Source organism: Sphingomonas phyllosphaerae FA2, from assembly GCF_000427645.1.
GTDB lineage: Bacteria > Pseudomonadota > Alphaproteobacteria > Sphingomonadales > Sphingomonadaceae > Sphingomonas > Sphingomonas phyllosphaerae.
Genome location: NZ_KE386571.1, coordinates 791,787 through 981,575 on the forward strand (window position 1 = coordinate 791,787; position 189,789 = coordinate 981,575).

Below are 189,789 nucleotides of genomic sequence, written 5' to 3' on the forward strand. Positions count from 1 at the left end.
ACCGGCGCTTTGGTCGGCTCCTCGGGCGCGATCCTCAGCTACATCATGTGCCGCGCGATGAACCGCAGCTTCATCAGCGTGATCGCGGGCGGATTCGGCGCGGAGGCATCGGCCGGCGGGGCAGGTGGCACCAAAACGGATCGACCGTGGAAGCGCGGTTCGGCCGAGGATGCGGCCTTCCTGATGAGCCAGGCCGAACAGGTCATCATCGTCCCCGGCTATGGCATGGCGGTCGCACAGGCGCAGCACGTGCTACGCGAAATGGGCGACAAGCTGAAGGCGCAGGGAGTGCGCGTCAAGTATGCGATCCACCCGGTCGCGGGACGAATGCCGGGCCATATGAACGTGTTGCTGGCCGAAGCGAACGTGCCGTACGACGAGGTGTTCGAGCTGGAGGACATCAACTCCGAATTCGCGCAGACCGACGTCGCCTTCGTCATCGGCGCGAACGACGTCACCAACCCGGCGGCGAAGACCGACAAGACCTCGCCGATCTACGGGATGCCCGTGCTCGACGTCGAAAAGGCCAAAACGGTGTTGTTCGTGAAACGTTCGATGGGCGGTCTCGGCTATGCCGGCGTCGACAACGACGTTTTCTACAGGGACAATACGATGATGCTACTGGCCGACGCGAAGAAGATGGTCGAGGATATCGTCAAGGCGCTGGACTGAGCCGTGGCGACTCCGTTCGGTTTTGCCGGCGGGCGGATGACGGCGTTCGTGCTCGTAACGATGGACGCGGTCGGCGGCGCGGCTGCGCAGGAGGCGATCGCGCTGATCGGCGGTGAGTTGGACACGCCGATCGCCCTGCAACAGGCGACGACGGTGCTCGCCACGCTGCCCGAGCCGGCACCGGTGATGGTGCTCGATCTCGACGGCGCACCCGACGAGGTGGCGCACGACGTCGTCGCGGTCGCCGGAATGCTGGCGCAGGCGCGCGCGTGGCGCTGCGTCGTCGCGATGAGCGTCGCTCAGATCGATCTGGTGATCGCGGCGCTCGGCGATGCGGCGGACGAGGTGCAATTGCTCTGCGCGCCGAGCCCGGCCGAATGGATCGGCGCGCTGGCGATCGCCGCCGCACGCGGCCCCGGGGCGGTGCGCGCCGCCGACGAGGAGCGCGAGCGGTTGGCGCGGCTCAGTGCCGAGGTGGCGCGCATCGCCGAGATGCTGACGCGCTTTACCGAGCGTGAGGGCAGCGACCGTGCTGAAGACCGTCGTCGCGCCTTCGCCCCCGCGCCCGCCAGCGCGGACATCACCGCGGGCGCGGTGCGCGACGTGCTGCGCGCGCGGCGTCTGCGTGATCGGTTCTTCGGCGATGGGCTGTTCGAAGATCCGGCGTGGGACATGCTGCTCGACCTGTTCGCTGCGCAACTTGAGGGTGCGCGCGTCTCGGTCTCCAGCCTGTGCATCGCCGCTGCCGTCGCGCCGACCACAGCGCTGCGCTGGATCGGGAAGCTCACCGCCGCCCGCCTGCTCGACCGTGCACCCGATCCCGAGGATCGCCGTCGCGCGTTCGTCGCGCTGACGGACGAGGCGCGTGGCGCGATGCACCGCTATGTCGCGGCACTGGCCGAGGCGCGGCTGCCGTTCGTGTGAGGGAGATGGTGGGCGCTGACGGGTTCGAACCGCCGACCTACTCGGTGTAAACGAGCCGCTCTACCAGCTGAGCTAAGCGCCCGACGGGGATGACTGTCTGCCATCGGCCGGAACGCCCTCCATACAGGCGTTCGGAGCCGGATCAAGGGGGCGGTCTCGCCACCGGAACCGCCCTGCCGTCATTGCGAGCGTAGCGAAGCAGTCCAGAGCCGGACCAGGATGTCCTGGATTGCTTCGCTACGCTCGCAATGACGGACCGGGTCGATGTCATACCGCTCTCGGTCGTCGCCCCGGACTTGATCCGGGGCCCCGCTAATCATCGGCCGGGCAAAAGAAGCGGTGCCGGGCCAAGCCCGGGACGACGAACCCGGCATCACTCCCCCGACGCCGCGCCCTCCTCGTATTTCACCTGCAAATACCGTCGCTTCGTCTCCAACGCATCGAGATCGCCCTGCGCCAGCCGCTCGCTGATCTCCCCCAGTTCGCGCTCGATCACGGCGAGCCCCTCGACCAGTTGCTGGTCGGGGGTCATACCGTTGCGCGGGCTGTTGCGCATCGCTGGCGGCACGCGCGTATAATCGGCCACGAAGCTCGGCAATTGCTCGCCGACCAGCCGCCGCAGCTCCGCAGCCAGCGGGCTGTCCTCGTCGAGTGTGGCGACCTGCACGCCCAGCGTGTCGAGCCGCACGTCGAGCTGGTGGAGCACGCCTTGCGCCGGCGCGGGCAGCGCCGCGCGCCGCGCGTCGAGCCAGCGCGCCGCCTGCGCGGGGACCGCCTTCACCTCCGATTTCACGATCCGCTCGGGTGTCGGCACCGGAGTCGCGGGGGCGAACAGCACCAGCATCGTCAGCGCCACGATCAACGCCGCGACCGCGACCATCCCGAACGCGCCCAATCCCATCAGCATCGCGACCGTCAGGATCACGCCCGAGCCGATCACAACAGCCGCCGCGCGCTTGCGACGGCCGCCACGCCCCCTTCGCGGCCGCCGCTGGAGCGGGATCACCGCACCGCCGCGTCGCCGCTCGCGCGCGATCTGCGCAACCGCCACCGCGTCGTCCACGTCGGTCACAGCGACTCCAGCTTGAACTGCTCGGCCCCGCCGGCGACGCGGTTCTGCGTCGCGCCCTCGGCGCGCGCGATATAGCCGCGCGACTTATCCACCTCGTTGCCCAGCGTGTCGACCGTCACCTTCATCGTGTCGAGCGCCTTCAGCTTGAACGTGTCGATCGCGTCCATCGTGTCATAGATGTTCTGGAACGCGCGTTGCAGCGTCTCCAGCGGGATCGTCGACGCCGCCGCCTGCTCATGAATGCGCGCGGTGTTCTGGCGCAGCAAATTGCCGGTCGAATCGATCAGTCCCGCGGTGGTGGTATTGAGCTGCGTGATCTGCTCCAGCACCAGTTTCTGGTTGGTCAGCGCCTGCGCCACCGTCACCGCAGTCCGCAGCGCCGCGACCGTCGTGGTGCTGGCGCGATCGACGCCCTTGATCAGCTCGACATTGTTCTTTTTGACCAGATCGAGCGCCAGATAGCCCTGCACCGTCACCGCCATCTGCGTCAGCAGGTCCTGCGTCCGCTGCCGCGCGTAGAACAGCGCGCTCTCACGGATCGCCTTGGCCTTGGCAGGATCGGTGTGATCCAGTTCGTTGGCCTTGTCCTCCAACCGCGCGTCCATCGTGCGCGACAGATGGATCATCTGCTCCAGCCGCCCCATCGCGGTCCACAGGTTGGCGCGTTCGGTATCGATCGCGGCATTGTCCATCAGCAGCTCGTCCTTGCCGCTGCCCAGGCTCTTCAGGATCGACGCGATATGCGTCTGCGACGATTTGTAGCCGTCGAAATAATTGCGGACCTTGTTGCCGAACGGGATCACCCCGAACAGCTTCTGCGGCGCGGTCAGCTTGCCGCGCTTGCCCGGATCGAGATCCTCGACGACGCGGCGCAGCTCGGCGAGGTCCTTGCCGACGCCGGCCTCCTGATCCATCGCGCGCACCGGGCGATCGAGGAAGCGGTTCGACTGGCCGGCCGCGTCGCGAATCTCCTTCTGTCCCATCGCGGTGATCGCATCGACGCGCTTGCCGAATTCTGGCGAGTTGACATCTTCGGCGATCAATTGCTCGACGAACGCATCGACGCGCCGCTCCAACTCGCTGCGCTTGCTGTCGTCGACCGGCACCAGCCCGGCGGCCTTCTCGGCGCGTACCTCGGGTACCGGATCGGGCGGGGTCAGCACCAGCGTCGGCTCGGTCGCGTCGTTCGGAGCGGTCGCCATCGTCACGTCATCCTTCTCTCTCGGCGCGCGCATTGTCCTTCGTCCGCGGCCGGCTTTCAACTGTGTTGTTCATGTAATACGCCACGACACCGCTGTCGAGGCACTGGCATCCGACGGAACTTTCCGCTATGCGCCGCGGCGAAACTGCCTGCGGACAAAGCGGGCCACCCTCAGGAACCCGTATGAACCTGCGCAATATCGCCATCATCGCGCACGTCGATCATGGCAAGACCACCCTCGTCGATCAGTTGTTCCGTCAGTCCGGCACGTTCCGCGACAACCAGCGCGTCGAGGAGCGCGCGATGGATTCGAACGATCTCGAAAAGGAGCGCGGGATCACCATTCTCGCCAAGCCGACCTCGATCGAGTGGGAAGGCACGCGCATCAACATCGTCGATACGCCGGGCCACGCCGACTTCGGCGGCGAGGTGGAGCGGATCCTCTCGATGGTCGACGGCGTGATCCTGCTGGTCGACGCCGCCGAGGGCGCGATGCCGCAGACCAAGTTCGTCACCGGCAAGGCGCTGGCGCTGGGGCTGCGCCCGATCGTCGTCGTCAACAAAGTCGACCGGTCGGACGCGCGTATCCAGGAAGTGCTCGACGAAGTGTTCGACCTGTTCGTCGCGCTGGAAGCGACCGACGAGCAGCTGGACTTCCCGGTCCTCTACGCGTCGGGCCGCAACGGCTATGCCTCGACCGACATGGATCGTCGTGAGGGCACGCTGACCCCGCTGTTCCAGAAGATCGTCGATCATGTTCCGCCGCCCGCGCTGGATCAGGACGCGCCGTTCACGTTTCTCGTCACGCTGCTGGACCGCGACAACTTCCTTGGCCGTATCCTCACCGGACGCGTCCAGTCTGGCGTCGTCAAGCTGAACCAGCCGATCCACGCGCTCGACAATCAGGGCAACGTCATCGAAACCGGCCGCGCGTCGAAGCTGATGAGCTTCCGCGGGCTGGAGCGCGTGCCGGTCGAAGAGGCGCGCGCGGGCGACATCATCTCGCTCGCCGGCCTCGCGGTCGCGACCGTCGCCAACACGATCTGCGACACCAGCGTCAGCGTGCCGATCCAGGCGCAGCCGATCGATCCGCCGACGCTGTCGATGCGCTTCGCGGTCAACGACTCGCCGATGGCGGGGCGTGAGGGCAGCAAGGTGACGAGCCGCATGATCCGCGACCGCCTGATGCGCGAAGCCGAGACCAACGTCGCGATCAAGGTGACCGAGGCCGCCGACCGTGACAGCTTCGAGGTCGCCGGGCGCGGCGAGCTTCAGCTCGGCGTGCTGATCGAGACGATGCGCCGCGAGGGCTTCGAGCTGGGGATCAGCCGTCCGCGCGTGCTGTTCGGTGAGGACGAGGACGGCAAGAAGACCGAGCCGTACGAAACCGTCATCATCGACGTCGATGAGGAGCATTCGGGCACGGTCGTCGAGAAGATGAACCTGCGTAAAGCCGAGATGACCGACATGCGGCCGTCGACCGGCGGCAAGACGCGCATCACCTTCTCCGCGCCGTCGCGCGGGATGATCGGCTATCACGGCGAGTTCCTGTCGGACACGCGCGGCACCGGCATCATGAACCGGTTGTTCGAGAAGTACGGCCCGCACAAGGGCAATATCGAGGGCCGTAAGAACGGCGTCCTCATCTCGAACGGCGCGGGCGAAGCACAGGGCTATGCGCTCGGCCCGCTTGAGGATCGCGGCATCCTGTTCGTCGGCCACGGCGAGGCGCTGTACGAGGGCATGATCATCGGCGAGAACGCCAAGACGGATGACCTTGAGGTCAATCCGATGAAGGCGAAGCAGCTGACCAACTTCCGCGCGAGCGGCGGCAAGGACGATGCGATCCGCCTGACCCCGCCGAAGAAGATGACGCTGGAACAGGCGATTGCGTATATTGACGACGACGAGATGGTCGAAGTGACCCCGAAGTCGATCCGGCTGCGCAAGCGCTTCCTCGACCCGAACGAGCGCAAGCGCGCCAGCCGCGCGAAGGCGGCGTAAGGCGAGGCGGCAAGCGGGCAGCAACGCTGCCCGCGCGCTCAAGCCTCGCCCGGCCGGCGGCGCTACGGCGCCGTCCGACGACACGGGCCTCGCCCGTGGAGGGCCGAGAATGAGCGACAAGACGGCCACCGCCCTGCCGGCGGTGGCCGTTTCCATTTTCCGGCCCGTACCCGCGCCACCACCTTGCGGATCTGCTCGCTCACCAGCTTCGGATTTTCCTCGGCGATCGGACGATGATTTTCCGTCGCCACCACGATTTCGCTGGCACGCGACAGCAACGCGAGGCGCGCTTGCGCGGCGGGCCATTCCCGCTCGTATTTTTCCGGCACCCCCATGCCACCGGCGAGGCCGTGCCGGATGACGATCAACGGTCGGTCCCCCAGCAACCCGAGGGTTGCGTCAAGCCGATCGGCGATCGGGGTGTGCTCCCAGCGATCGATCGGATCGCGCGCCTGGCCCGGCATCGCGCGCGACCAGATTGCGTCGAACTGCCCGCGCAGATCGGGCGGCAGCGCCTCGACCCAAGATGGCACTGCAAACGGCAGGATCAGCCGGACGATGCCAAGCCGCCATCCGGCCTGCCACAACGGATCGGTGAGCCGCAGCAGCGGGAATTCGTCGGGACTGCCCCGGAACCATAATGCCGGCTCCGACCCATCCACCATCACGATCCCCGCCACCCGCCGCGGGGCGCGGCGGAAGAAGGCGAGGGCGATGACGTTGCCGCCCGATTCCGGCGCCAGCACGAGCGGCCCTTCGACACCGCCGCGCGCAAGCAATCGCTCGAGATCGTCGACCTGCGCGCGGAGTCCCATCGGCCGCGACGCAGGATCGCTCCATCCCAGCCCGGCGCGGTCGTAGCTGCAGACGCGCGTATAGGCGGCGACACGGCGCTGCGCGGCGTACATCGTCACCGATGGCGTACCGTCGCCCGACAGCAGCAGAACGGTCGGGGATCCCTGTCCGGCACACCACAGGTGCAGCCGATGGTCACCGACCGGGATCATCCGACCGGGCGCAGGATGGTGGCGCGCGTCGATCCGTTCGGCGCAGCGCTGATAGATGGCGGCCGTCAGCAGCAGCGCTGCTACGCTGCAAATGATCCACAAAGCCCTGCGCACGTACGTCCCCCAACGCTGCCCAGGCATCGGCATCCCATCGCGACATGGCACGATCGCGACCACTTCAAGACCAAGGCGCGACCCGGCCACCCCCACCGTCGCCCCTGCGCAGGCAGGGGCCCATGTCTGTCTCGTGCGTCGATGCGGCCGACACACCTATCTCGCGCCTGTGTCAGCCGACCCGCATGACGCGACAGCCATAGGCTCCTGCCTGCGCAGTGGCGACGGGCCGGGTGGCGGTCGGATCGCACGATCACCGACGGAGCAGCCCGTCTGTCCTACGCCGACCGCCGCATGATACCTTTCGAACGATGCCAGATCGTCCCCTCGCACCACGCCCCCGTCGCCCCGCCGCGACCCGCGCGCGCACCCCGCCTGCGTCTCAACATTCGCAACATTCGCGTCGGCAACCCATTGGACCGGCAACATATCGTCACCGACCATCCACGCTCGCGTCGCGCCACCCGGATAGGACTGCGCGCCACACTCCCAGCGGAGCCTCCGATGCGTATCGCCACCGCCACGATCCTGCTCGCCACCACGCTGCTCGCCGCGAACGGCGCGGCGGCGCAGACCGCCTATCCGGTCATCCCGGAACCGATGATCTTCGACATGATGCGCCCGCTCGGCGCGCAGCAGGGTGAGATGGAGGTCAATGCGCTGGCGATGACCACCTCCCCATTCCGCCCGCGCGCCGCCGAGTGGGCGCCGGAGGTCGAACATGCCTTCGCCGACGGCAAGGCGATCGAGTTCGAGCTGCCATTCAACGGCGCGAAGCTGGAGGCGTTCAAGCTCGGGCTGCAGGCGGCGTTCGGCGCGTCGGCTGACGGACGCAGCGCGCATGGCGTGCAATATCTCGGCATCTACGACCGCGAGACCGGGCGCTACAGCAACTCCCTGCTCTACATGGCCGGGCATCGCTTCGATGCGCGGTGGAGCATGATGAACATGGTCGGCGTCGACGACATTGCGCTGAAGCGCCGGGTCGGGCGCAACGCGCTCCTGCTCAACCATGCGACCTTTTACGACGTCGCGACGGGCACGATCGCGGGAGTCGAGCTGAACGTCGCGGGTGGGCGGGAACGGCTGGTGCGGGTCGCGCCGCAACTGCATCAACGGCTGGCTGCCAAGGTCAACGTGCAGGCTGCGGCCGGCGTCGAGAAGCACCGCCACCATCGCGCCCGTCCGACGCTCGGCGTGCGGCTGGTGCGCGAACTCTGACGCCGGTAGAAGCGCCGCCATGCCGATTGATCTCATCTGTCTCGATGCCGACGACACGCTCTGGCACAACATGCGCTTCTTCGCCGCGGCCGAGCAGGCGTTCGCCGATCTGGTCGCGCCTTATGCCGACGATGCGGCGGCGCGCGAACGAATGCAGGCGATCGAGATCCGCAATCTGCGGCACTATGGCTATGGCGCGAAGAGTTTTACGCTTTCGATGATCGAAACCGCGCTCGAACTGGCTGGGGACGATCTGCCTGCGGCGAGCGTCCGCCGCATCCTCGCGATCGGGCGCGAATTGCTGGCGCACCCGGTCGAATTGCTCGACGGGATCGGCGAGACGCTCGACCGGCTGGCGGGGATCGGCCGGCTAGTGTTGGTGACCAAGGGCGATTTGTTCCACCAGGAGGTGAAGCTCGCCGCCTCCGGGCTCGGGCAATTGTTCACCGGGGTCGAGATCGTCAGTGACAAGCGTGCGGAAACGTTCGTGCGCGTCTTCCATCGTTATGGCTGCGCCCCCGATCGCGCGGTGATGGCGGGCGACTCGATGCGCTCGGACGTGCTGCCCGCGCTGGAGGCGGGCGCATGGGGCGCGTACATCCCGCAGCCGCTGGCATGGGCACACGAGGTAGCGACCGCCCCGACCGACCACCCGCGCTTCCGCCAACTGGCGCGGCTGGCCGAATTGCCGGGCTGGATCGAGGAGATTGAGCGCGATTGATCTTCGTCATTCCCGCGCAGGCGGGAATCCAGAACCTCGGACGTCTCGCGTCTTGCGAAGACCTGCGCGTCTGGATTCTCTCCTGCGCGAGAATGACGGAGAAGTCGGAGAGGCTGACGCCTCCCCAAGTATCACCTCAATCAAACTTGCCGCTGAGCGAGACGCCGACGATCCGCGGCTCGTTGAACACGGCGGCGTTGTAGTTTTCGATCACGCCCTTCAGGTTCTTTTCGTTGGTGATGTTGCGCGCGAATGCTGCGATCTCATAGCGGCCATCGGCGGTGGTGAACCCGGCCTTGAGCCCCAGTTCCAGATTGTCGCTCGCGTAGAATTCGCGGGTTTTATACAGGACGAAGTTCGTATATCCCTGCATGTTGACATCGCTGGCCACGAAGAAGTTGCCGCGATCCGACAGCGGAATGTCGTAACGAACCGCCGCATCGACCTGCCAGCGCGGTGCGTTGGGCAGGGGGTTGCCGTCGATCCGCGCCAGCGTAGCGGGCTGGCCGAAGATCGTCGCGGGGACGGTCTGGTTCAGCACCGTGCACGTCAGGTCGCGACCGAACTGACACACTTGCGCGAAGACGTTCTTGTCCTTGATCTCGGTGTGGATCGCGCTGCCGCCCAGCGAGAAGGTGATGTTGCGGATCGGCCGCCAGTCCATCTCCGCCTCGACGCCGTAAGCGTTGGCGTGATCGGCGTTGAACAGCGTGCCGTTGCCGTTCGCGTCGTTGCCGTTCAGCTGGATGTCGTTGACCCGGTAGGTGAAGGCGGTGGCGTTGAGGCGCAGCTTCGAGGTCGGCTGCGTCTTCACGCCCGCCTCGTACGACATGATCGTCTCGCTGTTCGCGGTCGAAAACGGCGTGTTGAACACCGCCGAGCGGCCCTGGATGGTCGGGCCGCGGAAGCCGCGCGCGACACGGGCATAGATGCTCGCGGTCGGGTCGATCTCGTACAGCGCCGACAGATCCCAGCTCGGCTCCTTGCCGCTCAGCTTGACCGCACGCGGCGCAGTTGCCGGGAAGGTGTCGACCGTGCCTGCGGCGTTGCGCCCGGCGCGCACCAGCCGCGTCTCCTTGTCATCCTCGGTGTAGCGCGCGCCGGCGGTCAGCGTCAGCCGCTCGGCAAGGCGATAGCTCGCCTGCCCGAATACCGCCCAGCTGGTGTTGACGTTGCGCAACCGCACCCAGTTGTTGACGTTGCGTTGCGCATCGCCCGGCAGCAGGAAATAGCCGCGCTGGTAGAATTCGGTGACATCGCGGCTGTCGAAATAGAAGCCGCCGAACTGCCACTTGAATGCCCCGTCGCCGTTGCTCGCCAGCCGCACTTCCTGCGTCCACTGGTCGAGGTCGCGGACCCGGCCCATGCTCTCGCCATAGCCGCTGCCGCCGAAGTTGGTCGCCGCGCCGCCGTCGGTGTCGCCGCGGCTGTAGCCCGAGGTCGTCTCATAGGCGGTGATCGAGGTCAGCGTCGCCGCGCCGAAATCCCATGCCGCATTCACCGACCCGCCATAGGTCTTGTACGCCTGCGGATTGTTCGCGCCCTCGTCGAGCGCAACACGGTCGCGCGGTTCGAGGTTGACGTTGTTCTGCCCCTTGATCAGCGCGCCGCGGTGGAACACCGTCGACGTGCCCTCATAGGAGCGGACATGGCCGGACAGGTTGACCGACAGCGTCTCGGTCGGGGTCAGCAGCACCTGCAGGCGTGCGTCGCGCTCGTCGAAGCCGCCCATCGCGTCGCGGCCCGGACGCGTGCCGTCGCGGCTGCCCCCGGTGTAGCTGTTGTCGATCCAGTCGTCGCGGTGCTGGTAAAGCCCCGACAGCCGCACCGCGATCTTGTCCTGCACGATCGGCCCGCCGACGCCGCCATCGAAGGTGACGGTGTTGTACGAGCCATAGGAGGCGTTGAAGCGGCTGGTCCAGGTCTGGCCGGGACGGATCGTGTCGAACTTGATGATACCCGCGGTGGTGTTACGCCCGAACAGCGAGCCCTGCGGCCCGCGCAGCACCTCGACATTGGCGACGTCATAGACCGGGTTCGACTTCAGGACGACATGCTCGAGCACGACATCGTCCTGGATGATCGACACCGGCTGCGAGGCGCCGAGATAGAAATCGATGTTGCCGAGCCCACGGATGTAGAAGCGCGGGAAGATGCGGCCGGTGGTCGTCTCGGCATACAGGCCGGGCACGCGGCCGGCGAGCGCCAGCGCGTCCTCGCCGCCCGCCTGGAAGGTGCGCAGGTCGTCGCCGTTTACCACTGCCACCGACACGGGCACACGGCGCAGGTTCTCGGTACGACGCTCCGCGGTGACCACCACGTCGCCAAGCCCGGCGTCGGCCGAATCCGGGGACGCCTCGCTCGCTACAGGCGCAGCGCTGCCGGTCTGCGCGGCGGCGGGCAGGGCGGAGAGCGCGACACCGGTAAACAGGCCGGCGAGCAGGATCGATTTCGACGAACGACGCATGAGAACCCCTTATGAACCATTGGGAAGATGCCCGGCCGGCGTGCCGGCTGATGCGGCACTTTCCGTCGACTTCCTGCGGCGGCCGCTAGGGTTCGATTGTGTCCAGATCATGAAAAGTAATGGAATATTTCCGGCCCTGTCCTGCGCGCACGGTCGTTGGGGCGCTTGTGCCGAAACGAGACGCCGCATTCTGCCAACCAGGCGTGTCTTAACCCTGAATTCGGCGCGATTGTGCGGCGGGCGTCGGTTAGGCCGAAGGCTGCAATGTTAGATAAAGGAAGATTTAACCGTTTTCGGTACCAGTTGCCGGGTCGCCGCTGCGGTGGGATCAGCGTGTTCAACACCAGCGAACATCTGCAACCGGAGACGATCACTATGAGAACGCTTCTTGCCACCGCGGCTGTTGCTTCCGCGATGCTTGCCGCCGCACCAGCCTCGGCGGTCACTTTCGTTACCGTCAATGGCTCGGCCGACGTTTTCGCTGCGTCGGCCGTCGGCGCTCAGGCTACGTTTGACAAGGCGGTCGCCGCCGGCTTCAGCGTGATCGGCGGTAGCACGCAGGCGGTCGCGGGCAAGTCGGCCAATCCGTTCGGTGCGCCCGAGAGCAATATCTACCTGTACGTCCTTGCGAACGGCAGCGCGACCGTGTCGTCGGTTGCCTCGGCGTTCCGCAACATCTCGGTCTATCTCGGCTCGATCGACGCCGGCAACAAGGTCGAGGTGCTGGGGCTGGGCGGCAGCGTGCTGAAGAGCTTCACCGGCTCGGACCTGATCGCCCCGGCCTCGGCGACCGGCAACCAGACCGCTGCCACCACCAACCGCCTCGTGACCTTCAGCGCGGGCAACAACGAGCAACTGACCGGGCTGCGTTTCACGTCGAACGTCAACTCGCTCGAACTCGACAACGTCCGTTTCAGCGCCGCCGTGCCGGAGCCGGCGACGTGGGCGATGATGATGCTGGGGTTCGGCGTGGTCGGCTATTCGCTGCGTCGCCGGCCGACCATGCGGCTGCGTCAGCTGATCTGATCCGCAAGCCCGGTGATCGCCGCCCATTCGGCGGGGGTCACCGGACTGACAGACAAGCGCGATTGCCGCAGCATCGCCATCCCGGCCAGCGCCGGGGTGGTCTTCATGCCGCCCAGCGTTACCGGCGTTCTCAGCGGGTGACGGGCCGCGATGGCAACGGACACCCACGGCGCAGCCCCGTCCGCCTGCGCAGTGCGGGTCACCTCCGCCACGCCCACCGCCGCCTTCTGCGCGCCGCTGTGATAGATCATTGCCAGATCGCCCACCGCCATCGCGCGCAGATGCGCCGCCGCGGTGTGGTTGCGCACGCCGGTCCACTCGGTTTCGCCGTCGCGGACCAGATCGGCCCAGCCGTAGCTGTCGGGTTCGGTCTTCAGCAGCCAATATGCCACACATCTTCTCGCTTAAACCGTGCATGAATGCCGCATTCCGCGCCGGTTCAGCCGGGGCGGTCCATAAGCGTGGCACAGGCTCGCACAGATATGCGTTCAGTCAACAGGCGAGCGAGTGCAGGAGGTCCGGTTTATGTCTGCGTTGAAGAAGACCGTTTTGGCCACCGGCCTGATGGCGACAGCCTTGGCCAGTGCCGCGCCTGCGGAGGCGCAGCGTTACTGGCGTCACCGCGACCGTGGTGGCGACACCGCGGCGGGGGCATTGATTGGTGGCGTGATCGGACTGGGGCTCGGCGCGGCAATCGCGTCGAGCAACCGCGATCGGTATCACGACCGCCGTTATGACGATCGCGGCTATTACTACGACGATCGTTCCTATTATTCGCCCCCGCCGCGGGTCTATTATCGCGAGCGTTACTATGCGCCGCCGCCCCCACGGGTCTATTACGAGCCGCGCGGCTATTATCGCGGCTATGACGCGCCGGGATATTACGGCTGGTGATGCGAACGACGGCGCAGGGAGCGATCCCCGCGCCGTTTTTTTGTGGCCGCGCGCGTCGCTTTGCGGCAAGGGCGCGGCATGAGCGATACTCCTCCCGACCATCTGTCGATCGACCCGTCGAGCCCGTTCTTCGACCAGGACGCCCTGCAACGCGGCGTCGGCATCCGCTTCAAGGGCGTGGAGCGCCGCGATGTCGAGGAATATAGCATGTCCGAGGGCTGGGTCCGCGTCGCACTCGGGAAGAAGGTCGACCGGCATGGCCGCCCGTTGACGATCAAGCTCACCGGCCCGGTCGAGGCGTATTTCGAGAACGCTGCCGATGGTGGCGACGAAGGCGCGGATCAGGAAGAGGCGTAGAATCTCCTCGCCGACCGTCATCCCCGCGAAGGCGGGGATCCAGACGCGCAGGTCCGTCAGAAGCGCGAGCGTCAGAGGTTCTGGATTCCCGCCTGCGCGGGAATGACGTAGGTTCCGATTCTACGCGGCCTCCATTGCCTCGCTCGCGGCCATCCACCGCGCTTCCGCTGCCTCGATGCGATCGTTGAGATCGGCGCGCTGCTTCATCAACTCTGACATCGTCAGCTTCGCGTATTTGGGCCCGGCGGTCGACGGATCGAACATCGCGCGATCCACCGCGGCGCGTTCGGCGGTCAGCTTGGCCAATTCCGCCTCGGCGTCGCGGGCCTCCTTCTTCAGCGCCTTGTCGTTCTCGCGCGCTGCCGCGGCCGCCTTGCGGTCCTGCTTACTGCCCTTGGGCTTGTCCGCGCCTTTGCCGTCACCCGCCAGCACGAACGCGATATAATCGTCGAGGCTGCCGTCGAACTCCTTCGCGGTGCCATTGTCGACCAGCACCAGCCGGTCGGCGCTCAGCTCCACCATATGTCGATCGTGGCTGACCAGCAGCACCGCGCCGGTATAGGCGTTGAGCGCCTGCACCAGCGCCTCGCGCGCATCGACGTCGAGGTGGTTGGTCGGCTCGTCGAGGATCAGCAGGTGCGGCGCCTCGCGCGTGACCAGCGCGAGCGCCAGCCGTGCGCGCTCACCGCCCGACATGCTGCCGACGCGCGCGGTCGCACGATCGCCGGAAAAGCCGAACCGCCCTAGCTGCCCGCGCACTGCCGCCGGCGACGCGCCCGGCATCACGCGCGCCATATGCGCGAGCGGCGTATCGTCGGCCTCCAGCTCCTCGACTTGATATTGCGTGAAATAGCCGACCTTCATCTTGCCGGTCGCATTCATCTCGCCCGCCAGCGGGGTTAGTTGCGCCGCGAGCAACCGCGCCAGCGTCGTTTTGCCGTTGCCGTTGCGGCCGAGCAGCGCAATCCGATCCTCGGGGTCCATCCGCAGGTTGAGTCGCGAGAGGATCGGCGTCTCGCCATAGCCGACCGCGGCGTGATCGAGCGTGATGAGCGGCGGGCGTAGTTCGGTTGGGTTCGGGAAGTCGAAGCTGAGCGTCGGATCGTTCACCGCCTCGGCGATTGGCTGCATCTTGGCGAGCATCTTGGCGCGGCTCTGCGCCTGCTTCGCGGTCGAGGCACGCGCCGAGTTGCGCGCGACATAATCCTGCAGCTTGGCGCGCTGCGCGTCCTGATTGGCCTTGGCCGCCGCGAGCTGCGCCAGCCTCTCGGCACGCTGCCGCTCGAACGCGTCATAGCCGCCGGGGTAGAGCGTCGTCTTGCCGCCCTGCAAATGCAGGATGTGATCGACGACATTGTTGAGAAAGTCGCGTTCGTGGCTGACGACGACGATCGTCGCGCGGTAGCTCTTGAGGAAGTCTTCCAGCCACATGACCGCTTCAAGATCGAGGTGGTTGCTGGGCTCGTCGAGCAGCAGCAGATCGGGCTGCGAGAACAGCAAGGCGGCGAGCGCGACGCGCATCTTCCAGCCGCCCGAAAAGCTGTCGAGCGGCTGATTCTGTGCGTCTTCGTCGAAGCCAAGACCGACCAGAATGCGTGCGGCGCGCGATGGCGCGGAATAGGCGTCGATCGCGATCAGCCGGTCGTGGACCTCGCCCAGCCGGTCCATGCAGCCGGTGCCGTCGAACGCCTCGGCCTCCTCAAGCAGCGCCGCGCGCTCGGTATCGGCAGCGAGCACCGTCTCCAGCGGGGTCGGATCACCGGCGGGCGCCTCCTGCGCGATATAGCCGATGCGTGCGCCGCGCGGCATGTCCGCGGAGCCCTCGTCCGGTTCCAGCAGCCCGGCGATGACGCGCACCATCGTCGACTTGCCCGCGCCGTTTCGCCCGATCAACCCGACGCGGCTGCCCGGCGGCAGCGCGGCACTCGCGCGGTCGAGGATCGTGCGGCCGCCAAGCCGCACGGTGATGCCGTTGAGAGAAAGCATGCGCGGGCCTGTAGCGGATCGCGCGGGACGGGGAAAGGGAGGGGTTGTTGCCGTGCGGGGCGGGCGTCAGTCACTCCCGCGGAGGTGAGGTTGAGGACGCGCAGGCGCGCCGATCACCGGCTTCCAGGGCGGATCGACATTGGATGTTCGTCTGCTTCCCTCGTCATCCCGGACTTGATCCGGGATTCCGCTTCTTACTTCGGCGGCCAAGAAGAAGCTGGGCCCGGATCAAGTCCGGGGCGACGAATGAGGGAGATGTCCAGATCAAAAACGACGATGACCCGGCGCGGAAGGCCTGAATGTCGATCGGCGCTAGCGCTCCGAAGGAGCATCCTCTCCTTTTGCATCCACCCCACGCTGCTCGCAGAGGATCGCCCAGCCAGTCAGGAACAGCGCTCCCACGACCGGTCCGACGACGATCCCACTCAGCCCAAGCAGATCGATCCCGCCCAGTGTCGTCACCAACACCAGCCAATCGGGCAAACCGGTATCACGTCCCACGAGGATCGGGCGCAGGACGTTGTCGGCCAGCCCGATGACGAACACACCCGAGACGATCACCACCACCGCCTGCCAGATCGCGCCGGTTGCCAGCAGGTAGGCCGCAACGGGCCCCCAGATAATTGCCGGCCCAATGGCGGGCAGCAAAGCGGCCACTGCCATCATAACACCCCACAGCAGGGCGGCGGGCAGACCGACGATCCAGAAGGTAATCGCCCCCAGCGCACCCTGCACCAGCGCCACGACGCCCGATCCCTTGATCGTCGCGCGAACGACCGTGACGAACTTCTCGGCCAGCCGCTCGGCGACCGACCGCTCCAATGGCAGCGCGCGTACGATCGCCGGGCCGATCCGCTCGCCGTCGCGCAGCAGGAAGAAGGTGACGTACAGCCCGACGCCAAACGCCAGCAGGAAGGCCGCGGCATTCGCGCCGATCGACAGCGCCTGACGGGTAAGAACGCTCGCGCTGTTGCTCAGCGTCGCGGTTAAGCGCGCTTGCGCCCGTTCGAGGCTGTTGAGCCCTGCGCTGTCGAGCAATTGCTGCAACCGCCCGGGAAGAGCATCGTGCATTTGCTTGAAATAGTGCGCGAAGTCGATCTGGCCGCTGCGCATCTGCTCATAGACGCCCGCGGCCTGGTCGGCGATCATGCTGCCGAGGATGATCGCCGGGATCACGACCGCGAAGGTGATGACCAACAGGGTCAGCGCCGCCGCCATGTTCCGCCGGCCCGGCCAGCGCCGCGCAAAGCGCTGGAAGATCGGCTGAAACAACAGCGCCGCCAGCGCGGCCCAGAGTAGCGCACCGAGGAAGCCGGAAACGACGAGCAGCAACCCGACCGATATCAGGAGCAGGAACAGGATCAGCCCGCCGTTTTCGACGCGCCGTCGATCGATCGTCATTCAACAAGCTCCCGGTATCGTCATGTCGTTACACAAAGGAAACGCTACCGATGTGGATTAGGTCCGCAAGTCGCTGCGTGATGACGACATGTGGCGGCCGATCACTCCGGGTCGAACGTCCGGCCGACGTGCGCCTCGCCACGCGATGCAGCGAGTCGTTCCTGACGATGGCGTTCGGCATAGCCCGCGCGTTCCTCCGCGCTGCGCTCGGCGACGCAGGCCGGACAACTCACACCCTCGACATAGTTGGGCGAGGTGCGATCCGCCGCGCTGACCGGCATCCGGCAGGCGAAGCACAGCAGGTGCGTCCCCGGCGCCAGTCCGTGCCCGACCGCGACCCGTTGATCGAACACGAAACACTCGCCCTGCCACGCGCTTTCGGTGGCCGGCACTTCCTCCAGATAGCGCAGGATGCCGCCGTCGAGGTGGTGGACGTGCTCGACGCCCTCCGCCTTCAAGAAGGCGGTCGATTTCTCGCAGCGGATCCCGCCGGTGCAGAACATCGCCACCCGCTTCTTGCCGGCGAGCAACGTCTCGCGCTGCGTGCGGAACCAGTCGGGGAAATCGGCGAAACCCGCGGTCTTCGGATCGACCGCGCCCGCGAAGGTGCCGACGGTCACCTCATAATCGTTGCGCGTATCGATCACCAGGGTTTCGGGATCGGCGATCAGCGCGTTCCACTCGGCGGGCGCGACATAGGTGCCCGCGTCGGTGAGCGGGTCGACCGTCACGCCCATCGTCACGATTTCGCGCTTCACCTTCACCTTCAGCCGGTGGAACGGCATCGCCTCGGCCCAGCTATGCTTGAGCGACAGATCGGCGCAGCCCGGCAGCGCGCGGATATGCGCGATCACCGCATCGAGCGCGTCGGGGGCACCCGCGATCGTGCCGTTGATCCCTTCGCCCGCCAGCAGCAACGTGCCCCTGATCCCCGCCCCGCGCGCTACGGCGAGCAGCGGCGCGCGCAGCGCGTGCGGGTCGTCGAACCGGGCGAAGCGATAGAGTGCAGAAACCCTGATCAATGGACGAAGCGCGCCACCACGTCGCGATAGCTGCGGCTGACCTTCACGTTCGCGCCCGAGTCGAGCACGAGGAAGCATTCGCCATTGGTGTGCGGCTTCACCTGCTTGACGAGATCGAGGTTGACGATCGTCGAGCGGTGGATGCGCTGGAACCGGCGCGGGTCGAGCCGCTTTTCGAGGTCCTTCATCGTTTCGCGCAGGATCAGATTCCGGTCGCCGGTGTAGATCACCATGTAATCGCCCGCCGCGTCGATCCGTTCGATCGTGTCGACGTCGACGCGGAAGATCTGGCCCTGATCCTTGATGTTGATCATCTTCTCGAAACGGCTGGCGTTCACCGCATCGCCGCCATCGGCCATCTCCGCCGCCGCCTCGGGCGCGTGCTCGGCCAGCGCTTCCTTGAGCTTCTCGGCTTCACCGGCGCTTTGCCGCTCCGACAGTCGCTGGCGCACGCGGTCGAGCGTGTCGGCCAGCCGCGACTCCTCGACCGGCTTCATCAGATAATCGGTCGCCTGCGCCTCGAACGCGCGGATCGCATGGTCGGAATAGGCGGTCACGAACACGAACAGCGGCGGCTCGACGTCCATGAGTCCCTGCACCACCGAGAAACCGTCGAACCCCGGCATCTGGATGTCGAGGAAGACGAGGTCGGGCTTGTGGGTCTTGATCGCGCTGATCGCCTCGCGGCCGTTCTGGCACTTGGCGATAATTTCGACGTCGTCGTGCGCCTGTAGCCGCAATTCGAGCCCCTGGATCGCAAGCGGCTCGTCATCGACGAGGATGGTACGAATGCTCATCACACCTCTCTGTTCGGTACTTCGAGCTGGTACGGGATCTCGATCTCGACCCCGAACCCGCCCGTCGGCATGGCCCGCACATCGAAGCGGTGGTCCTGCCCGTAGGCCTGTGCCAGCCGCTCCCTGATATTGGCGATGCCCACGCCGGTTGAAAGGCTTGGCCGCGATTTCGTCGGCATCAAACCCGGGCCGGTGTCGGATACGCCGAGCAGCACCCTGTCACCGACGAGCCGAATGGTGACGCAGATTTCCGCGCCATCCTCCTGCGGCGTTACGGCATATTTGATCGCGTTTTCAACGAGCGGCTGGAGCAGCAGCGAGGGCAGGCGGGCCTTTTCCGCCGCCGGATCAATGTCGAATTTCGGGCGCAGCCGGTCCTCGAACCGCATCTTCTCGATCTCGAGATACAGTTTCAGCGTCTCGACCTCCTGCGCGACGGTGACGTGCGCCGTGGGCTCGTTGGCGAGCGTGTAGCGAAGGAACGACGACAGCCGGCTCAGCATCGCATTGGCGCGCTCGGTCTGTTTCAGCAGGACCAGCGTCGAGATCGAATTGAGCGTGTTGAACAGGAAATGCGGGTTGAGCTGATAGCGCAGCATCGCGAGTTGCGCCGAGGACGCCTGATTTTCCAGATGCTCCATCTGATCGATCTGATCCTCGAGGATCAGGTAGAAATTGATCCCGAAGTACAACGCCGACCAGCCCGCGAGCGTCGTGAAGCTGAGGAACAGCGCGGCAAGCAGCAACGTCAGGTCGACGCCCGGCGCTGCCAGCCGGATCAGGCTGAACGAAAAGGCGTACAGCGTCGCGTACAGGAACGTCGCCGCCGCGAGCGTGAAGATCGACAGCAGGATGCCGGTGACGCGCGGCAACTGCCGGTAGTGCCCGTACAGCACCGACAGCAGCAGCGTGATGCAATAGCCGATGATCGATTCGATCAGCACCGAGCCGATCACCTGCAACGAGGCATTGCTGCTCAGTGACGAGACGAGCCGCAGCACGAGATAGCCGGTCCAGCCGACTGCCTGGAGCTTCCAGAATGCCGAGGCCTTGTTCTCGAAGAACGGCCGGACGAACAGCGGGCGCTCTGGCGTGCCGGCATAAGCGGGCGGGGCAGGAGCAGCGGAGACAGAAGTCACGGAAGTCGCCATCGCGGCCTTCCTACACCGCCTGCGCCTCGCGCGCAAAAAGAAGGGCCGCCGTCCTCGAAAGAACGGCGGCCCGAATCGATCAGGTGCGAGCGATCAGAAGCTGAAGCGCACGCCCAGACGGATCGTGTACAGCGATTGACGGCCGTAGACGGTCTGCGTTGGCGCAACGAAGTTGCCGTTCGCGTCGGTCTGCGCCGGCGTGTAGCGATACTGCGCGCAGGCCTGTCCGGTGTTGGCAGTCTGCGTTCCCGCCGCGCCCGTAGCCGCCGCCGCGGTGAGACAGGTCACGCGGACAGGGGCGACGTTGAATGGGAAGACGTACTCCGAAATCTGGCCCCACTTGCGATTAAGGAAGTTGGTGAAGTTTTCGATGTCGGCGAACGCCTGGATGCGCGAAGTGCCGACGAACGTTGGCAGATCTTGCGCCAGGTGCAGGTCGAGGCGGGTAAACCACGGCGAGCGGAACGCGTTGCGCGGCGTGATCTTACCTTGATAGTTGGACAATCCCTGCGAACGGAAATAGTCCTCTATCTGCTGCTGCTGCGCCGCGCTGCCGTACGACACCTTAGTATCCCCCCCGAAGGTCGGGACGTAAAGTAGGTAGCGCGTCGACGTGCCGATAGTGCCGAAGTTTGCGCTGCGAGAGCCCGACGGAACCTGGTCGTTGAACGTGTAGCTGAACACACGGCCGCTGCGGGTTTCGCCGAACAGCGCGATCTGCGTCTTGTAGTCGCCGAAGAAGGCGTGGTCGAACGTGGCGCCGTACTTGAACTGGTACTTTACCTGATCGTTCGACACGCCATAAGCCACGTTGTTCGGATCGACGAACGCCCCATTGCTGTAATTCGACCCGGCCGTCGACGACGTGGCTGGTGCCTGATCCTTCACGTCCTGGTACGTGAAGCTGCCGTAAACGGCGAGACCCAAATCCCAATGTGCGTCGAAGCGCGCAACGCCGATCCAACTGCGACCCTTGTCCGTGTTGGTCAGCAGAATGTCCGACTGCGTGTCCGAATAGTTCGGCAACCCGGTCGACGACACCGTGGTCACCGGACGATACCGCTGGCGACCGTCTGGAGTAAGCGCGAACGCACCCGACACCGGCGTGGAGCGTAGATCGGTGAAGTACACCTGATTGCGAATGCCGATGTAAAGGGCATCAGCGCCGATCGTCAGTTCACCGCCCGGCAGGTCAAAGCGATAGTCGGCGCTCAACGTCGAACGCCACTGGCTCGGCAGTTTGAAGTTGGGATCAAGCGCGTTGGTGGTGGCATTCGCCGAGACGGTGCCGTTCAGCAGGTAGTTGTTTACCAGCGTCGGGATGGTGGTTCCGTTGACACCCTGCAACGCGGCCGCGCCTACCCCCGCCGGCAGTGTGCCTTGGTTTCCGTTGAACGCGCCGCTGTTGAGCTGCGTGATCGCCACCGAATTGCTCAAGACACCGGTGTTCGAGAAGCTGTTCGAAACGTACACGTCCGGCGCGCCACCGGCGAAGATGCCGACACCGCCGCGCAGGGTGAGGCGGTTGTCAGGGCGCCAGCTGAAGCCCACCCGCGGCTGGAACACGCCTAGACCGTTCAGATAGGCGTTGTTGGCGCCGATGATGGTCTGTTCGCCGCGGACAACCGCACCGTTGCCATACCGGTTGATGAAGTTGTTGTTGATCGTTGGGAACGTATGACCGCCGTACAAATCGTACCGCGCGCCATAGGAGATGTCGAACGTGTCGCTGACACGCCAGTTGTCCTGAATGCCGAACGTGAATTGACGGTAGTTGAAGCGCGCGGCGGCGTCATCCGGGTTGAGCGTCGGAATGGCATTGCCGTAGCTGAGTGACTGCGCATTGCCTGCGGCAAAGTCTGCCAGCGAGTCGAAGTAATAGTTGCCGGCGCTGTTCTGCAGGAACGAGTTGAACACTCTGGTGCTCTGTACTTCGGTAAACAGGCGCAGATCATGGCTGCCACGGTTGTAGCGCAGCTGGAACAACCCGCCCCAGGTGTTCGAAGTCAGCTCGTTGGTCTGACGAGAATTGTCGGGCCCCAGCGAGACGATCGAAGAATTGGCTGGGCACTGGGTGGACGCGTTATTGGCGGCACCCGAAGTCGTCCGGTCAGAGGTTGGTGCGACGCACACGCGGAACTGTGCGAACCCGCGGCCAAGCAGCGGCTGCGCCAGACGCTCGTAGTCCTTGTAGAAGCCGCGAACTTCAGTCGAAATTTCGTCAGTCCAGTCAGAGTTTAGCTGACCAACCACCGTCCACAAGCGGTTGCCTGAAATGTAGTTGTTCGACGCAAGACTAAGGCCGGTTGTCGGGCTCGCTGTGGTGAAGGTGTTTGACGAGTTGATGTTGATCTGGTCCTTCGCATAGGTGCCGGTCAGTGCGAAGCGCTGTCCGTCTGCGATGTTCCAGTCAAGCTTGCCGACGAGACGATCGTCCTTGTCGCCCGAGTCAGTCACGACGCCGCCGGCATCGTAGCCATATTTGGATTGCGCGATCTGAATGACCTGATTGACTTGTGCCAGGTTCAGGTTCGGAATAGCGATGCCGGCGTTGGCATCGGTCGGGCCCTGCTGCTGAGGGAAGCCGCCGCGGATTCGCTCACCGGCGACCATGAAGAATAGCTTGTCCTTGATGATCGGACCTGACAGCTCGGCGCCGTAATTCTCCTGCTTGTACTTGGGCAGGGTGACACGCAGGTCCTTGGTGCGGCTCCCGGTCAGCCCGTCAGTCTGTTGCGCGTAGAAGCCGGTGCCCTGGAACTTATTCGTCCCCGAACGGAGCACCAGGTTGACGGCGCCTCCGGTGAAATTGCCTTCTCGTACATCGTAAGGCGCGATCTTGGCTTGGAATTGGCCGATCGCATCGAGGGGGATCGGAGAACGACGGCTGGGCAAGCCATCGGTATTGAGCCCAAAATTGTCGGTGATCGGCACGCCATCGACCGAGAAGCGGCTGAAGCGCGCGTTCTGGCCCGCGAACGAAACGGCGCGGCCGCCGGTCGGCGTATCGTCGAGACGCGCGAACGGATCGCGGCGTTCGAGATCGCGGATGTCGCGGTTAACCGTGGCGACGTTCGCGATCTGCTCTGCGTTCAGGACGGTTGCCGGACCCTGCGACAGCGAGCGGGCGCTCGGCAGGCTGGCGGCGGTCACGACGATGTCGGCAGTGCCGGCGCCTTCAGCCGCCAGGTTGATCGGCAGGTCGAACGTCTGCGCTACGGTCGTGTTGATGTCGGTGACTTGCGATGCGGCGTAGCCGGGCGCGTTGACCGACACCGTGTAGGGACCGCCGGCGCGCAGGCCGGTCGAGTTGAAGACGCCATTGGCATCGGTGGTTGCGGTCGAACGCGCACCGGTCGCTGCGTTCACGATCTCCACCGAGGCGCCTGCGACCGGCGTGCCGTCGGCGGTCACAGTGCCGCGGATCGCGGAGGTGGTTTCTTGCGCCACCGCGGCGGCCGGCATGACCGGCGCGACCGCAGCCACGCCTACGAACAGATTGTTTCGCATCGGAAAAAATGTCCCCTTTTGCCGCAGCGCGACCCGCGACGGTTTCGTCGTTGGGGCGCCGATGGCCGGAGTATGTGAAGGTTGCGTGACACTTACGAGTCGATTGCCGCGGCATCGCAATAGTTTGCCGCTGCGTTGCATAAAAGCGACAGCAGCCTTGACCCGGTCGGCTCACCCGCGCGCGAAGATGCGTCGCCACGCTGGCTTGGCGCTGCCTGATTGCAGCACGCCGCGGCGGAAAAGGCGCGCGCCGATCGTGATGAACACTGCCACCCACAGTAATTGCCAGGCGAGCGCGGCCAGATGCGGCCACCATTGCGCACCCGACGCCGCGCGGCCGGCCATCGCAAATGGCGAGGAAAGCGGGAAAAATTCGGCGGCGGTCGCGAGGAGGGTGCCCGGATGGGAGACCGCGGAGGAGGCGAGGCCGAACATCGCAACCTGGATGATCGTGATCGGAAGCGAGAGCATCTGAACCTCGCGCATCGTGCCGGCCTGGGCGCCAACCCCTAGAAATACCGAGCCTAAAAGCAGGAAGGCGGTGGTGAAATAGGCGGCGAACAGCAGCGCGAAGGGAACCATGCCGATCGCGGGGCGCAGGTGCGCCAAATCTGCGCCGAAGTCGCCGGGCAGCAGCGCGCCGACCTGGCTGAGCACCGTACCCCAGAATGCAACGAACAGCAGCGCGACGCCGTACATCCCCAGCAGCTTGCCGAGGAAAACACTCTCCAGCGGCACGGAAGCGGCAAGAATTTCAATAACCTTGTTGTTCCGCTCCTCGGCCATCGTGCCCACCACCTGACCGGACAGGAAGAGGGTCAGGAAGAAGATACCGAAGACAGCAAGAAACGACGCAGCGTTGCGATCGCCGCGCTTCGGGGCGGCGGTTCTGACCGGCTCCATCCGTGCTGTGGGGGCATCGGCACCGGCCCGCTCGATCAGCGCGGCCTGTCGCGATACGGTGGCAAGATAACGCGCGTCGTCCCGGTTTCCGGCCGAAAATACCACCCTCGGCTCCGCAAGCGTGCCGTATAACACCGCGTTCACGTCGGCCCCGGGCGCATCGAGCATCGCGCGGGACACAATTTGCGCGTTTTCGACCGAAGGGTGCAGCGCCAACGGCGGCGGTGCCGCGTCGCCGCGCACGAGCGGACGCAATTGCGCATCGGCACTACGCAACGCCTTCGCCGATGCAGCCGGCAGCATCGCGACCAGCCGCGCCTTGTCGGACGACCCTTGCGTCACCGAGGCGGCGCTGACCCCGCCCAATACGCTGAGCGAGCCCATGATGGCCGGGGCGAACAGGAAGATCAGGAAGATTGGCGTGAAGACCGTCGCGGTGAAATCGCGGCGGGCGATCGTCAGCGTCTGGCGGATCTGGCGGCGCAGCGGGCTCATGCCTTCGACTCCGAAGCGGTTTGCCCGACGATCCGCACGAACGCATCGTGCAGGCCCGGGCGTTCGATCGACAGGCCCTTGATGCCATAGCCAGCGTCGATCAGCCGCCGGAGCAGTCCCTCGATGCCCTCCTCGGGCAGCGCGAAACGCCAACCCTCCCCGTCGGGGCGGGCGGACGGCGGGAGCATCGCCGCGAGCTGCGGGTCGACGTGCGTGGGCACGTAATGGACCTGTTGGGGAAGGAGCGCGCGCGCTTCGTCGACGGTGCCTTCGAAACGTCGTTTGCCGCCGGCAATCACCGCCAACCGGTCGCATAGCCGTTGCGCGTGCTGCATGACATGGGTTGAGAAGAGGATCGTCGCACCGCGATCACGCTCGGCGAGGATCAGCGCCTCCAGCCGCTCCTGATTGACCGGATCGAGGCCCGAGAAGGGTTCGTCGAGCACCAGCAGGTCGGGACGGTGAACGACCGCGCCGAGCAACTGCACGAGCTGCGCCATTCCCTTCGACAGCTTGCGGATCTTCTCGTCGATCGCATGGCCGAGCCCGGCGGCCTCCAGCAACTCGGCGGCGCGCGCGCGGCCGGTCTGCCAATCGAGCCCGCGCAGCGCGCCCATGAACGCCACCGCCTCGCGCGCCTTCATTGAGGGATAGAGGCCGCGTTCCTCGGGCAGATAGCCGACGCGATCACCGACGTCGCGCGGGTGGTCGCTGCCGAGCAACGTGCGCGTGCCCGCATCGGGCTCGATGATGCCGAGCGTCATGCGCAGCGTTGTCGTCTTGCCCGCGCCATTGGGGCCGAGCACGCCGTAGATCATGCCCGCCGGCACCGCGAGATCGACGCCGTCGACCACCTGCCGCTCGCCGTATCGCTTCACCAATCCGTCGGCGATGACGGCGTAATCGTTCGATGCCACGCGTGCTTCCCCTTGTCGCCGTGCAGCGTAGCGGGGCGGGTGCGCGTCGCCAATCGCTATCGCCGCTGCGGGCGGAGGCGGGGCGACGTGTCATGCGGTGCACGTCCGGGTTGACGATTGGGACAGCGAGCCGAAGGCTCGCGCGCTCGCTTTGCGCGCGCTCACCTCTCACCCAGCGCCGACCAAGCCTTTGCTGCGCAGAAGTGAGCGGATGTCAGGTGTGGCGGCGTCGACCCGAGCCGTCATTGCGAGCGTAGCGAAGCAATCCAGAGCCGGATCAGGACGCCCTGGATTGCTTCGCTACGCTCGCAATGACGGAAGGGATATTCGGCCTCACGAGCCATCGAACGGCTTCGGCTCAGGCCGCGGCGCGTGCGCCGGCGTCGTCGTTGGCGGCCGGGGTGCTGAGTCCGCCGTCCTGCGCCAGCTTCGCGAAGGCTCCGCCGGCGGCGAGCAGTTCGTCGAAGCCGCCCTGTTCGACGATCCGACCCTGATCGAGCACGACGATCCGGTCCGCCGCCCGCACGGTCGAGAGGCGGTGCGCGATGACGAAGGTGGTGCGGCCGTGCCGTAGCCGTTCGAGGCTTTCCTGAAGTCGTGCCTCAGTGGCGACGTCTAGCGCGCTGGTCGCTTCATCAAGCAGCAGGATCGGCGCGTTCTTCAAGAGCGCGCGGGCGATCGCGATCCGTTGCCGCTCGCCGCCCGAGAGCCCGGCGCCGCGATCGCCGACTGCGGTGGCAAAGCCGTCGGGCTTGCGCATGATGAAGTCCCAGGCACCCGCGATTCGCGCGGCATCCTCGATCTGCTCCATCGTGGCGTCGGGATTGCCCATCGCGATATTCTCGGCGATCGAGCGGTTGAAGAGGCCAGCCTCCTGGAACACCACGCCGGTCGCGGCGCGCAGCGAGGCGAGGGTGACGCCGCTGATGTCCTGACCGTCAACGAGGATGCGGCCTTTTTCCGGATCCCAGGCGCGCTGGAACAGGCCGAGCGCGGTCGACTTGCCCGAGCCGGTCGGGCCGACGATCGCGACCGTCTCGCCGGGGGCGACCTCGAAGTCAAGATCGTGAACCGCGCCCGAGCCGGTCGGGTAGCGGAACGAGACGTTCTCGAAGGTGACCCGGCCGTCCGAGACCGCGAGCGGCGCGGCGTCGGCGGCTTCGGTGATGTGGCTCTGCTGGTCGAGCACCTCGAAGAACTGGCGGAGCGCGGGAAGGCGCTGGGCGATGTTGACGATGAAGCCGGTGACCGTCTCGAGCCGCGCGATCATGAGGGTCGCAAAGCCGACGAACGACACGACGTCGCCGATCGTCGCCAGCCCGCGGGTGATCAGCGCCGCGCCGAAGCCGAACACCGAGACGATCGCGATCGACGAGGCACCACGCGTCAGCACCGCCGACACCGCCCACCAGTTGAGCACCGGATATTGCGCATGGAGCAGATCGTGGAGCGAGCGGCGGACGTTGCCCATTTCGCCGGGCACCGCGAGGAAGCTCTGGAGCACGGTGACGTTGCCGAAGAGGTCGCCGAGATTGCCCGAAATGTCGGTGAAGCGATCCTCGACGCGTGCCTGCCCGGTGGCGGTGTGGCGCATCACGATCAGGTTGACCGCTGAATAGACGAGCATCAGCACGACCAGCACCAGCCCGAGCCGCCAGTTGGTGACCATCGCGATCGGGAGCAGCAGCGCAAGAATTCCGATATTGGTGATCTGGTCGCGCAGCAGCGGCAGCCACAGGTTGAACAGCCCCTCACAGCCAGAGATCATGATCCGCATCAGCCGGCCCGAGCGCGCCTGCGTATGAAAGGCAGGGGGCAGCGCGAGCAGATGCTCGACATAGGTGGACATGGCGATCAGCCGGCGCCGGTGCGTCATGCGATCGGCGAGCAGGGCGATCACCACGCCCGCGGCGAAGACGGTGACGCTGATCGCGCACCACAAGCCGACGTAGCGCATCGGGTTCGCGCCGGTTGTGAGGCCATTGACCGCCTTGCCGAACAGCAGCGGTTCGGCGACCTGCAGGAACGCGACCAGCGCGCCGGCGCCGAGCAGCGAGCCGGCCTTCAGCCGCTCCGGGCGGAGCAGCGCGAGCGCGCGGAGAACGATACGGGGCGAGGGCAGGGGCTCGGCGGACGTGCGTTCGGCGGACAGGGGCATGACCAACTCACGAATCGGTAAGAGGACGCGGCGGCGCATTGGATCGCCGTTGATGGCCGTCGTAAGGGAAGATGGTTAACGGGAGGTGTGAGCGGATGCCCTGGCGCCGTCATCCCGGCCTTGAGCCGGGATCCCGATCTTTTTCATGCGGGTGCCAAGAAGAAGCGGGGCCCCGGATCAAGTCCGGGACGACGACAGAGAGGGGAATCGTTGACCAGGACGTGTCGGATCAATGCTCGCGGAACGAGGACCAGAAGGCGCCTACCAAGGGCTCCAGCGCATAATCAAGCGCGGTGCGTTTGCGCAGCGGGATCAACACCTGCGCGGGCATGCCGGGACGTAGCTTGAACTGTTCGCCGCGGAACCTGGCGAGGACATGCAGCTCCTCGGGCGGTACGGTGATTTCCGCGGTGAAATAGCTGACGCCGGTCTTCTCGTCGGTGAAGCTATCGGCCGAGAGGCGCGTCATCGTGCCGTTGAGCGGCGGGATGTCGCGTTCGTGGAGGCTTGGGAACTTGACGGTGGTGTGCTGGCCGACCTTGAGGTCGTCGGCGTCGTCGGGCGAGATGCGCGCCTGGATGCGCAGCGGTGCCTGTTCGGGGACGATGTCCATCAGCTTCTGCCCCGGCTGGATCACGCCGCCGGGAGTGAAGACGGTCAGCCCGACCACCGCGCCGGTCGCGGGAGCGCGGATTTCGGTGCGCGCCAGTTGTTCGCGCGCCGCGCCCAGCTTCGGCAACAGCTCGCCAAGCCGCACCTCGACGTCACGCAGATCGGCGGCGGTACGTTCGGTGAAGGTGCGTTCGGCCTCGAGCCGCTGAATCTGGCTTTCGCGGGCGGCCTCCCGGGTCTGCGCGACGCTGGCGGAATATTGCCCGCGCTGGCCCTGCAATTCGGCGCGCATCCGCTCCAGCTCGCGCAGGCGGGTCTGCGAGACGAAGCCCTTGGCGGCGACCGGGCGCAGCGCGTCGAGCTGCGCGTCGAGCAGCTTCAACTGCTCCTGCGCGGAAAGCACCTGCTCGCCGTAGCCGCGGCCCTGTTCGTTCGACTGCGCCGCGCGCTGGCCGAGTGCGTCGCGCTGCGCGGTGAGCGTCGCGGTGCGCGCGTTAAGTTCGGTCTGCTGGAGGCGCATCGCGAGCGCGGCCTCGGCGCGGTCCTCGGCGTTGAGCGTCGCGAATTCGCGCGGGGGCGCGATGCGGGTCTGGCCGAGCTGTTCGGCCTGAAGCCGCGCGCGCTGCGCGAGCAGACGGATGGTCTGCGACGCGAGCGCGCGTTCGCTGGCGAGCACCTCCGGCGAGCCGAGGCGGATCAGTAATTGCCCTTGCTGGACGCGCTGGCCGTCGCGAACGAAGATCTTGTCGACCACGCCGCCGTCGCGGTGCTGGACCGCCTGCCGCTGGCCGGAGACCGCGAGCACGCCTTCGGCATAGGCGGCCGCGTCGAGCCGTGCGAACGCCGCCCAGCCGAGGAAGCCGATGAAGAACAAGGCCGCGACGATCAGGCCGTTGCGGATGTCGCTGCGCGGATCGGCGGGCAGGTGGACCGCATCGTCGCCAGTTGCCGACAGCGGGGCGGGGGAGAGGGGCAGGGTGGCCATGGCTCAGGCGCTCGCGCTGGGGGCGGTGATCGTCGGGGAGGTGCCGGGGCTGGGCACCGCGCGCGGCCGCTGCGGCGCGATCTTGGGCAGCACCTCGTCGCGCGGGCCGAACATTTCCACGCGGCCGCCGCGCATCACCAGCAGCTTGTCGACGACGGGCAGGATGCCGAGCTTGTGGCTGACCACGAGAATGGTGTGCCCGGCCTTCTTGTAATGGTCGATCGCGGCGAGCAGCGCGCTGTCGCCCTCGGCATCGAGGTGCGCGTTGGGTTCGTCGAGGATCAGCACCGCGGGATCGCCGAACATCGCGCGCGCCAGCGCGACGCGCTGCGCCTGACCCGCCGACAGCCCGCGCCCGCCGGGCTTCAGCTCGTGATCGAAGCCGCCGGGCAGCCGCTGGATCAGCTCGCGCGCGCGGGCGCGCTCGGCGGCCTTGATCGCGGCGGCGTCGATCGCGGCGGGGTCGTGCGCCAGCTCGGTGCGGAAGCGGGCGATATTCTCCTTTACGGTGCCGGCGAACAACGACGGGTCCTGCGGGAGATAGCCGATATGTTCGGCGAGCAGTTCCGGGTCCCAATCGGTGACGTCGGCGCCGTCGATGCGGACCCGGCCGCGATCGGGGCGGATCGCGCCGGCGATGATCCGCGCGAGCGTCGACTTGCCCGCGCCGCTTGGGCCGACGATCGCGATCACCTCGCCCGCCGAGATCGGTAGCGACACGTCGCTGATGATCGTGCCGTCGCGAGCGTCGTTGAACAACGTGACGTTTTCGAGCCGCAGCGTGCCCTTTGGCGCGGGAAGCCGGGTGACGACGCCGGCGGTGTGCGTCTCGGTCAGCAGCTTGTCGAGCCGCAGGTAGCTGCCATGCGCCTGCGCGATGCCCTTCCAGCTGCCGATCAGCAATTCGATCGGCGCGAGCGCACGCGAGATCAGGAACGAGGCGGCGAAGATCGAGCCGCCCGAAATCTGGTTGTCGATCGCCAGCAATGCACCCAGACCGAGCGCGAGGCTTTGCAGCGCCAGCCGGACGAACTTGGTAGCGGTCATGTAATTGCCGCTGGTGAAGCCGGCGCGGGTCTGGAGCGCGAGCATCGTCTCGCGATAGCGCAACTGGCGCGTCACCATCGCGCGGCGCATGCCCAGCGCGCGCACCGCCTCCGCGCCGCCGAGCATCGCCTCCTGGCTGGCGTAGCTGGTGGTCGCGGCGATCTGCGCGCGTTCCAGCGCGGTGCGGGTGCCCTTTTCGTTGCGCCAGGCGATCACGGGCAGGATCGTGCCCCCGACCAGCGCGACGATCCCCAGCACCGGATGAACCAGGAAGCAGACCGCGATGTAGATCGGCGTCCACGGCGCATCGAACAGCGCAAGCACGCCCGGGCCGCTGATCGTCTGGCGGACGTTGTCGAACTCGCGCAGCGCCTGTCGCGCGACCGGCTGGTCGGGGCGGCCGAGGGTGGCGTCGAGCAGGACGGGCGCGAGCGTCGCGTCGAGACGGACCCCGGCGCGCACCAGCAACCGCGTGCGGATGCGATCGAGCATCGACAGCGTGATGAGCGCGAACAGCAGCACCGCGGTGAGGAACCACAAGGTCAGCCGGCCATGCGTCGGCACCACCCGGTCATAGACCTGCAACATGTACAGCGTCGGCGCGATATACAGGATGTTGACCAGCGCGCTGAACCCGAAGGCGGCCAGAATATGGCGGCGGCATAGCGAGAGCGCTGCCCGCATCGGGCCTTCGCCACCCGGATTCGTGGTTATCATCATGGAACCAACGCCTAGCATCACCGTTTCGTCAAAGCGACGAGTTACGTGCGAGGCCCGGCCCTACTCCGGCGAGCCCCGCACGCGTTGTGGATCGTCCCTTTCCCACGCCGCACATCGCAGGAATAATTGAAGAATTTACTAGTCCCCCGATCGCCGGCGGGCCGGGGCCGCGCGTCCTGCGATCGGATGAAATTTCCGCAAGGAACGCGCTTCGCCGAATCGATTGTCCCGCTGCGGTGACTCACGTCTCTATTGCTAGTCAGTCGCAATCGCTGTTATAGCGGCGTCATGCTAGGGCGTGGGGAAAGTGGCGGATGCTGATGCAGCGGGTGGAATCGCCGCCGGAGGCAGCGCCGCGCACGCGCCACATCCGCGTCGCCGCAGTGACGATGGCCGTGCGCTGCCTGACCGCGTTCCTCGGCGGCTATGCGCTGATCGCGACGGTCGCGATGCTGATCGCGCGGCTGCTGCCGATCGCGCGGGTCGAGGCGACCGTCTGGGCGATGATCCCGAGCTTCCTGATCTACGCGGTCGTGGCCTTGTGGTGTTTCCATGAGCCGAAGCTGGCGCGGATCGTCGGCGGGGTGTGGGGTGGTGCGATCCTCGCAGGAGCGGCGGTCTGGCTGCTGGGCGTGCGACCGTGACGCGCTCGCTGCGACAGTCGATGGCGTGGATCCATAGCTGGCTGGGGTTGCTGGCCGGCTGGATCCTGTTCGCGATGTTCCTGACCGGCACCGCCAGCTATTTCCGGCCGGAGATCACGCGCTGGATGCAGCCCGAAATGCCCGTGAACCACACGCCCGCGGCGATCGCGGCGCAGAGTGCGGTGGCGCAGCTTTCGCGCGACGGCATCCGCGACCAGCAATGGTTCATCCAGCTTCCCAACGAGCGTGACGTCGTCACGCACGTCTATGCCACGCCCAAGCCCGACGCAGCGGAGGCGAAGGATAAGAAGCCCGGCAAGCGGCGCAAGCGTGCCGACGAGCAAGTGCTCGCCCCCGCGACGGGCGCGCCGATCCATGCGCGCGATACGCGCGGCGGCGAGCATTTCTATCGCTTCCACTTCCAATTGCAGCTGCCGCATCCGTGGGGCCGGTGGCTGGCGGGCGTCTGCGCGATGTTCATGCTGGGCGCGATCATCTCGGGCGTGGTGACGCACAAGCGCATCTTCGCCGATTTCTTCACGCTGCGCTGGAACAAGGGGCAGCGCAGCTGGCTGGACGCGCACAACGTCTCGGCGGTGCTGGCGCTGCCTTATCACGCGGTCATCACCTATACCGGGTTGATGACGCTGGTGCTGATGTACCTGCCGTATCCGATCGCGATCAATTACAAGCAGCCGCTCGATTTCGGCCGCGAGGCCTATGGCCTGCCGCAAGATGCCGTCGCGACCGGCCGCGCCACGCCGCTGGTGCCGATCGCGCCGCTGGTGCGCGACGCCGAGGCGCGATTGCAGCGGCCGGCGGCGCGCGTGGTGGTGCAGCAGCCCGGCGATGCCGCCGCGATCGTTGCAGTGACCGGTGCCGCCCAATCGAGCCTGAACGCGCGCGCGGGCACGGTCGTCTATTCGGGCGCGACCGGCGCCTTGATCCAGCCACCGAGCGGAGCGGGGACGGGCGTGTCGAGCGTAGGGGTGATGCTGGGTCTGCATCTCGCCCAATATGCGGCACCGGCGCTGCGCTGGGTGCTGTTCCTGCTGGGGCTGACGGGCGCGGCGATGGTCGGCACGGGGTTGCTGCTATGGACCGCGGCGCGGCGAAAGCCGGGGGCCAAACCGTTCTTCGGTCTGCGGCTGGTCGAGCGGCTGAATATCGCGACGATCGCGGGGCTGCCGATCGGGATGGGGGCCTATCTGCTTGCCAATCGAGTCATTCCCGCCGCCGCCGAAGGTCGCGCGGCGGCCGAGGTGGCGACGATGTTCTACGTCTGGGGCGGGGCGGCGGTGCTGCAATTGCTGCGTCCGGCGAAACAGGCGTGGGCGATCCTGTTCGCGACGGGGGCGGCGGTCTATGCCGCGATCCCGATCGCCAATGCGCTGACCACGTCGCGCGGGCTGACGGCCTCGTGGCGCGCCGGAGACCAGTTGTTCATGAGTTTCGATCTAGCGCTGCTGGGCATCGCGGCGCTGCTGGGCGTCGCGGCGTGGCGCGCGGCGCGACCGCGGCCGGCGCAGGTGTCGCGACGGGCACGGGAGATGGTGCATGTTTGAAGGCGTGTTGCTGTGTGCGCTGGCGTTCGTGCTGCTGGCGGCGGCCTCGTACAAGTTCCGGCGCGAGGCGGGGATTACCGGCGAGCGTGCGGTACGCGCGCTGCGCAGCGGCGCGGCGGTGCTGATCGCGCTGGCGCTGGTGCGGGTCGGCACGCCGATGGATGGCGAGCGCTGGGTGCGGTTGCTGACCTGCGCCTCGATCGCGGCGGTGATGGTCGTGCTTGCGCTGTCCGTGGCGCCGGGCGCGGTCTTCTATCCGGTCCGTCGGGCGGTTCGTCGCCGGTGAGGTCGATCGACGTTCGACATCGGGATGTCGACGGGGAAGGGCTGGATCAGGCGGCGGCGGGGAAATGTTGAGTTCGTTGCACCGAAGCTCATCCTCCAGATCGTGCGAGTATATCGTTCGTCATTGCGAGCGTAGCGAAGCAATCCAGGGCCGGATCAGGACGCCCTGGATTGCTTCGCTACGCTCGCAATGACGGATCAGGTTGACCTTATCACGTTGTAACGATCCGAAATGATCGGGTTACGCGGCCGACTTGCGCGCCGCCGCGTGATCCCGTCCCTCTTCGTCGCTCAGGAGGCGACGCGTTCCGGCAGCGCGATCGGCTCGCGGTCGTCGAGCGTGCCGAGTTCGCCGCGCTGGCGTGCCTTGCGGCCATAGACCAGCTCGAACAGCGGCGAACTCATCAGCGTCGTGGCGATCGCCATCAGCACCAGCATCGAGAACAGCGCCGGCCCGATGATGCCGCGCGCCAAGCCGATGTTGATGATGATCAGCTCCATCAGCCCGCGCGCGTTCATCAGCGCGCCGACACCCAGGGCGGTTGCATTGTCCTGCCCGGTCAGCCGCGCCGCGGCCCAGCACGCGCCGCCCTTTGCGACGACCGAGGCGACGAGCACCACCAGTGCGACCCCGAGCAGCGCCGGATCAGCAACCAGCGCAAGCTGCGTGTTGAGCCCGCTGAAGGTGAAGAAGCAGGGGAGCAGCAGCAGGACGGTCATCGGCTCCAGCTGGCGCTTCAGACCTTCGGCAAAGGCGCCGCGCGGCATGACCGCCCCCAGCAGGAAGCCGCCGAACACCGCGTGCATGCCGACCGCATCCATCGCGAAGGCGGCCAGCAGGAACAGCATCAGCGCGATGCCGGTTTCGGTCTGACCGACCATCCCGGTACGCTCCGCCGGCGCGCCGAGCGGGCGCAGCAGCCGCGGTCCGAAGCCGAGCACGACGACCGCGAAGAGCGCCGCGCCGCCGATCGCCTTGATCGCGACCCCGGCCCCGTCGCCAAAGGTCGCCAGCACCACCGCCAGCACCGTCCACGCTCCGGCGTCGTCGATCGCGCCCGAGGACAGCGACAATGTGCCGAGCGGCGTGCCCGACAGCCCGCGTTCGTGGATGATCCGCGCGAGCATCGGAAAGGCGGTGATCGCGATGCACGCGCCGGTGAACAAGGCGGCCTGCGTCGCGGTGACGGTCGGGCCGAACAGCCCGGGGATCGAGCGGAGCCATGGCGCGAGCACGACCGCGACCGCGAACGGCGCGATCATCCCCGAGAGCGAGACGGCGGTGGCGCTGCGCGCGTTGCTGCGGAAATGGTCGGCGCGGAAGCCGAGCCCGACGATGAACATGTAGAGGCCGACGCCGAGCTGCGCGACCGCATACAGCAGCCCGCGCGTTTCCTTGGGGAACAGCAGCATCTGCCAATCGGGCGCCAATAGCCCGAGCAGCGATGGCCCGAGCAGCACGCCTGCGATCATCTCGCCGACGACCTGCGGTTGCCCGAGGTAGCGTTTGGCGAGCCAGCCGACGCCCCGAGATACTGCAACGATCGCAAACAGTTGCATGAAGAAAAGGACGCTGAGCTGCGCCGGTGCCATCACGAATCCCCACCCGTTTTCCGCAGGCTAGCGGCAGACGCGGGCACGCTCAACGACGATGTTTGCGCTATCGCCCGCCCGTCCGGCGGGTGAGCGCGGCGACGCAGCTGGCGCGATCGATGCTGCTGCCGTCGCGCTGGCGCGCATCGACCCAGGTGACGCGCGGCTCGGCGCGATTGGCGGAGGGGTAGAGATAGGCGTCGAGGATGCAGATCGCGCTGGAGAATTGCAGCTTGCGCGCGGCGCCCTCGCGAACGTCGGCGTCGGGTTGGCCGAAGGTGCTGGTCAGATGCGCGGCATCCTGCCCCATCACCGCCTCCAGCCCGAGCGTCGGCAGCGCGACCGGGATCGCGCGTGCGACCGCCGGCCGCTGCGCGGTGGTGGTCGCACAGCCGGCCAGTAGTGGCAGGAGCAGCAGCGCGGCGGGGGCGAGGGGCTTCATCGGCGGTTTCCGTGGAACAGGTGCGTCGCCATCGCCGCGCCCAGCACGGACGCGAGGATGTTGAGCAGCGGAACCACGAACAGCCCGGTTGCGGCAAGCCCCAGAACGAAGCGCCGCCCGGCGGTCGCCGCGCGCCAGTCTCGCATCGCCGCAGCGGGCAGGTGGCGTGCCGCGACCATCTCGCCGAGATCGCGCCCGAGCAGCCAGCCGTTGACGACGAAGAATGCCGCCGCGGTGCCGACCCCTGTGACGAGCAGCCCGATGTAGACCGGGGCGGCGAGCAGGTTGACCGCGATGAACCGTCCGGCCGAGGCAAGCCCCATCCGCAGGCCGCGTGCCAGCGATACCGGATGCGCGCTGGCCAGCGATTGCGGATAATGCCGCCGCTCGACCGCGGCGACGATCGTGTCGGCGAACAGGCCGACGACCAGCATCGCCACCGCGCGGAACAACAGCCACCCGCCCAGCACGGTCAGCAGGGTGGCGGCGACCCCGGCGAGCGTGCCGTGCCAGCTGACCCCGGCGAGCGCGGTGTCGATCAGCCACCATGCGCCGGTACCGAGCGCGACGAAGATGCCGAGCGTGATCGCCAGCGACATGGCGAGCACGCGCAGGATCGCGGGGTCGCCGAGTTGCTGCACCGAGAGCCAGAATGCGCGCACCATCGTGGGGCGATGCGCTTCGCTTGGCCGTTGCGCAAGGCGCGACCGCACTCTAGTCGGACGCTTTCCGCACTTCCAGGAAGTACGAACTTGACCGAACCCCGCTATGACGTGGTCGCGATCGGCAATGCCATCGTCGACATTCTCTCTCCCGCCACCGACGCCTTCATCGCCGAGAACGGGATGACCAAGGGCGCGATGGCGCTGGTCTTCTCGCCCGAGGAAGCCGACGCGCTCTATGCGAAGATGGGGCCGGGGCAGGAAGTGTCGGGCGGATCGGCGGCGAACACGATCGCGGGAATGGCGGCGCTGGGCAGCCAGTGCGCCTTCATCGGGCAGGTCGCCGACGATCAGCTCGGCGAGGTGTTCGCGCACGACATCCGCGCGGCGGGAATCCGCTTCGACACCGCGTCGCGCGCCGGTGCGCCGACGACCGGCCGCTGCCTGATCTTCGTGACGCCCGACGGGCAGCGCACGATGAACACCTTCCTCGGCGCGTCGCACTATCTGCCGGCCGAGGCGCTGGACGCCGGGCTGATCGCCGATGCGCGGTATCTGTATCTCGAAGGCTATCTGTGGGATCCCGAAGAGCCGCGTGCCGCGATGCGCGCCGCGATCGATATCGCGCGTGGGGCCGGGCGGAAGGTCGCCTTCACGCTGTCGGCCGAGTTCGTGATCGACCGTCACCGCGACGCGTTCCACGCGCTGATCGATCAGGGGCTGATCGACGTGCTGTTCGCGAACGAGACCGAAATCATGTTCCTGACGCAGACCGACACGGTCGACGCGGCGGTGGCGGCGGTGCAGGGCAAGGTGCCGCTGGTCGTCGTCACGCTCGCCGAGCGCGGCGCGATGGCGGTTGCGGGTGGCGAGCGCGTCGTCGTGCCGGCGCAGCCGATCGACAAGGTGGTCGATACGACCGGCGCGGGCGACCTGTTCGCGGCGGGCTTCCTCCACGGGCAGGCGCAGGGCAAGTCGCTGGAGGCGTCGCTGACGCTCGGCGCGATCTGCGCCGCCGAGGTGATCCAGCATTTCGGCGCGCGGCCGATCGTCGACCTGAAGGCGATCACCGCGGGGGTTTGAGCGGGCGGGCGATCACTTCACCGCCCGTCGCCCCTGCGCAGGCAGGGGCCTATGTCTGTGTCGTCCGGGTGCAAGCATTTGACACAGGCGCGTCGTGCTTTGTGTCGGCGTCTTGCGCCCACTTCACAGTCATGGGCCCCTGCCTGCGCAGGGGCGACGGTGATTGGGGTTAGCTTGCCCTCTCTCTCTCTCTGCCTCTCGCTCGCTAACGCCTCGCGGTTCTCAAGCCCGCCGTGATCTGTCACAGACCCGCGCGTGACGTCGTTGCCGATCCATGCCGTGCTGCCCGACCTGCTCGCGACGCTGCGCGCGCGGTCGTCGGCGGTGCTGGTCGCGCCGCCGGGGGCGGGCAAGACCACGGCGGTGGCACCCACGCTGATCGGTGAGGCGTGGTGCACGGGCGAGGTGCTGGTCACCAGCCCGCGCCGGCTGGCCGCGCGCGCCGCGGCAGAGCGGATGGCGGCGCAGGCGGACGAGCCGGTCGGGCGCACGTTCGGCTATGCGACGCGGCTCGACACCAAGCGATCGGCGGCGACGCGCGTGACGGTCGTTACCGAGGGTATCCTGACTGCGCGGTTGCAGGACGATCCCGAACTGACGGGCGTGTCGGCGATCCTGTTCGACGAAGTGCACGAGCGCAGCCTCGACGGCGATTTCGGGTTGGCGCTGGCGCTGGACGCGCAGGCCGGGTTGCGGCCTGATCTGCGCGTGGTTGCGATGTCAGCCACGCTCGACGGCGCGCGCTTCGCGGCGTTGATGGACGATGCGCCGGTGATCGAGAGCGAAGGACGCAGCCACCCGCTCGAACTGCGGCATATCGGGCGCGCCGCGGAGGCGCGGATCGAGGAGGCGATGGCTGCGGCGGTGCGGCGCGTGCTGGCCGAGGAGGCGGGCGGTGTGCTCGCGTTCCTGCCCGGCGTCGCGGAGATCGAGCGCACCGCCGAGCGGATCGGTGACCTGCCCGGCGTGCGGCTGCACCGGCTGCACGGCAGCCTCGACCCGGCGGCGCAGCGTGCTGCGATCCGCGCCGAACCCGATGGCGCGCGCAAGCTGGTGCTGGCGACGTCGATCGCCGAGACCAGCCTGACGCTGGACGGCATTCGCGTGGTGGTCGACAGCGGGCTGGCGCGGCGCCCGCGCTACGATCGCGCCGCCGGGATGACGCGGCTGGTGACCGAGCGCGCGAGCCAGGCGGCGGCGACGCAGCGCGCGGGACGTGCGGCGCGGCAGGGGCCGGGGGTTGCGTATCGCCTGTGGGAGGCGGCGGGGACCGCTGGTATTCCGCGTTTCGATCCGCCGGAGATACTGGAGGCCGATCTGTCGGCGCTGGTGCTGGCGTGTGCCTTGTGGGGGGTGGCCGATCCGCGCGCGCTGCGCTGGATCGACGCGCCGCCGGCGGTGGCGATCGACGAGGCGCGCGCGCGGTTGTTCGGGCTGGACGCGATCGACGCGGACGGGCGGCCGACCGCGCATGGTCGCCGGATCGCGCGGCTGCCGATGACGCCGCGGCTGGCGCATATGCTGCTGCGCGCGGGCGACAAGCGGCTGGCGGCGGAGATCGCGGTGCTGTTGCAGGAGCGCGGGCTGGGCGGGCAGGATGCCGACCTCGAACTGCGGCTGCGGCGCTGGCGGGGCGACCGCTCCGCCAAGGCGGAGACGGCGCGCGGGCTGGCGAAGCGCTGGGCGGCGATGGCGGGGCGTGACGGCAGCGGCGATACGATCGCCGCGTGCGTCGCGCTGGCCTTCCCCGACCGCGTCGCGCGGCGGCGCGATGCGAGCGGCGAACGCTGGGTATCGGCGGGTGGGCGCGGGTTTCGGCTGGATGCGACCGCGTCGCTGGCGAGGGCCGAATGGCTGGCGGTGGCGGAAACGCAGGGGATGGCGGCGGGGGCGCGAATCCTGTCGGGCGCGGCGATCGACGCGGCCGATGTCGAGACGCTGTTCGCCGAGCGAATCGAGACGCGGCGGACGGCGTTATTCGATCCGGCGACCGGCGGCGTCCAGCCGCTGCGCGAGCGGCGGATCGGCGCGATCCGCGTGTCGAGCGGCCCGGACAGCCAGGCGGACCCGGCGGCGGTGGCGGCGGCGCTGGTCGAGGGGGTTCGCACGCACGGCGTCGATCTGTTGCCGTGGCCAGAGGGGGCGGGGGCGCTGCGGACGCGCGCGGCCCATGCCGGGGTGCCGCTCGACGATGAGGCGCTGGTCGCGCGGCTCGATGAATGGCTGCCGGCACTGGTGGCGGGCAAGCGCAGGCTGGATGCGATCGCGCCGGGCGCGTTGACCGATGCGCTGCGTACGTTGCTCGGCTGGGATGCGTTGCGTCAGATCGACCGGCTTGCGCCGGCCGACTTCACCAGCCCGGCGGGGTCGACCCACGCAATCGACTATGCCGCAGAGGCCGGGCCGACTGTCGAGCTGCGCGTGCAGGCGTTGTTCGGGCTGGCCGAGCATCCGACGGTGGGCGAGCGGCGCGTGCCGCTGGTGCTGTCGCTGACTTCGCCGGCCGGGCGGCCGATCCAGACGACCCGCGACCTGCCCGGTTTCTGGCAGGGAAGCTGGCGCGATGTTGCGCGCGAGATGCGCGGTCGCTATCCGCGCCATCCTTGGCCGGACGATCCTGCGGCGGCCGCGCCGACGCTGCGGACGAAGAACGCGGATGCGCGGCGGAACAAGTGACCGGCCCCGTCCTGCTTCCCGGCTCTGGCCGATGGCTGGCGAGAGGAGAAATGGCCGCCGGCCGGGGATGAAGCCTTCCTGAGATAGCGAATGCACCGGCGGTGCTTGCCCGCGCCGTGGCGCGACCGTACATCCGGTCCGGTGACGGGGGAGACGACCATGCGCCGCTTGATGATGGCAGCTTTGATCCTTGCGGCGGCGGGATGTTCGGCGCAGGCGGCGGCGCCCGTCGCTGACGACGCCTATGTTCGGCTGGCGGCGGTGCCGGGGCGGCCGGCGGCCGGCTATTTCGCGTTGCGCGGCGGGGCAAAGGACATGACGCTGGTGCGCGTCGAAGCGCCGGGCGTGTCGCGTGCCGAGATGCACGGCAGCCGGATGACCGCAAGCGGCATGGTGACGATGGAGTCGCTGGCGACGGTGCCGGTGCCGGCGAAGACCGACGTGGCGTTCGCGCCGGGTGGTCGCCATGTGATGTTGTTCGATCTGCCGCAAACCGTGCGGCCGGGGTCGCTGGTGCCGCTGACGCTGCGTTTCGCCGATGGCGCGACGGCGCAGGTGGAGGCGAAGGTGATTGCGGCGGGTGATGTCGCCCCGGAGTGACCCGAGGTTTCGGCCGCCGGACGAACGGCCAAGCGGGGCGGAGGCCGTTCTTCGTTTCGTCCTGACGCTTCTTACCGAAGTGGTGGTTACGGCGGTCGCTGGGGTGATCGTGCTTCATTATGGGAATCGCGACATGATCGACATGATCGACATGATCGCGGCGCTCGGGATCGCCTTTCCGGTGGTGCTCGGTGGAGTGTCGATCGTTTGGCTGGAACGTTCCTGCCATCGGTGCCTTGGAACAAGTCCGTTCCTGCTGCTCGCGGAGATTTGGATATAGTCGGTCGGCGATCCCTGACGGCGGCGGAGATCGCATTGGCGCGGTCGATGTACGGCGATGCGATCGACTATGGCGCGGTGCGGCTGGCGAACCGTAAATGGGCATTCTTCCAGCCGCGCGACGTGGTAATGGCGCCGCGCGGCTGCATCCACTTTCACCCCGGTGGGGGCCTGTGGTGCGAGGATTTCACGGCAGCCTCGCTCGACCGGCAGGGGCTGTTCATCCATGAAATGTGCCACATCTGGCAGCATCAGCGTGGCATCTTCCTGCCGCTGAAGCGTCATCCCTTCTGCCGCTACGATTATGCGATCCGTCCCGGCTGGCGGCTGGAGCGCTATGGCCTCGAGCAACAGGCCGAGATCGTGCGCCACGCCTTTCTGTTGCGGCATGGAGCGATGGTGCCGGGTGCGCCGGAGCTGGCACGTTACGAAACCATCCTGCCGTTTGGAGATCACGCGTGAGCATCTGGCATTCCCCTCTCGATCTCGACGCGCTGACCGCAGGCTGTGCGGGGTCGATGCCCGGCCTGCTCGGGATCGAGTTCGTCGACGCCGGGGACGACTGGCTGCGCGCGCGGATGCCGGTCGACCAGCGGACGCGCCAGCCGTATGGGCGACTGCACGGCGGCGCGTCGGTCGCGCTGGCGGAGACGGTCGCGTCGGTCGCGGCAATGGCGACGCTCGATCCGGCGACCTCCGCCGCGGTCGGCATGGAAATCAATGCCAACCACCTGCGTCCGGTCGGCGAGGGGTTCGTCTATGCCACCGCGATCAGCGAGGCGCGCGGGCGGTCGTCGCAGGTGTGGACGATCCGGGTGACCGACCAGGCGGAGCGGCTGGTGTGCCTTGCCCGGATGACGGCGGCGGTGATCCCGGCGGGGCGGGGCGGGGTGGGGTGACCTGCGCATCCGTCATTCCCGCGAAGGCGGGAATCCAGACACGCTGACGTTGCGGCCCTCACATGGACCTGCGCGTCTGGATCCCCGCCTTCGCGGCGATGACAGGAGGGGGGCGGGGATGACAGAAGGGGGCGGGGATGACGAGGGGAAGTGCTACTTCAGCAGCACCAGTTCCTCCGCCATCGTTGGGTGGAGCGCGACCGTGGCGTCGAACTGCGCCTTGGTCAGCCCGGCCTTTACCGCCACCGCAGCAGCCTGGATGATCTCAGGCACGTCGGGGCCGATCATGTGGATACCGACGACCCGGTCGGTCTCGCCGTCGCAGACCATCTTGTAGAGCGCGCGCTCGTCGCGGTTGGCGAGGACGTTCTTCATCGGGCGGAAGTCCGACGAATAGACCTTGACCGAGCCGAGCTTCTGGCGCGCCTCCGCCTCGGTCATCCCGACGCCGGCGAGCGGCGGGTGGCTGAATACCGCCGAGGGGACGCAGTCGTAATCGACCCTGGTCGCCTTGCCGCCGTACATATTGTCGGCGAACGCCTGCCCCTCGCGGATCGCGATCGGGGTTAGCTGGATGCGGTTGGTGACGTCGCCGACCGCGTAGATCGACGCGCAGGTCGAACGATTATCGTCATCGACCTTGATCGCGCCGTGATCGTCGAGTTCGACGCCGGCGGTTTCCAGCCCGAGCCCGCGGGTGTTCGGCTTGCGCCCGGTGGCGAACATGACGAGGTCGACGGTGACCGGCTCGTGGTTCGACATGTGCACGGTCAGGCAGCCGTCCTCGCCCTTGTCGATGCCCTGGAAGGCGGCATCGAAGCGGAATTCGAGTCCCTTCATCATGCTGATCTGGAGAAGGCGGTCGCGGATCTGCAAGTCGTAGCCGCGCAGGATCTCCTTGGTGCGGTTCATCAGGATGACGTGCGCGCCGAGTTGATGGAAGATTCCCGCGAATTCATTGGCGATATAGCCGGCGCCCGCGATCAGGATACGCTTAGGCACGCTGTCGAGATGGAAGGCCTCGTTTGAGGTGATGCCATGTTCGTGGCCGGGGCATTCGGGGATGCTGGGGTGCGCACCGACCGCGATCAGGATCGTCTTCGCGGTCTTCCTCGTGCCGTCGGCGAGCGTGACCTCGTTGGGGCCGGAGACCGTGGCGCGCTGGTGGATGATCTCCGCGCCCGAGCTTTCGATCGTGGTGGTGTACGCCGTGTTGATGCGATCCACCTCCTTCATGACATTGTCGCGCAGCCGCGGCCAGCTGAAGGCGCAGTCATCGGGCACGTCCCAGCCAAAGTTGCGCGCGTCGCGCAGGTCTTCGGCGAAGTGCGCGCCATAGACGAGCAGCTTCTTCGGCACGCAGCCGCGGATCACGCAGGTGCCGCCGACGCGATATTCCTCCGCCACTGCCACCTTCGCGCCGTGCGCCGCCGAAACGCGCGCGGCGCGGGTGCCGCCGGAGCCGGCGCCGATGACGAATAGGTCGTAGTCGAAGTCGGACATGGAGAAGCTCCGTTGGGCGCGAATGTTGCGAATGTTGAGGCGATCGCGCGTTGGATCTGAGTGGTGAACCAGCGGCGCGCCGGATGGTGCCGCTGTTAGCAGGGCGAGGCGGGGTAGGACAGGTGACGTGTCAGGTCATGGCGGAGCGAAGGCCGAGATGCTCTACGAACGGATCGAAGTCGCGGTCGCTGTAGAGAAGCGGGATGTCGTCGATGATGCAGCGAGTGGCGATCAGCGTGTCGATCGTCTTGCGGATCGTGATGCCGAGCGCCCGCAGCGTCTGGTAATTGCGCGCGGCCGCGATTGCGACCGGCTCCGACATGACAGTGATGCGATCGAACAAGGCCAAGCGGGCAAGCTTGCGCTCAAAGTCGCGACGATCGCGCGTCCCTTGCAGCACCTCGGTTAGAACGAGGTCGCCGACAAGTAACCGATCCGCTCGTGCCGTGATCTCGCGCAACGCTCTGGTCTGGAGCGTGTCACGATCGGCGAACAAGTCGATCCAAACACTTGTGTCGACGACGACGTTCACTCGGCAGGAATGTACTTGCTGGTGCGCATCTCATCGAGGTCACCCTCCCAGCCGCTGCCCCGCAACTCATCAAGGGCGCGTAGCTGCCGCTTGATTCGCACAACTTCTTCGAGTGCTCTCGTCACAGCTTCGCGCTTGGTCTTTACGCCCAGCGTTTCAATGGCTTCCGCCATGAGCGCGTCGTCGATCTCGATATTGGTCCGCATGTGTATGGCTCCGCAGAGCCATACACATAATCGGCCGCGCGCGCTTATGCCAGACCGGCGCGCGCGATCAGGTCGGTGGTGGAGGGGTCGAAGTCGCCGCCGCCCTTCGCCGCGGCCTTGGCCATCTCTTTGCCCAGCTCGACGCCGAACTGGTCGAAGGAGTTGATGCCGAGCAGCACGCCGTTCACGAACACGCGGTGCTCGTAGAAGGCGATCAGCGCGCCGAGCGTGCGGGCGTCAAGCCGGTCGAGCAGCAGGGTCGAGGACGGACGGTCGCCGGGATAGCTGCGCGCGGGATCGTCGACCTGCTTGCCCTTCATCAGCGCCGCGCCCTGCGCGAAGGCGTTGAGCAGCAACTGGCGGTGATGCTCCGCGGGGAGCGTGTCGCCGGCCTCGATCACCGCGAGGAACTCGACGGGGACGAGGTGCGTGCCCTGATGCAGCAACTGGAACACTGCGTGCTGCGCGTCTGTGCCGACGCCGCCCCAGGTGATCGCGGCGGTCGGGCGGCCGACCGGCTGCCCATCGACCGTCACGCCCTTGCCGTTCGATTCCATCTCGAGTTGCTGGAGATAGCTCGGGAGCAGCCGCAGCCGCTCGTCATAGGCGAACGGCGCACGCGTCTCGCAGCCGCGGACCTGCGTGTAGTACAGGTCGGCAAAGGCGGCGAGCGCGGGAGCGTTTTCGTGGAGCGCGGTCAGGCGGAAGTGGCGGTCCATCTCGGCGGCACCGTCGAGCAATTCCTCGAACTGTTCCCAGCCGAGCTTGATCGCCGCCGGGAAGCCGATCGACGACCAGAGCGAATAACGTCCGCCGACGCCTTCGGAGAAGGGCAGGATGCGCGTTTCGTCGACGCCCCATTCGATCGCCTTTTCGGGCGAGGCGGTCAGCGCGATGACGCGGCCATAGGGGTCTTCGACGCCCGCACCAGTCATCCATGCGATGACGCTTTCGGCGTTCATCATCGTCTCGGTGGTGGTGAAGGTCTTCGAGGCGACGACCAGCAAAGTGGTGGCGGGATCGAAGCGGTCGAACACGTCGTCGAGCGCCATGCCGTCGACGTTCGAGACGATCGCGACGTCATAGCGGTCGCTGTCGCGGCCGAGCGCGTCGATCAGCAGATGCGGGCCGAGCGCCGAACCGCCAATCCCGACGTGGAGGACGTGGCGGATCGGGCCGAAGGCGTCGGCCTCGATCGCGTCGATCACCGCGCGCATCCGCGCGTGATAGGCGGCGGCGCGCGCGACGCTCTCGTCCTTGCCCGCACCGCGTTCGGCGGTGTGCTCGACCGGGCGATCCTCGGTGACGTTGACGTTCTGGCCGCCGAACATCGCCTCGCGCTTGCCGGCGAGATCGGTTTCCTTCGCCAGCGCCTCGAACGCCGCGACCGCATCGGGGGTCAAATGCGTCTTCGACCAGTCGAAGTGGATGCCGGCGACGTCGAGCGACAGCTTCGCTAGCCGATCCGGGTCGTTCGCGAACAAAGTCTCCAGCCGCTCTTTCGGGAGCGCTTCGATCTTGGACCAATCCGCCACGTTCATCTTCCTTCCGACCAATTGCGGGTCACAACCGTTCGCGCGCGCCAAGGCTCCGCTTGACGAAGCGCGGGCATTGCGCGACGCGGTGCTTCATGGCCACCCCTGCTGCCCCCGGCAAGCCCGCGCGTTCCGAAACCAGCGAGACGATCCGCTTCCTGTTGAAGCTGGCGTTGTTCGTGTTCGTCCTGCGCAGCTTCATTTTCTCGCCGTTCTCGATCCCGTCCGAATCGATGCTGCCGCGGCTGCTGATCGGCGACTATCTGTTCGTGTCAAAGTGGAATTACGGCTATTCGCGCTGGTCGCTGCCGTGGGGCATTCCGTTGATCCCCGGGCGTATTTTCGCGAGCACGCCGACGCGCGGCGATACGGTGGTGTTCCGGTCGCTGGGGCCGGACGATCATGACGTCATCAAGCGCGTGATCGGGCTGCCCGGCGACACGATCCAGATGCGCAACGGCCAGTTGTTCCTGAACGGCAAGGCGATCCCAAAGCAGCGCGTCGCGGACTTCATCGTGCCGCTGACTCCCAATTTCCCGGCCGAGAAGTGCGGTGCGGAGTTCCAGGATGTCGACAAGGCGGGGCAGCCGATCTGTCGCTACCCACGCTTCCGCGAGACGCTGCCGGGTGGACGGAGCTATGAGGTGCTCGATCAGGGCAACCTGCCGATCGCCGACGACACCGACGTCTACACCGTGCCGGCGGGCGATGTGTTCCTGATGGGCGACAATCGCGACGACAGCGCCGACAGCCGCTTCGCGCCGCCCGAGGGCATGGGCTATATTCCGATGGAACGGATTCAGGGCAAGGCGCTGGTGACCTTCTGGTCGACTGATGGCTCGGCCGAATGGATCAAGCCGTGGACCTGGGTTTCGGCGGCACGATTCAGCCGGATCGGGCACGGCTTCTGAGCGTGAGCGACGATGTCGCTGCATGGGTGGGCGAGGCGCTGGGCGTCCGGCCCGACGATCCGGCGTTGTTCAAGCGTGCGCTGACGCATTCCAGCCACACCGGCGAAAGCTACGAGCGGCTCGAATTCCTTGGCGACCGCGTGCTCGGGCTCATCATGGCCGAATGGTTGAGTGAGGTCTTCCCCGACGAGCCCGAGGGGCAATTGTCGAAGCGCTTCAACGCGCTGGTGACGGGTGCAGTCTGCGCGGAGGTGGCGCGCGGGATCGGCGCCGTGGCGCATGTCCGGCTCGGCAAACAGGCGCGCGACGATGGCGCGCAGCATGGCGACAATTTGCTGGGCGACGTGATGGAGGCGCTGCTCGGCGCGCTGTATCGCACCGCCGGGCTCGATGCGGCGCGCGCGGCGGTGCGGCGGCTGTGGGCCGATCGCATCCATAGCGACGACAAGGCGCCGCAGCACCCGAAGTCGGCGTTGCAGGAATGGGCGGCGGCGAACCGGCGCGCGGCGCCCGCCTATGAACTGGTCGATCGCGCCGGGCCGGGCCATGCGCCGCGCTTCACGGTGCGCGTTGCGGTCGGCAAGGACGAGGTCAGCGCCGAGGGGGCCAGCAAGCAGGAGGCCGAGACTGCGGCCGCGCAAGCGTTGTTGGAAGTGTTGAGCACGCAGGCCGCGCCGCGGCGCAAGCGGCGGCGGTAGCGCGCCGCTCCGACACGTCGCTCGCGACCAGCGATGTTGGCCGCACAAGGAAAAGGGCGAGGCCATCCGGCCCCGCCCTTTTCTCCCCGCACGAAACACTACTGGTGCGAACCGGTCGTCCAAGGCTCCCTTCGACGACCGGAAACTTGTCGTCAGCGCATCAGAAGTGCGCTACGATGCCCAGCGTCGGGCGGAAGCTGTTGGTCCAGCCGTAGCTCGACACTTCGCCGCGCAGGCGGATGCCCGAGTTGCTGGTGATGCCGCCGAGACCGATGTCCTTCGGGCCGACTTCGAAGCCGATGCCGTAGGTCATGTCGTGGAAGTCACGGTCGGTGTTCACGCGCTTGTCGAAGTTCACCCACTGATAGCCGACCTTGCCGTAGATCAGGCCGCTGTCGCCGGCGCGGAAGCCGAAGCGGCCCGCGGCGCCATACTGCCAGTCGATGTCGCCCGACACGCCCTTGGCGACGTTACCCTCGGCGCCGACGAACACCGGCCCGAGCGGGATGTTCACGCCGGCAAGACCTTCGACCAGCGACCCGTTCAGCTTGTTCTGACGCGGGGCGCCCGGAACGCTGTCGCTCTGGAATTCTTCCCAGCCGCCGCGCACGGCGACATACGGCTCGATCCCGAACGCGCGGGTGCCATCCGGTGCCGTCGCGGTGGTGTCGGTGGTCGTCGTGGTGGCGTCCTGCGCCAGCGACGGGGTGGCGACGAACGCGGCGGATGCGGCAACGGCCGCAAGAACGAGCTTACGCATAAAATACCTCAATACAGTTTCGTTGCCCGGTTTGTCGCAGCACCAGGTGCGGCCGGGCCGGGGACTGCTCTAACCACGCCTTCCCTGCTTGGTTGCGCGGAAAAGCACCGATCTGGCGATGAAGATTCTTACTGTTGCGCAAAAGTCACGCAATCTGTCGAGAAGGTGAATATCCCTGCCGCATGGCGGCCACAGTCCGTGTGGCCGGCCGCAAAGCTGCCTTATTGCAGCGGATCGCGCGCGCGGCGGGTGGGCGCGTGGAAGTCGGCTGGCTTGTCGGCGATCCAGCGCAGGAACCGACTCAGTGCCGGAATGGTGCGGATTGCATCGAGCGTGCCGGCCCGGGCGAGCGTGGCATTATCGGCGGCGGCATGGATGGCGCGGTGGCAGATCGGGTGGACGGGTTCCGTGTCAGTGCCGCCTTCGCTGCGCGGGACGACGTGGTGCCATTCGATGCGTGTGCCGAGCGGTCGGCCACAGAGGGCGCAAGTGCGGGGCGTTGTGTCGTCCTGCTGCGCGCGCGCGGCGGCCTCCGCGAGCCCGGCCTTGCGCCTTACGCGTCCGACCATGAAGTGGCGGTCGGGCGTGAAAGGATGAAGAGCGCGCACGCCGCCATCGCCGTTGCGACGATCACGCCGAGCGGCCAGTGGGGGCGGGCGGTGGCGAGGAAGATCGCGTAGCCGGCGGCGATGCCGGTGCAGGCGAGCCATTTCGCCTTGCGCGGGATGGCGCGGTCGCGTCGCCACGCGCGCAGCGTCGGGCCGAAGCGTGGATGGTCGAGCAGCCATGCTTCCAGTCGCGGCGAGGAGCGGGCGAAGCAGCCGGCGGCGAGAATCAGGAAGATCGTGGTCGGCATCAATGGCAACAGCGCGCCGATCGCGCCGAGCGCGACGAAGAAGAAGCCGAGCGCCAGCCAGCCGTAGCGCGCCGCGGCGTGGAGGCGGCCGGGTTTGACCGGGTCGGCGGGGAGGTCGGTCACGATCGTATCGGTTCCTCTGCGATGAGCGGGGAACGTTTCGCGTGGCGGATCGGTGCCGTGGCGGGGGGCTGTCTTGGTCATCACATCCGTCATTCCCGCGCAGGCGGGAATCCAGAACCTCTGACCTTGCGGCTCTATCGCCGGACCTGCGCGTCTGGATCCCCGCCTGCGCGGGGATGACGGATCGTGGGTTGCATGCCCTCCTCACGCTCGTCGCCCCGGCCTTGAGCCGGGGTCCCGCTTCTTCTCCTCCGGCCGGCAAGAAGAAGCGGGATCCCGGATCAAGTCCGGGACGACGGGGTGGGTGCGGCTCCCTTACTGCTCCCCGGTCGCGCTGGCTGGCTTCGCACCAGTGCCGTGCGCGTCGGTGGTGACCGGCGACAGTGTGAAGCCGTAGCGCAAGGGCGCGACCCTGATGCGATATTGCTCGAGCGGACGGCCCCAGTCGCTCCATTGCGTGTCACCGCCGACGCCCGATTGCACCGCGTCGACCAGCAGGCTGCCGTTCGCGCCCGGAACGATGTCGGTGCTCTTGCGCGTGCCCGGCGTGCGGCGGTTCAGCTCGGTGTACGGGAAGGCGAGCGCGTTCATTGACAGTGGCTGGTCGCCGGTGACGCGCAGGCCGCCGTCGGTGCCGCGCACCAGCTCCATCCAGCGCACGTCGACCTTGTTGCCGGTTTCCTGCGGGCGGAGATAATCGTGGTTCTGCGCCGCGATGTCACCACGCCACAGACCGATCGGCGCCGAGGTCTTGCGATCACTGTAGCTTTCGTGCGGGCCGCGGCCGTACCATTGCACGGTCTGATAGTCGCGCGGGGTGACGTAGGAGAGCCCGACGCGGAGCGGATCGCCGAGCGTCGTGTCGAGCGGCTGGAAGTCGCCGGTGACCGCGACGCTGCCGTCCGCCGCCATCTGGTAGCGGGTCGAGAAGCGCGCGACATTGCCGCCGGTCAGCCAGCGGACCGTCACCGCCGCGCCGCCGCCGGGCAGCTTCTGCGTGTCGATGCCCTCGACAACGCGCTCGTCGGTGGCGCGCTGCCACGGCACGTTGCGCTTTTCGCTGCCGACGCCGAGGTCGTTGTCGGTCAGCGCGCGGGTGAAGTTGGGCGCGCCGCCCGACAGCAGCACGCGCCCGCCGGTCGCGTAGCGGTCGACCAGCCCGGTCTTGCGATCGATCACCAGTTCGGTGTCGCCCGCCGACAGCCGGACGGTGCCGCCGCGATTGTCGAGCTTGACCGGGCCGTTGTCGGCGATCGTCGCCGGTGTGGGCGCAGTGCCGAGCGGGAATTGCTCCCAGCCGACCAACGTGCCCGCGGCGACGCCGGGGGTGGTGCCAGCCTTGGCGCGGTAGCTGACGGTCAAATAATATTCGGCGTCGGGGCGGCGCGTGAAGCCGGTCGGCGCGAGCGCGACGCGCGCGCTCTGGTGTGCGGCGACGGTCGGGGCGGCCAGCGTGCCGCGCGCGACCGCGACGCCGTTCTCCAGCACTTCCCAGCTATAGTCATAGGCGTCCGCGTCGAGGAAGTCTTGGCGATTGGCGACAGTCAGCTGGCCGGCGCCCGCGTCATAGCCGGTGAACTGGATGGGTGCGTAGACCTTGCGGACCTCGTAGAGCTGCGGATTGGGGGTACGATCGGCCTGGAGCATGCCGTCGCCGAACTCGATGTCGCCACCCGGGTTGGGGCCATATTCGCCGCCGTCGCCCCAATAGCGCCGCCCGTCCTTGGTGTAGCGATACATCGCCTGATCGACCCAGTCCCACGCGAAGCCGCCTTGCAGCTTGTCGGGATGTGCGTAGATCGTGTCCCAATATTCCTTCAGGTTGCCGCCCGAATTGCCCATCATGTGCGCATATTCACACTGGATCATCGGCTGCTTGTAGTTCCAGTTGGTGGCGTAATCCGCCATCTTGGCGACCGGATCGTACATCGGCGCGTAGATGTCTGCGAACCAGTTCGGGCGGTGCTGCTGCACGCCCTCATAAGTGCCCCAGCCGAGATAGCTGATCAGCCGGCCCGGATCGCGCGTCTTGGCGGCGGTGCCGGCGGCGGCGAAGTTCGGGCCGATTCCGGCCTCGTTGCCGAGCGACCAAAAGATGATCGAGGGATGGTTCTTGTCGCGCTCGACCATGTTGAGCACGCGGTCGACGTGCGCCGACTGCCACGCCTTGTCGAAGCCGAGCTGATACACGCTGCGTTGACGGGGATTGTTGTTCCCCATCTCCATATAGGCGTGGCTCTCGATATTGGCCTCGTCCATGACGTACAGGCCGTAGCGATCGGCGAGTTCGTAGAGATACGGGTCGTTCGGATAGTGCGAGGTGCGCAGCGCGTTAATGTTGTTGCGCTTCATCAGCTGGATGTCGTGCTCCATCGACTCGCGGCTGACGACGTGGAAGGTTTCCGGGTCGTGTTCGTGGCGGTTGACGCCGCGGATCGTGATCGGCTTGCCGTTGACGCTGACGAGGCCGTTCTTCATCTCGACGGTGCGGAAGCCGATCCGCTGATAGGTCGACTGGATGATCGCGCCCTTGGCGTCGTACAGTTCGACCAGCAGCATGTAGAGGTTGGGCGTCTCGGCGCTCCACGGCTTGACGCCGGTAACGGTGGCGGAGAGCGTCGTCTTGCGATCGGCATCATCCGCGGCGAGCGGCGCGCGGCCCTGCGACACGATGCGGTCGCCGTCCATCAGCACGTAGCGCGCGCTGACCGCCGCGCCCGGCGCGACTGTCAGGTCGACCGCGAGCTTGCCATCACGATAGCTGTCGTCGAGCCCGGCGTGGACGAAGAAGTCGCGGATGCGGGTCTTCGGCGCGGCCATCATATAGACCTCGCGCTCGATCCCGGAGACGCGCCAGAAATCCTGATCCTCGAGATAGCTGCCGTCGGACCAGCGGAAGACCTGGATCGCGACGGTGTTCGCGCCGGGCTTGACGAAGCGGGTGACGTCGAACTCGGAAGGAAGCTTGCTGTCCTCCGAATAGCCGACCTGCTGCCCGTTGACCCACACCTTATAGGCCGAGCCGGCTGCGCCGATGTGCAGCACCACGTCCTGCCCGGACCAGCCCGCGGGCAGGTCGATCGTGCGGCGGTACGATCCGACCGGGTTGGTGGCGTGCGGGATCAGCGGGCGGTTGGCCGGGAAGGGATAGGTGATGTTGTTGTAGCGCGGCTGGTCATAGCCCTCGGTCTGCCAGTCGGCGGGAACCTTGATCGTCTTCCATTGCGAGGCGTCGAAATCGGGACGTTCGAAGCCGGTCGGCAGTTTGTCGGCATCGGGCGAGAAGCTGAACTGCCACTGCCCGTTCAGCGACACGAAGCGCTTCGATTCCGTGCGATGGCCGGCAAGCGCCTTGTCGCGCGTCTCGAACGGAAAGCCGGTGGCGTGCGCGGGCATGCGACCGATGTAATTGACGCCCGGATTTTCCCAGTCGGGACGTTGCGGGTCGATCTGCGGCTGGAGCGGCGCGGGCGGCGCGTTCTGCGCAGCGGCAGCGCCCGAGACGCTGGCGAGCAGCGCTGCGACGAGAACAGCGCTCCGGCGCTGGCCGACATGGTACACGGTGATCCTCCCGATTAAGTCATTTTGTAAGACAAGTACCGGCTGCATCGGGCTTTGCCAAGAGCGTGCGCGGGTTGACGACGGGCACGCTTTGCGGTCCCTGTGCGCGACCGGGCCAGTCGGCGCGGAAGGTACGGGCGGAGCTTGACGATTTGAACACGACCTTGCTGCGCGGCGTGCTGGTGGGTGGACTGGCGGGCCTGTTGTTCGGCTTCGATACCGCGGTGATCGCCGGGACGACCGAGGGCATCCGCACCGCCTTCGCGCTGGACGCCAGCGGCGTCGGCATCACCGTGTCGGCAGCTTTGTGGGGGACGCTCGCAGGGGCGTTGCTCGCGGGACTGCCGGGCGACCGCTACGGCGCGCGCAATGCACTGAAGGGGATTGCGCTGCTCTATTGCCTGTCGGGGCTGGGGTGCCTGATCGCGTGGAGCTGGCCGGCGTTGATCCTGTTCCGCGTGATGGCGGGGCTGGCGGTCGGGGCGTCGTCGGTGCTGGCGCCGGTCTATCTCGCCGAGATCGCGCCGGCTGAGCGGCGCGGGTTGATGGTGGGGACGTTCCAGCTGAACATCGTGCTCGGCATCCTTGCCGCCTATCTGAGCAATGCGGTGGTCGGCAGCTTCGATCTGGGGGCGGGCGACTGGCAGGTAAAGCTGGGCGTCAGCGCGGTGCCGGCGCTGTTGTTGCTGTCGCTGATGTTCACGATCCCGGACAGTCCGCGCTGGCTGGCGGCGAAGGGGCGCGAGGACGACGCCGAGGACGTGCTGATGCGGCTGGGCGTCGCCGATCCGCGCCGTGAGCTGGACAGCTATGCGCGCGCCGCCGCGGCGGTGGCGGTCGGCAGCGCGCCCCGGCTGTCGTGGGCGCGACATCGCAAGCCGATCCTGCTCGCCTTTGCGGTGGCGTCGTTCAACCAGCTCTCGGGGATCAATGCGATCCTTTACTACCTGAACGATATCTTCGCGGCCGCCGGTTATGATGCGGTGTCCGCGGACCGGCAGGCGGTGACGATCGGGCTGTGCAATTTCGTGTTCACCGCGCTGGCGTTGCTGGTGATCGACAGGCTGGGGCGACGGACGTTGTTGCTGATCGGGTCGGTCGGGCTGACGCTGGCACTGGGCGGGACGGCGGCGGTGTTCCTGACCGGGCAAGGGCAGCACTATCTGCTGGCCTTGCTGATTGCGTTCATCGCTTTCTTCGCGTTCAGCCAGGGCGCGGTGATCTGGGTGTATATCAGCGAGATCTTCCCGACTGACGTGCGCGCGCGCGGGCAGGCGCTCGGCTCCTCGACGCACTGGGCGATGGATGCGGTGATCGCGATGGCCTTCCCGGTGATCGCGGCGCACACGCGCGGCCTGCCGTTCGTGGTGTTCGCGGCGATGATGGCGGTGCAGTTCGTCGTCGTGCTGATGTTCTTCCCCGAAACCAAGCAGCGGTCGCTGGAGGCCATCGGCACGGAATGATCTATTGATAATCATTCGCATCTAGGCTAGGCACTGATCCGGTCGTGGAGGATCAGGCATGAACGTCGTCACGCATCCGGCATCGCTACCGTCGCGCGGGATCGCGCACTTGCTGCCGACGATGGCGCGGGGGTGGCGCGCGGCGCGCGACCGTCACGCCTGTACGCAGCACAAGCTGCACCGCCTGCTCGCGCCACACGGGGCGGGGATGCTGGCGCCCGTGTTCGACAGCCTGATGACGCTGTTCGAGGCGGCGCTGGGGCGGGCCTTTGCGGTAGGGACGGTAGCGGCGCTGTCCTCCGACGAGCGGATGCTGATCGACCTGCTCGACGGATCGCGGCCGCAGCGCGCATGCATCGACTGCCCGGAGGGTGCAGCGCAGGCGCTGCATTGCTCGATCTGCTCGACGCGCATCATGCTGTCGATGGTGGGGTGACCGTGCGGGGCGGGCTCAGTCGATCGTCGGCTGGAGCTGTGCGCTGACCGAGCGGACCGCGTCACGGAGCAGCGCGCGGGTTTCCTCCAGCGACACGCGCGCCGCGCGGCCGGCGACGAATGGCACCGTCAATGCGGCGCGCGCTGCGCCATGTTCGAGGACCGGCGCGGATAGATCGGTGATCCCCTCCAGCATCGGGCTGGGGGTGACGGCATCGCCGGTGGTGACCAGCGCATCGAGTTGCTTGTCGAGCGACGGGTCGAGGTCGCTACCGGCCTCGCGGATTTCGTCCAGCATCGCTGCGCGGATCGGCGCGGGCTGGAAGGCGAGCAGCACGCGCCCCGAGTTCGAGCGATGGAGCGGGCGGCGGTAGCCGACGCGCACCGCGAAGCCCGACAGGCCCGGCGCCTCCACCCCGGCGATCACCACCATCTCCGCGCCCGATGCGACGGCGAGATGGCAGCTTTGCCCGGTCGCGCGCGCGAGGCCCTGCATCACCGGCAGCGCGGTGACGGTCAGGTCGCGGACCGGCGGGCGGCCCATGCCGAGCGCGAACAGGCGGTTCGTGAGGCGATAGCCTTCGTCGTGACGCGCAATGTAGCGATGCTCCTCGAGCACCTGCAGCATCCGGAAGATCTCACCCACCGACCGGCCGAGCGCGGCGGAGATGTCCGACATCGTCAGCGCCTCTTCGGAGGTGGCGAGCAGTTCCAGAATCTCCAGCCCCTTCTTGAGGGCCGGTGCCTGATAGCGGGGCGGAGTGGTCATGGTCGGCGCACCGTAGCCACGCACATGAGTGAGCGCTAGCGTCTCTCAGTTCGCGTTAATAAAACCATATTTCACATTTCAATTGTCATACCACTGTCCTAGGTTGTCGATCCGGTGCTCACGCGACAAGGTGGGGCCGAGAGAGGAAGCGTGCATGTTCCAGGACTTGACCCCCGGCTTACCGTCGCTCGACCCGACCGGCGATGCGCTGCCGCGGTTCGGCATGGGAACCGCGGCGATCGGCAACCTGTACCGCGCGATCGATGACTCCACCGCCGAGGCGACGGTGGCCGCGGCGCTGGACGCCGGCATCCGCTATTTCGACACAGCGCCGCATTACGGCTTCGGGCTGGCGGAGCGGCGGCTGGGCGCGGCGCTCGCGCGGCTCGATCCGGCGCGGACTTGCAAGATTTCGACCAAGGTCGGGCGGCTGCTCGCGCCGACCGACGCGGCGGGCACTCGGCACGGGTTCGTCGATGCCGATCCGTTCGAGCCGGTGTTCGACTATACCGCCGATGGGGTGCGGCGCTCGTTCGAGGCGAGTTGCGCGCGATTGCGGCGCGACCGCGTCGACGTGCTGCTGGCGCACGATCTGGGGCGGCTGACGCATGGCGAGGCGCACGCGCGGCACCTGCGCGACTTCCTCGACGGCGGTTATGCCGCGATGGTGGCGTTGCGCGAGGCGGGCGTGGTCGGGGCGATCGGGGTCGGGGTCAACGAGGTCGCGGTGTGCGAGGAATTGCTCGACCGGGTGCCGCTCGACGTGATCCTGCTCGCGGGGCGCTATACGTTGCTCGACCGCAGCGCGAAGCCGTTTCTCGACCGCTGCGCAGTGCAGGGCGTGCGCGTCATCATCGGCGGCGCGTATAACAGCGGCATTCTGGCGCGCGATCCGCAGGACGCCGATCCCGCGCAATCGCATTACGATTATGCCGCGCCGCCCGCCGCGCTGGTCGAGCGAACGCGCGCGCTGGCGAAAAGCTGCGCCATTGCCGGCGTGTCGTTGCCGGCCGCCGCGATCCAGTTTCCGTTGCGGCATCCGGCGGTGGCCTGTGTGCTGGCGGGGCTGGGCAATCCCGCGGAGGTCGTCGATTTGCGCGAGCGGATCGCCGCGCCGATCCCCGACGATTTGTGGCCGACGCTGGAGGCGCGTGCACCGCAGCAGCTGATCCTGCTGCACCCCGACGACAATGTGATGATCTGCGTCGCGCCGATCGCGGCGGGCGATCTGCTGCCGGTGTCGGGCGGGACGATCCCGGCGCGCGAGGGCGTGACCGTGGGGCACAAGATCGCGCGGCATCCGCTCAACGCGGGCGACAAGGTCATCAAATATGGCGCGCCGATCGGGTCGATGACCGATGCCGCGGCGGCCGGACAATGGGTCCATATGCACAATATGAAGAGCGACTATATCGCCAGCCATACGCGCAGCACCGTGACGGAGCAGCGCGCATGATCGCGGCGTGGCAGCGCGCCGACGGGCGCAAGGGCATCCGCAACACCGTTGCAGTCGCCTATCTGGTCGAGTGCGCGCATCATGTGGCGCGCAAGATCGTCGACAAGGCGGATGACGCCGACGTGCATCTGATCGGCTTCCCCGGCTGCTACCCCAATGCCTATGCCGCGCGGGTAATGGAGGCGGTGACGACACACCCCAATGTCGGTGGCGTGGTGATCGTGTCGCTGGGGTGCGAGAGCTTCGATCGCGAGCGGTTGCAGCAGGTGATCCGCGACAGCGGGCGTCCGGTGGAGCTGTACGTGATCCAGCAGACCGGCGGCACCGCGGCGACGATCGCCGCCGGGCTGGAGGCGGTCGCGCGCGTCAAGGCGCAGATCGCCGACGTGCCGCGCGTGCCGATGCGCGTCGACGAGCTGATCGTCGGCACGATCTGCGGCGGGTCGGACGGCACCAGCGGGATCACCGCCAACCCCGCGGTCGGGCGCGCGTTCGACCGGCTGGTGGCGGACGGCGCGACCTGCATCTTCGAGGAGACCGGCGAGCTGGTCGGATGCGAGGGGATCATGGCCGATCGCGCGCTGACCCCCGAGCTAGGCGAGGAGATCATGGCCTGCGTCCGCAAGGCGGAGGAATATTACACGATCATGGGCTTCGGCAGCTTCGCCCCCGGCAATGCCGAGGGCGGGCTGACGACGCAGGAAGAGAAATCGATGGGGGCGTATTCCAAATCGGGGTCGTCGCTGATCAGCGGGATCATCAAGCCCGGCGACGTGCCGCCGGCCGGCGGGCTGTACCTGCTCGATGTTGTGCCGGACGGCGAGCCGCGCTTCGGCTTCCCGAACATTTCGGACAATGCCGAGATCGTCGAGATGATCGCGTGCGGGTGTCACCTGACGCTGTTCACCACCGGACGCGGCTCGGTGGTCGGCTCGGCGATCGCGCCGGTCATCAAGATCTGCGCCAATCCGGAGACGGCGCGCCGGCTGGCGGCGGACATGGACATCAATGCCGGGCGGATCCTCGAAGGCGAGGCGACGCTCGACGAGGTCGGCGACGAGATCGTCGATGCGATCATGGCGGTGGCCGGCGGACAGCCGAGCGTATCCGAAGCGCTGGGGCACCGCGAATTCATCCTGACCTACAAGGCGTTTGACCCGGTCGGGCCGGCGTGCCTGCCGGTCGCTGCACGGAGTCGTTGAATGGAAGGCCGGTTGAAGGGCAAGGTCGCGCTGATCACCGCGGCGGGGAACGGGATTGGGCGCGCCGCGGCGCTGCGCTATGCCGCCGAGGGTGCGCGGGTGATCGCGACCGATATCGATGCGGACGCGCTGGCGGGGCTCGACGGGTGCGAGCAGCACGCGCTCGACGTCACCGATGCGGCGCAGATTGCGGCGCTGATCGGCGAGGTCGGGCGGATCGATGTGCTCGCCAATATCGCGGGCATCGTCCACGCGGGCACGATCCTCGACATGAGCGACGCCGAATGGGAACAGGCGATCGCGATCAATATGACCGCGATGATGCGGACGATCCGTGCGGTGTTGCCGGGGATGCTGGCAGCGGGTGGGGGCGCGATCGTCAACATGTCGTCGATCGCCAGCTCGGTGAAGGGCATTCCCAACCGTTTCGCCTATACCGCGACCAAGGCCGGCGTGATCGGGATCACCAAGGCGGTTGCGGCCGATTTCGTCGGGCAGGGCATTCGCTGCAACGCGATCTGTCCGGGGACGGTCGATACGCCGTCGCTTCAGCAGCGGCTGCGCGACACCGGCGATTACGAGGCGGCGCAGCAGGCGTTCGTCGCGCGGCAGCCGATGGGGCGGCTGGGGCGTGCGGAGGAGATTGCGGCGCTGGTCGCCTATCTGGGCAGCGACGACGCCGCCTTCACGACCGGCGCGGTGCATGTCATCGACGGCGGCTGGGTCAATTGAGGAAAAGCGCATGAAGCTGGTACGTTACGGGGCGCCGGGCGCCGAGAAGCCGGGGATGGTCGACGCGCAGGGGCAGGTCCGCGACCTGTCGGCGCATGTCGCGGATATCGCGGGCGCGACGCTGGGCGATGCCGAGCTGGCGCGGCTGGCGGCGATCGATCCGGCGACATTGCCGGTGGTGGAGGTCGAGCGTTATGGCCCGTGCGTCGGTGCGGTCGGCAAGTTCCTGTGCATCGGGCTCAATTATTCGGATCATGCCGCCGAGACCGGTGCGACGGTGCCGACCGAGCCGGTGATCTTCACCAAGGCGACCAGTGCGATCATCGGCCCCGACGACAATGTCGAAATTCCAAAGGGCTCGACCAAGACCGACTGGGAAGTCGAGCTGGGGATCGTGATCGGCACCGAAGCGCGCTACGTCGACGAGGCCGATGCCGAGCGGCATATCGCGGGCTATTGCGTCATCAACGACGTGTCCGAGCGCGCCTTCCAGCTCGAGCGGCAAGGGACGTGGGACAAGGGCAAGGGCTGCGACACGTTCGGGCCGATCGGGCCGTGGCTGGTGACGCGCGACGAAGTCGCCGATCCGACCGCGCTGGGCATGTGGCTGGAGGTCAACGGCCATCGCTATCAGGACGGATCGACGTCGACGATGGTCTACAAGCCGGCGTTCCTGGTCAGCTATGTCAGCCAGTTCATGTCGTTGCAGCCCGGCGACGTGATCTCGACCGGCACGCCGCCGGGGGTCGGCATGGGGCAAAAGCCGCCGGTGTTCCTGAAGGCGGGCGACGTCATGGAACTGGGGATCGAAGGGCTGGGGCAGCAGCGCCAGACCGTCGTGGCCTATCAGGCATGACCGAACGCCATGTCCTGCTGGTCGATATCGCCGATGAGCCGGAGGCGGTCGCGGCGTATGAGGCGTGGCACGCCGCGGGCGCGGTGCCTGCGGCGGTCGTCGCAAGCATCCGGGCGGCGGGGATCGTGGCGATGGATATCTATCGCACCGGCGGGCGGCTGGTGATGGTGATGGAGACCGACGCGTCGTTCGATGCCGCGCGCAAGGCGGCGGCGGATGCGGCTGACCCTGAAGTGCAGGCGTGGGAGGCGAAGATGGATGCCTACCAGCGTCGGCTGCCGTGGGCCGAACCGGGGGTGAAGTGGGTGGCGGCGCGGCGGATCTTTTCGCTGGCGGAGCAGGGGTAGCCGTTCCTTCGTCATTCCCGCGCAGGCGGGAATCCAGACGCGCAGGTCATCGTGAAAGCAACTGGCCCCTGCGGTTCTGGGTTCCCGCCTGCGCGGGAATGACGGTGGTCACCCCCGCAACCGGCCCTCCAGCAGATCCAGCTCACGCGTCAGCTTGCGGCCGGTTTCGCTGCCGATCGCGCGGGCGCGTTGCAGGCGGAAGACCTCCTCACGCTCGGCGCGGATCGCCGCCAGCCTCAGCAACCGGTCGATCCGCTCGTTCTGCTGGATCACCGCCAGTTCGGGCTCACCGTCGACGCGGACGCGGATGCGCTCGCGGTACAGGTCCATGATCCGCGTTGCCGCCTCGGCATAGACGTCGGCGTCGTCGCGGTCGCGGGACAGGTCGTGCTGCGCGCCATCGACCGCGCGGATCGCAGCGCGTGCGGCGGCGACGCGCGCGCGATTTTCCTCGCCTTGCTTTGATGGCTCGGGGGGCAGGGCGAGGCCGCGCAGTACCAGCGGCAGGCCGATGCTCGCCGCGACCAGCGACACGATGATGACTCCGGCGGCGAGCGCGATGGCGAGGTCGCGCGCGGGGAAGGGCGATCCGTCGCTGAGCGCCAGCGGCAGCGTCAGCACGCCCGCGAGCGTGATGACCCCGCGCACCCCGGCGAGCGACATTGCCGCGAAGACGCGCCAGTCCGGGCTGCGCAGCGGCGAATCGTCGACGCCTCGCCGCAGCACCGTCAAGCGGAACGACAGCCATACCCAGACGAAGCGCAGACCGGCGAGCACCGCGACGATCGCCAGCACGTAAAGCGCCAGCCACCACGGATTGTCGTGGTTGGTCAGCCGTACCGTGTCGCGGGCGCCGGCGATGATGAGCGGCAGTTGCTCGCCCAGCAGCACGAAGATGATGCCGTTGAGCGCGAACTGGATCGTGTCCCACACCGAATTGCGGCGCATCCGCGTGGCGGGAAGCGCCTGGCGTGACAGCTCGGCAAAGGTCATCGTCACGCCGGCGGCGACCACCGCGAGGATGCCCGACGCGTGGAAATGCTCGGCGATAATATAGGCAATGAAGGGGATCAGCAGACTAACCAGCACCTGCGATCCGATATCTTCGCCGAAACGCCGCGAAACCCATGCCTTGGCGCGCGTGATCGCCAGCGTGCTGACCACGCCGATCGCGATCCCCGCGGCGGCGAGCCATACGAAGCTGACCGCGGCGTCGGCCAGCGAGAAGGCGCCGGTGAGTGCGGCGGCGATCGCGAAGCGCAGGCAAACAAGGCCCGACGCGTCGTTGAGCAGCGCCTCGCCCTCCAGAATGTGCATCATGCGGCGCGGGATCGGCACGCGCGCGGCGATCGCCGACACCGCGATCGGATCGGTGGGGGACACGACCGCGGCGAGCGCGAACGATACCGCGAGCGGCATCGCGGGGATCAGCCAGTCGATGAAGAAGCCGACGCCGATGACGGTGGTCAGGACCAGTCCGAGTGCCAGTTCGACGACGACCGGTACGTCCTTGAGCAATTCGTCCTTAGGGATGCGCCAGCCGTCGATGAACAGCAGCGGGGGCAGGAAGACGAGCAGGAAGATCTCGGGATCGAGCGTGACCCGCAGGTCCGCGGCCATGCCGATCGCGGCGCCGAACGCGATCTGGACGAGCGGGGCGGGGAGATTGATCGGGAGAATGCGCGCGATCGCGCCGCTGATGACAACGGCAAACAACAACAACAGAACGATCGAGACGACTTCCAAGGCGGGCACCCTCCTTCGGGATTAACGATAGGGAGGGGATTGCCGGAAGTGGCCCGCGGCGCAACCGTTCAGGGGGCTGATCCGGGTCGGTGCAACGATTTGTTTTGGGGCTTGTCGGTCATTGCGAGCGCAGCGAAGCAATCCAGGGCCGGATCAGGACGCCCTGGATTGCTTCGCTACGCTCGCAATGACGGTCTATTTACGCCCGCCGAGGCTCAGTTCATCAGTTCGACCGCCATCGCGACGCCTTCGCCGCCACCGATGCACAGCGAGGCGACGCCGCGCTTCTGGCCGGTCGTCTGCAAGCCGCCCAGCAGGGTGGCGAGGATGCGTGCGCCCGATGCGCCGATCGGATGGCCCAGCGCGCACGCACCGCCGTTGATGTTGAGCTTCTCGTGATCGAGCGCGAGTTCCTGCATCGCGACCATCGCGACGCAGGCGAACGCCTCGTTGACTTCCCACAGATCGACGTCGCCGACCGACCACCCGGCCTTTTCGAGCGCCTTGCGCATCGCGGGCACCGGGGCGGTGGTGAAGCGCGCGGGGGCGTGCGCGTGCGCGGCGTGGCTGACGATCCGCGCGACTGGGGTGATCCCGAGCTTTTCGGCGACAGACAGGCGGGTCAGCACCAGCGCGGCGGCACCGTCGGAGATCGACGAGGCGTTGGCGGCGGTGACGGTGCCGTCCTTGCTGAAGGCGGGGCGCAGTGCCGGGATCTTGGCGGGATCGCTCTTGATCGGCTGTTCGTCGGTCGCGACGGTGACACTGCCCTTGCGGCCCTTCACCTCGACCGGAACGATCTCGCGGTCGAACGCGCCCGACGCCTGCGCCTTCTGCGCACGGGTCAGCGAGGCGATCGCGAACTCGTCCTGCGCCTCGCGGGTGAACTGATATTCGCGTGCGGTGTCGTCGGCGAAAACGCCCATTGCGGTGCCGGACTGATAGGCATCCTCGAGCCCGTCGAGCGCCATATGGTCGAACAGCCGGTCATGCCCGAAGCGCGCGCCGCCACGATGCGCCTTCGACAGATAGGGCGCGTTGGTCATGCTCTCCATGCCGCCAGCGACCAGCAGGTCGATCGAGCCCGCGCCGAGCGCCTCGGCACCGAGGATCGCGGCCTGCATTCCCGAGCCGCAGACCTTGTTGAGCGTCGTCGCCTCGACATGCTCGCCGAGGCCGGCGAGGATCGCAGCCTGACGCGCCGGGGCCTGACCCACGCCGGCCGAGAGGACGTTGCCCATGTAGATGCGTTCGATCGCGGCGGCGTCGACCCCGGCGCGCTCGACCGCGGCCTTCACCGCGGCGGCGCCCAGTTCGCTGGCCGACAAAGCGGCGAGACTGCCCTGCATCGAGCCCATCGGGGTGCGCGCATAGGACAGGATGACGATGGGGTCGGTAGCCATGATTTCGCGGTTCCTCGCTTGATCTCGATCGGCATGTAAGCGCTCGTCCGGTGGCACGCAAACGCCTACGCATGCCTTCATGCAAGCCGTTGACGAAGCGCTGAAATGGTATGCGGCGCTGAGCGGGATCGCGGCCGCGTTCATGGTGTCGCTCGATAGCGGGCGGCGCGTGACCGGATGGGGGATGGCGATCTTCGTCACGTCGTCGATCGCGTGGATCACCGGCGCGTGGCTGACCGGCGACGAGCCGCTGGGCGTGCAGAACGGCGTGTTGCTCGGCATCAACAGCTTCGGCGTGTATCGGTACCTGATTCGCAAGCAGGGCTGAGACGGTGGATGTGGGTGACGGCGTTTGGCGTGCTGGGTGCCATCATCGGCAGCTTTCTGGCCACGACCGCGATCCGCTGGTCACAGGGACGATCGGTAAAATACGGGCGATCGTCGTGTGACGGTTGCAGCAGAACGTTGCGTTCGAGCGAACTGGTGCCGCTGTTGTCGTGGCTGGTCGCGCGTGGGCGATGCCGGACATGCGGCGCGGGGATCGATCCGCTCCATTCACTGATCGAGGCCGGCTGCGCGCTGGTCGGCATGGCGGCAGCGCTGGTCGCTCCGCCGGCGATCGCGCTGGCGGGCGCGGCGTTCGGCTGGCTGTTGCTGCTGCTGGCGGTGATGGACGCGCGCGACTTCTGGCTGCCCGATCCGCTGGTCGCCGCGCTGGCCGTCGTTGCGGCGGCCGGGGCGTGGGTCGCGCCGCCGGCATGGCAAGAGCGGCTGATCGGCGGGGCGGGCGGTTTCGCGATGCTGTGGCTGATCGGCGCGGGCTATCGTCGGTGGCGCGGACGCGAAGGGCTGGGCGGGGGCGACCCGAAATTGTTCGGCGCGATCGGGCTGGCGCTGGGATGGCGGATGCTGCCGGCGGTGCTGCTGGTCGCGGGGCTGGTCGGGCTCGGCTGGGTGGCGTTCCAGCGCGTGCGCGGGCGCGCGGTCGCGGCGGACGATGCGTTGCCGCTCGGCACGTTGCTGGCGATCGCGGCTTACCCGGCGTGGCTGCTCATGATAGGCATGGCGGCATGAAGTTCGCGTTTCTGCTGCTCGCGGCGCAGGCAGCCGCACCGATCCCCGCCATCGACGGCCTGCCGATCGGCGCGCTGCCGCAACAGGCGCTGCCAGCGCGCGGCTGTGCCGCCTATCTGTTCTCGACGGGCACGACGCGGGCGCTGGCGGCGATGGCGACCGCCGATCCAGGGACGCTGCGTCTGTCGATCGACGGCAAGGTGATCGACCTGCCGCGCACCGGCGCGACCGGTGCGGCGACGCTGGGCCTCAACGCGGAGAGCGTCTATCGCGGCGGCGATATGGTCGCGACGGTGCAGATGACGGCCGAGATGCGGCAGAACCTGACCGAAGGGGCGGCGGTGCCGGTGGCGACGTTGCGGCTGGATCGCGAAGGGCGCGACACGGTGGTGATGCCGCTGGCCGGGCTGATCGGCTGCGCAGGATAAAGGAAAGCGCCCGGCGGAACGTGTCCACCGGGCGCCACCTTGCTCAGCTTAGTGCGAGGAGGTGATTTCCTCCTTCAACCGTAGTTTCTGCTTCTTCAGATCCGCAAGCACGATCGTATCGGGCACGGGACGTTGCGACTCAGCGGCGATGCGCTGGTCGATCGTCGCATGCTTGGCCTCGAGGGCCGAGATGTGCGCAGTCTGCATGGCAGTCTCCTTCATGGTTGAGAGGGAAACCAAGGAAATCACGAAACGCGAGATATGTCCCGTGACTTTTGCTTGCACGCGATCATCTGCGACTTTCGTAGGACGGGTCGCGCCGCACGGGCGCGGCGGCTATGCAGGCGCGACTCAGGGGTCGGGAGTGCGGGCGATGAACGACGTGGGCGATGATGCGGCGGTGGCGACGCGGCTGGAGACGCTGCGGATCGAGCATCGCGATCTCGACGCCGCCATCGCCGCGCTGGCGGAGGGCGGCGCGTCGGACCAGCTCCAGCTGATGCGGCTGAAGAAGCGCAAGCTGCGGCTGCGCGACGAAATCGCGCAGCTGGAGGATCAGATGATCCCGGACATTATCGCCTGACGACGCGGTAAACGCCGCATTTCGGGACGGTTCGACGCAGGCGCTCGCCGCAAACGTGATGAACGCGCTTGGCGGCGATTCGGGGTCGTGGCAAAGACGCGGCTATGGCCGACCACGCCCATGACCCACGATTGCAACGCCGGCTGATCGACTCGTTCTATACCGAGGCGATGGTGCTGGCCGACGAGGCGCGGCACTATTTCGACGAGGGCGGGCGCGCCGAGCGCGAGGCGCTGCCGCCGATGGAGCGGGTGGCGTTCAGCTGCGAATCGCTGAAGGTGACGACGCGGCTGATGCACGTCATCGCGTGGCTGCTGACGCAACGCGCGATCGCGGCGGGGGAGTTGCCGGCGACGCAGGCGCTCGACCCGGCGCGGCGGCTGGGCGCGGCCCCGACCAGCGATGCGGAGATGCTCGCGCGCTTTCCGGTGCACGCGCAGGGCGTGATCGGGAGCAGCATCGACCTGCACCGTCGCGTCGCGCTGCTGGATGCGGCGCATGCCGGTGAGATGCCGGTGGTGAGCCCGGCGCGCTCGATGCTCGACCGGCTGGCGACGGCGTTTTAGGGCGCGATCGCCGTTTCCGTCATTGCTTCGCTACGCTCGCAGTGACGTGACTACAGGCCAAGCAGCCGCTCACGCGCCGCGCGATATTCGTCGGCCAGTCGGGCGACGCGCTGGGCGGCGGGGACGATCGTGTCGACCGCGCCGATCCCCTGACCCGAGCCCCAGATGTCGCGCCACGCCTTCGCCGCGCCGCCCGAGGCGAAGCTCATCGTCTTCAGGTCACCCTGCGGCAGATTGTCGGGATCGAGCCCGGCGGCGACGATCGAGGCGCGCAGGTAATTGCCGTGGACGCCGGTGAACAGGTCCGAATAGACGATGTCGGCGGCGCGCCCGTCGACGATCGCCTGCTTGTAGCGCGCGTCGGCATTCGCCTCGTCGGTGGCGATGAACGCCGAGCCGATATAGGCAAAGTCCGCGCCCATCGCCTGCGCCGCCAGCACCGCGTCGCCGCTGGCGATCGCACCCGACAAGGCGAGCGGGCCGTCGAACCAGGTGCGGATCTCCTGCACCAAGGCGAAGGGCGACAGTCGTCCGGCATGGCCGCCGGCACCCGCCGCGACCGCGATCAGCCCGTCGGCGCCCTTCTCGATCGCCTTGCGCGCGAAGCGATCGTCGATGACGTCGTGGAGCGTGATCCCGCCCCAGCCGTGCACCGCCTGATTGAGTTCCTCGCGCGCGCCCAGCGAGGTGATCGTGATCGGCACCTTCCACTTGGCGCAGACCGCGAGATCGGCCTCCAGCCGGTCGTTCGATTTGTGGACGATCTGGTTGACCGCGAAGGGCGCGGCGGGCGCATCGGGGTGCGCGCGATCGTGTGCGGCGAGTTCCTCGGTAATGCGGTGGAGCCATTCGTCTAGCATCGCCGCGGGGCGCGCGTTGAGCGCGGGGAACGAGCCGATGATTCCCGCCTTGCATTGCGCGATCACCAGATCCGGATTGGAGATGATGAACAGCGGCGAGCCGATGACGGGCAGGCGCAGGCGCGACAGGAGCGGGGGGATCGACATGCCCGCGACTATGTGGGGCGGGCAGGGGTGTGGCAAGATTGACGCCACGTCAGGTGGCGCGGGTTTTTCCAACGCCGTCATTTCCCCGCAGGCGGAAATCTAGAAGCGCAGTTTTGTCGATAGAAGCGACAGGGCAGGGGTTCTGGATTCCCGCTTTCGCGGGAATGACGGAAGGGTTTACTCCACGCGCTCCAGCCCGTCGGCCGCCGCGCGGGCGTTGGCGACATAGTGTGCCGCAGACATCCTGAGCCCTGCGATCGTCGCATCATCCAGCTCGCGAACGACGCGCGCCGGGCTGCCGACGATCAGCGAGCGCGGCGGGAAGACCTTGCCTTCGGTGACCAGCGCGCCGGCGCCGACGATGCAATCCGCGCCGATCACCGCGCGGTTGAGGACGATCGCGCCCATGCCGATCAGTACCCGGTCGCCGATCGTGCAGCCGTGGAGCACCGCATGATGGCCGATCGTGCACTCGGTGCCGATCGTTAGCGGTGCGCCGGGATCGGAGTGGAGCATCGCGCCTTCCTGTACGTTGCTGTGCGCGCCGACGGTGATCGTGGTGTTGTCACCGCGGATCACCGCGCCGAACCAGACGCCGACCTCGTCGCCCAGCACGACATCGCCGATCACATCGGCGCTCGGCGCGACCCAGGCGGAGGGCGCGCGGGTCGGGCGCTGACCCTTGAAGGCATAGAGCGGCATCGCTTCTCTCCCTGCTGTCCCGTCGCGATACATGGACGCCGACGGTCGGTGGTAGCCGAAGTCGTAAACGGCGCGTTAAGACCTGACTATGCAACGCCGACTGGTCCTGACGAACGAGGGTGCGCGACACCCCTTCCGCCGCACCCTGCCGCCGCCCCCCGCCACGACGGCGGCGCAGGCGGGGGATCATGACGTGCGGCTGTTCCTGCTGAGCTTCGCCGCGTTCTTCATCACCTTTTCAACGATGATCTTCTAACCGCTTAATCGCAGGCGCGGTGCAGGCGCTGCGCGATCAGGGCCGAGATCACGCACATCCCGGCCACCACCAGCAACAATTGCGACGGGGTGACGCCGAGTGCGGTGATCCCCGCGACGGCGATCGACCCGAACGTCATCGCGCCGGCGTTGACGACATTGTTCGCGGCGACGGTGCGCGCGGTATGGTCCTTGGTGACGGTGGTCGTCAGGAACGCATAGAGCGGCACGACGAACATACCACCGAAGATCGCGACGCCCAGCAGCGCGAGCAGCACCGGCACCGCATGCGGCTGTCGAATGAACGACGCCATGTCGAAGAGGTGCCCGGCGGGCGCCGGGGTCCACAGCCCGACCACCCACCAGAAAGCGAGCACCGCCAGCCCCATCGCGATCACCGACGCGGGCGAGAAGCGCGCGGAGATCTGTCCGCGGAGCATCAGGTTGATGACCACGGACCCGATCGCGACCCCGATCGAGAAGACCGCGAGCACGAGGCTGGCGACGCTGGCATCGGCGGTCAGCATATTCTTCACCAGCGGCGGGAAGACGATGATGAGCACCGATCCGATCGTCCAGAAGAAGCTGATCGCGCAGATCGCGAGGAACAGCCGCGGGATGTGCATCGTCTCGGCGATCAACCGCCACGAGGCGCGGACCGGATTATAGTCCAGCACCAGCTTCGGCCCCAGCCGCGGCGCGGGCGGCACCGCGCGCGCGGTCATCCAGCCGAGCAGCGCGACCGCCAGCGTCAGCACGGTGACCAGCAAGGGCGATTTGTAGACGAAGCCGGCGAGGATCGTGCCGAGCAGGATCGACAGATACGTCCCCGCCTCGACCAAACCGGTGCCGCCGAGCACGTCCTCTTCATCCAGATGCTGCGGCAAGATCGCATATTTGATCGGGCCGAAGAACGTCGAGTGGACGCCGAGGCCGGTGACCGCGGCGAGCATCAGCACCAGCGGCAGCGTGACCGCCCCGGTGCGCGCCAGCATCAGCCCCGCGCCGCCGACGGCCATGATCGCGATCTCGACCGTCTTCACCAGCCGGATGATCCGCGCCTTGTCGCTCGAATCGGCGAGTTGCCCCGACAGGGCGGACAGGATGAAGAACGGCAGGATGAACAGCGCCGCGGTCAGCGCGTTGAAGAAGCTCTCCTGCGTTTCGTCGGCGAAGATCTCATAGGTGGCGAACAGCACCATCGAGGTCTTGAAGAGGTTATCGTTGAAGGCGCCGAGAAATTGGGTGGTGAACAGCGGCAGGAAGCGCCGCCGCTTGAGAAGCCCGAGGGCATTGATCATGACGCGGGACCGGGCCCCCGGATAGTTGGCAATTCGCCGAGCCATAGCGGCTGGGCCGCTGCGATCCAACGGCGATTTTCGCGCGACTGGCGCTTGCGCTGCCCGCCCCGCGGGTCCACGTCGCACCCATGCTGTCCCTGCCCAACATCCTGACGCTGTCGCGGATCGTCGCGGTGCCGCTGCTGGTGGCGTTTCTCTGGTGGCCGAGTTGGCGGTTCGGGTTCGGGGTCGCGTTCGGCCTGTACTGCCTGATGGGGATCACCGATTATTTCGACGGTTACCTCGCGCGTGCGCAGGGGACGGTGTCGAAGCTGGGGGTGTTCCTCGATCCGATCGCCGACAAGATCATGGTCGCGGCGGTGATCCTGATGCTGGTGGGTACGCGGCACGACGATGTCGCGGCGATCACCGGGGTGCATATTATCGCGGCTTTGGTGATCCTGTTGCGCGAGATTGCAGTGAGCGGGTTGCGCGAGTTTCTGGCCGGGTTGCAGGTGTCGCTGCCGGTGTCGCGGCTGGCGAAGTGGAAGACGACGTTGCAGCTCGTCTCGCTGGGCGGGCTGATCCTGTCGGGCGCGCTGCCGGGTGAGGCGTGGATCAAGGTCGCGAGCCTTGCCAGCCTGTGGGGGGCGGCGGCGCTGACGATCGTGACCGGCTGGGATTACCTGCGGGTCGGTTTGAAGCATATGGATTGACGGAGCCGGCTTCTCCTCCGTTCGTCCTGAGGAGAGGCTGAGCTTGTCGAAGCCTCGTCTCGAAGGACCCGTGCTTCGAGACGATGATCGGGTCGGATCGTCCCCCGGACGATCCTGAACATGCCGGGGGCATGTTCGCCCGATCATTTCGACTTCGCTCAATGCCTCCTCAGCACGAACGGAGGCGGATCAGGAACGCGTATGAAATTGTTGTATTTCGCTTGGGTGCGTGAACGGATCGGACTTGCCGAAGAGGACGTGACACCACCCGCCACCGTCGCCACCGTCGCCGATCTGGTCGCGTGGCTCGCCCCGCGCAGCCCCGGGCATGCCGCCGCCTTCACCGATCCGGCGCGCTTGCGCGCGGCGGTGGATCAGGCGTTCGTGCCGCTCGAGACGCCGATCGCGGGGGTGCGCGAGGTGGCGATCTTTCCGCCGGTGACGGGCGGATGATCCGCGTGATCGTCTCGCGCGACGCGATCGACATCGCCGATGAATTCACGCAGCTGGAGCAGGGCGGGGCGGTGGCGACGTTTACCGGGCTGGTGCGGGCCGACGACGGCGTCGCGACGCTGGAGCTGGAGCATTATCCGGGCGCCACCGAGGCGGCGCTGACGCGGCTCGCCGAGGAGGCGCGCGCGCGCTGGTCGCTGACCGCGGCGACGATCGTCCACCGGGTCGGGCCGATGGCGCCGGGCGAGCGGATCGTGTTCGTCGGCACCTGCTCGGCGCATCGTGCGGCGGCGCTGGAGGCGTGCGCGTTCCTGATCGACCGGCTCAAGACCGACGCGCCGTTCTGGAAGCGCGAGACGGTGGACGGCGCGTCGCGCTGGGTGGAAGCGCGCGCCACCGACGATCATGCGGCGGCGCGCTGGTCGTAGTTACTGCGGCAGCTGCCAGCGGATCCGGTCGGTGAAGGTCCCGGCGACCGGCGTGCCGGCATCGTCGCGCGCCGGGGTGAAGCGCGCGCGGCGCTGATAGAGCCGGCACGTCGCCTGATCGAGTGAAGCATGGCCGCTGGGAGCGGTGACCGTGCAGGACTCGACCCGCCCGTCGGCGCCGATCCGCATCGAGATGCCGACCACGCCTTCCTCCTCGGCGCGCAAGGCGGAGGGCGGATAGTCGTCGGTGCTGATCCATTCGTTGCGGTTGCCGCGCGCGAGCACGCCGCTCGCCTTGCTGACCGTCGCGGGTTGGGCGGGCGGATCGACCGTCACCGTGCCAGTGCCGAAATCGACAGGCGGCATCGGGGGCGTAATGACGACCACAGTGTCGCTGGTGGTGTGGCTGGGAACGATTGGCGTGACGGGGGTAAGGGGCGGCATCGTCGTGGTCGGTTGTTGCGGCATCACCTTCTCCTGTTTCGGCGGGGTGATGTCGGGCGGCGGCGGCGTTTCAATCGGGATGTTGGTGGTGATGAACGGCTTCGACACCGACTGGACGAAGCTGGTCGCCATTCCGCTGATGAAGACATAGCCGATCAAGCCGTGGATCGCGGCGACGCCCGCGATCGTGGTGAGACGCCGTGAATTGTCGATCCGATTTGCATATGCCATGCGACCAACCTCCCGACCGGAGGCGCCGCGACGGACACGATGCCCGACGAACGACGAGCTCCAGAGCGCGATGCTGCGCCGATTGCGACTGCGCGTCAATCGCGGCGATGGCCCGGTTTGAATGAAGGACCGGGATACCGCTTCCCCTCGCGCGCAGGAAGAAGCGGGGCCCCGGATCAAGTCCGGGGCGACAGATGGAATTTCTAGGCCGCGGCCTTCAGCACCTCGCCGAGCAGGTGGAAGTCGCGCTCGCGCGGGGAGGCACGGCGCCAGACCAGCGCCAGCGTGCGGACCGGTGCGGCGGCATCGAGCGGGCGCGCGACGACCTTGGTATGGTCGAGGATGCCGGCGTCGAGCGCGATCTTGGGAAGCATCGTGACGCCAAGGCCGTTGTCGACCATCTGCACCATCGTGTGCAGCGAGGTGCCAAGCATCGTCGCCTCGGCGCGCAATTCGGCACGGTTACAGGCCGCGAGCGCATGTTCCTTGAGGCAATGCCCGTCCTCGAGCAGCAGCAGCCGCGTCTCGTCGATCTCTTCCGGGCGCACCGCGGCGAGGCCGGCGGGCATCTCGCCCTCGGGGAAGGCGAGGAACAGGCGGTCGTCGAACAGCTTGAGCACCGTCACCTCGCCGCAGGCATAGGGCAGCGCGAGCAGCACGCAATCGGTGCGGCCGTTGTGGAGCGCCTCGCACGCCGGGCCGCTCGGTTCCTCGCGCAGATAGAGCTTGAGGTCGGGATAGTCGCGGCGCAGCCGGGGCAGGATCCGGGGCAACAGGAACGGCGCGATCGTCGGGATGACGCTCAGCCGCATCTCGCCCGACAAGGGGCGGCCGGCGGCGCGGGCGAGATCGCCCAGTTCCTCCGCCTCGCGCAGCACGACACGCGCCTTGGTCGCGATCTGCTCACCCAGCGGCGTGAAGCGCACGACGCGGCGCGTGCGCTCGACCAAGGTTACGCCGATCAGCGTTTCCAGCTCACGCAGCCCCGCCGACAGGGTCGACTGGGTGACGAAACACGCCTCGGCCGCACGCCCGAAGTGGCCGTGATCCTTGAGCGCGACAAGATATTGCAACTGCTTGAGCGTCGGCAGGTAGGTTGCGGCCATTCATCGTCTCCGTCGATCACCGGGGATGGAATAGACGATTTGCTCGATCACGCGAAGCCCCCTATATCGGCGATGCAACGAGAGGCGGCGCAGCGACGCGGCCCCGGCAGAGAGGATGACTGGAACTCCGCATTCACTAACAGGAGCCAGACATGCTGACCATCGGCGATACCTTCCCCGCCATCACCGTTCCCGTCCAGCAGGGCACCAGCGCGCTCCCGAACGGCGAGACGCTCGACCTGACCACCGCCTATCCGGGTAAGTGGAAGGTGCTGTTCTACTGGCCGAAGGACTTCACCTTCGTGTGCCCGACCGAGATCGTCGGCTACAGCCAGATCAAGGGCGACTTCGAGGACCGCGACGCGGTGCTGATCGGTGCCTCCACCGACACCGCGCACGTTCACCTCGCCTGGCGCAAGTCGGACCCGGATCTGGCCGCGGCCGACTTCCCGTGGCTGGCGGACAATGGCCGCACGCTGGCCGACGCGCTGGGCATCGTCGACAAGAACGAGCATGTCGCGTTCCGCGCCACGTTCATCGTCGATCCCGACAACGTCATCCAGGCGGTGCAGGTCAACGGCCTGAACGTCGGGCGTAATCCGGCCGAGACGCTGCGCGTGCTCGACGCGCTGCAGACCGACGAACTGTGCCCATGCAACTGGAACAAGGGCGACGACGTCCTGCAGGTTGCGGCCTGATTGATCGAGAGCGGGGCCAGTTGGTCCCGCTCTCTTCCCCCCTGAAATCTGTCGCCCGCCCGTCATTGCGAGCGCAGCGAAGCAATCCAGAGCCCAGCGCGTGACGCTCTGGATTGCTTCGCTGCGCTCGCAATGACGGGCTGTGGCGTCGTATGTCTGGAGACTCGATATGGCTCTTAAGGAATTCGCGGGCGCGTTGCCCGATTTCGCCAAGGACATTCGCCTCAACGTCGGCTCGCTGCTGAACGAGACGGTGCTCAACGACCAGCGCAAGTATGGCACGTTGCTCGCCTGTGCGCATGGCTCGGGCTACAAGCCGCTGGTCGAGGCGACCGAGGCCGAGGTCGAGGGCAAGCTGACCCCGGAGGCGGCGACTGCGGCGCGCGCGGCGGCGGCGGTGATGGCGATGAACAACGTCTATTATCGCTTCACGCACCTCGCCAGCAACGAGGAATATGCCCGGATGCCGGCGAAGCTGCGCATGAACGTCATCGGCGCCCCGGGGATCGACAAGGTCGATTTCGAGCTGTTCAGCCTCGCGGTTAGCGCGATGAACGGCTGCGGCATGTGCATCGACAGCCATGAGCAGGTGCTCAAGAAGGCGGGCGTCACCGCCGAGGTGATCCAGACCGCCGCGCGCATCGCCTCGGTGATGAAGGCGGTTGCGACGGTGCACGCGATTAGCGCGTAATCAGCTCCGTCATTCCCGCGTAGGCGGGAATCCAGACGCGAAGGCTCTCGTGATAGCCGCGAGTTCAGAGGTTCTGGATTCCCGCCTGCGCGGGAATGACGGTGGGGCCTACATCAACACTGCGCGAATGAATCCGTAGGTGCTGGTGATCGTCAGGACGGTGCCGACCATCACCAGCATCACCTTCATCGGGATGCGCTTGGCGAAGAACGCGCCGAGGGGCGCGGCGAGGACGCCGCCGATCAGCAAGCCGACCGTCGCGGTCGCAAAGTCCTTGATGCCGAGATGGTAGATGAAGGTCGCCGAGACGACCGCGGTGAGGAAGAACTCGACCGCGCTGACCGTGCCGACGACCTTGCGCGGCTCGACGCCCTGTACCAGCAGGTTCGAGGTGACGATCGGCCCCCAGCCGCCGCCGCCCGCCGCGTCCATGAAGCCGCCGAGCAGCCCGAGCGGTTCGACCACCTTCGGCTTGCTGACCTTGGGCGGGAACATCAGCCCGCGCACCAGCAGATAGATGCCGATGATGACGAGATAGGCGAGCACGAACGGTTTCACGACCGCGCCGTCGATATTGGTCAGCAGATAGGCGCCGGCGACGCCGCCGATCACGCCCGGGACGAGCAACCGGAGAAACAATCCCTTGTCGATGTTGCCGGTGATCGCATGGCTGATCCCCGAGATGGCGGTGGTGAAGGTCTCGACGATATGGACGTTCGCGGAGGCACGCGCCGGCGGCAGCCCGATCACCGCGACGAGCAGGGTGTTGCAGATGACGCCGAACGCCATGCCGAGCGCGCCGTCGACGAGCTGCGCACCGAATCCGACGGCGATGAAGGGCAATAAGGCAGCAAAATCGAGGTTCGTCAGCGCGTCCATCCGGTCTCCTCATCGCGATCGGATGATCGCTCGCCCTTTTCATCGGTCATATCCCATGACCTGGATAGGAAAATACGGTTTGTCGATCGATAGCGCTGCTTATGGAAACGGCCGCCGTCACGCTCTATCTTGCGGCGAAGACAAAAGGGGACGCGGATGTCGCGACTGACCAACTATCTAGATTCGATCCGCGCGCGTGACCCCGCGCCGCATTCGCGTCTGGAAGTGCTGACCTATCCCGGTGTGTGGGCGCTGGCGTGGCATCGCGTCGCCAACCGGCTGTATCGCGCCGGTTTCTATTTGCCGGCGCGGATCGTGAATCACTTCTCGCGCGCGCTGACCGCGATCGACATCCACCCCGGCGCGACGATCGGGCGCAATTTCTTCATCGACCACGGTTTCGTCGTGATCGGTGAGACCGCGGAGATCGGCGACGACGTCACCATCTATCAATGCGTGACGCTGGGCGGCACCAGCCCCGACAATGGCGTCGCGGGCAAGCGGCATCCGACGATTTCGGATGGCGCGATCATTGGATCGGGTGCGCAGGTTCTCGGGCCGATCACGGTAGGGCCGCGCGCGCGCGTCGGTGCCAATGCAGTGGTGACGCGCGACGTGCCGGCGGGCGCGGTGATGGTGGGCATCCCGGCGCGTCCGACGATGGTCGAGGGCGGCGCCGCGCCCGAGCCGCCGCGCTTCGTTCCCTATGGCACGCCGTGTCGCGAGATGTTCGATCCCGCGACGCAGCGGGTCGAGTCGCTCCGGTGCGAGCTGGAAGCGATGAAGAAGCGGCTGGACGCGTTGATCGAAGAGCAGGAACGCGCCACCGGGCAGGAGCGTGACCGCGCCTGATGGGGATCGTCACGCCCTTCCCGGCCGGTGCGGGCCAACCGCGACAGGTCGCCTTCGATCGTGCCGAACTGATGCGGATCCTCGACCTGTATGGCCGGATGGTCGCGGCCGGGCATTGGCGCGACTATGCGATCGATCTGGGGCGCGAGGCGGCGGTATTCTCGGCATTTCGCCGTGCGACCGAGCGGCCCGAATTCCGGGTCGAGAAGCGACCGGCCTTGCGCAACCGGCAGGGCATGTGGGCGCTGGTCGGCGAGGCGGGGCAGGTGGTGCGGCGCGGGCATGAGCTTGGGCCGGTGCTCGCGCCGGTCGAGCGGCGGCTGATGAAGCTGGTCGAGGAATAAGCGCGCCGCGGCCGATCACCCCGCCATCTGTACCGGCGGCAGCCGCTCGCCCCACCGCCCCAGTTGCGCGACGACGCGCGCGCGGATCGGCTGCCAAAATGCCGACAGCGACAATAGCGCCGACCCGATCACCAGCGAGGTGAACGCCAGCGACAATTCGGTGGAGCCGGCGGTGCGGATCAGCACCGACATCGCATAGAGGACGTAGACGAGGCTGGAGACCAGCAACGCGCGCCGATCGACCACCAGCGCGACCAGCGCGAAGGCGACGTAGAGCAGCAGCACCACCACCGCCTTGCCCAGCCCCATGTCGCCTTCGAACACGCCCATCATCTGGAACGTCGAGTGCGCGATCATCGGGGCGGCGACCAGATGCAGCCAGAAGGCGACGTCGGCGCGGCGCGTCTGGCGCGCACGATCCGACAGGTCCCAGCGCATCGCATAGGCGAATACCGCGACGCCGCCGACGAACAGCAGCGGCCACGCCAGCCGCAGCGATTCGGGCAGGATCGTCAACAACAGGCTGACCACCAGCCCGACCGCCGCCGCGGCGCCGGCCGCCGGGGTGATCGGCACCATGAAACGGCGCCAGTGCAGCCATGCGCCGACTGCTGCGACGATGGCGGCGGCCGCGCCGATCGCCGCTGCCTGTCGGTCGCTGGGGTTTTCGACCACCGAGAAGCCGAGCGCGACGACGATCGCCGCCAGTCCGCCCACGAACGCCAGCAACAGCACGATGCTGGGCAGCGCCATGCGCCGCTTCGCGGTGAAATAGGTCGCCAGCAGCCACGCCACGCCCGCCACCGCGACGCCGCCGGCCGCGGCGTGCACATTGCCGGCAATGTTGCCGACCGCGACCAGCAGCAGCGCGATCGCGATCGTGACGAAAATGTCGTTGAAGCCGGTCAGGAAGCGGAAATGCTCCTCATCGACCGCCGGGGTCGCGCGGAGCGCGGCGACATGGTTGCGAAAGTCGTTGGCGATCTGGGCGGGCATCACCCCGGCCGCGACCGCCTGATCGATATCGCTCTCGCTGTACATCGTCACTCCCCCCGAACCGTCGCAGGGTATCGCGCGATCGCGGGCCGCTCAACCGCCTTGCAAGGTCCGGGCGATCGCCATCGCCTGCTCCGCGCCCGAGGACGGTACAATTTCGCCGGTGCGATCGGCGATCGCCGCCCAGGCGCACGCGACGCCTTCGGGCGAAAGATCCTCGCCGGCCAGCGCGACGCCGGGGGTCAGCGTGATGTAGCTGGCCTGGACGACCCCGGCGCCGGCGCCGACGATCTGGCCGGAGGGCGCGTCTTCGCTGACCAGATACAAGGCCGCGGGAGCGACCTTTTCGGGGGCGAAGGCGGCGAAGGCAGCCTCGGGGAACAGGCCCTCGGTCATGCGCGTGCCGGCGGTCGGCGCGATCGTATTGACGCGAATGTCGTTCTTCGCGCCTTCCAGATGCAGCGTGCGCGCCAGCCCCGCGATGCCGAGCTTGGCGGCGCCGTAATTGGCCTGTCCGAAATTGCCGAACAGCCCGGAGGACGAGGAGGTCATCAGCACGCGGCCGTAATTCTGCGCGCGGAACGTGTCCCAGCATGCCTTGGTGGCGTAGGCGCTGCCGAGCAGGTGGACCTGCACCACGAAGGCGAAGTCCGCCGGGTCCATCTTGGCGAAGGTCTTGTCGCGCAGTACGCCAGCGTTGTTGATGAGGATATGGACGCCGCCCCATGCCTCAGTCGCGCGGGCGACCATGTCGACCATCTGGTCGTAATCGGCGACGTTGCCGCCGTTCGCCATCGCCGTACCGCCGGCGGCGTGGATTTCCTCGACGACCGCCAGTGCGGCGTCGGAGGCGCCCTGACCCCTGCGATCGCCACCAAGATCGTTGACGACGACGCGCGCGCCGCGCCGGGCGAGTTCGAGCGCATAGTGCCGGCCAAGGCCGCCACCCGCACCGGTGACGATGGCGACGCGATCGTCGAAACGGATCGACATGGAAAAGGCGCTCCCTCCTGAACGGATGAAGCGCCCTCCATACCTAGTCTTCGAACGGGCGCAATGCCCGTCCGAATGCTACCGGCTTAGCGACGGCGGCGCGTCGCCTTGCGCGCGTCGCTGGCCTGCATGCAGCCGTCATACTGACCCTTTTTGCAGATCGGGTAGCTTTCCTTGGCGGCGGGCGCCGGGAATGCCTGCGACGGCGAGGGAGCCGGCTGGAAGCGGACGGTGGCGCCCGGTTGCGGAGTGCCCGACACCGCCGGCTGCGACGGCTGGTAACCGCCCGCGCTCTCGGTGCCCATCGCGCCACCCGATTGCGGGGTCATCGCGCCGCCGGCCGGCGGGGTCATCGGCGCATTGGCCTCAGGCGCAGGAGCGGCGGGGTCCGCCTGGGTGGTCGGTGCCGTCGCGTCGGTCTGCGGCGCGGCGGCCGGGTCGGCGGCCGCCGGGTCTGCGGTCGTCGCGGGTGCCGCTCCGGTATCGGGCGCGGTGGTCGTGGTCTGCGGCGTGTCCTGCGCAATCGCTGTGGTCGGAATGGCGATCACGGCCGCTGCCGCGAGAAGAATGGCCTTCATCTTATCTTTCTCCTGCCGTGTGCGTTCGGTCAGAAACGCGTTGTTTATCACGCGGTCCGGGCAACGCCTCACGACAGAAAAAAGGTCCATCGTTGCGAAAGCGGAAAGACTCAATGGCCGGTGTCGAGCGCGTAACCTGCTGATCTGACGGTACGAATGATGTCGGGACGCCCGCCTTCGTTGATCGCCTTGCGCAAACGGCGGATGTGGACGTCGACGGTGCGGCTTTCGATGTCGCTGTCATGGCCCCAGACACTGTCGAGCAGGCGCTCACGCGAGAAGACATGGCCGGGATGTTCGAGGAAGTGCTTGAGCAGACGGAACTCCGTCGGCCCGAGCGCGACGACGTCGCCACCGCGGCGGACCTTGTGGCCGACCGTGTCCATCTCGAGATCGGCGTAGGTGAGCTGCTCCCCGGCCAACGCCGGACGCACGCGGCGCAAGACCGCGCCGACGCGCGCCACCAGCTCGCGGGGCGAGAACGGCTTGGTGACGTAGTCGTCGGCGCCGGTTTCCAGCCCGCGCACGCGATCCTCTTCTTCGCCGCGCGCGGTGAGCATGATGATCGGCACGTTCTGCGTCTCGGCGGCGCGGCGTAGGCGGCGGCACACCTCGATCCCCGAAATGCCCTCGACCATCCAGTCGAGCAGCACGATGTCGGGCGGCGTCTCGCGCGCCAGCAGCAGCGCCTCCTCACCGTCGATCGTGTGCTGGACGTCGAAATGCTCGCGGGTGAAATGCCACACCAGCAGCTCGGCGAGGCTGGCGTCGTCCTCCACCAGCAACATGCGGGCCTTGGCCATCAATCGACTCCTCTTTCGCGTTCCACGAGCCGCACCCCGGTTGCGGCAAAATAGACCATCTCGGCGACGTTGGTGGCGTGATCGCCGATCCGTTCGAGATTCTTGGCGACGAACAGCAATTGCGCGCACTCGCTGATCGTCTTCGGGTTTTCGACCATGAAGGTGACCAGGGTGCGGAAGATGCTGTCGTAGAAATCGTCGAGTGCGTTGTCGCGCTGGCACACCGCCAGCGCCGCCTCGGGATCGCGCGCGGCGAAGGCGTTGAGCACATCGTGGACCATCGCGGCGGCCATGCGGCCCATCGCGGGAAGGATCGACAGCGGCTCGATGCGATGCTCGCTCTCGATCCGGGGCACGCGGCGCGCGATGTTCTTGGCATAGTCGCCGATCCGTTCGATCACGCTGGCGATCTTGAGTGCGGCGACGACTTCGCGCAGGTCATCGGCCATCGGCGCGCGCAGCGCGATGATGCGGACCGCGGTGCGCTCGACCTCCGCCTCCATCGCGTCGATGCGCTTGTCGTCGGCGGCGATCCGCTCGGCCAGCGTCGCGTCGCCGCGCTGCAACGCGATCATCGCATCGGCGATCGCGCTTTCGGCCAGCCCGCCCATCTGCGAGATCAGCCCGCGCAGCTGCCCGATGTCCTGATCGAACGCCTTGACCGTATGTTCCTGGGTATTCGCCATGTCTGCGATCCTTAGCCGTAACGGCCTGTAATATAGTCCTTCGTGCGATCCTGCCGTGGGTTCGTAAAGATGTCCGACGTGTCGCCATATTCGACGAGCTGGCCGAGATGGAAGAAGGCGGTGCGCTGGCTGACGCGCGCGGCCTGCTGCATGTTGTGGGTCACGATCACGATCGCGTAGCGGCCGCGCAATTCGTGGATCAACTCCTCGATCTTCGCGGTCGCGATTGGATCGAGCGCGGAGCACGGCTCGTCCATCAGGATCACCTCGGGATCGACCGCGATCGCGCGCGCGATGCACAGCCGCTGCTGCTGACCACCCGACAGCGCGGTGCCGCTCTCGGACAGGCGGTCCTTGACCTCCGACCAGAGCCCGGCGCGGGTCAACGAACGCTCGACGATCTGCGCGAGATCGGCCTTGGAGCGCGCGAGCCCGTGGATGCGCGGGCCGTAGGCGACGTTTTCGAAGATCGATTTCGGGAAGGGATTGGGCTTCTGGAAGACCATGCCAACGCGCGCGCGGAGCTGCACGACGTCCATCGCCTTGGCATAGATGTCCTCGCCGTCCAGCCGGATGTCGCCTTCGACGCGCGCGCCGGGGATCGTGTCGTTCATGCGGTTCAGCGTGCGCAGGAAGGTCGACTTGCCGCAGCCCGACGGGCCGATGAAGGCGGTCACGTCCTCGCGCCGGACGTCGATCGATACATCGCGGATCGCCTGCTTACGCCCGTAGAAGACGTTGACGCCGGTGGCGGTCATTTTCGGGCCATCCGCCGCCCGCAGGACGGCGGCCTCTTCATGGGCGTTGCTCATTTCCAGCGGGTCTCGAAGCGATTGCGAAGGTAGATGGCGAGGCCGTTCATCGTGAGCAGCACGACCAGCAGGACGATGATCGCCGCCGAGGTCTTCTCGACGAAGCCGGTCTGTACGTCGTCGGACCACAGGAAGATCTGCACCGGCAGCACGGTGGCCGGGTCGGTCAGCCGGCCCGGCGGCGCGGCGATGAAGGCGCGCATCCCGATCATCAGCAGCGGTGCGGTTTCGCCCAGCGCGCGCGCCATGCCGATGATCGTGCCCGTCAGGATGCCGGGTAAGGCGAGCGGCAGGACGTGGTGGAAGACGACCTGGATCGGCGATGCGCCGAGCGCGCGCGCGGCGTCTCGGATCGACGGCGGCACCGCCGTGATCGCGTTACGCCCGGCGATCACGATCACGGGCATCGTCATCAGGGCGAGCGTCAGCCCGCCGACGATCGCGCCCGAGCGCGGCATATGGAAGGTGCCGAGGAACACCGCCAGCCCGAGCAGCCCGAAGATGATCGACGGCACCGCGGCGAGATTGTTGATCGAGACTTCGATCAGGTCGGTCCAGCGGTTCCGCGGCGCATATTCCTCGAGGTACAGCGCGGAGAGGACGCCGATCGGGAAGGCGAGCGCGAGCGTGACGACCATCGTCAGCAACGAGCCCTTGAGCGCGCCCCAGATGCCGGCGCGGGTCGGGTCGGTCGCATCGGCGCCGGTGAAGAAATTGACGTTCAGCCCGCGGGACAGGTGCGGGCCGAGTGCGGCGACCGCGGCCTCGCTCTCCCGATTGCCCTCTCCCTTGTACGCCATGTCGATGTCGGTCGCGACCGGCACGTCCAGGGTGATGGGCGCGGAGAGCAGGTGCGGATCGCGCTTGATTGCGTCGCGGACGCGCAGCCATGCGCCGTCCGACAGTAGCGCTTCGCCGCCCTGCGTCGGGAAGGCGCGATCGGCAGCCGCATCGACTGCATTCTCCAGCCCGGCACCGGCCAGCGCCAGGTCGGCGGTCGGGCCGCTCAGTTGCGCGGGGCTGACCACGACATGCCCGCGCAGGTCGAGCGGGAGGGCGAGGCGAGTCTCGGTAAAGCCGCTCGCCCCCTGGCCGATCATCGTCGCGAGCAGATAGATGAGGAACGCTGCCGAAACGAACACCGCCGCCACGCCCATCGCGCGGAAGCGCCGTTCCGCGGCATAGCGACGACGTACCCGGCGCTGCATCGCGGGGGTCTGCCAGTCGGTCGGCTGGCGCGCGGGGGAGGCGGCGCGCTTATTCATAGGCTTCGCGGTAGCGGCGCACGACGATCAGTGCGACGACGTTGAGCAGCAACGTGATGACGAACAGCGTCAGCCCGAGCGCGAAGGCGGCGAGCGTCTTAGCCGAATCGAACTCGGCCTCGCCGGTGAGCAAGTCGACGATCTGCTTGGTGACCGTCGTGGTGCTCGCGAACGGGTTGAGCGTGAGCGACGCGACGCCCGAGGCCGCCATGACGACGATCATCGTCTCGCCGATCGCGCGGCTGACCGCAAGCAGCACGCCGCCGACGACGCCGGGCAAAGCGGCGGGGACGAGCACGCGCCGGATCGTCTCCGAACTGGTCGCGCCCATCGCGAGGCTGCCGTCGCGCATCGAGGCGGGGACGGCGGAGAGCGAGTCGTCGGCCATCGACGAGACGAACGGGATGATCATCACGCCCATCACGACGCCGGCGGCGAGCGCGCTTTCCGACGACGCCCAGCGGACGCCGAGCGCGACGCCGAGGTCGCGGACCGCAGGTGCGACGGTGAGCGCGGCGAAATAGCCGTAGACGACGGTCGGTACGCCCGCGAGGATCTCCAGCATCGGCTTCATCCAGCGCCGCGTGGTCTGGTGCGCATATTGGGTCAGGTAGATCGCGCTCATCAGGCCGAGCGGGACGGCGACCGCCATCGCGATGATCGCGCCGATGAAGAACGTGCCCCAGAACAATGGCACCGCGCCCAGCGCCGCGCCGGGATCGCGCGCGTCGATCACCTGCGGGCTCCAGTGCGTGCCGAACAGGAATTGCGTGATCGGGACGATCTGGAAGAAGCGAGCGCTTTCGACCAGTAGCGACGCGACGATGCCGATCGTGGTGACGATCGCGATCAACGAGGCGATGAGCAGCAATCCCATCACTACCCGCTCGACCTGCGAGCGCGCCGAAAAGCCGGGCCGGACGCGCAGGAAAGCGACCGCGCCACCGGCGAAGGCGAGCAGCAGCGCGACGGTGGTCGCGATCCAGTCGTAGCGGGACTGCGCGGCGGCATAGGCGGGCGCGAGCCGTTCCGACAGCGGGTGGAACGCCCCCCACGCATCGCCATTGGCGAGGTTGCGCGCCTCCGACAAGATCGCGGCACGATCGAGACCCGGCGGGGGAAGCGCGGCGCCGAGCGGGGTGGCGATCACCGCATCCGTCACCAATGCCGGCGCGACGGAGTGCCAGATCGCGAGAAACACGAAAGCGGGCAACAGCGTCCACATCGCGACATACCAGCCGTGATGCTGCGGCAGCGAGCTGAACCGGCGCGCCGGGCTGCTGCGGAAGCGCGCGGCGCGCGCGCGGGCGACGACCCAGCCGATCAGCCCGAGCGCCGCGATCAGGAAAAGGAGCGCCAGCGCCGACATCAGTGCAGCGCACGCGGGTCGAGCGCGACCTCGTTGGCGATGATCGCGGCGGCGCGGCGCTGGACCGGCAGCGGTGCGGCGATCAGACCGCGCTTCACGAGCGGACCGTTCGCGCCCCACAAGGCCGCATATTGCGCGAGGAAGGCGCGCAGCCTGGGGATAGCGCGCAGATGCGCCTTCTTGACGTAGATGAACAGCGGGCGCGCCCCCGGATAGGTGCCGCTGGCGATCGTCGCATAGGTGGGGGCGACGCCGCTCAACGGCACGCCGCGGACGACGCCGGCATTTTGTTCGAGGTAGCCATAGCCGAAGATGCCGAGTGCGTTGGGGTTCGACCGCAGCTTCTGGACGATCAGGTTGTCGTTCTCGCCGGCATCGACATAGGCGCCGTCCTCGCGCAGCCGCTGGCAGCGGGTCGCAAAGGCGTTGGGATCGCGTTCGTGGAGACCGATCGTGTCGGGCTCGACCGCTTCGCAGCCTTTGGCGAGGATCAGCTCGGCAAGCGCGTCGCGCGTGCCGCTGGTCGCGGGTGGGCCATAGACCTGGATCGGGGTCGCGGGCAGCGCCGGGTTCACGTCGCGCCATAGCCGCGCCTGGTTGCGGCGGCCGAGCGGGGCCGCGGCCAGCGCGCGATAGATGTCGGCCGGGGTCAGCGCCATGCCGGGGCCTTGCAGCGCCTCGGCGAAGGCGATGCCGTCGATGCCGATCTGCACCTCCAGGATCTGGTCGACGCCGTGCCGCGCGCAGGCGCCATATTCGCCGCGGCGCAGGCGGCGCGAGGCGTCGACCAGATCGGGGTGCGCGGCGCCGACTCCGGCGCAGAACAGGCGGATGCCCGCGCCGGTGCCGGTCGATTCGATCACCGGCGGGCGCGCGTGCGGCACGGTGGCGAGGAAGCGTTCGGCAACGATCGTGGTGAACGGGTAGACGGTCGAGGAGCCCACCGCACGAATCTGGTCGCGCGCGCCCGCGCCGCCGCCCGCCGCCTGATCGACGCACGCCGCCAGTCCGCACGCCAACGCGAGCGGCAGCATGGCTGCAAGCGCCTGAACGAAGCGCGACATGGATCCCCCGCACGGGCGTTCGCCAACACGGCAGCCCTCATGCAGCGCGCCGTGTGACATCGAGGTTACGCCTTCATGACAGCGGCTTCGGCGCCGGCGCCGGAAGCGTGACCGTTACGCGTGTGCCGACGCCGACGGTGCTGGCGATGTCGAGCCGGCCGCGATGGCGCTCGACGATATGCTTGACGATCGCGAGCCCCAGCCCGGTGCCGCCGACCGAGCGGCTGCGACCGGGGTCGACGCGGTAGAAGCGCTCGGTCAGCCGCGGCAGATGCTCCGGGGGGATGCCGTCACCATGATCGGCGACGCGCAGGCAGACGTTCTGCGCCTGCGTCCACAGCGTCACCTCGACTGGGGTGCCGGCGCGGCCGTATTTCATCGCGTTGCCGATCAAATTGTGGATCAGCTGCGACAATTGGATCGGATCGCCGGTGACGGGCGGCAAATCCTGGGCGATGTCGAGGTGGATGTCCTCGCCGCGATCGCCATGCGTCGTGATAAGCGCATCGCACGCCTCTTGCGTCAGGTCGGCGAGGTCGACCGCGGCGCGCAACTCGCGGAATTTCTCGGCCTCGATCCGCGAGAGGCTCATCAGATCCTCGACGAGCCGCTCCATCCGCCGCGCCTCGTCGAAGACGATCGCGAGGAAGCGCTTGCGCAGGCCGGGATCGTCGCCCGCCTCGTCGGCGAGCGTCTCGACATAACCGAGAATCGAGGCGAGCGGGGTGCGCAGCTCGTGGCTGGCGTTGGCGACGAAATCGACGCGCATCTTCTCGGCGGCGTGCTGCCCGGTGCGATCGACCAATTGCACGAGCCGCGCATCCTCGCCGATCGGCGCGGCGCGCATTTCCCAGCGCTGGTCGAGCGTGCCGATCCCCACGAGATCGACCGGCTGGGTCACGCCCTCCGCCAGATGCGCGGCGGCGCCCGGGTGGCGGATGGCGACGCGGGCGTCCTCGCCGACGATATGCGCGCCCAGCAAAGTGCGGGCCGCGACATTGGCGAGCGCGACGCGGCCACCGCGCAGCACCAGCACCGGCTCCGACACCGCCTCCACGATCGCCGCGGCGGGCAGGTCGGTCGGGGTGGCGGGCGCTTCATCTTCCTGCGCGGCCGTCTCCTCGGGGATGGTCGCGATGATGACGACTAGCGCCGCGCCGCCGGCGAGCGCCGCCAGCGCCGCCTGACCGTCGCGCGACAACAGATAGACCACCGCCGCGGTCGCGACGGCGATCGCCACCGCCAGCCAGGTGCGCAAGGGAAGTTCGTCAATCACGAACGCCGCGATAGCGCAGCCGTGTGACGAAAGGCAGAGCGTTTCAGCGCCGTCGCGCCCCGCGTCCGATCCGCACCACGATCAGCACCGCGACGATGATCGTCGTATCCGCGACCCAGTCCATGATGTCGCAATCGCGGTGCAGCGCGGGGATCGATTGCAGCACCTCGATCATCGCGCCAAGGAACGACAGCCGCTCGCCGATCCGCAGCAGCGAACCGTTGGGGAAGGCCAGCACCGACAGCAGCGTCAGCGTGCCGAAGGCCGCCATATGCTGCCATTTGTCGCCAACCTCGACGATCGGCACCGGATGCGGCAACAACGCCATGCCCACCGCGAACGACGTCGCGACAATCAGCGCGAAGAACCACGGGACGCGCACCTGCGTCATGCCAGCCGCTCCAGCGCGGGGATCAGCTCGGCGAAGCTGTCGATCACCAGCTCTGCCCCCAGCTCTTCGACCGGCTGCATCAGGAAGCCGAACGAACAGGCGATCGCGGGTAGTCCGGCAGCGTGCGCCGCGCGAATGTCGTAGATCGAATCGCCGACGAACGCGGCGCGGCCGCCGCCACAGCGCTCGACCATCGCGTCGATCGGCAGCCGAGAGGGCTTGCCGTTGCCCGGCCCCATCGTGTCGCCGCCGATGATCGCCGCGAAGCGTTCGGTGAGGCCGAGGTCGGCGAGGATCTGACGGGCGAGCGCTTCGAGTTTGTTGGTGACGACCGCCAGCGTGACGCCCTTCGCGGCAAGCTGGTCGAGCGCGTCGAGCGCGTGCGGGAAGGGGCGCGTGAGGACGGCGATGTTCGCCTGATAATGGCCGAGCAATCGGCGTTGCAGCACGTCCAGCTCTTCGTCGGTGCAGCCGCCGGTCGCCGCCATGCCCTGCGCGAGCATGTGGCGCGCACCGCCGCCGATCATCGGGTTGACCTGCTCGACCGACAAGGTCGGGCGGCCGGCGCTGGCGAGCGCGTGATTGAGCGCGGCGGCGAGATCGCCCGACGTATCGAGCAGCGTGCCGTCGAGATCGAACCCGACGATGCGGAAGGGGAAGTCAGCCATCGGTTGCGCGCGTTGCCGTGCGATACTGGAATTGGCAAGCAAAGGGTGGCAGGGCGGGGCCATGTCGAGCCGTAACATCGCCGTCGTCGTCCTCGCCGCGGGCAAGGGCACCCGCATGAAATCCGACCTGCACAAGGTGCTGCATCCGATTGCCGGGCGGCCGATGCTGCTGCATCTGCTCGCTGCCGCCGCGACGCTGTCGCCCGAGCGGACGGTGGTGGTGACCGGCGCGGGGCGCGAGCAGGTCGAGGCGGCGGTGACGCCGCTCGGCGCGAAGATCGCTGTGCAGGCGGAACAGCTTGGCACCGGCCATGCGGTGATGCAGGCGCGCGAAGCGCTTGCAGGGTTCGCGGGCGACGTGCTGATCCTCTACGGCGACGTGCCGCTGGTGCGCGCGGAGACGATGCGCGCGATGATCGAGCGGCTCGACGCCGATGATGCGCCGGCGGTGGTGGTGCTGGGATTTCGTCCCGCCGACGCAGGCGCTTACGGGCGGCTGATCGTTGCCGGTGGAGGCGATCGCCTCGAGAAGATCGTCGAGTTCAAGGACGCCGACGCCGCGGAGCGCGCGGTGACCCTGTGCAATTCCGGGCTGATGGCAGCGCGCGGCGAATTGCTGTTCGACCTGCTCGCGCGGCTGGGCAACGACAATGCGGCGGGCGAATATTACCTGACCGATGTCGTCGAGCTGTCGGGCGCGGCGGTGGTGGTCGAGGCGAGCGCCGACGAGGTGACTGGCGTCAACAGCCGCGGCGAGCTGGCGGCGGTCGAAGCGATGTGGCAGCAGGCGCGGCGCGCGCAGGCGATGGCGAACGGGGCGACGCTGATCGCGCCGGAAACCGTGTGGTTCGCGCATGATACGGTGCTCGGGCGCGACGTGACGATCGAGCCGAACGTGGTGTTCGGCCCCGGCGTCTCCGTCGCCGACAGCGCGACAATCCGCGCGTTCAGCCATCTGGAGGGCGCGACGGTCGGCGCGCGCGCCGACGTCGGTCCCTATGCGCGGCTGCGGCCGGGCGCGGTGCTGGCGGAGAGCGCGAAGGTCGGCAATTTTGTCGAGATCAAGAAGGCGAATGTCGGCGTTGGCGCGAAGGTCAATCATTTGTCGTATATCGGTGATGCCGAGGTCGGCGCGCGCGCGAACATCGGCGCGGGAACGATTACCTGCAATTACGACGGTTTCTTCAAATATCGTACCACGATCGGTGAGGGCGCGTTCGTTGGATCGAACAGTGCGCTGGTCGCGCCGGTCACAGTCGGAGCGGGGGCGATCGTCGGGGCAGGTTCCGTTGTTGTCCGCGATGTTACCGTGGATTCACTTGCCTTGGCACGCGGCCGGCAGGAAGAGCGCGGCGGTTGGGCGAAGCGCTTTCGCGATACGATGACGGCGAAGAAGAAGGGCCAGTAAGATGTGCGGTATCGTCGGTATCCTCGGTCATGACGACGTGGCCGATCGCCTGCTCGATGGGCTGAAGCGGCTCGAATATCGCGGTTATGACTCCGCGGGGATCGCGACGATCGTCGATGGCGCGATCGGACGGCGACGTGCGTCGGGCAAGCTGGTCAATCTCGGCAAGGAACTCGCCGCGCATCCGCTGCCGGGTACGACAGGCATCGCGCACACGCGCTGGGCCACGCATGGCGGGCCGACCACCAACAATGCCCACCCCCACGCGACCGATGAAGTTGCCATCGTTCACAACGGGATCATCGAGAATTTCAAAGTGCTGCGTGAAGAATTGCAGGCGCGTGGGCGTGTCTTCACGAGCGAAACCGATACCGAGGTGGTCGCACACCTGATCAGCGAGCAGGTCGAGGGCGGCAAGTCGCCGACCGAGGCGGTGCGCGAGGTGCTGCCGCGGCTGCACGGTGCGTTCGCGCTGGCGATCCTGTTCCGCAGCCACCCCGAATTGCTGATCGGCGCGCGGCTCGGGTCACCGCTGGTGGTCGGTTATGGTGAGGACGAGACATATCTCGGTTCGGACGCCTTGGCGCTGGCGCCGCTGACGCAGCGGATCGCCTATTTGGAAGAGGGCGACTGGGTGGTGTGCGCGCGTGACGGCACGCAGGTCTATGATCGCGACAATCAGCCGGTCGAGCGGCCGGTCACGATCTCGGGCGTCACCGGGGCGTTGATCGACAAGGGCAATCACCGCCACTTCATGCAGAAGGAGATCTACGAACAGCCGATCGTGGTGGCGCAGACGTTGCGCAGCTATCTTCAGCGGTTCGAAGGCAAGATCGTGCTGCCGATCCCCGACTTCGATCTGTCGGGGATCAAGCGGGTGACGATCGTGGCGTGCGGGACCAGCTTCTACGCCGGGATGGTCGCCAAATACTGGTTCGAACAATTTGCGCGCGTGCCGGTCGATCTGGATGTCGCGAGCGAGTTCCGTTACCGCACGCCGGTGATGGAAGAGGGCGGGTTAGCGTTATTTATCAGTCAGTCAGGCGAGACTGCTGATACGCTGGCTGCACTGCGCCATGCCCGGTCGGAGGGGCAGACGATCGCCGTCGTCGTCAACGTGCCGACCAGCACGATGGCGCGCGAGGCCGACCTGCTGCTCCCGACCCACGCCGGGCCGGAGATCGGCGTCGCCTCGACCAAGGCATTCTCTTGCCAGCTTTCCGTGCTGGCGGCGCTGGCGGCCAATCTTGCCAAGGCGAAGGGGCGGCTGAGCGAGAGCGAAGAGCGCAACATCGTCCGGCAACTCGCCGAGGCGCCCGCCGCGATCAATGGTGCGCTGGCGTATGATGAGTCGATCGAGGCGATCGCCGGGGTTATCGCTGGCGCGCGCGACGTGCTGTATCTGGGGCGCGGCACCGATTATCCGCTGGCGCTCGAAGGGGCATTGAAGCTCAAGGAAATCAGTTACATCCATGCCGAAGGTTATGCGGCGGGCGAGATGAAGCACGGGCCGATCGCGTTGATCGACGAGAATGTTCCCGTCGTCGTCATCGCGCCTTCCGGGCCGTTGTTCGACAAGACCGTCAGCAACATGCAGGAAGTGCAGGCGCGGGGCGGAAAAGTCCTGCTGATCAGCGACTATGATGGGGTCGAGGCGGCGGGCGAGGGGTGTGTCGCGACGATCACGATGCCCAAGGTTCACCCGCTGATCGCACCGATCGTTTATGCGGTGCCGGTTCAGCTGCTTGCCTATCATGTCGCGGTGGCGAAGGGGACCGACGTCGACCAGCCGCGCAACCTCGCGAAGAGCGTAACGGTCGAATAAGGTTAGCGAAAACGGAGCACGCCGTCGTCGATACGGCGGCGCATCGTCAGCGCGTCGCGGAGGTAGTTCTGCTGCACCCGCCATGGAACGCGCTTGCCCTGGCGCGGGAGCCACTGGGCAACGCGTTGAATGTAGCCGGAATTGAGATCGAGGAGCGGGGTGGTGGCGTCCTCCGCGGCGTCTGGGACCGGGGCGGCGGTGGTGGTGCCGGTGGCGTCCATGTGGTCGAGGAGGCGGGCGACGAAGCGGGCGCTGAGATCGCTGCGGAGCGTCCATGACGCGTTGGTGTAACCCGTTGAAAAGGCCATGTTCGGGACGTCGCTGAACATCGCGCCCTTGTAGACGAGGTGGTTGTGCGGCTCGATTCTGTGGCCGTCGACGGAGAGGGTGGCGCCGCCCATCAGTTTCAGGCGGAGGCCGGTGGCGGTGACGATCAGGTCGGCGGGGAGAATATCGCCTGATGTCAGGGTGATACCGTCCGGCGTGAAGTGGTCGATCGCGTCGGTGACGATCGCGGCGTGGCCGTCGCGGAGGACGGTGAACAGGTCGCTGTCGGGGACGAGGCAGAGGCGTTGGTCCCAAGGATTGTACTTCGGCGTCAGATGCTTGGCGAGATCGTAGCCGTCGCCGAGGGCGGCGCGTTGTTGTTTGGCGATCTGGCGCTTGACCAGTTCGGGGCGGCGGCGGGCGAGGGTGTAGCTGCCGATGCCGTAAGTGATGCTTTTCCAGCGGGTTAGTGTGTCGGCCAGCCGCGTGGGGAGGAAGCGGTGGAGCGCCGCGCCGACCCGGTCGCGGGCGGGCATTGCGACGATAAATGTCGGAGAACGCTGGAGCATTGTGACATGGGCTGCGCCTTGCGCGACCAGCGCGGGGACGAGGGTGACCGCGGTGGCGCCGGAGCCGATCACCACCACGCGTTGCCCGGTGACCGACAGGTCCGCCGGCCACGCCTGCGGGTGCACGATCCTGCCCGAAAATACCCCCATGCCGGGCCATTCGGGCGCATGGCCGCGCGCATAATCGTAATAGCCGGCGCAGAAAAACAGGAAACGGCACGTCAATTGTGCGGGAACGCCGTCGACCTCGTATCGGACGGTCCAGCGCGCCGCTTCGCTCGACCATTCGGCGGCCGTGACGCGGTGGCGAAAACGGATGTGGCGGTCGATGCCGAAGGTGCGCGCGGTGTCGCGCAGATAGGCGAGGATGTCGGTGCCATCCGCAATCGTCTTTTCGCCGCGCCACGGATGGAACGGGAAGCCGAGCGTCGTCATGTCCGAGTCCGAGCGAATCCCGGGATAGCGGAACAGGTCCCACGTCCCGCCGATCACGTCGCGGGCCTCGAAGATCGCCCAGCGCCGGTCGGGACGGTTTTGGCCGATCCGATAGGCGGCGCCGATCCCCGACAGGCCGGCGCCGACGATCAGCACGTCGAGATGCTCGTTCATGCCGCCCCCTTACGGGCGCGAACCGGCCCTTGTCATCACGAGCGGAGGCGGACGCCGATCCACAAGGTGCGCGGGGTGGCGCGCTCGACCACGCCGGTGCCGCTGATCCCGGCCTCGACGCGCGCGTCGAAGACGTTCTCGGCGCGCGCCTCGATTGCGATCCGGCGGGTGAGCGGGAGCGCGGCATAGCCGTCGAGTGTCGTCGCGGCGGCGAGGGTGCGGCTGTTCTGATCGTCCTCGAACTGCGCGGCGCTGTGGCGGAGCGTCGCCGAGAGCGCGGCGTCCTGTTGTCGCCAGCCGAGCGCGGTCGAGACGAGATCGCGCGGGGTCTGCGCGGGGCGGAGGTCGTCGAGCGCGGCGGCGCTGCCTGTCGCGCGGACGTGCGGGTTCACATGGCTCCACGAGGCGCTGGCGAACCATGGGCCGTGATCCCAGCGCGCGTCCAGCTCGACGCCGGTCGATTCGATCGCGTCGAGGTTCTGGCGCACACGATAGGTGCCGCCCGCCGCGACGAAGCCGACGCCGGGGAAGGTGCCGGGACCGCGCCCGGCGGTGACGTTGCTGATCGCGTCGGTCAGGCGGTTCCAGAACAACGTCCCGGTCAGGCTGACCCCGCCGACCGGCACCAATGTCACGCCGCCGTCGATGCCGGTCAGCCGCTCGGGCGCGAGCAAGGCGTTGGCGGCGACCGCGTCGGTGCCGACGCGGAACGGGCGGTAGAGTTCGTTGAGCGTCGGCAGCCGCCAGCCGCGATACGCCGAGGTGCGCAGCGTCAGCGGCGGCGCGATCGTCCACGCCGCCCCGGCGCGCCCGGTCCATTCGGTGCCGGCGCGGTCGGCGAAATCGCTGGTGGTCAGCGCCGCCCCATTAGCGAGCGTGGTTTCGCGGAGGCTGCCGTCGGTGAGTTGCCAGCGATCGACGCGTCCGCCGAGCGTCAGCGTCAGCGCGCCGGCAGTGAGCGTGCCGTCGCCGAATATGCCCCAATTCAGCGCCGCGCCGCCCGCGACGCGGCGGCGGGTCGGGAGGCCGGCGACATAGGTGTAGAGTTCCTGCGTCCGGCCCTCGACACGGCGGATGTCGGCACCGAAGCGCAGGTCGCGGCCGTTGCCCAGTCGGGGTGCCAGCTCGATCCGGCCACCGATGCCGGTGGCGGGTGTACTGTATTGGTCGAGCGTTTGCGTCGCGGTCTGGCGTGCGGCATCGACGCTGGCGAATTGCGAGGCGAAGGCGCGGGTCTGGAGATAGGCGAGCGCCGACCAGCCGAGCGCGCCGCGCCCGACGACGCGCAGGCTGGCATCGGCACCCTCGCTGCGGTTGGCGGTGAAGGCGGTGCCACGTTCACGCGTGTCGGTGAAGCCCGAGACGTTCGCCTGCAATTCAGTCGAGGGGGCGACGGTGACGACGGTGCGCGCGGCGGCGGAGAATTGCTCGTAAGGGGCGGGGCGGTCGGCGGGGCCGCGTTGCCCGGCGACGGTGGGGATGAAGCCGTCGCCGCGCGCATAGGCGGCGGAGAGCGTCGCGAAACCCGCGCCGCGTTCGAGCAGTGCCGAGGCGGTCGCGTCCACCGAATTGCGGCTGCCATAGGCGAGGTCGGCGGCGAGCGCGGGCTGGTCGCGCGGGCCGCTGCTGTCGATCTCGACCGTCCCGGCCAGCGCGCCGGGGCCGAAATAGCCGCTGCCGCCGCCGCGCGTGACGCGGATCGCGCCGATCCGGTCGGTGGCATAAGCGGGAAACGGCACCCAGCCGCCGAACGGATCGGTCTGCGGCACGCCGTCGAGGATCAGCAGCGCGCGGCTGGAGGCGTTGCCGCCGATCCCGCGCAACGAGATGCCCTGGCTGGTGGGGTTGGCCGAGCGCGAATCGGCGCGGCGGAATTGCTGGAGCCCGGCGACGTCGGCGAGGACGCTTTCAAGGCGGTTGCTGGCATTCTCGCGGATGCGCGCGGCGTCAAGCGTGACCACGGATGCGGCCTTGTCACCCGGTCGCGGGGCGAGTCCGCGGCCGCGCACGACCACCTCCTCGCCCTCCTGCGCGATGGCCGGCGTTGCGAGCGTGCCGGCGAGCAGCAGGGCGGCGGTGAGGCGTTTGATCGATCGTCTCCGGGCGGCAGCGGCGGTCAGGTCGCCGCCGGCATGGGAAAAATGCCGAGCCGCGCGGCAAAGGCGGAGAAGAGCGTCGGCCATGCCGCGGCCGGGGTGCCGGCGGGCAGGCGGACGCCGAAGCCGTGACCACCCTTGTCGAAGGCGTGCAGCTCGGACGGGCGCTGCGCGGCGAGCAGTGCCTGATACAGCGCCAGGCTGTTGGCGATCGGCACGGTGCCGTCGTCGCTGGCATGAACGAGGAAGATCGGCGCGGTCTCGGCGTCGACGTGGCGCTCGACGGAGGCGGCGCGGCGCGCGGCCTCGTCCGACGGCGTGCCGAGCAGGTTGTCGCGCGAGCCGACGTGCGTGAACGGCTCGGCGAGCGAGACGACCGGGTAGATCAGCCCGGCGAGATCGGGGCGCGCCGACAGCCGGTCGCTGGCGTCGACCGGCGCATAGGTCCGCTCGGCATGGCGGGTGGCGAGGCTGCCGGCGAGATGCCCGCCGGCCGAGAAGCCGATCGCCGAAATGCGCTTCGCATCGACGCCGTAGCGCGCGGCATTGGCGCGGATCAGCCGCAGACCGCGCTGCGCGTCCTGCAGCGGCACCAGGGCGCGGTCGCGCCAGCCCTCGCCGGGCAGCCGGTAGGTGAGGATGAAGCAGGTGACACCGCGCGCGGTGAGCCAGCGCGCCTGTTCCTCGCCCTCGTTGTCGTAGGCGAGAAAGCCATAGCCGCCGCCGGGGATCAGCATGACCGCCGCGCCACTGGGCTGCGCGGGGCGGCGGACGGTGAGCGTCGGCATCGCGATGCCGGTCAGCCAGCGATCGTTGAAGCCGGGGGTCTTCGAGCGTTGCTCGACCTTGCGGGTCGGCAGCGTGGCGGGCGCGCCGGGGGGTGATCCCGGCCAGAGCGGCAACGTCTCGTCGCCCGGCTGCGCGGCGACGATCGCGGGCGCGAGCGGGGCGGCGGCCAGCGCAGCCAGCAGCGCGCGGCGGGTGGGGGCGTCGATCGTCGCGGCCATGCTATCTCTCTCCGGGGATTATCGCGCTTCGCTTAGAATTTGTGTGGGGTTGCAACAAGGTGGTGATGGTGGGGGTCTTGGCGCCTGAACTCAGGTTCTTCCGTCATCCCGCTTCTCGCTTCGGTCGGCAAGAAGAAGCGGGGCCCCGGATCAAGTCCGGGGAGACGGAGAAGCGCGACGTCATCTGTGAACGCTATCATCAAAATATGCGGAGGAGACTTACCTGCGGCAAGGTTGATGCTAAGCAGGGTGGATGACGGGGGAGAGACGCAAGCGACGGTCGGGCGTACCGACGATCGCCGATGTGGCACAGCTGGCCGGCGTGTCGCAGATGACGGTATCGCGCGTCATCAATGCCGAGGGCAATGTCCGCGCCGAAACGCGCGAAACGGTCAATGCGGCGATCCGACAGCTGGATTACTCGCCTAACCCGGCGGCGCGACGGCTCGCGGGGGCGGCGCAGTTGCGGATCGGGCTGTTGTTCAGCAACCCCAGCGAATCGTATCTGAGCGCGTTCCTGCTCGGCAGTCTCGATCAGGCGGGGCGCTCCGACATCCAGTTGATCGTGCAGAAGTGCGAGCTGGACGATCACGAGGGCGACGTCGCGGCGCGGTTGATCGCGGGCGGGATCGACGGCGTGATCCTGCCCCCGCCGCTGTGCGATTCGCCGGTGGTGCTCGACGTGCTGCTGGCTGCGGGCATACCGACCGTCGCGGTGGCGACCAGCGCGCCGCCGCCGCAGGTGGGGGCGGTGGCGATCGACGACCGCGGCGCGGCGGCGGCGATGACCGCGCACCTGCTCGCGCTGGGGCACCGGCGGATCGGGTTCATCCGCGGCAACGACAATATCCATGCCAGCGCCGAGCGGCTGGCCGGTTACCGCGCGGCGTTGATCGCGTCGGGGCAAACGCCGGACGACGCGCTGATCGCCCGGGGGCTCTTCGATTACCGCTCCGGCCTGGTGGCGGCCGAGCAATTGCTCGACATGGCCGAGCCGCCGACCGCGATCTTCGCGAGCAACGACGATATGGCGGCAGCGTCGGTGGCGGTGGCGCATCGCCGCGGGCTGGACGTGCCGCGCGACCTGACGGTGTGCGGGTTCGACGACAGCGCGCTGGCGACGACGATCTGGCCCGAGCTGACGACGATCCGCCAGCCGATCGCGGACATGAGCCGTGCGGCGGTCGAGCTGCTGGCGACGATGTTGTCGGAACGCCGCGAGGCGGGCGGCGGCGCGGCGCGGCAGGTGACGCTGGACTATACGCTGGTGCGGCGACGATCCGACGCGCCGCCGCGACACATGCCGGGCGAGCGGGCTCGCTGAACCGCGCGGCGCGTGATAGCGCGCGGGCGGTGATGGGGCGTGGAGATATGACGGTGCGTGACGGCGTGGCCGAGGGGCGCGGCTGAGATGGGCGCGATTGCCGGGCTGTTCCATCCCTCGACGCCGAAGCCGGTCGATCCGGCGCGCGTCCGCGCGATGGCGGCGGCGATGGCGCATCGCGGCCCGGATGGCGCGGGCGAGTGGACCGCCCCGGGGGTTGGCTTCGCACACCGGCGGCTGGCGGTGATCGGCGGGGCGGCGGCGACGCAGCCGGTCGCGACCGCGGACCTGCGCTATGCCGCGATGCTCGACGGAACGATCCTGAACCATGCGGCCTTGCGCGACGAGCTGCGCGCGCTGGGGCATCGTTTCGCGGGCGAGGGCGATGCCGAGGTGGTGCTGCACGGCTTTGCGGCGTGGGGGCCGTCGCTACTCGAGCGGCTGGAGGGTGCGTTCGCGATCGCGGTGCATGATGCGGCGACGCAGACGCTGTTCCTCGCGCGCGACCGGTTGGGGGCGAAGCCGCTGCATCTGGCGATGCTGCCGGACGGCGCGCTGATCTTCGCGTCGGAGCTGAAGGGGTTGCTGGCGCATCCGTTGCTGCGGCGCGTGCCCGATGCGGCGGCGGTCGGGGGTTATCTGGCGCTGGGCTATGTGCCCGACGATGCGTGCGTGATCGCGGGGATCGAGAAGCTGGCGGCGGGGCATTTCCTGCTGGTCGAGCGTGCGCGACCGTTGCGCGGCGCACGGCGGTGGTGGGGCTTGCCCGATGCGGGCGAGGCGCCGGCGGAGGCGTTGCTGCCCGAGCTGCGTGCGGCGGTGGCGCGGGGTGCGGGCGCGGCGCGGCCGGTGGCGTTGCTGCTCGGCGGGTTGGGCGATGCGGCGGTGGTCGCGCTGGCGGCGGAGGCGAGCGCGAAGGCCGTGCCGACGGTCGGGGTGGGCGACGACGGCGGGGTGGCGGGGCGTTTTGCGACCGCGCACCGGCACGCGGCGCTGGGTGACCTGCCGGCATTGCTCGACGATTTGGTGGAAGCGTTCGACGAGCCGTGCGGCGATCCGGCGGCGCTGGCGGCGATCGTCGCGGCGCGCGGGAGCGGGCCGGTCGTGATGTCGGGGGCCGGCGCTTCGCTGCTGCTGGAGGGCGGGCGCTGGCGGCGGTTCGCGCGGCGCGAGCGCTGGCGGCGGTGGCGGTGGACGCTCCCCGGGCTGGGCGCGGCGGAGGCGGATTATGCGCTGGCCATCGGCGCGGCGGAAGCGAGCGAGCTATGGAACGCGACGGGCGGGCGGGCGGTGATGCAGCGGTTCGCGGCGGTGTGGGGTGGCGGCGATCCGCTCGATGCCGCGCTGCGCACCGATCTGGCGACACGGTTGCCGGGGCAGGTGCTGACGATCGCGGATCGCGCCGGGATGGCGGCGGGGGCGGAGTGGCGGACGCCGTTCGCCGACCCGCGGCTGGTGACGTTCGTGCTGTCGCTGCCGGCTGGCGTGCAACGGGCGCGGACGTCGCCGCTGGTGGGGGCGATGGCGCGGTACCTGCCCGCGACGCCAGTGGCTGCGCCGCTGCTGCCGGTGTCGCAATGGTTGCGCGGGCCGCTGAGCGCGGAGGTGGCGCGGCTGGAGCGATCGCGGTTGCTGGCCGAGCTGGGCTGGTTCGACACGGAGCGGATCGCCGCGGAAATCGAGCGACACCGCGGCGGGGAGGACGCGCAGGCTACGCTACTGTGGCGGTTGCTGGTGCTCGAGCGGAGCCTCAGCCGGTTGTTCGGCTGGCCAGCGTCCGCTTGACGAACAGGTCGAACAATTGCGGCCAGTGCGAGCCGGGGAGGTCGGGCGGTAGATAGGCGGGGCCGAAGCCGTGGCCCCCCTCCTGGAAGAAATGCGCCTCGACCGGCACGCGCGCCGCCTGGCATGCGGCGAGCATCGCCATCGGCTGCGCGGCGGGGACGACCGGATCGTCGAGCGCATGGGCGATGAAGATCGGCGGGGTGTCGCGATTGACGCGCCGGTCGGTGTCGAAGCGCGCCGCGCCGAGCGTGCCGACGCGCATCCGGTCGCCGGTGATGACGGGATAGATCAGCCCGGCGTAGGCCGGACGCGCGGGTTGGTCGTCGGCGGCGTCGATCCGCTCGTATACGGGATCGGCGTAGGCGGTGGCGATGCTGGCGGCGAGCAGGCCGCCGGCCGAGAAGCCGACCACGCCCAGCGTCGCGGGATCGATCGCGAAATCGGCGGCGCGGGCGCGGATCAGCCGCGTCGCGCGCTGTGCATCCTGTAGCGGCACGTCCTGCGGCTCCAGCCAGCCTTCGCCGGGGAGGCGATAGGCGAGGACGAAGACGGTGACGTCGAGCGGGTTGAAGGTGCGCGCGACGTTGATGCCCTCGTTCTCGACCGAGAGGAAGCGGTAGCCGCCGCCCGGAAGCGCCAGCAGCGCGCGACCGTCTGGGCGCGCCGGGCGGTATACGCCGACGACCGGCTCGGCGACGCCGCGCAGGTGGAGTTCGCGACGCGGCGGCTGGCCGCTCATCTCGTTGTTGGGCGTTGGAAGGCGGCGCGGGCTGTTGGGCGGCTGTTTGGGCCAGAGCTTGAAGTGCTCGCGCGGCGGCCATTGGGTGGCGGCGGTGGCGTCTTGCGCGGTCGCTCGCTGCGTCATCGCGAGGGTGGCGAGGCTCACCGCTCCGCCGATCAAGGCGCGCCGGTCGATGTGCATCCACGTCCCTCCGTTGTTTTCGCGAGGGTTATGGCAGCGGCGGGCGAGCGGGCGCAACCGTCGGCGTTAGTCTGGCCGGGGCGGCTCCGAATACCGGATCGTCATCCCGGGCTTGATCCGGGATCCCGCTTTTTCTTCTTCCTCGGTTGTCAAAAGAAGCGGGGCCCCGGATCAAGTCCGGGGCGACGAATGAGGGACGGGGCGTCGTCCAAGCCACGGACATTGGAGGTTCTGGATTCCCGCCGGGGCGGGAATGACGGAGGGGAGCGTTTCCACTCTCCCCCCGCATCTTATCACTTCGTGTCGAACAGCGTCGCCCACTTGCGGGTCGGGCGGTCCTTCCACAGGCCGCGATGGTAGGCGTCGGACGCCAGCAGCGGCATCACCGAGCCGGCCTCGGCGAACACCATCTGCTCGATGCCGGTGTTGACCTTGCCCCAGCTCGCCGCTTCCTGCAGCGTCGAGGACGAGCAGGCGCCGTCGCGGACGTCGGCGACGGTGATCTGCACCGCGTACTTGTGCACCTCGACATCCTCGTGGCCGAGGATCTCGGCGCAGACGACGGTGTCCTGGATGAAGTTCTTCGGCACGCCGCCACCGATCATCAGCAGGCCGGTGGTACCCGCCTTGATCTTGATGTCGGTCAGTTCGCGGAAGTCCGCCACTGCGTCGATCATCAGATACGGCTTGCCTTCCTTCGCGCGATCGACCTGATGCTTGACGAGGCCGAAGCCCGCCGAGCTGTCGACGAACGCCGGGCAGAAGATCGGCACGTCATGCTCATAGGCGAGCTTGACGAGGCTGTTCTCCTTCTTGCCGTGCTCGACGAGATACTTGCCCATCTCGCGGATGAAGGCGCGCGACGAATAGGCCTTTGGCTCGACCTGATTGCAGATCTCGTAGATCGTATGGTCGCAGTCCTGAAGCTGCTCCTCGTCGATGTACGTATCGTAGATGCGGTCGATGTAGAGCGACCGCAGCGTGTCGTCGTCGGGCACTTCGAGCGCCTGATAATGTTTGTGACCCAGGCCCTCGAAGAAATCCATGTCGACGATCGTCGCGCCGGTGGCGACGATCACATCGACCATGTTGTTGCGGACCAGCTCGGCATAGAGATCCATGCAGCCGCCGGCCGAGGTCGACCCGGCGATGACGAGGACGACGGTGCAGTCCTTGTCGTCCAGCATCTGGTTGTAGATCTTCGTCGCGCGGCCGAGGTCGCGGCTGGTGAAGCTCATGTCGCTCATCGCGTCGACGATCGGGCGCGCGTCGAAGCTCTTGATATCGATGTGCTTGACCTGCTTCGACAGCAGTTCCGCCTTGCGGTGGTCGTTGATCTTGGTGTCGGTCATGGGGGCTCCCACAGGGAAATACACGTCGTTCAATGGGGACGCGAAGACCCAAACGATGACGGCGTGCGGAATGTCCGCACGCCGTCACCGGATCACTGAAGTCGGAAGGTTACAGCTTCACGACGTTGCCGGTAACCTGACGCGGCAGTTCGATGTAGAGCGACTCCATCGGCTCGTCGGTGGCGACCACCGTCTCGTCCGAAGTGAAGCCGTTGAACGCGGTGCGCATCGCGGCGCCATACGCCCCGAGCATTCCGATCTCGACATAGTCGCCGACGGTCACATCCGCCGGAAGCGGGAAGGGACCGGGCATATAGTCCATGTCGTCGCAGGTCGGGCCCCACAGGCTGAACGCATGATCGCGGACGGTCGACTCCGGCTCGCGCAGCAGCGTGACTGGATAGCGCCAGCCGATGTGCGCCGCATCGAACAGCGCGCCATAGGCACCGTCGTTGATGTACAGTTCCTCGCCGCGGCGACGCTCGACGCGCACCACGACCGAGCTGTATTCGGCGCTGAGCGCACGGCCGGGCTCCGCCCAGAGTTCGGCCGAATAGCTGATCGGCAGGCTCTCGAACGCGCGGTGGATCGTCTCGAAGTAACGCTCCAGTGGCGGCGGGTTCATGCCCGGATAGGCCGAGGGGAAGCCTCCGCCGACGTCGATGACGTCGACCGTCACCGCCGCACCGACGATCGCCTGACGCACGCGCTCCATCGCCTGTGCATAGGCATCCGGCGTCATCGCCTGCGAGCCGACGTGGAAGCAGATGCCGAGTGCATCGGCGACCTGACGGGTGGCGAGCAGCAGCTCCCTGGCCTCATCCGGCGCGACGCCGAACTTGGCGCCCAAGCTGAGCTTCGAATGCTCCGACGAGACGCGCAGCCGCACGCACAGCGTGAGGTCTGCGGCGCCGCGGGTGGCACGCACGATCTTCGCCAGCTCTTCCATGCTGTCGAGCGAGAAGGTGCGGACACCGTGCGTGAAATACGCCTCGGCAATCGCTTCCTCGGCCTTGACCGGGTGCATGAAGCACAGGGTCGCGTCCGGCAAGGTGCGGGCGACCAGACGGACCTCGGCGATCGAGGCGACGTCGTAGGTCGTCACACCATTGTCATAGAGCGTGCGTAGCAGCTCCGGGCTCGGGTTCGCCTTGACCGCATACATGGTCCGGCCCGGAAACTTCTCCGTAAAGAAGCGGGCGGCCCGTGCCGCGGCGTGCGGACGAACGATCGTCACCGGCTGAACCGGTTGACGCATAGCGATGTCGATGGCCCCGGCGACTGAATCGGCGGGAACGGTCGAGAGGGGCGCTAGCCCCAGCGCGCGATGATGCTGGTGCAACTCAAGGGACCTCCAATTGCCTTTCGGCATACGGTGACAAAAAGCTGCCTTGCGGTTGGAAGTCCCATGGGGCAGCGGAGGCGCGAAATATGATCGCTGGACCCTAATGTAAAGTGTCCAATGCGACGAAAGGTGCCCTTGTGACGATTATGCGACAGCCGACTCGCGCGGGCGTACGCGACGCCGCGGCCAAGGTGGCGGCGGTGTTGCCGGCGACCCCAATATTCGTACGTGAAATCAACGGTGTAGATGTTGCGTTTAAGGCGGAATGTCTCCAGCCGATCGGCGCGTTCAAGGTGCGCGGGGCATGGCACCGGCTGACCGCGTTGAGCGAAGAATCGCGTGGTCGCGGCGTCGTGGCTTTCTCGTCGGGTAACCATGCGCAGGGAATCGCTTGGGCGGCGAAGCGGCTGGGGATTTCTGCGACGGTCGTGATGCCTGCCGACGCGCCGGCCGCGAAGCGCGAGTCGACGCTGGCGCTGGGCGCCGAGGTGGTGCCGTACGACCGCGCGACCGAATCGCGCGAGGCGATCGCGGCGCGGCTGGCGGAGGCGCGCGGCGCGACCTTGGTGCCAAGCTTCGACGATCCGTGGGTGATCGAGGGGCAAGGCAGCGCCGGCGTCGAGGCGGCGGCGCAGATGGCGGCGGCGGGGCTTGGCGCGCCGCGGCATGTCGTGGTGCCGTGTGGCGGCGGCGGGCTGGCGGCGGGGCTGGCGCTGGCGCTGCCCGAGGCGCGGATCACGGTGGTCGAGCCCGAGGGCTGGGACGATATGCGCCGCAGTCTGGAGGCGAGCTGGATCGAGCCGGTCGGCGACGCGCCGCCGCCGACCGCGTGCGATGCCTTGCAGACGACCCGCGTCTCGCCGCTGACGTTCGACGTGCTGGCGCGGCGCGACGCGACCGGGGTGGCGGTGCGCGAGGCGGAGGTGCGTGCGGCGCAGCGCTGGGCGGCGGCGCAGTTGCGGCTGGTGGTCGAGCCGGGCGGGGCGGTGGCGCTCGCCGCTTTGCTGGCCGGGCGGGTCGCGGTGGAGGCGGGGATGCTGGTGATGCTATCGGGCGGGAACGTCGACATGGCGGACTATGCGCGCGTGCTGGCGGGGGAAGGCGCGTGACCGCGGCTTCGCTGAGCGGCGTCGCGGCGGTCGCGCCGGCGGTGGCGATGCTCGCGGCGTTCGCCTGCGCGATCGGTGGGGGGTATCTGCTGGTGAAGCGGCGGCAGTGGTTGAAGGGCGTGCTGATGCTGGTGATGGCGGCGGTGCTGGTGGGGAATGTGCTGATCTGGACGATGTGATTACGTTCTGCTCCCCTCCCTGCAAGGGAGGGGTCGGGGGTGGGTGGACACTTGCGCGCTGCTTGGTAGCGTGCCGCCACGATGCAGCGCATACCTCCCGAACTCACCGCGAACGCGCGCCAACTGCGGCGCGAGGCAACGCCGGCCGAGCGGGTGCTGTGGAACGCCCTGCGACCCCATCGGCCGCGATTTACGCGGCAGCTGGTGGTGGGGCATTACATTATCGATCTCGCTTGCCGGAGCGCGAAGCTCGGCGTCGAACTCGACGGCGGGCATCATGCGCTTCAGGTCGAGGCCGACGAGGCGCGTAGCCGCTATCTTGCCGCGCAGGGATGGCGCGTGTTGCGGTTCTGGAACAACGAGGTGCTGGAGAATGTCGAGGGGGTGGTGGAGGTGATCCTCACCGCCGTGTCGCGATGAGCCTCACTGCTGTGGCGCAAGCGGCCACTCACCCCCGGCCCCTCCCTTTCAGGGAGGGGAGTAAGGTGCCGCCTACTTAATGGGCGAGTTCGGATCCAAACGCATGTCGAGGTAATTGTCGACCGACTTCATCAGGTCGTCCATCTCATGCTCGAAGAAGTGGTTGGCGCGCGGGATCACGTCGTGGTGGATCGTGATGTGCTTTTGCGTGCGCAGCTTGTCGACCAGCTTCTGTGAGGCGAGCGGGGTGGCGACCTCGTCCTCCGCGCCCTGGATGATGATCCCCGACGACGGACACGGCGCGAGGAACGAGAAGTCGAACAGGTTCGCGGGCGGCGCGATCGAGATGAAGCCGCGGATCTCCGGACGGCGCATCAGCAGCTGCATCGCGATCCACGCGCCGAAGCCGAAGCCGGCGACCCAGGTGGTCTGCGCTTCCTGATGGAAGCTCTGCACCCAGTCGAGCGCCGAGGCGGCGTCGGACAGCTCGCCGATGCCGTTATCGAACGTCCCCTGGCTCTTGCCGACGCCGCGGAAGTTGAAGCGCAAGGTCGCGAAGCCGCGGCGCTGGAAGGTTTTGTAGAGTTCCTGCACGATCTTGTTGTTCATCGTGCCGCCCGCGTTCGGATGCGGGTGGAGGATCATCGCGACGGGCGCGCGCGGGCGCGGGGCGGGGGCGAAGCGCCCCTCGATGCGGCCTTCGGGTCCGGGAAAGATGACTTCTGGCATGATGACCTTGTGCTTGGGCAGGCAGCCGTTGGGGCCGGCGGGAAGCGCGCTATATAGGCCCGAACGCCGAAAATGGAATGTGTCTTGACCGAGCCGCTGTACCTCGACCACGCCGCGACGACTCCGATGACCCCCGCGGCCGTGCAGGCGGTGCAGGACGGGATGGCGATGTGGGCCAATCCGTCCTCCCCACACGCCGCCGGGCGCGCGGCGCGCGCGGCGCTGGAGGCCGCGCGCGGGCGGATCGGGGCCGCTTATGGCTGGACGGGCGAGGTGTTGCTGACGAGCGGGGCAAGCGAGTCGCTGGCGATCGCGCTGGGGCGGTGCGTGCTGGCGCGGCGGATCGTCTCGGCGGTGGAGCATGATGCGGTGCTGCGCGCAGCGGGTCGCGCCGACGTGCTGCCGGTGGATGCGCTGGGGCGGGTCGATCCGGGAGCGCTGGGCGACGTGGCGGGCGCGCTGGTGGCGGTGCAATGGTGCAATAGCGAGACCGGGGTGCGGCAGCCGATCGCGGAGATCGCGGGGGCGGTGCGCAAGGGCGGCGGGTTGTTGCTGGTCGATGCCGCGCAGATGCCGGCGTCGGATGAATTGGCGTCGATGGCGGATTTCGTCGCGGTGTCGGCGCACAAGCGTGGCGGGCCGCCGGGGACGGGCGCGCTGCTGGTGCGCGATGTGGCGACGCTGCACCCGAGCGGGGGGCAGGAGCGTGGCTATCGGCCGGGGACCGAGAATTTGCCGGGGGTGCTCGGCCATGCTGCGGCGCTGGACGAGGCGGAGCCGGATCATCGCGAGCGGCGGGCGCGGCTGGACGATGCGATCCGGCGGTCAGGGGGCATCGTCGTCGCGGAGGACGCCGCGCGGCACCCCGCGATCGGCGCGTACCGGATGCCGGGGGTGGCGTCGGCGGCGCAGCTGATCCGCTTCGATATGCAGGGGATCGCGGTTTCGGCGGGGAGCGCGTGTGCGAGCGGGAGCCTCAAGCCCAGCCACGTGCTGCGCGCGATGGGGTGGAGCGAGGAAGCGACGCGCGAGGTAGTGCGGGTGAGCTTCGGGCGGACGACGACCGATGATGACGTCGCGCGCTTTATCGCGGCGTGGCGCGGGGTGGCGCGCGCGACCGGGCGGTTCGCGGCGTGACCTATCTCGATTATCAGGCGACGACCCCACTCGCACCCGAGGCGCTCGATGCGATGCTGCCGTGGCTGCGCGACCAGCACGCCAACCCGCACTCGCCGCACCGTGCCGGGCGTGCGGCGAAGGCAGCGGTGGAGGTGGCGCGCGCGCAGATTGCGGCGTTGTTGCCTGCCGGGGGGCGCGTGGTGTTCACGAGCGGGGCGACGGAGGCGCTCAACTGGGCAATCAAAGGCGTGGGCGGCGCGATCGTGACGCAGGCGGCCGAACATGCCGCGGTGCTCGACACCGTGGCGGCGAGCGGGCGCGCGAATGTGGTGCTGCCGGTCGATCGCGACGGGCGGGTCGCGCCGGACGCGGTCGCGGCGGCGGTGCAGGAGACGGGCGCGCGGCTGGTGGCGGTGATGCTGGTCAACAACGAGATCGGGACGATCCAGCCGGTCGCGGAGATTGCGGCGGCGGTGAAGCCGCTTGGCGCGCTGCTGCTGTGCGATGCGGTGCAGGGCTATGGCCGGATCGCGGTCCCGGAGGCGTGCGACATGGTCGCGGTGTCCGCGCACAAGATCTATGGGCCGAAGGGGATCGGCGCTTTGTGGATACGGAACGGGGTGACGCTGACGCCGCTGTTGCATGGCGGCGATCAGGAGGGCGGTCGCTCGGGGACGCTGAGCCCGGCGCTCTGCGCGGGATTTGGAGCGGCGGCGGCGCTGGCCACGGCACGGATGGCGGAGGATGCGGCACAGACGGCGCGGCTGTTCGCGGTGGCGCAGGCGCGGCTGAGCGGGTGGACGCTCAACGGTTCGGACGAGGCGCGCTGGCCGGGCAATCTGAGCGTGCGGCGCGATGGACTGGATGTCGCGCGGTTGATGAGCGACGTGCGCGACGTGGCGTTCTCGGCGGGGTCGGCATGCGCGAGCGGGTCGGGGCGGACCAGCCATGTGCTGCGCGCGATCGGGCTGAGCGATGCGCAGGCGCGATCGACGATCCGGCTCGGCTTCGGGCGCTATACCCGGGAGGATGAATTGCTGACGGCGCTCGATCGGCTGGTAGCGGCGGCGGACGCGCAGAAGGTGGCGGCATGAAGGTGATTTTTGACGGCGACGAACTGGCGGCGACCGCGGGCGAGCGGTTGCTCGACGTCGCGCGGCGCAATGGCCTGCCGCTGGAGGGGACGTGCAACGGCGATCTGGCGTGTGCGACCTGCCATGTGATCGTCGACGCCGACTGGTTCGCGAAGCTGCCGGCGGCGCGCGAGGAGGAGGAGGATATGCTCGACCTGGTCAACGACGCGCGGCGGACCAGCCGGCTGGCGTGCCAGATCGTGCTGACCGCCGAACTCGACAAGCTTTCTGTAAGCTTACCATAGAGTTCAGGGTCGGTGCAGCGCTTCCCCCGCATCTTGCCAAACAGGGCAGGGGATTTCGGGAGTAGAGCGTATGAAACTGATGACCTTGAGCTTTGCGGGCCTGATGGCCGCCATGACGCTGGTGCCGACCGCGGCGATGGCACAGCCGGGATCGCGACATGGCTGGGACGACCGCCGTGGCTGGGACGACCGGCGCGATGATCGCCGTGGGTGGAATGATCGGCGCGACGACCGGCGCGGGTGGGATGATCGGCGCGGCTATCGCAACGATCGCGGTTGGCGTGGCAATCGCGGCTGGCGCGGGGATCGCTACGCATGGAACGGCTATCGCGGCGCCCGCACGCAGACTGTGTGCCGCTGGGTAGACGGTTATTATGGGCCGGAGCGTCGCTGTTTCCGCGTGCGTCGCTAACGACTTGACGCTTTGACTTGATCGGGCCGCCCGGCTCCGCCATATGGCGCGCGGGAGTCGGGCGGACGTGGTCGTCGCCAACTTGGTCAGGTCCTGACGGAAGCAGCCACAACGATTTCGCCGCGGGTCGTTCCGGCTCCCACCGCGCAGCGCGCACGTGGCCATGCTGGCCGCCAGACGCGCAAGCCCGGCCGGCGGGGCGCACCTCCGGCCGACGGCGGGGCTTTGCCGCGGCGGGGTTTGTTTTTCTGACACATCGGTGATTGTTGTTTCGGCGAGCGGATCGCGGGACTGTACAGACATGGGCCCCTGCCTGCGCAGGGGCGACGGCCTTTCCTCGTCATCCCGGACTTGATCCGGGATCCCGCTTGTTACTTCCGTCGAGAAGAAGCGGGGCCCCGGATCAGGTCCGGGGCGACGGCCTTGGGCGGGTGTCGGTCCCGTTCCTTCACCCTCGGAGAAGCCTTCGACAAGCCGGGCGCGCGCTCCTATATCCGCGCGTAATGTCCGACTCCCTCGACCTCGGTACGCCGCCGCAGCCTGTGGCAAGCGCGCAGCCTTATCGCGTGCTGGCACGCAAATACCGGCCGCAGACGTTTGCCGCGCTGATCGGGCAGGACGCGATGGTCCAGACGCTGGGCAATGCGATCAAGCGCGACCGGATCGCGCATGCGTTTTTGCTGACCGGCGTGCGCGGGGTCGGCAAGACCTCGACCGCGCGGCTGATTGCCAAGGCGCTCAATTGTATCGGACCGGACGGGCAGGGCGGGCCGACAATCGATCCGTGCGGGGTGTGCGAGCCGTGCCGCGCGATCGCCGAGGGGCGGCATATCGACGTGATCGAGATGGACGCCGCCAGCCACACCGGCATCGACGACGTGCGCGAGATCATCGAGGCGTCGCGCTATGCCGCGGTGTCGGCGCGCTACAAGATCTACATTATCGACGAAGTCCATATGCTGTCGAAGGCGGCGTTCAACGGGCTGCTCAAGACGCTGGAGGAACCGCCGGCGCACGTGAAATTCCTGTTCGCGACCACCGAGGTGAACAAGGTGCCGGTGACGGTGCTGTCGCGCTGTCAGCGGTTCGACCTGCGGCGGATCCCCGCGCAGTTGCTTGCCGAGCATTTCGGGCGTGTCGTGGCGGCCGAGGGCGCGCAGGCCGATCCCGAGGCGCTTGCGCTGATCGCGCGGGCGGCGGAAGGGTCGGCGCGCGACGGGCTGTCGATCCTCGATCAGGCGATCGCGCATGCCGATCTGGAAGGCGGCGGGGTGCGCGCCGACGCGGTGCGCGAGATGCTGGGGCTGTCGGACCGCAATGCGGTGCGGGACCTGCTGGCTTTGGTGCTTGCGGCGGATGCGCCCGGCGCGCTGGCGGCGCTGCGGCGGCAATATGATCTCGGCGTCGACCCGCTGGGCGTGATGCGCGCGCTGCTGGAGGCGGTGCATGGCGTGACGCAGGTGAAGGTCGGCGCGCCGGACGATCCGGCGCAACCCGCCGAGGAGCGTGCGGCGTATCGCGCATGGGCGGAGAAGCTGTCGTTCCCGGCGCTGCACCGGCTGTGGCAATTGTTCCTGAAGGGGCATGAGGAGGTCGGGCGCGCGGCGCTGCCGATCGAAACCGCCGAGATGGCGATTCTGCGCGCGATCCATGCCTCGACCCTGCCCGATCCGGGCGAGCTGGCGCGGCGGCTGGCGGCGGGCGATGTGCCGGTCGCGGCGCCGAGTGCGCCGGCTGCGCCTGCCGCGCCGCCGGCCCCGGAGGATCGTGCGCCCAAGGAATTCGCGGGGGTGCTGGCGTTGCTTGACGAGCGCGGCAAGCTCGACCTGCTGGTGCGGTTGCGGCGCGGGGCGAGCCTCGTGCGCTATGCCCCGCCCGAGATCGTGTTCAGCGGGACGCGGCCGCTGTCGACCGATACGCTGACCGAACTCGCGGCGGTGCTGCGCGAGGCGACGGGGACGCCGTGGAAGCTGGCGATGGCCGATTTGCCCGGCGCACCGACGATGTTCGAGGCCGAGCAGGACGTGGTGCAGGCGCGGCATGACGCGGCGCGCGCGCACCCGATCGTCGCCGCCGCGTTCGATGCCTTTCCAGGCGCCGAACTGATCGATCCGAAACCTGCGCAGCGCAGTATTACATGATGGGGAGTATCACATGAAGGATCTCAACGACATTCTGGCGATGGCCCAGAACGTCCAGAACGAGCTGCAAAAGGCGCAGGACAGCCTCGACACGATCGAGGTCGAGGGCGTCGCGGGCGGCGGGCTGGTTAAGGTCAAGGCGTCGGCCAAGGGGCGGATCATTTCGGTCGCGCTCGACGACTCGCTGATCGTGCCGTCCGAGAAGCAGATGCTGGAAGACCTGATCGCGGCGGCGCTTAACGATGCGCGCGCCAAGGCGGATGCGGCGTCGTCGACCGAAATGTCGAAGATGACCAGCGGCCTGCCGCTGCCGCCGGGGTTCAAGCTGCCGTTCTGATCCGGCACAGCGACGATCCTTCCGGTAACGGAACATTGCTGCGGCGGTCGCATTCATGGCTCCATCAATCGAGAGGGAGAGAGCCATGAGTGACGATCGCGTGACGCAGACCCCGCATACCACGATCATCGAGCGCCGTGGCGGCGGCGGTGGCGGGTTGCTGATCGGGCTGGCGGTGCTGATCGTGGTGGCGGTCGCGGCCTATTTCATGATCGCGCGCGGCGACAGCGAGACGGCCAAGAACAATGCGATCACCTCGGCGGCGAAGAGCGTCGAGAGCACCGCGGACAAGGCCGGGTCGGCGATTGACGGGGCTGCTGACAAGAAGTGATGGTACAGCTTACTTCGTCACCCCGGACTTGATCCGGGATCCCGCTGTTTAACTCACGTCTGGTAGGAAGCGGGGCCCCGGATCAAGTCCGGGGCGACGGGGTGGGTTGGGTTGCTTTACAACAACGATCCCTGCCGGGTGCCGCTTTCGCGCGGTGCTTGGCGGAACGCTGCGGTGGCGTCGACATAGGGCAGGTCGGGGCGGCGGCCCTTGAACAGTTCGGCGAGCGTGATGATCTGGAGGCGCGGGTAGCTCTTGCCCGTCACCTCCGACGTGAAGCGGCCGGCGGCGGCGGCTTCCTTCTCCATCGGGCGCGACGGCGCGACCTTGGTGACGAAGACCGCGGCGGCGGCTTTCTCGCGAATCATCGCGGAATGCAGGTCGCGGATCATCGTGACGCCGACATGGTCGCCGCCCTTCACCGACACCAAAGCGCGCTCGGTGCGGCGGCCGTCGGGCTTGAAGTAGATGATCCCGTCGATCCCGCCATCGGCACCCTTCTTGCGACCGCCGTACGGCATGGCGTCGACCATTGACACCGCCCACCATTGAAACTGGTATTTGTCGCGGCGCGCGAGGTCCTCCGCGGAGGCGAGGTCCTTGGGCGTGCCCTCGACGGTGAAGGCGATACCGGGGAAGGCAGCCTGCATTCGCTTTTCGATCAGCGAGATGGCGAGATGCGTGACGTCGATGCCGATCCACTGGCGGTCGAGCTTCTGTGCGGCATGGACCGCGGTGCCGCAGCCGCAGAACGGGTCGAGGACAATGTCGCCTTCGTTCGACGACGCGGCGATGATCCGTTCGAGCAAGGCGAGCGGCTTTTGCGTGGGGTAGCCGAGCCGCTCCTGCGCCTGCGAGTTGAGCGCGGGGATGTCGGCCCAGAGCGCCTGTACGGGCATGCCCTTGGCCTCGTCGAGATAGCGTTTGAGGCGGATGCCGCCGCTGCGCGTGAAATGAAGCCGGCCCTCGGCGTCTAGGCGGCGCATCGTTTCCTCGGGCATCCGCCACAGCGAGGTGACGCCCTTGTATTCGTAGGTATAGCCGCCGCCCGACAGCCCCTTGGCGGTGAGATTGTCGTCGGTCCAGCGGCGGCCGTCGGGGTCGCTCTGGCTGAAACGCGCCTCATATTCCGGGTCGTAGGCGGTGTAGGCGGGGTGCCAGACATGTTCGGCGCTGCGGGTGTAGAAGAGCAACGTGTCGAGGTTGCGCCCCCAGCGGCCGCCGTCGGCATGGGCGGTGGTGCGCTTCCAGATGATCTCGTTGCGGTAGCGATCGGCGCCGAAGACGCCGTCGAGCAGCAGCTTGAGGTAGTGGCTCGCGGTGGAATCGCAGTGGAGATACAGGCTGCCGGTCGGCTTGAGCACGCGGTGCTGCTCGATCACGCGCACCGCCATCATCGCCAGATAGGCCATCATGTCGTTGTCGCCGAGGAAGCCGCGCATCGCGTTCAGCAGGTCGAACGCCTTGGTGTGGCCGCTGCGCGCGACCTGGTCGAAGGCGTCCTCGGCGCGATCGTTCCAGCGCCAGGTGTCCTCGAACGCCTCGATCTGTGCATCGGCCGTGTCGCCGGTCGGGGAGCGGAAGAGAATGTTGTAGCTGGCGTTCGAGTTGAACGGCGGGTCGAGATAGACGAGGTCGATCGTCGCATCGCCGATCTCGCGACGGAGGACGTCAAGGTTGTCGCCGTAATAGAGGTGGTTGGTGGGTCGGTTCGCGCTGGACATGGGCGCGAGTGGAGCGGGACGCGGCGGGGTTGTCGCGGTCAGGTAGGGGCGGTTTGGAGCGGGTTGGGGCTTGCGTGCTGGGTGAGGATGGCACCGGAATGGAGGTAAAAAGACAGCCACCCCGGCCCCTTCGACAAGCTCAGGAGAGCCTTGAGCCGGGGTCCCGCTTTTCGGCTGACGGTCGAAAGAAGCGGGGCCCCGGGTCAAGCCCGGGGCGACGTGTTGGGGTCAGCCGTGGCCGGCCAGTGCGGCCAGCAGCAGCAGCGCGACGATGTTGGTGATCTTGATCATCGGGTTGACCGCCGGGCCGGCGGTGTCCTTGTACGGATCGCCGACCGTGTCGCCGGTCACCGCGGCCTTGTGCGCCTCCGAGCCCTTGCCGCCGTGGTTGCCGTCCTCGATATATTTCTTGGCATTGTCCCATGCGCCGCCGCCGCTAGTCATCGACAGTGCGACGAACAGCCCCGAGACGATCACGCCGAGCAGCATCGCGCCGAGCGCTGCGAAGCCGCTCGCCTGCCCGTCGACCGCGCGGACGATGAAGTAGAGCGCGATCGGCGACAGCACCGGGAGCAATGACGGCACGATCATCTCGCGGATCGCGGCGCGGGTGACGAGGTCGACGGTGCGGCCGTAATTGGGGCGGCTGGTGCCCTGCATGATGCCGGGATTGTCGCGGAACTGTTCGCGGACTTCCTCGACCACCGCTCCGGCCGCGCGGCCGACCGCGGTCATGCCGAACGCGCCGAACAGATAGGGGAGCAACGCGCCGAGCAGCAGCCCGACGATGACGTACGGATTGCTCAGCGAGAAATCGACGGTGAGGTCGGGGAAATAGGTCTTGAGGTCGGTGGTATAGGCGCCGAACAGCACCAGCGCCGCGAGCCCGGCGGAGCCGATCGCATAGCCCTTCGTCACCGCCTTGGTGGTGTTGCCGACCGCGTCGAGCGCGTCGGTGCGTTCGCGGACCTCGTCCTCCAGCCCCGCCATCTCGGCGATGCCGCCGGCATTGTCGGTGACCGGCCCATAGGCATCGAGCGCGACGACCATGCCGGCGAGAGCCAGCATCGCGGTGGCGGCGAAGGCGATGCCGATGATCCCGGCGAGCTTGTAGGCAGCGATCACCGCAATCACGATCACCAATGTCGGCAGCGCGGTTGCCTCGAGGCTGATCGCGAGGCCCTGGATAACGTTGGTGCCGTGGCCGGTTTCGCTGGCCTTGGCGATCGACTTGACCGGGCGGTAGTTGGTGCCGGTGTAATATTCGGTGATCCAGACGATCAGCCCGGTCACCGCGAGGCCGATCATCATGCACCAGAACAGATCGGTGCCGGTGAAGGCCGTCGCGGCTGGCACGCCGGCGGTCGCCGCATCCGCGCTGCCGGTGGTGATCGCGTCGAAGGCGGCGTCGCGGTCGGCGTCGAGAAAGCCCGCCCCGCCGATCACCGCGTTCATGTCGCCGAGCGTCCACTGCGTCACCGCCCAGATCGCCGGCACCGACAGCAAGGCCGAGGTCCAGAAGCCCTTGTAGAGCGCGCCCATGATCGTGCCGCGCCCGAGCCGGACCATATAGGTGCCGATGATCGAGGTGATGATGCACACGCCACCGATCGCGAGCGGCAGGCTCATCAGCCGCATCAGCTCGGCGGGGCGGGCCTGGATCAGCAGCGCGATCGACACCATCGTCACGCCGAGCGTGACGACATAGGTTTCGAACAGATCGGCCGCCATGCCCGCGCAATCGCCGACATTGTCGCCGACATTGTCCGCGATCACGGCGGGGTTGCGGGGATCGTCCTCGGGGATCCCGGCCTCGACCTTGCCGACCAGGTCGGCGCCGACGTCGGCGGCCTTGGTGAAGATCCCGCCGCCCAGTCGCGCGAAGATCGAGATCAGCGATGCGCCGAACGCCAGCGCGGTCAGCGCCTCGACGATCGCGCGGTCGTTGGGGAGCAGGTTGGAGGGGCCCGTCAGATACCAGAAGAACAGGGCGATCGCGAGCAGCCCGAGCCCGGCGACGAGCATGCCCGTGACCGCGCCGGAGCGGAACGCCAGCGTCAGCCCGCCTTGCAGCGAGCCACGCGCCGCCTCTGCGGTGCGGACGTTGGCGCGCACCGAGATGTTCATGCCGACGAATCCCGCGAGCCCCGACAACAGCGCGCCGATGACGAAGCCGATCGTCGACAGCGTGCCGAGCGTGGCGAAGAGCACGATCGCGACGACGACGCCGACGATCGCGATGGTGGTATATTGCCGCCCGAGATAGGCGCGCGCGCCCTCCTGGATGGCGGCGGCGATATCCTGCATCCGCTCATTGCCCGGCGAGGCGGACAACACCTGTCGACTGGTCACGAAGCCATAGAGTACGGCGATCAGGCCGCAGACGATGGCAAGATAGACGATCGTCATGCCCTTCATCCCTCCTAGTGGCGCGTCCGGTCTGTCGCCGGTACGTCGCGCGGGGAGCCGAGGCTAACAGGTAGGGGCGTCAGCGCAACCCGTGCTGGTAGCCGAGCGATGTGGGTAGCGGGATCATTCGGTTATCCTGCGTCAACGTCAGCCCGGTGCCGGCGGCGAAGGTGCCGACGCGGGTGGCGGGGACGGGGAGTTCGAGGTCCGCGGGCGCGGCGAACAGCAGTTCGTAATCGTCCCCGGCGGTGGCGGCGGCGAGCGGATCGGTGACGCCGGTCGTTAGTGGGACGGCGGCGAGGTCGATCGTGACCGAGAGCGCGCTGGCGGCGGCCATGCGCGCGGCGTCGATCAGCAGGCCGTCGGAGAGGTCCATCATCGCGTGGACCCGCGGGGCGAGCGCGCGGCCTTCGGCGAGGCGTGGGACGGGGCGGCGGTAGCGGGCGAGCAGCGTGGGGTCGCCGCTGCCGGTGCGGGCGATGGCGAGTCCCGCGCCGGCGTCACCGATCGTGCCGGTGACGTAGAGCGCGTCGCCGGCCTTTGCGCCAGAGCGCGGCGGGGCGGGGGCGTCGCGGCCGAAGGCGGTGACGGTGAGGATGCGCGGAGCGTTCGAGGGAAGCGTGACGGTGTCGCCGCCGAGGAGGGGGCAGTCTAGTTCGGTCAGGACTTCGGCGAGGCCGTCGAGGAAGGCGCCGTCCCATGTTTCGTCGCTCAGCGGGTAGTTGAGGAGGATGCCCTTGGCTTGCGCGCCCTTGGCGGCGAGATCGGAGAGGTTGGTGGCGACCAGCTTCCACGCGACATCCTGCGGCGGATCGGAGGGGAGGAAGTGGATGCCCTCGACGAGCGTGTCGGTGGTGATGGTGAGGCCGGCGAGCGTGGCGGTGTCGTCGGTGAGGCGTGCCGCGCCGGGGTGGAGCGGGAGCGTGCGAAGGCGGGCGAGGAAGTCGGCTTCGGTCATTGCCCGCGTCCCATCGTCATCCCCGCGGAGGCGAGGATCCAGAACCTCCGACGGTGCGCCTCTATCGATGGACCTGCGCGTCTGGATTCCCGCCTTCGCGGGAATGACGACGTGGTTTGCCGGCATGTTTTCAATCGGAACACCGCGAAACTCTGCGTCGCCCCGGCCTTGAGCCGGGGCCCCGCTTCTTCGCGGCCACTAAAGGAAGAAGCGGGATCCCGGCTCAAGGCCGGGATGACGGTGGTTTCCTGTTCTTCAAGGCTTTGGCGGTCACTCATACGCACCGCGGCGCATCACATAGTCGCGGGTTTCGTAGGGTTCAGGCAGTCCTTCGACCCACGCGCCGTGCGCATGGGTGAGCGCGACCAGCTGCATCGGTTGCTTCGAAGGCCAGCATTGCACGCGCACCTCGTGACGGTGGAGGTCGCGGTTGGGCTCCATCATCACCCAGCCGAGCGGGCGCTCGCTCGTGGCGCGCGCGCCGGCCGCGGCCATGGCGGTGCGGATGCGGTCGCGCGCGGCGGCGGGAAGATACTGCCAGACGACCGAATGCATCAGCACGCGCGTGACGCCCTCTTCCTGCGGCTCGGCGAGGCGCGCCTCGACCCAGTCGGCGGCGTCGCCCTGCACCAGATCGACCGGGCGCGCGCGGACCATGTCGAGTGCGGTGGAAAGGCGCGTGAGGCGGTCGTGATTGTCGACCCAGACATAGCCGGCGAGCCGTTCGGCCTGCGCCGGGTCTTGGACGTCGACCGGGGCGATGTCGACCCCGCGGGTGCGCTCGATTGCGATTGCGGCGGCGGGCGGCGGCGGGCCGCGCCAGTCGGGGACGATCGCCAGCGGCGAGTCGGGTGGGCCGACTCGCACGCCGCCGAGATCGAAGCGCATCCGATCGATCAGCAGGTTGAGCCCGGCGCTCGAGCCGATTTCCAGCACCTCGATACGCGGGCCGTGCGCGGCGGCGACGTGGAGCAGCCCGGTCATCAGCCCCGCCGAGCGCTGCGCCTCGTTGGTCTGCGGCGGGCCATTGAGCCACGGAAGCAACGTCGCGTCGTGGGTGGCGAGGATCGTCGCCAGCGTCGCGTCGTCGGCGGCGAACGGGTCGGCGACGCCGCGGCGGGCGAGCGCGTGGAGCCCGCCGACGACGCGCAGCACCGTCGCATCCGCGACCGGCTCGCCCGGCCAGTCGAGCAGCCGCGCGCCGACCGCGGTGTCGCGGGTCAGCACGCGGGCGAGCGTGCGGCACAAAGCCGCGGTCTGCGGCGCGGCCATCGCGTCGCAATATTGCGCCTGCACCTCGAAGGCGGCGCGGTTGGTCGACTCGTCTGCCACGCGCGCCTCATTGCGCCCGCCGCAGTGCCTTCGTAAAGCCGCGCGCATGTCCGATCCTATAGTTATCGCCGTTCCCAAGGGCCGTATCCTCGAAGAAGCCCTGCCGCTGCTTGCGCGCGCCGGGATCGTCCCCGAGCCGGCGTTTGGCGACGAGAAAAGCCGTGCACTGCGTTTCCGCACCGATCGGGACGGGATCGAGCTGATCCGGGTGCGCGCGTTCGATGTGGCGACGTTCGTCGCGCATGGGGCGGCGCAATTGGGGATCGTCGGGTCCGACGTGCTCGCCGAGTTCGATTATGCCGAGCTGTATGCGCCGGTCGATCTGAACATCGGCCATTGCCGACTGTCGATCGCCGAGCCCGCCGACATGGCAGCCAACGACGATCCGCGCGGGTGGAGCCATGTGCGGGTTGCGACCAAATATCCGCACGTTACCGCGCAGCATTTCGCGCGTGCTGGGGTGCAGGCCGAGTGCATCAAGCTGAATGGTGCGATGGAGCTGGCGCCGACGCTGGGGCTGGCCACGCGGATCGTCGATCTGGTGTCGTCGGGCAAGACGCTGAAGGAAAACGGATTGGTCGAGGTGGAGCGGATTATGGAGGTGTCGGCGCGGTTGATCGTCAACCGTGCGGCGATGAAGACGCGCGCGCATGTATTCCCGTTGGTCGAGGCGTTCCGCGCGGCGGTGGCGGCATGATCCGGCTGGACACGCGGGACGGCGATTTCGAGGCGCGCTTCGACACATTGGTCGATGCGCGGCGCGAGGCGGCGGGCGATGTCGCGCGCGACGTGGCGACGATCGTGCGCGCGGTGCGCGACGAGGGCGATGCGGCGCTGCATGCGTTCACGCAGAAGCTCGACCGGCACGACCTGAACGAGACCGGGTGGCGCGTCGATGCGGCGGCGTGCGCGGCGGCGTTCGAGGGCTTGGAGCCGGAGTTGCGCGCCGCGCTGGAATTGGCTGCGACGCGGATCCGGGCCTATCACGAGAGGCAGCGGCCCGAGGATGTGAGCTACACCGATGCCGCGGGCGTGCGGCTCGGCGCGCGGTGGCGCGCGGTCGATGCGGCGGGCGTCTACGTGCCGGGCGGGCGTGCGGCCTATCCGTCGACCTTGCTGATGAACGCGATCCCGGCGCGGGTTGCAGGGGTCGGGCGGCTGGTGGTGGTGACGCCGACGCCCGATGGCGAGGTCAACCCGCTGGTGCTCGCCGCCGCGCATCTGGTCGGGGCGGACGAGGTGTGGCGGGTCGGGGGCGCGCAGGCGGTTGCCGCGCTGGCGTACGGGACCGAACGGATCGCGCGGGTCGATGTCGTGACCGGGCCGGGCAACGCCTGGGTCGCGGAGGCCAAGCGGCAGGTGTACGGCGTGGTCGGGATCGACATGGTCGCGGGGCCGAGCGAGATCGTCGTCGTCGCCGATGGACTGAACGACCCCGAGTGGATCGCCGCCGACCTGCTGAGTCAGGCCGAGCATGATACGACGACGCAGTCGATCCTGTTCACCGATGACGTGGCGTTTGCCGAGCGGGTCGCCGGGGCGGTCGAGCGGCAGTTGCTGGCGCTGCCGACGCAGGCGGTGGCGCGGATGGCGTGGGAGGACAATGGCGCGATCGTGATCGTGCCGACGCTGGAAGCGGCGATGCCGCTGGTTGACCGGCTCGCGCCCGAGCATGTCGAGCTGGCGTGCGACGATCCGCAGGGGTTGTTCGAGCTGTTGCGCCATGCCGGGTCGGCGTTCCTCGGGCGGCATACGCCGGAGGCGATCGGCGATTATGTCGCGGGGCCGAACCATGTGCTGCCGACCGGACGCCGCGCGCGGTTCGCGAGCGGGCTGGGGGTGAGCGATTTCATGAAACGGACCAGCTTCTTGCAGCTGGATGAGACGGCATTGAATGAGCTGGGGCCGGCGACGATTGCGCTGGCGCGCGCTGAGGGGTTGCCGGCGCATGCGCAGTCGGTGGCGTTGCGGATTCGGGCGAACCGCTAAGACATTCGTCGTCCCGGACTTGATCCGGGACCCCGCTGCTTGCTGTCGTTGAGAAGGTACCGGGGCCCCGGATCAAGTCCGGGGCGACGGGAGTGTTCGGGCGATTGCCTTTCCAACCGTCGCCCCTGCGCAGGCAGGGGCCTATGTCTGTTTCGTCCGGGTGAGGGATTTGACACACGGGAGTTGGCCCTTGTGTCAGACCGATCGACCGACTTTACAGACATGGGCCCCTGCCTTCGCAGGGGCGACGGGAGGAGGGGGCTAGCCCTCCATCCTCAAATTACGCGGTGGCGAGTTCGGCTTTCTTGTTCAGCTTCTTCTCGGCAAGCGTCGTCAGCTTGTCGTCGGTGGCCTTTTCCTCGTCGAGCGTCGCTTGCAGCAGCGACACGACGTTATCGTGGCCGAGCTGCGTCGCCCAGGCGATCAGCGTGCCGTAGCGGGTAATCTCGTAATGCTCGACCGCCTGCGCCGAGGCGATCAGCGCGGCGTCGAGCACCGCCTTGTCGGCGATCTCGCCCGCGACCTCGTTGGCTTCCTTGATGATGCCGTCGATTGCCGGGCAGGTGACCGCCTTCGCCTTCTGGTCGAGCGCCTCGAACACCTGCTCCAGCCGCGCGATCTGGCCCTCGGTCTCGCGCAGGTGCGTCTCGAAGCCCTTCTTCAGCTCGGGCGCGGTCGCCTTTTCGATCATCTTGGGCAGCGCCTTGGTGATCTGGTTTTCGGCATAATAGACGTCCTGCAACTGGTGAAGGAACAGGTCCTCGAGCGTCGCGATGTCCTTGGTGAACAGGCCCATGTGCCATCTCCTCGGGTGAAGTTACCCGCGAGGAACGAGAGGCACGCCGGAGCGTTGCGAACAATCTTGCTGATCGAGGTAAAGGCGCGGCAGGGGGTGACGAACGCGCGGCAAGCGACTATGGCGCGCGGCCTATGTCCCGCACCGCTGCTCGTACCAAGGCCCGCGCCGCCGCGCGCCTCGCCGCCGTCCAGGCGCTCTATCAGCATGAGATGGAGGGCACCGCCATTCCCGTGCTGCTCCACGAATTCCACCAGCATCGGCTGGGCGCGACGATCGAGGACGTCGAATATGCCGAGGCCGACGTCACCTTCTTCGACGATCTAGTGAAGGGCGTCACCGCGCGCGCCGGCGAGATCGACCCGCTGGTGGAAGCCAAGCTGAGCGCCGGGTGGACGCTGGAGCGGCTCGACAAGCCGATGAAGGCGATCCTGCGCGCGGGCACCTACGAACTGCTGGCGCGTGCCGACGTGCCGGTCGGCGCGGCGATCAGCTCTTATGTCGATGTCGCGCACGCTTTCTACCAGAAGCGCGAGGCGGGGTTCGTCAACGGCCTGCTCGATGCGATCGGCAAACAGGTCCGCGCCTGACGATGGGCGAGGTCGTTTCCTTCCGGCAGGCGCGCAAGGCCAAGACCCGCGCCGCGAAGGAGACGCAGGCCGCCGCCAATCGTGCCGCATTCGGGCGGACCAAGGCGGAGAAGGCTGCCGACGCCGCAGAGCAGGCGCGCAAGGACGCGCTGCTCGACGGCGCCAAGCTCACGGATAACTGACGGTCTTCGGCACCTCGGGGAGCGGGATCCACTCGCTGTCGTTGGGAACGCTGGCGAACTCGCCGGCCTTCCACGCGCGCTTCGCGTCGCGGATCGCGTCGCGCGAGGAATGGACGAAGTTCCACCACACATGCCGCGGGGTCGCGAACGCCGCGCCGCCCGCCAGCATCGCGCGGCCGCCCGCCTGTGAGCGAAGCGTCGCGGCGACGCCGGGGCGTAGAACGTAAAGTCGCTGCGGTTCGAGCGCGAGGCCGTCGAGCGTCGCCTCGCCGCTGGCCAGATAGATCGCGCGCTCGTCGGTGCTGTCGTCGATCGGCACTGCCGCACCGGGCGCGAGCACGATATCGGCGTAGATCGTCTCGGCATAAGCGGTGACCGGCGAGGTCGCGCCCCACAGCGATCCCATCACGACGCGCGCGGTCGCGCCATGCGCGTCGACGACCGGCATCTTGTCGGCGGCGACATGCTCGAAAGCGGGGGCGCGATCCTCCTGCCCGTCGGGGAGCGCTAGCCACGTCTGGATGCCGTCGAGCCGCGGACCGTCGATGCGCACGTCGTCCGGCGAGCGCTCCGAATGGACGATCCCGGCGCCGGCTGTCATCAGGTTCACCGCGCCGGGCGTGATGCGGATGTCACTGCCAAGCGAGTCGCGATGCTGGAACGCGCCCTCGAACAGATAGGTGACGGTCGACAGCCCGATATGCGGGTGCGGACGGACGTCGACGCCGTTGCCGGGCGGCAGATGCGCCGGTCCCATCTGGTCGAAGAACAGGAACGGGCCGACCATCGTCCGCTCGCGGTGCGGCAAGGTGCGATAGACCTTGAAGCCGCCAAGGTCGTGGGTGGCGGGCTCCAGCGTCTGCAGCACCAGATCGTCGCGGGTCGACATGCGCTTTCTCCGTCAGCGTTTCTCGCCGCTTAGCAGCGAAGCCTCGCGGGCGGAACCGGCCGGAATGCGAGGCCGTTGAGCGGGCCGGATGGTGTTGGCTGGGAGAATTGATATGAATTACAAAGGTTTGAGTGTCGGGCTTGGCCTGTTCTCACTGGCATTGGGTGCGGCCGAACTGTTCGCGCCACGCCGCATCGCGCGGCGGCTGGATGCCGAGGATCATCGCGGCGTGGTGCGCGGGTTCGGGGTGCGCGAGGTCGTGTCCGGGCTCGGCATCCTCGCCAGTCCGGCGGCGTCGGCGACGGTGTGGAACCGCGTCGCGGGCGATGCGATGGACATGGGCGCGCTGGCGCTTGCCGCGCGGCGCTCGCCCCGCAACCGCGCGATCTGGGGCACGATCGCGTTCGTGGCGGCGACGACCGTGCTCGACGTGCTGACCGCGCGCGGGCTGGACGCGCAGACGGGCAAGCTGTCGCCGGTGCGTGAGCCGGCGCTGGCGTGACGGGAACGCGAATGCACAGGCGAGGGTTGGAGCGGACATGAGCAAGAAAAAGCAGCAATCGCGCGCCGTGAAGGCGCAGGAAGCCCGCCGAACGCGCGCGATCGTCGCGGCAAGCGCGGTAGGCGCAGTGATCGCGGGCGTGGGTGCGGCGTTCGGCATGGGGTGGCTCGACCGCTTTCTGCCCGCCGGCAATGCCGAGCACGACGCGCCTGACCTTGCCGCCGATGCGCCGACGCCGGGCACGACCCGCGCGCCCGAGGCGTTCCGTCCCGATCCGACCGCGCCGGTGCCCGCCTCCGAGCGCGAAGGTCTGCGGCCGGCGACCGGGCCGGCGCCGACGATGGCGGCGACGCGTGGCGAGATGGCGAACCAGACGGGGTCGTCGAACGGGTGACGGGTCGATGATCGTCATCCCGGGCTTGACCCGGGATCCCGCTTCAACCTTGGTAGAAAGAAGAAGCGGGGCCCCGGATCATGTCCGGGGCGACAGTTTTAGTGATACCATTGCATCACGGATGCCGAGAACGGCGTCCACCAGCCGATCTTCACCCCGGCGTCCGCAAGGCGGTCACCCGTCCACGCGTTGCAGGTCCTGATCGCATCGTAGCGGCCCGATGCGGGGTAGAAGGCGTCATAGCCGGCGTAGCCGCGGATCGCCACGCCGCTTGCGCGGCTGGCGCGGATCGCGGCAGCTAGGCGGCGATATTCGGCGGGCTTTAGTACGATCGCTCGCACATCCTTCGATGCCTGCGGACGGGGGATGTGTTCGACGTGGAGCAAGGTTTCATCGCTGCCGAAGGCTGCGTGCAGGACGGTGATCGGCCGCACATCCGACCATGTCGGGGTGCCGAGGAAGAAATTCCGCTCGCCCCAGCCGACCGCGACGTGATCGTTCGCGGCGTAGCGGGGATCGGGAAGATCGGCGGCGGGGAAGTCGTCGGTCCAGTCGATCCCGGCGGCGCGCTTCGGCATGACGATCCCGGTGTGGACGCCATTGTCCTCGATCCAGATCGTCACGCCTTGGGATACCGGCGCGCGCCAGTCGCGGTTGCGCGGTATCGTCGACAGTGCAGTGCCGACGAGCAGATAGACGAACGCCACGACCGCGAACACGCCGAGCGCGCGCGCCGCGTTCGTCGCGATCCGCTTCAATGCGCGCGGCACCGCGTCACAGGTCGAGCGCCCAGCCGTCGCGGCCCTTCGGGTCGATCGGGCGGGTGGGGACGTAGCGCTCGGCGCCGGCGGTCAGCCGCAGGATCGACCAGTCGCCGCGGCGGTCGACCGCCTCGACCGTGCAGCCGCAGGCGGTGAACGCGCGCTCGACCTCCTGACGCTGGGTTTCCAGCAGGCCGGCGAGCACGATCGCGGCGTGCGGGGTGGCGATCGCGGCGACCTCGGGCGCCATCGAGATCAGCGGGCCGGCGAGGATGTTGGCGATCAGCAGGTCATAGGGCGCGCGCGCGGCGATCGCCTCCGACAGTGCGCCGTCCGCAACGATCAGTTCGATGCCCTCGACATGGTTCGCGGCCATGTTCTCGCGGGTGACGTCGATCGCGGCGGGGTCGATGTCGGTCGCGGTGATCGCGGCAGCGGGCCAGAGATAAGCGGCGGCGAAGGCGAGCAGCCCGGTGCCGGTGCCGAGATCGATGACGTTGGTGACCGCGCGATCCGCCAGTCCGTCGAGCATCGCGAGGCAGCCCGAGGTGGTGGCGTGGTGCCCGGTGCCGAACGCCTGGCCCGCGTCGATCAGGAACGCGCGCCCGCCGTCCGGCGCCTCGACCGGATGCGCGCTGGTGTGGACGACGAAGCGGCCCTCGCGGATCGGCTCCAGCCCGGCCTGGCTCATCGTCACCCAGTCCTGCGCGGTGAGCGGGGTGACGGTCGGCGCGGTGCCCGCGGCGCTCGGCACCAGCGCGGTGAGCGCGGCGAGCATCGCGGCGTCGGGCTCGTGCTCGCAATAAGCGTCTAGCCGCCAATGCTCGCGATCGTCCTCGACCTCCTCGGTGGTCATCAGCACCGCGTCGATCGCCAGATCGTCGGCGGCGTCGATCGCCTCGGCCTCGGCGCGGGTGCAAGGGAGGGTGACGCGCCAGCTGTCGATGTCAGCGGACATAGCTGGCTCCGTTGATGTCGAGGACCGCGCCGGTCATCGACGGCGGGGCGTCGATCGCGCAGAAGCGTGCGAGCGTCGCGACCTCTTCCGGCTGCGCGACGCGGCCGAGCGGAATGTCGGCGAGCAATTTGTCGCCGCCGCGGCTGGCGAGATAATCGTCGGCCATGCCGGTCATCGTAAAGCCGGGGCAGATCGCAAAGGCGAGGATGTTCTGCGCCGCATAGCCGCGCGCGATCGTCTTGGTCATCGCAACCAGCCCGGCCTTGGCGGCGGCGTAATGCCAGTGCGCGGGCGAGTCGCCGCGCCAGGCGGCGCGGCTGGCGACGTTGACCAACCGCCCGCCGCCATTGCCCTGCCAGTGGCGGACCGCGTGGCGCGAGAGCTGCGCCGCGGCGGTGAGGTTGATACGCTGCGTGCGCTCCCAGCCGGCGAGCCAATCGGCATCGTCACCGTCGAGCGGATTGGCCTCGAACACGCCGGCATTGTTGATGAGCACGTCGATGCGCCCATCAAGACGCTCCAGCGCCTCGGCCCAGAGTGCGTCGGGGGCGGCGGGGTCGGCGAAGTCGGCTGCGATGCCGCTGGTGGTGCCCTGTCCGGCGACCACCACATCGGGGATCGCAGCCAAGGCTTCGGCGATCGCGGCGCCGATGCCGCGGCTGGCGCCGGTAATGAGGATGTTGGTCATGGCGCCGTCTGTAACGACGCCGCGGCGATCAGGCTACGTTGGCGAAGCCGTCCGCTTCGGCGCGCAGCGTCTCGAAACGCTCGGCGATCATCTCGAACGACTGGCCGAGCGACTCGACCTCGCCCGCCACGGTCTGCGTACCCTGCCGGATTGCGGCGATCGTGTGCGACATCGAATCGGCGGTAAGCGCGGTTTCGTCCACCGCGGCGGTGATCGCAGTAACGGTGCGCGCCTGTTCGAACATCGACTCGTTGATCTGCGACGCGGCGGCGTGGAGCCGCTCGATGCTCGACTGGATCGAAGCGGATTTGTCGACCGTGACGCGGGTCGCGGCCTGGATCGCGGCGATCTTGGCGGCGATGTCGTCGGTGGCGCGCGCGGTCTGATTGGCGAGGCTCTTCACTTCCTGCGCGACGACCGCGAAGCCGCGGCCGGCGTCACCGGCGCGCGCGGCCTCGATCGTGGCGTTGAGCGCGAGCAGGTTGGTCTGGCCGGCGATGTCGCGGATGAGGCCAAGGATCGACTCGATCGACTTGGCATGTTCGTCGAGCGCCGCGGAGGCGGCGACCGCACCATCCGCCTGATCGGTCGCGGCGGTCAGCGTCTGCGTCGCGATGTGCATGTCGCGCTGAACGCTGCCGATCGCGTTGATCAGCCCGGCGGCGGTGGACGCGGCATCGCGCATCGCCAGCGCGGATTGCTCCGCGGCGACCGAAACCTCGCTGGTCTTCTCGATCATCCCGCTGGCGGCACCGGCGGTCGAGCGCGCGCGGTCGCGCACGACGCGGCCGCGCGCAGCGATCGCGTCGATGCCGGTGCCGACGCGCGCGCGGAACTCCGCGGCATGTTCGGCGCGCTGCGCCCGGGCGCGCGCGACGCCGATCGCGCCGAGTTGCGTCGTCAGCAAATCCGATTCGAGCATCGCCATCCGCAGCAGCGTATTGGCGAGGCGCAGCATCCGCGGCGTATCGCTGCCGACCGCCGCCGCGACGAGCGTATTGGTACGGCAATGTGCCGCGACCAGCGCCGAGAGCAGCGCGGTGAGCGGAACGCCCGCCGCCTGCGAGTCATCGACCTGTCCGACGATCATCGCCTCCCATGCCGCGCTCAGCGGCGAGCGGTAGCGCAATTGCGCGTGGCCGACCGCCTTGCGCACCCGCCCCTCGATCTCCGCCGGTAGCAGGGCGCGGATCGTGGCCGGGGCGTTGGGGAGCGACGTCAAGTGCGTCCAGAAGGCGGTGGCAACTTCGGTCCAGCCGTCGCACGCGTCCAGGATTTCGGCGATTTCCGCACAATCCGCCGACACGCGGCCGCAGGGATCGAAGTCCCGCGCGCGGTCGGCCAATGGTCGCATATCGTGGTGGACGAGCGAGTTCATCGTGGCGTTCCCCGGAACGTCAGGCGGCGACGCGGGTCGCGAAATTGCCGGCGCGCGTGTCGAGATCGCCGAGCCGGCTGGCCAGTGATTCGAAGCCCGAGCCGAGCTGATCGATCTCACTGGCCACCGCTTCGGTATCGGCACGGATCGTGGCGATGGTGTGCGACATCGAGTCGGCGGCGAGCGCGGTCTCGTCGACCGCCGCGGTGATCGCGGTGACGGTCTGCGCCTGCGATTCCATCGCGTGGCGGATGCGTGTCGCCGAATCCTGCACCTCGGCGACGGTGTGACGGATCGATGCGGACGTATCGACCGTGACGCGGGTCGCTGCCTGGATCGCGGCGATCTTCGCGGCGATGTCGTCGGTGGCGCGTGCGGTCTGGTTGGCGAGGCTCTTCACCTCCTGCGCGACGACCGCGAAGCCTCGGCCGGCGTCACCTGCGCGCGCGGCCTCGATCGTAGCGTTGAGCGCGAGCAGATTGGTCTGGCCGGCGATGTCGCGGATGAGGCCAAGGATCGACTCGATCGATTTGGCATGGTCACTGAGCGCGCCCGACACGGTCACGGCGTCGCCGGCCTGCGAGGCGGCGCGGGTGGCGATATCCGCGGCGACCTCGACCTCGGCGCGCGCATCCTCGATCGCGCGGATCAGCCCCGCCGCCGTCGAGGCAGCGTCGCGCATCGCAACGGCGGATTGTTCGGCGGCAGCGGCGACCTCGCTGGTCTTGCCCAGCATTCCGCGTGCGGACGAGGAGGCGACCGACGCCTGCGAGCGCAGGCTGTGTCCCTCGTGCGTCGTAGCCTCCACCGTCACTGCGATCTCGTTCCGGAAGTCCGCGGCGAGCTTGTCGCGTGCGCCCTGCGCGCTGTGGGCCGAATAGACCGAGTAGATCGCGACGGTGATCTCGCCCTCCAGCGCCGACAGCCGCATCAGCGTGTCGATGAGCTGCGGCAGGCGCGGGTCCTCGCGCGGCACGCTGGCCATCAGCGCGCCGAGTGCGGCACGATCGCTGGCGCTGATCATCGCCAGCAGCGCCATCGGCGACACGTTGGCGCCATAGGCCGAGGCGACCGACCGTTCGATCGACTCCACCCATGCGCGTTCACGGGTACGCAGGAAGCGATTTTCGAGGAAGGCGACGCCGATATCGATCATCCGCTCGCTTTCGTACGAGGCGTGATTGGCGGTGGTGCCGAAGCAGCGCTTCCAATGCGACCAATAGGCGTCGGCGATCACACGCGCCTGCGGACGCAGCGTCTCCCAGGCGTCCCGCGCGGCGCGCGTCAGCTCGCCCTCCAGATCGAACACGTCGAAACGTGCGTTGAGATCCAGCGCGGCGGCGACGGATCCGATCGGTGGCAAATCGTTGGGCAACACCTGCTCCGTGCAGTAGGGAAGGATCGGCATCGTACTAGCCGCGATCCGTTAACAGCGGGTTAGGGACCGGGGTCGACTTTGGCAGGGGCGATCCGCCCACCGCGCTTGCATCGTGCGCGCCGTGGACGCATAGACCGCCGCAAACTCGCCAGCACCGGCCCATATTCAAGGAATTTCGCGCTTGGCCTCGAAACCCGCCCGCCCGCGCAGCCCGCACCTGTTCAGCGGCCCCATGCAAATCCACTATCGCTGGAGCCCGGCGATGACGGTGTCGATCGTGCACCGCGTGACCGGGACGGGCATGGCGACGGTGGGGACCCTGCTGCTGGTGTGGTGGCTGGCCGCGATCGCGGCCGGCCCCGGCGCTTATGGCGTGTTCCTCGACGTGTTCACCACCTCGACCGGATCGCTCAACATCCTGGGCTGGGTGGTCGGCGTCGGGCTGACGTGGTCGGTGTTCCAGCACATGATGAGCGGCATCCGCCATCTGGTGCTCGATACCGGAGCGGCGTTCGAGTTGAAGGTAAACCGGCGGCTGGCGGTGCTGACCTTCGTCGCCTCGATCGCGCTGACGGTGGCGTTCTGGCTTTTCCTGGGGATCAAGTAATGGGTACCGAGATTGGCCGCGTGCGCGGTCTGGGCAGCGCCGGGCATGGCGCGCAGCATTGGTGGCATCACAAGCTGACCGCAGGCAGCAACTTCCTGCTGCTCGTCTGGCTGCTTACCTCGATCGCCACGCTGCCGTCCTATGACCATGCCACGGTGCGGATCTGGCTGCAGTCGGCTTGGGTCGCGGTGCCGATGGTGCTGTTCATCGCCTCGGTCTTCTACCATTTCCGCCTCGGACTGCAGGTCGTGATCGAGGATTACGCTCACAAGGAAAGCCGTTTCGTGCTGACCGTGCTGGTGACCGTGTTCACCTTCGCCACGGCCGGCACCGCCATCTTCTCGATCCTCAAGGTCGCTTTCGGAGCCGCCGCCTGATGTCTGCCGACGCTTACAAGATCATCGACCACACCTATGACGCGGTCGTCGTGGGTGCGGGCGGTTCCGGCCTGCGCGCCACGATGGGCATCGCCGAGAGCGGGCTGAAGACCGCCTGCATCACCAAGGTGTTTCCGACCCGGTCGCACACCGTGGCGGCGCAGGGCGGCATCGCGGCCTCGCTGGGCAACAACACGCCGGACCATTGGTCGTGGCACATGTTCGATACCGTCAAGGGTTCCGACTGGCTCGGCGACCAGGACGCGATCGAATATATGGTCCGCGAGGCGCCCGCCGCGGTCTACGAGCTGGAGCACGCCGGCGTGCCGTTCAGCCGCAACGACAATGGTACGATCTACCAGCGGCCGTTCGGCGGGCACATGCAGAACATGGGCGAGGGCCCCCCGGTGCAGCGCACCTGCGCCGCGGCCGACCGGACCGGCCATGCGATGCTTCACGCGCTGTATCAGCAGAGCCTGAAGTATGACGCCGATTTCTACGTCGAATATTTCGCGCTCGACCTCATCATGGAAAATGGTGCGTGCCGCGGCGTGATCGCCTTGTGCATGGAAGACGGCTCGATCCACCGCTTCCGCGCGCATTCGGTGGTGCTGGCGACCGGCGGCGGGGGGCGCGTCTACCAGTCGGCGACCTCGGCGCACACCTGCACCGGCGACGGCAACGGCATGGCGCTGCGCGCCGGCCTCGCCTTGCAGGATATGGAGTTCGTGCAGTTCCACCCGACCGGCATCTACGGCGCGGGCGTGCTCATCACCGAGGGCGCGCGCGGCGAGGGCGGGTATCTGACCAACTCCGAGGGCGAGCGCTTCATGGAACGCTATGCGCCGTCGGCCAAGGATCTGGCGAGCCGCGACGTGGTCGCACGCTCGATGGCGATGGAGATGCGCGAGGGCCGCGGCGTCGGCAAGGACAAGGACCACATCTTCCTTCATCTCGACCATATCGATCCCAAGGTGCTGCACGAGCGGCTGCCGGGGATCACCGAGACGGGCAAGATCTTTGCGGGCGTGGACCTGACGCGCCAGCCGCTGCCGGTGACCCCGACCGTCCATTACAACATGGGTGGCATCCCCTGTAACTATCACGGCGAGGTCGTGCGGCTGAAGGATGGCGACCCGGATTCGGTGGTGCCGGGGCTGTTCGCGGTCGGCGAGGCGGCGTGCGTTTCGGTGCACGGTGCGAACCGGCTCGGTTCGAACTCGCTGATCGATCTGGTGGTGTTCGGGCGGGCGACCGGCTTGCGCCTGAAGGAGATGCTCAAGCCGAACACGCCGCACAATCCGCTGCCCAAGGGCTCGGAGGAGATGGCGCTCGGCCGGCTCGATCATTTCCGGAACGCCAAGGGCGGCACGCCGACCGCCAAGCTGCGCGCCGAGATGCAGCGGACGATGCAGCGCCACTGCGCGGTGTTCCGCGACAGCGAGCTGCTGCGCGAGGGTGTCGGCAAGATCGAGACGATCTATCAGGGCATGAACGACGTCAGCGTCGCGGATCGCTCGCTGATCTGGAACACCGATCTGGTCGAGACGATGGAACTCGACAATCTGATCGGCCAGGCGGTCGTGACGATGAAGAGCGCCGAGAACCGCAAGGAAAGCCGTGGTGCGCACATGCACGAGGATTTCCCCGAGCGCGACGACGCGAACTGGATGAAGCACACGATCACCACCTTCGACGGCTGGGGCGGCAAGGGTGGCGCGACCGCGATCGATTATCGCCCGGTGCACGATTACACGCTCACCGACGATGCCGAATATATCAAGCCGAAGAAGCGCGTTTACTGAGGTTGGTTTCGTCGCCCCGGACTTGATCCGGGGCCCCGCTTTTCAGGGCGTCAGAAGAAGCGGGGCCCCGGCTCAAGGCGGGGGCGACGGTTTTATAGGAGCTGCGTACTCATCGTAGCTGAGAAAGAGCGTGTGGCAAATGTCACGCCCTTTTAGCGGATCGCCGCCTTGCAGGACAGGAGCGGAACTCGTGCCGGGCTCGTGGCTTGAGCGCGGCATGACCGAGAACCACAACGCCGCCGCCTACCCGCTGCTCGCGGCCCCGCACATCCAGCTCCACGGCACCGTGGACGAAATGATGTACGCCAATTTCAAGGACCAGCTCGTCTCTGCGCCGAGCGACGGGCCAATCGTGGTGTCGATTACCACGCTCGGCGGCGATCCTGAAATGGCGCGGGCGATGGGCGATTCGATCCGGCTGCTGCGCGAATATAGCGGACGTGAGGCGCTGTTCCTCGGCAAGGTCGCGGTTTATTCGGCCGGGGCGACGTTCATGTCCGCCTTTCCGGTCGACAAGCGCTTCCTGACGCGCAACTCGCGGATCATGATTCACGAGCGGCTGATGAATTCGACCATCCAGCTCTCGGGTCCGCTCAACACGCTGGCGCCGGTGCTGAAGGCCAAGCTCAACGAGATCGAGGACTCGATCCGCATTCAGGAAGAAGGCTTCGCCGATCTTGTCCGCGGGAGCAAGGTGACGATCGACGAGATCAAGGAGCGCGCCCCGAACAATTGGTACATCGAGGCGAATGAGGCGCGTGAACTCGGGTTGGTGCTCGACATCATCTGACCGCTCACGCGAAGGCAGGTGCGCGGCGGAGGTGCTGATAGGCGGCGATGACCTTGCCGAGCGCTGCCTCGTGGCTGCGATCACCGCCATTGCGGTCGGGGTGATAGCGCCGGACGAGTTCGGAATAGCGTTTGCGCAGCGCGCTGCGGTCGGCATCGGGTGACAGGCCCAGTGTCTCCAGGCTGCGGCGATCGTCCTGGGACAGAGGACGCCCGTTCGTTCGCGGCGACGTGCGCGCATACTTCGCGCCGATCGCGTCGAGCGGATCGGTGAAATCGGCCCAGCGCGGTCCCTGATCCCCCATCCGCGTCTTCGAGAAGGCGCGCGTTTCTCCCTCCCATCCTGCCAGTGGTCGCTGTGCCTGATGGATTTCGTCGGCGGTCATGCCGTCGAAGTAATTGTAACCGGCGTTGAAGGCCCGGACGTGGTCGAGGCAGAACCAGCGAAAGCGCGGCGGCCCGTCGTGCGCGCCGGCGCCCTCCAGCGGGGGTGCGCGAAACTCGCCGGGTTCCGGGCAGCCGGGATGCGCGCATGGCTTGTCGGAGTCCGCCACCCGGCCGTGGAAACGCGTATGGGGTCGATCGTTCTGGGGTTTCACCACTCACTCGTCGCTTGACGCACAAAGGGCGCTATATGGGATCGCATGACTGACATCGCCACCTTGATTACCCAGCGGCTGACCGCTGCACTTTCTCCGAACCGGCTGGAGGTCATCAACGAAAGCGCGCAGCATCGCGGGCATCTCGGCGATGACGGAACGGGCGAAAGCCATTTCCGCGTGATCGTCGAGAGTGCCGCGTTCGCCGGCCAGTCGCGGGTGGCGCGGCAACGGCTGATCAACCATGCGCTCGCCGATCTGCTCGCCGAGCGGATCCATGCGCTTGCCATCCAGGCGAAGGCGCCGGGCGAATGACGTACGACCTGTGGTACTGGCCGACGATCCAGGGGCGCGGCGAGTTCGTGCGGCTGGTGCTGGAGGCGGGCGGGATCGGCTATCGCGACCGGGCGCGCGACGACGGGGCGGAGGCGATGATGCGCGACATGGCGGGGCGTGGGCCGCGCGCGCCGTTCGCGCCGCCGTATCTGGTCGCGGACGATGTGACTGTGGCGCAGGTGGCGGATATCGTGCTGTTCCTGCAAGATCGCCACGGAATCGGGTCGCAGGATGCGGGAATGCAATATTGGCTGCACCAGTTGCAACTGACCGTCGCCGATTTGATTGCGGAGGTTCATGCGGTGCACCACCCGGTCGATCCGATGGCCTGGTACCGCGAGCAGCGCGACGAGGCGGTGCGGGCGGCGGGGCAGTTTCGTCGCAAGCGGATCCCCAAGTTCCTCGACCATTTCGAGGCGGCGCTGGGGGCAGAGGACGGTCCGTTCGTGGCGGGCGCGGCGTGGAGCGGGGTCGACATGGCGTTGTTCCAGATCGTCGCGGGCCTGCGCTACATGTTCCCGCGGCGGATGGCGGCGCTTGCCGGGGACTATCCGCGGCTGGCAGCGTTGCACGATGCGGTCGCGGCGCTGCCGGCGGTGGCAGCCTATCTGGCGAGCGAGCGGCGGGTGGCGTTCAACACCGACGGCATCTTCCGCCACTATCCCGAGCTGGACGGCGACGGCTGAGCGTCGCCGTCCGCCTGGCCGTCAGTCCTTGAGCGCGGCGGGAACGGTGCCGCCGCTCTTCTCCAGCTCGCGCATCACGGCCTTGTGGAGCCAGATGTTCATTTCCGCCGAGCCATCCTTCTCGCCGGTATAGCCGAGTTCGGTGGCCAGTTCCTTGCGGTTGGCGAGGCTGGAATCGAGATCGAGCAGCTTCATCAGATCGACGATCGACGTCCGCCAATTGAGATCGGGATTGCCCTTCTGCTGCGCGATGCCGGTGAGCACCGCCTCGACATCGACCGGCGCCTGCGCGGTGGGCGCGGGGGTGGGGGCCGCCGGGGCGGGCGCGGGGCTGGGCGCCGCCGGGGCGGTCGACGCGCCCGGCGCGGGGGGCGGAGCGGCGGGAGCGTCCTTCTTGCCCGAGAACTGGCCGCCGAGCGGGCCGTGGTCGCCGAAGATCGCCTTCTTGATCGCGCCGAAGATGCTCATGTCGCAAGCGTTCCTGTGTCGTGGAAGGATGCAGGGGCAACGTCGGCGAACCACGAAGGTTCAGGGGCCTCGTCGTACCGCGGTGGCGCGGCATCGCGCGGCGCGGCGGCACGTGCACCGAACCACGCATCGCGCTCCGCCGCCAGTTCCGCGAGCATCGACCCGTCCGGGCCATGGGGCGCGTCGCCCATCAGCGCCTCCTCGGCATCGGTGAGCGAGCGTTCGTAGTCGAGATCGGCGGGATCGCCGTCCTCCAGGCCGAGGAAATCCGGAGGCGGCGGGAAGTAGGTGCGCCAGTCCTGCGCCTGATCGTCCCACCACACCGGGTCGGCGGGCGGGGCCGAATGTTGCGAATGTTGAGACGCTGGCGGGGCCGGATCGGGGGCGGGCGGGGCGGCGAAGGCGATCAGCCCGGCCGCCTCGGCGCGCGCCCATTGTTCGGCAGTCCAGTGCTGGCGCTGCGCGGGGTCGAGATCGGCGACCGGCACGTCGGCGGCACTGGCGTGGCCGGTGCGCGCGAAGCGATCCGCGGCGGCGAGCGCGTAGAGCGGAGCGAGATCGGCGGCGCTGGCGTCCTCTGCATCGAGGGCGCCGCTGCGCTGCGCGAGGAACAGCCCGGCGCGGGCGGCGCCACCGTCCTGCGCGACGAGATCGAGATAGGCGTCGAACTCCTGCGCGACGAGCCGCGCGGCCTTGACGTCGGTGTCGGGGGCGGCCTCCACCTGTCGGTCGAGGCGCGCGAGCAGGCTCATCGCGAGGCGGTTGTCGTGGCGATGGCGGGTGACGACGGAGCCGTCGGCGCGGGTGTAGGTGTCGGTTTGGCCGTCGAGCGCGCGGACCATCAGCGTCTCGGCAACGACCTCGCGTGCGACGAGCGACGCGGCGCGCCAGCCGAGCGCGAACGCCGCGCCCTTGGCGGTGCGGCGGAAGGCATAGGCGGAGGTGGCGGACAGCCCGACCCGCGCGCAGGCGGCGTCGACGCCGTGGCCCTCGGCGATCGCTTCGAGGAAGGTGCGCTGGTTGGTGGCAGACCAGCCGTCGTGGCGGCGGGATTGGGTGGTTTCGGTGAGGAGGGTGACCGCAGGGTGCGGCGGCGTGGCGCGGCGGGCCGGGGCGGTAATGCCTTCCATCGGGGTCATAATGGTCATGTGCGGTGTCCTCCTGCGGAAAGGGTGCGGGAGGGTGGCTTATGTTGGAGGGTGTAGGACAGCCCGCCGCGCCAAGGCGGTAGCGCAGCTACCGGCGCGGCGAACCGCGGCGGGCGCAGCCGGCGGCGCGGAAAGCGCCGTCCGACGACGCGGCTTTGCCGCGGCCGGGCGTGAGGATACCACTTGCAGGGGAAGCAGCGCTTTGCCAGTCTGAATATTAGTGGGGCAAGACGAGCTTGGGGGAGCGTAGTTGGCTATGAGTGAGCAGCGGTACAATCTGCTAGGAGCCGACCGCATTACATCGCGGCAAGTCGATGAACTTGTTGGATTAGCTCGTGGAATTGCAGCCGACGGGGTAATCAATCAAGGCGAAGTCGAGTTTCTGCAAAAATGGCTCGCCGCGAACATTGCGATCAGCGATCAGCCCATGATCCGACGTCTTTACGACCGCGTGAACACGATCCTTGCCGATGGCGTGGCAGATGAGGAAGAATGCGCGGAGTTACTGGACACGCTCAGCAGCTTCTCGAGTCGCGACTTCGAGTTGGGCGAGGTGATGAAGCCATCGACCTTGCCGCTCTGTGACCCGGCTCCTACACTATCTTTTCGAGCGCAGCGTTATTGCTTCACCGGCACCTTCGGCTTCGGGGGACGCCGCGAATGCGAACAGGCGGTTCTTGAGCGGGGCGGTACAGCGGGCACGTTGACGCAGCGGACGACGGTATTGGTGATCGGCTCCTATGCCACAGAGTCATGGAAACATTCGGCCTTCGGAACCAAGATTGTGAAAGCTGTCGACTTTCGCGAGAGCGGTATGCCGATCAATATCGTTTCAGAAGAACATTGGATTTCGCACCTATGAGGTAATGTGCATCCTCACCAAGACGCACCGAGCTGCTCCAGCGCGTTTAGCAGAGTGCGTTTGCTCGTGGTTCGCTGCTTGCCCGCATTCCGCGGTACCTTGATGACGCCGGCTATCTCCCGACGTGCAGCAATTTCAGCAGCAAAGTCGGTAAAATCGACTGCATTACGATTGTTCAAGGTCGGTGATGCCATGGCTGCCTGCCGTTTCGTAGCGAATACGCCGATCAAGGTACTGCACATCGGCGTCGCGGTGAAGCGCGAAGAGAGCGCGCGCCTGCTCGAGCATCGCAGGGGCGCTGCCCGATGCATACTGACCCATGCGATCCGCGATAATGTCCTCGATTGCAATAACGGCAACGCGCCCGTCCTCGCCCAAATCGAGCAGCAACAATCGCTCCGGGTCGGCGACGCCGTCCAGCACTGTAGCGGCAACGACTTCGAAGCCGAGCAATAGCTGGGGGTGAAGCCAGCCGTTCGGGACGTGTCCAGTACCGGCAGGCCTGACGAAGCCAAGTTGGCTTAGCGCCTCTTCAAACGCTTCCTGACGCGGCGTCACGACATCGAAGTCACCGGTCATCACGGCGCTTTGCGTATAGAGTTCGACCGCGCCGCCGCCGACCAGCACCGGTCGGGCAAAGCCGCGTTTTTCCATCAACTCGCTTGCGCGGGCGAGCAGGCGGAGCCCGGCTTCGAAGGCGGGCCGGTAGCCGGTCACGCCGCCTTCGCGCCTTTCCCCAACAACGGCGCCAAATACCGCCCCGTAAAGCTCCGCGGTTCCTTCACCACCTCCTCGGGCGTGCCGGCGGCGACGATCTCACCGCCCTTCACGCCGCCTTCGGGGCCGAGGTCGACGATCCAGTCGGCGGTCTTGATGACGTCGAGGTTGTGCTCGATCACCACCACGGTGTTGCCCTGCTCGACCAGCGCGTGGAGCACCTCCAGCAGCTTGCGGACGTCCTCGAAATGCAGGCCGGTGGTCGGTTCGTCCAAGATATACAGCGTGTTGCCGGTGGCGCGGCGGCTGAGTTCCTTGGCGAGCTTGACACGCTGCGCCTCGCCGCCCGACAGCGTCGTCGCCTGTTGCCCGACCTTGACGTAGCCGAGCCCGACCTCGACCAGCATCGCCATCTTGTCGCGGATCGGCGGCACGTTGGCGAAGAAGCTGGCGGCGTCCTCGACGGTCATGTCGAGCACGTCGGCGATGCTGTGCCCCTTGTGCTTCACCTCCAGCGTCTCGCGATTGTAGCGCGCGCCGTGGCAGACGTCGCAGGTGACATAGACGTCGGGGAGGAAGTGCATCTCGATCTTGAGCACGCCGTCGCCCTGGCACGCCTCGCAGCGGCCGCCCTTGACGTTGAAGCTGAAGCGGCCGGGTTTGTAGCCGCGCGCCTGTGACTCGGGGAGGCCCGCGAACCAGTCGCGGATCTGCGTGAACGCGCCGGTATAGGTGGCGGGGTTGGAGCGCGGGGTGCGGCCGATCGGCGACTGGTCGATGTCGATGACCTTGTCGAGATGCTGGAGCCCGGTGATCTTGTCGTGCTTGCCCGCGAGGATGCGCGCGCCGTTGAGCGTGCGCGCCGCGGCGGCATAGAGCGTGTCGATCGTGAAGCTCGACTTGCCCGACCCCGACACGCCGGTGATGCAGGTGAAGGTGCCGAGCGGGATCGACGCGGTGACGCCGGTCAGGTTGTTGGCGGTGGCGTTGTGGACGGTGAGCTTCTTGCCGCTGCCCTTGCGGCGCTTGGCCGGGACCGCGACCTGGCGGGTGCCGTTGAGATAATCGGCGGTGACCGAGGTCTTGCTCTTGAGCAATTGCTTGACGGTGCCCTGCGCGACGATCTGTCCGCCGTGGACGCCCGCGCCCGGCCCCATGTCGATCACGTAATCGGCCATGCGGATCGCATCCTCGTCATGCTCGACGACGATCACGGTGTTGCCGAGGTCGCGCAGCCGGCGCAGCGTGGCGAGCAGCATGTCGTTGTCGCGCTGGTGCAGGCCGATCGACGGCTCATCGAGGACGTAGAGCACGCCCGACAGCCCGCTGCCGATCTGGCTGGCGAGGCGGATGCGCTGGCTCTCGCCGCCCGACAGCGTGCCGCTGGTGCGGTCGAGGTTGAGATAGTCGAGCCCGACGTTGTTGAGGAAGCCGAGCCGCTCGATGATCTCCTTCAGGATCCGCTCGGCGATCGCGCGCTGTTGATCGCCGAGGTGGTTGGGGAGGTCGGTGAAGAAGGCGAGCGCGTCGACCACGCTCATGCGGGTGGCGTGGCTGATGTCCTCGCCGGCGATCTTGACCGCCAGCGCCTCGGGCTTGAGCCGCGCGCCCTTGCAGACCTCGCACGGCTGGCTCGACTGGTATTTGGACAGCTCCTCCTTCATCCACGCGCTCTCGGTCTGCGCCGAGCGGCGGTTGAGGTTGCCGATCACGCCCTCGAACGGCTTCTTGACGTCGTAGCTCTTCTTGCCGTCGATGAAGGTCAGCGTCACCGCCTTGCCCTCGGTGCCGTAGAGGATCTTGTCGGCGATCTCCGGGTGCAATTCGCCCCAGGCGGTGTCGAGCGAGAAGCCGAATTCGCGCGCGAGGCTGGCCATCACCTGCATGTAATACGGCGAGGGCGGGTTGGACTTGGCCCAGGGGACGACCGCGCCCTTCTTGATCGACAGTTCGTGGTTGGGGACGATCAGATCCTCGTCGAACACCAGTTTTTCGCCGAGCCCGTCGCAGGCCGGGCAGGCGCCCTGCGGTGCGTTGAACGAGAAGAGCCGCGGCTCGATCTCGGCGATGGTGAAGCCGCTGACCGGGCAGGCGAACTTTTCGGAGAAGACGATCCGGCCCGGCGGGGCGTGGTCGCCGAGCACGACGCTTTCGGGGGTGCGCGGCTCCACGGGGTCGGCGGGGTCGATATAGGCGAGGCCGTCGGCGAGCTTGAGCGCGGTTTCGAAACTGTCGGCGAGGCGCGTGGCGGCGTTTTCGTTGACCGCGAGGCGATCGACGACGACCTCAATGTCGTGCTTGTACTTCTTGTCGAGCGCGGGGGCCTCGTCGATCTCGTGGATCGTGCCGTCGATGCGGACGCGGGTAAAGCCCGCCTTTTGCCACTCGGCCAGCTCCTTGCGATACTCGCCCTTGCGGCCGCGCACGACCGGGGCGAGCAGGTAGAGCCGCGTGCCCTCGGGCAGCGCCATCACGCGGTCGACCATCTGGCTGACGGTCTGCGCGGCGATCGGCAGGCCGGTGACCGGCGAATAGGGCACGCCGACGCGCGCCCACAGCAGGCGCATATAGTCGTAGATCTCGGTGACGGTCGCCACCGTCGAGCGCGGGTTGCGGCTGGTGGTCTTCTGCTCGATCGAGATCGCGGGGGAGAGGCCCTCGATATGGTCGACGTCGGGCTTCTGCATCAGCTCGAGGAACTGGCGCGCATAGGCCGACAGCGATTCGACGTAGCGGCGCTGCCCCTCGGCATAGATGGTGTCGAACGCGAGGCTCGACTTGCCAGAGCCCGACAGCCCGGTGATCACCGTCAGCGTATCGCGCGGAATGTCGACGCTCACGTCCTTGAGGTTGTGCTCGCGCGCGCCGCGGACGGAGATCGTCGTCAATGCCATAAGGGAGTTTGTTCCATATCTGTTCGGCCGCGTCCAGCCCCGCAGCGAGCGCGCGATGTGGGGCGGGTGCCGCACTGCGGCAAGACGCATGACACGCGCGACAGTTGCGGGGCGGCCGCGGTGTCTTATATGCCTGTCACAGTCAGGAGGCGCGAGGCGATGGCGAAGAAGAAGGGCAAGCTGCCCAAGGAAGTGCTGGGGGTGAAGGTGCCCAAGGAGCTGCGCAAGGCCGGCGAAAAGCTGATCGAGCAGGTGCAGGGACCGGCCGGCAAACAGGCACTGGCCGCGGTGGTCGGCGCGGTGGCGACCGCGGCGCTCTCGCGCGAGGCGAGCAGGGCGGCGGAGCGCGCGGCGAACCCCGATACGCCGAAATCCGAGGCACCGCGCAACGAGGGCGGCGAGGCGCTCGCGCGCGCGGCCGAGCTGCTGGTCGGCAAGATCTTCGCGCCGCGCGCGTGACGTGCAACCAGCGTGCGGCTGAAGCGCTGAGGCGGCGATGACCCAGGACGATGACAAACGCGCCGCCGCCGAGGCGGCCGTGGCCGAGGTGCAGCCCGATATGCTGGTCGGGCTCGGCACCGGATCGACTGTGCGCTTCGCGATCGAGGCGCTGGGACGGCGCGTGGCCGAAGGGCTGCGTGTCACCGCGGTCGCGACCAGCGTCGACAGCGCCACGTGCGCCGCGGCGCTGGGCATCGTCGTGCGCGATTTCGCCGAGGTGGCGCGCGTCGACCTGACGATCGACGGCGCCGACGAGATCGACGACCGGCTGTGGGCGATCAAGGGCGCAGGCGGGGCGATGCTGCGCGAGAAGATCGTCGCCGCGGCGTCGACGCGGATGGTGGTGATCGCCGATGCCTCGAAACGGGTGGCGGCGATCGGCGCGGCCAAATTGCCGATCGAGGTGCTGCCGTTCGCACGTGGCTTCGTCATCGACCGGTTGGCGATGCTCGACGCGCGGGTGACGGTACGCGACGGGGTGACCGACAACGGCAATCTCGTGCTCGACGCGCTTTTTGCCGACTTTTCCGATCCGCGGTCGCTGGCGATGGCGCTGGATGCGACGCCGGGCGTGTTGGGGCACGGGCTGTTCCTCGACGAAGTGGATGCGACTTATGTCGCGGATGGTGGCATCGTTACGCGGCTGGAACGCGTCGAGGTGAGCGTTTAAGGGAGACGGGACTCGGCAACCGGCGTCGCGCCGGTGCGTTCGACCCCGTGACTTCCGACATGAGGATTGCATGACCGATACCGCCAGCTCGCCCGCCGGTTTCCACGAGGACGGCAGCCCGGAGCGGCTGCAGATCGACACGATCCGCACGCTGTCGATGGACGCCGTGCAAAAGGCCAATTCGGGCCACCCCGGTACCCCGATGGCGCTGGCGCCGGTCGGCTGGACGGTGTGGACGCAATTCCTGCGCTACGACCCCGCGCATGCCGACTGGCCGAACCGCGACCGCTTCGTGCTGTCGGTCGGCCATGCCTCGATGCTGCTGTACTCGTTGCTGTATCTTGCCGGGGTCGAGGAGATCGACGCCGAGGGCAACAAGACCGGCAAGCCGGCGATGTCGCTCGACGACATCAAACAGTTCCGTCAGCTGTCGTCGAAGACGCCGGGCCACCCCGAATATCGCCACACCACCGGCGTCGAGACGACGACCGGGCCGCTGGGCGCAGGCTGCGGCAATTCGGTCGGGATGGCGATTGCCGAGCGCTGGCTGGCGGCGCGCTACAACCGTCCGGGCTTCGCGCTGTTCGATCACGACGTCTATGTGCTGTGCGGCGACGGCGACATGATGGAGGGCGTCTCGGCCGAGGCGGCGTCGCTGGCCGGGCATCTCAAGCTCAGCAATTTGTGCTGGATCTACGACAGCAACCAGATTTCGATCGAGGGCGATACCGATCTGGCGTTCGACGAGGACGTCGGCGCGCGCTTCCATGCCTATGGTTGGAACGTCATCCACGTCGACGATGCCAACGATATCAAGGCGCTGACCGAGGCGCTTCAGGCATTCCGCGAGGAAACCGAAGCGCCGACGCTTATCGTCGTCAAGTCGGTGATCGGCTGGGGCTCCCCTCGCGCCGGCAGCGAGAAGGCGCATGGCGAGCCGCTGGGCGCCGAGAATATCGCCAAGACCAAGGAAGCGTACGGCTGGCCGGCCGAGGACTTCTTCGTGCCCGAGGGCGTGAAGGAAGCGTTCGGCAAGGCGGTGAAGGATCGCGGCGGCAAGGCACGTGACGAATGGGTCGCGCTGTTCGACAAGTATCGCGGCGAACATGCCGAGCTGGCGGCGGAACTCGACCTGCTGCTTAAGGACGAGCTGCCCGAGGGTTGGGACAGCGAGATCCCGACCTTCGAAGCCGACGAAAAGGGCGTCGCGAGCCGCGACGCGGGCGGCAAGGTGCTCAACGCGATCGTCAAGAAGGTGCCATGGCTGCTCGGCGGCTCGGCCGATCTGTCGCCGTCGACCAAGACCGACATCAAGGGCGCGGCGTCGTTCGAGGCCGATAATTACGGCGGCTCCAACTTCCACTTCGGCGTGCGCGAGCATGGCATGGGCGCGGTGGTGAACGGCATGGCGCTGTCGCACCTGCGTGCCTATGGCTCCACCTTCCTCGTCTTCCTCGATTACATGCGCGCGCCGGTGCGGCTGTCGGCGATCATGGAGATCGGCGCGGTGTGGGTTTTCACGCATGACTCGATCGGCGTCGGCGAGGATGGGCCGACCCACCAGCCGATCGAGCACCTCGCGACGTTGCGCGCGATTCCGGGGATCGACACGTTCCGGCCGGGCGACGCGAACGAGGTCGCGGCGGCATGGCGTGCGGTAATGAAGGATGCGAGCACCCCGGCGGCGCTGATCCTGTCGCGGCAGGCGTTGCCGACGCTCGATCGCTCCAAATATGCGAGCGCGGATGGCGTCGAGAAGGGCGCCTATGTGCTGGCGGGTGGGAACGAGACGCCGGACGTGATCCTGATCGCGACCGGCTCGGAAGTGTCGCTGGCGGTGCAGGCGTATGAGAAGCTGGTCGCCGAGGGCGTCAAGGCGCGGGTCGTGTCGATGCCGAGTTGGTATCGGTACGAGCTGCAGGACGCCGCGTACAAGGAGAGCGTGCTGCCCAAGGCGGTGAAGGCGCGCGTCGCGATCGAGATGGCCGGGTCGCTCGGCTGGGATCGCTATGTCGGGTACGAGGGTCGACAGATCACGATGTCGACCTTCGGTGCCTCCGCCCCGCTCGCCAAGCTGGCGGACAAGTTCGGCTTCACGGTCGAGAATGTCGTGAAGGTGGCGAAGGAAGCGATGGCGTAAATGTCGCGGTGTGGCCGGGCGATCCCTATATCGGCCGGCGACACCGTTCGTGGTGAAAGACATGAGCCCCCGCCTGCGCGGGGGCGACGGGTGTGGAGATCGGGATGAGCAAGCTACAGGACCTCAGCAACGCCGGCACCGCGGTGTGGCTGGACTTCGTCGACCGCAAGTTTCTGGAACAGGGCGGTTTGCAGAAGCTGGTCGACGAGGACGGGCTGACCGGCGTCACCTCCAACCCGACGATCTTCGAGAAGGCGATGGGCGCGGGCGATGCCTATGACGCCGGCTTCGCCGAATTCGACAAGGCCACTCCGGGCGCCGAGCCGATGGCGCGTTACGAGGCGCAGGCGATCAAGGACATCCAGGCGGCGTGCGACACGCTGCGCCCGGTCTATGACCGGCTGGACGCGAAGGATGGCTATGTCAGCCTCGAGGTGTCGCCGTATCTGGCGCTGAAGGGGCCGGAAACCGCCGAGGAAGCCGAGCGGCTGTGGCAGGCGGTCGATCGCCCGAACCTGATGATCAAGATCCCCGGCACCGACGACGGCGTCCGTGCGATCCGCGACACGATCGCCAAGGGGATCAACGTCAACGTGACGCTGCTGTTCGGGGTCGAGGCGTACAAGGCGGTCGCCTATGCCTATGTCGAAGGGCTGGAGGAGCGCGTGTCGAAGGACATGCCCATCGAACGGATCGCAAGCGTCGCGAGCTTCTTCGTCAGCCGGATCGACAGCAAGATCGACGATGCGATCGATGCCGGTCAGGGTGGTGAGGAAGCCAAGGCGCTGAAGGGCAAGGTGGCGATCGCCAACGCCAAGCTGGCCTATGCCTGGTATCAGGAGTTCATCGCTTCGGATCGCTGGCAGAATCTGGCGGCGAAGGGCGCGCAGCCGCAGCGGCTGCTGTGGGCGTCGACGGGCACCAAGAACCCTGACTATCCCGATACGCTGTACGTCGACCAGCTGATCGGGCCGGAGACGGTCAACACGATGCCGCCCAAGACGATGGACGCGTTCCGCGATCATGGCACCGTCGCACAGACGCTGACGCAGGGGGTGGACGAGGCGCGGCATGTAATCGCGGAGCAGGCGCGGCTCGGGCTCGATCTGGACGGCGTGACCAAGACGCTGGTCGACGAGGGCGTGGCGAGCTTCTCCAAGTCGTTCGACGACCTGATGAAGGTGATCGGCGAGAAACAGCCGGCAAACGCCTGATTTTACGAGGCCGGATGGGGCGGGCGCTGGCGACGGCCTCCGCCTTTCTCTTGCAAGGGATCGCTGCTCGCCTCACCCACACCGTTCGTGCTGAGGAGCCGTCGAGCGAAGCCGAGACGGCCTCTCGAAGCACGGTTGTGGCGCGTGCCCTTCGAGCCGGGGCTTCGACAGGCTCAGCCCCTCCTCAGGACGAACGGGAGGTCCACACCATTACGCCTGAAACGGCGCTGCGATCTCCGGTGTGATCCGCAACAACCGCCCGCTCGCGCGATCAAGCAGCGCCCATGTGGTAACGCCCTCGACGCGCAGCTTGCCGTCGGTGCCGAGGAAGCGAAAGTGGCGGTCGAAGCGCGCGCCGCGCGGTGGATCAGGGACCCAGGTTTCGCCCGTAACCGCCTCGCCTTCCACGACATTGCCACGATAATCGATGACGTGGCGGGTGATCATCCAGACGTAGGCCGCCTGATGCTCCGCGGGTGCGATCGCGGCCCAATGCGCGACCGACAGCTCCTGAATCCAGCGCACCCAGACCGCATTGTTGACGTGGCCGAGTTCGTCGATGTCGGCCGGCTGCGCGGTGAAGGTCCGGGTGAAGGTCATGCGTGATGCGCCTTGTACCAGCGCCAGCCGGCGAACGCGATCCCTGCCGCGATCAGCGCGCCGACCGCCCACCACAGATGCCGGTTGGCGACGATACGGCCGAGCAATTGCTCGAAGCCGTGCCCGAACAGAAAGCCGATCCCGGTGAACAGGATCGCCCAGCAGGTGGCCGATACGCCGTTCACGATCGCGAAGCGCCGCGCCGACACATTGGTTGAGCCGATCGCGATCGGACTGACGGTGCGTAGGCCATAAAGGAAGCGGAAGGCAAAGAAGAATGCCGTCGGATGGCGCTCGAACGCGGCGACGGCGCGCGCAAAGGCCGGCTTGGCGCGGGCGGCGGCGATCCATTTATGGTCGCGGAAATGCCGGCCGGCGTAGAACCACGCCTGATCCGCGGTGTAGGAGCCGAGCCCGGCGGCAAGCATCGCGAATGGGAGCGAGAGCAGGCCCTTGTGTGCGAGGATGCCGCCCGCCACCACTGCAGCTTCGCCCTCCAGCGCCGCGCCCGCGAACAGCGCGGCGAGGCCGTAGCGTGCGACGATCGCCTCGATCGTCATGCGGCGGTCATGCTTCGACGCCCAATTGCCAGAGCACGAAGGCATGTTCCTCGGCGGCTTCGCGCAGGCTTTCGAACCGGCCGGACTTGCCGCCGTGCCCGGCGCCCATGTTGGTCTTGAGCAGCAGGACGTTTCCGTCGGTCTTGGTGGCGCGCAGCTTCGCGGCCCATTTGGCGGGCTCCCAATAGGTCACGCGCGGATCGTTGAGACCGCCCGAGATGAGCATTGGCGGATATTCCTGAGCCTTTACATTGTCATATGGCGAGTAGCTGCGGATCAGTTCGAATGCTGCCCTGTCCTTGATCGGGTTGCCCCATTCGGGCCATTCGCCTGGCGTGAGCGGTAGCGTCTCGTCGAGCATCGTGTTGAGCACGTCGACGAACGGCACGTCGGCGATCACCGCGCCCCATAGCTGCGGATCGGAATTGACCACCGCGCCCATCAGCTCGCCGCCGGCCGAGCGTCCGGCGATCGCGATGCGGCCCGCACTGGTCCAGCCTTGTTCGACCAGTGCCTTCGCAACGTCGACGAAGTCATTGAAAGTGTTGGTACGCTTTTCGAGCTTGCCGTCGTGATACCATTGCTGGCCAAGGTCGTCGCCGCCGCGGATGTGGGCGATCGCATAGGCGAAGCCACGATCGAGCAGGCTGAGGATACCGGTCGAGAAGCCGGGCGGGATCGCATGGCCGTAGGCGCCATAAGCGTAAAGGAACAACGGCCGCGAGCCATCCCGCGGGAAATCGCGGGGGTACACGATCGACACCGGCACGGCGGTGCCGTCGCGAGCGGTGATCTTCAGCCGCTGCGTATCGTATTTGGTCGCGTCATAGCCGCTGGGGATTTCCTGAACCTTCAGCGTGGTGAGGTCGCCGGTTGCGGTGTCGTAGTCATAGACCGTGCCCGGCGTTACCATCGACTCATAGCCGAGCCGCAGAACTGTCTGTTCGTATTCGGGATTGTCGCCAAGGCCGGCGGCGTAGCTCGCTTCCGGGAAGGAGATGCGGCGTGGCGCGGCGGAGGGATCGTAAGAGTGTATTTCGATCTGGTCGAGCCCGTCCTCGCGGCCCTCGACGATGAAGAAGTCGCGGAAACATTCGACGCCGGTCATGTAGAAATGCGGGCTCGGCGCGATCCGCTCGTTCCATTCGCCGGGCGCGGTGATCGGCGCGGTGACCAGCCGCCACATCGGATCGGTGTCGTTGGTGTGGATGAACAAGGTGGCGCCATGCGTGTCGACGTCATATTCGCGCCCCGGCTGGCGCGGCGCGATCAGGATCGGGTCGGCGAAGGGATTACTTGCGGGGAGCAGCCGGATCTCGCTGGTGACATGGTCGCCGGTGCCGATCACGATCCACTGGCGGTCGCTGGTCTCGCCGACCGCGACGCGATAGCCCTCGTCATCCTCATGATACAGTTCGACATCCTCGGCCGGGTCGGTGCCGAGCCGGTGGAAGCGCGCGTTGTCGGTGCGCCATTCCTTGTTCGCCAGCCCATAAAGAAAGCCGCTGTCGTCGGCCGTCCAGACGATTTCAGACAGCATGCCGGGGATCGTGTCGGCGAGCAGTTCGCCGGTGGTCAGGTCCTTGACGTGGATCGTGAACCGTTCGGAGCCATTGTCGTCAATGGCATAGGCCAGCTTGCTCGCATCGTTCGAGATCGAGAACGCGCCGAGCCGGAAATATTCCTTTCCCTCCGCGAGCGCGGGTTCGTCGAGCAGCAATTCGTCGGGGCCGCCCGCGAGGGGCTTGCGCCACCATTTGCGATATTGTCCGCCGGTCTCGAACGCGGTCCAGTAGAGATGGTCGCCATCCTTCTGGGGGACGCTGCTCTCGTCCTCCTTGATACGCGCCTTCATCTCTTCGTACAGGCGATCGACCAGCGGGCGGTGCGGCGCCATCTGCGCCTCGAAATAGGCGTTCTCTTCCTCAAGGTAGGCGAGAACCTGCTTGTCGGTGACGTCGGGGTAGTTCGGGTCCTTCAGCCACGCCAAGGGATCGTCGATCGTGATGCCGTGCATCGTGTAGCTGTGCGGGCGGGTGGCGGCGACGGGGGGCTTTGGATCGGTCATAGGCGCTTCCTAACGCGCGATATTGCCAAACGTCACCCTCTTGTCCGCGCGCGCGGCACGGCGCACATCGCGCGGCATGAGTGTCGTCACCCGTTTTGCCCCTTCGCCGACCGGGCGGCTGCATATGGGGCACGCCTACTCGGCGATCCGGGCGCATGATTTCGCGCGCGAGCGGGGCGGTCGATTCCTGCTGCGGATCGAGGATATCGACGGAACGCGCAGCCGGCCTGAGCACGTCGCGACGATCATCGAGGATTTGCGCTGGCTGGGGCTGAAGTGGGACGGCGACGTGCTGTTCCAGTCGGCGCGGCTGGACATATACGCGGCCGCGCTTGAGCGTTTGCATGAGATGGGGCTGCTATATCGTTGTTATTGCACGCGTGCGGAGATTGCCGAGGCGTTGAGCGCGCCGCATGGCGCGGTGGCGGTCTATCCGGGAACGTGTCGCCATGCGCCGGAGCGCGATGCGCCGCATTGCTGGCGACTCGACATGGCAGCGGCGGTGCCGCGCTGCGGTGACCTGTCGTGGACCGATCATGGGCGGACGGTGGCTAATGCGGCGCTGGCGCAGGGCGACGTGGTGTTGGCGCGCAAGGATGCGCCGGCGAGCTATCATCTGGCGGTGACGGTCGACGATGCGGCACAGGGCGTGACCGATGTGGTGCGCGGGCGCGATCTGTTCGAGGCGACGCATGTCCACCGTGTCCTGCAGGCGTTGCTGGAGCTGCCGGTGCCGCGATGGTGGCATCATGACCTGCTGACGGGTGAGGATGGCGCGCGGCTGGCGAAGCGGCATGGCGCGCCGACGCTGGCAGCCATGCGCGAGGTGGGGGTGGATGGAGGCGAGGTGGCGGCCAAGTTGCGGGCGGGGTTAAGGGGGTAGATCGTGTCGCCCCTGCGTAGGCAGGGGCCTATGGCTGTGTCGGCTTGGTCAGCGGTTTGACACAGGCGCTTTCGGTTGTGTGTCGGCCTTTTCCTACCCACTCTACAGACATGGGCCCCTGCCTTCGCAGGGGCGACGGGGGTTTGGGCTCTTGCCTTGGACGATTTTCTTCGCCTATGGGCACCCGCATCCGCATGGACCCGGTGCAAATCCGGGTGGCTATCCCGGCCGCCGATCCGCCGGGCAACCTCCACGTATCGTTCCGAACTCAGCGTCCCCGCGTGGGCGCCGATGCGTGTTGTGGTTTCAACAGGCTCATGACCAACATCTTTTCCCATTTCCGATCCGCGTGGTGCGCGGATGCGGGCGAGGCGCGTCGCGAGGTGCTCGCCGGTGTCGTCGTCGCGCTGGCGCTGATCCCCGAGGCGATCGGCTTTTCGATCATCGCCGGGGTCGATCCGCGCGTCGGGCTCTATGCCTCAATCGCGATCGCCATCATCATTTCACTGCTCGGCGGGCGACCGGCGATGATCTCCGCCGCGACCGCCGCCGTCGCGGTCGTCGTGACGCCGCTGGTCCGCGCGCATGGCGTCGATTATCTGTTCGCCGCGACGATCCTGATGGGCGTCATCCAGATCGTCGCGGGGTTGCTGCGGCTCGATTTGCTGATGCAGTTCGTCTCGCGCTCGGTCATCACTGGCTTCGTCAACGCACTGGCGATATTGATCTTCATGGCGCAATTGCCGCAGCTGACCGGCGTGAGCTGGCACAGCTACGCGATGGTCGCGGGTGGTCTGGCGATCATCTATCTGCTGCCGCGCGTGACCAAAGCGGTGCCGTCGCCGCTGGTCGCGATCGTGGTGCTGACGGTGCTGGCGGTCGTGCTCGGCCTGCCGGTGCGCACCGTCGGCGATATGGGGCGGCTGCCGGAGGGGTTGCCGTCGCTCGTGCTGCCGCAGGTGCCGCTGACGCTCGATACGCTGCGGATCATCCTGCCCTATTCGATGACGATGGCGGCGGTCGGGCTGCTCGAATCGATGCTGACCGCGCAGATCGTCGACGACATGACCGACACCGAGAGCGACAAGCGTCGCGAGTGCATGGGGCAGGGCGGCGCGAACCTCGCTGCCGCGCTGGTCGGCGGGATGGGCGGGTGCGCGATGATCGGGCAGTCGGTCATCAACGTCACCTCGGGCGGGCGCAAGCGGCTGTCGACCTTCATCGCGGGCGCGTTCCTGCTGTTCCTGCTGGCGGTGCTGGGGCCGGTGGTCGGGCGCGTCCCGATGCCGGCGCTGGTCGCGGTGATGGTGATGGTGTCGATCGGCACCTTCAGCTGGAACTCGCTCCCCAATCTGCGCCGCCACCCGCCGACCTCGTCGATCGTGATGCTCGTGACCGTGGCGGTCGTCGTCGTGACCCGCGATCTGGCGCAGGGCGTGGCGGCGGGCGTGCTGCTGTCCGGGATCTTCTTCGCCGGCAAGGTGCGGCGGATGTTCGCGGTCGAGCGCATTGCGGGCGATCCGGTCACCTACCAAGTGCGCGGCGAAATCTTTTTCGCGTCGGTCGACCTGTTCACGCGTGCCTTTGCGGCGGAGCCGGCGCGGGCGGTGGTGATCGACGTGTCGGCGGCGCACTTCTGGGATATCTCGGCGGTCGCGGCGCTCGACAAGATCGTCGCGCGGTTGCGGCGCGACGGGGCGAGCGTGGAGATCGTCGGCTATAACCGGGCGAGCGCCGATCTGGTCGATCGCTTCGCGCTGCATGACAAGACCGGGTTCGAGCTGGGCGCCGTACCGCATTGATCGCAAAGAAAAGGGGCATCGGTCACCCGGACCGATGCCCCTGTCGGCACCCAACGAAGCAGGTGGCTTATGACGCCTTGGGCAGACGGATCGTCGGGCCGATCGAGTCGACGACCGCACGCGCGTTGAAGGCGCGGACGTTGCCGCGATCCGGCGTGCCCTTGAACATCACGATTTCGGCCGAAGCCTCGTAACGATCGACGGTGCGGATATCCTGGCCTCCGCCGAAGCCGCCCCACGGGCCGCCCCAGAACGGGTCCCAGGAGCGATAGCCGAAGCCGCGGCCGTAGAAGCCCCAGCGCGGACCCCATAAACCGCCGCCGAACGCGCCGAAGCCGGGGCCCCAGCCGCCGCCGAAACCCGGAGTCGAATAGGTGCGTGCCTGACGATCGGTATCGCGATCGGCCATCACGAAGTAATCATAGCCGTTCTGCAGCGTCAGTTCGGCCGAGCGGAACAGCAGGTAGCGTTCCACGACATCGCGATCGGTGACGGTGTTGCCGGCAAAGGTGACGCGGTAGCGGTTGGGCTCGATCCGCAGGTCGCTGTAACCGGTGCGGTAGAAGCCGCTGCCCGTGGCGGGCCGATACGCGGTTTCCGTGGCGCAGGCCGCGACCAGCGTCGTGCTGGCCGCCAGCGCCATCACCATCGCTGAGCGGCCGAACTTCTTCATCATGGCGTACTCTCCAACGCACCCGGGCGGTGCGACGAGCCGTCGCATAGCCGAGATGAGTGGAACGTGCGATGAACGAAATCGCTCCGCTGCATCGCGGCGGGGTGGCTCGATTGTCCTGCGGCGGGGCAGTATCGTAAGGTCCATGGCGGCATCGATTCGATGCGGCTGGCGGGGGACGTTTCGATGAAGTTGATGGTGCCTGTGGCGGCGATGATGCTGGCGATCCCCGCCCTGGCTTCGGCCAGGGAGCCGAAGCCCGTCGACCCGAACCAGCGCGTCTGCAAGGAAATGGGCGTGACGGGCAGTCGCTTCACCAAGAAGACGTGCCACACCCGCGCCGAGTGGACGCAGATCGACAAGGCGAACGCGAACGAGGCCGGTGAAGCGATGCGGACGCGCCGCTCGGACTCGGCCTTGCCGCAGCAGGGCGGATAAGTCGGCGTCGGTCACCAGCTTGCCGTCATTGCGAGCGCAACGAAGCAATGTCGCAGGAGTGATTCAGGTCGCTTGCGCCGATGATGTCGAGCAAGCGGCATCGTCATGATGAGGTAAAAGCGATCGTAAACGGCTCGATTTTCGCTTGGTCGTAAGCCAGTAGCTTCGGCGAAAAGAGGTGGCTCCCTGAGTAGGATTCGAACCTACGGCCGCTCGATTAACAGTCGAGAGCTCTACCGCTGAGCTATCAGGGAACGTCGTTCAACGTCGTGGAGGGGGTCTATAAAGCCGGATTTTCGGCGCGCAAGACCCTTATTTCATCTTTCCGACTTATGCGACGAACTGCTCCATCGTGATGCGATCGTCGAGCGCGTGCTCGGGATCGAACAGCAAGGTCAACTCCCGCGCGCGGTCCATCGCGATGTCGACCTGCGCGACGTTGCGCACCTCGCGCTGGTCGGCGACCGCCGAGACGGGGCGCTTGCCCGCGTCCAGCACGCGCAACGACACGCGCGTCTTGTCGGGCAGGATCGCGCCGCGCCAGCGCCGCGGGCGAAACGCGCTGATCGGGGTCAGCGCCAGCATCTGCGAGCCGAGCGGCAGGATGGGCCCGTGCGCAGAGAGGTTGTAGGCAGTCGAACCGGCGGGCGTCGCGACCAGGATGCCGTCACACGACAGTTCGTCCAGCACGATGCGATCGTTGATCCGTACTTCCAGCTTGGCGGTTTGCCTTGTCTCGCGCAGCAACGACACCTCGTTGATCGCGGGCAGCGTATGCAGGCTGCCGTCGAAGCCGGTCGCGGTGGCGGTCAGGGGGGTGACCTTGAACGCGCGCGCGCGCTCGATCCGGCCGTCGAGATCGTGGCGACGCCATTCGTTCATCAGGAAGCCGACGGTGCCGAGATTCATCCCGAACACCGGGACGATCGCGCGCCGCCGCTCCAGCAGCAGGTGCAGCGTCTGAAGCATGAAGCCGTCGCCGCCCAGCGCGACGACCAGATCGGCCTCCTCCAGCGGGCACCAGTCCCACGCATCGGCGAGTTCGGCGCGCGCAGCCTGCGCGGGGGCGGTGGGCGAGGCGACCAGTGCCCGCCGGGGATAGGTCGTCATCCGCCGGTGACGCTCATGTGCCGGGCGACCGCCGGGCCTTCGTCGCGACCGATGCGAAAATTGTGGCGGCGCGGCTTGGTGGTCAGCGCATCCTCGATCGCGGCGTCGAGCGCGGTAACGCCGCCTTCGCGCAACGCCGCGCGCAGGTCGCGATGATCGTCGTGGCCCAGGCAGGTGTACAGTCGGCCCTCGGTGGTCAGCCGGACACGGTTACATCCGTCGCAAAAATTCTGCGTCAACGGCGAGATCAGCCCGAGCCGCGTCGCACTGCCGTCGACGCGCCAGTAACGCGCCGGGCCGCCGGTCTGCGCCGCGTCGCGCTCCAGCGCGAATTGCGTGTCGAGCCGCTCCTTCACCACGGTCAGCGGCAGGAAGCGGTCGGTGCGATCCTCGTCGACCGCACCGAGCGGCATCGTCTCGATAAGCGTGAGGTCGTGCCCTTCGGCGACGCACCAACCGAGCATCGCGGCGATCTCGTCCTCATTGACGCCCTTCAGCGCGACCATGTTGATCTTGATCGCCAGCCCGGCGTCGCGCGCGGCGGCGATGCCGTCGAGCACCTGCGCGACGTCGCCGTGGCGGGTGATGTGGCGGAAGCGGTCGGGATCGCGACTGTCGAGGCTGACGTTCAGCCGCCGGAGCCCCGCGTCGCGCAAGGCGGCTGCGTGGTCGCGCAGCCGCGTGCCGTTGGTGGTCATCGTCAGCTCGTCGAGCGCACCGCCGACGTGCCGGCCGAGCCGCTGCACCAGTTGCAGCACGTCGCGCCGCACCAGCGGCTCGCCGCCCGACAGCCGCACCTTGCGCACCCCGCGTGCGACAAAGCGTTCGGCGATGATCGCCAATTCCTCCAGCGTCGCGATTTTCTCGCGCGGCAGGAACGTCATCTGCTCCGCCATGCAATAGCGACAGCGCAGGTCGCAGCGATCCGTCACCGACACGCGCAAGTATCGGATGGTGCGGCCGAAGCCGTCGATGAGCGGCGCGGCCGTGCTGCTGGTTTCGATCATTGCCGTCACAACGCGCGAAGCTATTGAGTCGTTCACTGTCCGGCAAGATCGGATTGCCGCGCCGCGCGCCACCGCTTACGATCAGCAGCATGGAGCGTCAGACACGAACCATGCAACGCGCCGCCGGGCGCCGCCGGGGCGAGCGGACCGCCAGCGAGCAACAGGTGCAGCTTGTATCCTCCGCGGATCACGGCGTCACCGCGATCACCGCCGCGCCGACCAGTTTCGAGATCGTCAACGCCGCATATGGGCGAATGACGGGCGACCAGTTGGTCGAGGCGATCGACGAGCGGCTGAGCGAGGCGCTGGCGGATTATCGCAGCGCCGCGGTGCGCAGCGGGGCGACCTTCACGATCGTCGTCGCGGGCGACGCGCAGGTCGGCGATGCCGCGGTCGATTCGGTCGAGCGCGCGCTGGAGCAGCCGTTTACGATCGGCAACGAGACGATCCATCTGGGCGCGCGGATCGGCGTGGCGCGGCAGGTGGACCACGAGGGGCTCGACCATCTGCTGCGCCGCGCCGCCGAGGCACTGGCGCACGCCCGCGCCAGCGAAGGCGTGACAACGCGCGTCGCGACCGAGGGTAGCGGCGTGCCGATCGCCGCGCTGGCCGCCGACCTGCACCGCGCGATGGAGCGGCAGGAGATCGACGTCCGCTTCCAGCCGCAGGTCCACCTGATCGAGGGGCGGATCGTCGGCGTCGAGGCGCTGGCGCGCTGGCATCACCCGCGGCTGGGCGAGCTGGGCGCGGAGACGCTGCTCGCCGCCGCCGATCGTGCCGGGCTGGGGGTGGCATTGTCCGATCACGTCCAGGCGCTGGCGCTGCGCCGCGCCGCCGACTGGCCCGATGCGCTCTCGCGCTTGCGGATCGCGGTGAACGTCACCGCCACCGATCTGTCGCGCACGCCGTTCGTCAGCCGCTTCCTGGCGCGCGTGCACGAGGCGGGGATCGCTCCAGGGCGCGTCACCGCCGAGGTGACCGAGGGCGCGATGATCGACAACCTTCGCGCCGCGGGCGTCGCGCTGGCGGCGTTGCGCGCCGCCGGCTGCCGCGTGGCGCTCGACGATTTCGGGACCGGATACTCCAGCCTGTCCTATGTCGCGACGCTGCCGCTCGATTACATCAAGATCGATCGCAGCCTGACCACCGCGGCGGTCAGCGATGCGCGCAACCGCGTGGTGCTGCAGGGCGTGCTGGGCATCGCCGAGGGGCTGGGGCTGGAGACGATCGCGGAGGGGGTGGAGACCGAGGCGCAGCGGCAGTTGCTCGCGGCGCGCGGCTGCACCTTCTATCAGGGGTTCCTGTGCGCCGGGCCGCTGGACGACGCCGCACTGATCGATCTGGTGCGGTCGGGGCAGGTGAAGGGGGGCAAGCAGAAATGACGATCGTTCCGGTGCTGATCGCGGTGGCGGCGGCCGCCGCCACCGCCACCCCGCAGGCGGCGATCGACGCTGCGATGGCGGATAGTGCGGCGGGCTGGAACGCCGGCGATCTGGCGCGCTTCACCGCCCTCTATGCGCCCGACGCGGTCTACGTCGCTGGCGACAAGGTGGTGCGCGGCAAGCCGGCGATCGCCGAACGCTATGCCAAGAGCTTCGCCAACGGCGGCAATACGCGCGGACGGCTGAACTTCCAGCCGCTGGCGTGGCGCACGCTGAGCGCGGTCCATGTGCTGCACGTTGCGCGCTGGACGCTGACGCCCGCGAGCGGCTCGCCGCAGACCGGGCTGACGACCTTGCTGTTCGAGCGCCGCAAGGACGGCTGGAAGATCATTTCCGACCACAGCAGTTGAGGTCGTGTTTCGGCCGGGCGCGTCATCGCGAGCGTAGCGTCGCTACGCTCGCGATGACGCGCCTCACCCCGCCGCCTTCGCCAGCCCCTTCGACAATTGCAGCGCGCCGTGCAGCCGCGCCTTCGGATCGGCCCAGACGCGGGTCAGCGCCAGCTTGCTGTCGGGGCGCAGCTTGGCGATCCCACCCAGCTTGTCGACATAGGCGAGCAGCCCCGCGATGTTCGGCGGCTTGTCGTCGTGGAACGCGACCAGCGCGCCCTTCGGTCCGACGTCGAGCTTCGACACGCACGCCTTCTTGGCGTTGAGCTTGATCTCCATGATCTTGACCAGATTGTCGGTCGCCTCGGGTAGCGGCCCGAAACGGTCGATCATCTCGGCGGCGAAGGCATCGAGCCCCTGCACCTCGTCAACCTCGTTGAGACGGCGATACAGGCCCATGCGCAGGTCGAGATCAGGGACGTATTCCTCGGGGATCAGGATCGGCGCGTCGACGCTGATCTGCGGGCTGAAGTCGCGCTGGCGCTCGCGCAGGCCGCCCGCCTTCGCTTCGAGGATCGCCTCCTCCAGCATCGACTGATAGAGTTCGTAGCCGACCTCCTTGATATGCCCCGATTGTTCGTCGCCGAGCAGATTGCCCGCACCCCGAATGTCGAGATCGTGGCTGGCGAGCTGGAACCCCGCGCCCAACGTATCGAGATCGCTCAGCACCTTGAGACGCTTTTCCGCCGCCTCGGTCATCTGCCGTTCGGGCGGCGCGACCATATAGGCGTAGGCACGCGTCTTCGACCGGCCGACCCGCCCGCGCAGCTGGTAGAGCTGTGCGAGGCCGAAGCGATCGGCGCGGTTGACGATCATCGTGTTCGCCGAAGGAATGTCGATCCCACTCTCGATGATCGTGGTCGAGACCAGCACCTCGAACTTCTTGTCGTAGAAGGCCGACATGCGCTCCTCGACCTCGGTCGGCGCCATCTGGCCGTGCGCGACGACGTAGCGGATCTCGGGCACCTCGCGGCGCAGATAATCCTCGATGTCGGGCAGGTCGGCGATGCGCGGGGTGACGAGGAAGCTCTGCCCGCCGCGATAATGTTCGCGCAGCAACGCCTCGCGCAGCACGACCGGGTCCCACGGCATCACATAGGTGCGCACAGCAAGGCGATCGACCGGCGGGGTCTGGATCACCGACAGTTCGCGCAGGCCCCCCATCGCCATCTGGAGCGTGCGCGGGATCGGCGTCGCGGTCAGGGTCAGCATGTGGACGTCGGCGCGCAGCGTCTTCAGCCGCTCCTTGTGCGTCACGCCGAACCTTTGTTCCTCATCGACGATCACGAGGCCGAGCCGCTTGAAGTCGATATTCTTGGCGAGCAGTGCGTGGGTGCCGATGACGATGTCGATCGTGCCGTTCGCGACACCTTCCTTGACCTTCTTCGCCTCGCTGGCGGTCACCAGCCGTGAGAGGCGACCGATCTCGACCGGGAAGCCATCGAAGCGCGCGCAGAAATTCTGGTAGTGCTGACGAGCGAGCAAGGTGGTCGGGCAGACCACCGCGACCTGCATCCCCGCCATTGCCGCGACGAAGGCGGCGCGCAAGGCGACCTCGGTCTTGCCGAAGCCGACGTCGCCAACGATCAGCCGGTCCATCGGCTTGCCGGCGGCGAGATCGTCGAGCACGTCGCTGATCGCGCGATCCTGATCGTCGGTTTCCTCGTAAGGGAAACGGTCGACGAAGGCCGGATAGCCGCTCGCATCGGGTTCGGCGACTTCACCCGGGCGCAACGCGCGCTCGGCCGCGACCGCGATCAGCGTGCCCGCGATCTCGCGGATGCGCTCCTTCATCTTCGACTTGCGGCGCTGCCACGCCTCGCCGCCGAGCCGGTCGAGGCTCGCGCCTTCCTCCGACGAGCCGTAGCGCGAGAGGACTTCGAGATTTTCTACGGGTATGTAGAGCTTGTCGCCGCCGGCATATTCCAGCGCGACGCAATCGTGCGGGGCCTTGGCGACGGGCACCTGCGTCAGCCCGACATAGCGCCCGATGCCGTGATCGGTGTGGACGACCAGATCGCCAGGCGACAGCGTCGCGAGTTCGGCGAGGAACGCGTCGGCGGATTTGCGGCGTTTCGCGCGGCGGATCAGGCGGTCGCCGAGCATGTCCTGCTCGGTCAGCACGGCCACGTCGGGCGCGGTGAAGCCGTGATCGAGCCCGACGACGGTCAGCGCGACGCCGCGATCGGCCGCACCCAGCGCATCCTGCCATGTGTCGGCGAGCCGCGCGCCGACCAGCCCGTGATCGTCGAGCAGGGTCTTGAGCCGGTCGCGCGCGCCGATCGAATAGCTGGCGAGGATCGGCTTGCGGCCGTCCTTCTTCAGCCGTGCGACGTGCGCGACGACCGCTTCGTAGACATTGGCCTGATTGGCACGCTCCGGTGCGAAATCGCGCGGGCCGTCGACCTGGAAGTCTAGCACGGTCGAGGATTCGGGTTCGTGGAACGGCGTGACCAGATGCGCGGGCATCCCGGCGACCTCGGCGCGCCATTCCTCCTCGTCGAGATAGAGCGTCTTGGCGGGCAGCGCGCGGTAGCTGCCGGGCTCGGCGGCCTCGGCACGTTTCCGGTTCTCGTAGTAATCGGCGATCGCGTCGAGCCGCCCCTCGACCGCCGCCGGGGTGCCGGCGTCGCGGACGACCACGGCGTCATCGCCGAGATGGTCCCAGAGCGTCGCCAGCTTTTCCTCGAACAGCGGCAGCCAATGCTCCATCCCCGCCAGCCGCCGGCCTTCGCTGACCGCTTGATACAGCGGGTCGCCGGTCGCGGTCGCGCCGAACTTTTCGCGATAGCGGGTGCGGAAGCGCTTGACGCTATCGTCGTCGAGCAGCGCCTCGGACGCGGGGAGCAGCACGAAGCCGTCGAGCCGCCCGGTGGTGCGCTGGTCGCCGGGGTCGAAGGTGCGGACGCTCTCGATCTCGTCGCCGAAGAAGTCGAGGCGGAGCGCCTGTTCCTCGCCGCTCGGGAACAGGTCGACGATCCCGCCGCGCACCGCATATTCGCCGGCGTCGTGGACGGTGTCGGTGCGGACGTAGCCGTTGGCCTGCAACAACGCGCCGAGCTTGTCGCGATCGATCCGCGCGCCGGGTTTCAGCTCGGCGACCAGCTGGCGAATGCGGAACGGGGTGAGCGTCCGCTGCGTCAGCGCGTTGACCGTGGTCAGCACCAGCTGCGGCGCAGCCGGCTTTTGTTGCAAGCGATGGAGCGCGCCGATCCGCTCCGCCATCACGCGCAGCGTCGGCGAGGCGCGGTCGTAGGGGAGGCAGTCCCAGGCCGGGAGCTGCACGACCTCCAGCTCGGGCGCGAAGAACGGCGCGGTCGCGGCGATGCTGCGCATCTGCGCTTCGTCGGCGGCGACGAACACCGCACGGCGCGGCGCAGCGCGCGCGAGATCGGCGAGCAGCGAGGGAAGGAAGCCGCCGGGAACGCCCGAGAGCGTGAGCGGGACGGTGGCTTTGAGGATGGTGGAGAGGTCGGGCATTCTATCTCCCCCCTCCCTTTCAAGGGAGGGGCAGGGGGTGGGTGGCGTCCGGGTGGTGCGGGAAGGGCGGGGGCGGCCGTATTGCCAAGCCCCCACCCACCCCAACCCCTCCCTTGAAAGGGGGGGGCTAAATGAAGGTCACATCCCCGTGTCGAGCACCGTCACGAAATCGACCTTGCGCATCGTCTGCATCATCTCGCCCTCCCATTCCGCCGGGCAGGGGATCGAGCCGATCGCCCAGCCCATGATATCGACGTCCTGTTCCTCCAGCAGCCGCTCGAACCAGTCGAGCTGCTCGGCGTTCCACGTCGCGCCATGCGCGTCGAAGAAGCCGCCGATCATCAGATCGGCCTCGCGCGTGCCGCGGTGCCAGGCGCGGAAGCGCAGGCGTTTCAGGCGGATGTCGTGGTCCATGACGTTCCAATGCAAAACGACCGGCGGGCGCTGGCGGCGGCCGTCGGGGCAGGGTATCGGCACCAGATAGTCATGCGACCCGATATCCTCAATCCGTTGTTCGCCGAGGTGGAGGCGCTGAAAGGCGTCGGCCCCGCGCTGGCCCGGCCGCTCGAACGGCTGGGGATCGCGCGCGTGCTCGACCTGCTGTTCCACGTCCCCTCGGGCTGGGTCGATCGCTGGCCGCGCGACGAATTGATGCAGAGCGACGTCGGGCGGACGATCGCGATCACGCTGACCCCCACCGACTATCGCACCAGCAGCAGCCCGCGCGCGCCGACGCGGGTCGTGGCGCGCGACGCGCACGGAAATACGGTGGCGCTAGTGTTCTTCGGCGGCGGCTCGGGGCGGGTGCGCAAGTTGCTGCCGCTCAACGAGCCGCGCCGCGTTTCGGGGCGGCTCGACCAATACGGGCAGGATTTGCAGATCATTCACCCGGAGGTCGGCGGCGAGGACGGCGACTTTCGCGAGCGGGAGGCCATCTACCCGCTGACCGAAGGAATGACCTCCCGCCGGCTCGGCGCGCTGGTCGAGCAGGCGCTGGCGCGCGCGCCCGATCTGCCCGAGTGGATCGAGCCGAGCCTCAAGGCGCAGCGCGACTGGCCGGCGTGGCGCGAGGCGATGACGCGGCTCCACACCGATCCCGCCGACGCGGTGGCGCGCGCGCGGCTCGCCTATGACGAGGTGTTCGCCAACCAGCTCGCGCTGTCGATCGTCCGCGCCGATACGCGCAAGCGGCGGGGGCGGGCGTTGCAGGGCGACTGGCGGCTGCGCGACCTGTTGCGGCTGCCGTATCAGCTCACCGGCGCGCAGGCGCGCAGCGTCCGTGAGATCGAGGGCGACCTCGCGCAGAGCGCGCCGATGCTGCGGCTGCTGCAAGGCGATGTCGGCTCGGGCAAGACCTTGGTCGCGGCGATGGCGCTGCTGATCGCGGTCGAGGCCGGTGCGCAGGCGGCGATGCTTGCCCCGACCGAAATCCTCGCGCGCCAGCATTATGAGACGCTGCGGCGAACGCTGGCCGGCCTGCCGGTCGAGATCGCGGTGCTGACCGGGCGCGACAAGGGTCGTGCGCGCGAGGCGACGTTGATGGGGCTGGCGGACGGGTCGATCCACATCCTCGTCGGCACGCACGCGATCTTTCAGGAGGCGGTGACGTATCGCGACCTCGGGCTGGTGGTGGTCGACGAACAGCATCGCTTCGGGGTCGCCGAGCGGATGCTGTTGCAGGCCAAGGGCCGCACCCCGCCGCACCTGCTGGCGATGACCGCGACGCCGATCCCGCGCACGCTGACACTCGCGCTGCACGGCGAGATGGACCAGAGCCGACTCGACGAGATGCCACCGGGGCGCGAGCCGATCGAGACGCGGGTGTTGTCCGAGGAGCGCGTCGATGAGGTAATCGATGCGCTCGGCCGGCATTTGTCGGAGGGGAAGCAGGCGTACTGGGTCTGCCCTTTGGTCGAGGAGAGCGAAACCAGCGACCTGCAAGCTGCCGAGGCGCGCGCCGCTGCGCTGGCGAGCCGTTTCGGAGATCGCGTCGGGCTGGTGCACGGGCGGATGAAGGGCGTCGAAAAGGACGCGGTGATGGCGCGCTTCTCGGCGGGCGAGACCGGCGTGCTGGTCGCCACGACGGTGATCGAGGTCGGGGTCGATGTGCCCAATGCGACGCTGATCGTGATCGAACATGCCGATCGCTTCGGGCTGGCGCAGTTGCACCAGCTGCGTGGCCGCGTCGGGCGCGGTGGCGGGCGCTCGGTGTGCCTGTTGCTGCGCGGCGGATCGCTGAGCGAGACGGCGCGCGCGCGGCTGGCGCTGATGCGGGAGACCAACGACGGGTTTCGGATCGCCGAGGAGGATCTGCGGTTGCGCGGGGCCGGCGAGCTGCTGGGGACGCGGCAATCGGGGGAGGCGATGTTCCGGCTCGCGACGCCGGAGTTGCTGTCGGACCTGCTGCCCGCCGCGACCGACGATGCGCGGTTGCTGATCGACCGTGACGGTGGATTGAACGGAGTACGCGGACAGGCGGCGCGGATCGCGCTGTATCTGTTTGAGCGGGACGCGGGCGTGGCGCTGCTGCGTTCCGGGTGAGCGATCGTCGTTGCGAGCGAAGCGAAGCAATCCAGAGCGTCCTGATCCGGCCCTGGATTGCTTCGCTTCGCTCGCAATGACCCAAAGAGGAGAAGCGAATTGGCCGGTCTGATACCGATCGTCATCGTCGTGCTCGCGGGATTGGGCCTCGCGATCCAGCCGCCGACCAACGCCGCGCTGGCACGCGTGTCGGGCTCGGTCTGGCTGGCGGCGCTGGTGTCGTTCACGATCGGCACAGCGACCTTGCTGATCGTCTGGGCGTTCGATCGCACGCCGCTATCGGCGCTGAAAGGCGCGCCGTGGTGGGCGTGGCTGGGTGGCCTTTATGGTGCGGCGTTCGTCGCGGCGCTTGCCTTCGCCGCGCCGCGGCTGGGGATTGCGGCAGCGCTCAGCATCGCGATCGCGAGTCAGTTGATCGCGGCGCTGACGCTGGATCACTTCGGATTGTTGCAGCTGCCGCAGCAGCCGGTGACGGTGACCAAGCTCGCCGGGATCGCGCTGGTGCTGATCGGGGTGGTGGTGTTTCGGCGCGGGTGAGGACGTCGTCGTCCCGTTGCGCGAAATGACGGACAGTTAGCGCATCGCCGCCAGGACGAACTGGTACAAGGCGGGCGGTACTTCCTGTGCCAGCTTGAAGCCGATCCGCCCGCCCAGCGCCCAGCGTACCTCGGCGGTGAAGGTGCCCGCGATGGGAAGGGTGACCGTCACGACATCGCCGGCCGCAAACGCTTCTTCGCTGCGCGCCATGAAGCCGTTGGGCGAGACGTTGACGATCGTCACCAGCCGCGGCGCGCCCTCCGCGACGATCAACCGCGTGCGATGCAGCGTCTCGTCGCGCGGTTCGACGCGGTCCTCATACGCTATCGTCGCCGATCGTACGGCCATGTCTTCCTCCTACGCCAACCCGGCCTTATCGCGTGGCCGGGGTTAACGCGGAGTGAGCAAAGGCGTTAAGCCGGGTTCACCATCCCGTGATGCTTCTTGCCGGCCGAGATGCGCACCGGGGCGTCCGAAACCGTGACCACGGCGGCTTCGTCGGCGACCTTCTCCCCGTCGATCCGCGCCCCGCCGCCCTTGATCAGCCGGCGTGCCTCGCCCTTCGAGGCCGCGAAGCCGAGCGTCACCAGCACGTCGACCAGCGGCGTCGCACCCGAGGCGGTCATCGAAGGCAGCCCCGCACCGCTCGCGCCTTCCTCGAAGGTCTTGCGCGCGGTCTCGGCCGCGTCCTCGGCGGCGGCGCGGCCGCGGCACATCGCGGTCGCCTCGTTGGCGAGCACCTTCTTGGCCTCGTTGATCTCCGCGCCGTCCAGCGCCTCCAGCCGCGCGATCTCGTCGAGCGAAAGGTCGGTGAACAGCCGCAGGCAGCGCCCGACATCGCGGTCGTCGGTGTTGCGCCAGAACTGCCAATAGTCGAAATGCGGCAGCTGGTCCTCGTGGAGCCACACCGCGCCGGCGACGGTCTTGCCCATCTTCTCGCCCGAGGCGGTGGTGAGCAGCGGGGTGGTGACGCCGAACACTTCGGTCCCGTCCATGCGCCGCGCCAGCTCGACGCCGTTGACGATATTACCCCATTGGTCGCTGCCGCCCATCTGGAGCCGCACGCCCGCGCGCCGCGCCAGCTCGCGGAAGTCGTAGCCTTGCAGGATCATGTAGTTGAATTCGAGGAACGACAGCGACTGCTCGCGATCCAGCCGCAGCTTGACCGAGTCGAAGCTGAGCATCCGGTTGACGCTGAAATGCTGCCCGACCTCGCGCAGGAAGGGGATGTACTCCAGCTTGTCGAGCCATTCGGCATTGTCGAGCATCACCGCGTCGCTGGGACCGTCGCCGAACGTCAGGAAGCGGTCGAAGATGCGCTTGATGCCCGCGACGTTGGCGGCGATCACCTCATCGCTGTTGAGCTTGCGCGCTTCGTCCTTGAAGCTCGGGTCGCCGATCTTGCCGGTGCCGCCGCCCATCAAAACGACCGGCTTGTGCCCGGCCTGTTGCAGCCGACGCAGCAGCATGATCTGGACCAGGCTGCCGACGTGCAGCGACGGCGCGGTCGGGTCGAAGCCGATATAGCCGGGCACGACCTGCTTGGCAGCCAGCGCGTCCAGCGCGGCGGCGTCGGTCATCTGGTGGATGTAGCCGCGCGCGGTCAGCGTGCGGAGCAGATCAGACTGATATTCGGTCATAGCGCTGGCGTCGTTACACGCGCGTCAGCGGCGCGGCAATTGCGTCACCGGATCGACCGGCGAACGGCCGCGGCGTAGCTCGAAATGCAGTTCGGGCTGGTCGGCGAAGCCGGTCGCGCCGCTGAGCGCGATCACCTGTCCGCGCGTCACCGCCTGTCCACGCCGCACCAGCAGCTTGCCGGCATGGCCGTAGATCGAGGTCCAGTTCTCGCCATGCTTGACGATCACCAGCCCGCCCAGCGCAGCGATCCCGTCGCCGGCATAAGCGACCGTCCCCGCCGCGGCCGCTTTCACCTCGGTGCCCGATGGCACCGCGATCTCGATCCCGTCGAAGCGCTCACCGCTCGCCCCGGCGCCGAAGCGTCGCACGATCCGCCCGGTCAGCGGCCAGCTGAAACGGCCGGGGGCGGCGCTCGGCGGCGCCACGGGAACGGTGGCGGCGGGGACCCTGGTCGTACCCTTGACCGGCCGCACCGGCGCGCGTCCGCTCGCCACCGCCGGTTCGCCGCCGGTCAGGATCGTGTCGACGTCGAGCGTGAACGCCGCGGCGCGCGCAGCGGCGGAGGCGGGTGGCGAGGGGATCAGCACACGCTGTCCGGTCACCAGCACGAACGGCTCGCGCAGGTCGTTGGCGGCGACCACCTCACTCCACGGCACGCCATAAGCGCGCGCGATGCCGATGCCGGTCTGGCCGGGATCGACGCGGTGGTAGCGGCCGCCGGGGATCACCAGCCGTTGTCCGGCGCGCAGCGTATAGGGGGGCGGCAGCGTGTTGCGGCGCGCGATGGCCGCGATCGACGCCCCGGTCCGCTCGGCAATCGCGCTCAACGTGTCGCCCGGGCGGACGACGACGTCCTGCGTGCGGACCAGCCGCGCATCGGGCGTAACCGGCGCGGCCTCCCACGCCGGGCGCGGCGCGGCGAGTTGCTCGACGGGGGGACGCCGGGTCGGGCGGGACGGGCGAACCGGGTGGGGGGCCTCGGCCGTCCGCTCGGGCTCGGGAAGCGGCTCGGCGGGCAGGTCGGCGGCGGGCGCCGGCGCGGCGGGTGGCGGAGCGAGGCGCGGGTCGGCGGCGGGGATACATCCCGCCAGCACCAGCAGCAGCGCCGCCGACCTCGCCGCTCGCCGCGTCAAACCGCGTTACACCCCGGCGAAGGCGTCGCCGAGCGCCGCAAGCGAGTCGTGCAGCGTCAGGTCGAGCTGGAGCGGCGTCACCGTGATCCACCCTTGCGTGATCGTCGCCAGATCGCTGCCGTCGTCGACCGCCGGCTTGACCCGGCCCATCGAAAGCCAGTGATAGTCGAACCCGCGCGGATCGGTGCGCCGGTCGAAGCGCACGCGTCCGTAATCGCGCAGACCCTGCGGCACGACGCGCACGCCCTTGACCTCGCCGGCCTCCGGCTCCGGAAAGTTGATGTTGACCACCGAGCGCGGCGCCCAGTCATGGTCGAGCAACGGTCGCAGGACACGTGCGCCCCATTCCTCCGCCGCGGCGAACGACACGTCGTCGCCCGGCTCGCGTCGGCCGTAGCGCTGGCTGAGCGCGACCGAGCGTACGCCGGCCAGCGCCCCCTCCATCGCCGCCGAGACAGTGCCCGAATACATCACGTCCTCGGCAATGTTACCGCCGCGATTGACGCCGGACAGGACCAGGTCGGGCGGCGTGTCGCGCATCAGCTCGGCCAGCGCGTACATCACCGCGTCGGTGGGCGTGCCGCCGACCGCGTAGCGCTTCTCGCCGAACTGCTTGACCCGCAGCGGCCGGGTCAGCGTCAGCGAGCGCCCGGTGCCGGATTGCTCGGACGCCGGCGCGCAGACCCAGACGTCGTCGGAGAGCTGCGCGGCAATCTTCTCCAGCACCGCAAGGCCCGGCGCGTGATAGCCGTCGTCGTTGGAAAGCAGAATCCGCATCAGCGCGCGCCCAGCGATTCGAGGCCGCCGAGATACGGCCGCAGCACCTCGGGCACCGTCACCGTCCCGTCCTCGCGCTGGTAATTCTCCAGCACCGCAACCAGTGTCCGCCCGACCGCCAGCCCCGAGCCGTTGAGCGTATGGACGAAGCGCGTCGTCTTCTCGCCCTCCGGGCGATAGCGCGCGTTCATCCGCCGTGCCTGGAAGTCGGTGCAGGTCGAGCAGCTCGAAATCTCGCGATAGCGCTGCTGGCCGGGCAGCCATACCTCCAGATCATAGGTGCGCGCCGCGGTGAACCCCATGTCGCCGGTGCACAATTTCATGCGGCGATAGGCGAGCCCCAAGGCATCGAGCACGCCCTCGGCACAGGCGGTCATCCGCTCATGCTCGTCCTCGCTCGCTTCGGGGGCGACGATCGACACCATCTCCACCTTGTCGAACTGGTGCTGGCGGATGTAGCCGCGCGTGTCGCGCCCGGCCGCGCCCGCCTCGGAACGGAAGCACGGCGTCAGCGCCGCGAAACGCAGCGGCAGGACGTCGTGGCTCAGGATCTTCTCGCGGACGATATTGGTCAGCGATACCTCGGCGGTCGGGATCAGCCAGCGTCCGTCGGTGGTGCGGAACAGGTCCTCGGCGAACTTGGGCAATTGGCCGGTGCCGAACACCGCCTCGTCGCGCACCAGCAGCGGCGGGGCGACTTCCTCATAGCCGTGCTCGCGGGTCAGCCGGTCGAGCATGAACTGCCCGAGCGCGCGTTGCAGCCGCGCCGCATCGCCGCGCACCAAGGTGAAGCGTGCGCCCGCGATCGCCGCGCCGGTCTCGAAGTCGAGCCCCAGCGCCGGGCCGATCGCGTCATGCTCGCGCGGGGTGAAGGCGAACGCCGGCCGCTGCCCGCGTTCGTGGACGAGCTGGTTGTCGTCCTCGTCCGCGCCTTCCGGCACATCGGCGGCCGGGACGTTGGGCAAAGCGGCGAGCGCCTCGTCGAGCGCGTTGCCGGTCTCCGCCTCCTCGGCCTCCAGCTGCGGCAGCCGTTCCTTGAGCACCGCCACTTCCGCCATCAGCGCGGCGGCGGTGTCCTCGTCCTTCTTCGCCTTGGCCGCGCCGATCGCTTTCGACGCCTCGTTGCGGCGCGCCTGCGCGGTCTGCGCCTCGGTCGCGGCCTCGCGGCGACGGCGGTCGAGCGAGACGAGCGTTTCGGCGCTGGCGGGCAGACCACGCTTGGCCATGGCGGCATCGAAAGCGGCGGGATCGTCGCGGATCAGGCGGATGTCGTGCATGGCCGCGCTATGACCCCGCACTCGGCGCGAGGCAACCCGCGCCGCGCGCGCGGCGTTCTCCCCTCGTGACGCAACGAGCAGAAGGAGAAACGTCCATGCAGGTCCCCCACAATTCGGTCGTTCTGGTCGCCGATGGTCGCAAGCTGCTGTTCCTGCGCAACGAAGGCGATGCCGACTATCCGAACCTGCAGGTCGAGCATGCCGAGGAGCGCGCCAATCCCGCCACCCGCGATCAGGCGACCGATGCCGCCGGCGGGGCGTCGTCGACGCAGAGCGGGGCAGGGGCGCCCAATGCCGCGCAGGGCGGTTCGGGCCATGCGCAGGGCGGTGGCGCGCAATTCGCCCCCTCGCGTGGCAGCTTCGAGCAGACCGACTTCCACCAGCTGGAGGAGGATCGCTTCGCCGCCGATGCCGCCGATCTGCTGAAACGGCGCGCGCTGTCGAACGACTTCGAGTCGCTGATCGTGATCGCGCCGCCGCGGACGCTGGGCGAGCTACGGAAGCACTACCACAAGGAGGTAAGCGCGCGGCTGACCGGCGAGCTGGACAAGGATCTTACCGGCCATCCGATCCCGGATATCGAGAAGGCGCTGCTCTCCGCCTGATCGTCATGCGTCGGCGGGCGCCTCCCGTCCGCCGACGTAAAGTGTTCAGCGTCGCGACACATCGTATCGATTACGACCATCCTGTTCGCTTGTGGAGGATCGGTCAGGCGATTATAGGCCCGCCCAAAGGGGCGTGCAGTGATGCTGACGACATCCTTCACGTGGGCGGGAGAAGGTCATGGCGACAGTGATGAGTCAGGTCGAAGACGCGTTTGACGAGCCGGAGGCGCTCTCCAGCCCGATGCCGGACGGTTACCGCCCCAGCGCGGACGAACCGTTCATGAACCCACGCCAGCAGGCATATTTCCGCCATAAGCTGCTCGCCTGGAAGGATGCGATCCGCCGCGAGGCGCAGGGCACGCTGTCGCAACTACAGGTCGACTCGCTGCGCGAGGCCGATCTCAACGATCGCGCGTCCAGTGAGGCGGACTGGTCGCTGGAACTGCGCACCCGCGACCGCCAGCGCAAGCTGATCTCCAAGATCGACGCCGCGTTGCGCCGCATCGACGATGGCGAATATGGCTATTGCGAAGTCACTGGCGAGCCGATCAGCCTCGGGCGATTGGAGGCGCGGCCGATCGCGACGATGACCGTCGAAGCGCAAGAGCGGCATGAGCGTGCGGAGAAGGTGTCGCGCGACGACTGACGCGGATCTTAACCTTTCATCAATCATTTTGACGCAACCGTCCGGCAGGAACGAGCGGGCGGGTTACATGGGGCAGTCGAGATACAGCTTGGTTGACGACCATAAGGCGGCGGGCCAGCCTGACGAGCGCGGGCGTGGCGAAATCCATCTGTCGGCACGGATGCGTGTCCATGCCGAGGATGCGGGGTTCCTCGTGCGCATCCGCAATGTTTCGGCGGGCGGGCTGATGGCCGAACTGCCGCATCCGCTGCCGCCCGATTGCGCGGTGGAGATCAAGCTGAGCGGACTCGGCTGGATCGCCGGGCGCGTCGTCTGGCAGACCGAGGGCCGGACGGGGATCGCGTTCGATCATCCGATCGATGTCGCGGTCGTTCAGGATGCCAGCGGCACCGCGCACTGACGGTCGCTGCACCGCCTTATCGTTCGCCTCGAACCTCCCCCGGGGCTTACAGGTTGTTCGGCGGCGGCGATAAAGCGTTGCTTTTGCTCACGGCCAAAGTGCTGCCGTTGCGAGCGTAGTGAAACAATGACTGGGCGAAGATCAGCGCCCGCCGGCCTCCAGCAAGCGCCGCGGCGCGGTCAGCTCCCAGCTTCGCGCGATCCGATCCTCGACCAGTACCCAGTCGACGTCGGTATCCAGCGTAATCGACACCTCTCCCGAAGCGTCGCGGACCCGCACCACCTCCGGCGTGGTGCCGGACACGGTCGCGAACGGCGTGCCCGCGACGTAGAACTCCGCACCGCCGTCGGTCGCGCGTTCCTCTGCCTCGGGCAGCAGCAGCGCGATGGCGCGGACCTGTTCCAACACGGTCATGAGCGAACGAACTCCTTCAGCACGGCCGGATACAGCCGATGTTCCTCGACCAGTACCCGCGCCGCCAGGCTCTCGGGCGTTTCGTCGGCATGGATCGGCACCTCGGCGCGGCCCAGCACGTCCCCGCCGTCCAGCTCCTCGGTCACGACATGGACCGAGCAGCCGCCCGCCGCGTCGCCCGCGGCGATCGCGCGCGCATGCGTGTCGAGCCCCTTGTACTTCGGCAGCAACGACGGGTGAATATTGATGATCCGCCCGCGCCAGCGCGCGACGAACGCGTCGGACAGCAGCCGCATATAGCCGGCCAGTGCGATCCACTCCGCGCCGGCATGGCGAAGCGCGGTGTCGAGCGCTTCCTCGTACGCGGCCTTGCCGATCCCCTTCGGAGACAGCGCGAAGGTGTCGAGCCCCTGCTCACGCGCCCAGGCCAGCCCGGCCGCGTCCGGCCGATCGGAGGCGACCAGCACGATGCGATACGCGTCGCCCTGTTCGCCGGCCAGCGCCTGCATGTTCGATCCGCGGCCCGAGATCAGCACCGCGACCCTGGCGGGAGTGGCGCTCATTGGTGGTGCGTCGCCGTCCAGTCGGCGCGCGCGCTCCACGTCTCGGTGCTACCCGTCACGGTGCAGCCGCGCGAACCGGCCTCGATCCGCCCGATTGTATGGACCGTCTCGCCCGCGGCGCGCAGTGCCGCGGCCACGTCGTCGGCCTGATCGGCGGCGACGACCACCGCCATGCCGATCCCGCAGTTGAAGGTGCGCGCCATTTCTTCGGGTTCGATCGCACCCTGCGCCTGCAGGAACGCCATCAGCCGCGGCTGCTCCCAGGCATCGGCATCGACCTGAGCATGCGCGTCGCGCGGCAGCACGCGCGGGATGTTCTCGAGCAACCCGCCGCCGGTGATATGCGCCAGCCCCTTGATCTTGTGGGCGCGCAGCAGCGGCAACAGGCTGGCGACATAGATGCGCGTCGGCGCCATCAGAATGTCGATCAGCAACCGGTCCGAATCGAACAGGGCGGGGCGGTCGAGCTTCCACCCCTTGTCCGCGGCCAGCCGCCGGACGAGCGAAAAGCCGTTCGAATGCACGCCCGACGAAGCGAGGCCGAGGATCACGTCACCCGCGCCGATCGCCGCGCCGGTCAGCACGTCGCCACGCTCGACCGCGCCGACGCAGAAGCCGGCGAGGTCGTAATCGCCCGCGGCATACATCCCCGGCATCTCGGCGGTTTCGCCACCGATCAACGCGCACCCGGCGATCCGGCACCCTTCCGCGATCGAGGCGACGACGCTCTCCGCAACCGCGTTGTCCAACTGCCCGGTCGCGTAATAATCGAGGAAGAACAACGGCTCCGCACCCTGCACGACCAGATCGTTGGCGCACATCGCGACCAGATCGATCCCGACGCCGGCGTGGCGGTCGAATTCGATCGCCAGCTTCAGCTTTGTGCCCACGCCGTCGTTGGCCGCCACCAGCAGCGGATCGGTGAAACCGGCCGCCTTCAGATCGAAGAAGCCGCCGAACCCGCCGAGGTCGGCGTCGGCGCCCGGGCGGCGGGTGGCGCGGGCCAGCGGCGCGATCGCGCGAACCAGCGCGTTGCCGGCCGCGATCGACACGCCGGCGCTCTCGTAAGTGTAGGCTTCGTTGCTCATGTCCGCCGACTAGCCACATCGCGCTTGGATTTCCACGTCTGCTTCGCCAAAAGACGTCCCGATGCGTCATCGCCTTCCGATCGCCCTTGTCTTGACCGCGCTTGCCGCCGCACTTGGCGCAGGCGGCGTGCTGGCGCAGATCGAGGGCGGCGATCGCGGCGTCGCGGCGGTCGACAGTTCGAACGACTTCGAAGTGGCGGGCGTCCGCGTCGACGTATCCGGCCCGAACGCCGATGCCGCGCGGCTGGCAGGCTGGCGCGAGGCGCAGCGCAAGGCGTATACTTTGCTGTCGCAGCGCATGGGCGCAGGGGCGGGGACGCTGCCCGACGGAACGCTCGATTCGATCGTGTCGAGCATCGTCGTCGAGAACGAACAGATCGGCCCGAACCGCTATGTCGCGCGGCTGGGCGTGTTGTTCGATCGCGCGCGCACCGCCGGGCTGCTCGGCGTTTCCGCGGCGGTATCGCGATCGTCGCCGTTCGTGGTCGTGCCAGTGCAATGGTCGACCGGCGTCGGCACCGTCTTCGAACAGCGCACGCTCTGGCAGGAGGCGTGGGCGCGCTTCCGCACCGGCAGCAGCGCCATCGACTATGTGCGCCCGACCGGCACCGGCCCCGATTCGCTGTTGCTGAACGTCGGCCAGACGCAGCGGCCCGATCGCGGCTGGTGGCGTGCGTTGATCGATCAATATGGCGCCAGCGACGTGCTGATGCCGACGGTCCAATTGTACCGGCAATGGCCCGGCGGCCCGGTGATCGGGGTGTTCGAGGCCCGTTACGGCCCCGATCACCGGATCTTGCAGCGTTTCTCGCTCCGCGTCGGCACCAGTGCCGGCATTCCTGCGCTGCTGGACGAGGGGGTAAAGCGGCTCGACGGCGTCTACCAGCGCGCGCTTCGCGAAGGGTATCTGGGTCTCGATCCGGGGCTCAACCCGATCATGCCGGTGGTCGAGAAGCCGGTCGAGGAAGCATCCGACCTTATTACCGACGATCCGGCGCTGGCCCCGACGACCCTGGCCCTGACGATTCAATATGATACGCCGGATGCCGGTGCCGTGAACATGGCAGAAACGGCGGTGCGCGGTGTGCCCGGCGTTGCAAACGCCGCGACGACCAGCCTCGCGCTCGGCGGTGTTTCGTCGATGAACGTCAGCTATGCCGGCGCGCCCGAGGCGCTGCGCGCCGCGCTGGAGGCGCGAGGCTGGCAAGTCATCGGCAACGGGACCACCTTGCGCATCCGCCGCGCCGCGCCGACGCCGAGCGCCAGTCCACGCACGGGGACGGCGACATGAACCAGATCGCACTGCCGCTGGGTTGGCCGGCGGAGGAGCAGGGCGAGTTTCTGGTGGTCGAATCGAACGCGCGCGCGGTGCGGATGCTCGAACATTGGGCGACATGGCCGGTGCGCACCGCGGTGCTCGCCGGGCCGCCGAAGTCGGGCCGATCGCTGCTGGGACGGATTTTCGCCGCGCGGTCAGGTGGATCGGTGATCGACGATGCGCAGACGGTGGCGGAAGAGGAGCTGTTCCACGCCTGGAACCGCGCTCAGGAGGAGCGGCGACCGCTGCTGCTGATCGCCGCTGCGCTGCCCTCGCACTGGCCGGTCGCGCTGCCCGATCTGCGCTCGCGGCTCGCCGCCAGCCCCGCCGCCGCGATCGGCACGCCGGAGGATACGTTGATCGCGGCGCTGTTCGAGCGCGGCTTCGCGCGGCGCCATCTGGATGCGCGCCCCGATCTGATCACCTGGTTGACCGCGCGGACCGAGCGTAGTCACACCGCCGTCATCGACACGATCGATAGGCTGGATCGTGCCGCGCTGGCAGGGCGCCGCCGTCTGACGATCCCGTTGGCACGCGAAACCCTGGATCTGGACAAGTCGGCAAGGAACCGGAGCGACTGCCCATCATGACACGGCCCGTGAGTATCGCGCGTAAGGACGCCGAAGCGGCGCTTCACCTGGACGATCCATTCGTCGAGCGGGACGGCGACCGCTATTTCAATCGCGAGCAATCGTGGCTCGCCTTCAATCGCCGCGTGCTAGAGGAGGCGTGCAATCCTGCGCATCCGCTGCTCGAACGGCTCCGCTTTCTGGCGATTTCCGGCGGCAATCTCGACGAGTTCTTCATGGTCCGCGTCGCCGGGCTGAAAGGGCAGCAGCTTCAAGACGTCGAGGCACGTTCGGCGGATGGCCTGACGCCCGGTCAGCAATTGGCGGCGATCGTCGAGCAGGCCGATGCCCTGATGGCGAGCCAGCAGGCAGTATGGCGCGACATCCGGCGGGAGATGGATGCGGCGGGCATCACCGTGCTGGGCAGCCGGTCGCTCGACGGGCTGGATGCCGAGCAGCGTGCGTGGCTCGACACCTATTTTCAGGAGCAATTGTTCCCAGTCATCACCCCGCAGGCGCTCGACCCCGCGCACCCGTTCCCGTTCATGCCCAACAAGGGGATGGCGGTGATGTTCGATCTGGTGCGGCGATCGGATTCGGAGCCGATCCGCGAACTGGTGATGCTGCCCGCCGCCATGCCGCGGTTCGTGCGGTTGCCGGGCAATGAGCGTGCTTCGTACGTTGCGGTAGAATCGATCCTCAAGCGCTTCTCTCCATTGCTTTTTCCCGGCTACGACGTGCTGGGCGCGGCGGAGTTTCGCGTCCTGCGCGACAGCGATATCGAGATCGAGGAAGAGGCGGAGGACCTAGTCCGCTACTTTGCCAACGCCATCAAACGTCGGCGGCGCGGGCGGGTGATCCGGCTGGAGCTTGAAACCGGAATGCCCGACGGGCTGGCGCAGGTGTTGCGCGAGGAACTGGGCGGCAGCGACACGATCGTGACCGAGACGGGGACGTTCCTGGGCATCGGGGACCTGTCGCTGCTGGCCGACGAGGATCGCCCGGACCTGAAGTTCGTGCCGTTCACGCCGCGTTTTCCCGAGCGAATTCGTGAGTTTGGCGGCGATTGCTTCGCGGCGATCCGAAGCAAGGACATCGTCGTCCACCACCCGTACGAGACGTTCGACGTGGTGCTGGCCTTTCTCAAGCAAGCGGCGAACGATCCCGACGTGGTCGCGATCAAGCAGACGTTGTATCGCGCCGGCAAGCAATCGGCGGTGATCAGCGCGTTGATTGCCGCGGCGGAGGCGGGCAAATCGGTGACCGCGGTCGTCGAGTTGAAGGCGCGGTTCGACGAGGAGCAGAACCTGCAATGGGCCAGCGCGCTGGAGCGGGCCGGGGTGCAGGTCGTCTATGGCTTCATCGACTGGAAGACCCATGCCAAGGTGGCGATGGTCGTGCGGCGCGAGAACGGCAAGTTCCGCACCTACTGCCATTTCGGGACCGGCAATTACCATCCGATCACTGCCAAGATTTATACCGATCTCAGCTTCTTCACCGCCGATCCTCGCATCGGGCGCGATGCGGCGCGGATGTTCAATTACATCACCGGCTATGTCGAGCCGGCGGACATGGAGCTGGTGGTGCTCAGCCCGCGCTCGTTGCGCGAGCGGCTGCTGACGCGAATCGACGCCGAGATCGCGCATGTTCGCGCCGGGCGTGCGGGATCGATCTGGGCCAAGATGAATTCGCTGGTCGATCCGATCATCATCGAGAAGCTCTACGAGGCGAGCTGCGCCGGGGTGGAGATCGACCTGATCGTGCGCGGCATCTGCTGCCTGAGGCCGAAGGTGCCGGGCATGTCGGAGAACATCCGCGTCAAATCGGTGGTGGGGCGCTTCCTCGAACACAGCCGGATCGCCGCGTTCGGCAACGGCGCGCCGCTGCCCAACGACGGCGCGGTGGTCTACATTTCCTCGGCCGACTGGATGCCGCGCAACTTCGATCGTCGCGTCGAATATCTGCTCCCGCTCGAAAACGAGACGGTGCACGATCAGGTGCTGGATCAGGTGATGGTCGCCAATCTGATCGACAATGAGCAAAGCTGGGAGCTGGAGGCCGATGGCAGCTACGTCCGCGATACGCCGGGTGAGAAGCCGTTCAATCTGCACCGCTATTTCATGGTCAATCCGTCATTGTCGGGACGCGGCGCCGCGCTCGACGGGGACGAGGTCCCGGTGCTGTCGCTGAGGCGGAAGCGATGAGGTGGCCGAAGCGCGAGGTGCTCGCGCCGCATGCCGTTCCTGCCGAGGAACCCCGCACCGCGATCATCGACATCGGCTCCAATTCGATCCGGCTGGTCGTCTATCAGGGCCCGCCGCGGCTTCCGGCGATCCTGTTCAACGAAAAAGTTCTGGCGGGGCTGGGACGTAGCCTCGCCGAGAGCGGATCGATCGACGAACAGGCGATGGGGCTGGCGCAGACGGCGCTGCGGCGCTTCGCCGCGCTGGCGCGTGAGATGGACGTCGCGGTGCTGCGCACCGTCGCGACCGCCGCGGTGCGCGATGCGAGCAACGGTGCCGACCTGATCGCGGTGGCCGAGGCGGCGGGGCTGGAGGTCGAGATCCTGCCCGGCGAAAAGGAAGCCGAGGCAGCCGGTTACGGGGTGCTCTCCGGCATTCCCGATGCCGATGGGATCGTCGGTGATCTAGGCGGCGGCAGTCTCGAGCTGGTGCGCGTGCGGCACGGAAAGCTGCTGGGGCGCGCGTCCTTCCCGCTGGGGGTGCTTCGGATCGCGGCATTGCGCGAGCAGGGGCGGCTCGACCTCCAGGTGCGCGCGTTTCTGGAGGAGAGCGACTGGCTGGGGGCGGGGAAGGGCTTGCCCTTCTACCTCGTTGGCGGATCGTGGCGCGCGCTGGCGCGGCTCGACATGGAAGCGACCCGCTATCCGCTGCCGGTGATCCACCAATATGCAATGTCGGGTGAGACGGTGACGCGCCTGCGCCGCACGCTGGCCCATGTCGGCAAGGCGCGGCTGAAGGACGTGCCCGGATTATCCTCGGGGCGTATCCCGACCCTGTCGGACGCTGCCGCGCTGCTGGCGGCGATGCTGAAGCATCTGCGCAGCAGCGGCACGATCGTTTCCGCTTACGGGCTGCGCGAGGGCCTGCTCTACGAGCGCTTGTCGCCGTCGGAGCGCGCGGCCGATCCATTGATCGTCGCGGCGCGTGACGAGGGCCGGCGCAGCGGGCGGTTTCCCGAACATGGCGACTTGCTCGATCGCTGGATCGCGCCGTTGTTCGCCGACGATCCCGCCGAAGACGCGCGGCTGCGGATTGCGGCCTGCCACCTTGCCGATGTGGGATGGCGCGCCAACCCGGACTTTCGTGCCGAACGCGGCGTGGAGATCGCGCTGCACGGCAATTGGGTAGCGATCGACGCACGCGGCCGCGCAATGGTGGCGCAGGCGTTGTGGACCGCGCTGGGCGGCGCGACCAACAGCCCCGAACCGCTCGCCGCGCTCGCGGGCGAGACCGGGCTGCGGCGCGCGGTGCAATGGGGATTGGCGATCCGGCTGGGCCAGCGGCTGAGCGGCGGGCTCGCCGCGCCGCTGACGCGGGCGGCGGTCAGCGCCGCGGGTGGGGTCCTGCGGCTCGAACCGGGCGATCCGGCGCTGTATGGCGAGACGGTTCAGAAGCGGCACCGGGCACTGGCGATGATGATGGGGATGCAGGCCGAGCTGGCGTAAGGCCTGTGCGGTGGCGCCGACGTCGAAAAGCGAGGTGTTAGAAAAAGGATAGATTCATGCGGAGGCGCAGAGGGCGCGGAGGCGCACCGCAGGGGGCATCGGCACTCTGTCACTAAGATCGTGCGAGGGGAGCGCCCAATCCGGCAAGCACATCATCTCTGCGTCCTCCGCGCCTTCGCGTGAAAATCCCTTTCGTTTTAGCCTCGCCATAAGGCTGAAAGCCGGCCGCCCTTTGGGTCGGTCTGAAATTACCGCCGCGACCCAGCGCGGCCCGTGTCATCAGCCCGCCTCGTCGGGGCGTCCGCTCGCTTCGCGCCTAACGCTCTAGATTCGCGGCGAACATGACCGATCGCTCATGTTTCGGACAGGCAATCGCGAAGGCGTGCCGGGCAGAAGCGCGATATGAGCGATCAGCCCTTCTCCGAACGCTTCGGTCGTGTCGACGTCGAGCGTGAACGGTCGCAATCGGCGCTCGACGAACGGGTATGTCGGCTGATCTGCCCGATGGCGGCGGCGATGGTCGGGGTCTGCCTGACCGGGATCGGGCTGCTGCATGTCGGCATCGCCTCCGGCCGGCGGGGGAGCTTCGCGGACGATCTGCTCGCGATCGACGCGCTGATCTTCCTGATCGCAATGCTGGCGTCCTATCTCGCGGTGCGCACTCCGACAGCGCGACGGAGCGCCTGGTTGCACCGGCTGGAACAGGTGGCCGATGCAACCTTCATCATCGCCATGCTACTGCTCACCGCGGCCTGTTTCGTGATCACTTATGCCGTGAGTGCCTGACCATGCCGACGAACCGACGCAACTGGCTGGCAATCGTGGCGGGCGCCGCCACCGGCGCGGCGCTGCTGGTGACGGGGTTCGTCGGCTATCTCGGCTATTTCGGCGGACCGATCCTTCGCGACGCGCCGGCCACCGCGCCGGTGGCGATGCGCGGTACGCGGGTATTGTTCCTGTCGGGCGACATGGGGATCAACGCCGGCATGGGCCCGCGGCTGATCGCGGCGCTGAACCGGGATGGGCTACCCGTTTTGGCGTTCAACTCGCTGACCGCATTCGGCACGCGGCGGCCGCCCGACGAGGCGGCGGCGATCGTCGCGGCGGCGGTCGCGCGTGCGGAGCGGATGCCGGGAACGTCGCGCGTCGTGCTGGTGGGACAGTCGTTCGGCGCCGACATGCTGCAATTCGCCGGCGCACGCCTGCCGCAAAACCTGCGGCCGCAGGTCCGGCAGGTCATCCTGCTGGTGCCGGGTAACACGTTGCTGTTCAAGGCAAGTCCCGGCGGCGTGCTGGACGGGCGGCCCGACGCGCCGGCCGGTCCCAGCGCGCAGCGGCTCGACTGGACGCCGGTCACCTGCATCCAGGGCGCGGGGGAAGCGGCCAGCCTGTGCCCGTTGCTGCACAACCCCAACGTGCGGCGGGTGGCGCTGCCCGGCGGACATTTCCTGAACTATGACGTGCCGCTGATCGCGCGGACGCTGCGCGAGGCGATCGTAAACGGTCGCTGAGCCGTCATCTTCATTACGGATAATTCAGCCGTCGTCGACGTGCCGGCAATCCACCTCGGCTTAGGGTCGGCGGATCACAGGGGATCAGATATGTTCGCTTCTCGCTTCGCCGCGGCCGCCGCCGCCTTGACGATGGCCGTGGCCATCCCCGCCGCGGCGAAACCGCAGGCGCCCACGCCGGGCGCGACGATCTACGGCACGTGGATGAACCCCTATAAGAGCGTCGCGGTGCGCACCGGCCCGTGCGGCGAGCGGCTGTGCGGCTGGATCGTATGGGCGAACCAGGAGGCGCAGAACGACGCGCGCGACGGCGGCACGCCGAAACTGATCGGCACCGCGCTGCTGGAGAATTATCGCGCCGAAAAGCCGGGGAGCTGGTCGGGCACGGTGTTCGTGCCCGACATGAACCGTCGCTTCTATTCGATCATCCAGCAGGTCGGGCCGGACGAGATGAAGGTGAAGGGCTGCATCCTCGGGGGCCTGCTGTGCAAGTCGCAGCTCTGGCACCGGATCGCGGACGTTCCCCATGCTTGAGATGAAGGGGTGGATGGCGCGGCATCGGACCGCGCTGTCGCTCGTCATGGTACTGGTGTTGATCGGGCTCGGCTTTGCCGCGATGCAGCAGTTGACGCGTGAACTGCACTTCTCGCACGTCCGTACCGCGCTGCATGCCTTGTCGGCGTGGCAGATCGCGGCATCGTTGCTCTTCACCACGCTCAGCTATCTGACGCTGACCGGCTACGATGTGCTGGCGTTGCGGATCATCGGGCGGCCGCTGCCGTGGCGCGTGGCGGCGCTGGGGTCGTTCACCAGCTATACGCTCAGCCACAATCTGGGGCTTTCCCTGCTCACCGGCGGGTCGGCGCGTTACCGGATCTATACCGCCGCCGGGCTCGACGGGCCCGACGTGGCGCGCGTGATCGGGATCGCCAGCGCGACCTTCTGGAGCGGCGTCGTCACGGTCGCGTCGGTGGCGTTGCTCGCGCGGAGCGGGCCGATCGAACTGGCGGGTTTCACGATCCCCGCCGCTGTGTCGCACGGGATTGCGGCGACGGTGCTGGTGCTGATCGCCGCGGTCGTCATGCTGTGCGGCAATGCGCGCGGCCCGTTGCGGCTGTGGCGGATGAGCGTGCCGCTGCCGAGTTTCGGGCAGGCGCTGGCGCAGATCGGGCTGGCGGTGCTCGACACCAGCACCGCGGCGGCGGCGCTTTTCGTGCTGGTGCAGGGTGCCGATCCGTCGCTGCTGCCCGCGTTCATCCTCGCTTATGCGTTGGGGATCGTTGCGGCGGTGCTGGCGCACGTCCCCGGCGGGATCGGCGTGTTCGAGGCGGTGGTGCTGGCGGTGCTCCCGGGGGATCGCTCGGTCGCGTTCGCGGCGCTGATCGCCTATCGCGCGATCTATTATCTCTTGCCGCTCGCCGTGGCGGTCGCGATCCTGGCGTGGCGCGAGGGGCTGCGGCGGCGGCACCTGCTCGACCATCCGTTCTCCTCGCGGTTGCTGCGTGACGGGCGGGCGGTGGCCAACGGGATCGCGCCGCTCGCGCTGACCGCGGCGACCTTCATGGGCGGGGCGATGCTGCTGCTGTCCGGGTCGCTGCCGTCGCTCCACGCACGGATGGGCGCGCTGGCGTCCATCGTCCCGCTGCCGTTCATCGAGGCGAGCCATATTGCGGCCAGCCTCGTCGGCACCGGGCTGCTGCTGCTCGCGCCCGGACTCTATAGGCGGCTGGATGGCGCATTCGTCGCGACGCGCGCGCTGTTGCTGGCGGGCGCGGCCTTTTCGCTGGCGAAGGGGATCGATTACGAGGAGGCGATCGCCTGCCTGACGCTGGCGGCGATGCTGCAATGGACGCGCGGGGCCTTTTATCGCCGCACCGCGCTGACGCAGATCCGCTGGTCGGCGGGCTGGCTGTCGGCGGTGCTGGTGGTGCTGGCGGCGGCGGTGTGGATCGGTCTGTTCGCCTATCGCCGCGTGCCCTACGACGACGACCTGTGGTGGCATTTCGCGCTCAAGGGCGACGCACCCCGCTTCCTGCGCGGCACGCTGGCGGCGACGGTGGCGCTGCTGGTCGCGCTGGTCTGGCGGTGGATGTCCCCGCCGCAGGCACCCGAGCCGCGTGCCTTCGCGCCGGAAGCGCTCACCCGCGTGATCGCGCGCGCCGATCGTACCGACGCGATGCTGGCGATGATCGACGACAAGCGGCTGCTGTTCTCCGAATCCGGGGGGGCGATGCTGATGTATCAGGTGCGCGGCGCGAGCTGGATCGTAATGGGGGACCCGGTCGGCGCGCGCGACGACTGGCCAGAATTGCTGTGGCGGATTCGCGACAAGGCCGATCAGGCGCAGGGCCGGCTGATGCTGTATCAGGTGACCGGGCCGGTGCTGGAGCTGGCGATCGGCATGGGGCTGCACGTTATCAAATATGGCGAGGAAGCGATCATCGACCTGCCCGAGTTCACGCTCGATACGCCGCGGCTGCGCTCGGTGCGCAAGGCGGAGCGCGCGGCGGCGCGGCGTGGGCTGACGTTTCGGATCGTGCCCGCGGCGGCGGTGCCGGTGGTGCTGGACGAGCTGGAGGCGATCTCCACGGAATGGATGGCCAGCAAGGGGCATGCCGAGAAGAGCTTCAGCCTCGGCCATTTCAGCCGCGATTATCTGCAGCGCTTCGACGTCGCGCTGGTGATGGAGGGTGACCGGATCGCCGCTTTCGCCAATCTGTGGCTGACCGAGAACCATGCCGAGGCGTCGGTCGATCTGATGCGGCATCGCGACGATGCGCCGCACGGCACGATGGACTTCCTGTTCGTCAACATCCTGCAATGGGCCAAGGATCGCGGCTATCAGCGCTTCTCGTTGGGGATCGCGCCGTTATCGGGGATTTCGGGCCGGCGGCTGGCGCCGGCCTGGGCGCGCGCGGCATCTTTGGTGTTTCACCATGGCGAGCGCTTCTACGGCTTTCGCGGCCTGCGCAGCTATAAGGAAAAATTCGCGCCGCGCTGGGAGCCGCGCTACATCGCGGGGCCGAAGGGAATCGCGATGATCCGCACGCTTCGTGACCTGTCGCGACTGATCGGACACGCGCCCGCCGGGTCGTAAGCGACCCCGGCGAGCGCGGGTCGGACAGGTCAGCCCTTCGGCGCGGTCAGATGCGCGCTGAGGAACTTGTTCATTTCGAACATGCTGGCCGACTTCTTGCCGAAGATCTTCTCCAGCTTGTCGTCGGCATTGATCTGGCGACGGTCCTTGGCGTCCTGCAGATCGTGCTTCTTGATGTATTCCCACACCTTGCTGACGACTTCGCTGCGCGGCAGGTCGTTCTTGCCGACGATCTCGGCCAGATCGGCCGACGGGGTGACGGGAGCGGTGATGCCGCCGCGTGCGCCGCCCGCGGGCTTGCCGGTCGCCTTGACCTTCTTTTCCGCAGCCTTGGTCTCGTCCTTGCCGCGCTTCTCCGCAGACTTTGCCATGCTAAGCTCCCTTCCTGAACTGCTCTTGGATGGCGCAACACCCGGGTGCGGCGCAAGTTCATCCTGGTGGCGCCTTATCAGTGGTTTTGCCCCCGTGCACAAGGAAACACGCGACGGAAGGTCGCAAGGGCGGCTCAAGCGGGCGCGAGGTCGGCCCAGATCGGCAAATGATCGGAGGCGACGCGTGCGGCGGCGGATTGGTGAACCCCGCAGCGGACGATGCGCAGCCCGGGCGACACCATGATCCGGTCGAGCCGTGCGATCGGGCGTCGCGCATGAAAGCTGGGCCCCGTGTCGGCGAAGCGGAACGCGGCGCCGAAGTCGCGCAGACAGCCCGACGCGCGGGTCCATTCGTTCAGATCGCCCATCATCACCGTCGGCATCGTCTGCGCGCTGGCGCCGACATGCGCGAGGATCGCCGCGGCCTGCCGCCGCCGCCACAGCCCCGACAGATCGAGGTGCATCCCGATGATCCGCACGGTCGTGCCGCCAATCGCGACCTCCGCCAGCACCGCGCCGCGCGGCTCGAGCGCGGGCAGGCGGAGTTGCTCGCAGTCGAGGATGCGCGCCGCCTTGCGCACCAGAATGGCGTTGCCGTGCCAGCCCATGCTGGTGGCGCGCATGCCGAGCCCGACCGGCTGCCAGTCGCTATGCTCCTCGAGCAGATGCGGGGTGAGCACCGCCGCACGCTGTCCGAAGCGCCGATCCGCCTCCTGAAGCGCGACGATGTCGGCATCGACCTCGCGCAGCACCTGCAGGACGCGCTCCGGGCTGCGGCGGCGATCGGTGCCGATCGCCTTACGGATATTATAGCTGGCGACTTTGAGGATCATTGCCCCGGCGCAACGAGCGAGCGGCGTGCGGGTTGCAGCATTCGGGGAGTGCCACGATAGCGGTGGACCTGGATCGTCGAATGCCGCAGATGCTTCGCGCAAGTTTTGCGCACTATGCGAATCAAGGCGGCGGCCGGGCGAGATGCCCGCTAACTACAGGGAAACATGATGCTGGGAGCGACGGTGCGCGCATGGTGGGTGGCGATCGTGAACGCCGTCGCCTCGAATCTGCCGGATGATCCTTTCAGCTCCCGACTTCGGGCCTACCTTTACCGTTTGATTTCGATGCACTCGGGAACGGCACCGACGATCAAGGGCGGCTGCCGCGTCAACGGCTATCGCTTGCGGATCGGCAACCGCGTTTTCATCAACCGCAGCTGCTATTTCGACCTGAGCGCACCGGTCGTGCTGGGCGACAACGTGGTCGTCGGGCATCACACGCTGTTCGTCACCGCCGACCATGAAGTCGGCACCGCACAACGCCGCGCCGGCGCGGTCAAGGCGGCGCCTATCGTGGTCGAGGAGGGCGCGTGGATCGGCTGTCAGTGCGTGATCATGCCCGGCGTCACGATCGGCCACGGCAGCGTGGTGGCCGCCGGCGCGCTGGTGCGCGAGAACGTGCCGCCCAACGTCATGGTGGCGGGCGTGCCGGCAAGGGTGAAGAACACGGCGCTGGATGCCGGCGTGTCGGCAGAAGGACGGGCCGCGGAATAACGGTGGTGCCGGGTGTCGGACTCGAACCGACGACCTACCGCTTACAAGGCGGTTGCTCTACCAGCTGAGCTAAACCGGCCCGCCGTTACGCGGCCCTCCATGCGTCAGGTGACGCCGAAGGTCCAGCCCTCCGTCGCGGCGACCGCGTCCGTCATCGCGGCGGGGTGCCACAGGCCGGCGTCGCCGACGACGTGGCGCAGCCAGGCGGCGGTCATCAGCGCGTCGGTCGCGTGATCGGTGTACGTGGCGAGCGGCGCATGCGGGCCGCTGCCGAGGGCGGCAAGCGCAGTATCGAGCGCGGCGGCGTCGCGAAGCTTGCTGAGGCCGCGACGCAGTCCGGTCGCATGCGCGGCGATGGCGGTGTAGATTTCGACGACCAACGCGCCCTGATCGGGGATCGGGTCGAACGGCCACACCGCGATCCGTCCTTCCAGATGGTGCAGCAGGCGCATGCCGGCGAAGCTCGCCTTGGCCACCTGTGCCGCGCCGATCGCATCGTAGACGGTGGAGGGCTTGGTGGTGCCGTCGCCGCGCTGCTCGCAGACGCGCCAGTGGAGGAAGTCGCGCTTCGTGCCGTCGGCGGCGCCGAGATAGAAGTGTCGGCCACGCCGCGCCTCCAGAAACGCGGCGGCGCCGAGGTCGGGGTCGGCAGCGTGCGCATCGACATAGGCCCATAAGGCCCGCGCATCGGGGGTTTCGGTTTCGCCGGGCAGATGCGCGCCGCGGGCGACGAACGGCGCGGAGAAGCTGAAATCGAATCCAATTAGCAGCGGCTCCTCGCGCCGCTCCAGCAGCCAGTCGAGCACGGCGGTGCGCGACCACGCGCTTGCCCCGCCCGGCGGAGCGATCAGCACGGGCGCATCGCTGCCAACGGCACACAGGGCGACCGCGATCCCCTTGTGACGACTGCCCTTCGCGCCGGACCAGTCGATCGCGGCAAAGTGCGTGAACCGGTCAGGGGCGGGGGCCAAACGCCGCCTGCGCTTTGCGTGTCGCCCGATCCCACCAGGCGCGGGCGATCACCGCACGGATGCGCTCGGGATCGTGGCTCCCATAGCGAACCAGCAACCCCGGCCAGTTCGCATAATGCGGCGTCTGCCAGAAGGTGTCGGGATCGCTCTCCATCAACACCGTCTTTTCGTCGTGCGTCGCGGCGACGTGGAAGCTGCCGGCTTCGTGGCCGGTCGAACAGATCAATTTGCCGCGCACCTTCATCGCCGGCTGTCCCCACGACGTCGATGGCTCGACGCCGGGCAGGGTCACGGCGAACGCCGCGACATCGTCCCAGTCGCGGAACGTCACGGCGCGGCGATCACATCGGCGGCGAAGCGCGCGACGTCGAAGCGCGCACTGCCGGGGTCCTCGCCACGCCGCACGATGACCAGGCGGTGCGAGGGGACGACCATGACGTACTGGCCGCGATTGCCTTGCGCGGAGTAGCTGCCGGCGGGCAGCCCCTGTGCCGGGCCGAACAGCCAGATCGAGGCGCCATAACCCTCGCTGCGGTCGGGCTGCGGCCCCCGGGGCGTCGTCATGTAGCGTATCCAGCCGGCGGGGAGCAGGCGTCTGCCCTGCCACACGCCGTCCTGTAACCAGAACTGGCCGAGCCGGGCGAGATCGCGCGCGGTGGTCCACATGTCGCTGGAGGCGATGTAATTGTCCTGCCAGTCGCTCTGCGCGACGGTGTGGCGCATCCCCAGCGCGGTGAACAGCCGTTGCGGCAGCGCGCGATAGCGCGCGTCGCCCAACGATGCGCGCAGCGATCGCGCGGCCAGCATGATGTCGTTGTTGGCGTAGCGGAAGCGTTCGCCGGGCCGCGAGGACAACGGCCAGCCGATCGCCTGTTCGCCGACGGTCGTCCCGCCAAAATAGATCGCATCCGTGCGGTTGCCGGCGGTATCGCTATGCAGCCCGGACGACATCCGCAGCAAATGATCGAGCGTGATCCGGGCGCGCGGATCGACGCCATAGCCGCTTTGCCATTCGCGGATGTTTGCGGGTCGGCGCGGGTCGATGCCGCTCATGCCGACGAGCGTGCCGGTGATGCTCTTGGCGACCGACCAGGTGCGGTTGGCGACGAACGGGCCGAAGCCGTCGCGATAGCGCTCCGCCACGACCCGGCCATCGCGGAGCACGACGACCCCAAGCGTGTCGGTGCCATGACCGTAGGTGCCGGCGAAGGCGTGTTCGACGACCCGCTCCAGTGCCGCGGAAGGGCGCGGCGCGATGCCGGCGTCGCCCATTGGCCACGCGCGCGGGTCAGGCCCGGCGGGCGGGAGCGGGGCGGTGCGCGCGGCGGGAAGCGCGGCTGCACCGATCGGGGCGAGCGTGCAGCCGCGGCCTGCCTGCCAGCTGGCGTAGCGCGGCGGCAGCGCGCGATCGAATGTCACCGCGACGATGCCCCGTCGCCGATCGACCCGCGCGTTGAGCGTGGGCACGATCTCGTCATATTCGGGATAGATGCCCTTCAACTCGACCGCCTCGATCTGCCGCTCGCTGCGCCCGGCGTTGAAGATTCCGCCGCACAGGAACGCCGCCTTGTAACCGGCGGCGACCGCGCGGACCCAATTGGCGCGGTCGTCGGCGCGCACCGATTGCGGCGATTGCGCAAGCGACGGGGCGGACAGGAGAATCAGGGCGGGAAGCAGAAGGACGCGACGCATGCCGACGTTCATCCCACTCCGGCCGCCGCGCGGCAATGCGCGAGTGGTGCCGGCGTCGCCCCGGCGCTGCGGCCGGGGCGACGCGCCGATCATTGCGCCGGGGTGGCGACGCGGCCGGTACGCTCCAGCTTGCCCCAGCCGACCACCATCCCGCGGACCGCCGAGGAGATCGCGCGGATCACGACGCCATACATGATCTGGCGATAGACCAGCCGCTGCGCGATCAGCAGGAACGCGGGATAGCGCTCCTTCCGGCCATCCAGGCGGTAGGCGATCCAGCCGCACAGCACCTCGACGGTGGTGAAGACTAGCCAGTAAAGCCCCATCTTGCTGATATCGCCGCTGGTCTGCGCCCAGCCGTGCTGATGGACGCGCAGCGCGGTGCCGACGATCGACAGGACCAGCGTCAGGTCGATCAACGGGGAGATCGCGGCGAACAGGATCTGGAACAGCCACGCCTGCGGCAGTCCGACCAGCGCCAGCCCCGACGGCTTGCGCCGGCGCAGGATCGAGCGATGCTTCCACAAGCATTGCAGCGTGCCGAACGCCCAGCGATAGCGCTGCTTGGCGAGTGCGCGGAACGTCTCGGGTGCCTCGGTCCACGCCACCGCGCGCGGATCGTAGGTGACGCGCCACCCGGCGCGCTGGATCGCGATCGTCAGATCCTGATCCTCGGCCAGCGTATCCTCCGGGTAACCGCCGACCGCGTCGAGCGCGGCACGCCGCCATGCCCCGACTGCACCGGGGACCACCGTCATCGCATCGAACCCAGCGAGCGCGCGGCGCTCGAGATTCTGGGCGGTGATATATTCGATCGCCTGCCAGCGGGTGACGAGGTTCACGCGGTTGCCGACGCGCGCGTCGCCTGCCACCGCGCCGATCCGCGGATCGGCGAACCAGCGGACGAGGCGCGTGATCGTCTCCGCCTCGAACTGCGTATCGGCGTCGAGCGCGATCACCACTTCGCCGCTCGCCTGGAGCAGCGCGCGGTTGAGCGCCGCCGCCTTGCCGCCGTTCTGGAGCGTCAGCAACGTCACGCGCGGATCGTCGGCGAAGGCGTCGCGGACCGCGGCGCTGGTGCCGTCCTTCGACCCGTCGTCGGCGACGATCACCTGCAGGTCGGGATAGTCGCTGGACAGCACGCGCGCGACCGAACTGGCGATCACCCGCTCCTCGTTATAGGCCGGGATGATGACCGAGACGGTCGGGTGATAGACCGGCGGGTCGGCGCGACGGCGCCGGCTCTGCACCCAGGCAAGCACGGCCATCAGGACCGCGCGTGCCATGCCGAGCCCGATCGCCAGATAGGACAGCCAGCCGATCGCCGCGACGATCGCTGCCAGCACCACGAACATCGCGACGTCGGTCCGCACCGCCAGCAGATCGCGCCCGACCACCTTCGGCATCGCCTGCGCCTGATTGAGCCCGGCAAGCTGCGAGACGGTGACGAAGCGATAGCCTTCGCCCTTCAGCGTGGCGATGATGCGGGGCAGGGCGGCGACCGTCTCGGATCGGTCGCCACCGCCGTCATGCAGCAGGACGATGTTGCCCGAGTTGGTGGGGGTGGCGTTGTGAACCTGATCGAGCACCTGCTCGACAACCGCGTCGGTGCCAGGGCGCGCCCAGTCATCGGGATCGACGTGCAGCCCGGTGACCGTATAGCCCAGGTTCTGCGCGATCAGCGCCGGCCCCAGTTCGTCGGTCGTCGTCGGTTCTGCGTCGCCGAAATAGGGCGCGCGGAACAGCGTCATCCGCCGCCCGGTGTACGCCTCGACCAGCCGCTGGGTCGTGTTGATCTCCAGCCGCGCCTGCCGGTCCGAAACCGCGGCGAGGTTGGGATGGCTATAGGTGTGATTGCCGATCTCGCCACCGTCGGCGATGATGCGATTGAGCAGGCCGGGTTCCTCCAGCGCGTTCTGCCCGATGACGAAGAAGGTGCCGGGAATGCCGGCCTGTTCCAGCTCCTTCAGGATGCGCGGAGTCCAGGTCGGGTCGGGTCCGTCGTCGAAGGTCAGCGCGAGCAGCTTGGGGTTCTGCGCGCCGGTCCGCCGGACGACGAACGGCGTCGGCAATGCCGCGTAATGCTCGTCGGTGATGATGCCGTTGCGGGCATGCGTCACCTGCCGCACGCCGGGGGTCGGCGTGGCGGTGATGCGCAGGATCTCGCCGCTGCCCTCGACATCGGCGTTGAGCAGCGCGCGCGGCGCCGACAGGTCGGGGGTGCCGCCGGTGCGCCAGGCGGTCAGGTCGGCCCAGAAGCCGGGGTCCTCGCTGCCCAGCCGCCACAGCGCGACGTCGTCGATGCCCAGATGCTTCAGCGCGACCAGCTCGTTCCAGCTCGTGGCGGCATCGAGCATCCAGATCGTGTGGCGCTGCCCGTCCTCGTCATAGGCGAAGCCGGCGTTGCCAGAGGTGCGGTCGAAGGTGATCGGCGCCTGGCTGTCGTGCGCGGCCAGCCACGAATCCTCGATCGACAGTGCGTCGGTGTCGTCGCCGTGCCAGTCGTAGCCGTAGCTGCCGAGCGCGACGACCAGCTTGTCGCGGCCGACGGTGCGGATCGCCTGTGCGACCTGATCGACGAACCACGACTGGCCGGCGATCGGGCCGGGGGTGCCGCCCTCCCAATGCTGGTCATAGGCCATGAAGATCAGCCGGTCCGACACGCGCGCCAGCGCGGCGAGCGGCCATGCATCGTCCTCGGCCGGCACCGTGACCGCCAATTGCGCGCCTTTCGGCATCGCGGCGCGCACCGCCCGCAAAAATCGCTGGTAATCTCCCATCGATTGCGCCGGCAAGGTCTCGAAATCCATGACCAGACCCGCACGATGCGTCACCGTGACGTAACGGCCCAGCTTGCGTGCGAAGTCGGCCGAGGCGCGCGGATCGCGGAGCAACGCGGCGGCGCCGGGGCCGTCCCAATCGCTGTCGCCGAAATTCTGCACCATCGGCAAAACCTTGGGTGCATGCTTCATCGCGGCGATCATGCGATCGAACGCCGGATCGGGCTCAAGCTCCACCTTATGCGACGACCCGAACACGCTGATCGTGGCCGGCACCACCCAATCCAGACTAGCACTATGCCGCCGCAACGACGCGATACTCGCGTCATCGCCGGGGACGTAAAAACCGATAGATAGCGGCGAATGCGGATCGGCGGCGGCGGGGCGGTGCGGGAGCCAGCCGGCAATGCCGCGACCCAGCGACTTCTCGATCCGCAGCGCGGCAGCGCGCGGTTGCGGTAGCGGAAGCGCCAGATCGCGGCCGCGCGGTACGCGGATCAGGGTAAGTGCGAAAATCGCGGAGCTGATCACGATCACCACCAGCAACGCCGCCAGCACACGCTTCGACATGCGGCTGCGACGCCCGGTGGGATCGAAGAAGATGGGTTGTGCCATGGCTCAGCGACCTACCCGGCTCGCCGCGACGACGGTCATCACGATCACGAATCAACTCCCGACGGGCAGGACGCCCGAACATCGCGGCTATAGGCGCCGATCGATGGAGATAGCGTGATGACGAGATTACGTTTCGGTCATCCGGGATCATGACCGATCGGTCATAAATGGCTCATCTTGCGTCGAGTAGCAGCGAGTTAGGGAATGAACTCGGAGGTTCATGCCATGTCGACCATGCCGCCACGGCCACAGCAGGCGCACGACGCTTTCCCGATCGGAGCCGACCCCGCCGTGCGCGCGATCGGGTTGCTCGCGCTGGTCGTGATTCTGGCGGCGCTGATCGGCGGGCTGGCGTGGTCGCGCACGCTGGGCGTGGCGCGCGGCAATGCGCGCGGCAGCGAGCGGATCGGCGCGACGCTCGCGCCACTGAGCGGGCAGGCGGTGGTGGTCGACAGCATACGCGCCAGCGGTGCCGCGCGGCGCGGCGGCTTGCTGGTGGGCGATGTGATCGAGGCCGTCGACGGCCGGCCGATTTCCAGTGTCGAGGCAGCGGATCACGCTTTCCTCGCCCGCACCCTCGACATTCGTGTCCGCCGCGGCAAGAGAGAGCTCGACGTGCATCTGGATGCAGGCGGGGGAGACGGGCGTGGCCAACAAGGTCCTGTTGATCGAGGATGACGATGCCACTGCCGATTTCGTTGCGCGTGGACTGACCGAGGAAGGCTTCGTCGTCGATCGCGCCGCCAATGGACGCGACGGCTTGTTCCACGCCACCGACGGGAGCTACGATTGCATCGTGCTCGACCGGATGTTGCCCGGGATCGATGGCATGGGTGTGCTCGGCGCGGTGCGCGCTGCCGGGATCGAGACGCCTGTGATCGTGCTGTCGGCGCTGGGCGCGGCGGACGATCGCATTCACGGTTTGACCAACGGCGCCGACGATTACCTGACCAAGCCGTTCGCGTTCGTGGAGTTGCTGGCGCGGATTCGCCTGCTGATCCGGCGCGGCGGTGCGGCCAAGGCGGTGGAGACGGTGCTGCGCTGTGGCGATCTCGAGATGGACCTGCTGGCGCGGCGCACGAAGCGCGCCGGCAAGCCGATCGACCTTCAACCGCGCGAGTTCCGGCTGCTCGAATTCATGCTGCGCCACGTCGATCAGGTCGTAACGCGCACGATGTTGCTGGAAGGCGTGTGGGATTACCATTTCGACCCTGGCACCAACGTGATCGACGTCCACCTCAGCCGCTTGCGCAAGAAGGTGGATGAGGGGTTCGACCGCCCGTTGCTGCATACCGTCCGCGGGGCGGGGTATCGTCTCGGGCTCGATCCCTAGGTGTTGCGCTCCGCCACCTTCCGGTTCGCGGCGCTGGTCTTCCTGTTGCAGCTCGTCAGCGCGGCCGCGCTGATCGTGACGATCGGCACCGCGGTGCGGCGACAGCTGCGGACCGATGCGCAGCGGACCGTCGCGGTGCTGCGCGACGATTTGCGCGCGAGCTATGCGGCGGGCGGCGCGGCCGGGGTGCGGCGTGAGGTGACGCTGCGCACGCGCGGGCTGGTGACGCCGGGTACCGTGCTACTGCTGATCGGCCGCGACGGCACCTGGCTGGGCGGCAATCTCGACGCCTGGCCACCCAGCGTGGTGCGCGACGGCCATGCCACCGAGGTGACCCTGTACCGCACCGGGCTCAACACCGCCGAGCCGATGCATGTCGAGGCGGTGCGGTTGCCGGGGGGCGAGCGGCTGCTGGTTGGGACGATCGTCGCCGGCGAGGCGCGCGCGATGCGGATGCTGGAGCAGGTGAGTGGCGTTGCATTGCCGCTGGCGCTGATCTTCGCGGCGCTGGCGGCGTGGATCGCGGCGCGGACGATCGTCGCGCGCCTGGAGGAACCGTTGGCGGCGCTGAATGCGGTGGCTGCGGGTGACCTGGCCGCGCGGGTGCCGGCGGACGGATCGCGCGACGCGCTGGCGACGTTGGGCGTGGCGATCAACGGAGCGCTGGAGCGTGTCGAGACGCTGATGGGTGAGCTACGCATGGCCACCGACGGGCTCGCGCACGATCTGAAATCGCCGCTGACGCGGATGCGGGTGGTGCTGGAGCGGGCGGCGGCGCAGGTACGCGAGCCGGCGGCGGTCGAGTCGCTGGATCGCGCGCTGGCGGAGGGCGACCGCCTGTTCGCGCTGGTGCAGACCGCGCTCAGCATCACCCGTGCCGAGGCCGGAATCGGTCGCGAGCATTTCGTCACGATCGATCTTGCCGCCGAATTGGCGGGGCTCGCGGAGATGTATGCGCCGCTCGCGGAGGATCAGGGACGAACGCTGTCAGTGGAAAGCGCTGGATCGTGCGTCGCGCCGGTGCACCGCGAATTGTTGGCGCAGGCGCTCGGGAACATCATCGACAACTCGCTGAAATATGGGGCCGGTCCGATCACGCTCACATTGTGCGACGGGGCGCGCGAGACGGGGCGCGAGGCCGGTGCGCAGGTCGAAATGGCGGTCGCCGACCGCGGGCGGGGCATTCCGTTGGCGCGGCACGAGGATGCGCTACGCCGCTTCGGTCGTCTCGACGATGCGCGACAGGGAGGTGGGGCAGGGTTAGGCCTGTCGTTGGCGGCGGCGGTCGCCCGGCTTCACGGTGGCGCGTTGACGCTCGGCGATGCCGCGCCGGGATTGCGGGTGGCGATCACGCTGCCGCGCGAGTGAGGGAGCGGGCGGGCGATGGCCGCATTCTCGTGACGACGATCACGGGAGAGCGGTCATGCCAGCCAAGTCCGCCGCGCAACAAAGGGCGGCCGGGGCTGCCCTCGGCGCCAAGCGCGGTGAGCAACCCACGTCGAAACTAAAGGGTACGTCGCGCGATACAAAACGGTCGATGACCGAAGTGCAGCTCGAGGAACTGGCCGCCACGCCACGCAAGGGAAAGCCCGAGCATAAAAGCGGCGCTTGAGGCGCCTACAAAGCTCCACACGCGGCCTCGTTCCACTTTTTCGCAAAAAAACTGCAAAAGGGGCTTTACGCGTCCAATCGCCTCCCCTAGATGGGTGTCACCGCAGCGGCGGACTGGTTCTTCCGGTTCTGGATCGCGGTGGTGATCGCAAGAAAAGGCGCTGGCCTCAACTACCGAAAGGTAGGGATGAGGGTGGCGCCGGTTTTTGCCGCTCTTTGACATTGTAGGTAAGATGAAGGGACATGTGGGCGGCGGCTCTGCGGGTCTTGTGCATTCAAGGTGCACGGGGTTCGTCAGAAGCTAAGTCGTTTCATGTGTCTTTTTTACGTTTTCCATACGTGAAATTGTGCAGGAACGGCTCC

187 protein-coding genes, 3 tRNA genes, 1 other RNA gene and 1 other annotated feature (1 of these 192 cut by a window edge) are annotated in these 189,789 nt (G+C 67.9%); of the genes, 94 read left to right on the forward strand and 97 right to left on the reverse strand.

Going from position 1 to position 189,789, the window contains the following annotated elements; genetic code table 11:
• Together SPHPH_RS0104190 and SPHPH_RS18895 are read left to right on the forward strand one after the other, a co-directional pair.
• Positions 1-672: the 3' end of an NAD(P)(+) transhydrogenase (Re/Si-specific) subunit beta gene (locus SPHPH_RS0104190; RefSeq protein WP_028965559.1), read on the forward strand. It extends 819 nt beyond the left edge of the window; 672 of the gene's 1,491 nt are visible here — the last part of the coding sequence; its start codon lies beyond the left edge, outside the window; it ends in the stop codon at positions 670-672.
• 3 nt (positions 673-675) lie between these two features.
• Positions 676-1,596, forward strand: coding sequence for a winged helix DNA-binding protein (locus SPHPH_RS18895; RefSeq protein WP_051272824.1), 921 nt, complete (start codon positions 676-678; stop codon positions 1,594-1,596).
• Between the two features lie 6 nt (positions 1,597-1,602).
• Here the strand turns inward: SPHPH_RS18895 and SPHPH_RS0104200 are convergent.
• The 3 genes from SPHPH_RS0104200 to SPHPH_RS0104210 form a co-directional block, all read right to left on the reverse strand.
• Positions 1,603-1,678, reverse strand: a tRNA-Val gene (locus SPHPH_RS0104200).
• Between the two features lie 291 nt (positions 1,679-1,969).
• Positions 1,970-2,668: a hypothetical protein gene (locus SPHPH_RS0104205; RefSeq protein ID WP_037488080.1), complete on the reverse strand. Its 699-nt coding sequence runs from the start codon at positions 2,666-2,668 to the stop codon at positions 1,970-1,972.
• Positions 2,665-3,870, reverse strand: coding sequence for a toxic anion resistance protein (locus SPHPH_RS0104210; RefSeq protein WP_028965561.1), 1,206 nt, complete (start codon positions 3,868-3,870; stop codon positions 2,665-2,667). Before SPHPH_RS0104210 ends, SPHPH_RS0104205 begins: the two co-directional genes overlap by 4 nt.
• Before the next feature lie 182 nt (positions 3,871-4,052).
• Between SPHPH_RS0104210 and typA the strand changes: the two genes are divergently transcribed.
• Positions 4,053-5,873: a translational GTPase TypA gene (gene typA, locus SPHPH_RS0104215; protein WP_028965562.1), complete on the forward strand. Its 1,821-nt coding sequence runs from the start codon at positions 4,053-4,055 to the stop codon at positions 5,871-5,873.
• A 62-nt stretch (positions 5,874-5,935) separates the two neighbouring features.
• On the opposite strand, the gene SPHPH_RS20395 is transcribed toward typA, so the two are convergent.
• Complete coding sequence (locus tag SPHPH_RS20395) at positions 5,936-6,994, reverse strand: alpha/beta fold hydrolase (RefSeq protein WP_156025823.1); 1,059 nt, start codon at positions 6,992-6,994, stop codon at positions 5,936-5,938.
• A gap of 504 nt (positions 6,995-7,498) precedes the next feature.
• Here SPHPH_RS20395 and SPHPH_RS0104225 point away from each other — a divergent pair.
• The gene (locus SPHPH_RS0104225) at positions 7,499-8,215 is read left to right on the forward strand and encodes a hypothetical protein (protein ID WP_028965563.1); all 717 of its coding nucleotides are present in this window, start codon (positions 7,499-7,501) and stop codon (positions 8,213-8,215) included.
• Positions 8,216-8,234: 19 nt separating this feature from the next.
• Complete coding sequence (locus SPHPH_RS0104230) at positions 8,235-8,936, forward strand: HAD family hydrolase (protein ID WP_028965564.1); 702 nt, start codon at positions 8,235-8,237, stop codon at positions 8,934-8,936.
• 136 nt (positions 8,937-9,072) lie between these two features.
• Here SPHPH_RS0104230 and SPHPH_RS0104235 read toward each other — a convergent pair whose 3' ends face one another.
• The gene (locus SPHPH_RS0104235; RefSeq protein ID WP_028965565.1) at positions 9,073-11,403 is read right to left on the reverse strand and encodes a TonB-dependent receptor; all 2,331 of its coding nucleotides are present in this window, start codon (positions 11,401-11,403) and stop codon (positions 9,073-9,075) included.
• 375 nt (positions 11,404-11,778) lie between these two features.
• Between SPHPH_RS0104235 and SPHPH_RS0104240 the strand changes: the two genes are divergently transcribed.
• Positions 11,779-12,429 (forward strand): Npun_F0296 family exosortase-dependent surface protein, encoded by a 651-nt coding sequence (locus SPHPH_RS0104240; protein WP_162143914.1) that lies wholly within the window; start codon positions 11,779-11,781, stop codon positions 12,427-12,429.
• On the opposite strand, the gene SPHPH_RS0104245 is transcribed toward SPHPH_RS0104240, so the two are convergent.
• On the reverse strand, positions 12,417-12,821 hold the full coding sequence (locus SPHPH_RS0104245) for an EVE domain-containing protein (RefSeq protein ID WP_028965567.1): 405 nt from the start codon (positions 12,819-12,821) through the stop codon (positions 12,417-12,419). The two genes, SPHPH_RS0104240 and SPHPH_RS0104245, sit on opposite strands and share 13 nt — an antisense overlap.
• A 133-nt stretch (positions 12,822-12,954) precedes the next feature.
• On the opposite strand from SPHPH_RS0104245, the gene SPHPH_RS0104250 reads away from it, so the two are divergent.
• Positions 12,955-13,323 carry a hypothetical protein gene (locus SPHPH_RS0104250; RefSeq protein WP_037488082.1) on the forward strand — a complete coding sequence of 123 codons (369 nt, stop codon included), beginning with the start codon at positions 12,955-12,957 and terminating at the stop codon, positions 13,321-13,323.
• Between the two features lie 78 nt (positions 13,324-13,401).
• Positions 13,402-13,680 carry a DUF3297 family protein gene (locus SPHPH_RS0104255; RefSeq protein ID WP_028965569.1) on the forward strand — a complete coding sequence of 93 codons (279 nt, stop codon included), beginning with the start codon at positions 13,402-13,404 and terminating at the stop codon, positions 13,678-13,680.
• A 120-nt stretch (positions 13,681-13,800) separates the two neighbouring features.
• Here SPHPH_RS0104255 and SPHPH_RS0104260 read toward each other — a convergent pair whose 3' ends face one another.
• The 11 genes from SPHPH_RS0104260 to SPHPH_RS0104310 form a co-directional block, all read right to left on the reverse strand.
• The gene (locus SPHPH_RS0104260) at positions 13,801-15,666 is read right to left on the reverse strand and encodes an ABC-F family ATP-binding cassette domain-containing protein (protein WP_028965570.1); all 1,866 of its coding nucleotides are present in this window, start codon (positions 15,664-15,666) and stop codon (positions 13,801-13,803) included.
• Positions 15,667-15,978: 312 nt separating this feature from the next.
• On the reverse strand, positions 15,979-17,067 hold the full coding sequence (locus SPHPH_RS0104265; RefSeq protein WP_028965571.1) for an AI-2E family transporter: 1,089 nt from the start codon (positions 17,065-17,067) through the stop codon (positions 15,979-15,981).
• 101 nt (positions 17,068-17,168) lie between these two features.
• On the reverse strand, positions 17,169-18,089 hold the full coding sequence (trhO, locus tag SPHPH_RS0104270) for an oxygen-dependent tRNA uridine(34) hydroxylase TrhO (protein WP_028965572.1): 921 nt from the start codon (positions 18,087-18,089) through the stop codon (positions 17,169-17,171).
• Positions 18,086-18,886, reverse strand: coding sequence for a LytR/AlgR family response regulator transcription factor (locus tag SPHPH_RS0104275; protein WP_028965573.1), 801 nt, complete (start codon positions 18,884-18,886; stop codon positions 18,086-18,088). Before SPHPH_RS0104275 ends, trhO begins: the two co-directional genes overlap by 4 nt.
• Entirely contained in the window at positions 18,886-20,037 is a 1,152-nt protein-coding gene (locus SPHPH_RS0104280) for a sensor histidine kinase (protein WP_051272826.1), read from the reverse strand. The genes SPHPH_RS0104275 and SPHPH_RS0104280 overlap by 1 nt, the downstream gene beginning before the upstream one ends.
• A gap of 93 nt (positions 20,038-20,130) precedes the next feature.
• Positions 20,131-23,547 (reverse strand): TonB-dependent receptor, encoded by a 3,417-nt coding sequence (locus SPHPH_RS0104285; protein WP_028965575.1) that lies wholly within the window; start codon positions 23,545-23,547, stop codon positions 20,131-20,133.
• A 171-nt stretch (positions 23,548-23,718) separates the two neighbouring features.
• Positions 23,719-24,945 (reverse strand): ABC transporter permease, encoded by a 1,227-nt coding sequence (locus tag SPHPH_RS0104290; protein ID WP_028965576.1) that lies wholly within the window; start codon positions 24,943-24,945, stop codon positions 23,719-23,721.
• Positions 24,942-25,862, reverse strand: a complete 921-nt coding sequence (locus SPHPH_RS0104295) for an ABC transporter ATP-binding protein (RefSeq protein WP_028965577.1) — start codon at positions 25,860-25,862, stop codon at positions 24,942-24,944. The genes SPHPH_RS0104290 and SPHPH_RS0104295 overlap by 4 nt, the downstream gene beginning before the upstream one ends.
• Before the next feature lie 358 nt (positions 25,863-26,220).
• Positions 26,221-28,020, reverse strand: coding sequence for an ATP-binding cassette domain-containing protein (locus SPHPH_RS0104300; RefSeq protein WP_081668499.1), 1,800 nt, complete (start codon positions 28,018-28,020; stop codon positions 26,221-26,223).
• A 229-nt stretch (positions 28,021-28,249) separates the two neighbouring features.
• Positions 28,250-29,617 (reverse strand): HlyD family type I secretion periplasmic adaptor subunit, encoded by a 1,368-nt coding sequence (locus tag SPHPH_RS0104305; protein WP_028965579.1) that lies wholly within the window; start codon positions 29,615-29,617, stop codon positions 28,250-28,252.
• A 3-nt stretch (positions 29,618-29,620) separates the two neighbouring features.
• Positions 29,621-31,384 carry a type I secretion system permease/ATPase gene (locus SPHPH_RS0104310; protein WP_238302883.1) on the reverse strand — a complete coding sequence of 588 codons (1,764 nt, stop codon included), beginning with the start codon at positions 31,382-31,384 and terminating at the stop codon, positions 29,621-29,623.
• Positions 31,385-31,704: 320 nt separating this feature from the next.
• On the opposite strand from SPHPH_RS0104310, the gene SPHPH_RS18905 reads away from it, so the two are divergent.
• Genes SPHPH_RS18905 through SPHPH_RS0104325 form a run of 3 tightly spaced genes read left to right on the forward strand, consistent with a single transcriptional unit; the run spans position 31,705 to position 33,879 of the window.
• Complete coding sequence (locus SPHPH_RS18905) at positions 31,705-32,028, forward strand: iron transporter (RefSeq protein WP_156025825.1); 324 nt, start codon at positions 31,705-31,707, stop codon at positions 32,026-32,028.
• Positions 32,025-33,593: a PepSY-associated TM helix domain-containing protein gene (locus tag SPHPH_RS18910; RefSeq protein WP_081668500.1), complete on the forward strand. Its 1,569-nt coding sequence runs from the start codon at positions 32,025-32,027 to the stop codon at positions 33,591-33,593. Before SPHPH_RS18905 ends, SPHPH_RS18910 begins: the two co-directional genes overlap by 4 nt.
• Entirely contained in the window at positions 33,586-33,879 is a 294-nt protein-coding gene (locus SPHPH_RS0104325; protein WP_028965581.1) for a hypothetical protein, read from the forward strand. Before SPHPH_RS18910 ends, SPHPH_RS0104325 begins: the two co-directional genes overlap by 8 nt.
• 290 nt (positions 33,880-34,169) lie before the next feature.
• Here the strand turns inward: SPHPH_RS0104325 and SPHPH_RS0104330 are convergent, their stop codons facing one another.
• The 3 genes from SPHPH_RS0104330 to SPHPH_RS0104340 all read right to left on the reverse strand — a co-directional run bounded on the left by SPHPH_RS0104330 (position 34,170) and on the right by SPHPH_RS0104340 (position 36,578).
• The gene (locus tag SPHPH_RS0104330; protein WP_028965582.1) at positions 34,170-35,471 is read right to left on the reverse strand and encodes a cation:proton antiporter; all 1,302 of its coding nucleotides are present in this window, start codon (positions 35,469-35,471) and stop codon (positions 34,170-34,172) included.
• Between the two features lie 67 nt (positions 35,472-35,538).
• Positions 35,539-35,913, reverse strand: a complete 375-nt coding sequence (locus SPHPH_RS0104335) for a hypothetical protein (protein ID WP_028965583.1) — start codon at positions 35,911-35,913, stop codon at positions 35,539-35,541.
• A complete protein-coding gene (locus SPHPH_RS0104340; protein WP_028965584.1) occupies positions 35,910-36,578 on the reverse strand; it encodes an EI24 domain-containing protein in 669 nt (222 codons plus the stop codon). Before SPHPH_RS0104340 ends, SPHPH_RS0104335 begins: the two co-directional genes overlap by 4 nt.
• Before the next feature lie 87 nt (positions 36,579-36,665).
• On the opposite strand from SPHPH_RS0104340, the gene SPHPH_RS0104345 reads away from it, so the two are divergent.
• The 6 genes from SPHPH_RS0104345 (at position 36,666) to SPHPH_RS0104370 (ending at position 42,112) form a co-directional block, all read left to right on the forward strand.
• Positions 36,666-37,658 (forward strand): adenosine kinase, encoded by a 993-nt coding sequence (locus SPHPH_RS0104345; protein ID WP_028965585.1) that lies wholly within the window; start codon positions 36,666-36,668, stop codon positions 37,656-37,658.
• Positions 37,659-37,913: 255 nt separating this feature from the next.
• Positions 37,914-40,334, forward strand: coding sequence for an ATP-dependent helicase HrpB (hrpB, locus tag SPHPH_RS0104350; RefSeq protein WP_028965586.1), 2,421 nt, complete (start codon positions 37,914-37,916; stop codon positions 40,332-40,334).
• A 174-nt stretch (positions 40,335-40,508) separates the two neighbouring features.
• Entirely contained in the window at positions 40,509-40,934 is a 426-nt protein-coding gene (locus SPHPH_RS0104355) for a copper chaperone PCu(A)C (protein WP_037489103.1), read from the forward strand.
• Between the two features lie 133 nt (positions 40,935-41,067).
• Positions 41,068-41,214, forward strand: coding sequence for a hypothetical protein (locus SPHPH_RS21025; RefSeq protein ID WP_156025827.1), 147 nt, complete (start codon positions 41,068-41,070; stop codon positions 41,212-41,214).
• 47 nt (positions 41,215-41,261) lie between these two features.
• The gene (locus SPHPH_RS0104365; protein ID WP_156026142.1) at positions 41,262-41,675 is read left to right on the forward strand and encodes a vgr related protein; all 414 of its coding nucleotides are present in this window, start codon (positions 41,262-41,264) and stop codon (positions 41,673-41,675) included.
• On the forward strand, positions 41,672-42,112 hold the full coding sequence (locus SPHPH_RS0104370; RefSeq protein WP_028965590.1) for a hotdog fold thioesterase: 441 nt from the start codon (positions 41,672-41,674) through the stop codon (positions 42,110-42,112). Before SPHPH_RS0104365 ends, SPHPH_RS0104370 begins: the two co-directional genes overlap by 4 nt.
• Before the next feature lie 153 nt (positions 42,113-42,265).
• Here SPHPH_RS0104370 and gorA read toward each other — a convergent pair whose 3' ends face one another.
• From gorA to pgi, 4 genes are all read right to left on the reverse strand, one after another.
• Complete coding sequence (gorA, locus tag SPHPH_RS0104375) at positions 42,266-43,615, reverse strand: glutathione-disulfide reductase (RefSeq protein WP_028965591.1); 1,350 nt, start codon at positions 43,613-43,615, stop codon at positions 42,266-42,268.
• Positions 43,616-43,745: 130 nt separating this feature from the next.
• Positions 43,746-44,111: a type II toxin-antitoxin system VapC family toxin gene (gene vapC / locus SPHPH_RS0104380; RefSeq protein WP_238302896.1), complete on the reverse strand. Its 366-nt coding sequence runs from the start codon at positions 44,109-44,111 to the stop codon at positions 43,746-43,748.
• Positions 44,112-44,143: 32 nt separating this feature from the next.
• Complete coding sequence (locus tag SPHPH_RS0104385) at positions 44,144-44,353, reverse strand: type II toxin-antitoxin system VapB family antitoxin (protein WP_028965593.1); 210 nt, start codon at positions 44,351-44,353, stop codon at positions 44,144-44,146.
• Positions 44,354-44,397: 44 nt separating this feature from the next.
• Positions 44,398-45,894 (reverse strand): glucose-6-phosphate isomerase, encoded by a 1,497-nt coding sequence (pgi, locus tag SPHPH_RS0104390; RefSeq protein WP_037488089.1) that lies wholly within the window; start codon positions 45,892-45,894, stop codon positions 44,398-44,400.
• A gap of 89 nt (positions 45,895-45,983) precedes the next feature.
• Between pgi and lepB the strand changes: the two genes are divergently transcribed.
• Positions 45,984-46,799 carry a signal peptidase I gene (gene lepB / locus SPHPH_RS0104395; RefSeq protein WP_028965595.1) on the forward strand — a complete coding sequence of 272 codons (816 nt, stop codon included), beginning with the start codon at positions 45,984-45,986 and terminating at the stop codon, positions 46,797-46,799.
• Positions 46,736-47,497, forward strand: a complete 762-nt coding sequence (gene rnc / locus SPHPH_RS0104400; protein WP_156025829.1) for a ribonuclease III — start codon at positions 46,736-46,738, stop codon at positions 47,495-47,497. The genes lepB and rnc overlap by 64 nt, the downstream gene beginning before the upstream one ends.
• Positions 47,498-47,657: 160 nt before the next feature.
• On the opposite strand, the gene SPHPH_RS0104405 is transcribed toward rnc, so the two are convergent.
• From SPHPH_RS0104405 to SPHPH_RS0104420, 4 genes are all read right to left on the reverse strand, one after another.
• On the reverse strand, positions 47,658-48,257 hold the full coding sequence (locus SPHPH_RS0104405) for a hypothetical protein (protein ID WP_028965597.1): 600 nt from the start codon (positions 48,255-48,257) through the stop codon (positions 47,658-47,660).
• A gap of 221 nt (positions 48,258-48,478) precedes the next feature.
• Positions 48,479-48,826 (reverse strand): HNH endonuclease, encoded by a 348-nt coding sequence (locus SPHPH_RS0104410; RefSeq protein WP_028965598.1) that lies wholly within the window; start codon positions 48,824-48,826, stop codon positions 48,479-48,481.
• Positions 48,811-49,236 carry a YbaN family protein gene (locus tag SPHPH_RS0104415; protein WP_051273212.1) on the reverse strand — a complete coding sequence of 142 codons (426 nt, stop codon included), beginning with the start codon at positions 49,234-49,236 and terminating at the stop codon, positions 48,811-48,813. Before SPHPH_RS0104415 ends, SPHPH_RS0104410 begins: the two co-directional genes overlap by 16 nt.
• A gap of 315 nt (positions 49,237-49,551) precedes the next feature.
• The gene (locus SPHPH_RS0104420) at positions 49,552-52,797 is read right to left on the reverse strand and encodes a glycoside hydrolase family 2 TIM barrel-domain containing protein (protein WP_037488091.1); all 3,246 of its coding nucleotides are present in this window, start codon (positions 52,795-52,797) and stop codon (positions 49,552-49,554) included.
• Positions 52,798-52,949: 152 nt separating this feature from the next.
• Here SPHPH_RS0104420 and SPHPH_RS0104425 point away from each other — a divergent pair, with 152 nt between their 5' ends.
• On the forward strand, positions 52,950-54,260 hold the full coding sequence (locus SPHPH_RS0104425) for a sugar porter family MFS transporter (protein ID WP_051272830.1): 1,311 nt from the start codon (positions 52,950-52,952) through the stop codon (positions 54,258-54,260).
• A 58-nt stretch (positions 54,261-54,318) separates the two neighbouring features.
• Positions 54,319-54,696, forward strand: a complete 378-nt coding sequence (locus SPHPH_RS0104430) for a hypothetical protein (protein ID WP_028965602.1) — start codon at positions 54,319-54,321, stop codon at positions 54,694-54,696.
• A gap of 15 nt (positions 54,697-54,711) precedes the next feature.
• Here the strand turns inward: SPHPH_RS0104430 and SPHPH_RS0104435 are convergent, their stop codons facing one another.
• On the reverse strand, positions 54,712-55,464 hold the full coding sequence (locus SPHPH_RS0104435; protein ID WP_028965603.1) for an IclR family transcriptional regulator: 753 nt from the start codon (positions 55,462-55,464) through the stop codon (positions 54,712-54,714).
• A gap of 154 nt (positions 55,465-55,618) precedes the next feature.
• On the opposite strand from SPHPH_RS0104435, the gene SPHPH_RS18915 reads away from it, so the two are divergent.
• Genes SPHPH_RS18915 through SPHPH_RS0104460 form a run of 5 tightly spaced genes read left to right on the forward strand, consistent with a single transcriptional unit; the run spans position 55,619 to position 60,057 of the window.
• Complete coding sequence (locus SPHPH_RS18915) at positions 55,619-56,920, forward strand: aldo/keto reductase (protein WP_156025830.1); 1,302 nt, start codon at positions 55,619-55,621, stop codon at positions 56,918-56,920.
• Complete coding sequence (locus tag SPHPH_RS0104445; protein WP_028965604.1) at positions 56,917-58,122, forward strand: UxaA family hydrolase; 1,206 nt, start codon at positions 56,917-56,919, stop codon at positions 58,120-58,122. The genes SPHPH_RS18915 and SPHPH_RS0104445 overlap by 4 nt, the downstream gene beginning before the upstream one ends.
• Positions 58,123-58,854, forward strand: a complete 732-nt coding sequence (locus tag SPHPH_RS0104450; protein ID WP_028965605.1) for an SDR family oxidoreductase — start codon at positions 58,123-58,125, stop codon at positions 58,852-58,854.
• Positions 58,855-58,864: 10 nt separating this feature from the next.
• Complete coding sequence (locus SPHPH_RS0104455; protein WP_028965606.1) at positions 58,865-59,710, forward strand: fumarylacetoacetate hydrolase family protein; 846 nt, start codon at positions 58,865-58,867, stop codon at positions 59,708-59,710.
• The gene (locus SPHPH_RS0104460; protein ID WP_028965607.1) at positions 59,707-60,057 is read left to right on the forward strand and encodes an L-rhamnose mutarotase; all 351 of its coding nucleotides are present in this window, start codon (positions 59,707-59,709) and stop codon (positions 60,055-60,057) included. Before SPHPH_RS0104455 ends, SPHPH_RS0104460 begins: the two co-directional genes overlap by 4 nt.
• 108 nt (positions 60,058-60,165) lie before the next feature.
• Here SPHPH_RS0104460 and SPHPH_RS0104465 read toward each other — a convergent pair whose 3' ends face one another.
• A complete protein-coding gene (locus SPHPH_RS0104465; protein ID WP_028965608.1) occupies positions 60,166-61,803 on the reverse strand; it encodes a Na+/H+ antiporter in 1,638 nt (545 codons plus the stop codon).
• 215 nt (positions 61,804-62,018) lie between these two features.
• Positions 62,019-63,206 (reverse strand): thiolase family protein, encoded by a 1,188-nt coding sequence (locus SPHPH_RS0104470; protein ID WP_028965609.1) that lies wholly within the window; start codon positions 63,204-63,206, stop codon positions 62,019-62,021.
• A gap of 79 nt (positions 63,207-63,285) precedes the next feature.
• Between SPHPH_RS0104470 and SPHPH_RS0104475 the strand changes: the two genes are divergently transcribed.
• Genes SPHPH_RS0104475 through SPHPH_RS0104485 form a run of 3 tightly spaced genes read left to right on the forward strand, consistent with a single transcriptional unit; the run spans position 63,286 to position 64,708 of the window.
• Positions 63,286-63,534, forward strand: coding sequence for a hypothetical protein (locus SPHPH_RS0104475; protein ID WP_037488093.1), 249 nt, complete (start codon positions 63,286-63,288; stop codon positions 63,532-63,534).
• A gap of 8 nt (positions 63,535-63,542) precedes the next feature.
• Positions 63,543-64,280, forward strand: coding sequence for a prepilin peptidase (locus SPHPH_RS0104480; RefSeq protein WP_028965611.1), 738 nt, complete (start codon positions 63,543-63,545; stop codon positions 64,278-64,280).
• Positions 64,277-64,708 (forward strand): hypothetical protein, encoded by a 432-nt coding sequence (locus SPHPH_RS0104485; protein ID WP_028965612.1) that lies wholly within the window; start codon positions 64,277-64,279, stop codon positions 64,706-64,708. Before SPHPH_RS0104480 ends, SPHPH_RS0104485 begins: the two co-directional genes overlap by 4 nt.
• A gap of 48 nt (positions 64,709-64,756) precedes the next feature.
• Here SPHPH_RS0104485 and SPHPH_RS20680 read toward each other — a convergent pair whose 3' ends face one another.
• Positions 64,757-64,915 carry a YdcH family protein gene (locus tag SPHPH_RS20680; protein ID WP_081668721.1) on the reverse strand — a complete coding sequence of 53 codons (159 nt, stop codon included), beginning with the start codon at positions 64,913-64,915 and terminating at the stop codon, positions 64,757-64,759.
• A gap of 166 nt (positions 64,916-65,081) precedes the next feature.
• Between SPHPH_RS20680 and SPHPH_RS0104495 the strand changes: the two genes are divergently transcribed.
• A complete protein-coding gene (locus tag SPHPH_RS0104495) occupies positions 65,082-65,291 on the forward strand; it encodes a DUF465 domain-containing protein (protein WP_051272831.1) in 210 nt (69 codons plus the stop codon).
• A gap of 104 nt (positions 65,292-65,395) precedes the next feature.
• Entirely contained in the window at positions 65,396-65,857 is a 462-nt protein-coding gene (locus SPHPH_RS0104500; protein WP_028965614.1) for a DUF1465 family protein, read from the forward strand.
• Positions 65,858-65,907: 50 nt separating this feature from the next.
• On the opposite strand, the gene SPHPH_RS0104505 is transcribed toward SPHPH_RS0104500, so the two are convergent.
• Together SPHPH_RS0104505 and SPHPH_RS0104510 are read right to left on the reverse strand one after the other, a co-directional pair.
• Complete coding sequence (locus SPHPH_RS0104505; protein ID WP_028965615.1) at positions 65,908-66,864, reverse strand: NAD(P)H-dependent flavin oxidoreductase; 957 nt, start codon at positions 66,862-66,864, stop codon at positions 65,908-65,910.
• 177 nt (positions 66,865-67,041) lie between these two features.
• A complete protein-coding gene (locus SPHPH_RS0104510) occupies positions 67,042-67,566 on the reverse strand; it encodes a gamma carbonic anhydrase family protein (protein ID WP_028965616.1) in 525 nt (174 codons plus the stop codon).
• A gap of 88 nt (positions 67,567-67,654) precedes the next feature.
• On the opposite strand from SPHPH_RS0104510, the gene SPHPH_RS21390 reads away from it, so the two are divergent.
• The gene (locus SPHPH_RS21390) at positions 67,655-67,822 is read left to right on the forward strand and encodes a hypothetical protein (protein ID WP_202900638.1); all 168 of its coding nucleotides are present in this window, start codon (positions 67,655-67,657) and stop codon (positions 67,820-67,822) included.
• Positions 67,823-67,826: 4 nt separating this feature from the next.
• Here the strand turns inward: SPHPH_RS21390 and SPHPH_RS0104520 are convergent, their stop codons facing one another.
• Positions 67,827-69,122: an acyl-[ACP]--phospholipid O-acyltransferase gene (locus SPHPH_RS0104520; protein ID WP_028965617.1), complete on the reverse strand. Its 1,296-nt coding sequence runs from the start codon at positions 69,120-69,122 to the stop codon at positions 67,827-67,829.
• Positions 69,123-69,250: 128 nt separating this feature from the next.
• On the opposite strand from SPHPH_RS0104520, the gene pgsA reads away from it, so the two are divergent.
• From pgsA to SPHPH_RS0104535, 3 genes are all read left to right on the forward strand, one after another.
• Complete coding sequence (gene pgsA, locus SPHPH_RS0104525; RefSeq protein ID WP_028965618.1) at positions 69,251-69,817, forward strand: CDP-diacylglycerol--glycerol-3-phosphate 3-phosphatidyltransferase; 567 nt, start codon at positions 69,251-69,253, stop codon at positions 69,815-69,817.
• A gap of 201 nt (positions 69,818-70,018) precedes the next feature.
• Complete coding sequence (gene moaD, locus SPHPH_RS0104530) at positions 70,019-70,270, forward strand: molybdopterin converting factor subunit 1 (RefSeq protein ID WP_028965619.1); 252 nt, start codon at positions 70,019-70,021, stop codon at positions 70,268-70,270.
• On the forward strand, positions 70,267-70,698 hold the full coding sequence (locus SPHPH_RS0104535) for a molybdenum cofactor biosynthesis protein MoaE (RefSeq protein WP_028965620.1): 432 nt from the start codon (positions 70,267-70,269) through the stop codon (positions 70,696-70,698). Before moaD ends, SPHPH_RS0104535 begins: the two co-directional genes overlap by 4 nt.
• Here the strand turns inward: SPHPH_RS0104535 and SPHPH_RS0104540 are convergent, their stop codons facing one another.
• Positions 70,699-71,373, reverse strand: a complete 675-nt coding sequence (locus SPHPH_RS0104540; RefSeq protein WP_028965621.1) for an energy transducer TonB — start codon at positions 71,371-71,373, stop codon at positions 70,699-70,701.
• 203 nt (positions 71,374-71,576) lie between these two features.
• Complete coding sequence (locus SPHPH_RS0104545; RefSeq protein WP_028965622.1) at positions 71,577-72,479, reverse strand: hydrogen peroxide-inducible genes activator; 903 nt, start codon at positions 72,477-72,479, stop codon at positions 71,577-71,579.
• Between the two features lie 152 nt (positions 72,480-72,631).
• Here SPHPH_RS0104545 and SPHPH_RS0104550 point away from each other — a divergent pair, with 152 nt between their 5' ends.
• Both SPHPH_RS0104550 and ahpD read left to right on the forward strand, forming a co-directional pair.
• Positions 72,632-73,177 (forward strand): peroxiredoxin, encoded by a 546-nt coding sequence (locus SPHPH_RS0104550; RefSeq protein WP_028965623.1) that lies wholly within the window; start codon positions 72,632-72,634, stop codon positions 73,175-73,177.
• Positions 73,178-73,346: 169 nt separating this feature from the next.
• Positions 73,347-73,868: an alkylhydroperoxidase, AhpD family gene (gene ahpD, locus SPHPH_RS0104555; RefSeq protein ID WP_028965624.1), complete on the forward strand. Its 522-nt coding sequence runs from the start codon at positions 73,347-73,349 to the stop codon at positions 73,866-73,868.
• A gap of 108 nt (positions 73,869-73,976) precedes the next feature.
• Here ahpD and SPHPH_RS0104560 read toward each other — a convergent pair whose 3' ends face one another.
• A complete protein-coding gene (locus SPHPH_RS0104560) occupies positions 73,977-74,747 on the reverse strand; it encodes a sulfite exporter TauE/SafE family protein (RefSeq protein ID WP_028965625.1) in 771 nt (256 codons plus the stop codon).
• A 156-nt stretch (positions 74,748-74,903) separates the two neighbouring features.
• Here SPHPH_RS0104560 and epsC point away from each other — a divergent pair, with 156 nt between their 5' ends.
• Together epsC and SPHPH_RS0104570 are read left to right on the forward strand one after the other, a co-directional pair.
• On the forward strand, positions 74,904-75,599 hold the full coding sequence (epsC, locus tag SPHPH_RS0104565; protein ID WP_028965626.1) for a serine O-acetyltransferase EpsC: 696 nt from the start codon (positions 74,904-74,906) through the stop codon (positions 75,597-75,599).
• Entirely contained in the window at positions 75,599-75,943 is a 345-nt protein-coding gene (locus tag SPHPH_RS0104570) for a DUF2794 domain-containing protein (protein ID WP_028965627.1), read from the forward strand. The genes epsC and SPHPH_RS0104570 overlap by 1 nt, the downstream gene beginning before the upstream one ends.
• A 15-nt stretch (positions 75,944-75,958) precedes the next feature.
• Here the strand turns inward: SPHPH_RS0104570 and SPHPH_RS0104575 are convergent, their stop codons facing one another.
• The 12 genes from SPHPH_RS0104575 to SPHPH_RS0104630 all read right to left on the reverse strand — a co-directional run bounded on the left by SPHPH_RS0104575 (position 75,959) and on the right by SPHPH_RS0104630 (position 86,844).
• Positions 75,959-76,984, reverse strand: a complete 1,026-nt coding sequence (locus SPHPH_RS0104575; protein ID WP_028965628.1) for a hypothetical protein — start codon at positions 76,982-76,984, stop codon at positions 75,959-75,961.
• Between the two features lie 48 nt (positions 76,985-77,032).
• Positions 77,033-77,932, reverse strand: a complete 900-nt coding sequence (locus SPHPH_RS0104580) for an SDR family NAD(P)-dependent oxidoreductase (RefSeq protein WP_028965629.1) — start codon at positions 77,930-77,932, stop codon at positions 77,033-77,035.
• Positions 77,933-78,018: 86 nt separating this feature from the next.
• Positions 78,019-78,510, reverse strand: a complete 492-nt coding sequence (locus SPHPH_RS0104585; RefSeq protein ID WP_028965630.1) for a hypothetical protein — start codon at positions 78,508-78,510, stop codon at positions 78,019-78,021.
• A gap of 110 nt (positions 78,511-78,620) precedes the next feature.
• Positions 78,621-79,313, reverse strand: coding sequence for a phosphate regulon transcriptional regulator PhoB (phoB, locus tag SPHPH_RS0104590; RefSeq protein ID WP_022686745.1), 693 nt, complete (start codon positions 79,311-79,313; stop codon positions 78,621-78,623).
• Positions 79,313-79,999: a phosphate signaling complex protein PhoU gene (phoU, locus tag SPHPH_RS0104595; RefSeq protein ID WP_028965631.1), complete on the reverse strand. Its 687-nt coding sequence runs from the start codon at positions 79,997-79,999 to the stop codon at positions 79,313-79,315. The genes phoB and phoU overlap by 1 nt, the downstream gene beginning before the upstream one ends.
• 11 nt (positions 80,000-80,010) lie before the next feature.
• Positions 80,011-80,811 carry a phosphate ABC transporter ATP-binding protein PstB gene (pstB, locus tag SPHPH_RS0104600; protein ID WP_037488099.1) on the reverse strand — a complete coding sequence of 267 codons (801 nt, stop codon included), beginning with the start codon at positions 80,809-80,811 and terminating at the stop codon, positions 80,011-80,013.
• Complete coding sequence (gene pstA, locus SPHPH_RS0104605; protein ID WP_028965633.1) at positions 80,808-82,076, reverse strand: phosphate ABC transporter permease PstA; 1,269 nt, start codon at positions 82,074-82,076, stop codon at positions 80,808-80,810. Before pstA ends, pstB begins: the two co-directional genes overlap by 4 nt.
• Entirely contained in the window at positions 82,069-83,445 is a 1,377-nt protein-coding gene (pstC, locus tag SPHPH_RS0104610) for a phosphate ABC transporter permease subunit PstC (protein WP_028965634.1), read from the reverse strand. The genes pstA and pstC overlap by 8 nt, the downstream gene beginning before the upstream one ends.
• Complete coding sequence (locus SPHPH_RS0104615; RefSeq protein ID WP_028965635.1) at positions 83,445-84,509, reverse strand: substrate-binding domain-containing protein; 1,065 nt, start codon at positions 84,507-84,509, stop codon at positions 83,445-83,447. The genes pstC and SPHPH_RS0104615 overlap by 1 nt, the downstream gene beginning before the upstream one ends.
• A gap of 73 nt (positions 84,510-84,582) precedes the next feature.
• A complete protein-coding gene (locus tag SPHPH_RS0104620; protein ID WP_028965636.1) occupies positions 84,583-85,785 on the reverse strand; it encodes an ATP-binding protein in 1,203 nt (400 codons plus the stop codon).
• A 43-nt stretch (positions 85,786-85,828) separates the two neighbouring features.
• Positions 85,829-86,176: a VanZ family protein gene (locus SPHPH_RS0104625; protein WP_028965637.1), complete on the reverse strand. Its 348-nt coding sequence runs from the start codon at positions 86,174-86,176 to the stop codon at positions 85,829-85,831.
• The gene (locus tag SPHPH_RS0104630; RefSeq protein WP_028965638.1) at positions 86,173-86,844 is read right to left on the reverse strand and encodes an HAD-IA family hydrolase; all 672 of its coding nucleotides are present in this window, start codon (positions 86,842-86,844) and stop codon (positions 86,173-86,175) included. Before SPHPH_RS0104630 ends, SPHPH_RS0104625 begins: the two co-directional genes overlap by 4 nt.
• Before the next feature lie 61 nt (positions 86,845-86,905).
• Here SPHPH_RS0104630 and glmU point away from each other — a divergent pair, with 61 nt between their 5' ends.
• Positions 86,906-88,252: a bifunctional UDP-N-acetylglucosamine diphosphorylase/glucosamine-1-phosphate N-acetyltransferase GlmU gene (gene glmU, locus SPHPH_RS0104635; protein WP_037488102.1), complete on the forward strand. Its 1,347-nt coding sequence runs from the start codon at positions 86,906-86,908 to the stop codon at positions 88,250-88,252.
• A 1-nt stretch (position 88,253) separates the two neighbouring features.
• The gene (glmS, locus tag SPHPH_RS0104640; protein ID WP_028965640.1) at positions 88,254-90,077 is read left to right on the forward strand and encodes a glutamine--fructose-6-phosphate transaminase (isomerizing); all 1,824 of its coding nucleotides are present in this window, start codon (positions 88,254-88,256) and stop codon (positions 90,075-90,077) included.
• Between the two features lie 2 nt (positions 90,078-90,079).
• Here glmS and SPHPH_RS0104645 read toward each other — a convergent pair whose 3' ends face one another.
• From SPHPH_RS0104645 to SPHPH_RS0104655, 3 genes are read right to left on the reverse strand one after another with little or no spacing between them, the layout of a single operon-like run.
• Positions 90,080-91,522, reverse strand: coding sequence for a flavin-containing monooxygenase (locus tag SPHPH_RS0104645; protein ID WP_028965641.1), 1,443 nt, complete (start codon positions 91,520-91,522; stop codon positions 90,080-90,082).
• 35 nt (positions 91,523-91,557) lie between these two features.
• A complete protein-coding gene (locus tag SPHPH_RS0104650; protein WP_081668506.1) occupies positions 91,558-93,705 on the reverse strand; it encodes a TonB-dependent receptor in 2,148 nt (715 codons plus the stop codon).
• Entirely contained in the window at positions 93,639-94,625 is a 987-nt protein-coding gene (locus SPHPH_RS0104655) for an alpha/beta hydrolase (protein ID WP_037488105.1), read from the reverse strand. The genes SPHPH_RS0104650 and SPHPH_RS0104655 overlap by 67 nt, the downstream gene beginning before the upstream one ends.
• Before the next feature lie 253 nt (positions 94,626-94,878).
• On the opposite strand from SPHPH_RS0104655, the gene SPHPH_RS0104660 reads away from it, so the two are divergent.
• Together SPHPH_RS0104660 and SPHPH_RS0104665 are read left to right on the forward strand one after the other, a co-directional pair.
• Positions 94,879-95,949: a LacI family DNA-binding transcriptional regulator gene (locus SPHPH_RS0104660; RefSeq protein ID WP_028965644.1), complete on the forward strand. Its 1,071-nt coding sequence runs from the start codon at positions 94,879-94,881 to the stop codon at positions 95,947-95,949.
• Between the two features lie 87 nt (positions 95,950-96,036).
• Positions 96,037-97,734: an asparagine synthetase B family protein gene (locus tag SPHPH_RS0104665; RefSeq protein WP_028965645.1), complete on the forward strand. Its 1,698-nt coding sequence runs from the start codon at positions 96,037-96,039 to the stop codon at positions 97,732-97,734.
• Here SPHPH_RS0104665 and SPHPH_RS0104670 read toward each other — a convergent pair.
• From SPHPH_RS0104670 to SPHPH_RS0104680, 3 genes are all read right to left on the reverse strand, one after another.
• On the reverse strand, positions 97,700-98,656 hold the full coding sequence (locus SPHPH_RS0104670; protein ID WP_028965646.1) for an alpha/beta hydrolase: 957 nt from the start codon (positions 98,654-98,656) through the stop codon (positions 97,700-97,702). The two genes, SPHPH_RS0104665 and SPHPH_RS0104670, sit on opposite strands and share 35 nt — an antisense overlap.
• A 293-nt stretch (positions 98,657-98,949) precedes the next feature.
• Entirely contained in the window at positions 98,950-100,008 is a 1,059-nt protein-coding gene (locus SPHPH_RS0104675; protein ID WP_028965647.1) for a 1,9-bis(guanidino)-5-aza-nonane synthase, read from the reverse strand.
• A gap of 109 nt (positions 100,009-100,117) precedes the next feature.
• The gene (locus SPHPH_RS0104680) at positions 100,118-101,350 is read right to left on the reverse strand and encodes a type III PLP-dependent enzyme (protein ID WP_081668509.1); all 1,233 of its coding nucleotides are present in this window, start codon (positions 101,348-101,350) and stop codon (positions 100,118-100,120) included.
• Positions 101,351-101,499: 149 nt separating this feature from the next.
• On the opposite strand from SPHPH_RS0104680, the gene SPHPH_RS0104685 reads away from it, so the two are divergent.
• From SPHPH_RS0104685 to SPHPH_RS0104695, 3 genes are all read left to right on the forward strand, one after another.
• On the forward strand, positions 101,500-102,462 hold the full coding sequence (locus SPHPH_RS0104685) for a threonine ammonia-lyase (protein ID WP_037488107.1): 963 nt from the start codon (positions 101,500-101,502) through the stop codon (positions 102,460-102,462).
• The gene (locus SPHPH_RS0104690) at positions 102,459-102,641 is read left to right on the forward strand and encodes a hypothetical protein (RefSeq protein WP_051272833.1); all 183 of its coding nucleotides are present in this window, start codon (positions 102,459-102,461) and stop codon (positions 102,639-102,641) included. Before SPHPH_RS0104685 ends, SPHPH_RS0104690 begins: the two co-directional genes overlap by 4 nt.
• Before the next feature lie 81 nt (positions 102,642-102,722).
• Positions 102,723-103,061: an endonuclease domain-containing protein gene (locus SPHPH_RS0104695; RefSeq protein WP_028965651.1), complete on the forward strand. Its 339-nt coding sequence runs from the start codon at positions 102,723-102,725 to the stop codon at positions 103,059-103,061.
• Between the two features lie 72 nt (positions 103,062-103,133).
• Here the strand turns inward: SPHPH_RS0104695 and SPHPH_RS0104700 are convergent, their stop codons facing one another.
• On the reverse strand, positions 103,134-103,790 hold the full coding sequence (locus SPHPH_RS0104700; protein ID WP_028965652.1) for an alpha/beta hydrolase: 657 nt from the start codon (positions 103,788-103,790) through the stop codon (positions 103,134-103,136).
• 84 nt (positions 103,791-103,874) lie between these two features.
• Here SPHPH_RS0104700 and SPHPH_RS0104705 point away from each other — a divergent pair, with 84 nt between their 5' ends.
• From SPHPH_RS0104705 to SPHPH_RS0104735, 8 genes are all read left to right on the forward strand, one after another.
• Complete coding sequence (locus SPHPH_RS0104705) at positions 103,875-104,927, forward strand: cysteine desulfurase family protein (RefSeq protein ID WP_420329288.1); 1,053 nt, start codon at positions 103,875-103,877, stop codon at positions 104,925-104,927.
• The gene (locus SPHPH_RS0104710; protein ID WP_028965654.1) at positions 104,924-106,003 is read left to right on the forward strand and encodes a cysteine desulfurase family protein; all 1,080 of its coding nucleotides are present in this window, start codon (positions 104,924-104,926) and stop codon (positions 106,001-106,003) included. The genes SPHPH_RS0104705 and SPHPH_RS0104710 overlap by 4 nt, the downstream gene beginning before the upstream one ends.
• Positions 106,000-106,287, forward strand: coding sequence for a 2Fe-2S iron-sulfur cluster-binding protein (locus tag SPHPH_RS0104715; RefSeq protein WP_028965655.1), 288 nt, complete (start codon positions 106,000-106,002; stop codon positions 106,285-106,287). The genes SPHPH_RS0104710 and SPHPH_RS0104715 overlap by 4 nt, the downstream gene beginning before the upstream one ends.
• Positions 106,288-106,357: 70 nt before the next feature.
• A complete protein-coding gene (locus SPHPH_RS18920; RefSeq protein ID WP_028965656.1) occupies positions 106,358-106,699 on the forward strand; it encodes a hypothetical protein in 342 nt (113 codons plus the stop codon).
• A 49-nt stretch (positions 106,700-106,748) separates the two neighbouring features.
• An RNA gene (gene ffs, locus SPHPH_RS20685) (signal recognition particle sRNA small type) lies at positions 106,749-106,846 on the forward strand.
• Positions 106,847-107,202: 356 nt separating this feature from the next.
• A complete protein-coding gene (locus SPHPH_RS0104725; RefSeq protein ID WP_028965657.1) occupies positions 107,203-108,840 on the forward strand; it encodes a DNA polymerase III subunit gamma/tau in 1,638 nt (545 codons plus the stop codon).
• A 13-nt stretch (positions 108,841-108,853) separates the two neighbouring features.
• Positions 108,854-109,177, forward strand: coding sequence for a YbaB/EbfC family nucleoid-associated protein (locus SPHPH_RS0104730; protein ID WP_028965658.1), 324 nt, complete (start codon positions 108,854-108,856; stop codon positions 109,175-109,177).
• A gap of 85 nt (positions 109,178-109,262) precedes the next feature.
• Complete coding sequence (locus SPHPH_RS0104735; protein ID WP_028965659.1) at positions 109,263-109,508, forward strand: hypothetical protein; 246 nt, start codon at positions 109,263-109,265, stop codon at positions 109,506-109,508.
• Between the two features lie 116 nt (positions 109,509-109,624).
• Here SPHPH_RS0104735 and SPHPH_RS0104740 read toward each other — a convergent pair whose 3' ends face one another.
• The 4 genes from SPHPH_RS0104740 to SPHPH_RS0104755 form a co-directional block, all read right to left on the reverse strand.
• Positions 109,625-111,232, reverse strand: coding sequence for a DNA methyltransferase (locus tag SPHPH_RS0104740; RefSeq protein ID WP_028965660.1), 1,608 nt, complete (start codon positions 111,230-111,232; stop codon positions 109,625-109,627).
• 228 nt (positions 111,233-111,460) lie between these two features.
• Complete coding sequence (locus SPHPH_RS0104745) at positions 111,461-113,641, reverse strand: sodium-translocating pyrophosphatase (protein WP_028965661.1); 2,181 nt, start codon at positions 113,639-113,641, stop codon at positions 111,461-111,463.
• 79 nt (positions 113,642-113,720) lie between these two features.
• On the reverse strand, positions 113,721-114,599 hold the full coding sequence (gene thiL, locus SPHPH_RS0104750) for a thiamine-phosphate kinase (protein WP_028965662.1): 879 nt from the start codon (positions 114,597-114,599) through the stop codon (positions 113,721-113,723).
• Positions 114,600-114,869: 270 nt separating this feature from the next.
• On the reverse strand, positions 114,870-115,931 hold the full coding sequence (locus tag SPHPH_RS0104755; protein ID WP_028965663.1) for a DUF2332 domain-containing protein: 1,062 nt from the start codon (positions 115,929-115,931) through the stop codon (positions 114,870-114,872).
• 46 nt (positions 115,932-115,977) lie between these two features.
• On the opposite strand from SPHPH_RS0104755, the gene hisG reads away from it, so the two are divergent.
• Complete coding sequence (gene hisG / locus SPHPH_RS0104760) at positions 115,978-116,628, forward strand: ATP phosphoribosyltransferase (protein ID WP_028965664.1); 651 nt, start codon at positions 115,978-115,980, stop codon at positions 116,626-116,628.
• Complete coding sequence (gene hisD / locus SPHPH_RS0104765) at positions 116,625-117,920, forward strand: histidinol dehydrogenase (RefSeq protein WP_028965665.1); 1,296 nt, start codon at positions 116,625-116,627, stop codon at positions 117,918-117,920. Before hisG ends, hisD begins: the two co-directional genes overlap by 4 nt.
• 280 nt (positions 117,921-118,200) lie before the next feature.
• Here the strand turns inward: hisD and SPHPH_RS0104770 are convergent, their stop codons facing one another.
• Positions 118,201-118,716 carry a YciE/YciF ferroxidase family protein gene (locus tag SPHPH_RS0104770; RefSeq protein WP_028965666.1) on the reverse strand — a complete coding sequence of 172 codons (516 nt, stop codon included), beginning with the start codon at positions 118,714-118,716 and terminating at the stop codon, positions 118,201-118,203.
• 134 nt (positions 118,717-118,850) lie between these two features.
• Between SPHPH_RS0104770 and nusB the strand changes: the two genes are divergently transcribed.
• Together nusB and SPHPH_RS0104780 are read left to right on the forward strand one after the other, a co-directional pair.
• Positions 118,851-119,306 (forward strand): transcription antitermination factor NusB, encoded by a 456-nt coding sequence (gene nusB / locus SPHPH_RS0104775; RefSeq protein ID WP_028965667.1) that lies wholly within the window; start codon positions 118,851-118,853, stop codon positions 119,304-119,306.
• Positions 119,307-119,308: 2 nt separating this feature from the next.
• Positions 119,309-119,488, forward strand: a complete 180-nt coding sequence (locus tag SPHPH_RS0104780) for a DUF4169 family protein (RefSeq protein ID WP_028965668.1) — start codon at positions 119,309-119,311, stop codon at positions 119,486-119,488.
• Here SPHPH_RS0104780 and SPHPH_RS0104785 read toward each other — a convergent pair.
• A complete protein-coding gene (locus SPHPH_RS0104785) occupies positions 119,475-120,377 on the reverse strand; it encodes a pirin family protein (protein ID WP_028965669.1) in 903 nt (300 codons plus the stop codon). The genes SPHPH_RS0104780 and SPHPH_RS0104785 overlap by 14 nt on opposite strands.
• A gap of 112 nt (positions 120,378-120,489) precedes the next feature.
• Here SPHPH_RS0104785 and SPHPH_RS0104790 point away from each other — a divergent pair, with 112 nt between their 5' ends.
• Together SPHPH_RS0104790 and SPHPH_RS0104795 are read left to right on the forward strand one after the other, a co-directional pair.
• Positions 120,490-120,879 (forward strand): hypothetical protein, encoded by a 390-nt coding sequence (locus tag SPHPH_RS0104790; RefSeq protein ID WP_028965670.1) that lies wholly within the window; start codon positions 120,490-120,492, stop codon positions 120,877-120,879.
• A gap of 37 nt (positions 120,880-120,916) precedes the next feature.
• Positions 120,917-121,273, forward strand: a complete 357-nt coding sequence (locus SPHPH_RS0104795) for a hypothetical protein (RefSeq protein WP_051272834.1) — start codon at positions 120,917-120,919, stop codon at positions 121,271-121,273.
• 98 nt (positions 121,274-121,371) lie between these two features.
• On the opposite strand, the gene SPHPH_RS18925 is transcribed toward SPHPH_RS0104795, so the two are convergent.
• From SPHPH_RS18925 to SPHPH_RS0104820, 5 genes are read right to left on the reverse strand one after another with little or no spacing between them, the layout of a single operon-like run.
• Positions 121,372-122,031: a TIGR02117 family protein gene (locus tag SPHPH_RS18925; RefSeq protein WP_238302898.1), complete on the reverse strand. Its 660-nt coding sequence runs from the start codon at positions 122,029-122,031 to the stop codon at positions 121,372-121,374.
• Positions 122,032-122,047: 16 nt separating this feature from the next.
• Positions 122,048-122,992, reverse strand: coding sequence for a 50S ribosomal protein L11 methyltransferase (locus SPHPH_RS0104805; protein WP_028965672.1), 945 nt, complete (start codon positions 122,990-122,992; stop codon positions 122,048-122,050).
• Positions 122,982-123,680, reverse strand: coding sequence for an SDR family NAD(P)-dependent oxidoreductase (locus SPHPH_RS0104810; RefSeq protein ID WP_028965673.1), 699 nt, complete (start codon positions 123,678-123,680; stop codon positions 122,982-122,984). The genes SPHPH_RS0104805 and SPHPH_RS0104810 overlap by 11 nt, the downstream gene beginning before the upstream one ends.
• A 28-nt stretch (positions 123,681-123,708) precedes the next feature.
• On the reverse strand, positions 123,709-125,058 hold the full coding sequence (locus SPHPH_RS0104815; RefSeq protein ID WP_051272835.1) for a methyl-accepting chemotaxis protein: 1,350 nt from the start codon (positions 125,056-125,058) through the stop codon (positions 123,709-123,711).
• A 19-nt stretch (positions 125,059-125,077) separates the two neighbouring features.
• Positions 125,078-126,466 (reverse strand): methyl-accepting chemotaxis protein, encoded by a 1,389-nt coding sequence (locus tag SPHPH_RS0104820; protein ID WP_202900639.1) that lies wholly within the window; start codon positions 126,464-126,466, stop codon positions 125,078-125,080.
• A 151-nt stretch (positions 126,467-126,617) separates the two neighbouring features.
• On the opposite strand from SPHPH_RS0104820, the gene sdhC reads away from it, so the two are divergent.
• From sdhC to SPHPH_RS0104840, 4 genes are all read left to right on the forward strand, one after another.
• Positions 126,618-127,043, forward strand: a complete 426-nt coding sequence (gene sdhC, locus SPHPH_RS0104825; protein ID WP_028965676.1) for a succinate dehydrogenase, cytochrome b556 subunit — start codon at positions 126,618-126,620, stop codon at positions 127,041-127,043.
• A complete protein-coding gene (sdhD, locus tag SPHPH_RS0104830) occupies positions 127,043-127,420 on the forward strand; it encodes a succinate dehydrogenase, hydrophobic membrane anchor protein (RefSeq protein ID WP_028965677.1) in 378 nt (125 codons plus the stop codon). Before sdhC ends, sdhD begins: the two co-directional genes overlap by 1 nt.
• Positions 127,420-129,225: a succinate dehydrogenase flavoprotein subunit gene (gene sdhA, locus SPHPH_RS0104835; protein ID WP_028965678.1), complete on the forward strand. Its 1,806-nt coding sequence runs from the start codon at positions 127,420-127,422 to the stop codon at positions 129,223-129,225. The genes sdhD and sdhA overlap by 1 nt, the downstream gene beginning before the upstream one ends.
• Before the next feature lie 217 nt (positions 129,226-129,442).
• Positions 129,443-130,015 (forward strand): ClpP family protease, encoded by a 573-nt coding sequence (locus SPHPH_RS0104840; RefSeq protein WP_028965679.1) that lies wholly within the window; start codon positions 129,443-129,445, stop codon positions 130,013-130,015.
• Between the two features lie 4 nt (positions 130,016-130,019).
• Here SPHPH_RS0104840 and SPHPH_RS0104845 read toward each other — a convergent pair whose 3' ends face one another.
• Positions 130,020-130,613, reverse strand: a complete 594-nt coding sequence (locus SPHPH_RS0104845; RefSeq protein WP_051273214.1) for a J domain-containing protein — start codon at positions 130,611-130,613, stop codon at positions 130,020-130,022.
• A 45-nt stretch (positions 130,614-130,658) separates the two neighbouring features.
• On the opposite strand from SPHPH_RS0104845, the gene SPHPH_RS0104850 reads away from it, so the two are divergent.
• Together SPHPH_RS0104850 and SPHPH_RS0104855 are read left to right on the forward strand one after the other, a co-directional pair.
• Positions 130,659-130,928, forward strand: a complete 270-nt coding sequence (locus SPHPH_RS0104850; protein ID WP_028965681.1) for a BolA family protein — start codon at positions 130,659-130,661, stop codon at positions 130,926-130,928.
• Positions 130,925-131,635: a glutathione S-transferase gene (locus tag SPHPH_RS0104855; protein WP_028965682.1), complete on the forward strand. Its 711-nt coding sequence runs from the start codon at positions 130,925-130,927 to the stop codon at positions 131,633-131,635. Before SPHPH_RS0104850 ends, SPHPH_RS0104855 begins: the two co-directional genes overlap by 4 nt.
• 21 nt (positions 131,636-131,656) lie before the next feature.
• Here the strand turns inward: SPHPH_RS0104855 and SPHPH_RS0104860 are convergent, their stop codons facing one another.
• Both SPHPH_RS0104860 and SPHPH_RS20400 read right to left on the reverse strand, forming a co-directional pair.
• On the reverse strand, positions 131,657-132,103 hold the full coding sequence (locus SPHPH_RS0104860) for a DUF3597 domain-containing protein (protein WP_028965683.1): 447 nt from the start codon (positions 132,101-132,103) through the stop codon (positions 131,657-131,659).
• Entirely contained in the window at positions 132,100-133,251 is a 1,152-nt protein-coding gene (locus SPHPH_RS20400; protein ID WP_156025832.1) for a hypothetical protein, read from the reverse strand. Before SPHPH_RS20400 ends, SPHPH_RS0104860 begins: the two co-directional genes overlap by 4 nt.
• Before the next feature lie 256 nt (positions 133,252-133,507).
• On the opposite strand from SPHPH_RS20400, the gene SPHPH_RS0104870 reads away from it, so the two are divergent.
• Positions 133,508-134,113 (forward strand): BRCT domain-containing protein, encoded by a 606-nt coding sequence (locus tag SPHPH_RS0104870; RefSeq protein ID WP_028965684.1) that lies wholly within the window; start codon positions 133,508-133,510, stop codon positions 134,111-134,113.
• 165 nt (positions 134,114-134,278) lie between these two features.
• Here the strand turns inward: SPHPH_RS0104870 and SPHPH_RS0104875 are convergent, their stop codons facing one another.
• Positions 134,279-134,830 carry a hypothetical protein gene (locus SPHPH_RS0104875; protein ID WP_028965685.1) on the reverse strand — a complete coding sequence of 184 codons (552 nt, stop codon included), beginning with the start codon at positions 134,828-134,830 and terminating at the stop codon, positions 134,279-134,281.
• Complete coding sequence (gene uvrA, locus SPHPH_RS0104880; RefSeq protein ID WP_028965686.1) at positions 134,827-137,724, reverse strand: excinuclease ABC subunit UvrA; 2,898 nt, start codon at positions 137,722-137,724, stop codon at positions 134,827-134,829. Before uvrA ends, SPHPH_RS0104875 begins: the two co-directional genes overlap by 4 nt.
• A 159-nt stretch (positions 137,725-137,883) precedes the next feature.
• Between uvrA and SPHPH_RS18935 the strand changes: the two genes are divergently transcribed.
• The 4 genes from SPHPH_RS18935 (at position 137,884) to tal (ending at position 142,249) form a co-directional block, all read left to right on the forward strand.
• Positions 137,884-138,183 carry a hypothetical protein gene (locus SPHPH_RS18935; RefSeq protein ID WP_051272837.1) on the forward strand — a complete coding sequence of 100 codons (300 nt, stop codon included), beginning with the start codon at positions 137,884-137,886 and terminating at the stop codon, positions 138,181-138,183.
• A gap of 37 nt (positions 138,184-138,220) precedes the next feature.
• The gene (gene rpiA / locus SPHPH_RS0104890; protein ID WP_028965687.1) at positions 138,221-138,895 is read left to right on the forward strand and encodes a ribose-5-phosphate isomerase RpiA; all 675 of its coding nucleotides are present in this window, start codon (positions 138,221-138,223) and stop codon (positions 138,893-138,895) included.
• A 70-nt stretch (positions 138,896-138,965) separates the two neighbouring features.
• Positions 138,966-141,035, forward strand: a complete 2,070-nt coding sequence (gene tkt / locus SPHPH_RS0104895) for a transketolase (protein WP_028965688.1) — start codon at positions 138,966-138,968, stop codon at positions 141,033-141,035.
• A 104-nt stretch (positions 141,036-141,139) separates the two neighbouring features.
• Positions 141,140-142,249 carry a transaldolase gene (tal, locus tag SPHPH_RS0104900; RefSeq protein WP_028965689.1) on the forward strand — a complete coding sequence of 370 codons (1,110 nt, stop codon included), beginning with the start codon at positions 141,140-141,142 and terminating at the stop codon, positions 142,247-142,249.
• Between the two features lie 210 nt (positions 142,250-142,459).
• Here tal and SPHPH_RS0104905 read toward each other — a convergent pair whose 3' ends face one another.
• Genes SPHPH_RS0104905 through SPHPH_RS0104915 form a run of 3 tightly spaced genes read right to left on the reverse strand, consistent with a single transcriptional unit; the run spans position 142,460 to position 145,477 of the window.
• Positions 142,460-142,849, reverse strand: a complete 390-nt coding sequence (locus tag SPHPH_RS0104905) for an acyl-CoA thioesterase (protein WP_028965690.1) — start codon at positions 142,847-142,849, stop codon at positions 142,460-142,462.
• Entirely contained in the window at positions 142,846-143,409 is a 564-nt protein-coding gene (locus SPHPH_RS0104910; RefSeq protein WP_028965691.1) for a DedA family protein, read from the reverse strand. Before SPHPH_RS0104910 ends, SPHPH_RS0104905 begins: the two co-directional genes overlap by 4 nt.
• Before the next feature lie 7 nt (positions 143,410-143,416).
• Positions 143,417-145,477 (reverse strand): S9 family peptidase, encoded by a 2,061-nt coding sequence (locus SPHPH_RS0104915; protein ID WP_028965692.1) that lies wholly within the window; start codon positions 145,475-145,477, stop codon positions 143,417-143,419.
• Positions 145,478-145,553: 76 nt separating this feature from the next.
• On the opposite strand from SPHPH_RS0104915, the gene gluQRS reads away from it, so the two are divergent.
• A complete protein-coding gene (gene gluQRS, locus SPHPH_RS0104920) occupies positions 145,554-146,360 on the forward strand; it encodes a tRNA glutamyl-Q(34) synthetase GluQRS (protein WP_028965693.1) in 807 nt (268 codons plus the stop codon).
• Positions 146,361-146,553: 193 nt separating this feature from the next.
• Positions 146,554-146,609, forward strand: a sequence feature (sul1 is cis-regulatory element that is thought to sense ions involved in sulfur or methionine metabolism; They are found in Alphaproteobacteria).
• 68 nt (positions 146,610-146,677) lie between these two features.
• Entirely contained in the window at positions 146,678-148,162 is a 1,485-nt protein-coding gene (locus SPHPH_RS0104925) for a SulP family inorganic anion transporter (RefSeq protein WP_028965694.1), read from the forward strand.
• 67 nt (positions 148,163-148,229) lie between these two features.
• Here SPHPH_RS0104925 and SPHPH_RS0104930 read toward each other — a convergent pair whose 3' ends face one another.
• On the reverse strand, positions 148,230-148,838 hold the full coding sequence (locus SPHPH_RS0104930; RefSeq protein ID WP_238302900.1) for a CC0125/CC1285 family lipoprotein: 609 nt from the start codon (positions 148,836-148,838) through the stop codon (positions 148,230-148,232).
• A 183-nt stretch (positions 148,839-149,021) separates the two neighbouring features.
• Here SPHPH_RS0104930 and SPHPH_RS18940 point away from each other — a divergent pair, with 183 nt between their 5' ends.
• On the forward strand, positions 149,022-149,273 hold the full coding sequence (locus SPHPH_RS18940; protein WP_156025834.1) for a hypothetical protein: 252 nt from the start codon (positions 149,022-149,024) through the stop codon (positions 149,271-149,273).
• A 179-nt stretch (positions 149,274-149,452) separates the two neighbouring features.
• On the opposite strand, the gene SPHPH_RS0104940 is transcribed toward SPHPH_RS18940, so the two are convergent.
• The 3 genes from SPHPH_RS0104940 to moaA form a co-directional block, all read right to left on the reverse strand.
• Positions 149,453-149,527: transfer RNA gene (locus tag SPHPH_RS0104940), tRNA-Asn, on the reverse strand.
• 76 nt (positions 149,528-149,603) lie between these two features.
• Positions 149,604-150,383, reverse strand: coding sequence for an NAD kinase (locus SPHPH_RS0104945; RefSeq protein ID WP_028965696.1), 780 nt, complete (start codon positions 150,381-150,383; stop codon positions 149,604-149,606).
• Positions 150,380-151,390 carry a GTP 3',8-cyclase MoaA gene (gene moaA, locus SPHPH_RS0104950; RefSeq protein ID WP_028965697.1) on the reverse strand — a complete coding sequence of 337 codons (1,011 nt, stop codon included), beginning with the start codon at positions 151,388-151,390 and terminating at the stop codon, positions 150,380-150,382. The genes SPHPH_RS0104945 and moaA overlap by 4 nt, the downstream gene beginning before the upstream one ends.
• A gap of 110 nt (positions 151,391-151,500) precedes the next feature.
• On the opposite strand from moaA, the gene SPHPH_RS18945 reads away from it, so the two are divergent.
• Together SPHPH_RS18945 and SPHPH_RS0104960 are read left to right on the forward strand one after the other, a co-directional pair.
• Complete coding sequence (locus SPHPH_RS18945) at positions 151,501-152,772, forward strand: GGDEF domain-containing phosphodiesterase (protein WP_051272838.1); 1,272 nt, start codon at positions 151,501-151,503, stop codon at positions 152,770-152,772.
• Positions 152,769-153,182, forward strand: coding sequence for a YybH family protein (locus SPHPH_RS0104960; RefSeq protein ID WP_051272839.1), 414 nt, complete (start codon positions 152,769-152,771; stop codon positions 153,180-153,182). Before SPHPH_RS18945 ends, SPHPH_RS0104960 begins: the two co-directional genes overlap by 4 nt.
• A gap of 63 nt (positions 153,183-153,245) precedes the next feature.
• On the opposite strand, the gene mfd is transcribed toward SPHPH_RS0104960, so the two are convergent.
• Positions 153,246-156,701, reverse strand: coding sequence for a transcription-repair coupling factor (mfd, locus tag SPHPH_RS0104965; RefSeq protein ID WP_028965699.1), 3,456 nt, complete (start codon positions 156,699-156,701; stop codon positions 153,246-153,248).
• 138 nt (positions 156,702-156,839) lie between these two features.
• Complete coding sequence (locus tag SPHPH_RS0104970) at positions 156,840-157,115, reverse strand: FAD assembly factor SdhE (RefSeq protein WP_028965700.1); 276 nt, start codon at positions 157,113-157,115, stop codon at positions 156,840-156,842.
• Between the two features lie 72 nt (positions 157,116-157,187).
• On the opposite strand from SPHPH_RS0104970, the gene recG reads away from it, so the two are divergent.
• Together recG and SPHPH_RS0104980 are read left to right on the forward strand one after the other, a co-directional pair.
• The gene (recG, locus tag SPHPH_RS0104975) at positions 157,188-159,242 is read left to right on the forward strand and encodes an ATP-dependent DNA helicase RecG (protein WP_028965701.1); all 2,055 of its coding nucleotides are present in this window, start codon (positions 157,188-157,190) and stop codon (positions 159,240-159,242) included.
• Between the two features lie 99 nt (positions 159,243-159,341).
• Complete coding sequence (locus SPHPH_RS0104980; RefSeq protein ID WP_028965702.1) at positions 159,342-159,779, forward strand: DMT family transporter; 438 nt, start codon at positions 159,342-159,344, stop codon at positions 159,777-159,779.
• A gap of 36 nt (positions 159,780-159,815) precedes the next feature.
• On the opposite strand, the gene SPHPH_RS0104985 is transcribed toward SPHPH_RS0104980, so the two are convergent.
• The 5 genes from SPHPH_RS0104985 to serS all read right to left on the reverse strand — a co-directional run bounded on the left by SPHPH_RS0104985 (position 159,816) and on the right by serS (position 164,607).
• Positions 159,816-160,127: a PilZ domain-containing protein gene (locus tag SPHPH_RS0104985; protein ID WP_028965703.1), complete on the reverse strand. Its 312-nt coding sequence runs from the start codon at positions 160,125-160,127 to the stop codon at positions 159,816-159,818.
• A gap of 65 nt (positions 160,128-160,192) precedes the next feature.
• The gene (gene tyrS / locus SPHPH_RS0104990) at positions 160,193-161,419 is read right to left on the reverse strand and encodes a tyrosine--tRNA ligase (RefSeq protein WP_028965704.1); all 1,227 of its coding nucleotides are present in this window, start codon (positions 161,417-161,419) and stop codon (positions 160,193-160,195) included.
• Positions 161,420-161,443: 24 nt separating this feature from the next.
• Positions 161,444-162,553: a M23 family metallopeptidase gene (locus SPHPH_RS21030; protein ID WP_028965705.1), complete on the reverse strand. Its 1,110-nt coding sequence runs from the start codon at positions 162,551-162,553 to the stop codon at positions 161,444-161,446.
• A gap of 6 nt (positions 162,554-162,559) precedes the next feature.
• Positions 162,560-163,330 carry a 5'/3'-nucleotidase SurE gene (surE, locus tag SPHPH_RS21035; RefSeq protein WP_028965706.1) on the reverse strand — a complete coding sequence of 257 codons (771 nt, stop codon included), beginning with the start codon at positions 163,328-163,330 and terminating at the stop codon, positions 162,560-162,562.
• Positions 163,330-164,607: a serine--tRNA ligase gene (gene serS / locus SPHPH_RS0105005; RefSeq protein ID WP_028965707.1), complete on the reverse strand. Its 1,278-nt coding sequence runs from the start codon at positions 164,605-164,607 to the stop codon at positions 163,330-163,332. The genes surE and serS overlap by 1 nt, the downstream gene beginning before the upstream one ends.
• A 95-nt stretch (positions 164,608-164,702) precedes the next feature.
• Between serS and SPHPH_RS0105010 the strand changes: the two genes are divergently transcribed.
• The 3 genes from SPHPH_RS0105010 to SPHPH_RS18950 all read left to right on the forward strand — a co-directional run bounded on the left by SPHPH_RS0105010 (position 164,703) and on the right by SPHPH_RS18950 (position 166,258).
• Positions 164,703-165,212: a host attachment family protein gene (locus SPHPH_RS0105010; RefSeq protein ID WP_028965708.1), complete on the forward strand. Its 510-nt coding sequence runs from the start codon at positions 164,703-164,705 to the stop codon at positions 165,210-165,212.
• 178 nt (positions 165,213-165,390) lie between these two features.
• The gene (dksA, locus tag SPHPH_RS0105015) at positions 165,391-165,858 is read left to right on the forward strand and encodes an RNA polymerase-binding protein DksA (RefSeq protein WP_028965709.1); all 468 of its coding nucleotides are present in this window, start codon (positions 165,391-165,393) and stop codon (positions 165,856-165,858) included.
• A gap of 88 nt (positions 165,859-165,946) precedes the next feature.
• A complete protein-coding gene (locus SPHPH_RS18950) occupies positions 165,947-166,258 on the forward strand; it encodes a PilZ domain-containing protein (protein ID WP_162143915.1) in 312 nt (103 codons plus the stop codon).
• A 141-nt stretch (positions 166,259-166,399) separates the two neighbouring features.
• Here SPHPH_RS18950 and SPHPH_RS0105025 read toward each other — a convergent pair whose 3' ends face one another.
• The 3 genes from SPHPH_RS0105025 to purM are packed head-to-tail and all read right to left on the reverse strand — an operon-like array spanning position 166,400 to position 168,323.
• Positions 166,400-166,672, reverse strand: coding sequence for a hypothetical protein (locus SPHPH_RS0105025; protein ID WP_028965710.1), 273 nt, complete (start codon positions 166,670-166,672; stop codon positions 166,400-166,402).
• Positions 166,669-167,235 (reverse strand): phosphoribosylglycinamide formyltransferase, encoded by a 567-nt coding sequence (gene purN / locus SPHPH_RS0105030; protein ID WP_028965711.1) that lies wholly within the window; start codon positions 167,233-167,235, stop codon positions 166,669-166,671. The genes SPHPH_RS0105025 and purN overlap by 4 nt, the downstream gene beginning before the upstream one ends.
• Positions 167,232-168,323: a phosphoribosylformylglycinamidine cyclo-ligase gene (purM, locus tag SPHPH_RS0105035; protein ID WP_028965712.1), complete on the reverse strand. Its 1,092-nt coding sequence runs from the start codon at positions 168,321-168,323 to the stop codon at positions 167,232-167,234. Before purM ends, purN begins: the two co-directional genes overlap by 4 nt.
• Positions 168,324-168,384: 61 nt before the next feature.
• Between purM and SPHPH_RS0105040 the strand changes: the two genes are divergently transcribed.
• The 8 genes from SPHPH_RS0105040 to mprF all read left to right on the forward strand — a co-directional run bounded on the left by SPHPH_RS0105040 (position 168,385) and on the right by mprF (position 178,506).
• Positions 168,385-169,614 carry a hypothetical protein gene (locus tag SPHPH_RS0105040; RefSeq protein ID WP_037488119.1) on the forward strand — a complete coding sequence of 410 codons (1,230 nt, stop codon included), beginning with the start codon at positions 168,385-168,387 and terminating at the stop codon, positions 169,612-169,614.
• On the forward strand, positions 169,611-170,231 hold the full coding sequence (locus SPHPH_RS0105045; RefSeq protein WP_028965714.1) for an HdaA/DnaA family protein: 621 nt from the start codon (positions 169,611-169,613) through the stop codon (positions 170,229-170,231). Before SPHPH_RS0105040 ends, SPHPH_RS0105045 begins: the two co-directional genes overlap by 4 nt.
• Positions 170,228-172,414 (forward strand): RNA degradosome polyphosphate kinase, encoded by a 2,187-nt coding sequence (locus SPHPH_RS0105050; protein ID WP_028965715.1) that lies wholly within the window; start codon positions 170,228-170,230, stop codon positions 172,412-172,414. The genes SPHPH_RS0105045 and SPHPH_RS0105050 overlap by 4 nt, the downstream gene beginning before the upstream one ends.
• Positions 172,411-173,898, forward strand: a complete 1,488-nt coding sequence (locus tag SPHPH_RS0105055) for a Ppx/GppA family phosphatase (protein ID WP_051272841.1) — start codon at positions 172,411-172,413, stop codon at positions 173,896-173,898. Before SPHPH_RS0105050 ends, SPHPH_RS0105055 begins: the two co-directional genes overlap by 4 nt.
• A gap of 402 nt (positions 173,899-174,300) precedes the next feature.
• On the forward strand, positions 174,301-174,684 hold the full coding sequence (locus SPHPH_RS18955; RefSeq protein ID WP_051272842.1) for a hypothetical protein: 384 nt from the start codon (positions 174,301-174,303) through the stop codon (positions 174,682-174,684).
• A 2-nt stretch (positions 174,685-174,686) separates the two neighbouring features.
• Positions 174,687-175,409: an AcvB/VirJ family lysyl-phosphatidylglycerol hydrolase gene (locus SPHPH_RS0105065; protein ID WP_037488121.1), complete on the forward strand. Its 723-nt coding sequence runs from the start codon at positions 174,687-174,689 to the stop codon at positions 175,407-175,409.
• Positions 175,410-175,499: 90 nt separating this feature from the next.
• Positions 175,500-175,943: a DUF2147 domain-containing protein gene (locus SPHPH_RS0105070; protein WP_028965718.1), complete on the forward strand. Its 444-nt coding sequence runs from the start codon at positions 175,500-175,502 to the stop codon at positions 175,941-175,943.
• A 13-nt stretch (positions 175,944-175,956) separates the two neighbouring features.
• Positions 175,957-178,506 (forward strand): bifunctional lysylphosphatidylglycerol flippase/synthetase MprF, encoded by a 2,550-nt coding sequence (mprF, locus tag SPHPH_RS0105075; RefSeq protein ID WP_238302904.1) that lies wholly within the window; start codon positions 175,957-175,959, stop codon positions 178,504-178,506.
• Positions 178,507-178,535: 29 nt separating this feature from the next.
• Here mprF and SPHPH_RS0105080 read toward each other — a convergent pair whose 3' ends face one another.
• Both SPHPH_RS0105080 and SPHPH_RS0105085 read right to left on the reverse strand, forming a co-directional pair.
• The gene (locus SPHPH_RS0105080; protein WP_028965720.1) at positions 178,536-178,877 is read right to left on the reverse strand and encodes an SWIB/MDM2 domain-containing protein; all 342 of its coding nucleotides are present in this window, start codon (positions 178,875-178,877) and stop codon (positions 178,536-178,538) included.
• 134 nt (positions 178,878-179,011) lie between these two features.
• Positions 179,012-179,710, reverse strand: a complete 699-nt coding sequence (locus SPHPH_RS0105085; RefSeq protein WP_028965721.1) for an endonuclease/exonuclease/phosphatase family protein — start codon at positions 179,708-179,710, stop codon at positions 179,012-179,014.
• Between the two features lie 168 nt (positions 179,711-179,878).
• On the opposite strand from SPHPH_RS0105085, the gene SPHPH_RS18960 reads away from it, so the two are divergent.
• Positions 179,879-180,424: an acyltransferase gene (locus tag SPHPH_RS18960; RefSeq protein WP_162143916.1), complete on the forward strand. Its 546-nt coding sequence runs from the start codon at positions 179,879-179,881 to the stop codon at positions 180,422-180,424.
• 3 nt (positions 180,425-180,427) lie between these two features.
• Here the strand turns inward: SPHPH_RS18960 and SPHPH_RS0105095 are convergent.
• The 5 genes from SPHPH_RS0105095 to SPHPH_RS0105115 all read right to left on the reverse strand — a co-directional run bounded on the left by SPHPH_RS0105095 (position 180,428) and on the right by SPHPH_RS0105115 (position 186,482).
• Positions 180,428-180,503: transfer RNA gene (locus tag SPHPH_RS0105095), tRNA-Thr, on the reverse strand.
• 25 nt (positions 180,504-180,528) lie between these two features.
• Positions 180,529-181,395, reverse strand: a complete 867-nt coding sequence (locus tag SPHPH_RS0105100; RefSeq protein ID WP_028965722.1) for a hypothetical protein — start codon at positions 181,393-181,395, stop codon at positions 180,529-180,531.
• Positions 181,379-181,726: an MmcQ/YjbR family DNA-binding protein gene (locus SPHPH_RS0105105; protein ID WP_028965723.1), complete on the reverse strand. Its 348-nt coding sequence runs from the start codon at positions 181,724-181,726 to the stop codon at positions 181,379-181,381. The genes SPHPH_RS0105100 and SPHPH_RS0105105 overlap by 17 nt, the downstream gene beginning before the upstream one ends.
• The gene (locus SPHPH_RS0105110) at positions 181,723-183,087 is read right to left on the reverse strand and encodes a serine hydrolase domain-containing protein (protein ID WP_028965724.1); all 1,365 of its coding nucleotides are present in this window, start codon (positions 183,085-183,087) and stop codon (positions 181,723-181,725) included. The genes SPHPH_RS0105105 and SPHPH_RS0105110 overlap by 4 nt, the downstream gene beginning before the upstream one ends.
• Positions 183,088-183,176: 89 nt before the next feature.
• Positions 183,177-186,482: a trifunctional glycoside hydrolase family 18/polysaccharide deacetylase/glycosyltransferase family 2 protein gene (locus tag SPHPH_RS0105115; protein ID WP_028965725.1), complete on the reverse strand. Its 3,306-nt coding sequence runs from the start codon at positions 186,480-186,482 to the stop codon at positions 183,177-183,179.
• A 225-nt stretch (positions 186,483-186,707) separates the two neighbouring features.
• Here SPHPH_RS0105115 and SPHPH_RS21040 point away from each other — a divergent pair, with 225 nt between their 5' ends.
• Genes SPHPH_RS21040 through SPHPH_RS20700 form a run of 4 tightly spaced genes read left to right on the forward strand, consistent with a single transcriptional unit; the run spans position 186,708 to position 189,427 of the window.
• The gene (locus tag SPHPH_RS21040) at positions 186,708-187,160 is read left to right on the forward strand and encodes a PDZ domain-containing protein (protein WP_162143917.1); all 453 of its coding nucleotides are present in this window, start codon (positions 186,708-186,710) and stop codon (positions 187,158-187,160) included.
• Positions 187,129-187,815 (forward strand): winged helix-turn-helix domain-containing protein, encoded by a 687-nt coding sequence (locus tag SPHPH_RS0105130; RefSeq protein ID WP_028965727.1) that lies wholly within the window; start codon positions 187,129-187,131, stop codon positions 187,813-187,815. Before SPHPH_RS21040 ends, SPHPH_RS0105130 begins: the two co-directional genes overlap by 32 nt.
• Positions 187,816-189,183 (forward strand): sensor histidine kinase, encoded by a 1,368-nt coding sequence (locus SPHPH_RS0105135; RefSeq protein WP_028965728.1) that lies wholly within the window; start codon positions 187,816-187,818, stop codon positions 189,181-189,183. It begins immediately after the preceding gene.
• A 55-nt stretch (positions 189,184-189,238) separates the two neighbouring features.
• The gene (locus SPHPH_RS20700; RefSeq protein WP_081668519.1) at positions 189,239-189,427 is read left to right on the forward strand and encodes a DUF3008 family protein; all 189 of its coding nucleotides are present in this window, start codon (positions 189,239-189,241) and stop codon (positions 189,425-189,427) included.
• Positions 189,428-189,789 lie beyond the last annotated feature (362 nt).

Coding starts and splice junctions, on each gene's coding strand:
- SPHPH_RS0104280 (WP_051272826.1), bottom strand. CDS start 20,037: ATGGCGACTTCCGTGACTTCTGTCTCCGCTGCTCCTGCCCCGCCCGCT.
- SPHPH_RS0104795 (WP_051272834.1), top strand. CDS start 120,917: ATGAGCAAGAAAAAGCAGCAATCGCGCGCCGTGAAGGCGCAGGAAGCC.
- mprF (WP_238302904.1), top strand. CDS start 175,957: ATGGCGCGGCATCGGACCGCGCTGTCGCTCGTCATGGTACTGGTGTTG.
- SPHPH_RS0104615 (WP_028965635.1), bottom strand. CDS start 84,509: ATGTCGCGCTTCGTTCAGGCGCTTGCAGCCATGCTGCCGCTCGCGTTG.
- SPHPH_RS20400 (WP_156025832.1), bottom strand. CDS start 133,251: ATGACCATTATGACCCCGATGGAAGGCATTACCGCCCCGGCCCGCCGC.
- SPHPH_RS0104660 (WP_028965644.1), top strand. CDS start 94,879: ATGACGGGGGAGAGACGCAAGCGACGGTCGGGCGTACCGACGATCGCC.
- SPHPH_RS0105025 (WP_028965710.1), bottom strand. CDS start 166,672: ATGACCGTGTTGGAACAGGTCCGCGCCATCGCGCTGCTGCTGCCCGAG.
- SPHPH_RS0104820 (WP_202900639.1), bottom strand. CDS start 126,466: ATGCCGATCCTTCCCTACTGCACGGAGCAGGTGTTGCCCAACGATTTG.
- phoU (WP_028965631.1), bottom strand. CDS start 79,999: ATGGCGAATACCCAGGAACATACGGTCAAGGCGTTCGATCAGGACATC.
- gorA (WP_028965591.1), bottom strand. CDS start 43,615: ATGTCCGACTTCGACTACGACCTATTCGTCATCGGCGCCGGCTCCGGC.
- SPHPH_RS0104575 (WP_028965628.1), bottom strand. CDS start 76,984: ATGTACAGCGAGAGCGATATCGATCAGGCGGTCGCGGCCGGGGTGATG.
- SPHPH_RS0104435 (WP_028965603.1), bottom strand. CDS start 55,464: ATGACCACTCCGCCCCGCTATCAGGCACCGGCCCTCAAGAAGGGGCTG.
- SPHPH_RS18940 (WP_156025834.1), top strand. CDS start 149,022: ATGAAGTTGATGGTGCCTGTGGCGGCGATGATGCTGGCGATCCCCGCC.
- purN (WP_028965711.1), bottom strand. CDS start 167,235: ATGAGCGCCACTCCCGCCAGGGTCGCGGTGCTGATCTCGGGCCGCGGA.
- ahpD (WP_028965624.1), top strand. CDS start 73,347: ATGGCTCTTAAGGAATTCGCGGGCGCGTTGCCCGATTTCGCCAAGGAC.
- SPHPH_RS0104430 (WP_028965602.1), top strand. CDS start 54,319: ATGAACGTCGTCACGCATCCGGCATCGCTACCGTCGCGCGGGATCGCG.
- SPHPH_RS0104210 (WP_028965561.1), bottom strand. CDS start 3,870: ATGGCGACCGCTCCGAACGACGCGACCGAGCCGACGCTGGTGCTGACC.
- glmU (WP_037488102.1), top strand. CDS start 86,906: ATGTCGAGCCGTAACATCGCCGTCGTCGTCCTCGCCGCGGGCAAGGGC.
- SPHPH_RS0104930 (WP_238302900.1), bottom strand. CDS start 148,838: ATGATGAAGAAGTTCGGCCGCTCAGCGATGGTGATGGCGCTGGCGGCC.
- SPHPH_RS0104300 (WP_081668499.1), bottom strand. CDS start 28,020: ATGCCCCTGTCCGCCGAACGCACGTCCGCCGAGCCCCTGCCCTCGCCC.
- surE (WP_028965706.1), bottom strand. CDS start 163,330: ATGCGGATTCTGCTTTCCAACGACGACGGCTATCACGCGCCGGGCCTT.
- SPHPH_RS0104810 (WP_028965673.1), bottom strand. CDS start 123,680: ATGACCAACATCCTCATTACCGGCGCCAGCCGCGGCATCGGCGCCGCG.
- SPHPH_RS0105065 (WP_037488121.1), top strand. CDS start 174,687: ATGCCGACGAACCGACGCAACTGGCTGGCAATCGTGGCGGGCGCCGCC.
- SPHPH_RS20680 (WP_081668721.1), bottom strand. CDS start 64,915: ATGCAGACTGCGCACATCTCGGCCCTCGAGGCCAAGCATGCGACGATC.
- SPHPH_RS0104450 (WP_028965605.1), top strand. CDS start 58,123: ATGGAAGGCCGGTTGAAGGGCAAGGTCGCGCTGATCACCGCGGCGGGG.
- sdhA (WP_028965678.1), top strand. CDS start 127,420: ATGTCTGCCGACGCTTACAAGATCATCGACCACACCTATGACGCGGTC.
- recG (WP_028965701.1), top strand. CDS start 157,188: ATGCGACCCGATATCCTCAATCCGTTGTTCGCCGAGGTGGAGGCGCTG.
- thiL (WP_028965662.1), bottom strand. CDS start 114,599: ATGACCGAAGCCGACTTCCTCGCCCGCCTTCGCACGCTCCCGCTCCAC.
- purM (WP_028965712.1), bottom strand. CDS start 168,323: ATGAGCAACGAAGCCTACACTTACGAGAGCGCCGGCGTGTCGATCGCG.
- SPHPH_RS18905 (WP_156025825.1), top strand. CDS start 31,705: ATGCAGCGGGTGGAATCGCCGCCGGAGGCAGCGCCGCGCACGCGCCAC.
- SPHPH_RS0105070 (WP_028965718.1), top strand. CDS start 175,500: ATGTTCGCTTCTCGCTTCGCCGCGGCCGCCGCCGCCTTGACGATGGCC.
- SPHPH_RS0104445 (WP_028965604.1), top strand. CDS start 56,917: ATGATCGCGGCGTGGCAGCGCGCCGACGGGCGCAAGGGCATCCGCAAC.
- SPHPH_RS0104625 (WP_028965637.1), bottom strand. CDS start 86,176: ATGACGCAGGTGCGCGTCCCGTGGTTCTTCGCGCTGATTGTCGCGACG.
- SPHPH_RS0104650 (WP_081668506.1), bottom strand. CDS start 93,705: ATGGCCGACGCTCTTCTCCGCCTTTGCCGCGCGGCTCGGCATTTTTCC.
- SPHPH_RS0104325 (WP_028965581.1), top strand. CDS start 33,586: ATGTTTGAAGGCGTGTTGCTGTGTGCGCTGGCGTTCGTGCTGCTGGCG.
- SPHPH_RS0104240 (WP_162143914.1), top strand. CDS start 11,779: ATGAGAACGCTTCTTGCCACCGCGGCTGTTGCTTCCGCGATGCTTGCC.
- SPHPH_RS0104485 (WP_028965612.1), top strand. CDS start 64,277: ATGAAGTTCGCGTTTCTGCTGCTCGCGGCGCAGGCAGCCGCACCGATC.
- SPHPH_RS0104915 (WP_028965692.1), bottom strand. CDS start 145,477: ATGACCGATCCAAAGCCCCCCGTCGCCGCCACCCGCCCGCACAGCTAC.
- SPHPH_RS18945 (WP_051272838.1), top strand. CDS start 151,501: ATGCAACGCGCCGCCGGGCGCCGCCGGGGCGAGCGGACCGCCAGCGAG.
- pstC (WP_028965634.1), bottom strand. CDS start 83,445: ATGTCGGCGCTGGCGCTCCTTTTCCTGATCGCGGCGCTCGGGCTGATC.
- SPHPH_RS0105045 (WP_028965714.1), top strand. CDS start 169,611: ATGAACCAGATCGCACTGCCGCTGGGTTGGCCGGCGGAGGAGCAGGGC.
- tkt (WP_028965688.1), top strand. CDS start 138,966: ATGACCGATACCGCCAGCTCGCCCGCCGGTTTCCACGAGGACGGCAGC.
- SPHPH_RS0104505 (WP_028965615.1), bottom strand. CDS start 66,864: ATGTCGATCCCCCCGCTCCTGTCGCGCCTGCGCCTGCCCGTCATCGGC.
- SPHPH_RS0104460 (WP_028965607.1), top strand. CDS start 59,707: ATGACCGAACGCCATGTCCTGCTGGTCGATATCGCCGATGAGCCGGAG.
- typA (WP_028965562.1), top strand. CDS start 4,053: ATGAACCTGCGCAATATCGCCATCATCGCGCACGTCGATCATGGCAAG.
- SPHPH_RS0104630 (WP_028965638.1), bottom strand. CDS start 86,844: ATGGCTGACTTCCCCTTCCGCATCGTCGGGTTCGATCTCGACGGCACG.
- SPHPH_RS0104385 (WP_028965593.1), bottom strand. CDS start 44,353: ATGCGGACCAATATCGAGATCGACGACGCGCTCATGGCGGAAGCCATT.
- SPHPH_RS0104770 (WP_028965666.1), bottom strand. CDS start 118,716: ATGGGCCTGTTCACCAAGGACATCGCGACGCTCGAGGACCTGTTCCTT.
- SPHPH_RS0104235 (WP_028965565.1), bottom strand. CDS start 11,403: ATGCGTCGTTCGTCGAAATCGATCCTGCTCGCCGGCCTGTTTACCGGT.
- SPHPH_RS0104585 (WP_028965630.1), bottom strand. CDS start 78,510: ATGAAGGCCATTCTTCTCGCGGCAGCGGCCGTGATCGCCATTCCGACC.
- SPHPH_RS0104970 (WP_028965700.1), bottom strand. CDS start 157,115: ATGGACCACGACATCCGCCTGAAACGCCTGCGCTTCCGCGCCTGGCAC.
- SPHPH_RS0104580 (WP_028965629.1), bottom strand. CDS start 77,932: ATGTCGATCCGTTTCGACGATCGCGTCGCCATCGTCACCGGTGCGGGT.
- SPHPH_RS0104405 (WP_028965597.1), bottom strand. CDS start 48,257: ATGCGTAAGCTCGTTCTTGCGGCCGTTGCCGCATCCGCCGCGTTCGTC.
- SPHPH_RS0104310 (WP_238302883.1), bottom strand. CDS start 31,384: ATGATGATAACCACGAATCCGGGTGGCGAAGGCCCGATGCGGGCAGCG.
- SPHPH_RS0104255 (WP_028965569.1), top strand. CDS start 13,402: ATGAGCGATACTCCTCCCGACCATCTGTCGATCGACCCGTCGAGCCCG.
- SPHPH_RS0104870 (WP_028965684.1), top strand. CDS start 133,508: ATGAGTGAGCAGCGGTACAATCTGCTAGGAGCCGACCGCATTACATCG.
- SPHPH_RS0104535 (WP_028965620.1), top strand. CDS start 70,267: ATGATCCGCGTGATCGTCTCGCGCGACGCGATCGACATCGCCGATGAA.
- SPHPH_RS0104905 (WP_028965690.1), bottom strand. CDS start 142,849: ATGACCTTCACCCGGACCTTCACCGCGCAGCCGGCCGACATCGACGAA.
- SPHPH_RS21390 (WP_202900638.1), top strand. CDS start 67,655: ATGCAACGCCGACTGGTCCTGACGAACGAGGGTGCGCGACACCCCTTC.
- SPHPH_RS0104855 (WP_028965682.1), top strand. CDS start 130,925: ATGACGTACGACCTGTGGTACTGGCCGACGATCCAGGGGCGCGGCGAG.
- SPHPH_RS0104510 (WP_028965616.1), bottom strand. CDS start 67,566: ATGCCGCTCTATGCCTTCAAGGGTCAGCGCCCGACCCGCGCGCCCTCC.
- tyrS (WP_028965704.1), bottom strand. CDS start 161,419: ATGACCGAATATCAGTCTGATCTGCTCCGCACGCTGACCGCGCGCGGC.
- SPHPH_RS0104305 (WP_028965579.1), bottom strand. CDS start 29,617: ATGGCCACCCTGCCCCTCTCCCCCGCCCCGCTGTCGGCAACTGGCGAC.
- SPHPH_RS0104265 (WP_028965571.1), bottom strand. CDS start 17,067: ATGACGATCGATCGACGGCGCGTCGAAAACGGCGGGCTGATCCTGTTC.
- SPHPH_RS20700 (WP_081668519.1), top strand. CDS start 189,239: ATGCCAGCCAAGTCCGCCGCGCAACAAAGGGCGGCCGGGGCTGCCCTC.
- moaA (WP_028965697.1), bottom strand. CDS start 151,390: ATGATCGAAACCAGCAGCACGGCCGCGCCGCTCATCGACGGCTTCGGC.
- SPHPH_RS0105010 (WP_028965708.1), top strand. CDS start 164,703: ATGCAGGTCCCCCACAATTCGGTCGTTCTGGTCGCCGATGGTCGCAAG.
- SPHPH_RS0104735 (WP_028965659.1), top strand. CDS start 109,263: ATGAGTGACGATCGCGTGACGCAGACCCCGCATACCACGATCATCGAG.
- SPHPH_RS0104335 (WP_028965583.1), bottom strand. CDS start 35,913: ATGAAGCCCCTCGCCCCCGCCGCGCTGCTGCTCCTGCCACTACTGGCC.
- lepB (WP_028965595.1), top strand. CDS start 45,984: ATGGCCACCCCTGCTGCCCCCGGCAAGCCCGCGCGTTCCGAAACCAGC.
- SPHPH_RS0104790 (WP_028965670.1), top strand. CDS start 120,490: ATGAATTACAAAGGTTTGAGTGTCGGGCTTGGCCTGTTCTCACTGGCA.
- SPHPH_RS0104570 (WP_028965627.1), top strand. CDS start 75,599: ATGGGGATCGTCACGCCCTTCCCGGCCGGTGCGGGCCAACCGCGACAG.
- SPHPH_RS0104260 (WP_028965570.1), bottom strand. CDS start 15,666: ATGCTTTCTCTCAACGGCATCACCGTGCGGCTTGGCGGCCGCACGATC.
- glmS (WP_028965640.1), top strand. CDS start 88,254: ATGTGCGGTATCGTCGGTATCCTCGGTCATGACGACGTGGCCGATCGC.
- SPHPH_RS0104925 (WP_028965694.1), top strand. CDS start 146,678: ATGACCAACATCTTTTCCCATTTCCGATCCGCGTGGTGCGCGGATGCG.
- tal (WP_028965689.1), top strand. CDS start 141,140: ATGAGCAAGCTACAGGACCTCAGCAACGCCGGCACCGCGGTGTGGCTG.
- SPHPH_RS0104550 (WP_028965623.1), top strand. CDS start 72,632: ATGCTGACCATCGGCGATACCTTCCCCGCCATCACCGTTCCCGTCCAG.
- mfd (WP_028965699.1), bottom strand. CDS start 156,701: ATGCCCGACCTCTCCACCATCCTCAAAGCCACCGTCCCGCTCACGCTC.
- SPHPH_RS0104520 (WP_028965617.1), bottom strand. CDS start 69,122: ATGATCAATGCCCTCGGGCTTCTCAAGCGGCGGCGCTTCCTGCCGCTG.
- SPHPH_RS0104840 (WP_028965679.1), top strand. CDS start 129,443: ATGACCGAGAACCACAACGCCGCCGCCTACCCGCTGCTCGCGGCCCCG.
- phoB (WP_022686745.1), bottom strand. CDS start 79,313: ATGGCCAAGGCCCGCATGTTGCTGGTGGAGGACGACGCCAGCCTCGCC.
- hisD (WP_028965665.1), top strand. CDS start 116,625: ATGATCCGGCTGGACACGCGGGACGGCGATTTCGAGGCGCGCTTCGAC.
- SPHPH_RS0104480 (WP_028965611.1), top strand. CDS start 63,543: ATGTGGGTGACGGCGTTTGGCGTGCTGGGTGCCATCATCGGCAGCTTT.
- SPHPH_RS18935 (WP_051272837.1), top strand. CDS start 137,884: ATGGCGAAGAAGAAGGGCAAGCTGCCCAAGGAAGTGCTGGGGGTGAAG.
- SPHPH_RS0104250 (WP_037488082.1), top strand. CDS start 12,955: ATGTCTGCGTTGAAGAAGACCGTTTTGGCCACCGGCCTGATGGCGACA.
- SPHPH_RS0104290 (WP_028965576.1), bottom strand. CDS start 24,945: ATGAGCCCGCTGCGCCGCCAGATCCGCCAGACGCTGACGATCGCCCGC.
- SPHPH_RS0104960 (WP_051272839.1), top strand. CDS start 152,769: ATGACGATCGTTCCGGTGCTGATCGCGGTGGCGGCGGCCGCCGCCACC.
- SPHPH_RS18960 (WP_162143916.1), top strand. CDS start 179,879: ATGCTGGGAGCGACGGTGCGCGCATGGTGGGTGGCGATCGTGAACGCC.
- SPHPH_RS0104740 (WP_028965660.1), bottom strand. CDS start 111,232: ATGTCCAGCGCGAACCGACCCACCAACCACCTCTATTACGGCGACAAC.
- SPHPH_RS0104985 (WP_028965703.1), bottom strand. CDS start 160,127: ATGGCCGTACGATCGGCGACGATAGCGTATGAGGACCGCGTCGAACCG.
- SPHPH_RS18955 (WP_051272842.1), top strand. CDS start 174,301: ATGAGCGATCAGCCCTTCTCCGAACGCTTCGGTCGTGTCGACGTCGAG.
- SPHPH_RS0104685 (WP_037488107.1), top strand. CDS start 101,500: ATGCGACAGCCGACTCGCGCGGGCGTACGCGACGCCGCGGCCAAGGTG.
- SPHPH_RS0104365 (WP_156026142.1), top strand. CDS start 41,262: ATGTACGGCGATGCGATCGACTATGGCGCGGTGCGGCTGGCGAACCGT.
- SPHPH_RS0104225 (WP_028965563.1), top strand. CDS start 7,499: ATGCGTATCGCCACCGCCACGATCCTGCTCGCCACCACGCTGCTCGCC.
- SPHPH_RS21025 (WP_156025827.1), top strand. CDS start 41,068: ATGATCGACATGATCGACATGATCGCGGCGCTCGGGATCGCCTTTCCG.
- SPHPH_RS0104495 (WP_051272831.1), top strand. CDS start 65,082: ATGAACGACGTGGGCGATGATGCGGCGGTGGCGACGCGGCTGGAGACG.
- SPHPH_RS0104805 (WP_028965672.1), bottom strand. CDS start 122,992: ATGTCCGCTGACATCGACAGCTGGCGCGTCACCCTCCCTTGCACCCGC.
- SPHPH_RS0104560 (WP_028965625.1), bottom strand. CDS start 74,747: ATGGACGCGCTGACGAACCTCGATTTTGCTGCCTTATTGCCCTTCATC.
- epsC (WP_028965626.1), top strand. CDS start 74,904: ATGTCGCGACTGACCAACTATCTAGATTCGATCCGCGCGCGTGACCCC.
- SPHPH_RS18915 (WP_156025830.1), top strand. CDS start 55,619: ATGTTCCAGGACTTGACCCCCGGCTTACCGTCGCTCGACCCGACCGGC.
- SPHPH_RS0104275 (WP_028965573.1), bottom strand. CDS start 18,886: ATGAGCATTCGTACCATCCTCGTCGATGACGAGCCGCTTGCGATCCAG.
- SPHPH_RS0104780 (WP_028965668.1), top strand. CDS start 119,309: ATGGGCGAGGTCGTTTCCTTCCGGCAGGCGCGCAAGGCCAAGACCCGC.
- SPHPH_RS0104230 (WP_028965564.1), top strand. CDS start 8,235: ATGCCGATTGATCTCATCTGTCTCGATGCCGACGACACGCTCTGGCAC.
- nusB (WP_028965667.1), top strand. CDS start 118,851: ATGTCCCGCACCGCTGCTCGTACCAAGGCCCGCGCCGCCGCGCGCCTC.
- SPHPH_RS0104785 (WP_028965669.1), bottom strand. CDS start 120,377: ATGTCGACCCGCGACGATCTGGTGCTGCAGACGCTGGAGCCCGCCACC.
- gluQRS (WP_028965693.1), top strand. CDS start 145,554: ATGAGTGTCGTCACCCGTTTTGCCCCTTCGCCGACCGGGCGGCTGCAT.
- SPHPH_RS0104670 (WP_028965646.1), bottom strand. CDS start 98,656: ATGCACATCGACCGGCGCGCCTTGATCGGCGGAGCGGTGAGCCTCGCC.
- SPHPH_RS0104910 (WP_028965691.1), bottom strand. CDS start 143,409: ATGACGATCGAGGCGATCGTCGCACGCTACGGCCTCGCCGCGCTGTTC.
- SPHPH_RS0104850 (WP_028965681.1), top strand. CDS start 130,659: ATGACTGACATCGCCACCTTGATTACCCAGCGGCTGACCGCTGCACTT.
- SPHPH_RS0105115 (WP_028965725.1), bottom strand. CDS start 186,482: ATGGCACAACCCATCTTCTTCGATCCCACCGGGCGTCGCAGCCGCATG.
- pgi (WP_037488089.1), bottom strand. CDS start 45,894: ATGAACGTGGCGGATTGGTCCAAGATCGAAGCGCTCCCGAAAGAGCGG.
- SPHPH_RS0104545 (WP_028965622.1), bottom strand. CDS start 72,479: ATGGCCGCAACCTACCTGCCGACGCTCAAGCAGTTGCAATATCTTGTC.
- SPHPH_RS0104700 (WP_028965652.1), bottom strand. CDS start 103,790: ATGCCAGAAGTCATCTTTCCCGGACCCGAAGGCCGCATCGAGGGGCGC.
- SPHPH_RS0105080 (WP_028965720.1), bottom strand. CDS start 178,877: ATGGCAAAGTCTGCGGAGAAGCGCGGCAAGGACGAGACCAAGGCTGCG.
- pgsA (WP_028965618.1), top strand. CDS start 69,251: ATGCTGTCCCTGCCCAACATCCTGACGCTGTCGCGGATCGTCGCGGTG.
- SPHPH_RS0104860 (WP_028965683.1), bottom strand. CDS start 132,103: ATGAGCATCTTCGGCGCGATCAAGAAGGCGATCTTCGGCGACCACGGC.
- SPHPH_RS0104500 (WP_028965614.1), top strand. CDS start 65,396: ATGGCCGACCACGCCCATGACCCACGATTGCAACGCCGGCTGATCGAC.
- rnc (WP_156025829.1), top strand. CDS start 46,736: ATGGATCAAGCCGTGGACCTGGGTTTCGGCGGCACGATTCAGCCGGAT.
- serS (WP_028965707.1), bottom strand. CDS start 164,607: ATGCACGACATCCGCCTGATCCGCGACGATCCCGCCGCTTTCGATGCC.
- SPHPH_RS0105110 (WP_028965724.1), bottom strand. CDS start 183,087: ATGCGTCGCGTCCTTCTGCTTCCCGCCCTGATTCTCCTGTCCGCCCCG.
- SPHPH_RS0104355 (WP_037489103.1), top strand. CDS start 40,509: ATGGCAGCTTTGATCCTTGCGGCGGCGGGATGTTCGGCGCAGGCGGCG.
- pstB (WP_037488099.1), bottom strand. CDS start 80,811: ATGAGCAACGCCCATGAAGAGGCCGCCGTCCTGCGGGCGGCGGATGGC.
- SPHPH_RS0104815 (WP_051272835.1), bottom strand. CDS start 125,058: ATGAACTCGCTCGTCCACCACGATATGCGACCATTGGCCGACCGCGCG.
- SPHPH_RS0104715 (WP_028965655.1), top strand. CDS start 106,000: ATGAAGGTGATTTTTGACGGCGACGAACTGGCGGCGACCGCGGGCGAG.
- SPHPH_RS0104475 (WP_037488093.1), top strand. CDS start 63,286: ATGCAAGCCGTTGACGAAGCGCTGAAATGGTATGCGGCGCTGAGCGGG.
- sdhD (WP_028965677.1), top strand. CDS start 127,043: ATGGGTACCGAGATTGGCCGCGTGCGCGGTCTGGGCAGCGCCGGGCAT.
- SPHPH_RS0104655 (WP_037488105.1), bottom strand. CDS start 94,625: ATGGCCGCGACGATCGACGCCCCCACCCGCCGCGCGCTGCTGGCTGCG.
- SPHPH_RS21040 (WP_162143917.1), top strand. CDS start 186,708: ATGTCGACCATGCCGCCACGGCCACAGCAGGCGCACGACGCTTTCCCG.
- SPHPH_RS0105050 (WP_028965715.1), top strand. CDS start 170,228: ATGACACGGCCCGTGAGTATCGCGCGTAAGGACGCCGAAGCGGCGCTT.
- rpiA (WP_028965687.1), top strand. CDS start 138,221: ATGACCCAGGACGATGACAAACGCGCCGCCGCCGAGGCGGCCGTGGCC.
- SPHPH_RS0104330 (WP_028965582.1), bottom strand. CDS start 35,471: ATGGCACCGGCGCAGCTCAGCGTCCTTTTCTTCATGCAACTGTTTGCG.
- SPHPH_RS0105055 (WP_051272841.1), top strand. CDS start 172,411: ATGAGGTGGCCGAAGCGCGAGGTGCTCGCGCCGCATGCCGTTCCTGCC.
- uvrA (WP_028965686.1), bottom strand. CDS start 137,724: ATGGCATTGACGACGATCTCCGTCCGCGGCGCGCGCGAGCACAACCTC.
- SPHPH_RS0104745 (WP_028965661.1), bottom strand. CDS start 113,641: ATGACGATCGTCTATCTTGCCATCGTCTGCGGCCTGATCGCCGTACTC.
- pstA (WP_028965633.1), bottom strand. CDS start 82,076: ATGAATAAGCGCGCCGCCTCCCCCGCGCGCCAGCCGACCGACTGGCAG.
- SPHPH_RS0104675 (WP_028965647.1), bottom strand. CDS start 100,008: ATGACCGACACCAAGATCAACGACCACCGCAAGGCGGAACTGCTGTCG.
- SPHPH_RS0104455 (WP_028965606.1), top strand. CDS start 58,865: ATGAAGCTGGTACGTTACGGGGCGCCGGGCGCCGAGAAGCCGGGGATG.
- SPHPH_RS0104645 (WP_028965641.1), bottom strand. CDS start 91,522: ATGAACGAGCATCTCGACGTGCTGATCGTCGGCGCCGGCCTGTCGGGG.
- moaD (WP_028965619.1), top strand. CDS start 70,019: ATGAAATTGTTGTATTTCGCTTGGGTGCGTGAACGGATCGGACTTGCC.
- SPHPH_RS0104695 (WP_028965651.1), top strand. CDS start 102,723: ATGCAGCGCATACCTCCCGAACTCACCGCGAACGCGCGCCAACTGCGG.
- SPHPH_RS0104665 (WP_028965645.1), top strand. CDS start 96,037: ATGGGCGCGATTGCCGGGCTGTTCCATCCCTCGACGCCGAAGCCGGTC.
- SPHPH_RS18920 (WP_028965656.1), top strand. CDS start 106,358: ATGAAACTGATGACCTTGAGCTTTGCGGGCCTGATGGCCGCCATGACG.
- hisG (WP_028965664.1), top strand. CDS start 115,978: ATGTCCGATCCTATAGTTATCGCCGTTCCCAAGGGCCGTATCCTCGAA.
- SPHPH_RS0104945 (WP_028965696.1), bottom strand. CDS start 150,383: ATGACGACCTATCCCCGGCGGGCACTGGTCGCCTCGCCCACCGCCCCC.
- SPHPH_RS0104730 (WP_028965658.1), top strand. CDS start 108,854: ATGAAGGATCTCAACGACATTCTGGCGATGGCCCAGAACGTCCAGAAC.
- SPHPH_RS0105040 (WP_037488119.1), top strand. CDS start 168,385: ATGCGTCATCGCCTTCCGATCGCCCTTGTCTTGACCGCGCTTGCCGCC.
- dksA (WP_028965709.1), top strand. CDS start 165,391: ATGGCGACAGTGATGAGTCAGGTCGAAGACGCGTTTGACGAGCCGGAG.
- SPHPH_RS0104725 (WP_028965657.1), top strand. CDS start 107,203: ATGTCCGACTCCCTCGACCTCGGTACGCCGCCGCAGCCTGTGGCAAGC.
- SPHPH_RS0104285 (WP_028965575.1), bottom strand. CDS start 23,547: ATGCGAAACAATCTGTTCGTAGGCGTGGCTGCGGTCGCGCCGGTCATG.
- SPHPH_RS0104410 (WP_028965598.1), bottom strand. CDS start 48,826: ATGGTCGGACGCGTAAGGCGCAAGGCCGGGCTCGCGGAGGCCGCCGCG.
- SPHPH_RS0104470 (WP_028965609.1), bottom strand. CDS start 63,206: ATGGCTACCGACCCCATCGTCATCCTGTCCTATGCGCGCACCCCGATG.
- SPHPH_RS0104340 (WP_028965584.1), bottom strand. CDS start 36,578: ATGGTGCGCGCATTCTGGCTCTCGGTGCAGCAACTCGGCGACCCCGCG.
- SPHPH_RS0105085 (WP_028965721.1), bottom strand. CDS start 179,710: ATGATCCTCAAAGTCGCCAGCTATAATATCCGTAAGGCGATCGGCACC.
- SPHPH_RS0104540 (WP_028965621.1), bottom strand. CDS start 71,373: ATGGCATATGCAAATCGGATCGACAATTCACGGCGTCTCACCACGATC.